Source organism: Streptomyces olivaceus, from assembly GCF_000721235.1.
Taxonomy (GTDB): domain Bacteria; phylum Actinomycetota; class Actinomycetes; order Streptomycetales; family Streptomycetaceae; genus Streptomyces; species Streptomyces olivaceus.
Genome location: NZ_JOFH01000015.1, coordinates 56,387 through 287,072 on the forward strand (window position 1 = coordinate 56,387; position 230,686 = coordinate 287,072).

Annotated in this window: 179 protein-coding genes, 1 tRNA gene and 2 pseudogenes; 79 read left to right on the top strand and 103 right to left on the bottom strand. The window is 72.4% G+C overall.

Translation table 11 applies throughout. The features are described 5' to 3' along the window. Positions 1–102: 102 nt before the first annotated feature. On the bottom strand, positions 103–1,182 hold the full coding sequence (locus IG94_RS0118000) for a DUF1996 domain-containing protein (protein ID WP_031037361.1): 1,080 nt from the start codon (positions 1,180–1,182) through the stop codon (positions 103–105). A 277-nt stretch (positions 1,183–1,459) separates the two neighbouring features. Here IG94_RS0118000 and IG94_RS0118005 point away from each other — a divergent pair, with 277 nt between their 5' ends. After that, on the top strand, positions 1,460–3,280 hold the full coding sequence (locus IG94_RS0118005) for a hypothetical protein (protein ID WP_031037364.1): 1,821 nt from the start codon (positions 1,460–1,462) through the stop codon (positions 3,278–3,280). 140 nt (positions 3,281–3,420) lie between these two features. Here the strand turns inward: IG94_RS0118005 and IG94_RS0118010 are convergent. The 4 genes from IG94_RS0118010 to sucC all read right to left on the bottom strand — a co-directional run bounded on the left by IG94_RS0118010 (position 3,421) and on the right by sucC (position 7,367). Next, a tRNA-Leu gene (locus IG94_RS0118010) sits at positions 3,421–3,505 on the bottom strand. A 191-nt stretch (positions 3,506–3,696) separates the two neighbouring features. Then, positions 3,697–5,247, bottom strand: coding sequence for an aldehyde dehydrogenase family protein (locus IG94_RS0118015; RefSeq protein WP_031037369.1), 1,551 nt, complete (start codon positions 5,245–5,247; stop codon positions 3,697–3,699). Continuing rightward, positions 5,244–6,146 (bottom strand): succinate--CoA ligase subunit alpha, encoded by a 903-nt coding sequence (sucD, locus tag IG94_RS0118020; RefSeq protein ID WP_031037372.1) that lies wholly within the window; start codon positions 6,144–6,146, stop codon positions 5,244–5,246. Before sucD ends, IG94_RS0118015 begins: the two co-directional genes overlap by 4 nt. A 78-nt stretch (positions 6,147–6,224) precedes the next feature. Beyond that, positions 6,225–7,367, bottom strand: coding sequence for an ADP-forming succinate--CoA ligase subunit beta (gene sucC / locus IG94_RS0118025; protein ID WP_031037374.1), 1,143 nt, complete (start codon positions 7,365–7,367; stop codon positions 6,225–6,227). A 143-nt stretch (positions 7,368–7,510) separates the two neighbouring features. Here sucC and IG94_RS0118030 point away from each other — a divergent pair, with 143 nt between their 5' ends. From IG94_RS0118030 to IG94_RS0118045, 4 genes are all read left to right on the top strand, one after another. Further along, on the top strand, positions 7,511–9,193 hold the full coding sequence (locus IG94_RS0118030) for a thiamine pyrophosphate-binding protein (RefSeq protein WP_031037378.1): 1,683 nt from the start codon (positions 7,511–7,513) through the stop codon (positions 9,191–9,193). Positions 9,194–9,204: 11 nt separating this feature from the next. Next, positions 9,205–10,437, top strand: a complete 1,233-nt coding sequence (gene frc, locus IG94_RS0118035) for a formyl-CoA transferase (RefSeq protein ID WP_031037380.1) — start codon at positions 9,205–9,207, stop codon at positions 10,435–10,437. A gap of 1 nt (position 10,438) precedes the next feature. After that, positions 10,439–12,586, top strand: coding sequence for an acetate--CoA ligase family protein (locus IG94_RS0118040; protein WP_031037383.1), 2,148 nt, complete (start codon positions 10,439–10,441; stop codon positions 12,584–12,586). 122 nt (positions 12,587–12,708) lie between these two features. Further along, positions 12,709–14,088: an OFA family MFS transporter gene (locus IG94_RS0118045; protein ID WP_031037385.1), complete on the top strand. Its 1,380-nt coding sequence runs from the start codon at positions 12,709–12,711 to the stop codon at positions 14,086–14,088. Positions 14,089–14,190: 102 nt separating this feature from the next. On the opposite strand, the gene IG94_RS0118050 is transcribed toward IG94_RS0118045, so the two are convergent. The 19 genes from IG94_RS0118050 to IG94_RS0118140 form a co-directional block, all read right to left on the bottom strand. Then, on the bottom strand, positions 14,191–15,417 hold the full coding sequence (locus IG94_RS0118050; protein WP_031037388.1) for a sugar phosphate isomerase/epimerase family protein: 1,227 nt from the start codon (positions 15,415–15,417) through the stop codon (positions 14,191–14,193). Between the two features lie 123 nt (positions 15,418–15,540). After that, on the bottom strand, positions 15,541–16,962 hold the full coding sequence (locus IG94_RS0118055; RefSeq protein WP_031037391.1) for an alkaline phosphatase family protein: 1,422 nt from the start codon (positions 16,960–16,962) through the stop codon (positions 15,541–15,543). Then, positions 16,959–18,134: a metabolite traffic protein EboE gene (eboE, locus tag IG94_RS0118060; RefSeq protein ID WP_031037393.1), complete on the bottom strand. Its 1,176-nt coding sequence runs from the start codon at positions 18,132–18,134 to the stop codon at positions 16,959–16,961. Before eboE ends, IG94_RS0118055 begins: the two co-directional genes overlap by 4 nt. Positions 18,135–18,137: 3 nt before the next feature. Continuing rightward, the gene (locus tag IG94_RS0118065; RefSeq protein WP_031037395.1) at positions 18,138–18,986 is read right to left on the bottom strand and encodes a TatD family hydrolase; all 849 of its coding nucleotides are present in this window, start codon (positions 18,984–18,986) and stop codon (positions 18,138–18,140) included. Further along, complete coding sequence (locus IG94_RS0118070) at positions 18,986–19,720, bottom strand: EboA domain-containing protein (RefSeq protein ID WP_031037397.1); 735 nt, start codon at positions 19,718–19,720, stop codon at positions 18,986–18,988. The genes IG94_RS0118065 and IG94_RS0118070 overlap by 1 nt, the downstream gene beginning before the upstream one ends. 12 nt (positions 19,721–19,732) lie before the next feature. Next, positions 19,733–20,647: a sugar phosphate isomerase/epimerase family protein gene (locus IG94_RS0118075; RefSeq protein WP_031037400.1), complete on the bottom strand. Its 915-nt coding sequence runs from the start codon at positions 20,645–20,647 to the stop codon at positions 19,733–19,735. Positions 20,648–20,955: 308 nt separating this feature from the next. Beyond that, entirely contained in the window at positions 20,956–22,002 is a 1,047-nt protein-coding gene (locus IG94_RS0118080) for an SCO3242 family prenyltransferase (RefSeq protein WP_031037402.1), read from the bottom strand. Beyond that, entirely contained in the window at positions 21,999–23,291 is a 1,293-nt protein-coding gene (locus IG94_RS0118085) for an inositol-3-phosphate synthase (protein WP_031037404.1), read from the bottom strand. Before IG94_RS0118085 ends, IG94_RS0118080 begins: the two co-directional genes overlap by 4 nt. Before the next feature lie 175 nt (positions 23,292–23,466). Further along, a complete protein-coding gene (locus IG94_RS0118090; RefSeq protein ID WP_031037407.1) occupies positions 23,467–27,201 on the bottom strand; it encodes a ThuA domain-containing protein in 3,735 nt (1,244 codons plus the stop codon). Positions 27,202–27,464: 263 nt separating this feature from the next. Next, entirely contained in the window at positions 27,465–28,463 is a 999-nt protein-coding gene (locus IG94_RS0118095; protein WP_031037409.1) for a sugar phosphate isomerase/epimerase family protein, read from the bottom strand. A 16-nt stretch (positions 28,464–28,479) separates the two neighbouring features. Then, positions 28,480–29,751: a Gfo/Idh/MocA family protein gene (locus IG94_RS0118100; protein WP_031037412.1), complete on the bottom strand. Its 1,272-nt coding sequence runs from the start codon at positions 29,749–29,751 to the stop codon at positions 28,480–28,482. Positions 29,752–29,837: 86 nt separating this feature from the next. Then, entirely contained in the window at positions 29,838–30,881 is a 1,044-nt protein-coding gene (locus tag IG94_RS0118105) for a substrate-binding domain-containing protein (RefSeq protein ID WP_031037416.1), read from the bottom strand. Between the two features lie 17 nt (positions 30,882–30,898). Beyond that, positions 30,899–31,921: an ABC transporter permease gene (locus tag IG94_RS0118110; protein ID WP_031037419.1), complete on the bottom strand. Its 1,023-nt coding sequence runs from the start codon at positions 31,919–31,921 to the stop codon at positions 30,899–30,901. Beyond that, the gene (locus tag IG94_RS0118115; protein WP_031037423.1) at positions 31,918–33,435 is read right to left on the bottom strand and encodes a sugar ABC transporter ATP-binding protein; all 1,518 of its coding nucleotides are present in this window, start codon (positions 33,433–33,435) and stop codon (positions 31,918–31,920) included. The genes IG94_RS0118110 and IG94_RS0118115 overlap by 4 nt, the downstream gene beginning before the upstream one ends. A gap of 216 nt (positions 33,436–33,651) precedes the next feature. Next, a complete protein-coding gene (locus IG94_RS0118120) occupies positions 33,652–34,833 on the bottom strand; it encodes an ROK family transcriptional regulator (protein ID WP_031037427.1) in 1,182 nt (393 codons plus the stop codon). A gap of 280 nt (positions 34,834–35,113) precedes the next feature. After that, complete coding sequence (locus tag IG94_RS0118125; protein WP_052410734.1) at positions 35,114–35,851, bottom strand: GntR family transcriptional regulator; 738 nt, start codon at positions 35,849–35,851, stop codon at positions 35,114–35,116. A gap of 140 nt (positions 35,852–35,991) precedes the next feature. Further along, entirely contained in the window at positions 35,992–36,942 is a 951-nt protein-coding gene (locus tag IG94_RS0118130; RefSeq protein ID WP_031037434.1) for a beta-ketoacyl-ACP synthase III, read from the bottom strand. Positions 36,943–37,190: 248 nt separating this feature from the next. Beyond that, positions 37,191–37,334 carry an MFS transporter small subunit gene (locus IG94_RS42900; protein ID WP_164711429.1) on the bottom strand — a complete coding sequence of 48 codons (144 nt, stop codon included), beginning with the start codon at positions 37,332–37,334 and terminating at the stop codon, positions 37,191–37,193. Beyond that, positions 37,303–38,643, bottom strand: a complete 1,341-nt coding sequence (locus IG94_RS0118140; RefSeq protein WP_031037435.1) for an OFA family MFS transporter — start codon at positions 38,641–38,643, stop codon at positions 37,303–37,305. Before IG94_RS0118140 ends, IG94_RS42900 begins: the two co-directional genes overlap by 32 nt. A 208-nt stretch (positions 38,644–38,851) precedes the next feature. On the opposite strand from IG94_RS0118140, the gene IG94_RS0118145 reads away from it, so the two are divergent. From IG94_RS0118145 to IG94_RS0118170, 6 genes are all read left to right on the top strand, one after another. Then, positions 38,852–39,823, top strand: coding sequence for a 2-dehydropantoate 2-reductase (locus IG94_RS0118145; protein ID WP_031037437.1), 972 nt, complete (start codon positions 38,852–38,854; stop codon positions 39,821–39,823). Beyond that, the gene (locus IG94_RS0118150; RefSeq protein ID WP_031037439.1) at positions 39,820–41,748 is read left to right on the top strand and encodes a molybdopterin oxidoreductase family protein; all 1,929 of its coding nucleotides are present in this window, start codon (positions 39,820–39,822) and stop codon (positions 41,746–41,748) included. The genes IG94_RS0118145 and IG94_RS0118150 overlap by 4 nt, the downstream gene beginning before the upstream one ends. Then, on the top strand, positions 41,729–43,759 hold the full coding sequence (locus tag IG94_RS0118155; protein WP_031037441.1) for an NAD(P)H-dependent oxidoreductase subunit E: 2,031 nt from the start codon (positions 41,729–41,731) through the stop codon (positions 43,757–43,759). Before IG94_RS0118150 ends, IG94_RS0118155 begins: the two co-directional genes overlap by 20 nt. After that, a complete protein-coding gene (locus IG94_RS0118160) occupies positions 43,756–44,616 on the top strand; it encodes a 2Fe-2S iron-sulfur cluster-binding protein (RefSeq protein ID WP_031037444.1) in 861 nt (286 codons plus the stop codon). The genes IG94_RS0118155 and IG94_RS0118160 overlap by 4 nt, the downstream gene beginning before the upstream one ends. Before the next feature lie 44 nt (positions 44,617–44,660). Beyond that, a complete protein-coding gene (fdhD, locus tag IG94_RS0118165) occupies positions 44,661–45,509 on the top strand; it encodes a formate dehydrogenase accessory sulfurtransferase FdhD (RefSeq protein WP_031037446.1) in 849 nt (282 codons plus the stop codon). 211 nt (positions 45,510–45,720) lie between these two features. Beyond that, the gene (locus IG94_RS0118170) at positions 45,721–47,592 is read left to right on the top strand and encodes an exo-alpha-sialidase (protein ID WP_031037451.1); all 1,872 of its coding nucleotides are present in this window, start codon (positions 45,721–45,723) and stop codon (positions 47,590–47,592) included. Positions 47,593–47,637: 45 nt separating this feature from the next. Here IG94_RS0118170 and IG94_RS0118175 read toward each other — a convergent pair whose 3' ends face one another. Then, positions 47,638–48,648: a bile acid:sodium symporter family protein gene (locus IG94_RS0118175; protein WP_248783074.1), complete on the bottom strand. Its 1,011-nt coding sequence runs from the start codon at positions 48,646–48,648 to the stop codon at positions 47,638–47,640. 131 nt (positions 48,649–48,779) lie between these two features. On the opposite strand from IG94_RS0118175, the gene IG94_RS0118180 reads away from it, so the two are divergent. The 3 genes from IG94_RS0118180 to IG94_RS0118190 all read left to right on the top strand — a co-directional run bounded on the left by IG94_RS0118180 (position 48,780) and on the right by IG94_RS0118190 (position 52,721). Further along, on the top strand, positions 48,780–49,661 hold the full coding sequence (locus tag IG94_RS0118180; RefSeq protein ID WP_031037456.1) for a LysR substrate-binding domain-containing protein: 882 nt from the start codon (positions 48,780–48,782) through the stop codon (positions 49,659–49,661). A gap of 316 nt (positions 49,662–49,977) precedes the next feature. Continuing rightward, positions 49,978–51,804, top strand: coding sequence for an AMP-dependent synthetase/ligase (locus tag IG94_RS0118185; protein ID WP_031037459.1), 1,827 nt, complete (start codon positions 49,978–49,980; stop codon positions 51,802–51,804). 83 nt (positions 51,805–51,887) lie between these two features. Beyond that, positions 51,888–52,721, top strand: coding sequence for an aldo/keto reductase (locus tag IG94_RS0118190; protein ID WP_031037461.1), 834 nt, complete (start codon positions 51,888–51,890; stop codon positions 52,719–52,721). Positions 52,722–52,803: 82 nt separating this feature from the next. Here the strand turns inward: IG94_RS0118190 and IG94_RS0118195 are convergent, their stop codons facing one another. From IG94_RS0118195 to IG94_RS0118210, 4 genes are all read right to left on the bottom strand, one after another. Continuing rightward, complete coding sequence (locus IG94_RS0118195) at positions 52,804–53,715, bottom strand: class I SAM-dependent methyltransferase (protein WP_031037464.1); 912 nt, start codon at positions 53,713–53,715, stop codon at positions 52,804–52,806. A gap of 139 nt (positions 53,716–53,854) precedes the next feature. Further along, positions 53,855–55,588, bottom strand: coding sequence for a glycoside hydrolase family 6 protein (locus IG94_RS0118200; RefSeq protein WP_031037467.1), 1,734 nt, complete (start codon positions 55,586–55,588; stop codon positions 53,855–53,857). Positions 55,589–56,194: 606 nt separating this feature from the next. Further along, complete coding sequence (locus IG94_RS0118205; protein ID WP_031037470.1) at positions 56,195–56,935, bottom strand: class I SAM-dependent methyltransferase; 741 nt, start codon at positions 56,933–56,935, stop codon at positions 56,195–56,197. Positions 56,936–56,939: 4 nt separating this feature from the next. Further along, on the bottom strand, positions 56,940–57,245 hold the full coding sequence (locus IG94_RS0118210) for a 4a-hydroxytetrahydrobiopterin dehydratase (RefSeq protein ID WP_031037473.1): 306 nt from the start codon (positions 57,243–57,245) through the stop codon (positions 56,940–56,942). Between the two features lie 356 nt (positions 57,246–57,601). Here IG94_RS0118210 and IG94_RS0118215 point away from each other — a divergent pair, with 356 nt between their 5' ends. From IG94_RS0118215 to narJ, 3 genes are all read left to right on the top strand, one after another. Next, positions 57,602–58,465, top strand: coding sequence for a helix-turn-helix domain-containing protein (locus IG94_RS0118215; protein ID WP_031037476.1), 864 nt, complete (start codon positions 57,602–57,604; stop codon positions 58,463–58,465). 126 nt (positions 58,466–58,591) lie between these two features. Continuing rightward, positions 58,592–58,738 (top strand): hypothetical protein, encoded by a 147-nt coding sequence (locus tag IG94_RS42590; protein ID WP_157852265.1) that lies wholly within the window; start codon positions 58,592–58,594, stop codon positions 58,736–58,738. A 4-nt stretch (positions 58,739–58,742) separates the two neighbouring features. Beyond that, positions 58,743–59,237 carry a nitrate reductase molybdenum cofactor assembly chaperone gene (gene narJ, locus IG94_RS0118225; RefSeq protein WP_031037478.1) on the top strand — a complete coding sequence of 165 codons (495 nt, stop codon included), beginning with the start codon at positions 58,743–58,745 and terminating at the stop codon, positions 59,235–59,237. A gap of 191 nt (positions 59,238–59,428) precedes the next feature. Here narJ and IG94_RS0118230 read toward each other — a convergent pair whose 3' ends face one another. The 3 genes from IG94_RS0118230 to IG94_RS0118240 form a co-directional block, all read right to left on the bottom strand. After that, positions 59,429–59,854, bottom strand: coding sequence for an OsmC family protein (locus IG94_RS0118230; protein WP_031037482.1), 426 nt, complete (start codon positions 59,852–59,854; stop codon positions 59,429–59,431). A gap of 110 nt (positions 59,855–59,964) precedes the next feature. Next, on the bottom strand, positions 59,965–62,136 hold the full coding sequence (locus IG94_RS0118235; RefSeq protein WP_052410735.1) for a phage holin family protein: 2,172 nt from the start codon (positions 62,134–62,136) through the stop codon (positions 59,965–59,967). A 271-nt stretch (positions 62,137–62,407) separates the two neighbouring features. Next, positions 62,408–62,809 carry a hypothetical protein gene (locus IG94_RS0118240; protein ID WP_031037488.1) on the bottom strand — a complete coding sequence of 134 codons (402 nt, stop codon included), beginning with the start codon at positions 62,807–62,809 and terminating at the stop codon, positions 62,408–62,410. Positions 62,810–62,901: 92 nt separating this feature from the next. Between IG94_RS0118240 and IG94_RS0118245 the strand changes: the two genes are divergently transcribed. Then, complete coding sequence (locus IG94_RS0118245; protein ID WP_031037491.1) at positions 62,902–63,675, top strand: MBL fold metallo-hydrolase; 774 nt, start codon at positions 62,902–62,904, stop codon at positions 63,673–63,675. Next, the gene (locus IG94_RS0118250; protein WP_031037493.1) at positions 63,672–64,298 is read left to right on the top strand and encodes a DedA family protein; all 627 of its coding nucleotides are present in this window, start codon (positions 63,672–63,674) and stop codon (positions 64,296–64,298) included. The genes IG94_RS0118245 and IG94_RS0118250 overlap by 4 nt, the downstream gene beginning before the upstream one ends. A 47-nt stretch (positions 64,299–64,345) precedes the next feature. Here the strand turns inward: IG94_RS0118250 and IG94_RS0118255 are convergent, their stop codons facing one another. From IG94_RS0118255 to IG94_RS0118290, 7 genes are all read right to left on the bottom strand, one after another. After that, the gene (locus tag IG94_RS0118255; RefSeq protein WP_031037496.1) at positions 64,346–65,410 is read right to left on the bottom strand and encodes an MBL fold metallo-hydrolase; all 1,065 of its coding nucleotides are present in this window, start codon (positions 65,408–65,410) and stop codon (positions 64,346–64,348) included. Beyond that, positions 65,407–66,654 (bottom strand): aminotransferase class I/II-fold pyridoxal phosphate-dependent enzyme, encoded by a 1,248-nt coding sequence (locus tag IG94_RS0118260; RefSeq protein WP_031037499.1) that lies wholly within the window; start codon positions 66,652–66,654, stop codon positions 65,407–65,409. The genes IG94_RS0118255 and IG94_RS0118260 overlap by 4 nt, the downstream gene beginning before the upstream one ends. 438 nt (positions 66,655–67,092) lie before the next feature. Further along, positions 67,093–68,253: a hypothetical protein gene (locus IG94_RS42595; protein WP_052410736.1), complete on the bottom strand. Its 1,161-nt coding sequence runs from the start codon at positions 68,251–68,253 to the stop codon at positions 67,093–67,095. Positions 68,254–68,464: 211 nt separating this feature from the next. Then, positions 68,465–69,259: an RNA polymerase sigma factor SigF gene (locus tag IG94_RS0118275; RefSeq protein ID WP_031037502.1), complete on the bottom strand. Its 795-nt coding sequence runs from the start codon at positions 69,257–69,259 to the stop codon at positions 68,465–68,467. Between the two features lie 343 nt (positions 69,260–69,602). Next, a complete protein-coding gene (locus tag IG94_RS0118280) occupies positions 69,603–70,019 on the bottom strand; it encodes a VOC family protein (RefSeq protein ID WP_031037504.1) in 417 nt (138 codons plus the stop codon). A gap of 147 nt (positions 70,020–70,166) precedes the next feature. Further along, the gene (locus IG94_RS0118285; RefSeq protein ID WP_031037509.1) at positions 70,167–70,565 is read right to left on the bottom strand and encodes a helix-turn-helix domain-containing protein; all 399 of its coding nucleotides are present in this window, start codon (positions 70,563–70,565) and stop codon (positions 70,167–70,169) included. Between the two features lie 60 nt (positions 70,566–70,625). Next, entirely contained in the window at positions 70,626–73,016 is a 2,391-nt protein-coding gene (locus IG94_RS0118290; protein ID WP_031037512.1) for an ATP-binding cassette domain-containing protein, read from the bottom strand. A gap of 262 nt (positions 73,017–73,278) precedes the next feature. Between IG94_RS0118290 and IG94_RS0118295 the strand changes: the two genes are divergently transcribed. Together IG94_RS0118295 and IG94_RS0118300 are read left to right on the top strand one after the other, a co-directional pair. Beyond that, positions 73,279–73,689: a DUF2795 domain-containing protein gene (locus IG94_RS0118295; protein WP_031037515.1), complete on the top strand. Its 411-nt coding sequence runs from the start codon at positions 73,279–73,281 to the stop codon at positions 73,687–73,689. Between the two features lie 103 nt (positions 73,690–73,792). Continuing rightward, complete coding sequence (locus tag IG94_RS0118300) at positions 73,793–74,335, top strand: type 1 glutamine amidotransferase domain-containing protein (RefSeq protein WP_031037519.1); 543 nt, start codon at positions 73,793–73,795, stop codon at positions 74,333–74,335. A gap of 119 nt (positions 74,336–74,454) precedes the next feature. On the opposite strand, the gene IG94_RS0118305 is transcribed toward IG94_RS0118300, so the two are convergent. Continuing rightward, positions 74,455–74,715: a DUF6158 family protein gene (locus IG94_RS0118305; protein ID WP_031037523.1), complete on the bottom strand. Its 261-nt coding sequence runs from the start codon at positions 74,713–74,715 to the stop codon at positions 74,455–74,457. A gap of 60 nt (positions 74,716–74,775) precedes the next feature. Between IG94_RS0118305 and IG94_RS0118310 the strand changes: the two genes are divergently transcribed. Next, the gene (locus IG94_RS0118310; RefSeq protein WP_031037526.1) at positions 74,776–75,897 is read left to right on the top strand and encodes a baeRF2 domain-containing protein; all 1,122 of its coding nucleotides are present in this window, start codon (positions 74,776–74,778) and stop codon (positions 75,895–75,897) included. Between the two features lie 25 nt (positions 75,898–75,922). Here the strand turns inward: IG94_RS0118310 and IG94_RS0118315 are convergent, their stop codons facing one another. After that, positions 75,923–77,542 carry an ATP-binding cassette domain-containing protein gene (locus IG94_RS0118315; RefSeq protein WP_031037529.1) on the bottom strand — a complete coding sequence of 540 codons (1,620 nt, stop codon included), beginning with the start codon at positions 77,540–77,542 and terminating at the stop codon, positions 75,923–75,925. 124 nt (positions 77,543–77,666) lie between these two features. On the opposite strand from IG94_RS0118315, the gene IG94_RS0118320 reads away from it, so the two are divergent. Together IG94_RS0118320 and IG94_RS0118325 are read left to right on the top strand one after the other, a co-directional pair. Continuing rightward, entirely contained in the window at positions 77,667–79,172 is a 1,506-nt protein-coding gene (locus IG94_RS0118320) for a bifunctional phosphatase PAP2/diacylglycerol kinase family protein (RefSeq protein ID WP_031037532.1), read from the top strand. A gap of 144 nt (positions 79,173–79,316) precedes the next feature. Beyond that, positions 79,317–80,135, top strand: coding sequence for a methyltransferase domain-containing protein (locus IG94_RS0118325; protein WP_031037533.1), 819 nt, complete (start codon positions 79,317–79,319; stop codon positions 80,133–80,135). Positions 80,136–80,169: 34 nt separating this feature from the next. Here IG94_RS0118325 and IG94_RS0118330 read toward each other — a convergent pair whose 3' ends face one another. The 13 genes from IG94_RS0118330 to IG94_RS0118390 form a co-directional block, all read right to left on the bottom strand. After that, entirely contained in the window at positions 80,170–80,463 is a 294-nt protein-coding gene (locus IG94_RS0118330; RefSeq protein ID WP_031037534.1) for a gas vesicle protein K, read from the bottom strand. 1 nt (position 80,464) lies between these two features. Beyond that, positions 80,465–80,647, bottom strand: a complete 183-nt coding sequence (locus IG94_RS0118335; protein WP_031037535.1) for a gas vesicle protein — start codon at positions 80,645–80,647, stop codon at positions 80,465–80,467. Further along, positions 80,644–81,456: a GvpL/GvpF family gas vesicle protein gene (locus IG94_RS0118340; RefSeq protein ID WP_031037536.1), complete on the bottom strand. Its 813-nt coding sequence runs from the start codon at positions 81,454–81,456 to the stop codon at positions 80,644–80,646. The genes IG94_RS0118335 and IG94_RS0118340 overlap by 4 nt, the downstream gene beginning before the upstream one ends. Beyond that, entirely contained in the window at positions 81,453–81,779 is a 327-nt protein-coding gene (locus IG94_RS0118345) for a gas vesicle protein (protein WP_031037538.1), read from the bottom strand. The genes IG94_RS0118340 and IG94_RS0118345 overlap by 4 nt, the downstream gene beginning before the upstream one ends. Continuing rightward, the gene (locus tag IG94_RS0118350; protein WP_031037540.1) at positions 81,776–82,915 is read right to left on the bottom strand and encodes an SRPBCC family protein; all 1,140 of its coding nucleotides are present in this window, start codon (positions 82,913–82,915) and stop codon (positions 81,776–81,778) included. Before IG94_RS0118350 ends, IG94_RS0118345 begins: the two co-directional genes overlap by 4 nt. Continuing rightward, a complete protein-coding gene (locus tag IG94_RS0118355) occupies positions 82,912–83,613 on the bottom strand; it encodes a hypothetical protein (RefSeq protein WP_031037541.1) in 702 nt (233 codons plus the stop codon). Before IG94_RS0118355 ends, IG94_RS0118350 begins: the two co-directional genes overlap by 4 nt. Beyond that, positions 83,610–83,873 (bottom strand): gas vesicle protein GvpG, encoded by a 264-nt coding sequence (locus IG94_RS0118360; protein ID WP_031037543.1) that lies wholly within the window; start codon positions 83,871–83,873, stop codon positions 83,610–83,612. The genes IG94_RS0118355 and IG94_RS0118360 overlap by 4 nt, the downstream gene beginning before the upstream one ends. Positions 83,874–83,877: 4 nt before the next feature. Then, a complete protein-coding gene (locus IG94_RS0118365) occupies positions 83,878–84,651 on the bottom strand; it encodes a GvpL/GvpF family gas vesicle protein (protein ID WP_031037545.1) in 774 nt (257 codons plus the stop codon). Continuing rightward, the gene (locus tag IG94_RS0118370; protein WP_031037547.1) at positions 84,648–85,091 is read right to left on the bottom strand and encodes a gas vesicle structural protein GvpA; all 444 of its coding nucleotides are present in this window, start codon (positions 85,089–85,091) and stop codon (positions 84,648–84,650) included. The genes IG94_RS0118365 and IG94_RS0118370 overlap by 4 nt, the downstream gene beginning before the upstream one ends. Positions 85,092–85,167: 76 nt before the next feature. Next, entirely contained in the window at positions 85,168–85,524 is a 357-nt protein-coding gene (locus IG94_RS0118375) for a gas vesicle protein GvpO (RefSeq protein WP_078892337.1), read from the bottom strand. 122 nt (positions 85,525–85,646) lie between these two features. Beyond that, on the bottom strand, positions 85,647–86,618 hold the full coding sequence (gene ligD / locus IG94_RS0118380) for a non-homologous end-joining DNA ligase (protein ID WP_052410737.1): 972 nt from the start codon (positions 86,616–86,618) through the stop codon (positions 85,647–85,649). Beyond that, on the bottom strand, positions 86,615–88,462 hold the full coding sequence (locus IG94_RS0118385; protein ID WP_031037553.1) for a transketolase: 1,848 nt from the start codon (positions 88,460–88,462) through the stop codon (positions 86,615–86,617). Before IG94_RS0118385 ends, ligD begins: the two co-directional genes overlap by 4 nt. Further along, positions 88,459–90,255 carry an NAD(P)/FAD-dependent oxidoreductase gene (locus IG94_RS0118390; protein ID WP_031037555.1) on the bottom strand — a complete coding sequence of 599 codons (1,797 nt, stop codon included), beginning with the start codon at positions 90,253–90,255 and terminating at the stop codon, positions 88,459–88,461. Before IG94_RS0118390 ends, IG94_RS0118385 begins: the two co-directional genes overlap by 4 nt. Before the next feature lie 203 nt (positions 90,256–90,458). On the opposite strand from IG94_RS0118390, the gene IG94_RS0118395 reads away from it, so the two are divergent. Continuing rightward, positions 90,459–91,412 (top strand): LLM class F420-dependent oxidoreductase, encoded by a 954-nt coding sequence (locus tag IG94_RS0118395; RefSeq protein WP_031037558.1) that lies wholly within the window; start codon positions 90,459–90,461, stop codon positions 91,410–91,412. Between the two features lie 35 nt (positions 91,413–91,447). Here the strand turns inward: IG94_RS0118395 and IG94_RS40535 are convergent, their stop codons facing one another. Then, positions 91,448–91,591: a hypothetical protein gene (locus IG94_RS40535; protein WP_224326119.1), complete on the bottom strand. Its 144-nt coding sequence runs from the start codon at positions 91,589–91,591 to the stop codon at positions 91,448–91,450. Between the two features lie 138 nt (positions 91,592–91,729). Between IG94_RS40535 and IG94_RS0118405 the strand changes: the two genes are divergently transcribed. Beyond that, positions 91,730–92,083, top strand: coding sequence for a VOC family protein (locus IG94_RS0118405; protein WP_031037561.1), 354 nt, complete (start codon positions 91,730–91,732; stop codon positions 92,081–92,083). On the opposite strand, the gene IG94_RS0118410 is transcribed toward IG94_RS0118405, so the two are convergent. From IG94_RS0118410 to IG94_RS0118435, 6 genes are all read right to left on the bottom strand, one after another. After that, positions 91,983–94,115 carry a DUF5107 domain-containing protein gene (locus IG94_RS0118410; RefSeq protein WP_078892338.1) on the bottom strand — a complete coding sequence of 711 codons (2,133 nt, stop codon included), beginning with the start codon at positions 94,113–94,115 and terminating at the stop codon, positions 91,983–91,985. The two genes, IG94_RS0118405 and IG94_RS0118410, sit on opposite strands and share 101 nt — an antisense overlap. Before the next feature lie 139 nt (positions 94,116–94,254). Next, positions 94,255–94,836 (bottom strand): GNAT family N-acetyltransferase, encoded by a 582-nt coding sequence (locus tag IG94_RS0118415; protein ID WP_031037566.1) that lies wholly within the window; start codon positions 94,834–94,836, stop codon positions 94,255–94,257. Between the two features lie 56 nt (positions 94,837–94,892). After that, the gene (locus IG94_RS0118420; RefSeq protein WP_031037569.1) at positions 94,893–95,825 is read right to left on the bottom strand and encodes a S66 peptidase family protein; all 933 of its coding nucleotides are present in this window, start codon (positions 95,823–95,825) and stop codon (positions 94,893–94,895) included. Next, the gene (locus IG94_RS0118425; RefSeq protein ID WP_031037572.1) at positions 95,822–97,789 is read right to left on the bottom strand and encodes a prolyl oligopeptidase family serine peptidase; all 1,968 of its coding nucleotides are present in this window, start codon (positions 97,787–97,789) and stop codon (positions 95,822–95,824) included. Before IG94_RS0118425 ends, IG94_RS0118420 begins: the two co-directional genes overlap by 4 nt. Positions 97,790–97,862: 73 nt before the next feature. Next, positions 97,863–99,194: a M20/M25/M40 family metallo-hydrolase gene (locus IG94_RS0118430; RefSeq protein WP_031037575.1), complete on the bottom strand. Its 1,332-nt coding sequence runs from the start codon at positions 99,192–99,194 to the stop codon at positions 97,863–97,865. Beyond that, positions 99,187–100,020 (bottom strand): M55 family metallopeptidase, encoded by an 834-nt coding sequence (locus IG94_RS0118435; RefSeq protein ID WP_031037577.1) that lies wholly within the window; start codon positions 100,018–100,020, stop codon positions 99,187–99,189. Before IG94_RS0118435 ends, IG94_RS0118430 begins: the two co-directional genes overlap by 8 nt. A gap of 200 nt (positions 100,021–100,220) precedes the next feature. On the opposite strand from IG94_RS0118435, the gene IG94_RS0118440 reads away from it, so the two are divergent. Continuing rightward, positions 100,221–101,054, top strand: a complete 834-nt coding sequence (locus tag IG94_RS0118440) for a PIG-L family deacetylase (RefSeq protein WP_031037580.1) — start codon at positions 100,221–100,223, stop codon at positions 101,052–101,054. 35 nt (positions 101,055–101,089) lie between these two features. On the opposite strand, the gene IG94_RS0118445 is transcribed toward IG94_RS0118440, so the two are convergent. The 4 genes from IG94_RS0118445 to IG94_RS0118460 all read right to left on the bottom strand — a co-directional run bounded on the left by IG94_RS0118445 (position 101,090) and on the right by IG94_RS0118460 (position 107,724). Then, positions 101,090–101,818 carry a class I SAM-dependent methyltransferase gene (locus IG94_RS0118445; RefSeq protein ID WP_031037582.1) on the bottom strand — a complete coding sequence of 243 codons (729 nt, stop codon included), beginning with the start codon at positions 101,816–101,818 and terminating at the stop codon, positions 101,090–101,092. A 170-nt stretch (positions 101,819–101,988) separates the two neighbouring features. Continuing rightward, positions 101,989–104,502, bottom strand: coding sequence for a SpoIIE family protein phosphatase (locus IG94_RS0118450; protein WP_031037585.1), 2,514 nt, complete (start codon positions 104,500–104,502; stop codon positions 101,989–101,991). Positions 104,503–104,649: 147 nt separating this feature from the next. Then, positions 104,650–107,121 carry an MFS transporter gene (locus tag IG94_RS0118455; protein WP_031037589.1) on the bottom strand — a complete coding sequence of 824 codons (2,472 nt, stop codon included), beginning with the start codon at positions 107,119–107,121 and terminating at the stop codon, positions 104,650–104,652. 159 nt (positions 107,122–107,280) lie between these two features. Then, positions 107,281–107,724 carry an SRPBCC family protein gene (locus tag IG94_RS0118460; RefSeq protein ID WP_031037594.1) on the bottom strand — a complete coding sequence of 148 codons (444 nt, stop codon included), beginning with the start codon at positions 107,722–107,724 and terminating at the stop codon, positions 107,281–107,283. Positions 107,725–107,883: 159 nt separating this feature from the next. Between IG94_RS0118460 and IG94_RS0118465 the strand changes: the two genes are divergently transcribed. The 4 genes from IG94_RS0118465 to IG94_RS0118480 all read left to right on the top strand — a co-directional run bounded on the left by IG94_RS0118465 (position 107,884) and on the right by IG94_RS0118480 (position 111,709). Continuing rightward, on the top strand, positions 107,884–108,930 hold the full coding sequence (locus tag IG94_RS0118465) for an Rv2578c family radical SAM protein (RefSeq protein WP_031037598.1): 1,047 nt from the start codon (positions 107,884–107,886) through the stop codon (positions 108,928–108,930). Between the two features lie 193 nt (positions 108,931–109,123). Beyond that, positions 109,124–110,704, top strand: coding sequence for an alpha/beta hydrolase (locus IG94_RS0118470; protein WP_031037601.1), 1,581 nt, complete (start codon positions 109,124–109,126; stop codon positions 110,702–110,704). Positions 110,705–110,762: 58 nt separating this feature from the next. After that, on the top strand, positions 110,763–111,161 hold the full coding sequence (locus tag IG94_RS0118475; RefSeq protein ID WP_031037603.1) for a RidA family protein: 399 nt from the start codon (positions 110,763–110,765) through the stop codon (positions 111,159–111,161). 44 nt (positions 111,162–111,205) lie between these two features. After that, a complete protein-coding gene (locus IG94_RS0118480; protein WP_031037606.1) occupies positions 111,206–111,709 on the top strand; it encodes a GNAT family N-acetyltransferase in 504 nt (167 codons plus the stop codon). An 86-nt stretch (positions 111,710–111,795) separates the two neighbouring features. On the opposite strand, the gene IG94_RS0118485 is transcribed toward IG94_RS0118480, so the two are convergent. Next, on the bottom strand, positions 111,796–112,389 hold the full coding sequence (locus IG94_RS0118485) for an adenylosuccinate lyase (protein WP_031037608.1): 594 nt from the start codon (positions 112,387–112,389) through the stop codon (positions 111,796–111,798). A gap of 374 nt (positions 112,390–112,763) precedes the next feature. On the opposite strand from IG94_RS0118485, the gene IG94_RS0118490 reads away from it, so the two are divergent. The 9 genes from IG94_RS0118490 to pssA all read left to right on the top strand — a co-directional run bounded on the left by IG94_RS0118490 (position 112,764) and on the right by pssA (position 123,739). Beyond that, positions 112,764–114,569 carry a 3-hydroxyacyl-CoA dehydrogenase family protein gene (locus IG94_RS0118490; RefSeq protein WP_031037611.1) on the top strand — a complete coding sequence of 602 codons (1,806 nt, stop codon included), beginning with the start codon at positions 112,764–112,766 and terminating at the stop codon, positions 114,567–114,569. Positions 114,570–114,825: 256 nt separating this feature from the next. Beyond that, positions 114,826–115,641 (top strand): TetR family transcriptional regulator, encoded by an 816-nt coding sequence (locus IG94_RS0118495; protein ID WP_078892344.1) that lies wholly within the window; start codon positions 114,826–114,828, stop codon positions 115,639–115,641. A gap of 342 nt (positions 115,642–115,983) precedes the next feature. Further along, a complete protein-coding gene (gene ccrA, locus IG94_RS0118500; protein WP_043483982.1) occupies positions 115,984–117,327 on the top strand; it encodes a crotonyl-CoA carboxylase/reductase in 1,344 nt (447 codons plus the stop codon). A 10-nt stretch (positions 117,328–117,337) separates the two neighbouring features. Then, a complete protein-coding gene (locus IG94_RS0118505; RefSeq protein ID WP_031037621.1) occupies positions 117,338–119,365 on the top strand; it encodes a protein meaA in 2,028 nt (675 codons plus the stop codon). Next, positions 119,362–120,336, top strand: a complete 975-nt coding sequence (locus IG94_RS0118510) for an HpcH/HpaI aldolase/citrate lyase family protein (RefSeq protein WP_031037624.1) — start codon at positions 119,362–119,364, stop codon at positions 120,334–120,336. Before IG94_RS0118505 ends, IG94_RS0118510 begins: the two co-directional genes overlap by 4 nt. Positions 120,337–120,341: 5 nt before the next feature. Beyond that, positions 120,342–120,854: a MaoC family dehydratase gene (locus IG94_RS0118515; protein ID WP_031037627.1), complete on the top strand. Its 513-nt coding sequence runs from the start codon at positions 120,342–120,344 to the stop codon at positions 120,852–120,854. Between the two features lie 2 nt (positions 120,855–120,856). After that, positions 120,857–122,071, top strand: a complete 1,215-nt coding sequence (locus tag IG94_RS0118520) for an acyl-CoA dehydrogenase family protein (RefSeq protein ID WP_031037630.1) — start codon at positions 120,857–120,859, stop codon at positions 122,069–122,071. 170 nt (positions 122,072–122,241) lie between these two features. Next, entirely contained in the window at positions 122,242–122,898 is a 657-nt protein-coding gene (locus IG94_RS0118525; protein ID WP_031037632.1) for a phosphatidylserine decarboxylase, read from the top strand. A 22-nt stretch (positions 122,899–122,920) separates the two neighbouring features. Then, a complete protein-coding gene (gene pssA, locus IG94_RS0118530; RefSeq protein WP_031037634.1) occupies positions 122,921–123,739 on the top strand; it encodes a CDP-diacylglycerol--serine O-phosphatidyltransferase in 819 nt (272 codons plus the stop codon). A 91-nt stretch (positions 123,740–123,830) separates the two neighbouring features. On the opposite strand, the gene IG94_RS0118535 is transcribed toward pssA, so the two are convergent. Further along, a complete protein-coding gene (locus IG94_RS0118535; protein WP_043483941.1) occupies positions 123,831–124,973 on the bottom strand; it encodes a glycerate kinase in 1,143 nt (380 codons plus the stop codon). Between the two features lie 190 nt (positions 124,974–125,163). Here IG94_RS0118535 and IG94_RS0118540 point away from each other — a divergent pair, with 190 nt between their 5' ends. After that, positions 125,164–125,658: an NUDIX domain-containing protein gene (locus IG94_RS0118540; RefSeq protein WP_031037639.1), complete on the top strand. Its 495-nt coding sequence runs from the start codon at positions 125,164–125,166 to the stop codon at positions 125,656–125,658. Between the two features lie 76 nt (positions 125,659–125,734). On the opposite strand, the gene IG94_RS0118545 is transcribed toward IG94_RS0118540, so the two are convergent. After that, positions 125,735–126,217, bottom strand: coding sequence for a methylated-DNA--[protein]-cysteine S-methyltransferase (locus tag IG94_RS0118545; RefSeq protein ID WP_031037642.1), 483 nt, complete (start codon positions 126,215–126,217; stop codon positions 125,735–125,737). 174 nt (positions 126,218–126,391) lie between these two features. Here IG94_RS0118545 and IG94_RS0118550 point away from each other — a divergent pair, with 174 nt between their 5' ends. Next, complete coding sequence (locus tag IG94_RS0118550; protein WP_031037645.1) at positions 126,392–127,588, top strand: RNA-guided endonuclease InsQ/TnpB family protein; 1,197 nt, start codon at positions 126,392–126,394, stop codon at positions 127,586–127,588. Positions 127,589–127,618: 30 nt separating this feature from the next. Here IG94_RS0118550 and IG94_RS0118555 read toward each other — a convergent pair whose 3' ends face one another. Beyond that, complete coding sequence (locus tag IG94_RS0118555) at positions 127,619–129,121, bottom strand: AlkA N-terminal domain-containing protein (RefSeq protein WP_275949141.1); 1,503 nt, start codon at positions 129,119–129,121, stop codon at positions 127,619–127,621. A gap of 79 nt (positions 129,122–129,200) precedes the next feature. Continuing rightward, positions 129,201–131,111, bottom strand: a complete 1,911-nt coding sequence (locus IG94_RS0118560; RefSeq protein ID WP_031037651.1) for a heavy metal translocating P-type ATPase — start codon at positions 131,109–131,111, stop codon at positions 129,201–129,203. Positions 131,112–131,229: 118 nt separating this feature from the next. Here IG94_RS0118560 and IG94_RS0118565 point away from each other — a divergent pair, with 118 nt between their 5' ends. After that, positions 131,230–131,592 carry an ArsR/SmtB family transcription factor gene (locus tag IG94_RS0118565; RefSeq protein WP_031037655.1) on the top strand — a complete coding sequence of 121 codons (363 nt, stop codon included), beginning with the start codon at positions 131,230–131,232 and terminating at the stop codon, positions 131,590–131,592. A 68-nt stretch (positions 131,593–131,660) separates the two neighbouring features. Here the strand turns inward: IG94_RS0118565 and IG94_RS0118570 are convergent, their stop codons facing one another. From IG94_RS0118570 to IG94_RS0118590, 5 genes are all read right to left on the bottom strand, one after another. After that, on the bottom strand, positions 131,661–135,575 hold the full coding sequence (locus IG94_RS0118570; RefSeq protein ID WP_031037657.1) for a glycoside hydrolase family 2 TIM barrel-domain containing protein: 3,915 nt from the start codon (positions 135,573–135,575) through the stop codon (positions 131,661–131,663). 255 nt (positions 135,576–135,830) lie between these two features. Continuing rightward, entirely contained in the window at positions 135,831–137,426 is a 1,596-nt protein-coding gene (locus tag IG94_RS0118575; protein WP_031037660.1) for an alkaline phosphatase D family protein, read from the bottom strand. Positions 137,427–137,741: 315 nt separating this feature from the next. Continuing rightward, on the bottom strand, positions 137,742–139,076 hold the full coding sequence (locus tag IG94_RS0118580) for an enolase C-terminal domain-like protein (protein WP_031037663.1): 1,335 nt from the start codon (positions 139,074–139,076) through the stop codon (positions 137,742–137,744). Positions 139,077–139,125: 49 nt separating this feature from the next. After that, entirely contained in the window at positions 139,126–140,463 is a 1,338-nt protein-coding gene (locus tag IG94_RS0118585; protein ID WP_031037667.1) for a gluconate:H+ symporter, read from the bottom strand. Positions 140,464–140,931: 468 nt separating this feature from the next. Continuing rightward, a complete protein-coding gene (locus tag IG94_RS0118590) occupies positions 140,932–141,807 on the bottom strand; it encodes a LysR substrate-binding domain-containing protein (protein ID WP_031037671.1) in 876 nt (291 codons plus the stop codon). A 123-nt stretch (positions 141,808–141,930) separates the two neighbouring features. Between IG94_RS0118590 and IG94_RS0118595 the strand changes: the two genes are divergently transcribed. Together IG94_RS0118595 and kdgD are read left to right on the top strand one after the other, a co-directional pair. Beyond that, on the top strand, positions 141,931–143,178 hold the full coding sequence (locus IG94_RS0118595; protein WP_372459439.1) for an L-talarate/galactarate dehydratase: 1,248 nt from the start codon (positions 141,931–141,933) through the stop codon (positions 143,176–143,178). Between the two features lie 117 nt (positions 143,179–143,295). Then, positions 143,296–144,222, top strand: coding sequence for a 5-dehydro-4-deoxyglucarate dehydratase (gene kdgD / locus IG94_RS0118600; protein WP_031037677.1), 927 nt, complete (start codon positions 143,296–143,298; stop codon positions 144,220–144,222). Between the two features lie 57 nt (positions 144,223–144,279). Here the strand turns inward: kdgD and IG94_RS0118605 are convergent, their stop codons facing one another. Together IG94_RS0118605 and IG94_RS0118610 are read right to left on the bottom strand one after the other, a co-directional pair. Beyond that, positions 144,280–145,926: an amidohydrolase gene (locus tag IG94_RS0118605; protein WP_031037680.1), complete on the bottom strand. Its 1,647-nt coding sequence runs from the start codon at positions 145,924–145,926 to the stop codon at positions 144,280–144,282. A 63-nt stretch (positions 145,927–145,989) separates the two neighbouring features. Then, on the bottom strand, positions 145,990–147,327 hold the full coding sequence (locus IG94_RS0118610) for an MFS transporter (RefSeq protein WP_031037681.1): 1,338 nt from the start codon (positions 147,325–147,327) through the stop codon (positions 145,990–145,992). 262 nt (positions 147,328–147,589) lie between these two features. Here IG94_RS0118610 and IG94_RS0118615 point away from each other — a divergent pair, with 262 nt between their 5' ends. Beyond that, positions 147,590–148,507 carry a LysR family transcriptional regulator gene (locus IG94_RS0118615; protein ID WP_052410738.1) on the top strand — a complete coding sequence of 306 codons (918 nt, stop codon included), beginning with the start codon at positions 147,590–147,592 and terminating at the stop codon, positions 148,505–148,507. 178 nt (positions 148,508–148,685) lie between these two features. Here the strand turns inward: IG94_RS0118615 and IG94_RS0118620 are convergent, their stop codons facing one another. The 3 genes from IG94_RS0118620 to IG94_RS0118630 all read right to left on the bottom strand — a co-directional run bounded on the left by IG94_RS0118620 (position 148,686) and on the right by IG94_RS0118630 (position 151,957). Beyond that, positions 148,686–149,615, bottom strand: coding sequence for a hydroxymethylglutaryl-CoA lyase (locus IG94_RS0118620; protein WP_031037687.1), 930 nt, complete (start codon positions 149,613–149,615; stop codon positions 148,686–148,688). Next, positions 149,612–150,547 carry an SMP-30/gluconolactonase/LRE family protein gene (locus IG94_RS0118625; protein WP_052410739.1) on the bottom strand — a complete coding sequence of 312 codons (936 nt, stop codon included), beginning with the start codon at positions 150,545–150,547 and terminating at the stop codon, positions 149,612–149,614. Before IG94_RS0118625 ends, IG94_RS0118620 begins: the two co-directional genes overlap by 4 nt. 135 nt (positions 150,548–150,682) lie before the next feature. After that, the gene (locus tag IG94_RS0118630) at positions 150,683–151,957 is read right to left on the bottom strand and encodes a hydroxymethylglutaryl-CoA reductase, degradative (RefSeq protein WP_031037692.1); all 1,275 of its coding nucleotides are present in this window, start codon (positions 151,955–151,957) and stop codon (positions 150,683–150,685) included. A gap of 185 nt (positions 151,958–152,142) precedes the next feature. On the opposite strand from IG94_RS0118630, the gene IG94_RS43160 reads away from it, so the two are divergent. From IG94_RS43160 to IG94_RS0118655, 5 genes are all read left to right on the top strand, one after another. Then, complete coding sequence (locus tag IG94_RS43160; protein ID WP_078892339.1) at positions 152,143–154,263, top strand: helix-turn-helix domain-containing protein; 2,121 nt, start codon at positions 152,143–152,145, stop codon at positions 154,261–154,263. 253 nt (positions 154,264–154,516) lie between these two features. Then, complete coding sequence (locus IG94_RS0118640) at positions 154,517–156,574, top strand: hydantoinase/oxoprolinase family protein (protein ID WP_031037697.1); 2,058 nt, start codon at positions 154,517–154,519, stop codon at positions 156,572–156,574. Positions 156,575–156,721: 147 nt separating this feature from the next. Next, positions 156,722–158,875: a hydantoinase B/oxoprolinase family protein gene (locus tag IG94_RS0118645; RefSeq protein ID WP_031037700.1), complete on the top strand. Its 2,154-nt coding sequence runs from the start codon at positions 156,722–156,724 to the stop codon at positions 158,873–158,875. Then, on the top strand, positions 158,872–160,152 hold the full coding sequence (locus IG94_RS0118650; protein ID WP_211269676.1) for a CaiB/BaiF CoA transferase family protein: 1,281 nt from the start codon (positions 158,872–158,874) through the stop codon (positions 160,150–160,152). The genes IG94_RS0118645 and IG94_RS0118650 overlap by 4 nt, the downstream gene beginning before the upstream one ends. Next, complete coding sequence (locus tag IG94_RS0118655; protein ID WP_043483943.1) at positions 160,152–160,937, top strand: enoyl-CoA hydratase/isomerase family protein; 786 nt, start codon at positions 160,152–160,154, stop codon at positions 160,935–160,937. Before IG94_RS0118650 ends, IG94_RS0118655 begins: the two co-directional genes overlap by 1 nt. A gap of 20 nt (positions 160,938–160,957) precedes the next feature. Here IG94_RS0118655 and IG94_RS0118660 read toward each other — a convergent pair whose 3' ends face one another. Beyond that, positions 160,958–161,398: a sugar-binding domain-containing protein gene (locus IG94_RS0118660; protein ID WP_052410740.1), complete on the bottom strand. Its 441-nt coding sequence runs from the start codon at positions 161,396–161,398 to the stop codon at positions 160,958–160,960. An 88-nt stretch (positions 161,399–161,486) separates the two neighbouring features. After that, a pseudogene (locus IG94_RS44355) lies at positions 161,487–161,981 on the bottom strand (FGGY family carbohydrate kinase); the annotation flags it as partial. Between IG94_RS44355 and IG94_RS0118670 the strand changes: the two are divergent. Beyond that, the gene (locus IG94_RS0118670; RefSeq protein ID WP_224326112.1) at positions 161,967–162,569 is read left to right on the top strand and encodes a hypothetical protein; all 603 of its coding nucleotides are present in this window, start codon (positions 161,967–161,969) and stop codon (positions 162,567–162,569) included. The pseudogene IG94_RS44355 and the gene IG94_RS0118670 overlap by 15 nt on opposite strands. A gap of 164 nt (positions 162,570–162,733) precedes the next feature. Here IG94_RS0118670 and IG94_RS0118675 read toward each other — a convergent pair whose 3' ends face one another. Further along, complete coding sequence (locus IG94_RS0118675; protein ID WP_224326110.1) at positions 162,734–163,318, bottom strand: glycosyltransferase family protein; 585 nt, start codon at positions 163,316–163,318, stop codon at positions 162,734–162,736. Positions 163,319–163,719: 401 nt separating this feature from the next. On the opposite strand from IG94_RS0118675, the gene IG94_RS0118680 reads away from it, so the two are divergent. The 3 genes from IG94_RS0118680 to IG94_RS0118690 all read left to right on the top strand — a co-directional run bounded on the left by IG94_RS0118680 (position 163,720) and on the right by IG94_RS0118690 (position 169,678). Further along, on the top strand, positions 163,720–164,925 hold the full coding sequence (locus IG94_RS0118680) for a glycosyltransferase (RefSeq protein WP_031037722.1): 1,206 nt from the start codon (positions 163,720–163,722) through the stop codon (positions 164,923–164,925). A 76-nt stretch (positions 164,926–165,001) separates the two neighbouring features. Next, a complete protein-coding gene (locus IG94_RS0118685) occupies positions 165,002–165,391 on the top strand; it encodes a cupin domain-containing protein (protein ID WP_031037725.1) in 390 nt (129 codons plus the stop codon). 291 nt (positions 165,392–165,682) lie between these two features. Next, positions 165,683–169,678, top strand: a complete 3,996-nt coding sequence (locus IG94_RS0118690) for a non-ribosomal peptide synthetase (RefSeq protein ID WP_063763392.1) — start codon at positions 165,683–165,685, stop codon at positions 169,676–169,678. 73 nt (positions 169,679–169,751) lie between these two features. Here IG94_RS0118690 and IG94_RS0118695 read toward each other — a convergent pair whose 3' ends face one another. The 8 genes and pseudogenes from IG94_RS0118695 to IG94_RS0118730 all read right to left on the bottom strand — a co-directional run bounded on the left by IG94_RS0118695 (position 169,752) and on the right by IG94_RS0118730 (position 179,219). Continuing rightward, on the bottom strand, positions 169,752–170,261 hold the full coding sequence (locus tag IG94_RS0118695) for an O-acetyl-ADP-ribose deacetylase (protein WP_031037731.1): 510 nt from the start codon (positions 170,259–170,261) through the stop codon (positions 169,752–169,754). Positions 170,262–170,293: 32 nt separating this feature from the next. After that, a complete protein-coding gene (locus tag IG94_RS0118700; protein ID WP_031037734.1) occupies positions 170,294–171,703 on the bottom strand; it encodes a phytoene desaturase family protein in 1,410 nt (469 codons plus the stop codon). A gap of 107 nt (positions 171,704–171,810) precedes the next feature. Beyond that, positions 171,811–172,665 (bottom strand): annotated as a pseudogene (locus tag IG94_RS38710) (inositol monophosphatase family protein). A gap of 116 nt (positions 172,666–172,781) precedes the next feature. After that, positions 172,782–174,617: a gamma-glutamyltransferase family protein gene (locus IG94_RS0118710; protein ID WP_031037736.1), complete on the bottom strand. Its 1,836-nt coding sequence runs from the start codon at positions 174,615–174,617 to the stop codon at positions 172,782–172,784. Between the two features lie 348 nt (positions 174,618–174,965). Continuing rightward, complete coding sequence (locus IG94_RS0118715) at positions 174,966–176,291, bottom strand: cation:dicarboxylate symporter family transporter (protein ID WP_031037740.1); 1,326 nt, start codon at positions 176,289–176,291, stop codon at positions 174,966–174,968. A gap of 41 nt (positions 176,292–176,332) precedes the next feature. Beyond that, a complete protein-coding gene (locus IG94_RS0118720) occupies positions 176,333–177,229 on the bottom strand; it encodes a substrate-binding domain-containing protein (protein WP_031037743.1) in 897 nt (298 codons plus the stop codon). Beyond that, a complete protein-coding gene (locus IG94_RS0118725; RefSeq protein ID WP_031037745.1) occupies positions 177,222–178,088 on the bottom strand; it encodes an amidohydrolase family protein in 867 nt (288 codons plus the stop codon). The genes IG94_RS0118720 and IG94_RS0118725 overlap by 8 nt, the downstream gene beginning before the upstream one ends. A 105-nt stretch (positions 178,089–178,193) precedes the next feature. After that, entirely contained in the window at positions 178,194–179,219 is a 1,026-nt protein-coding gene (locus tag IG94_RS0118730) for an amidohydrolase family protein (protein WP_031037746.1), read from the bottom strand. Between the two features lie 356 nt (positions 179,220–179,575). On the opposite strand from IG94_RS0118730, the gene IG94_RS0118735 reads away from it, so the two are divergent. Continuing rightward, positions 179,576–180,274 (top strand): GntR family transcriptional regulator, encoded by a 699-nt coding sequence (locus tag IG94_RS0118735; protein WP_052410742.1) that lies wholly within the window; start codon positions 179,576–179,578, stop codon positions 180,272–180,274. Between the two features lie 231 nt (positions 180,275–180,505). On the opposite strand, the gene IG94_RS0118740 is transcribed toward IG94_RS0118735, so the two are convergent. Then, the gene (locus tag IG94_RS0118740) at positions 180,506–181,447 is read right to left on the bottom strand and encodes an SDR family oxidoreductase (RefSeq protein ID WP_031037748.1); all 942 of its coding nucleotides are present in this window, start codon (positions 181,445–181,447) and stop codon (positions 180,506–180,508) included. 240 nt (positions 181,448–181,687) lie between these two features. Between IG94_RS0118740 and IG94_RS0118745 the strand changes: the two genes are divergently transcribed. Next, the gene (locus tag IG94_RS0118745) at positions 181,688–182,530 is read left to right on the top strand and encodes a helix-turn-helix transcriptional regulator (protein WP_031037750.1); all 843 of its coding nucleotides are present in this window, start codon (positions 181,688–181,690) and stop codon (positions 182,528–182,530) included. Positions 182,531–182,572: 42 nt separating this feature from the next. Here IG94_RS0118745 and IG94_RS0118750 read toward each other — a convergent pair whose 3' ends face one another. Beyond that, positions 182,573–183,604, bottom strand: coding sequence for a C40 family peptidase (locus IG94_RS0118750; protein WP_031037753.1), 1,032 nt, complete (start codon positions 183,602–183,604; stop codon positions 182,573–182,575). A gap of 295 nt (positions 183,605–183,899) precedes the next feature. Here IG94_RS0118750 and IG94_RS0118755 point away from each other — a divergent pair, with 295 nt between their 5' ends. The 11 genes from IG94_RS0118755 to IG94_RS0118805 all read left to right on the top strand — a co-directional run bounded on the left by IG94_RS0118755 (position 183,900) and on the right by IG94_RS0118805 (position 206,223). Continuing rightward, complete coding sequence (locus IG94_RS0118755; RefSeq protein ID WP_031037757.1) at positions 183,900–184,802, top strand: phosphotransferase; 903 nt, start codon at positions 183,900–183,902, stop codon at positions 184,800–184,802. Between the two features lie 210 nt (positions 184,803–185,012). Next, positions 185,013–191,975: a glycoside hydrolase domain-containing protein gene (locus IG94_RS0118760; protein ID WP_031037760.1), complete on the top strand. Its 6,963-nt coding sequence runs from the start codon at positions 185,013–185,015 to the stop codon at positions 191,973–191,975. A gap of 81 nt (positions 191,976–192,056) precedes the next feature. Further along, positions 192,057–193,121 carry a lipoate-protein ligase LplAB gene (gene lplAB, locus IG94_RS0118765; protein ID WP_031037764.1) on the top strand — a complete coding sequence of 355 codons (1,065 nt, stop codon included), beginning with the start codon at positions 192,057–192,059 and terminating at the stop codon, positions 193,119–193,121. Between the two features lie 374 nt (positions 193,122–193,495). Next, positions 193,496–195,454: an AfsR/SARP family transcriptional regulator gene (locus IG94_RS0118770; protein ID WP_052410743.1), complete on the top strand. Its 1,959-nt coding sequence runs from the start codon at positions 193,496–193,498 to the stop codon at positions 195,452–195,454. Positions 195,455–195,491: 37 nt separating this feature from the next. Next, positions 195,492–196,727, top strand: coding sequence for a kynureninase (gene kynU, locus IG94_RS0118775; RefSeq protein WP_031037773.1), 1,236 nt, complete (start codon positions 195,492–195,494; stop codon positions 196,725–196,727). A 173-nt stretch (positions 196,728–196,900) separates the two neighbouring features. Continuing rightward, a complete protein-coding gene (locus IG94_RS0118780; protein WP_031037777.1) occupies positions 196,901–198,493 on the top strand; it encodes a tryptophan halogenase family protein in 1,593 nt (530 codons plus the stop codon). 95 nt (positions 198,494–198,588) lie between these two features. Further along, a complete protein-coding gene (locus tag IG94_RS0118785) occupies positions 198,589–199,059 on the top strand; it encodes a flavin reductase family protein (RefSeq protein ID WP_043483945.1) in 471 nt (156 codons plus the stop codon). 53 nt (positions 199,060–199,112) lie between these two features. Further along, positions 199,113–200,507, top strand: coding sequence for a cation:proton antiporter (locus IG94_RS0118790; RefSeq protein ID WP_224219512.1), 1,395 nt, complete (start codon positions 199,113–199,115; stop codon positions 200,505–200,507). A 14-nt stretch (positions 200,508–200,521) separates the two neighbouring features. Further along, complete coding sequence (locus IG94_RS0118795; protein ID WP_031037787.1) at positions 200,522–202,057, top strand: tryptophan halogenase family protein; 1,536 nt, start codon at positions 200,522–200,524, stop codon at positions 202,055–202,057. 26 nt (positions 202,058–202,083) lie between these two features. Then, entirely contained in the window at positions 202,084–205,293 is a 3,210-nt protein-coding gene (locus IG94_RS39690; RefSeq protein WP_157852267.1) for an AfsR/SARP family transcriptional regulator, read from the top strand. A 45-nt stretch (positions 205,294–205,338) separates the two neighbouring features. Then, the gene (locus IG94_RS0118805) at positions 205,339–206,223 is read left to right on the top strand and encodes an alpha/beta hydrolase (protein ID WP_031037791.1); all 885 of its coding nucleotides are present in this window, start codon (positions 205,339–205,341) and stop codon (positions 206,221–206,223) included. 139 nt (positions 206,224–206,362) lie between these two features. On the opposite strand, the gene IG94_RS0118810 is transcribed toward IG94_RS0118805, so the two are convergent. Further along, on the bottom strand, positions 206,363–207,910 hold the full coding sequence (locus tag IG94_RS0118810) for an MFS transporter (protein ID WP_043483947.1): 1,548 nt from the start codon (positions 207,908–207,910) through the stop codon (positions 206,363–206,365). 115 nt (positions 207,911–208,025) lie between these two features. Beyond that, positions 208,026–209,039, bottom strand: a complete 1,014-nt coding sequence (locus IG94_RS0118815) for an Lrp/AsnC family transcriptional regulator (RefSeq protein WP_052410747.1) — start codon at positions 209,037–209,039, stop codon at positions 208,026–208,028. 158 nt (positions 209,040–209,197) lie between these two features. On the opposite strand from IG94_RS0118815, the gene IG94_RS0118820 reads away from it, so the two are divergent. The 9 genes from IG94_RS0118820 (at position 209,198) to IG94_RS0118860 (ending at position 218,491) form a co-directional block, all read left to right on the top strand. Beyond that, entirely contained in the window at positions 209,198–210,082 is an 885-nt protein-coding gene (locus tag IG94_RS0118820; protein WP_157852269.1) for an SAM-dependent methyltransferase, read from the top strand. Between the two features lie 126 nt (positions 210,083–210,208). Then, positions 210,209–211,267 carry a 3-deoxy-7-phosphoheptulonate synthase gene (gene aroF / locus IG94_RS0118825; RefSeq protein WP_052410756.1) on the top strand — a complete coding sequence of 353 codons (1,059 nt, stop codon included), beginning with the start codon at positions 210,209–210,211 and terminating at the stop codon, positions 211,265–211,267. A gap of 83 nt (positions 211,268–211,350) precedes the next feature. Next, positions 211,351–212,013, top strand: a complete 663-nt coding sequence (locus tag IG94_RS0118830) for a DUF6875 domain-containing protein (RefSeq protein WP_157852271.1) — start codon at positions 211,351–211,353, stop codon at positions 212,011–212,013. A gap of 52 nt (positions 212,014–212,065) precedes the next feature. Then, positions 212,066–213,091: a ketoacyl-ACP synthase III family protein gene (locus tag IG94_RS0118835; RefSeq protein WP_031037807.1), complete on the top strand. Its 1,026-nt coding sequence runs from the start codon at positions 212,066–212,068 to the stop codon at positions 213,089–213,091. Beyond that, complete coding sequence (locus IG94_RS0118840) at positions 213,088–214,755, top strand: (2,3-dihydroxybenzoyl)adenylate synthase (protein ID WP_224286329.1); 1,668 nt, start codon at positions 213,088–213,090, stop codon at positions 214,753–214,755. Before IG94_RS0118835 ends, IG94_RS0118840 begins: the two co-directional genes overlap by 4 nt. Beyond that, the gene (locus IG94_RS0118845) at positions 214,752–215,000 is read left to right on the top strand and encodes a phosphopantetheine-binding protein (RefSeq protein WP_031037813.1); all 249 of its coding nucleotides are present in this window, start codon (positions 214,752–214,754) and stop codon (positions 214,998–215,000) included. The genes IG94_RS0118840 and IG94_RS0118845 overlap by 4 nt, the downstream gene beginning before the upstream one ends. Beyond that, a complete protein-coding gene (locus IG94_RS0118850; protein ID WP_224326108.1) occupies positions 214,997–216,538 on the top strand; it encodes an amidohydrolase family protein in 1,542 nt (513 codons plus the stop codon). The genes IG94_RS0118845 and IG94_RS0118850 overlap by 4 nt, the downstream gene beginning before the upstream one ends. Further along, positions 216,535–217,383, top strand: a complete 849-nt coding sequence (locus IG94_RS0118855) for a tryptophan 2,3-dioxygenase (RefSeq protein WP_224219518.1) — start codon at positions 216,535–216,537, stop codon at positions 217,381–217,383. The genes IG94_RS0118850 and IG94_RS0118855 overlap by 4 nt, the downstream gene beginning before the upstream one ends. A 52-nt stretch (positions 217,384–217,435) precedes the next feature. Next, positions 217,436–218,491: a methyltransferase gene (locus IG94_RS0118860; RefSeq protein ID WP_043483952.1), complete on the top strand. Its 1,056-nt coding sequence runs from the start codon at positions 217,436–217,438 to the stop codon at positions 218,489–218,491. 90 nt (positions 218,492–218,581) lie between these two features. Here the strand turns inward: IG94_RS0118860 and IG94_RS0118865 are convergent, their stop codons facing one another. Next, positions 218,582–219,979 carry a salicylate synthase gene (locus tag IG94_RS0118865; protein ID WP_078892342.1) on the bottom strand — a complete coding sequence of 466 codons (1,398 nt, stop codon included), beginning with the start codon at positions 219,977–219,979 and terminating at the stop codon, positions 218,582–218,584. Between the two features lie 320 nt (positions 219,980–220,299). Here IG94_RS0118865 and IG94_RS0118870 point away from each other — a divergent pair, with 320 nt between their 5' ends. Continuing rightward, positions 220,300–220,956 carry a hypothetical protein gene (locus IG94_RS0118870; RefSeq protein ID WP_031037829.1) on the top strand — a complete coding sequence of 219 codons (657 nt, stop codon included), beginning with the start codon at positions 220,300–220,302 and terminating at the stop codon, positions 220,954–220,956. Here the strand turns inward: IG94_RS0118870 and IG94_RS0118875 are convergent. From IG94_RS0118875 to IG94_RS0118905, 7 genes are all read right to left on the bottom strand, one after another. Further along, positions 220,953–222,482, bottom strand: a complete 1,530-nt coding sequence (locus IG94_RS0118875) for an NCS1 family nucleobase:cation symporter-1 (RefSeq protein WP_031037832.1) — start codon at positions 222,480–222,482, stop codon at positions 220,953–220,955. The genes IG94_RS0118870 and IG94_RS0118875 overlap by 4 nt on opposite strands. A gap of 139 nt (positions 222,483–222,621) precedes the next feature. Next, on the bottom strand, positions 222,622–223,644 hold the full coding sequence (locus IG94_RS0118880) for a TIGR03842 family LLM class F420-dependent oxidoreductase (RefSeq protein WP_031037835.1): 1,023 nt from the start codon (positions 223,642–223,644) through the stop codon (positions 222,622–222,624). An 11-nt stretch (positions 223,645–223,655) separates the two neighbouring features. Next, on the bottom strand, positions 223,656–225,059 hold the full coding sequence (gene hydA, locus IG94_RS0118885) for a dihydropyrimidinase (protein WP_031037839.1): 1,404 nt from the start codon (positions 225,057–225,059) through the stop codon (positions 223,656–223,658). A 34-nt stretch (positions 225,060–225,093) separates the two neighbouring features. Next, a complete protein-coding gene (locus tag IG94_RS0118890; protein ID WP_031037840.1) occupies positions 225,094–225,936 on the bottom strand; it encodes a nitrilase-related carbon-nitrogen hydrolase in 843 nt (280 codons plus the stop codon). Between the two features lie 162 nt (positions 225,937–226,098). After that, positions 226,099–227,778: a PucR family transcriptional regulator gene (locus IG94_RS0118895; protein WP_031037842.1), complete on the bottom strand. Its 1,680-nt coding sequence runs from the start codon at positions 227,776–227,778 to the stop codon at positions 226,099–226,101. Positions 227,779–227,897: 119 nt separating this feature from the next. Then, positions 227,898–229,181, bottom strand: a complete 1,284-nt coding sequence (locus IG94_RS0118900; RefSeq protein WP_031037844.1) for an aspartate aminotransferase family protein — start codon at positions 229,179–229,181, stop codon at positions 227,898–227,900. 226 nt (positions 229,182–229,407) lie between these two features. Continuing rightward, on the bottom strand, positions 229,408–229,659 hold the full coding sequence (locus IG94_RS0118905) for a helix-turn-helix domain-containing protein (RefSeq protein ID WP_031037846.1): 252 nt from the start codon (positions 229,657–229,659) through the stop codon (positions 229,408–229,410). Between the two features lie 64 nt (positions 229,660–229,723). Between IG94_RS0118905 and map the strand changes: the two genes are divergently transcribed. After that, positions 229,724–230,500: a type I methionyl aminopeptidase gene (gene map, locus IG94_RS0118910; protein WP_031037851.1), complete on the top strand. Its 777-nt coding sequence runs from the start codon at positions 229,724–229,726 to the stop codon at positions 230,498–230,500. Positions 230,501–230,686: the final 186 nt, after the last annotated feature.

Sequence of the window (230,686 nt, forward strand, 5' to 3'; positions counted from 1 at the left end):
GGGGATTCGGGCCGGTTCGTGGTGTGACGGGGAGAGAACTCGGGGCGGTTCGTGGTGCCGGGAGGCTCAGGGCAGTGCCTGATGCGAGGAAGGGGGGAGGACTCAGGGCAGTTCGTAGTCCTCGTTCAGCGCCGCTCCCGCCTCCGGGTGGGTCTGGTCGTAGCCGCGTGCGTCGCACTGGAGTCCGCCGACGATGCAGTGGTCGACCAGGGCACCGAGGGTGGGTTCGTCCCAGGCGTTGAAGAAGTCGTAGTGGAACGAGTAGCTCGCGCCACTGGCCAGGCGTACCTGGGAGAGGTCGCCGTTGACCGGGAAGGCCATCTTGAACTCGATCATCGGCAGCGCGACCGGGTGGTCGGCCGGGCAGGCGTTGTCGTTGGTGCCGGGGCTGACCACGGGGTACGCCATGTGGCTCTGGTGGTCCGGCGTGTCCAGGTTTTTCCCGTCCCAGCAACTGGGCGCCTGGAAGCGGATGTTGACCTGGACGTCCTGGCGCTCGGGGCAGTCGGTCGGGAAGTCGACGTTGAAGAAGCTGTCGCCGCACTCCCAGCCCTCGACGAAGCCCGGGTGGTCGCGGAAGTCCTGGGCGCTCTGCATGGGACTGGCGACGACGTACCGCAGCCCCTTCGGGAAGGGCCGCACGCTGGTGTAGTCGGTGACGCCGGCCTTGTAGTAGATGGTCTGCGGGCCGACCGGGAGCACCGGGCGGTCGCCGTCGTACATGGTCGGCATCCAGTAGCCGGAGCGGTCTCCGGGTGCCAGACAGGTGGTGGACCCCGCCTCGAGCGAGGCCGTGGTGCTGTGGGCGTCGGTCGTCGTGTTGCCCATGAACGTGTGGTCGTGCGACTTGCCGGGCTGCTGCGGGTAGACGATCGGGTCGTCGGGAGCCGTGTGGCTGACCGCGCAGTTGGCCTGGAACTCGTGGAAGTAGCGGTGCGGCGGCGCCTCCGCAGAGGAGGAGACACCGGTGACCGGCGGGTCGGCGGGGATGTAGCCGTCGCCGTCCGGGTCCTGTGGCGAGGAGGCGGTGGAGACCGCCATGGTGTGCCCGGCGTACGCGGCCGGTGCGGAGGCGGTAGCCGGGGTGTGCGCGTTGGCGGCGACCGTGCCGATGCCGACCGAGGTCAGCAGTAACGCGCTCGCGACGAGGGTGCCGGACAGGACTTTCGATCTCCGTGGCATGGAGACCTCCTGAGAAGTCGGGGAAATTCTCGGAGAGCGCTCTCCCGACTCGGAGTGTTGGCGGCCCGGAGAGAGGTGTCAAGGGGTTGGACGGCACGGCCCGCAGAAGGGCAGGCGGGCGAGCCAACGCGCGTTATGTCCCCACTTGTTGAACACGGTTCATGAGAAACGGTCGTAACTCTTGACGTCTCGCGGCGGGCGGATGAAACATGCACATCCAGAGAGCGCTCCCCCACCCCCACATCGTTCACTTTCCGAACAAGGAGAGTCGCCCCCCATGCCCTCTTCCCCCACACACTCCCCCACGCCCGAACCCTCCGGTGTGCGGCGGCGCGCCGTCCTCGGCGTGGCCGCCGCGGTTCCCGTACTGGCCGGACTGGCCGGTGCCGGGGCCGCCGCCGCGGACTCCGGCGACAGCGCCGGCCGCAGCGCGGGCGACAGCCCCCGCGCGCTGCCCGGCGGTGGCGACCTCGGGCCGAACGTCATCGTCTTCGACCCGTCGACCGCCGACATCCAGGGCAAACTGGACGAGATCTTCAAGCAGCAGGAGTCGGCCCAGTTCGGCACCGGCCGCTACGCCTTGCTGTTCAAGCCGGGCAGCTACAGCGGCCTCAACGCCCAACTCGGCTTCTACACCTCGATCGCGGGCCTGGGCCTGTCCCCCGACGACACCACCATCAACGGCGACGTCACCGTCGACGCGGGCTGGTTCGACGGCAACGCCACGCAGAACTTCTGGCGTTCGGCGGAGAACCTGGCCCTCGTCCCGGTCAGCGGCACCAACCGCTGGGCGGTCTCGCAGGCGGCGCCCTTCCGGCGCATGCATGTGCGCGGCGGCCTCAACCTGGCCCCGGACGGCTACGGTTGGGCCAGCGGCGGCTACATCGCCGACAGCCGGATCGACGGCAACGTCGCCCCGTACTCGCAGCAGCAGTGGTACACGCGGGACAGTTCGGTGGGCGGCTGGGAGAACGCCGTCTGGAACATGGTGTTCTCCGGCGTGGAGGGTGCTCCCGCGCAGAGCTTCCCCGAGCCGCCGTACACCACCCTGCAGACCACACCGGTGTCGCGGGAGAAGCCGTTCCTGTACCTCGACGGCGACGAGTACCGCGTCTTCCTGCCGGAGAAGCGCACCGACGCGAGCGGCGTCTCCTGGGGCAACGGCACGCCGCGCGGCACCTCGCTCCCGCTGTCCCAGTTCTACGTGGCGAAGCCGGAGGACTCCGCGGCCACCCTCAACCAGGCGCTGGAGGAGGGGCTGCACCTGCTGCTGACGCCGGGTGTCTACCACGTCGACCAGACCGTCGACGTACAGCGCGAGGGCGCGGTCGTGCTGGGCCTCGGCTACGCCACGCTGATCCCCGACAACGGTGTCACCGCTCTGCGGGTCGCCGACGTGGACGGCGTACGGCTGGCGGGGTTCCTCATCGACGCCGGGCCGGTCAACTCGGAGACGCTGCTGGAGGTCGGGCCCGAGGGCGCGTCCGCGGACCACTCGGCCAACCCGACCACCGTGCAGGACGTGTTCATCCGGATCGGCGGTGCGGGTCCGGGCAAGGCGACCACCAGCCTGGTCGTCAACAGCCGGCACACCATCGTCGACCACACCTGGATCTGGCGCGCGGACCACGGTGACGGTGTCGGCTGGGAGACCAACCGCGCCGACTACGGCGTGGTCGTGAACGGCGACGACGTACTGATGACCGGCCTGTTCGTCGAGCACTTCAACAAGTACGACGTGCAGTGGAACGGCGAGCGCGGCCGCACGATCTTCTTCCAGAACGAGAAGGCGTACGACGCTCCCGACCAGGCCGCCATCCAGAACGGCTCGATGAAGGGGTACGCCGCCTACAAGGTCGGGGACGACGTCACCGAGCACGAGGGCTGGGGCATGGGCAGCTACTGCTACTACAACGTGAACCCGTCCATCGTGCAGCACCACGGCTTCGCCGCGCCGAACACGTCCGGGGTGCGCTTCCACGGGCTGCTCGTGGTGTCGCTGGGCGGCGAGGGGCAGTACGAGTGTGTCATCAACGACATCGGCTCGCCCACGTCGGGAACGGACACCGTGCCGTCGAAGGTCGTGGAGTACCCCTGAGACCCGGGGAGACGCCGTAGGGGCTGCCCCGCATGGACGGGGCGCCCCCGTGGGCGGCCGCACCGCGTCTTCCTGCGGGTGCGCGCAACGCGGAACGCCGGTCGGGATCTCTCCCGACCGGCGTTCCGTGACTGCTCTTGTGTCCGAGGGGGGACTTGAACCCCCACGCCCGTTAAAGGGCACTAGCACCTCAAGCTAGCGCGTCTGCCATTCCGCCACCCGGACCAGGTGCCTGTCGCGGTGCGGGGGTGTGCCCCGCGGCGACATGGACAACCATACCAAGGTTTCGCAGCACCTTTCACCTGCGTTTCCTTCCCCTGGGCGACGGTCCGGGACGGGCGGCCCGAGGGGGCCGGTCTCGCACCGTGAGTGATCGTACGATCACCTGTAGTCCGCTTCGGCGGTGCCGGCCGCCGTCACGGCATCAGGTGGTGGTCCGGGAAGTTCCCCGGCAGCCGCTCCCCCGCCGGGCCGCGCGTGACGGCGCGCACCAGCAGTTCGCCGCCCACGAAGGCACCGCGCCAGGAGGCGCCGTGTCCGCCGAACAGCTCGTCCCGGTCGCCGCGCGAGCGCGGTACGCCGTGGCCCACCTTGAAGGCCCGGATGTGCGGCGCGAGCCGCCCGAACGTCGCCGGGTCGTCCGTGGAGACCGTGGCGACCAGGGCGCCGTTGGAGGCGTTCATGGCGGCGAGCAGCTCCGCCTCGGTGTCGACCAGGACGACGGTGTCGACCGGGCCGAACGGCTCGGCGTGGTGCAGCGGCGAGGAGCGGGGCGGGTTCAGGAGGGTGACGGGCTGGACGTAGGCCGAGGTGTCCTGGCCCGGCAGGAACCGTGCGCCGGCCGCGCTGCCGCGGTGCAGGGGGACGGCGCCGCGGTCGACGGCCTCGGCGACCTGGTCGTGCAGCTCCTTGGCCTTGGCCGCGTTGATCACGGGCCCGAAGTCCAGCGCCGGGTACGGGGCGTCCGGCGCGTCGACGGCGAGCGGATGGCCCACGCGCAGGGTGCGGACCGCCGGGAGGTACGCCGTGAGGAACGCGTCGAACAGCCGCCGCTGGACGACGAAGCGCGGGTAGGCGGTGCAGCGCTGCTTGCCGTAGTCGAAGAGGCGCGGGATCACCGCGGTGAGGGCGTCCCAGTCGCTGAAGTCCCAGATGCCCCAGGTGTTCAGTCCCTCCTGTTCGAGGATGTGCCGTTTGCCGAGGTCGGTGACGGCGGTGGCGACGGCGGCGCCGGTGTCGCGGCCGCCGACGAAGGACACGCAGCCGATTTCCGGCGCCCGGACCAGGGCCGGGGACAGTTCGCCGCCGGTGCCGCTGACGAGGGTGAGGGGAAGCCCTTCGCGGGCGGCGAGCGCGCAGGCCAGGGTGAGGCAGGCGACGCCGCCGTCGGTGGGGGTCTTGGCGACGACCGCGTTGCCCGCCAGGGCCTGGACCAGCATCGCGTGCACGAGCACGCTCATCGGGTAGTTCCAGCTGGCGATGTTGGAGACGGGCCCGTCCAGCGGAGCGCGCTCTTCGAGCATGCCGTCGATGCCGTCGAGGTACCAGCGCACGCCGTCCACGGCCCGGTCGACGTCGGCCTGGGCGAGGCGCCAGGGTTTGCCGATCTCCCAGACCAGGAGCAGCGCGAGCAGTTCCCGGTGCCGGGCGAGGGCGTCGAGGGTGGCCGCGACGCGGGCGCGGCGTTCGGGCAGGGGGACGTGGCGCCAGGCACGGTGCTGGTCGAGCGAGGCGCGTACGGCACGGTGGGCGGTGGTTCCGTCCAGGCGGGGCGGGCCGGTGACCGGGGTGCCGTCGACCGGGCTGGTGGCGGGCAGGACCCGGCCGTCCGCCCGCCAGGCCGCGTCCCAGAGGTTGAGGACGCGGTCGTCGCGGAAGGCTTCGGGCGCGACGGTGCGGCAGCGCTGCCAGGCGTCGGCCCAGGAGCTGCCGGGCTTGAGGGCGAGGGCCGGGCCGGCGGGCGTCATCGCGCGGCCCCGTCCGGTGCGGTGCCGCCCAGTACGGCGACGACGTGCCGCGCGGTCTCGGTCGGCGTGTCCCCGACCCGTACTCCGGCGGCCTGGAGGGCTTCCTTCTTCGCCCGTGCGGTGCCGGAGGAGCCGGACACGATCGCGCCCGCGTGGCCCATGGTGCGGCCCTCGGGTGCCGTGAAGCCGGCGACGTAGCCGACGACCGGCTTGGTGACGTGGTCGCGGATGTACGCCGCCGCGCGTTCCTCCGCGTCGCCGCCGATCTCGCCGATGAGGACGATCAGTTCGGTGTCGGGGTCGTCCTGGAAGGCGGCGAGGCAGTCGATGTGACTGGTGCCGACGACGGGGTCGCCGCCGATGCCCACGCAGGTCGAGAAGCCGATGTCGCGGAGTTCGTGCATGAGTTGGTAGGTGAGCGTGCCCGACTTGGAGACCAGGCCGATGCGGCCGGGTCGGGTGATGTCGGGCGGGATGATGCCGGCGTTGCTCCGGCCGGGGCTGATGAGACCAGGACAGTTGGGACCGACGACGCGGGTGCCCCGGGCCGCGGCGTACGCGGTGAGGGCGACGGAGTCGTGGACGGGGATGCCCTCGGTGATGACGACGGCGAGGGCGGTTCCGGCGTCGACGGCCTCGACCACCGCGTCCTTGGCGTGGGCGGGCGGCACGAAGACGACGGTCGTGTCGGCGCCGGTGTGCTCGACGCCCTCGCGGACCGAGCCGAAGACCGGGACGGCGCGCTCGTCGAAGTCGACGGTGCGGCCGGCCTTGCGCGGGTTGACGCCGCCGACCACGCGGGTGCCGGCGGCCAGCATGCGCCGGGTGTGCTTCATGCCCTCGGCTCCGGTCATGCCCTGGACGAGGATCTTGCTCTCCTTGGTGAGGTAGATCGCCATGTCGTCCTGTCTCCTTGTCGTCCTGTCTTTCCGCCGTCCTGTCTTTCTGTGTGCCTGTGTGCCTGTGTTCCTGTCTTCCTAGGCGGCGGTGGACGCCGCGGTGGCGAGTCGGGCGGCACGGTGGGCGGCGCCGTCCATGGTGGTGGCCTGTTCGACCAGTGGATGTGCGCGGGCGTCGAGCAGGGCCCGGCCGCGGGCGGCGTTGTTGCCGTCGAGGCGGACGACGAGCGGCTTGGTGAGCCGGACCTCGTCCAGGGCCCTGACGATGCCGTCGGCGACCGCGTCGCAGGCGGTGATGCCGCCGAAGATGTTGACGAGGACGGACTTCACGCCGGGGTCGGAGAGGACGACGGCGAGTCCGTCGGCCATGACCCGGGCCGAGGCGCCGCCGCCGATGTCCAGGAAGTTCGCGGGCCGGGCGCCGCGGCCGGCGACGGCGTCGAGGGTCGACATGACGAGTCCGGCGCCGTTGCCGACGACGCCGACCTCGCCGTCGAGCCGGACGTAGTTGAGACCCTTGGCCGCGGCCCGCACCTCCAGCGGGTCGGACCCGGTGGCGTGCGCGTCGCCCCGACCGGGGTGGCGGAAGCGGGCGTTGCCGTCGAGGGTGACCTTGCCGTCGAGCGCCACGATCCTGCCGTCGGCCGTCCTGGCCAGCGGGTTGACCTCGACGAGCAGGGCGTCCTCGCGCACGAGCACCTGCCACAGCCGTACCAGCGTGTCGACGGTCTGCGGGGGCAGTCCCGCGGCGTCGGCGATGCGTACGGCCGTGGCGGTGTTCACGCCCGCGGCGGGGTCGACGGGGATGCGGGCCACGGCCTCGGGCCGCTCGGCGGCGACCTGTTCGATCTCCGTGCCGCCCTCCGCGGAGGCGACCGCGACGAAGCGGCCGGCCGCGCGGTCCAGGACGTAGGAGACGTAGAACTCCCGCTCGACGTCGCACGGTTCGGCGAGCATGACCGTGCCGACGGTGTGGCCCTTGATGTCCATGCCGAGGATGTGCCGGGCGGCCTCCTCGGCCGCGGGCGGGTCGGCGGCGACGCGCACGCCGCCCGCCCTGCCACGCCCTCCGGTCCTCACCTGCGCCTTGACGACGGCGCGTCCGCCGAGTGCGCGGGCGATCTCGCGGGCCCGTTCGGGCGAGTCGGTGATCCCGGCCCTCGGCACCACGATGCCGTGTGCCTCGAAGAGTTCCCTTGCCTGGTGTTCGTACAGGTCCATTCCGGCTCCTGACTGAAAGTGCCGCACGCCCCCTGGACACCACCCACCGGATGCGGGATAACAAGCTTCATACAGTATTCGTCGACTGTATGCAATGTACCGCGTGAGTGCCCCAACCCCTCGTGAAGGGACAGGACTTCGCCATGCCCGACGACACCCAGGACGTCATCTCCGGCGGTCATCTCGTTGCCAAGGCTCTCAGGGCCGAGGGCGTGGACCGCATCTACACCCTGTGCGGCGGCCACATCATCGACATCTACGACGGCTGCGTCGACGAGGGCATCGAGGTCGTCGACGTACGCCACGAGCAGGTCGCCGCACACGCCGCCGACGGCTACGCCCGTATCACCGGCAAGCCCGGCTGCGCGGTGGTCACCGCGGGGCCGGGCACCACCGACGCCGTCACCGGGGTCGCCAACGCCTTCCGCGCCGAGTCGCCCATGCTGCTGATCGGCGGCCAGGGCGCGCACACGCAGCACAAGATGGGGTCCCTGCAGGACCTGCCGCACGTCGACATGATGACGCCGATCACCAAGTTCGCGGCGACCGTGCCGGACACGGCCCGCGCCGCCGACATGGTGTCGATGGCGTACCGCGAGTGCTACCACGGCGCGCCGGGGCCGTCCTTCCTGGAGATCCCGCGCGACGTGCTGGACGCCAAGGTGCCGGTGGACAGGGCACGGGTGCCGAAAGCCGGGGCCTACCGCGCCTCCACCCGGTCGGCCGGGGACCCGGAGGCCGTCGAGGAACTCGCCGACCTGCTGGTGCACGCCGAGAAGCCGGCGATCCTGCTCGGCAGCCAGGTGTGGACGACCCGCGCGACCGGGGCGGCCGTCGAGCTGGTCCGCACGCTCAACGTCCCGGCGTACATGAACGGGGCCGGCCGCGGCACCCTGCCGCCGGGCGACCCGCACCACTTCCAGCTCTCCCGCCGGTACGCGTTCTCGAACGCCGATGTGATCGTGATCGTCGGCACGCCCTTCGACTTCCGCATGGGCTACGGCAAGCGGCTCTCCCCCGACGCGACCGTCGTCCAGATCGACCTCGACTACCGCACCGTCGGCAAGAACCGCGACGTCGACCTCGGGATCGTCGGTGACGCGGGGCTGGTGCTGAAGTCGGTGACCGAGGCGGCGTCCGGGCGGGTCGACGCGGGCGCGGCGAAACGCAAGGAGTGGCTGGAGGAGCTGCGCGCGGCCGAGCGGACCGCGCTGGACAAGCGGCTGCCCCAGCTGAGGTCGGACGCCTCCCCCATCCACCCGTACCGCCTGGTCAGCGAGATCAACGACTTCCTCACCGAGGACTCGATCTACATCGGCGACGGGGGCGACATCGTCACCTTCTCCGGGCAGGTGGTGCAGCCCAAGTCACCGGGCCACTGGATGGACCCGGGACCGCTGGGCACGCTCGGCGTCGGTGTCCCCTTCGTGCTGGCCGCCAAGCAGGCGCGGCCCGACAAGGAGGTCGTCGCCCTCTTCGGCGACGGCGCCTTCTCGCTCACCGGCTGGGACTTCGAGACCCTGGTCCGCTACGGCCTCCCCTTCGTCGGCGTCGTCGGCAACAACTCCTCGATGAACCAGATCCGCTACGGCCAGGCCGCCAAGTACGGCAAGGAGCGCGAGCGGGTCGGCAACACGCTCGGCGACGTCCCCTACGACCGGTTCGCCCGGATGCTGGGCGGACACGGCGAGGAGGTCCGCGACCCCGCCGAGATCGGCCCCGCGCTGCGCCGGGCCCGCGAGTCCGGCAAGCCCTCCCTGATCAACGTCTGGGTGGACCCGGACGCGTACGCCCCCGGAACGATGAACCAGACGATGTACAAGTGAGGTGAAGGCCCATGACAGCGAAGGCTCTTGAGGGCGTCCGCGTCCTGGACATGACGCACGTGCAGTCCGGGCCCTCGGCGACCCAGCTGCTCGCCTGGCTCGGCGCGGACGTCGTGAAACTGGAGGCGCCGAGCGGCGACATCACGCGGGGGCAGCTGCGCGACCTGCCGGACGTCGACTCCCTCTACTTCACGATGCTCAACTGCAACAAGCGGAGCATCACCCTCAACACCAAGACCGAGCGCGGCAAGGAGATCCTCACCGAGCTGATCCGGCGCTCGGACGTCATGGTGGAGAACTTCGGTCCTGGCGCGGTGGACCGGATGGGCTTCACCTGGGACCGCGTCAAGGAGATCAATCCACGGATCGTCTACGCCTCCGTCAAGGGGTTCGGCGAGGGCCCGTACACCGCCTTCAAGGCGTACGAGGTCGTCGCGCAGGCCATGGGCGGATCGATGTCCACCACCGGTTTCGAGGACGGGCCGCCGCTGGCCACGGGGGCCCAGATCGGGGACTCGGGCACGGGCGTCCACGTCGTGGCGGCGATCCTCGCCGCCCTGTACCAGCGGGAGCACACCGGACGCGGCCAGCGGGTGAACGTGGCCATGCAGCACGCGGTGCTCAACCTCTGCCGGGTGAAGCTGCGCGACCAGCAGCGCCTGGCCCGCGGCCCCCTCGCCGAATACCCCAACGAGGACTTCGGCGACGAGGTCCCCCGGTCGGGCAACGCGTCCGGCGGCGGGCAGCCCGGCTGGGCGGTCAAGTGCGCGCCGGGCGGCCCCAACGACTACGTGTACGTCATCGTCCAGCCGGTCGGCTGGCGGCCGCTGACCGAGCTGATCGGCCGGCCCGAGCTGGCCGACGACCCGGAGTGGGCGACACCGCGGGCACGGCTGCCGAAGCTGAACAAGATGTTCCAGCTGATCGAGGAGTGGTCGTCGACGCTGCCCAAGTGGGAGGTGCTGGAGCGGCTGAACGCGCACAACGTGCCGTGCGGGCCGATCCTGTCCACGAAGGAGATCATCGAGGACGACTCGCTGGTCGCCAACGAGATGGTGGTCACCGTCCCCCATCCCGAGCGGGGCGAGTTCGTGACCGTCGGCAGCCCGCTGAAACTCTCCGACTCCCCCGTCGAGGTGACCAGTTCGCCGCTGCTGGGTGAGCACAACGAAGAGGTGTACGTCGGTGAGCTGGGCCTCGGCGACGGGGAACTGCGGCTGCTCAAGTCGAACGGGGTGATCTGACGTGACGGCCGAGGACCGCCGGGCGCGGGTGCGCGGGCTGCTGGACGCCGTACGGGCCGCGGGGCGCACCGCGCTGACCGCGCCGGAGGGCAAGGTGCTCGCCGACGCCTACGGGATCGCCGTACCGGGCGAGGAACTGGCGCGGGACGTCGAGGCGGCGGTGGCGTGTGCGGCGCGGTTCGGCGGGCCCGTGGTGATGAAGATCGTGTCTCCGGACATCCTGCACAAGACCGACGCCGGCGGTGTGGTCGTCGGGGTGGCGGGCGCCGCGGACGTGCGGGCGGCGTTCCGCCGGATCGTCGACAACGCGCGCGCGTACGACGCCGCCGCGCGGATCGAGGGCGTACAGGTCCAGGAGCTGCTGCCCGAGGGGCAGGAGGTCATCGTCGGCGCGGTGACCGATCCGACGTTCGGGAAGGTGGTGGCGTTCGGGCTCGGCGGGGTGCTGGTCGAGGTGCTGAAGGACGTCACCTTCCGGCTCGCGCCCGTGGACGCCGGCGAGGCACTGTCGATGCTGGACTCGATCCGGGCGGCCGAGGTGCTGCGCGGGGTGCGCGGGCGCCCCGGGGTGGACCGGGGGGCGGTGGCCGAGCAGATCCGCCGGGTGTCCGAACTGGTCGCCGACTTCCCGGAGATCGCCGAGGTGGACCTGAACCCGGTGATCGCCACGCCCGAGGGCGCGGTAGCGGCCGACATCAGGGTGATCCTGGCGACCGGCACGCCCAAGGAGCGGCGCCGGTACACGCGCGCGGAGATCCTCACCTCCATGCGCCGGCTGATGCAGCCCTCGTCGGTCGCGGTGATCGGCGCGTCGGGCGAGCCGGGCAAGATCGGCAACTCGGTGATGCGCAACCTCGTCGACGGCGGCTTCGCGGGCGAGATACACCCGGTCAACCCCAGGGCCGACGACATCCTGGGCCGCAAGGCGTACAAGAGCGTCACCGACGTTCCCGGCGAGGTGGACGTGGCGGTCTTCGCGATCCCCGCGCGGTTCGTCGCGGCGGCCCTGGAGGAGGTGGGGCGCAAACGGATCCCCAACGCCGTCCTCATCCCCTCCGGTTTCGCCGAGACGGGGGAACAGGCGCTCCAGGACGAGGTCGTGGCGGTCGCCGAGCGGTACGGCGTCCGGCTGCTCGGCCCCAACATCTACGGCTACTACTCGACCTGGCAGGACCTGTGCGCGACGTTCTGCACGCCCTACGACGTCAAGGGGGGCGTCGCGCTGACCTCGCAGTCGGGCGGCATCGGCATGGCCGTGCTGGGCTTCGCGCGGACGACGAGGACCGGCGTGTCGGCGATCGTCGGCCTCGGCAACAAGTCCGACCTGGACGAGGACGACCTGCTCACCTGGTTCGGCGAGGACCCGCACACCGAGTGCGTCGCGATGCACCTGGAGGACCTCAAGGACGGCCGCGCCTTCGTCGAGGCCGCGCGGGCGACGGTGCCGAGGAAGCCCGTCGTGGTGCTCAAGGCGGGGCGTACGGCGGCGGGTGCGAGGGCCGCCGGATCGCACACCGGGGCGCTGGCCGGGGACGACGCCGTGTACGACGACGTCCTGCGGCAGGCCGGTGTCATCCGGGCGCCGGGGCTGAACGAGATGCTGGAGTACGCGCGCGCGTTGCCGGTGCTGCCGGCTCCCCGGGGCGACAACGTGGTCGTCATCACCGGCGCCGGCGGCAGCGGGGTGCTGCTGTCCGACGCGGTGACGGACAACGGGCTGTCGCTGATGGAGATACCGCCCGACCTGGACAGGGCGTTCCGCGCCTTCATCCCGCCGTTCGGGGCGGCGGGCAACCCGGTGGACATCACCGGGGGCGAGCCGCCGTCGACGTACGAGGCGACGATCCGGCTCGGCCTGGAGGACCCGGGCGTCCACGCGCTCGTCCTCGGCTACTGGCACACGATCGTCACGCCTCCCATGGTGTTCGCCGAACTCACCGCGCGCGTGGTGGCCGAGTTCCGTGCGCGCGGCGTCGAGAAGCCCGTGGTGGCCTCCCTCGCGGGCGACGTGGAGGTGGAGGAGGCGTGCCAGTACCTCTTCGAGCGCGGGGTCGCGGCGTACCCGTACACGACCGAGAAGCCGGTGGCCGTGCTGGGCGCCAAGTACCGGTGGGCGCGGGCCGCGGGGTTGCTGGGGGGCGGTTCATGAGCTGAGGGAGCGGGGGCCGGCGGACGGGTGCGCGTCGGCCGGCCCCGGGACCCGCGCGCGCACGAAAGGCATTGGACAGGGGGCGCTGGCCAGAACTTTCGAACGCTAGGGGTGCAATCGACATGACAACAACCGATGTCACACGGGTCGCCGGCCTCCGGGAGGTGACCGACAGGAACGGACGCGTCTACCGCGTGGGCGAGTCCGACATCGACATCATGGGGCGCAAGCGCAAGTGGATGGTGATCCTGCCGTGGGTCGGCATGATGGGCATCTCCTCCGCCGAGTACGCGTTCGCGTCCGCCGAGGACACGCTCCACGAGGCCCATCAGTGGTCGAGCGGCAGCATCTACTGGATGATGACCGCGTGGGTGTTCTGCCAGGCCGCGGTGGCGTTCCCGGCGGGTCGGCTGCGGGAACGGGGCAAACTGCCGGCGCGCTGGGCGATGATGCTGGGATCGGCCGGCACGCTGCTGGGCTATCTGTCGCTGGCGTTCGCGCCGCACGTCGTGTTCGCCTTCATCGGCTTCGGCGTGTTCAGCGGCATGGGCGCGGGCATGGTGTACGCGACCTGCGTCAACATGGTCGGCAAGTGGTACCCGGAGCGCAGGGGCGGGAAGACCGGCTTCGTCAACGGGGGCTTCGCCTACGGCTCGGTGCCGTTCGTGTTCATCTTCCACGGCTACATGGACGGTTCCAACTTCCGCTGGGTGCTGGTCTCGGCGGGTGTCCTCCTCGCCGCGATGGTGGCGGTCGCCGGCTTCTACTTCCGGGACCCGCCGAAGAACTGGTGGCCGGCCTCCGTCGACCCGCTGAACCCGCCGGACGACCCGCGGGCCCGCCGTTCGCTGGCGAAGAACCCGCCGGCGGTCAAGCAGTACTCCCCCATGGAGGCCTGGCGGACCGGCCGGGTGGCGCTGATGTGGTTCTGTCTCGCCTGCACCTCCGGCGTGAACATCTTCGGCATCGCCTTCCAGGTCGACATCGGCGAGGAGGCGGGTTTCGCGGCCGGAATCGTGGCCGCCGCGATGTCGTTGAAGGCGATCGTCAACGGCACCGGGCGCGGCGTCATCGGCTGGCTCTCCGACCTCTACGGCCGCAAGCAGTGCCTGCTCTACGTGTGCGCGATCCTGGGCCTCGCCCAGTTCGGCATCATCTGGTCGGCCGAGATCGGGAATCTGCCGCTGTTCCTGTTCTTCTCCGCCGTCTCCGGGTTCGGCGGCGGCGCCATCTTCCCGATGTTCGCGGCGCTGACGGCGGACTACTTCGGGGAGAACAACAACGCCACCAACTACGGGATGGTCTACAGCTCCAAGCTCGTCTCCGGTCTGGGCGCGGGCATGGGGTCCGTGGTCGTCGGCGTCTGGGGATACAACGGCGCCTTCAGCCTGGCCGGCAGCATCTCCATCTTCGCCGGGTTCGTGGCGCTGTTCCTGCACCCGCCGGGGCGCTCGAAGGACAAGCGCATCACCCCCAACCCCCGGCCGCTGGGCGAGGGGTGAATGGTGAGGGGTGAGGGGTGACCCTCCGGCACGGCTTCCTTCGCACGGACCGGGCGGCCCTCCCGCGGTACGCGGGGCGGGCCGCCCGGTCCGTGTCCGGGGTCAGCGGCAGCGCTTGCGCAGGGCCGCCAGGCCGTCGTAGCTGATCTTGGCCTCGCGCAGCGACTGCGCGGGGTCGGTGTCGCTCGGGGAGTTGTCGTCCTCGACCATCGGGTTGTGGTAGTTGCGCTGCCCGACCCTGGAGAAGAAGGTCGTGTAGTCGATGACGCCCGTGCCGAAGGGCACCATGTCGTAGCCCTGGCCGTTGGTGGTGTCGACGACGCCGTCCTTGGCGTGGAACAGCGGGTAGCGGCGGTTGTGACGGACCACCAGCCCGGCCGGGTCGAAGACGTTCTTCCTGGTGGAGCCGTCGTGGGCGGTGTACTCGTGGAACTTGTACTGGGCCACGTGCGCCCAGAAGATGTCCATCTCCAGCCAGACGACGCGCGGGTCGGTGACCTTGAGGAAGTACTCCAGCTTCCGGATGCCCGAGCTGGCGGTCGGCCGGCCCTGGTCGTCCAGCGGGCCGCCGTCGAGCAGGAACCCGTAGGCGCCGTCGTGGTTGTGGGTGTAGAGCTTGACGCCCTCGCGGTGGGCGATGGCGCCGAGGGCGTTCCACTTGTCGGCGGCCACGTCCCAGTCGGCGCGGTAGGAACTGTTGGTGGGGTCGCCGCCGGTGCCCATGTGGTCCATGCCGAGGATGTTGGCGATCTCCAGGTGCTTCTTGAAGGTCTCCTCGTCCTCCTTCGTCAGCGGCCAGGAGGACGGGATGAAGCCGTGGTTGCCCTGGGCGCGCAGGCCGTAGTCGTCGAGCCAGGAGCGCAGCAGCCTGGCACCCTTGACCGACTCCAGGCTCGCGCCGCCCGGGGCGTTCGCGTGCTGGTTGTACCCGGCGAACTCCACCTGGCGGTAGCCGTGGCGGGACAGCTGCTTGAACACCTCGCGGAAGCCGGAGGGCAGGTCGGAGGCGAGGGGGTCGCGGGCGGTGGCGTCACGGACGGTGTAGAGGATGATGCCGCGCTTGTCCGCGGGGACGAGGACCTGACCGCGCCCGTGACCGTGTCCGTGGTCGTGGTCGTGTCCGTGGTCGTGGTCTCTGTCCCGGTCGTGCGCGAGGGCCGGGGAGGCGCCGAAGACGGGGGCCGCCACGGCGCCGGCCGCCACGGCGGTGCAGGTGCTCAGGAAGCGGCGGCGGCCGACGCCGAGGGCGCGGCGCAGGCCCTCGCCCGGGCCGTCGGCGGACGCGGCCGGGGTGGTGTCGGTGCGCGAGGGGTCGGTGAACGGGGTCACGGGTGCCTGCCTTCTGGGTCGTGGCCTGCCCCGATGCGGCTCGGGCCGGCCGTTGTCAGTGCCGTGTGTTTCACTCTCGGTAGTCGGATTCGGCAATCGCCCCGATGGGTCGCACCGGGTGCGTCAGCCGAGTCCGGCGAGCCGGAGCAGGAGTTGTTTCACATCGGTGGCCGCGACGCGGTCGCCGACAGCGCGGGGGGTGGAGCAGATGAGGAGCGGACCGTCGTCGTCACTCGCGGGGAGGCGGCCGTGGCTGCCCCGAATAGGTGAGGCGTCGAGGGGCACGACCGCCATGCGGTAGCGCATGCCGAGCTTCTTGCGGGCCAGGGCGGTGGCCGCCTTGACCTTGACGTAGGGGTCGAGCGGATCCATGAACAGCTCGACCGGGTCGTAGCCGGGTTTGCGGTGGATCTCGACGAGCTGCGCGAAGTCGGGCGCGCGGTCGTCGTCGAGCCAGTAGTAGTACGTGAACCAGGCGTCCGGCTCGGCCACGGCGACGAGTTCGCCGGCCCGCGGGTGGTCGAGGTGCTGGGCCTTCTTGCCCTCGTCGTCGAGGAGTTCGGCGATGCCGGGCAGCCCCTCCAGGGCGGCTCGGGTCGCGTCGAGGTCCTCGGGGCGGCGGACGTACACGTGGGCGATCTGGTGATCGGCGACCGCGAAGGCGCGGGAGGCCATCGGGTCCAGGTACTCCATGCCGTCCTGGGTGTGCACCTCGAGCAGTCCGGCGCGGCGCAGGGCGCGGTTGATGTCCACGGGCCTGCTGACGGGCGTGATGCCGTACTCGGAGAGCGCGACGACGGTGCGGCCCTCGGCGCGGGCGTCGTCGAGCAGCGGGGCGAGGGCGGCGTCCAGGTCGGCGGCGGCCTTGAGGGAGCGCGGGTCGTCGGGGCCGAAGCGCTGCAGGTCGTAGTCGAGGTGAGGGAGGTAGCACAGGGTCAGGTCGGGGTGGCGGGTGGCCATGATGTGCCGGGTGGCGTCGATGATCCACTGGCTGGAGACCAGGTCGGCGCCGGGTCCCCAGAAGTGGAAGAGGGGGAAGGTGCCGAGTCTGTCGGTGAGTTCGTCGTGCAGGGCCGGGGGCCTGGTGTAGCAGTCGGGTTCCTTGCGGCCGTCGGCGTAGTAGACGGGACGGGGGGTGACGGTGATGTCGGTGTCGGCGCCCATGGCGTACCACCAGCAGATGTTGGCGACGGTGTAGCCGGGGTGGGCGCGGCGGGCGGCGTCCCAGAGCTTGTCGCCGGCGACGAGTCCGTTGTGCTGGCGCCACAGCAGGACGTCGCCGAGTTCGCGGAAGTACCAGCCGTTGCCGACGATGCCGTGTTCGGCGGGCATGGTGCCGGTCAGGAACGTGGACTGGGCGGCGCAGGTGACGGCGGGCAGCACGGTGCCGAGCGGCGCGCGGGAGCCGGACTGGCCTAGCTGCTTGAGGCTCGGCATGTGGTCGAGGAGACGGGGGGTGAGGCCGACGACGTCGAGGACGAGGAGGGGGGTGGGGGCCGGTCCGTCGGAAGGGGCGGGTCCGTCGGAGGGGACGGGGTGGGTCATGGCAGTTCCTTCAGTCCGAGGTCCGTCAACAGGTCGCGGGCGAGGGTGAGCTCGGCGGCGATGCCGTCGGTGAGCTGGCCGCGGGCGCGGGGCCGCAGCTCGGGCGGGAGGGCCTGCCAGGTGTAGGTCTCGACCTCGAGATGGCGGGTGAGGGGGTGCGGGCCACCGACCAGCCGGGTCAGCACGGTCTTGAGCACGGGGAGGGTGGAGGTGAGGGGCGCGGCGGGGGCCGCGTGCAGCGGGACGTGGAAGTGCGAGCGCCAGGGCGCGGTGTCCGGCAGCGGGCCGCCGTCCGCGAGGGCCTCGTCGAGGTCGTCGGTGCCCTGCCGGCCGCCGGACGGGGTGGTGGTGCGGGTCTGGTGCAGGAAGCGCGGTTCGGCGAAGGCGCCGAGTGCCTCGCGGACCGCCGGGTCGGCGGGCTGCTCGGCGTGCAGGGCGGCGGATAGCTGGGACTTGACGACGGGTACGCGGGCGGCCGTGAGGGCGTCCAGAGCGGTGTGCGGGTCTTCGAAGGAGGTGGCGAGGTGGCAGGTGTCGACGCAGATGCCGACGCGGTCGTGGCCGATCGCGGTCAGCGGGGCGATGGCGTCGTGGGTGGTCTCGACAACGCAGCCGGGTTCGGGTTCCAGGCCGATGCGGATGGAGCGGCCGGTCAGCTCGTGCAGGGCGTCGAGGCGTTCGGCGAGGGTGACCAGCGCGGCGCGGGCCTTGTCGGCGCGGGTCTCGTCGTAGGCGGTGCGCCAGGCGAGCGGCAGGGTGGAGATGGTGCCGTCCGTGACGTCGTCGGGCAGCAGGCCGGCCAGCAGCCGGGCCAGGGCGGTGGTGTGTTCGAGGCGCTCGGGGTCGGACCAGTCCGGCTTGTAGACGCGGTACTTGACCTCTTCGGCGCCGAACCCCTCGTAGGGGAAGCCGTTGAGGGTGACGACCTCCAGGCCGCGCCGGTCGAGTTCGGTGCGCAGGCCGCGCAGGGCCGCGGGGTCGGTGACCAGGGCGTGGGCGGCGTCGCGGGCCAGCCACAGCCCGATGCCGAGCCGGTCGCGGCCCAGGCGCCTGCGCACCGGCTCGCAGTGGTCGCGGAGCTGGGCGAGGACGCCGTCGAGGGTTTCGGCGGGGTGGACGTTGGTGCAGTAGGCGAGGTGGACGGTGGAGCCGTCGGGGTGCCGGAAGCGCATCGCTCACTCCCCGCCGCGCAGGATGGAGTTGCCCTCGTGGGTGGCGTCGCCCGAGGCCACGTCGAGTTCCAGGCGCCCGCTGAGCCCGTAGAAGTCGACGGGGTTGCGCCACAGCACCCGGTCCACGTCGTCCTCGGTGAAGCCCTCGGCGAGCATCAGGTCGCCGACCTTGCGCGTCTTGAGCGGGTCGCTTCTGCCCCAGTCGGCGGCGGAGTTCACCAGCACCCGCTCCGGGCCGTACTCGCGCAGCAGGGCGACCATCCGGACCTCGTCCATCTTGGTGTCCGGATAGACGGAGAAGCCGAGCCACGCCCCGCTGTCCTTCGCGTCCTTGACGGTGGTCTCGTTGAGGTGGTCGACCAGCACCCGGTCGGTGGGCAGCGCGGACTCCCGGACGACGTCGAGGGTGCGGCGCAGGCCGGCGAGCTTGTCGCGGTGCGGGGTGTGCACGAGGGCGGGCAGGCCGTGGTCGGCGGCGAGCTGGAGCTGGGTGGCCAGGGCGGTGTCCTCGGCGGGCGTCATCGAGTCGTAGCCGATCTCGCCGACCGCCACCACCCGGTCCTTGACGAGATAGCGGGGCAGTTCGTCGAGGACGGGCAGGCAGCGGGGGTCGTTCGCCTCCTTGGGGTTGAGGGCGATCGTGCAGTGGTGGGCGATGCCGTACTGGGCGGCGCGGAAGGGCTCCCAGCCGAGCAGGGCGTCGAAGTAGTCGCGGAAGGAGGCGGGCGAGGTGCGGGGCTGGCCCAGCCAGAAGGAGGGTTCGACGAGGGCGCGGACGCCGGCCGCGTACATGGCCTCGTAGTCGTCGGTGGTCCGGGAGGTCATGTGGATGTGGGGGTCGAAGATGCGCATCAGGACTCCTTGCCGTGGGGGCCGGCGGTGCCGGGCGCGGAGGGCGTCGGCTCGGTCAGGGCCAGGACGCGGTGCAGGTCCTCGGGGACGGTGCGGCCCGCGGCGGTGCGTTCGGCGGCGTAGTCGGCGAGCATGCGGGCGAGTTCGTCGTCCGCGTGGGCCCGGCGGGCGAGGTCCGCCACGCTGTCGACGGGGACACCGGTGAACAGGCACTTGAGGACGGCGTGCCGCCACTGGTGGGCGTCGAGGTGCCGGGCGGCGTACGGGCCGAGGGCGGCGGCGACGAGCCGGGTGTCGTTGGTGCGCAGCGCGTCCTCGACGAGCGGCAGGGCGTCCGGTCCCGGCACGAGGTGGGCCAGTGCGTGCAGGACGGCGCGGCGTTCGTCGGCGGTGCCCTGGGAGTAGACCCGGCTCAGGGCCTCCTCGTCGGCACGGGCGGCGTGCAGGACGAGGACGCGGGCGGCGTCGGCGTGGGCGGGCCCGCAGCGGCGGCCGGCCTCGGCGAGGCGCAGCTCCCACACGGAGATGGGGCCGTGGGTGCCGGGGTGGGCGGCGGCCTCGTCCAGGGCCCGGTCCAGCCAGGCGCGGGCGGCCGGGTCGAGCCGGGCGGCGAGGAGGGAACGCAGGTCGGCGGGCGGGACCCGGGCGGGGGTGGTGCCCTCGGGTTCCGGTCCGGCGGGGGTGCCGTCCGCGTCCTGGGTGGGGGTGGCGTGGGCGGCGGGTGGCTGCGTCATGGATGGCTCCCTTCAGTGGGTGGCGGAGGGCTCGCCCGGGCGGTCGGCGGGGAGGGCCGCCGCCGCGGCCCGGTGGAGGAACGGGAGGGAGTGCGCGGCGAACTGCGGCCCGGCGTGGGAGTGGCGGGGCAGTTCGACGACGGTCAGGCCCTGGTAGCCGGTGGCGGCGAGGGCCTCCAGTACGGGCGGGAAGTCGATCTCGCCGTCACCGAAGGGGAGGTGTTCGTGGACGCCGCGGCGCATGTCCTCGATCTGGACGTGCCGCAGCCAGGGCGCGGCGGCGCGTACGCACTCGGCGGGAGGGAGCGGTTCGAGGCACTGGCAGTGGCCGATGTCCAGGGTGAGGCCGAGGTGCTCGGGGTCGCCGAGGGCTCGGCGCAGGGTGTGGAAGTCGGCGAGGGTGGACAGGAGGTGGCCCGGTTCGGGCTCCACGGCGAGGGGGACGCCCTCGGTGGCGGCGGCGTCGAGCACGGGCGCCAGGGTCTCGGCCAGCCGCTTCCACGCCGTGTCCTCGTCCGTGCCCTGCGGGGTGATGCCGCTGAAGCAGTGCACGGCGTGCGCTCCGAGGTCGGCGGCGACGCGCACGGCGCGGACCAGGAGGTCGGCGCGGCGGTCGCGGTCGCCGGGGTCCGGGTCGAGCAGGGAGGGGCCGTGTTTGCGGCGCGGGTCGAGCACGTAGCGGGCGCCGGTCTCGACGGTGACGCCGAGTCCGAGGGTGTCCAGCCGCCGGGCGACGTGGCGGGTGCGGGCGGCCAGGTCGTCGGCGAGGGGGTCGAGGTGCATGTGGTCGAGGGTCAGGCCGACCCCGTCGTAGCCCAGGTCGGCGAGGAGACCGAGGGCGTCGTCGAGCCGGAGGTCGGCGAGACCGTTGGTGCCGTAGCCGAAGCGGATCGGGGCCGGGCCGGCGCCGCCGGGGCCCGGCGGCAGGCGCCGGGGGGCGGTGCCTCGGCCGGGGTGCGCGCGCGGGCTCCGGGGAGCGGTCCCGGGCGGGGTGCCGTCGCGGTGCGGCACCGGGCCCGGGGACGGAGCCCCCTGCGCCCCCGGGGCCGCGCTGGAGGGCGCGGTCCGGCTGCCGGAGAGCGGCGCCGGGTTCGCGCCGCTCGGCCGGGACGGCCTCTCGTCCGGGGGCCACGACGGGCCGGTGGCTGCGGGCCCGTACGCGTGGGGGTCGGAACTGGGTGGCGGGCCCGGGGTCGCGGAGGCGTGCTCGCCCGGCGTGCGGTCGGGGGTGCGGCTCATGTGATGCTCACCTTCCTCATCGCGGCCCGTCGTGCGAACAGGCGGCCCGCCGGGGCGAGGGCGGCGGTCAGGAGGGCCGTCGCACTCGCGCCGGAGCGGGCGGCGAGGGCGGCCTGGAGCGGGATCGTGGCCCGGATGCCGCCGCCCACGGCGCGCTGGGTGAGCGGGGGTGACGGGTTGAGCGCGGCGTGGAAGTAGGGGCGGGCCGCCGTGGCGGCGTACGCGGCACCCAGCGCCGCCGTGAGAACGCCGGTGGGACCCGGCAGGCCGGGGGCGGCTGCTGCCCGCCGGCCTGCCGGGAGTCGGGTCCGGCGGCGGGCGACGTAACCGGTCAGCGCCCCCGTCGTCGCGAGGGCCGCCAGCGGGGCCAGGACCGAACCGCCGGTGGTCTCCCGGCGGGAGACGGCCGTCACCGCGAGGGTGTGGCTGCCCAGCAGCGCCGCCGAGGGCAGCGCGGCCCGGGTGCCGCCGCCGGTGGCGGCCGCGCCCAGGAGGAGGTCGAGTCCGCGGGCGGCGGCCATGGCGGCGGGACCGGCGGGCGTGTGCTTCAGGGCGAGGTCGTAGGCCCAGACGGTGACCGCCAGCGGCGTGGCGACCGCGAGGGCGGGGCGCCCCGCGCCGGCGGCCAGTGCCAGGCCCGCGCCGGTGAGCACGCCGGCGGCGGTGAGGGCGGCGGCGGGGCGGATGCGGCCGGACGGCAGGGGGCGGTGCGGGCGTTCCACCGCGTCCTCGGCGCGGTCCGCCCAGTCGTTGAGGGCCATGCCGGCCTCGTACAGGCACAGGGAGGAGCCGATGGCGAGGAGGGCGCGGGGGCCGGGGCGCGCACCGGCCGCCGCCGCGCCGGCCAGGGCGTCGCCGGGGACGGTGAACAGGGCCGGCAGGCGCAGCAGTTCGGCCCAGGCGCCCGCGCGGGCGGTGCGGGGGCCGGGCGGGCGGGGCGCGGCGGGAGCGGAGGGAGGCGCCGACTGGGGGGCGGCGTCCTGCTCGCCGGTCGCGCCGGCCCGCGAGGAGGCGGCCCGTGCCGCGGCGGCGGTGCGGCTCATCGCCGGTCCCCGGGCTCGTGGGCGCGGTCACCCGGACGGTCGCCCGCACCGCCCCCGAGCCCGTTGACGCCCCCGCTCCCGCTCCCGTGCGCGCCGCCGCCGTCGGCGGCGGGGGCAGTGCCGTCCCCGTCGTCCCCCAGCCGGGCGGCGAAGCGTGTCAGCTCCGTGTACTGCTCGGCCAGGGACGAGGGCCCGGCGCCGACCGGGTCCTTGAAGTAGAAGCCCAGCTCGCCCAGCGGGCCGGAGATGCCCTTCTCCCGGGCGCGGGCGGTCAGGCGGGCCAGGTCGAGGACGAGCGGAGCGGCCAGCGCCGAGTCGCAGCCCTGCCAGGTGGTCTGGAGGACCATCCGGGCGCCGAGGAAGCCGTCGAAGGCGATGTGGTCCCAGGCCGTCTTCCAGTCGCCGAGGGCCGGTACGTCGTCGATGTGGGTCTCGCCCTCGACCGTGCCGCCGAGGGTGTCGGTGAGGACGCGTTCCTTGCCGGCGTTCTTCGCGGCGGCGGCGGCCGGGTCGGCGAGGGCGGCGCCGTCCCCGCCGCCCAGGAGGTTGGTGCCGGACCAGGCGCGTACGGCGAGCGCCCGCTGGAGGAACATCGGGCCGAGCACGGACCGCAGCAGGGTCTGCCCGGTCTTGCCGTCGCGGCCGGCGTACGGCAGGCCGGACGCCTCGGCGAGCGGGGCCAGCGCGGGGTGGTGCAGGCCCGTGGAGGGCGTGAAGTTGACGTAGGGGCAGCCGGCCCGCAGGGCGGCGGCGGCGTAGAGGGAGCTGGGCGGCAGCGCGTCGCCGGCGGGGGCCGGCTCGGTGGAGGCGACGTTGACCACGACGGCGCCCGCGAGTCCCCGGCGGGCGACGAAGTCGCGGATGTCGGCGGCGAACACGTCGATCAGGTCCGCCTCGCCCCGGCCCGGCTCGCCGTCGGGGCCCCGGCCCGTGTCCCCCGGCAGGGGGCCGCCCGGCCTGATCTCCTGGTCGGCGGCGACGAGTTCGGCGTGGACGGCGGACGGCAGACCGTGCGGCAGTACGCCGCCCGCGGCGAGGTGTTCGGCGCGTTTGGGCAGCGGGCAGTCGACGGTGTCGTGGCCGCCGAAGACGAGCGACGACAGCGAGGGCAGTCCGCTCGCGGCGAAGGGCTCGGTCTCGGTGACCATGCCGGTCGGCGGGTGGAGCCCGGCGGCGACGGCGGCGCAGCCGGCGACGGCCGTGGTGGCGACGGATCCGCGCGCCCCGATGAACCAGACGCCGAAGCGCGGGGCGGTGGAGGGGGTGGGCTGGGACGGTTCGGCGGACATGGGCAGCCTCCTTGTCGTACGCGAACCTGGTGCGAGCGCCGGAAGTGGTGTGCTGCCGGGCGCGCTGGGCCCGGCGGGACGGCGGGCGGAGGTCCGGCGTCCTCCGCCCGCCGCCGTTCGGTCGCCCCGGAGGGGGAGGTCCCGCGAGGGACGCCCGCCGGGGCAGGTGGTCGCCCTAGGAGGGCAGTTCCTTGAGCTGGATGTTGCGGAAGGAGACCTGGTCGTCGGCGCCGTGGTTCTGCAGGCCGATGTAGCCGTCGGTCAGGCTCCGCTCGGGGTCCTTGTTGGTGAAGTCGTTGATCTTGACTCCGTTGAGGAACACCTGGAGGCGTTCGCCGCGGACCTTGATCTCGTAGGAGTTCCACTGGCCGGGCGGCCGCAGAACCTGGTCACGGGCCTTGGTGTTCGCCGCCTTGAACGTGTAGATCGAACCCGTCGTGCGGTCCGGCTCGTCCGTGGCGTCGATCTGGATCTCGTAGCCCTTGTCCACGGCGGACCAGGGGTCCTCGGAGGCCGGGAAGCCCACGAAGACGCCGGAGTTGTCGTCGCCCTGCATCTTCCAGTCGAGCTTGAGGGAGTACGACTTCAGCTCCTTGGCCTGGTACCAGAGCAGGCCCATGCCGCCCTCGGTCTCCAGGGTGCCGTCCTTCACGTTGAACGTGCCGGGACCGGCCTGCTTCCAGCCCTCCAGGGTCTGGCCGTTGAAGATGTCCCGGTAGCCCTTGGCCGGCTTGCAGTCGGCCTTGACCTGGCCGGTGGCGTACTGCATGCCGCCGAGCAGGTGGCCCCGGAAGGACTCGTCCGCGTAGGACTCCTTGGTGTGGCCGAGGCCGGTGTAGAAGGAGCGGCCGCCGCCGTAGCTCTGGCACCAGGCGATCGGGTGGTCGCCCTTCATGGTGCCGCCCTCGTAGGTCGTCTCGTCGAGGGTGGCGAGGACCTTGGCCTGCTCGCGCGGGTTGGTGCGGTAGTTGTACAGCTCGTCGGTGCGCTCCCAGGCGTCGTCCAGGTGCGCGGTGGCCGGGTGGTCGTGGTCCTCGACGCGGACGGTGGCCTGCTGGATCGCCGGGTGCGAGTGGAAGTAGGCGCCGACGAGGCCGCCGTAGAACTCCCAGTCGTACTCGGTGTCGGCGGCGGCGTGGATGCCCATGTAGCCGCCGCCGTTCTTGATGTAGTTCTCGAACGCCGTCTGCTGGTCGGCGTTGAGCACGTCACCGGTGGTGGACAGGAAGGCGACCGCGTCGTACTTGGCGAGGTTGTTGGTGGTGAACTGCCCCGCCTCCTCGGTCGCGGTGACCTGGATGCCGGCCGGGGTGCCCAGCTCCTTCAGCGCGGCGATGCCCTCCGGGATGGAGTCGTGGCGGAAGCCGGCCGTCTTGGAGAAGACGAGGACCTTCTTGCCGGCCTTGAAGGGCTCCGTGGAGAACTCGAAGTCGTCCACGTCGTACAGCGCGCCCTCGCCGCCCTTGAAGACCAGGTACAGGTCGGTGGTCTTCTTGGGGAGCGCCCGCAGCGGCACGTCCACGTCCTGGAAGGTCTCCCAGCCGCCGGTGGGCGGGATGTACGCCGAGCCGTGCAGCGTGCCGTCGGGCGAGCCCGTGCGGACCTCGATGTAGCCGCCGGAGCCGCCGGAGGAGGCCCGGACGGTCAGCTTCTTCTGCCCGTCGAACTTGTAGGGGCTGAAGGAGATCCAGTCGCCGTCGTGGATGTCGCCGACGGTCTTGCCGCCGTTGGCACCGGTCTTGTCGACGGCCGACACGCCCTGCTGGGTGGTGAAGTGCTCGGCCTGGCGGTGCAGCGGCTGGAGCACGGTGCGCGCGGTGCCGGTCAGGGCCTCCTGGCCGTTCGCCCCGCCGTCGGTGTAGCTCGCGCCGACGACGCCGTAGATGTTGGCGTTGGGGTCGTGGCCGCCGTCGCCCGGCGGCGGGTTGAGGGTGCCCTCGCAGCCCGTCTCGCTGGTCAGCTCGTGGGCGTGGTTGTCGTGGCCGAGGCTGTAGGCGACCTTGACCTTGGAGCAGTCGATCGTCTCCTCGGGGTCGGTGACGGTCACCTTGAAGGGGACGGGTTCACCGAAGGCGGCCAGGGTGCCGTTGCCCGGGACGTCGATCTTCACGGTGGGCGCGGTGTTGCCGACCACGACGCGGACGCTGGCGTTGCCGGTGTTGCCCTCGGGGTCGGTGGCGGTGAAGGTCGCGGTGTAGGTGCCGACCTTCTTGTACTTGTGGGTCGGGGTGAGTCCCTCGCCCTTGGTGCCGTCGCCGAAGTCCCAGGCGTAGGTGAGGTCCGGGGAGTCGGCGTCCTCGGCGGTGGCGGTGAACTTGACCTTCAGACCGGCCGCGCCGGAGGTCTTGTCGGCGCTCGCCTCGACGATCGGCGTGAAGCCGTCCGCGGCGTTCTCGATCCGGTACAGGCCGGAGTTCTCGTCGCCCTGGAACCAGGAGAGGCCGTAGTCGAGAACGTAGAGCGCGCCGTCGGGGCCGAACTCCATGTCCATGATCTGGGTGCCGGTCCACGGGAAGTCGTTGATCGAGGCCACCGTGCCGTCGCCGTTCTGCTCGATCCGCTTGATCCACTGGCGGCCGAACTCGCCGGCGAAGAAGTCGCCGTCGTACTCCTCGGGGAACTTGACGCTGGAGTCGAGGTCGGGGTCGTAGCGGTAGACCGGGCCGCCCATCGGGGACTCGGAGCCGCTGCCGAACTCGGGCACGGAGTCGTCGTCGTACGGGATCCACGCGGCCTGCGCGGGCGGCAGGTCGGTGAGGCCGGTGTTGTGCGGCGAGGTGTTCTTCGGCGCGGCGCAGTCGAACGTGTCGCCGGAGGTGCCGGTGGCGAAGTCGTAGTCGACGTACGGGTCGTTGGCGCCGGTGCAGAACGGCCAGCCGAAGTTGGCGGCCTCCGTCACCTTGGCGAACTCGACCTGTCCGGCCGGGCCGCGGTTCGGATCGGCGGCGCCGGCGTCGGGGCCGTAGTCGCCGACGTAGACGGTACCGGTCTTCTGGTCGACGCTGATGCGGAACGGGTTGCGGAAGCCCATCGCGTAGATCTCGGGGCGGGTCTTCTCCGTGCCGGGCTCGAAGAGGTTGCCCTCGGGGACGGTGTACGAGCCGTCCTCGGCGACCTTGATCCGCAGGAGCTTGCCGCGCAGGTCGTTGGTGTTGCCGGCGCTGCGGCGCGCGTCGAAGGCCGGGTTGCGGTCCGGGCGCTCGTCGATGGGCGTGAAGCCGTCGGAGGAGAACGGGTTGGAGTCGTCGCCGGTCGACAGGTAGAGGTTGCCCTCGGCGTCGAAGGCGATGTCGCCGCCGACGTGGCAGCAGGTGCCGCGGGAGGCCGCGACGTCCAGGACCTTCTTCTCGCTGGCCGTGTCCAGCGAGCCGTCGTCCTTGAGGACGAAGCGGGAGAGTCGGTTGACGCCGTCGAAGGGCGCGAAGTCCTCGGCGGTGCCGTTCTCCGGGGCGTCGCCGGCGGGGGTGTCGAGCGGCGGGGCGTAGTAGAGGTAGATCGCCCGGTTGTTCTCGAAGTCCGGGTCGACGCCGACGCCCTGCAGGCCCTCCTCGTCGTGGCTGTAGACGGGGATCTGGCCGGCGACCTTGGTGACGCCGCCCTGGTCGGTGAGGCGCAGTGTGCCGTCGCGCGCGGTGTGCAGGACGCTGCGGTCCGGGAGTACGGCGAGCGACATCGGCTCGCCCGTCTCGGCCTCGCCCTTGGCGAGCGGTACCTGCTGGAACTGTCCCTCGGCGGCCACCGGGTCGTCGTGCTCCGGGTGCCCTGGGTGGGCGCCGGCGACGGTGGCCGGGGCGCCCACGGTCAGCATGAGGCCGGTGAACAGGGCGAGCGCGGTGCGCAGTCCGGGACGCCTCGTGGTCCTGGTGACTTTGAGCCTGGTCCTGGTGCCTTTGAGTCTGGTTCTGTGCACGAAGTCCCTCCGGGAACGGGGGTGGGCCGTACGGAACGGTGCGAAGACGTGCGGTGCGGGCGCCGGGGTGCGCCGTCACCCCGGAGAGGTGGATGTCCTGAACACTTCAGGGACGGTAACCGCGTTCTTCCTGGCCGAACACCCCTTGGGCCGGGACTCGTTCAACTTTTTCCCAACTCAGGACAAAGGGGGATTCGGGCAGGCCTGACCGGGGACCGGCGAGAACTCCGGTCCCCGTTCCCGGCCCGCGCCGGGCGCGCGGCTCAGCTGTTGAACGCGGCGTCGAAGGAGGCGGTGGGCGGCTCGAAGTCGAAGGCCTTGAGACGGGTGAGGGCCTCGGGGGCGCCCTGCAGCCGGTCCATGCCGGCGTCCTCCCACTCGACGGAGACGGGCCCCTGGTAGTCGATGGAGCGCAGCATCCGGAAGACGTCCTCCCAGGGGACGTCGCCGTGCCCGGCCGACACGAAGTCCCAGCCGCGCCGCGGGTCGCCCCAGGGCAGGTGGGAGCCGAGCCGCCCGTTGCGGCCGTCGAGCCGCTTGCGGGCCTCCTTGCAGTCGACGTGGTAGATCCGGTCGCGGAAGTCCCACAGGAAGCCGACCGGGTCGAGGTCCTGCCAGACGAAGTGCGAGGGGTCGAAGTTCAGCCCGAAGGCGGCCCGGTGGCCGACCGCCTCCAGGGCGCGGTGGGTGGTCCAGTAGTCGTAGGCGATCTCGCTCGGGTGGACCTCGTGGGCGAAGCGCACGCCCTCGGCGTCGAAGACGTCGAGGATCGGGTTCCAGCGCTCGGCGAAGTCCTCGTAGCCGCGCTCGATCATGGACTCGGGCGCGGGCGGGAACATCGCGACCAGGTGCCAGATCGCGGAGCCGGTGAAGCCGATGACGGTGTCGACGCCGAACTTGGCGGCGGCCCGTGCGGTGTCCTTGATCTCGGCCGCGGCCCGCTGCCGCACGCCTTCGGCCTCGCCGTCGCCCCAGATGCGGGCGGGCAGGATGGCCTCGTGGCGCTCGTCGATGATGGCGTCGCAGACCGCCTGGCCGACCAGGTGGTTGGAGATCGCCCAGCACTTGAGGCCGTACTTGTCGAGCAGCTGGTGGCGGGACTCGACGTAGGACGGGTCCGCGAGGGCCTTGTCGACCTCGAAGTGGTCGCCCCAGCAGGCGAGTTCCAGGCCGTCGTAGCCGAAGTCGCGGGCACGGCGGCAGACCTCCTCCAGGGGGAGGTCCGCCCACTGACCGGTGAAGAGCGTGAAGTTGCGCGGCATGTCGCTGCCAGCCTCCTCAGGGGGCGATCGGGGTGTAGACGGAGTTCTTCTCGGCGCTCTCCTCCACCGCCGCGAGCACGCGCTGCACCTGCAGCCCGTCGGCGAAGGAGGGTTCGGGCCCGCGGCCCTCGGCGACGGCGTGGACGAGGTCGCGCGCCTGGTGCACGAAGGTGTGCTCGTAGCCGAGCCCGTGGCCCGGCGGCCACCAGGCGTCCAGGTAGGGGTGCTCGGGTTCGGTGACGAGGATCCGGCGGAACCCGGCGTGCTCCCCGGGCCCGGTGCCGTCGTGGTACTCCAGCTCGTTGAGCCGCTCCAGGTCGAAGGCGAGGGAGCCGCGCTCGCCGTTGACCTCGATGCGCAGGGCGTTCTTGCGGCCGGTGGCGTAGCGGGTGGCCTCGAAGGAGACCAGGGCGCCGGAGGCGAGGCGGCCGGTGAACACGGCGGCGTCGTCGACGGTCACCTGGCCCGTCACCCCGTCCGCCGAGCCCGCGGACAGGCCCCGGGAGGCGCCGGCGGGCAGCGGGCGCTCCCGTACGAAGGTCTCGGTGAGGGCGGAGACGCCCGCGATCCGCTCCCCCGTGAGGTACTGGGCGAGGTCGACGATGTGGGCGCCGAGGTCGCCGAGCGCGCCCGAGCCGGCCAGTTCCTTGCGCAGCCGCCAGGTGAGCGGCGCCTCCGGGTCCACCAGCCAGTCCTGGAGGTACGTGACCCGCACGTGCCGCAGCCGCCCGATCCGGCCCTCGGCGACCATTCGCCGGGCCAGCGCGGTGGCCGGTACCCGGCGGTAGTTGAACCCGACCATCGCGATCCGGCCGCGCGCCGCCGCCTCCTCGGCGGCCCGGGTCATCGCCTCGGCCTCCTCGACGGTGTTGGCCAGTGGTTTCTCGCACAGGACGTGCTTTCCGGCGGCGAGTGCGGCCAGGGCGATCTCGGCGTGGCTGTCGCCGGGGGTGCAGACGTCGACGAGGTCGATGTCGTCCCGCTCGATCAGTGTCCGCCAGTCCGTCTCGGTGCTCTCCCAGCCGTGCCGGTCGGCCGCCAGGCGGACGGCGTCGGCGTCCCGCCCGCAGATCGCGGCCATGACCGGGTTCAGCGGCAGGTCGAAGACCCGGCCTGCGGTGCGCCAGCCCTGGGAGTGCGCGGCTCCCATGAAGGCGTAGCCGACCATGCCGACGCGCAGCGGCGGTCTGGTCGCGGACGCCCCCGTCGGCCCGGTACCGGTCCCGCTGTCGGTCCCCGTACCGGCGGCCGGTGCCCCGGCCTCCTGGGGCTGCTGCGGCTGTCCCATGCGGATGTCCTCCTCGTCGTGGTGGCGCGGTGGGGGTGGGCCCCGCCCCGGCCCGGCTGGTCAGGCCGGGGCCGGCGCGGTGCCCGTCACTTGAAGCCGGTGGACATGTACTGGTCGACGTTGTCCTTGTCGACGACGGCCGAGTAGCAGGTCACCGAGGACGGGATCTCGTACTCGGCGAGACCGCCGACGCCCTTGCCCTGGCCGAGGGCGCGGGCCAGGTCGATCGCGGAGGCGGCCATGGTCGGCGGGTAGAGGACCGTGGCCTTGAGGACGCCGCTGTCGGCCTTGATGGCCTGGAAGGCGGAGAGCGCGCCCGCGCCGCCGACCATCACGAAGTCGTCGCGTCCGGCCTGCTCGATGGCGCGCAGCGCGCCCACGCCCTGGTCGTCGTCGTGGTTCCACAGGGCGTCGAACTGCGACTGGGCCTGGAGCAGCTGGGCCATCTTGGACTGGCCCGACTCGACCGTGAAGTCGGCGGCCTGGCGGGCCACCTTCTTGATGTTCGAGTAGTTCTTCAGGGCGTCGTCGAAGCCCTTGGTGCGCTCCTGCGTCAGCTCCAGGTTGTCCGGTCCCGACAGCTCGATGACGCGGGCGCCGGACTTGTCCTTGAGCCGCTCGCCGATGTAGTGCCCGGCGTTGAGGCCCATCCGGTAGTTGTCACCGCCGACCCAGCAGCGGTATGCCTGCGGGGAGTTGAAGACCCGGTCGAGGTTGACCACCGGTATGCCGGCGTTCATCGCCTTCAGCCCGACCTGGGTGAGCGCCTTGCCGTCGGCCGGCAGGATCACCAGGACGTCGACCTTCTTGTTGATGAGGGTCTCGATCTGGCCGATCTGCTGCGCGGTGTCGTTGGAGCCCTCGGTGACCTCGAGGGTGACGTCCGAGTACTTCTCCGCGCGCTTCTTGGCGTTGTCGTTGATGGCGTTGAGCCAGCCGTGGTCGGCCTGGGGTCCGGCGTAGCCGATGGTGACCTGCTTGCCCGGCTTGTCGTCGGCCGCCGGCTGGGTGTCCGCGGCCTTGTCGTCGCCGCTGTCGGGGTCGTTGCTGGTGCACCCGGCGAGGACGGCACCGGCGGACACGGCGGCGGCCCCGAAGAGCATCCCTCTGCGACTCGTGAGCTTCGTCATGACGGTGAACCCTTTCCTCAATGCGTGCTTGCGGTACGGCGCTGGACCAGCACGGCGGCGACGATGATCGCGCCCTTGGCGATCTGCTGGACGTCGCTCTGCAGGTTGTTCAGGGCGAAGATGTTGGTGATCGTGGTGAAGATCAGGACGCCGAGCACGGAGCCGACGATGGTGCCGCGCCCGCCGCTCAGGAGCGTGCCGCCGATGATCGCGGCGGCGATGGCGTCGAGTTCGTAGAGGTTGCCGTTGGTGTTCTGGCCGGAGCCGGCCAGGACGATCAGGAGGAAGGCGGCGATGCCGCAGCACAGGCCGGACAGCAGGTAGAGGTAGAGGCGCTGGCGGCGGACGTCGATGCCGGCCAGCCGGGCGGCCTCGGGGTTGCCGCCGACGGCGACGGTGCGGCGGCCGAAGGTGGTGCGGTTGAGCACCAGCCAGCCGATGACGGTGACGGCCGCGAAGACCAGCACCAGCGGCGGGATGCCCAGCACGTAGGAGTCGCGCTCGCCGAGGTCCAGCACGCTGGAGACCGTGACGACCTGGGTCTGTCCGTCGGTGATCTGCAGCGCCAGGCCGCGGGCCGAGGCCAGCATGGCGAGGGTGGCGATGAACGGGACCATCGCGCCGTACGCGATGAGCACGCCGTTGACCAGGCCGCAGCCCACACCCACGACGACCGCGGTGAACAGGATGCCGAGGAACCCGTACTCCTGGGTGGCGACGGTGGTCGCCCAGACCGAGGACAGGGCCACGATGGCGCCCACCGACAGGTCGATGCCCCCGGACATGATCACGAAGGTCACGCCGACGGTGACGACGCCGATGACGGACGCCTGGGTGAGCACCAGCTGGAGGTTGCGGGTGTCGAGGAACGCGTCGGGCTGGGTGATGCCGCCGATGAGGACCAGTACGGCGAGCACGCCGAGCAGGGAGAGGGTGCGGACGTCGGCGCGGGCCGTCAGGGTCCGCCAGGCGGGCGGCGGCCCGTCCACCGGTGCCGCCTTGCCGGTGCCGTCCCGCGGCGGGGACACGTGCTGCGTCATGACGCCGGGCTTCCTTCCATCACGAGGTCGAGTACGCGGTGTTCGTCGAGTTCGCGGGCGGGGGCCTCGTGCACGACGCTCCCCTCCCGCAGCACCAGGACGCGGTCGGCGAGGCCCAGTACCTCGGGCACCTCGCTGGAGACCAGCAGGACGGCGAGGCCCTCGTCGGCGAGGCGCCGGATGACGGCGTACAGCTCGGCGCGGGCGCCCACGTCGACGCCGCGGGTGGGTTCGTCGAGCAGCAGCACCCGGCAGCCGCGCAGCAGCCAGCGGGCGAGGACCGCCTTCTGCTGGTTGCCGCCGGACAGGGTCCGCACCGGCACCGACGGGTTGTCGGGCCGCAGGGACAGCTCGCGGGTGGCCGCGCGGGCGGCGGAGAGTTCGGCGCCCTGGTCCATCCAGCCGCCGCGCGAGAAGCGGGACATGGCGGAGACGGACACGTTGCGGGTGACGGACTCCAGCATCAGCAGGGCCTGCGCCTTGCGTTCCTCGGGGGCGAGTCCGAGGCCGGCGCGCACCGCGGCGCGCACGCTGCCCGGCCTGAGCGGGCGTCCGTCGACGAGGACCTGTCCGGCGCTGGGCTTGCGGGCGCCGTAGACGGTCTCCAGGATCTCGGAGCGGCCGGAGCCGACGAGTCCGGCGAGACCGACGATCTCGCCGGGGCGGACCTCCAGGTCGAGCGGCTCGAACTCCCCCTGCCGGGCCAGCCCCTTGACGCTCAGGACGGGCTCGGCCGCCGGGGGACCGGCCGGCCGCTCCGGGAAGACGTACGCGACGTTGCGGCCCGTCATCAGCGCCACCACCTCGCTGGTCGGCGTCGACTCGGCGGGCAGTCCGCCGGCGACGGCCCGGCCGTCCTTGAGGACGGTGACCCGGTCGCCGATGCGGCGGATCTCCTCCAGGCGGTGCGAGATGTAGACGACGGCGACGCCCTCGGCGGTGAGGTCGGCGACGATGCGGAAGAGGTTGTCGACCTCGTCGGGGTCGAGCGCGGCGGACGGCTCGTCCATCACGATCAGCCGTACGTCGTGCGAGAGCGCCCGCGCCATGGAGACGATCTGCTGCTGCGCCGCCGACAGGTCGCCGACCAGCCGTCCGGGATCGACCTCCGGGTGGCCGAGCCGCTTGAGCAGCTGGGCCGTCGACGCCTTGGCCGCCCTTCCCCGTACGACGAAGCCGGCGGAGGTGGGTTCGTGGCCGAGGTGGACGTTCTCGGCGACCGACAGGTGTTCCACCAGGTCGAGTTCCTGATAGATCGTGGCGATGCCGAGGCGCATGGCGGCGATGGGCGAGCGCAGGGTGACGTCCTCGCCGCGCCAGCTGATGGTGCCGGTGTCGGGCTGGTGGGCGCCGGCCAGCACCTTGATGAGGGTGGACTTCCCGGCGCCGTTCTGGCCGAGCAGGCAGTGCACCTCGCCGGCCTGGACGTCGAGGTCGACGCCGTCCAGGGCCCGGACGCCGGGGAACGACTTGGTGATGCCGGACATGCTGAGCAGCGGTGGTTCTGGTGCCATGTGAGGTCCCCTCGGCGGGCGTGCGGGCCGGTGTCAGGGCAGAGCAGAGCAGGGCAGGGGTGAGCTGGGCAGGCAGAGTGGAGCAGGACAGGGCTGAGCGCTGTGCTGGTGGGACCCGGCGTCCGGGCCGTGGGGTCCGGGGCCGGTGGTGCCTACGCGGGGTGGTGCTTGCGCGGGGTGGTGCCTGCGCGTAGTGGTGCTTGCGCGGGGTGGTGCCTACGCGGGTGAGAACAGGTGGTCGCTGATGAGCCGGGCCGCGCCGATGACTCCGGCGGTGGGTCCCAGCTCCCCGAGGACGATGGGCAGGTTGCCGGTCGCCAGGGGCAGCGACTGGCGGTAGACCTGGGTGCGGATGGCGGCGAGCAGGTTGTGGCCGAGGCCGGTCACCCCGCCGCCGATCACCACCAGGCCCGGGTTGAAGAAGCTGACCAGGCCCGCGATGACCTGGCCGGTGCTGCGGCCGCCCTCGCGGATCAGGTCGAGCGCGGTGGCGTCGCCCGCGGCGGCCGCGGCGGCGACGTCGGCGGCGCTCAGGCCCCCGTTCGCCTCCAGCCGGTTGGCCAGCTCGGCCGATCGGCCGTCCTCGGCGGCCTCCGCGGCGTCGCGCGCCAGGGCCGCGCCGCTGAAGTGGGCTTCGAGGCAGCCCCGGTTGCCGCAGGCGCACTGGCGGCCCTCGGGCACGGCCTGGATGTGCCCGATGTCGCCCGCGCTGCCCGTGGTCCCCCGGTACACGTCACCGCCGACGACGATGCCGCAGCCGATGCCGGTACCGATCTTGACGACGAGGAAGTCGTGCACGGTGCGGGCGACGCCCGCGTGCTGCTCCCCCAGCGCCATCAGGTTCACGTCGTTGTCGACCATGACCGGGCACCCGAGTTCCTGGCTGAGCGCCTCCCGTACGGGGAAGCCGTCCCAGCCCGGCATGATCGGCGGAGCCACCGGCACACCCTCGGGGAAGCGGACGGGCCCCGGGACGCCGATGCCGGCGCCGTCGAAGCCTTCCGCGAGCCCCGAGGCACGCAGCTTGGCGGTCATGGACAGCACCTGCTCGAAGACCGCGACGGGCCCCTCGCGCACGTCCATGGGCTGATTGATGTGCCCGAGGATCTCCAGCTCGGCGTTGGTGACCGCGACGTCGACCGAGGTCGCGCCGATGTCGACGCCGAGGAAGCGCAGTTCCGGGTTGAGGCGCACGTTGTGGCTGCGGCGCCCGCCGCGCGAGGCGGCGAGTCCGTCGGCCACGACGAGCCCGGTCTCCAGGAGCCGGTCCACCTCGACGGCCAGCTTCGACCGCGAGAGGTCTACCTGGTCGCCCAGCTGGGCCCGGGAGTTGGGCCCACCGTCGCGCAACAGCTGGAGCAGTCGCGCCTGGTGGGCGTTCGCGGGTCGTGCGGTCATGCGTCTCACGAGCCCCTCCCCGCCTCGATCGGCCGTTGAAGTCCGCCGGTTTCCGGCCACGTGACCCGGTCACGTCCGTGACGTGCTCCCGTGACCTGATCCCGTGGCTTGCTTTCGGAGGGAACGTAGCAGTGGGCGCCGGGTGTGGGAAGAAGTTGCGCACGAATTACTGCCAACTTTCTCCACTCAGTGGACAAAGAGGGGTGCGGCGCCGCCCGTCCCCGGACGCGGCGAGGCCGCCAGGCGCGATCGCCCGACGGCCTCGGAACAGGCTCTGACCTTACGTTTCCTCTCGCGGCGCCGCTCCCCGCGGGCTCTCCTGGGGCGGCGTCCCGCGCTGCGACGCGTCTCCGCGCGCGTGATAGGAGCGCCTGGTGTGCTCCGTGTGCTCGCGCATCAGCCGGGTCGCGGTCTGCTCGTCGCGGTCGGAGACGGCGGCGATCAGTCCCCGGTGCTCGATCCAGGACTGCCGGCCGCGCTGCCGGGCGATCGGCGTGTAGTACCAGCGCACCCGGCGGTCGACCTGGGCGGCGAGTTCGGCCAGGACGGAGTTGCCGGCCAGCTCCATGATCTTCGCGTGGAAGCGGGCGTTGACGGCGACCGCGGCGTCCACGTCGTCGTCGGCGACCGCCCGCTCGCCCTCCTCGCAGAGCTTCTCCAGGTCGGCCACGCCCGCACTGGAGGCGTTGGCGGCGGCGAGCCGGGCCGCCTCGGCCTCCAGGAGCGTACGGACGGTCAGGAGCTGGTCGGCCTCGGCCTCCGTCGGCTCGTGCACGAACGCGCCCTGCGCGGGACGCAGGTCGACCCAGCCCTCGGTGTTGAGCCGCTGCAGGGCCTCGCGCACCGGCTGCCTCGACACCCCGAGGTGACCGGCGAGTTCGCTCTCGACCAAGTGCTGGCCGGGCTGCAGGGCCCGCGTCGTGATGAGTTCGAGCAGGGCCTCGTACACCCGGTCCCGCAGCGGTCCCGGGCGTTCGAGCCTGGGCACCGCGCCCTGCGGCAGTCCTGCGGACAACATCGGTCCCCCTCGAAAGCCGGCACAACCCGTACGCGCAGTATCGATTGTCTTTCGTCTACAGTCTACGGCGCGCAGGGTCCGGCGCCCCGGGTGTAGGCGACGTCACACCGCGGGCCGGGCGGGGTCGTTCGGGGCCGGGTTCAGGGGCAGCGGACGACCTGGCCGGCGTAGGAGAGGTTGCCGCCGAAGCCGAAGAGCAGGGCCGGGTCGCCGGTGGTGAGCTCGCCCCGCTCCACGAGCTTGGACAGGGCGAGCGGGATGCTGGCCGCCGAGGTGTTGCCGGACTCGACCACGTCGCGGGCGACGACGGCGTTCACGGCGCCGATCTTCGCGGCGAGGGGTTCGATGATGCGCAGGTTGGCCTGGTGCAGGACGACCGCCGCGAGGTCGGCCGGCTGCAGTCCGGCCCGCTCGCAGGCCTGCCGGGCGATGGCGGGCAGCCGGGTGGTGGCCCAGCGGTAGACGCTCTGGCCCTCCTGGGCGAACCTCGGGGGCGTGCCCTCGATGCGGACCGCGTTGCCCATCTCGGGCACCGACCCCCACAGCACGGGGCCGATCCCCGCCTCCTCCTCCGGTGCGCAGGCCTCCACCACGGCGGCCCCCGCCCCGTCGCCGACCAGGACGCAGGTGGTGCGGTCGGTCCAGTCGGTCACCTCGGACATCTTGTCCGCGCCGATGACCAGCGCGCGGGTGGCCGAGCCGGCCCGTACCGCGTGGTCGGCGGTGGCCAGGGCGTGGGTGAAGCCGGCGCAGACGACGTTGAGGTCCAGCGCGGCGGGGCCGGGGATGCCGAGGCGGGCCGCGACGCGGGCGGCGGTGTTCGGGGAGCGGTCGATCGCGGTGGAGGTGGCGACCACGACCATGTCCACGTCGGCGGGGGTGAGTCCGGCCGACGCGAGCGCCTTGGCGGCGGCGTGGCCGGCCAGCTCGTCGACCGGCTCGTCGGGGCCGGCGATCCGGCGCGACCGGATGCCCACCCGGCTCCTGATCCACTCGTCGCTGGTGTCGACCATGGCCGTCAGGTCCTCGTTGGTGAGGACGCGGGCGGGCTGGTAGTGGCCGACGGCGGTGATGCGGGAGCCGTGGTGCATGGTGGAGTCCTCGCTGCCTCGGGGTACGGGATCCACCAGTGTGTTCAGTGACCGACGGGTACGACGGCAGGTGATGTGACAGGAAACGGGCGTGCGGCTTGTCGGCTTCGGTCAGCATCCTTCGGCGCCACCGGCACACCCGTTCCCCTGCTCCCTCACGGGTGACCAGCCGGTCACCCGGTGAACGACCGATCACCCGACGGGCAACCGGTCACCGGAGCAACAGGGCTCACCCGGCGACCGGCCGGTCACCCCGTGAACAGCTGGGTCGCCTTCCGGACGAGTTCGTACAGCCCGTAGGCGAGCGGTGCGCCCACCCAGAGCCAGGTGAAGGCGATCAGCGGCCGCCGGTCGGGGGTGTCAGGCGGACTCTGGCTGCTGTCGGACGACATCGGTGCCCTCCTTCGGTGCCTGGACGGCGGGTTCGTGGTGGCGGGCGGCGACGGGCCGGACGAGTTCGTTGGCGACGAAGCCGACGACCAGCAGCCCGATCATGATGAGGAACGACGTGCCGTAGAGGTCCGCGCCGTGGTGTCCGGCCTCCTCCTGCCGGTCGGCGATCCAGTTCACGATCAGCGGTCCGAGGACGCCGGCCGTGGACCAGGCGGTGAGCAGCCGCCCGTGGATGGCGCCGACCTGGTAGGTGCCGAAGAGGTCCTTCAGATAGGCGGGAATGGTGGCGAAGCCGCCGCCGTAGAAGGAGAGGACGACCAGCGCGCACAGCACGAACAGCGGCTTGGACGCGTCCCCGAAGAGGGCGATCAGCGTGTACATCAGCGCGCCGACGCCGAGGTAGACGCGGTAGATGTTCTTGCGTCCGATCAGGTCGGAGGCCGAGGACCAGCCGAGCCGGCCGGCCATGTTGGCCGCCGACAGCAGGGCGACGAAGCCCGCGGCGGCGGTCACCGACACCGGCGTGGAGCTGTCCGCGAAGAAGTCCGTGATCATCGGCGCGGCCTTCTCCAGGATGCCGATGCCGGCCGTCACGTTCATGCAGAGCACGATCCACAGCAGCCAGAACTGCGGGGTGCGCAGGGCGCTGCGCGCCGAGACCTGCACGCCCTCCAGCGGGGCCGGCGCGCCGTCCGCCCCCTTCTTCGGCCGGGGCACCCGCACCAGCAGCACGCCCATCAGCATGAAGACGGCGTAGGTCAGGCCGTGGACGAGGAAGGCGAGGGCGATCCCGGAGCTGTCGGTGCCGAAGGAGTCCAGCATCTGCGCCGACCAGGGCGAGGCGATCAGGGCGCCGCCGCCGAAGCCCATGATGGCGATGCCGGTGGCCATGCCCGGCCGGTCCGGGAACCACTTCATCAGTGTCGACACCGGCGAGATGTAGCCGATGCCGAGCCCGATCCCGCCGACGAAGCCGTAGCCGAAGACAATCAGCCAGTACTGCTCCACGGCGGCGCCGAGCGCGGAGAGCAGGAAGCCGGACGAGAAGCAGATCAGGGCGACGGTCATCGCCCAGCGCGGCCCGTGCCGTTCGACGAGCGTGCCGCCGAAGGCGGCCGAGAGCCCGAGCATGACGATGCCGAGCTGGAAGGGCAGGGCGCTCTGCGTGCCGCTGAGGCCGAGCGCGGACTCCAGCGGCGGTTTGAACACGGACCAGGCGTAGGCCTGGCCGATGGAGAGGTGGACCGAGAGGGCTGCCGGGGGAACGAGCCAGCGGCTCCAGCCCGGAGGTGCGACGGGGGGGCTCATGGGTCCCCAACCGTATGGACTGGAAATGCTCTTGAAAAGACTGTTGAGCTCACAACCACTCGTGTCGCACAGAGGCTTGCTGTTAGTAACCTACATACTGTAGACAATATTTCGTCGACATCATCGGCTCACTCTCGGAAGCTCCCCGGACCGCCGGTCGGAGGCTTCCCGGTTCCTCGGTATCCCTCGACCGAACGGAGCTCCCGCCATGAAAGTCGCAGTTCTCGGCGCCGGGGCGATCGGCGCCTACGTCGGCGCCGCGCTCCACCGTGCGGGCGCCGACGTGCATCTCATCGCCCGCGGACCCCATCTGGCGGCCATGCGGCAGTTCGGCGTCCGGGTACGCAGCCCGCGCGGCGACTTCACCGCGCATCCGCGTACCACCGACGATCCGGCCGAAGTCGGCCCGTCCGACTACGTGTTCCTCGGCCTGAAGGCACACGCGTACGCGGCGTGCGGGCCGCTGATCGCGCCACTCCTGCACGGCTCCACGGCGGTCGTGGCCGCCCAGAACGGCATCCCCTGGTGGTACTTCCACCGGCACGGCGGACCCCACGACGGGCGCCGCCTCGACAGTGTGGACCCGGACGGCGCGGTCAGTGCGGTGCTCGCGCCCGAACGGGCCGTCGGCTGCGTGGTCTACGCGGCCACCGAACTCGAACAGCCCGGCGTCGTACGGCATGTGGAGGGCACCAGGTTCTCCGTCGGCGAGCCCGGCCGGGAGGTCTCGGCACGGTGCCTGGCGTTCAGCGAGGCGATGCGCGCGGGCGGCCTGAAGTGCCCGGTCGAGCCCGACCTGCGCGCCGACATCTGGCTGAAGCTGCTGGGCAACATCTCCTTCAACCCGATCAGCGCCCTGGCCCGCGCCACCATGCGCCAGATGTGCCTGCACGGCGGCACGCGGGAGGTCATCGCGATGATGATGACCGAGACGCTGTCCGTCGCCCGGGCCCTCGGCTGCGAGGTCGGCGTCTCCGTCGAACGCCGGCTCGCGGGCGCCGAGAAGGTCGGCGACCACCGCACCTCCACGCTGCAGGACCTGGAGCGCGGCAAGCCGCTCGAACTCGACGTGCTGCTCGCGGCGGTCGTCGAACTGGCCGGGATCACCGGGGTCCCGGTCCCCACCCTGCGCACCGTGCACGCCCTGTCGGACCTGCTCGCCCTGAGGAGCGCCGCATGAGGAAACGCGACCGGAGTCCCAAGACCTACACCCGCCTCACCCATCCCCTGGTGCGGGACGCGCGGGACGAACCCTTCCGCCGGGCCACCTGGGAGGAGGCCCTGGACCGCACCGCCCGGGGCCTGGCTGCGGCACGCGGCGCCTTCGGGATGTTCTCCTGCGCCCGCGCGACCAACGAGATGAACTACGTGGCGCAGAAGTTCGCCCGGGTGGTCATGGGCACCCACAACGTCGACTCCTGCAACCGCACCTGCCACGCGCCCAGCGTCGCGGGCCTGTCGGCCGCCTTCGGCTCGGGCGGCGGCACCTCCTCCTACGAGGAGATCGAGCACACCGACACCATCGTGATGTGGGGCTCCAACGCCCGCTTCGCCCACCCGATCTTCTTCCAGCACGTGCTGAAGGGCCTCCACAACGGCGCCCGCATGTACGTCGTCGACCCGCGCCGCACCTCCACCGCCGAGTGGGCGGAGAGCTGGCTCGGCCTGAACGTCGGCACCGACATCGCGCTGGCCCACGCGGTCGGCCGGGAGATCATCCACGCGGGCCTGGCCAACGAGGCGTTCATCGAGCGGGCCACCACCGGCTACGAGGAGTACCGGGCGCTCGTCGAGCCGTGGACCCTCTCCCTCGCCGAGAAGGTGACGGGCGTACCCGCCGCCGCCGTCCGCGAGTTGGCCCACGCCTACGCCCGGGCCGAGCGCGCCCAGCTGTGCTGGACCCTCGGCATCACCGAGCACCACAACGGCACCGACAACGTCCGCGCCCTGATCAACCTCTCCCTGCTCACCGGCCACGTCGGCCGCTACGGCTCCGGGCTGCAGCCCCTGCGCGGCCAGAACAACGTGCAGGGCGGCGGCGACATGGGCGCGATCCCCAACCGCCTCCCGGGTTTCCAGGACGTGCTCGACCCGGAGGTCCGCCGGAAGTTCGAGACGGTGTGGGACACGGTGGTCGAGCCGCGCCACGGCCTGACCCTGACGGAGATGTTCGAGGCAATGGACGAGGGCACACTTCGCGCCGTGTACTGCATCGGCGAGAACCCGGCCCAGTCGGAGGCGGACGCCGACCAGGCGGTACGCCGCCTGCGCGCCCTGGACTTCCTGGTGGTCCAGGACATCTTCCTCACCAGGACCGCCGAACTCGCCGACGTGGTCCTCCCGGCGACCGCCGGCTGGGCGGAGACGGAGGGCACCACCACCAACAGCGAACGCCGCGTGCAACGCGTCCGCAGGGCCGTGACCCCGCCCGGTGAGGCGCGGGAAGACATCGACATCCTCTGCGACCTCGCATCCCGCCTGGGCCACGACTGGAAGTACGCCGACGCGGAGGCCGTCTGGAACGAACTGCGCTCCGTCTCCCCGGACCACCACGGGATGACGTACGCCCGCCTGGAGGAGCACCAGGGCATCCAGTGGCCGTGCCCGAGCACGGCGGAGCTGGAACCGACGTACCTGCACGGCCGGTTGTGGGCGCCGGACCCGTCCCGCCGCGGCCGCCCGGCCCCCTTCGGCATCGTCCGGCACGACCCGCCCGTGGACCTCACCGACGAGGAGTACCCGCTCCGGCTGACCACGGGGCGCCGCCTCGACTCCTACAACACGGGTGTGCAGAGCGGCGGTTACGCGTCCCCGCTGCGCCGCGGCGAGTCGGTCGAACTCTGCCCGGAGGACGCCGAACGCTACGGGGTGGCCGTGGGCGAGGAGGTCCGGGTCACCTCGCGGCGCGGCTCGCTCCTCGCCCCCGTGTGGGTCGACACGGCCCTGCGCCCCGGACTGGCGTTCATGAGCTTCCACTTCCCCGACGAGGTGGACACCAACCAGCTGACCATCGAGGCCAACTGCCCCATCGCCGGCACGGCGGAGTTCAAGGCCTCGGCGATCCGGATCGAGAAGGTGGGCACCGGTGGACCTGCGCTTCGGTGACGGCAAGCCGACGGACGAGGAGCGCGCCGCCGTCGACGCCCTGCTCGGCCCGCCGGAGTCCTCCTGGGCGGGCGCCGACCGCGGCGGGACGGACACCGCCGACCTCAGGTGGGCCCGCGGCGGCCGCGAGGCCCGCGACCGCCGCGACCAGCTCCTGCCGGCCCTGCACGCGCTCAACGACCGCGTCGGCTGGATCAGCGAGGGCGCCCTGGACTACGTGTGCCGCCGCCTGACCGTGCCCCCGGCCGAGGCGTACGGGGTGGCCACCTTCTACGCGATGTTCTCCGTCCGCCCCCGCCCGGCCACGGTCCTGCACGTCTGCACCGACCTGGCGTGCACGGCGGCGGGGGCGGACGAGCTGTCCGCGGCGGTGGCGGCCCGCCTGGGCCCGGAGAACGGCGTCCGGATCGAACGCTCCCCGTGCCTGGGCCTGTGCGAACGCGCCCCGGCCGCCCTGGTGATCCGAGCGGGCGAGCCGTCCTGCCCGACGCCGGAAGGCTCCCCGACCCCTCCGGCGCCCGAGGGCGCCTCAGCCCGTCCGGCGTTTGAGGACGTGGCCGTCCAGGCCGAGAGCGGGGGTCCGGGGGCGGCAGCCCCGGGGGACGGGAACGGGAAGGGGCGGCTGGGGCGACCCACCCTCCACGCGACGGCCGTATGCGCCCCCGCAACCCCCGACACCGCCGTCCACGCCGCCACGACCCCCGAATCGGCCCCCACCGAACCCGCCGCCCGCACCGCGGCCCCCCAGACCGGCAACCCCGCCCTCACTCCCACCATCCCCACCACCCCCACCACTCCTCTCATCCTCCTCCGCCGCATCGGCACCACCGACCCCACCTCGCTGGACGACTACCGTGCCCACGGCGGCTACACCGCCCTCCGCCGCGCCTTCGCCCTCGGCCCCGCCGGCGTCATCCGCGAGGTCACCGACGCCGGCCTGGTCGGCCGCGGCGGAGCCGCCTTCCCCACCGGCCGCAAGTGGCAGGCGACGTCGGCCCAGCCCGACCACCCGCACTACCTCGTCTGCAACGCCGACGAATCCGAACCGGGCACCTTCAAGGACCGCGTCCTCATGGAGGGCGACCCGTACGCCCTGGTCGAGGCGATGACGATCGCGGCGTACGCGACCGGCGCCCACCAGGGCCACCTCTACCTCCGCGGCGAGTACCCCCGCGCCCTCGCCCGCCTCACCCACGCCGTACGGCAGGCCCGCACCCGCGGCCTGCTCGGCGACGACGTCCTCGGTCAGGGCTACGCCTTCGACATCGAGATCCGGCGCGGCGCCGGGGCGTACATCTGCGGCGAGGAGACAGCCCTGTTCAACTCCATCGAGGGCCACCGCGGCGAGCCCCGCTCCAAGCCGCCGTTCCCCGTGGAGAAGGGGCTGTTCGGCAAGCCCACGGTGGAGAACAACGTGGAGACCCTGGTCAACGTCCTCCCGATCCTCACCATGGGCGCCGAGGCCTACGCCGCGATCGGCACCCCGGACTCCACCGGCCCGAAGCTGTTCTGCGTCTCCGGCACCGTGGCCCGCCCCGGCGTCTACGAACTCCCCTTCGGCGCGACGCTCGGCGAGCTGCTCGCCCTCGCCGGTGTCCGCGGCAACCTCCGCGCGGTGCTGCTCGGCGGCGCCGCCGGCGGCTTCGTCCGCCCCGACGAACTGGACATCCCGCTCACCTTCGAAGGCACCCGCGAGGCCGGGACGACCCTCGGCTCCGGCGTCGTCATGGCCTTCGACGACACCGTCCCGCTCCCCCGCCTCCTCCTGCGCATCGCCGAGTTCTTCCGCGACGAGTCCTGCGGGCAGTGCGTGCCGTGCCGGGTCGGCACCGTACGCCAGGAGGAGGCACTCCACCGGATCGTCGACCGCACGGGCACCGACGCCGCCCCCGACATCGCCCTCCTGCGCGAGGTCGGCCGCGCGATGCGGGACGCCTCGATCTGCGGTCTGGGGCAGACCGCGTGGAACGCCGTGGAATCCGCCATCGACCGTCTGGGGGCCTACCGATGACCGCGATACCGCTCGGCGTGCCGCGCCGCCTGGTGGAGTTCACCCTCGACGGCCAGGAGGCCCGGGTCCCGGAGGGCTCCATGATCCTCGACGCCTGCCGGGCGGCCGGGAAGGACGTCCCGACCCTGTGCGAGGGCGACACGCTCGCGCCGAAGAACGCCTGCCGGGTCTGCGTGGTGGACGTCGAGGGCGCCAGGACCCTCGCGCCCGCCTGCTCACGGCGGGCGGAGCCGGGCATGGTGGTGCGCACGGACACCGAGCGCGCCCGGCACAGCCGCAAGGTCGTCCTCGAACTCCTCGCCTCCTCCGTCGACCTCTCCACGACTGAGCCGGCCGCGCGGTGGATCGAGGAGTACGGGGCGGAGCCGGACCGCTTCGGCCCGGACGCGGCCCGCGTCGACGAGGAGCCGCGCGTCGACAACGACCTGTACGTCCGGGACTACGGCAAATGCATCCTCTGCTACAAGTGCGTGGACGCGTGCGGCACCCAGTGGCAGAACACCTTCGCCATCTCGGTCGCCGGCCGCGGCTTCGACGCCCGGATCGCGGTCGAGCACGACGGCCCGCTGACCGACTCGGCGTGCGTCTACTGCGGCAACTGCGTCGAGGTGTGCCCCACGGGAGCCCTGTCCTTCAAGTCGGAGTACGACATGCGGGCCGCCGGCACCTGGGACGAGGAGCGGCAGACCGAGACGACGACGGTGTGCGCGTACTGCGGAGTGGGCTGCAACCTGACGCTCCACGTGCAGGACAATGAGATCGTGAAGGTCACCTCTCCGCACGACAACCCGGTGACCCACGGCAACCTGTGCATCAAGGGCCGCTTCGGCTACCAGCACGTACAGAACCGGGACTGACCGGCACACCGACCGGCAAGACGACCGGCACAAGGGGCACGAACATGGGACGAGTAACCGAACGACGCAAGGTGATCCGGGTACGGGACGGTGCCGTGTCCGCGCGGCCGGACACGCTCGTCGCCGAGGAACCGCTGGAGATCCGGCTGAACGGCAAGCCGCTCGCCATCACCATGCGCACGCCCGGCGACGACTTCGCGCTGGCGGCCGGCTTCCTGGTCAGCGAGGGCGTGCTCACCGAGCAGGCCGACCTGCAGAACATCGTGTACTGCGCGGGCGCCACGGTCGACGGCTCCAACACGTACAACGTGGTCGACGTGCGGACCACGCCCGGCGTGCGGATCCCGGACATCACCCTGGAACGGAACGTCTACACCACCTCGTCCTGCGGCCTGTGCGGCAAGGCGAGCCTGGACGCGGTGCGTACGACGGCCCGCTGGCCCATCGCCGACACTCCCCCGGTCCGCGTCACCCCGGAGCTGCTGGCGGACCTCCCCGACCGGCTGCGCGCCTCCCAGCGGGTCTTCGACCGCACCGGCGGACTGCACGCGGCGGCGCTGTTCACCGAGGACGGCGAGCTGGTGGACGTACGGGAGGACGTGGGCCGGCACAACGCGGTCGACAAACTGGTCGGCCGCGCCCTGCAGAACGGGGACCTGCCGCTGTCGCGCTCCGTGCTGCTGGTGTCGGGCCGGGCCTCCTTCGAGCTGGCGCAGAAGGCCGTGATGGCGGGCATCCCGGTGCTGGCGGCGGTGTCGGCGCCGTCCTCGCTCGCGGTGGACCTGGCCGCCGAGACGGGCCTGACGCTGGTGGGCTTCCTGCGCGGCAGTTCCATGAACGTGTACGCGGGTGAGGACCGCGTCGCCCTGCGGGCCGCGGCCGCCCAGGGCTGACCCGCCTCCTCGCGGCACGGCGGCGGGGCCCCGGCCGGCGGGGAGCGCCCCCTGCGCCGCCGGGGCCCCGCCTCGACCACGCGGCCTTCCTCAGCGTTCGACACGCGGGTGATCACGCGAGGGATCTCCCAAGGTGCGCCAAATGTCCTGTTGATACTGATGTCCGGACGACGACCGGTTCCGACCAGCCGCCTGAAGGGCAGACCGCGCCATGCCGTCACGACCTCTCCTCGCCCACTGGCCGGCCCTCGTCTCGGCGCTCGCCCTGACGGCGTCCCCGCTCCCGGCGTACGCCCTCCCCGCGGCCCTGGCCCCGGAGATCGAGCAGCAGGTGCTCTTCGAGGCGGCCCGGGACCCGGGCGGCTACGCGTGCTTCCGCATCCCGGCGGTCGTGCGGACGGCCGACGGCACCCTGCTCGCCTTCGCCGAGGGGCGGGTGCTCGACTGCGGGGACGCCGGCGACATCGACATCGTCCTCAAGCGCTCCACCGACGGCGGACGGACCTGGGGCCCGCTCCAGGTCGTCGACGACGGCGGCGGCGACACCCACGGCAACCCGGCTCCGGTCGTCGACCGCGCCACCGGCCGCGTCCTCCTGCTGGAGACGTACAACGCGGGCCGCACGGACGCCGCGAACTGCGCGGTGCCCTGCGCCCGCACGCCCCACCTGCAGTACAGCGACGACGACGGCCGCACCTGGTCCGCGCCCCGCGACCTGGGCCCCGAGATCCGGCCGCCCGACTGGAACTCCTGGTACGCCACCGGCCCCGTGCACGGCGTCCAGCTCACCGGCGGCGCCCACCCGGGGCGCCTGGTCGTCGGCGTGAACGCGGAGAGCTGGGACGGCGGGCGCCTCACCGCCAACCACGCGGCGCTGGTGGTGAGCGACGACGGCGGCGCGCACTGGAAGGTCGGGGCCACCGACACCTGGCCCGTCGCGGCCGACGGCACCTTCCGGCAGAAGCCGTCCGAACTGACCCTCGCCGAGCGCGCCGACGGTGCCCTCCTCGTCAGTGGCCGCGAGGAGCAGGGCACCGACCTGGGCCACCGCACCCAGGCCCTCAGCCGCGACGGCGGCGACAGCTTCACCGCCCCCTTCCGGGCCCTGCCCGACCTGTACGCCCCGCAGGTGCAGGGCGCGGTGCTGCGTCTCGGCGACCGCCTGCTCCTGTCCGCCCCGGCCGACCCCGACCGGCGGCGGACGATGACGGTCCGCTCGTCCTACGACGGCGGCGCGACCTGGGAGGGCGCGGACCGCGGCGCGGTCGTCACCCGGGACTGGTCGGGCTACTCGGACCTGGTGCCGGTGGACGACGGCGGGACCGTGGGCCTGCTGTACGAGGCCGGGACGGCCGACGCCCGGGACGAGATCCGCTTCGCCCGCTTCACCGGGGACTGGCTCGGTGCGCGCCGGGCCGCCGACCCCACCACACCCGACCTCGCCCCGGGTGCCGCGCCCGCGTCGGTGCTGGGCGGCGCGTCGGCGACGGCCGGTGCGGAGGGCGGCGCGCTGGCGCTCGACGGTGCCGACGACGCCGTACGGCTGCCGCACGACGCGCGGCTGCCGCTCGGGGACGGGGAGTTCACGGCGTCGCTGCGGTTCCGGTACACCGAGGACGGCGGGGAGCAGCCGCTGCTGTGGATGGGCGGCATCGGGACCTCGCAGCCCCAGGTGTGGCTGCGGGCCGAGCCGGACCACGGCAGGGTCCAGGGGCTGATCACGGCGCGCGACGGGGCGGCGGCGCCGCGCTCGGCGTGGGTGCGCACCGACGGGGCCCTCAACGACGGAGGGTGGCACGAGGTGGCGTTGCGCCGGGGCGGGGGCCGTCTGACGCTGTTCGTGGACGGCACGGCGGTCGCGGAGGCGGCGGACGTGCCCGGGTCGGTCAGCCGCGACTCGCCGTTCGGCGTGCACATCGGCGAACGGATGGACGGCCGGGCCCGTCTCACCGGTGCCGTCGACGAGGTGCACGTGTGGAACCGGGCCCTGACCGACGAGGAGATCGCCGTCGGCCCACCGCCCTCGGGCACCGCGGACACCGTCGTGCACCTGCCCCTGGACCGGGTGGACACCTCCGGCTGAGCACGGCCGCCGACCGGTACGACACTTCCGCCCCGACGACACCCCCTAGGGCCTGTCTGACAATTCCCGTCTGCCTCGCGACGCCATGCACGCACACTCGGCGCACCGGGCGCCGACCACGTACAACCAGTACGCCGGTCGACGCCCGGCACGCCGAGAGCACGCACCTGACGCCGCGAGGCCGCCCTTCGGGCGACGACTCGCCATGGGCAGTCCGGCGGCGAGCGACTTCTTCGACCCGGCGAACTGGATCGCGATCCGGTCGGCGCGGCCGAAGCCGAGCCCCTTCGCCCCGTACCAGGTCAGCACCAGCATGACCGCGAGCAGTACCGCCTCGACGGCCAGCAGCCCGGCCAGCCGGGCGGGACTCACCTGGTGCCAGACGCCCCGGACCATGCCCTCGCTGAACGCGGTGTAGACGACGAGGAGGATCGAGCCGCGGTCGACGAGCCCGAGGACCTTCTTGTGCCGGACCACGAAGCCGCCGATCCACCTGCGCAGCACCTGCCCGGCGACGAACGGCACCAGCAGCTGCAGCACGATCTCCACCACCGAGTCGGCGGAGAACCCTCCTCCGCTGCCGCCGAGGAGCGCGGCCGCGAGGAGCGGCGTCAGGACGATGCCCACCAGTGACGAGAAGGACCCGGCGCAGATGGCGGCGGGCACGTTGCCGCGGGCGATGGAGGTGAAGGCGATCGACGACTGGATGGTCGAGGGGACCAGGGTGAGGAAGAGCAGGCCCTGGAAGAGCGGGTCGGTCAGCAGGACCGGGACGAGTCCGCGCGAGGCGAGCCCCAGCAGCGGGAAGACGACGAACGTGCAGGCCAGCACGGTGACGTGCAGCCGCCAGTGCCGCAGACCGTCCATCGCCTCACGGGTGGAGAGCCGGGCGCCGTAGAGGAAGAACAGGAACGCGATCGCGCCCGTGGAGGCGCCGGAGGCCACGTCCGCGCCCGCGCCGCGGGCCGGCAGCAGCGCCGCGAGGGCCACCGTGCCGAGCAGCAGCAGGATGTACGGGTCGATCGGCAGCCGGCGCGGCCAACTCAGGCGTTTCACGGTGCTCCACTTTCCTTCGAACAGGGTCACGGGTCCCCGGCCCATCGTGCTCTCCCGCACGGCGATCGGGAATCCCGTACACCGCTCTGACTGTCATCACGATCTCCGATGGGAGCCGTTACGGTGGACGGATGTACGACCCTTCCCACCTGCGTACGTTCCTGTCGGTGGCCCAGACGCTGAGCTTCACGCAGGCCGCCCGGCGGCTGGGGCTGCGCCAGTCGACGGTGAGTCAGCACGTGCGGCGGCTGGAGGACGCCACCGGGCGGCAGTTGTTCACCCGCGACACCCACTCCGTGGAGCTGACGGAGGACGGGGAGGCGATGCTCGGGTTCGCCCGCCGGATCCTGGAGGTGCACGAGCAGGCGACGGCCTTCTTCACCGGCACCCGGCTGCGCGGCCGGCTGCGGTTCGGGGCGTCCGAGGACTTCGTGCTGACCCGGCTCCCGGAGATCCTGGAGGGTTTCCGGCACGACCACCCGGAGGTCGACCTGGAGCTGACGGTGGAGCTGTCGGGCACGCTGCACGAGCAGCTGGCGGCCGGGAAGCTGGACCTGGTCCTGGCCAAGCGGCGGCCGGAGGACCCGCGGGGCGAGCCGGTGTGGAGCGACCGGCTGGTGTGGATCGGCGCCGAGCGGCTGCGGGTCGACCCGGACCGCCCGGTGCCGCTCATCGTCTACCCGCCGCCGGGCATCAGCCGCGCTCTCGCCCTGGAGGCCCTGCAGCGGGAGGGCCGCGAGTGGCGGATCGCGTGCACCAGCGGCAGCCTCAACGGCCTGATCGCGGCGGCCCGCGCGGGCCTGGGCGTGATGGCGCACTCCCGGGCACTCGTCCCGCCCGGCCTGGTCCGGGTCTCGGACCGGGCCGGGCTGCCCGAGCTGGGCCGGGTCGACTTCGTGCTGGTGCACGGCCGCCGGCACACGGCCGCGCAGGGCGCGGCGGAGGCGCTGGCGGCGGCGGTCCTCGCGGGCGGCGACCGGCTGCACCGGCCCCGGCGGGCGGGCCTCGGATGAGCGGGAGTGACGGAATCGGCGGCGGACGCGCTGAAGGGAGGAGAGCGGGAAGAGGGCGCGGAGGCAGAGGCCCCGACGGACACGTACCGGCGGTAAGCGGGTCGTACAGATTCGGTGGAGATTAGGCCTCCGATGATTACCCAACCGTCGAGAAACTGTCCGACCCTTCCCCATGTGAGCGCATTTCCGCTGGCTGACCAGCGTGAACATGAGCCCTGTTCGAATTTCGCGTCCCTCCCGCCCCCGCCCGGGGTGGGGTAGCTTTCACCGCGCTGTGCGGGGGGAGTCATCCGGAACACGGAGCGGGGAGCGGGGTTTGCGAGAGTTCACCAGTCCTCCGTTGATGTCGGCACCACCGGTGGGTGGTCTGGCCGACGTCGTCTTCGAGCATGCCCAGGAGGATCCGCGGCACATCGCGCTGGGCCGCAAGGACGACTCCGGGCAGTGGCGGGACGTCACCGCCGGAGCCTTCCGCGACGAGGTGCTGGCCCTCGCCAAGGGGCTGCTCGCCCAGGGCATCCGCTTCGGCGACCGGGTAGCGATCATGTCCCGCACCCGCTACGAGTGGACCCTGTTCGACTTCGCCCTGTGGACGATCGGTGCCCAGGTGGTCCCCGTCTACCCCACCTCCTCGGCCGAGCAGTGCATGTGGATGCTGTACGACGCCGAGGTGACGGCCGCGGTGGTGGAGCACGAGGACCACGCGATGACCATCGCCACCGTCATCGACCGGCTGCCGCACCTGCGCGGTCTGTGGCAGCTGGACTCCGGCATCGTCCAGGACCTGTACGACGCGGGCGCACACCTCGACGACGAGATCGTGCACCGCCACCGCAAGGCGGTCACGCCCGACTCGGTCGCCACCATCATCTACACGTCCGGCACCACGGGCCGCCCCAAGGGCTGCGTCATCTCGCACGGCAACTTCATGTGGGAGGCGGACACCGTCATCGAGCGCTGGGAGCCGGTGTTCCACTCCAAGCGCGGCGACGAGGTGGCGACCCTGCTGTTCCTGCCGCTCGCCCACGTCTTCGGGCGGATGGTGGAGGTCGCGGCGATCCGCGGCCGGGTCCGCTTCGGCCACCAGCCGCAGCTCAACGCCTCGGCGCTGCTGCCGGACCTGGCCGCGTTCCGGCCGACCTTCATCCTGGCGGTGCCGTACATCTTCGAGAAGGTGTTCAACGCGGCCCGGCGCAAGGCGGAGAAGGACGGGAAGGCGGGCCCCTTCGAGAAGGCCGTCGACGTGGCCGTGAAGTACGCGGAGGCGGTCGAGGCCAAGGCCTGGGGCATCGGTCCCGGCCCGTCGGCGGGGCTGCGGATGCAGCACCAGCTCTTCGACAAGCTCGTCTACGCCAAGGTGCGGGCGGCGATGGGCGGACGCATCCGCAACGCCATGTCGGGCGGCTCGGCGATGGACCGGCGGCTCGGTCTGTTCTTCGCGGGCGCGGGCGTGCAGATCTACGAGGGATACGGCCTGACCGAGTCCACCGCGGCCGCCACCGCCAACCCGCCCGAGCGCACCCGCTACGGGACTGTCGGCCTGCCCGTCCCGGGCGTGACCGTGCACATAGCGGACGACGGCGAGATCTGGCTGCACGGCGACAACGTCTTCCAGGCGTACCTGAACAATCCGAAGGCCACCGACGAGACCCTGCACGACGGCTGGCTGGGCACCGGCGACCTGGGCTCCCTGGACGAGGACGGCTACCTCACCATCACCGGCCGCAAGAAGGAGATCCTCGTGACCTCCGGCGGCAAGAGCGTCTCCCCCGGTCTGCTGGAGGAGCGGGTGCGCGACCATCCGCTGATCAACCAGTGCATCGTCGTCGGCAACGACCGCCCCTACGTCGCCGCCCTCATCACGCTCGACCACGAGGCGGTCGAGCACTGGCTGGCGATGCGCAACAAGCCGCAGATGTCCCCGGCCGCCCTGGTGCACGACGCCGACCTGGAGACGGAGGTGCGGCGCGCGGTCGTCGCGGCCAACACGCTCGTGTCGCAGGCCGAGTCGATCCGCACCTTCCGCATCCTCGCCCAGCCGTTCACCGAGGAGCACGGGCTGCTGACGCCCTCGCTGAAACTGAAGCGCAAGGCCATCGAGAACGCCTACGGCACCGAGGTGGAAGCGCTGTACCGGGCATGAGTTCCACGGTCAGGAATGCGTCGCGGCTCGTGATCGTTGACGATGGGAGTACCACCTGACCACAACCGAAGGATCGAGAGCTCGTGAGCAGCAAGGTCCCCCCGATCACCCTGAACAACGGCGTCGAGATGCCCCAGCTGGGTTTCGGCGTCTGGCAGGTGCCGGACGACGAGGCGCAGACCGCCGTCGCCCAGGCCCTGGAGGCCGGGTACCGCAGCATCGACACAGCGGCGATCTACGGCAATGAAGAGGGCACCGGCAGGGCGATCGCCGCCTCCGGTCTGGCCCGCGAGGACCTCTTCGTCACCACCAAGCTCTGGAACAGCGACCAGGGGTACGACTCCACTCTCCAGGCCTTCGACACGTCGCTGGCGAAACTCGGCCTGGACTACCTCGACCTGTACCTGATCCACTGGCCCATGCCGGCCAGGGAGAAGTACGTCGACACCTACAAGGCGTTCGAGAAGCTGCTCGCCGACGGCCGGGTACGGGCCATCGGCGTCTCCAACTTCCTGCCGGACCACCTGGAGCGGCTGATCGGCGAGACGTCGGTGCTGCCCGCCGTCAACCAGATCGAGCTGCACCCGCACCTCCAGCAGCACGCCTCCCGCGAGCTCCACGCCGAGCAGGGCATCGCCACCGAGGCCTGGTCCCCGCTCGGGTCGGGCAAGGGCATCCTGGAGATCCCGGCCATCGTCGCGATCGCCCAGAAGCACGGGCGCACCCCGGCCCAGGTGGTGCTGCGCTGGCACCTCCAGCTGGGCAACGTGGTGATCCCGAAGTCCGTGACGCCGTCCCGGATCAAGGAGAACATCGACGTGTTCGGCTTCAGCCTGGACACCGAGGACCTCGCGGCCATCAGCGCGCTGAACGAGGACCGGCGGCTGGGGTCGGACCCGGCGGACGTCAACTCCTGAGCGGGCCCTCACCAGGGCACGCCGAAGGGCTCCGGTCGCGTGCGGCCGGGGCCCTTCGTGCGTCCCGGGCGTCCCGGCGTGATCACCCGGGCCGCACCGCCGTGTAGACGGTGTGCGCCACCAGCACGAACACGTCGCGGCGCCGGTGCGCGCTCGCCTCGTCGCCGGGGTCGAGCAGCCGGTCCAGGGTGGCGCGGTCCCCGGCGTCCAGGCCCTCGCCGATCTGCTCGCGCAGCCGGGACAGCGACGTGGTGACGTAGTCGCGGGCCGCGTCGGACAGGGGCGCGGGCAGGTCGAGGAGGAAGCTGCGCGTGCCGGTGTGGCGGAGCCCGGCGGCGGTCAGCATCGCGGGCCAGTCCTCGGTCTCGGCCACGGTGCCCGGCAGGTCTCCGCGCATCGTGGAGAACACGTCCGCCTCCACGGCACGGATCCTGTCCTGGAGGCCCGGACGCCCGATGCCGAGGTCGCGGGGCAGGAACCGGGCGGGCAGTCCGCCCTCCAGGATCGCCAGCGTGCCGCCGGGCGCGAGGTGGGAGCCGAAGGCGGCGAGGGCGGCGCGCTGGTCGGCCAGGTGGTGCAGGCTCTGGCTGGCCCACAGCAGGTCGGCCGGGTACTCCAGCTCCCCCAGCGCGTCGGGCAGGTCACCGGCGAGGGTGCCGAACCGGTCGGCGAGGCCCAGCCGGGCGGCACGGGCGGCGGCCCGCCCGAGCAGCGGTGCGGCGCCGTCGGCGGCGACGACCCGGGCGCCCGGGAAGGCGTCGGCGAACAGGCAGGAGACGACGCCGGGGCCGCTGCCGGCGTCGACGATCAGGCCGGGGTCGGTCACCTCCCGGGCCAGCCAGTCCATGGCCTGCCGGTACAGCGGCGTGTACAGCTCGGCCTGTGCCTCCAGCAGCGGGGCCATCGCGGCCCAGTCCACGTCGGCGTGGTCGTGCTGGGATGCGTGTCCGGGCCCGTGCCCGGGCCCGTGGTGGTGTCGGTGGTCGTGCGCCATGGTGGTCAGCCTCCCGTTCGCGGTCCGGCCAGCGTGCGACGGCGCACCGCGAGGGGGCAAACATTGTTGCCGTTGCCGCAAAAAAGCGCGGCGGCCGGGGCCCGGCCCGCAAGGGACCGGACCCCGGTGACTCACCCGCTCACGACAGGGGCGGGTAGGCGTTCTTCAACAGCTCCTGGAACTGCGCGGAGAACCACTTCCCGGAGATCGGCGCGTTCGGCAGTGCGTTCGACGGGTTGTTGCCGTTGCGCACGTTGCCCTCGTAGGTGGGGTCGCACATCCGGTCGAAGCCCTTGCCCTCGTCGTTGTCGATCAGCTCGCTCGCGCCGTCGGACTCGCCCGGGGGCTTCATCCAGACGTACGCGTCGATCCCCGCGGCGGGACTGGCCTGCGGGCGCTCGCCGAGGCCGGCCCCGGACTGGTTGCACCAGTTGCCGGGGTGGATGCGGAGGTCGTAGCGCCCGCCGTCCACGTAGGCGTCGACGCTGGTCTGCGGGCCGGGACCGGTGGGCCGGGCCGAGCCGCCCCAGCCGTTGCGGGAGGTGTCGATCAGCATGCCGATGCCGGATTCGAAGCCCTTGGAGACCAGCTCGTTGCGGAAGGCCTGGGCGAAGGACAGCTCGTCCACGTACCGGTTCCAGTCGACCCACTTCGACTGGCGCACGGAGGTGCCGTTGACGCTGTCGTCGATGCTGAAGTTCTCCTCCTCCAGGGCGCTGTAGTTGGCGGTGTTGGTGATGAAGCCGTGCACGTCGGCGACGGTGGCGCCCTCGGCGGACGCGGCCTCCCTGATGATGTCGGCGCTGGCGCCGAAGTTGTCGTCCCAGCCGATCCAGCCGTGGTGGCCGGCGTCGATGTAGTTGTAGACGTTGGGCACGTCGCCCAGCTGGGCGAGGGCGTACCCGACGCCCTTCACGTAGTTGCCGTTGGCCTTCATCGTGTCGCACTCGGGGACGGCCGTGGGGCGGCTGCCGGTGTTGGTCACGAGGTTGGGCAGCGAGTCGATCTCGACGGTGGTGACGATCCGCAGCGAGGCGTACTTCGAGTCGCCGAGGATCTCCTTGATCGGGTCGATGTACTCGGTCTTGTACCGGTCGATCTCGGTCGGGCCCAGCTCGCCGTTGGAGGCGAGGGCCGAGCAGTCCCGCCCGGGCAGGTTGTAGATCACCAGCTGGACGACCAGTTCGCCGGAGCCCTTCTGCTCCAGCGCGGCGTCCAGGTGGTCGCGCAGCCCCATGCCGCCGTTGGCTCCCTCGATGGCGGCGGTCCGGTCGAGCCACACGCCGGTCGGCTCGTCGGCGACGCGGTCGCCGCCGGACTCGGCGGCGGCGTTGGCGGACCACTCGGGGTTCACGTAGACCTGAGCGCCGTCGTAGGGGTTGTCCACCCGGGCGGACGGGCCGGTGGGGTCGGTCGGATCCGTCGGGTCGGTCGGATCCGTGGGGTCGGTCCCGCCGTCGGCGTTGCAGGTCACGCCGTTGAGGGTGAAGGTGGCGGGGATCGCGTTGCCGCCGCTGTAGGTGGCCTGGAAGCCGAAGCTCGCCGAACCGCCCGTGGACAGGGTGGCGTTGTGGGACTCGTTGGCCGCGGTGACGGCGGCACCGCTCTGGCTGACCTTCGCGTTCCAGCTGCTGGTGACCTTCTGGCTGCCGGCGTACGTCCATCCCAGGGACCAGCCGGACGTGGCGGCACCGTTGTTGGTGACGGTCACGGCGGCGGTGAAGCCGCTTCCCCAGTCGTTCTGCACCTCGTAGTCGACGGTGCAGGCGGCGGCCGCCGCCCCGGCGCTCGCGGTCTGGGCGGCCAGGGCCGTGCCGGACGCCCCGGCGACCAGTGTCAGGGCGGCGAGCATCGCGGTTCTGGTTCGGGTCATGAGTGCGGGTTCCTTCTCTCGTGGGGGTGCGGGTGCTGTCGTTCCGGGCAGCGCGTCTTTCGGCGCGGCCCGCTGCCGGTCGGCCTGGGGGTGCCGTGGTGACCGGCGGTCAGGAACGGCCCGCGGGCACGGTGGAATGGCCCGGGGGGTGTACGAACCGGCGCTCGGGCCGGTGACGCGTCGGACGGGCCTCGGCCTCGGCCTCGGCTAAAGGTCCTGAACGCGGAAGGTGGAACGGGGGGTGGCGCATGAGCGACTCCTTGCAGTTCGGGCGCGCCGTGACAGACGCGCCGACTGGTGGAACCGCTCCCACTGGTGCAGCGAAGGTAGCGCCAAGTGACGGTAAAGAACAGAGGAGTTACCGACTTTCTCCGGGCCGCCCCCGTCGAATCTTTTCGACTCTTCACACATCTTGACCGCCAGAGCGCCTCTCCTCACTATGGGAGCGCTCCCACTGGTTCAAGGCTTGTTGCTCCTCCCCCACTCCCCGAGCCGCAAGGAGGAACCAGCACCATGACCGGCACGCACTTCCACCGGTACGGAGGCGGCCCCTGACGTCTCTGGCAAGGGCACGGTGCCGGGCAGCACGCCGGCTCCGCCGTCGTGTCAGGGCTTCACGAACGCCCGCAGGGCGAACACCGGGTCGGGGCGCGGTCGGTCCTGGTCCGGGAGGGCCATGAGCCGGGCGGCGAAGTCCTCCGCCAGGGGTTCGCCCGGCGGCAGCGTGACGAACCAGCCGCGCCGCAGGTCGGCGACCGTGCGGCGGGGACTGCGGCCCTGGCCGTGCCCGGTGAAGCGGGCCCGCCCCGCCGGAAGCAGTCCGTGCGCGCGGGCGTGGGCCTCGACGCGGTCGGCGGCGTCGTGGGCGGTGCTGGGCGGGCGGGCCGCCAGTACGGCGTCGATGTCGCTGCCGACGTTGTGCGCGGCGCCCTTGTCGACCGTCGTCACGTACACCCCGCCGGGCCGCAGTACGCGGGCGCACTCGGCGACGATCGCCCGCACGTTCTCGCTGCCGCCGGCCAGGTGCAGGAGCCACACGCTGGTGACGGCGTCGAACTCGCCGTCCCGGAAGGGCAGTCGGCGGCTGTCGGCGCGTACGACGGCGCCGGGCAGCCGGGCCGCGGCGCGGCGGGTCATGGCGGGCGCGAGGTCGACGCCGGTCGCCCTCAGGCCGTCGCGTGCGGCCACGATCCGACGGGTGACGATGCCGGTGCCGCAGGCCACGTCGAGCAGGCTGCGGGCCCGCACCGGAACCAGGCTCAGCACGGCCTCCGCGGCGGCCGCGGCCCGGGGCTCGCCGCCGCGCAGGGCGTCGTAGCCTTCCGCTTCCTTGTCGTAGTCGAGCACACCGTCAGTGTGCCCCGTGGCCGGGGGCCAGGTCCTCCACCCTGCGGGCGAGCTCGACGTCCTTCTCGGTGACGGCGCCGCCGGCGCTGTGGGTCTGCACGGCCAGGGAGACGGTGTTGTACCCGAGGGTCAGGTCGGAGTGGTGGTCCAGTTCCTCCTGGACCTGCGCGACGTGGACGACCATCGCGGTCGCCGCGAAGTGCGAGGCGAGCCGGTAAGAACGAGTGAGGCGGCCGGCGTCGAGGGACCAGCCGGGCAGTCCGGCCAGCCGCTCCTCGATCTCCTGCGGGGACAGCGGTACGACGGGCATGTGCGGCGTTCCTCTCGGACGGCCCGCCCCGGTTCGGCGGGGTCTCTTCAGCCTGCCACAGCCCGGTCGCCGCGGCCCCGGGCAGGAGCGCCGACCGGTCCGGCGCGGCCCGGCGTGGGCTACCGTTCGCAACCATGATCGCAGCCACGTCCGCCGGCCGGAACCGACGCCCCGAGCCGACTCCCCCGCCCGGCACACCGGCTCCGTCGGGACGGGCCGCTCCCGGCCGGTCCGGCGGCGGTCCCGAACCCGCACCCGCTGCCACCGGAGCAGAAAGATCCACGAACACTCCTGGGAGAGCGGACGGGGCGCATGACAGACTGCGGTGAACCTTGGGCGCGTTGGGGAGGCGTGGCGTGAGTGAGCGGCGGGCCGCACCCACCGTGGGCCAGGTGGTCCTCGGCAGACGGCTGCAGGAACTGCGGGAGACGGCGGGCCTCAGGCGCGAGGAGGCCGCCAAGGTGCTCCGGGTCGCCCCGGCGACCGTGCGGCGCATGGAGATGGCCGAGGTCGCGCTCAAAATACCGTATGTCCAGATCCTGCTGACGACGTACGGGGTCGCCTCGGACGAGGTCTCGGCGTTCGTCACGCTCGCCGAGGAGGCGAATCAGCCGGGCTGGTGGCAGCGGTACCACGACGTACTGCCGGACTGGTTCAGCCTGTACGTCAGCCTGGAGGGCGCCGCACGGATCGTCCGCTCCTACGAGCCGCACTTCGTCCCGGGGCTGCTCCAGACCGAGGACTACGCGCGTTCGGTCATGGAGGCCGGGACGATCGGCAACGCGGGCGGCGACGCGGTGGAGCGGCACGTGTCCCTCCGCATGGAGCGGCAGCGGCTGCTCGACCGCCCGGACCCGCCCCACCTGTGGGTGGTGATGGACGAGACGGTGCTGCGGCGCCCGGTGAGCGTCCACGGCCGGGTGATGCGCGAACAGCTGGACAAGCTGCTGGAGTTCGCGGCGCGGGACCGGGTGACCCTGCAGGTCGCCGAGTTCGAGGACGGGCCGCACCCCGGGACGTACGCGCCGTTCACCCTGTTCCGGTTCGCGGAGCCGGAGCTGCCCGACATGGTGTTCACCGAGTATCTGACGGGCGCGCTGTACCTGGACTCCCGGACCGAGGTCTCCGCGCACCTGGAGGTCCTGGACCACATGACGGCACGCGCCGCCTCCACCCAGCGCACCGAGAAGATACTGCGCGAGTACCGCGAGACCTTCTGACCGGCGCCCCCGGGCCGGCCTCGGGGACCCGGGGGCGGCCCGCCCTGACCCGTACGGGCGCCGCGGACGGGTGCGCTTCCCTGCCCGCCCCTAGGTTCGGGAACCAGGGCGAGCAAGGGAGCGCACGTGAGCGACACGCGGACACCGCCCACCGAGCCGGGCGCGGCGCTGCCGTGCGCGGCTCGGTTCTTCCAGCCGGGCACCGCCGCACCCGAGGCCGCGGACCGCCCGTCGGCCGGGCGGCAGACCCCTGACGACGAGAGGGAGGTCTGAACCGATGCCCGGCTTCGAGGTGCTGTACCAGGCGGCGGCGCTCTGCCTGACGTATCCCGACGACGACTTCCGCGCCCGGCTGCCCCTGCTGCGCGAGGCGGCGCCGCAGCTGCGCGATTTCACCGACCACGCGGCGGCGACCGGGCAGGGCGAACTCCAGGCGCACTACGTGGAGGTCTTCGACCTAAGGGACCGGCACAGCCTCCACCTGAGCCGGTGGACCGACGGCGACGCCCGCGACCGCGGGATGTCCCTGGTCCGCTTCAAGGAGCTGTACCGCGCCCACGGCCTGGAGTTCACCGGGGAGGAGCTGCCGGACTTCCTGCCCGCGGTGCTGGAGTTCGCCTCCCGCACCGGGGACACGGCCATGCTCACCGAGCACCGTGACGCCCTGGAGCAGCTGCGTTCCCGGCTCACCGCGTTCGGCACGCCCTACGCGTGCGTCCTGGACGCGGTGTGCGCCACCCTGCCGCCCGCCCCCGCCGGAGCCCGCCGGTGAACGGCAGATGAGCGGCATTCTCTTCGTCCTGGCGGGTACCGCTTGTTCTCGCTCTGCGGCGGCACCTTCGCCGGGGTCCCCGCGGTCGCCGACGTCGCGATGCCGGTCCACCGGTCGCGCGACCCCAGGCAGCTGGGGCCGCGCCCGGACCGGCGGGGCCGGGAGCGCACGGGCTCCCAGCCGGTGCGGTGCTACGCCAGCTTGGCGGTGAGGGTGATGGTGGTGCCGGTCAGAGCCTGGCTGACCGGGCAGTTCTTCTTGGCGTCCTCGGCGGCGGCGACGAACGCGTCCTCGGTGAGACCGGGGACGGTGCCCTCCACGGTGAGGTGGATGCCGGTGATGCCCTCGCCGGGCTGGAAGGTGACGTCGGCGGAGGTGGTGAGCTTGGTGGGCGCGTTGCCGGCGCCGGTCAGGCCGTTCGACAGCGCCATGGAGAAGCAGCTGGAGTGGGCGGCGGCGATCAGCTCCTCCGGGCTGGTCTTGCCGTTCGCCTTCTCGGCGCGCGACGGCCACGACACCGGCTGCTCGCCGATGCCGGACGAGTCGAAGGTGACGACACCGTTGCCCTCGGTCAGGTTGCCTTCCCAGACGGTGTGTGCGGAGCGCGTGGTTGCCACGGCGGGTCCTCTCGAATTCGCTTGCTGTACTGGGGCGGTGGGAGCCCGTTCCCGGGTCCCCGCCCCCCATCCGATCACACTCCGGCTCAGCTCACCCGCAAAGAGGGGCGTCACGCGCTTTTGCCGGGCGCGAACTCGTCTCCGTCGGGCGCGAAGCCTTCCGCGACGGGGAACGGGGCGCCTTCGACGACGTTGGGGCGCGGGTCGGCCGCGTCCACCGGCACCTGCGGGCCGTTGGACTCGCGCAGCCAGTGGCGGAGCACCCGGTGGACCTGCTCGGCGCCGACGATCTCCTCGCCCTGGGCGGCCGGTGCGGACAGCACGGTCGGCGACAGCAGGAAGGCACGCGACTGGGCGCCGCCGAGTCCGCCGTGGGAGCCGATCTGCTCCTCGAAGGCGAGGACCTCGCCGTCGTCCGGGTCGTGGAAGGAGTTGACCATGATGTCGGCGGTGTGCGGGAAGGAGTGCGTGCGGCGTACGGCGTCGGCGGCGCCGGGGCCGAAGGGGGCGAGCGGCCCGGGGTCCTCGTCGAGCCGGTCCAGGGGCACCTCGGCGCCGCGCGCGCCGAGCACCACACCGCCGTGTTCCTCGCTGCGCACCAGCAGGAAGCCGATGCCCGGGTGGTTGGCGAGGGTCGGCAGCAGGGCGGGGTGGCGGGCGTCGATCTCCTCCCGGGTCATCCGGTGCGGCACGTCCGGGAAGGAGACCAGGCCGAGGTTGCCGGAGGCCAGCACGATGGGTTCGGAGCGGCGGCCGGTGGGGGTGTCGGCGGGCCGCTGCTGCTCGGCGCCCTCCTCGACGGGGCGGTGCAGGGCGGCCCGCGCCATGTTGCGTGCCTCGGCGCCGCTGCGGGTGCGCTGCGCCCGGCGCGGGACGGGCAGTCCGCACCCGGCCCGGACCAGGTCGCCGAGGGTCAGGCCGTAGCGGGTCCGGAAGGTTTCGCCGGGGCTCTGGCCGTGGTCGGAGAGGACGACGATCCGGTACGGGCGGGGGGCGTGCTCGGCGACCTTCTCGACCAGGGCGAGGGAGCGGTCGAGCCGGGCGAGGACCTTCGCGGCGTCCCGGCCGCCGGGGCCGGAGTGGTGCGCGACCTCGTCGTAGGCGACCAGGTCGGCGTAGACGGCGGTGCGGCCGGCCAGCATGTCGCCCATCACCGCGGCGACGACGACGTCGCGTTCGACGACGGTCGCGAAGGCGCGGACGAAGGGGTAGAGGCCGCCGCGGGAGACGCGCGGGCGGACCTTGTGCACGCGGGCGCGGGTGGACTGGCCGATCTCCCGGCAGACCTCGGCGGCGAAGGACATCGCGGTGCGCACGGCGTTGGCCGGGTCGGAGAAGTAGGCGAAGTAGCCGGATCTGGAGCGGGTCTCGCGGCTGCGGCGGCGCGTGGCTATGGACAGCACGAGCGCCTGTTCGTCGGCGCCGCCGCCGAACAGGTTGCCGCGGCTGGCGCCGTCGAGGCTGAGCAGCCCGCCGTCGCCGGTGCGCCGGACGGCGCGGTACTGGAGCTCGGCGGCGCTGGTCGGGCGGTTGCAGACCATGACCTCGCCGCTGTCCTTCTCGTACCAGCGGAAGGCGGGGACGTCGTGGTTGCTGCCGTGCAGGATGCCCAGCTGGCTGGCGCCGGTCTGGCTGGACCAGTCGGTGCGCCACAGGTCGAGCCGGTGGGTCGCGGAGGCGCCGTCGCGGCCGAGCCAGCGGGCGACGGTGGGCAGGGTGCCGGCGTCGACCGCGTCCCGCAGGACGTCGTGGCCGACGCCGTCCAGTTGCAGGAAGACGGTGCCGGGGCCGGACGGGCAGGGCGGTCTCGCGCCGCGGCGGCGGTCGGCGAGCCGGTAGAGGCGGCGCCGGTAGGCGTCGTCGTCGCGCACGGCCAGGGCACCGCCGGTGGCGGAGGCGACGGCGGACATGACGGCGGCCACCACGACCGCGGTCTCGGGGGCGACGCCGCCGCGGCCGGCCGGGTTGACGTCGATGGCGAGGAGCAGCAGCCCGCCGTTGAGGAAGAAGACCAGCAGCCCGAGGACGAGGGCCGGCACCAGGAGCAGCATGCGGACCAGGACCGGCCAGACCAGGGCGGACAGCAGGCCGAAGGCGCCGGCGCCGATCGCGGCGGTCATGGCGATGTCGGTCGCGCTGTCGCCGTCGGGCGACTGGAGGCGGAAGTCCGGCAGGATGCCGGCGAGCACGAGCATGGTGAGCGTCGACACGGCCCACACCGTGACACTCCGCCCGATCTGACTGGCGACCCGGCGCCAGCGGACTCCACCCACGCTCCGCACACCTCACGTCCCGGCCCGACGTCCGTGCGGGCCTTCCCCACCCTGCCACAACGCTCCGGAGTCCCCGTTTGTCCCCCCGGGTCCGGTTCACACCCGCGCCGGTCGCCGGTCGCCGTCGCGGGTGTGGACCGGATCCGGCATCCGGGGCGCGTACCGTCCGGCCTGTGACCGCCCGGTTCGGGGGTGTTCAGGGACGAGAGAGCGGAGGCCGGGCCCACGCTCGGCGGTCGGGTGCCGGCGGCCGGAAGGGGCCGGGCGACCGCCCTCGCGGTCAGCGGCCGTCGTACCCGGCGGTCGGCATCGACAGTCTGCGGTGCACGCAGGCCTTCATCCGGGCGTCGTACGACGGTTCCGCGTGGCCGACGGTCTCGACGCGGACCCCTCGGCGCCCGCACTCCGCGACGAAGTCGTCGACGGAGGACAGCGCGCTCTCCAGGACCCGGCGGCTGGGCGCGACGAACAGGTCGTGGCCGGGACGCACGCCGTCCCACAACGCGTCGTGGTCGGTCCGCAGACCGCGTACCAGCAGTTCCCTGGCGACCACGTAGCCGTGCTCCGCGGCCCAGCGGGCACACATCGCGTGCTGGCTGCGGGAGTCGACCAGGAAGGGATCGTCGTCCAGCTGCTCCAGCGGCGTCAGACTCGCGATCGCCGTCACCCGCACCAGCCCCATGGGGTCCCCTCACCTCCCGCCACCTCCCGTTTTCGCCGCCGACCCTACTCCTGGACGTAGGCTTCGGGGAGTCGCGCGAAGGAGGCAAAGGGGTGCCGGTGGAGCTCACGTGGTGGGGTCATGCCACCTGCACGGTCGAGGATTCGGACGTCCGCGTCCTCACCGACCCTCTGTTCGTCCGCAGGCTCGCCCACCTGCGCCGACGGCGGGGGGCGGTGCCGCCGCCGGAGGCGTGGCGCGCGGACGTGGCACTGGTCTCGCACCTGCACGCCGACCATCTGCATGTGCCCTCGCTTGCGCGGCTCGCGCCGGGCACGCGCCTGCTTGTGCCCCGGGGCGCACGCCGGGCGGTGCCGGGTCTGCGCCGGCTCGGGCACCTGGAGGTGCGCGAGGTCTCCGCGGGGGACGTGACGGACGTCGCCGACCTGCGGATACGGGCGGTGCCTGCCCGGCACGACGGGCGGCGACTGCCGGTCGGGCGGCACCGCGCCCCCGCGCTCGGCTACGTCGTCGAGGGCGAGGCGCGGACGTACTTCGCCGGGGACACCGGGCTGTTCGACGGCATGGCCGAGGAGGTCGGGCCGGTCGACGCGGCGCTGTTGCCGGTGGGCGGCTGGGGCCCCTACCTGGGGTCGGAGCACCTGGACGCGGGGCGGGCGGCCGAGGCGCTGGCCCGGCTGGCGCCGCGCACGGCGGTACCGGTGCACTACGGCACGTACTGGCCGATCGGGATGGACGCCGTGCGCCCCCACGAGTTCCACACGCCGGGCGACGAGTTCGTGCGCCTGTCGGCGCTGCGCGCGCCGGGGGTGGCGGTGCACCGGCTGGGGCACGGCGAGAGTGTGCGAGTGGAGGCCGCGCGGTGAGCTGGCTGGGGGACGCGGCCGTGACCCTTCCGACGGAGCCGACGCAGCAGGCGTTCGGCTATCCGTCGCTGTTTCTGCTGGTGCTGATCGGGGCGCTGGTGCCGGTGGTGCCGACGGGCGCGCTGGTGAGTTCGGCGGCCGTGGTGGCGATGCACCAGACGCTGCCGTTCGCCATGCTGATGGTGTTCGCGACGGCGTCGCTGGCAGCGTTCTGCGGGGACATGGCGCTGTACTGGCTGGGCCGGCGGGGGGTCGGCTCGAAGAACGGCTCGCGCTGGCTGGAGGCGATCCGGTCCCGGGCGCCGGAGGACCGCCTGGAGCAGGCGCAGGACAAGCTCGCCGAGCACGACGTCGCGGTGCTGGTGCTCTCCCGTCTGGTGCCGGCCGGGCGGATACCGGTGATGCTGGCCTGCCTGCTCGCCGAGTGGCCGCTGCGCCGCTTCGCCCGCGGCAACCTGCCGGCCTGCCTGGCCTGGGCGGTGACGTACCAGCTGATCGGCGTGCTCAGCGGCGCCCTGTTCGACAGGCCGTGGGAGGGTGTGGCCGCGGCGATCGCACTGACCGTGCTGGTAAGCGCGGCACCGGGGGTGTGGCGGCGGATCAGGGGGCCGGAGAAGGCGTAGGCGCCCGCCGGAGAAGGCGTGAGCCCCCCCCGGAGCGGGGCGGGCCGCTACTCCAGGACGCGGGAACCGCCGACCGGCAGGTCCCACAGCCGCTCGCGGGGCAGGCCCGCGGCCCGCCAGGCGGCGCGTACGCGCGTGAGGGGTTCCAGTACCGGTTCGGCGGACAGGACGAAGGTGCCCCAGTGCATCGGCGCCATGTGGCGGGCGCCGACGTCCTGGGCGGCGCGCACCGCCTCCTCCGGGTCGCAGTGCACGTCGCTGAGCCACCAGCGGGGGTCGTAGGCGCCGATGGGGAGCAGGGCGAGGTCGATGCCGGGGTAGCGGCGGCCGATCCGGCCGAACCAGTGGCCGTACCCGGTGTCGCCGGCGAAGTAGACGCGCTTGCCGTCCGGGCCGGTGAGCACCCAGCCGCCCCACAGGGTGCGGCAGGTGTCGGTGAGGGTGCGCTTGGACCAGTGGTGGGCCGGGACGAAGTCGAACCGGACGCCGTCCAGCTCGGTCGCCTCCCACCAGTCAAGCTCGGTGACGCGGGTGAAGCGGCGGCGGTGGAACCAGCGGCCGAGTCCGGCGGGCACCAGGACCGGCGTGTCGCGCGGGAGCCTGCGCAGCGTGGAGGCGTCGAGGTGGTCGTAGTGGTTGTGGCTGATGAGGACGGCGTCGACGCGCGGCACCTCGCTCCAGGGGACACCGACGGGGGTGATCCTGGCCGGGGTGCCGAGGATCCGGCGGGACCAGACGGGGTCGGTGAGCACCGTGAGGCCGCCGATCCGCACCACCCAGCTGGCGTGTCCGGCCCAGGTGACGGCGACGGTGCGGGCGTCCGCACGGGGCACCGGGCCGGGGGCGCAGGGCAGCCGGGAGACGTCGGCGAGACCGGCGGGCCCGGGTCTTGTCGCACCCTCGCGGGCGAACCGGGCGAACGCCTTCAGACCGGGCAGCGGTGCGGTCAGCCGGTCGTGGAAGGTCCGCGGCCACACCCGGAACTCGCCCGGCGGCCGGGGGGCGGCGAGTGGCGGGTACGCGGCGGCCCGGTCGGTGTCCTGGGCGGAGGCGGCGGCGGACGTGGAAGCGGACGCGGGCGGGCTCGTGGCCGGCCGGTGCTGCTGCGTCATCGCGGGGGCTCCCCTCGCTGAGCGTCGCGGAGACCGTCGAAGACCGACGTCAGACCGGTCAACGCGCGTTGCACGTGCGGCAGTTCCAACGGTTCGGGGGACGCGAGGCATTCCGCGCCCCGCGCCTCGGTGTCCGCGGCGACCAGCGGTCCGGTACCGAGCCGGACGCGCAGGGCGGGCAGGTCGTCGCCGAAGCGGTGGCCGCCGGGGGCGGGCATGCCGAGCCTGGCGGTGAGGAAGTCCTCCAGTTCCTGCGCGTCACCGACGCCCTCGGCACCGAGCGCGTCGCGCAGCGGACCGAGGTCGGCGTACAGGTGGCGGCCGGCCTGCGGGGGCCGTGCGGTGGCGCCGGCGGCGACGACGGCCGCGTGCACGGCGGCGGCCACGCGCGCGTGCAGGCGTACGGCGGCCGAGCGGCGGATGGTGACCGGCTCGGGCTCGCCGAGGGCGTACCCGGCAGCGGCGGCCACGGGGGCGGCGACGCGGGCGCCGAGCGCGGTGAGCACGTCGAGGACGCGCGCGTGCAGGCCGTCTCCGGCGGCGGAGGCGGGGAACCGTGCGACGGCGGCCGGCCAGCCGGGCGGCAGCAGGGCGCCGGCCAGGTCGGTGACGACGGTGACGTCCTCGGGCAGCATCTCGGCGGGACTGAGCAGCACGGTGGCGTGCGGGTCGTGCAGCGTGTCGCGCCAGGTCTCGTCGCTGACCAGGTGCAGCCCCTCGCCCACGGCGGCCTCGACGGTCTCGTGCAGCAGCTCGGGCGGGGCGACGGTGCCGGTCGGGTCGTCGGCGACGGAGAGCACGAGCAGCCGGGGCTCGCCGCCCTCGGCGCGGACCCGGCGGACGGTCTCCAGGAGGGCGTACGGGTCGGGCACTCCCCCGGACTCGGCCGGGGTCGGCACGTGGAAGACGGGCCTGCCCAGCAGCCGCGCGTACGGTGCCCACCAGGCGGCGCAGGGACGCGGCACCAGGACGTCGCCGCCGAGCGCGGCGGTGAGGGCGAGCAGCAGGGCGCCCGGACCGGGGGCGGCGGCGAGGTGGCCCGGCCCGGTGGGCAGGCCCCGCCGGTCCCAGTAGCCGCTCGCGGCGTCCAGGAGCGCGGTGGCGCCACCGGCCGGCTCCTCACGCACCCGGCCCGCGGCGGCGGCGAGCACGGCGGACAACTCGGGCAGCACCGGCAGCCCGTCCCCGGGCATCTGCGGGCCGTACCGCACGGGACCGTGGCCTACGGGGTCGTGGCCCCGCACGGGAACGTGGCCCACGGGGTCGTGCCCCCGCACGGGACCGTGGCCCTCGGGGTCGTGCCCCCGTCCGGACGCGCGGGGCGGGGACCCGGCGGTGTCGTGTACTGCGTCGGGGGGCTGCGGGGCCGGGTCGGGGACCACGGCACCCCGGCCGACGGGCCCTTCTTCCCCGGGTCGGCCGTGTCCCACAGGGCCCCCGTGTCCCCCAGGACCGTGCGCCGTACAGCCGTCGGCCGTGCCGGCAGGGTTCGGGGGCCGGGCGTCGCGGCCGGTGGCGGGATCGCTTGCGCGGTTCCTGTGCCCCATGCGTACCTCCCCGCGGTCCTGGGTGCCGTGTGCGTGGGCGTGCCCCGGCGTCGCCGCGCCGGGTGCTCGTCACCGGTCGTTGGTCCCAGTACCCATCGTGGCCCTCCGCCATGGCTCGCGCCGCGTTCGGACGGATCAGCGCTCCCCGTCCGCGCCACGCAGGCGCAGGCGCAGCCGGTGGGCCGCCGCGCCGCACGCACCCGCGATGAGGACGCCTCCGGCGACCAGCGCGGGCACCGAGCCGCTGAGGCTGCCGCCCGCCCCTGCGTGCACGCCGTGCTCGGCGGTGCCGCCCTGGCAGGGCTTGCCCGGCACGGAGGGTTCACCGCGCGGGGCGGCGGGTTCGGGGCACGGGGGCTTGGTGGTGGCACAGGGCGTGCCGTGCGAGGAGGCGCCCGAGCGCGGGGCGGTGGATTCGCGGCACCCCGGCTCGCCGGCACCGCCCTCCTCCGGCATGGTCATGGTCGCGCTCCACGGGTCGCCCTCGCCGCCGGAGGCGTCCGGGCAGGCTCCGTCGACGGTCCAGTCGTCCGCGCCGACCTCCCTGCCCGCGGCGCCCTCCGGGGTCACGGGGTCCGCGGTGCCCGCGGGGTCGTCAGTGACCGCAAGGTCCTCAGGGATCGCCGGGGCTTTACGGTCCGCCGGTCCGGCAGGGTCGTCAGCGACCGCAGAGGTCTTCGGGACCGCGAGGGCCCCCGGGGCCGCAGGGACCGCGGAAATCGCACGGTCCGCCGGGACCGCCGAGACCGCCAGGGCCACCGGAGCCGCACGGTCCGCCGGAGTCACGGGACCGTCGGGGCCCGCAGGGGCCACCGGGCCCGCGGCACCGGGCAGGCCCGCCGGATCTGCCGGGTTCGCCGGGTTTGCCGCCCCCTGTTCCGTGCCGAAGTCCTCGGCGGGCGCTATGCGCGCGGTGCCCCGGTAGGACGGTCCGGACGCCGTGGCCTCGTCGCCCGTGACCCTGCGCAGCGCGACGGTGCCGCCGTCGAAGGCCGCCGAGGAGGCGTCGAGCGTCGCGGGTGCCGTCTCTCCGGCGGGGCCGCACGAGACCGAGACGGTGACGGTCTCACCCGGCGCGACGTCCGCGGGGCTGACCCGGGCCGAGGCCTCTCCGGCCGCCGGGTCGACGGCGGACGGCGGAGCGACGGGCTCCCCCGGCTCGGCGGGAGGTGGCGGGACCCCGGGGTCGGCGGGCGGCGGGGGGACCCCCGGGTCGGCCGCGACCGGCCCCGCGCAGGCACCGAGAGCGGCACCGGCCAGGACGGCGGCGGACAGGGCACGGGCGGTGCGGCGCATGGGGCGGGCTCCTTCGAGCAACGGCTGCGGGGGCACGGCACTCGCGCCCCCTCGGCCATCACAGCCCGCCCGGCGCGGGCCCGCCCGTCACCGTGCGCCGTTCGCGCGAACGGGCCGTCCGAGTGAGTGAGCGAGGGTCACCGCCGTCGCGGGCAGGGCTCGCGGGACGGCCCGGGACCGCGCCCGCCCCTGCGCCCCGGTCACGCCCCGGTCAGGCCCCCGGCTCCCGCAGCACCTGCTCCCGCACCCGGTCGCAGCAGCGGCTGATCAGCCGGGAGACGTGCATCTGCGAGATGCCGAGCCGATCGGCGATGCGGCTCTGGGTCATGTCGTCGAAGAAGCGCATGTAGAGGATGGCGCGCTCGCGGTCGGGCAGCGCGGCGAGGCGGTCCCTGACGGCCTCGCGGTCGACGACGGTGTCGAGGGCCGGGTCGGGGCCGCCGAGGGCGTCGCTCAGCGAGTAGCCGTCCTCGCTGCCGGGGAGTTGCGCGTCCAGGGACAGCGCGGTGAAGCTCTCCAGTGCTTCGAGTCCGGCGCGGACCTCCGCCTCGCTCAGGTCGGCGTGCTCGGCGACCTCGGCGACGGTGGGCTCGCGGCCCGGGACGCTCTGGGACAGCTCCTGGCGGGCGAGGCGCACCCGGTTGCGCAGTTCCTGGACCCGGCGCGGCACGTGCAGGGTCCACATGTGGTCGCGGAAGTGCCGCTTGATCTCCCCCGTGATGGTGGGCACGGCGTAGCTCTCGAAGGCGTTGCCGAGCTCGGGGTCGTAGCGGTCGACGGCCTTGACCAGGCCGAGGGCCGCGACCTGGCGCAGGTCCTCGTAGCTCTCGCCGCGGCTGCGGAACCGTCCGGCGAGCCGTTCGGCCATGGGGAGCCAGGCCTCGACGATCCCGTCGCGGACCGCGTCGCGCTCGGGGCCGCCGGGCAGGGTGGCGAGCCGACGGAAGGCGTCGGCGGTGTCGGGGGCGTCGTCGTGCGGGTGCTTCACGCTGGCGTGGATCGGCATGGTGCGTCGCAACTCCTTCGGAGCGCGGGGCCCTGCCGTCGCCGCCGGGTGCGGCTGCTGCCCGCCGGGTGCGACCCGCGCCGCGGACGGCGCCGGAGGTCGGGAGACCTTCGGCGCACGGGCGGGGCGGCACCGGTACGACGACACGGCCCTTGGTTCGGGCGGTCACCGTGGGAGGGCGTGAGGGGCTGGACGGACTCATCCGTGCCGGCGTCGCGCCGCTCCCACGGACGTGCCTCCTGTCCGAAGCACTGTGTCTGCACCTGCCCCCTGCTCCCCACGGCAAACACCCGGATGTGCCGTGCGCGCCGCCGGCGCCGGTCGCGCCGCCCCGCGCCGCAGGTCAGCCCTTGCGCGGCTGGTTGAAGCGCAGCATGTTGCCGGCCGGGTCGCGGAAGGCGCAGTCGCGGACGCCGTAGGGCTGGTCCACGGGTTCCTGGAGGACCTCGGCTCCGGCGGCGCGGACGCGTTCGAAGGTGGCGTCGACGTCGTCGGTGGTGAAGATGACGCCGCGGAGCATGCCCTTGGCCAAGAGTTCGGCCATGGCCCGCCGGTCGGCGGCCGGTGCGTTGGGGTCGGCGAGCGGCGGTTCGAGCACGATGTCCACGTCGGGCTGCGCCGGGGATCCGACGGTCACCCAGCGCATCCCTTCGAAGCCGACGTCGTTGCGGACCTCCATGCCGAGTACGTCGCGGTAGAAGGCGAGCGCCTTGTCGGGGTCGTCGACGGCGATGAAGCACTGCGAGAGGTTGATGTCCATGCACGTCACGCTACGGGCGCAGCCCCGGGCCCGGCTTCTCCGTTCCTGACCGGATCACCGTCCCCGCCGGGACGACCCGTTCCTGCCGAGGCGACCCGTTCCTGACCGGATCACCGTCCTCGCCGGGACGACCCGTGCCGGACCGGATCACCCGTTCCTGCCCGGCCGGGTGTAGACCTTGGCGACGCAGGGCGGGACGGCGGCGCCGTCGGCGTGGTCGCGCTCGCGGTACGCGCTCGGGCTCTCGCCGACCAGTTCGGTGAAGCGCGAGCTGAACGACCCCAGCGACGTACAGCCGACCGCGAAGCAGACCTCGGTGACGCTCAGGTCGCCGCGCCGCAGCAGCGCCTTGGCCCGCTCGATGCGGCGTGTCATCAGGTAGCCGTACGGCGTCTCGCCGTAGGCGGCGCGGAAGCTGCGGGAGAAGTGGCCCGCGGACATGAGCGCGACCCGCGCCAGCGCGGGGACGTCGAGCGGCTCGGCGTACGCGCGGTCCATCAGGTCGCGGGCCCTGCGCAGCCGGGCGAGGTCCTCCAGTGTCGTCACCCGTCCACGGTCCCACGGCACCGCCCGCCGGGGGTACCGGCGCCGTGGGACCGTGCGTGCTCAGGCGCCGACGTACGCCGCGAGGTGCTGCCCGGTGAGGGTGGAGCGGCCGGCGACGAGGTCGGCGGGGGTGCCTTCGAAGACGACGCGGCCGCCGTCGTGCCCGGCGCCGGGACCGAGGTCGATGATCCAGTCGGCGTGCGCCATGACGGCCTGGTGGTGCTCGACGACGACGACCGACTTGCCGGCGTCGACCAGGCGGTCGAGGAGGCCGAGCAGCTGCTCGACGTCGGCGAGGTGCAGGCCGCTGGTGGGCTCGTCGAGGACGTACACACCGCCCTTGTCCCCCATGTGCGTGGCCAGCTTGAGGCGCTGGCGCTCGCCGCCGGAGAGCGTGGTCAGGGGCTGCCCGAGGGTGAGGTAGCCGAGGCCGACGTCGGCGAGCCGGCCGAGGATCCGGTGCGCGGCCGGGAGGCGGGCCTCGCCGGCGCCGAAGAACTCCTCCGCCCGGGCCACCGACATGGCGAGCACCTCGCTGATGTCCCGGCCGCCGAACCGGTACTCGAGGACTGCGGGCTGGAAGCGCTTCCCCTCGCAGTCCTCGCAGGGTGTGGCGACCCCGGCCATCATGGCGAGGTCGGTGTAGACGACACCGGCGCCGTTGCAGGTGGGGCAGGCGCCCTCGGAGTTGGCGCTGAACAGGGCGGGCTTGACGCCGTTGGCCTTGGCGAAGGCCTTGCGGATCGGTTCGAGCAGTCCGGTGTAGGTCGCCGGGTTGCTGCGGCGCGAGCCCTTGATGGGGCTCTGGTCGACCGATACGACGTCGGCGCCGGCCGGGAGCGAGCCGTGGACCAGGGAGCTCTTGCCGGAGCCCGCCACGCCGGTGACCACGCAGAGCACGCCGAGCGGGACGTCGACGTCGACGTCCTGGAGGTTGTGCGTGCGCGCACCGCGGATCTCCAGGGCGCCGGTGGCCTCCCGCACCGTCTCCTTGAGCACGGCCCGGTCGTCGAGGTGGCGGCCGGTGACGGTGTCGGCGGCCCGCAGCTCCTCGACGGTGCCCTCGAAGCAGACGGCGCCGCCCTCCGTGCCGGCGCCGGGGCCGAGGTCGACGACGTGGTCGGCGATCGCGATCGCCTCCGGCTTGTGCTCGACGACGAGGACGGTGTTGCCCTTGTCCCGCAGGCGCAGCAGCAGGTCGTTCATCCGCTGGATGTCGTGGGGATGGAGGCCGACGGTGGGTTCGTCGAAGACGTACGTGGTGTCGGTGAGCGAGGAGCCGAGGTGGCGGATCATCTTGACCCGCTGCGCCTCGCCGCCCGACAGGGTGCCGGCGGGCCGGTCGAGCGAGAGGTAGCCGAGCCCGATCTCCACGAAGGAGTCGAGGGTGTCCCGCAGCGCGGTGAGCAGCGGCGCCACCGACGGTTCGTCGAGCTCGCGGACCCACTGCGCCAGGTCCCGGATCTCCATCGCGCAGGCGTCGGCGATGCTGGTCTTGCGGATCCGGGAGGACCGGGCGCCCTCGCTGAGCCGGGTGCCGTCGCACTCGGGACAGGTGGTGAAGGTGACGGCGCGCTCCACGAAGGCCCTGATGTGCGGCTGCATCGCCTCCTTGTCCTTGGACAGGAACGACTTCTGGATCTTCGGGATCAGTCCCTCGTAGGTGAGGTTGACGCCGTTGACCTTGACTTTGACCGGGTCGCCGTACAGGAAGTCCCGCAGTTGCCTCTCGGTGTACTCGCGGATCGGCTTGTCCGGGTCGACGAAGCCGGACTGGGCGTACACCTGCACGGTCCACTGGCTGTCCGACTTCCAGCCGGGGATGGTGAACGCGCCCTCGGCGAGCGACTTGGTGTCGTCGTAGAGCTGAGTGAGGTCGATGTCGGAGACGGTGCCGCGGCCCTCGCAGTTCGTGCACATGCCGCCGGTGCGCTGGAAGGTCGCCTTCACCGCCTTCTTGTTGCCGCGCTCCACGGTGATCGCGCCGCTGGCCCGGACGGAGGCGGTGTTGAAGGAGTACGCGCTGGGCGGGCCGATGTGCGGGTCGCCGAGCCGGCTGAAGAGGATGCGCAGCATCGCGTTGACGTCGGTGGCGGTGCCGACGGTGGAGCGGGGGTCGGCGCCCATCCGCTGCTGGTCCACGATGATCGCGATCGTCAGGCCGTCGAGGACGTCGACCTCGGGCCGCGCCAGAGTGGGCATGAAGCCCTGGACGAAGGCGCTGTAGGTCTCGTTGATCAGCCGCTGCGACTCGGCGGCGATCGTGTTGAACACCAGCGAGCTCTTGCCGGAACCGGAGACTCCGGTGAAGACCGTCAGGCGTCGTTTGGGGATCTCGACACTGACGTCCTTGAGGTTGTTCTCGCGGGCGCCGTGCACGCGGATCAGGTCGTGGCCGTCGGCGGCGTGCGCCCCCGGCGCCCGGGTACCGGTCCTCTTGGCGCTGCTCATCGTCTCTCCGTCCGTCGTGGGCTCGCGTGAAGTGTGCTGAAGGGTGCTGCCCGCGGTCGTCACACGCTAGAGGGACGGTCGCGCCCCGCGCTTCTCGATTACTGACCGTCCGGCGGCGGGCGCCGCCCTCCGTCCGCGAGAAGGCGGCGAGAAGGCCGCGGGAAGGCCGGACGAAACCGGAGCGGAACCGTCCGGGTGAATCCGTGTCGGCCCCCGGTGTCCGGGTACGCGGTCGGCACCCCCTGAGGATGTGGAGGGAGACATGCAGCGAGGCAGCGACCGGATGAGCGTCCACCGCGACGACGAGATGAAGCACGAACTGCAGGGTCTGCTCAGGTCCGGGCACCCCACCCGCAGCGAGGAGTGGAACGACCCGGAGCCGGCCGCCGAGGACGACCCCGAAGTCACGTACGGGCCGGTGACACCGGGCCGCGGACCGACGTACCTGGAGGCGCTGCGGCTCGAACTGGCCCGGAACCTGACCCGGGGCAGCTTCCCCGCGTCGCCGCGGGAACTGGGCCGCACCCTGCGTCGCGGCAACGCGCCGGACGCCCTCGTCGAGGGCCTCGACCGGCTGCCGCACAAGGCCCGCTACGACAGCGTGCAGGAACTGGCGGTGGCCCTGACCGAGAGCGGCGGCCCGCCCGGTTCCCCCGGGCCGCAGAACACGTAGCGGACGGCTGTACGCCATACACGGCTGTACGACATACACACGCGCCATACACGCGCGCCGGGCGGCGACCCCGGCCGGCGCGCCGCGAAAGGAATCCAACCTCATGCGCATCGCATTTCTGAGCGCGCCCGAGGGCGTGGAACAGGTGGAGCTGACCGAGCCGTGGCAGGCGGCGAAGGACGCGGGGCACGAGCCCGTGCTGGTCTCCACACAGTTCGGCGAGATCCAGGGCTTCAACCACCTCGACAAGGCGGACACGTTTCCCGTGGACGAGGTGGTGGGTGAAGCGTCGGCCGACTCGTTCGGCGGGCTGGTGCTGCCCGGCGGCGTGGCCAACCCCGACTTCCTGCGGACCGACGAGAAGGCCGTGGCGTTCGTGAAGGCCTTCTTCGACCAGGGCCGGCCGGTGGCCGCCATCTGCCACGCGCCGTGGACGCTGATTGAAGCGGACGTCGTACGCGGCCGGGTCCTGACCTCGTGGCCCAGCCTGCAGACGGACCTGCGCAACGCCGGCGCCACCTGGGTCGACGAGCAGGTGAAGGTCTGCGACCACGGCAACAACGTCCTGGTCACCAGCCGCAAGCCGGACGACCTCAAGGCGTTCAGCGAGACCTATCTCGCGGAGTTCGCCAAGGCCGGCGGCTGACCGGCGGCGGCAGCGCGAAACCGCGGAGGGCCCGGAGCGGAACACGGCTCCGGGCCCGCTGTGCGACCTGTGCGGCCTGTCGTGCGGCCTGTGCTGCCCGGCACGGAGCCCCTCCGGGCTCAGCCGGCGCAGCCCCGTTCGCGGGCGCCCTCGCGGGTGCGGCCCGCGGCGACGGGGCGCCGCGGGTTGCGGCGCAGCCACTCGCCCTCCAGCCGGGCCATGCGGTCGTTGTGCGCCCGCAGCGCGTCGTTCGACCCGTACAGCAGGGTGTCGTGGCGCGTGCGGTGGATGGTCTCCAGCTCTTTCATCAGCTGCTGGTCGTCCAGGCGGCCGGGATCCACTCCGGTCGCGGCGCCGTCGCGCGAGTCGTGTTCGTTCATGCGGTCCGGGTACCCGCCCCGCAGCACTACCACCCCCGAGCGGCACCCCGGGAGGGAGCCATGGATCTCGCGTTTCTGCATCCCCTCTACGAACATCAGGGGCCCTGGGCCTCCGTCTACCTCGATCTCTCCCGGCACACGGAGGACACCCCCCACGAGCGTGAGCTGACGGCCGCCGCGGTGGCCCGGGAACTGGCGGGGCAGGGCGCGGACGACGCCACCTGCGAGGCGGTGCGGGAGGCTGTAGACGGGCTCCGGCACGCCAGTGACCCGCACGGCCGGGCCCTGTTCGCGCGGGCCGGCGAGGTGGTCCTCGACCCCCGGCTGGCCCGGCCCCCGTACGGCGGGACCACGGCCGACTGGGCGCCGCTGCCGCACGTCGCGCCGCTTCTCGACCTGGCCGGGGAGGACCCGGTCTGCGTGGTGGCGTACGTCGACCGCAAGGGCGCCGACTTCGAGCTGCGCAGCGCGCTGGGCAGCTCGGACGCGGGCGGGGTGACCGGCAGGCAGTGGCCGGTGCACCGCACGAGCAGCGCCGACTGGTCCGAGCGCCACTTCCAGCTGCGGGTCGAGAACACCTGGGAGCACAACGCGGCGGAGATCGCGGACGCGCTCGCCGTGTGCCAGGAGGAGACCGGCGCCGACCTGCTGATCCTCGTCGGCGACGACCGGGAGCGGCGTTCCGTGCACGAGCGGCTGCCCAAGCGGCTCCAGGGGCGGGTCGCCGAGGCCTCGCGCGGCGCGGGGAGCAGGCTGCTGGACGACGAGGTGGAGCGGCTGCGCGCCGACCACGTGCGCTCGCGCGCCCGGGAGGACCTCGACCGGTTCCTCGCCGCCCGGTCGCCGGACGACGAGGGCCGGGCCGGCGCGGCGGAGGGCGTGCCCGCGCTGGTCGAGGCCGCCCGGGAGCACCGCATCGACGAGCTGCTGGTCATCCCGGACGCTCCGGACACGCACCGTGAGGTGTGGATCGGTGAGGACGCCGACCAGCTGGCGGTGCGCCGTACGGAGCTGAAGACGCTCGGCGAGCAGAACTCCTGGTCGGCACGGGCCGACGACGCGCTGCTGCGCTCGGCGGTGATGACCGGGGCCCCGGCGATCTCGGTGACGCCGGTGCTGCCGCCGGAGACCGCGGGCAAGGCGCCGGTGGGCGGCCTGGGGGCGCTGCTGCGCTGGAAGTGACCCGTGGGCGGTCTCCGCCGGCGTGTCAGCGCGCCCGTTCGACCCGGCGTTCGTCCCAGACCGGCTCCGGCGTCTCGCGGACCCGTCCGTCGCCGCCGAAGACGAGGTACCGGTCGAAGGAGCGGGCGAACCAGCGGTCGTGGGTGACCGCGAGGACCGTGCCCTCGAAGCCCTCCAGGCCCTCCTGGAGGGCTTCGGCCGAGTCCAGGTCGAGGTTGTCGGTCGGCTCGTCCAGGAGCAGCGCGGTGACGCCCTGGAGTTCGAGGAGCAGGATCTGGAAGCGGGCCTGCTGGCCGCCGGAGAGCCGGTCGAAGGCCTGCTCGGCCTGCTGGGTCAGTTCGTAGCGGCGCAGCCGGGACATGGCGGCGCCGCGGTCCTGGGCGTGCTCGGTCCACAGGATGTCCAGGAGGGTGCGGCCGAGCAGTTCCGGGTGGGCGTGGGTCTGGGCGAAGTGGCCGGGCACCACGCGTGCCCCGAGCTTCCAGTTCCCGGTGTGCGCCACGCCGTCGCCGGCCAGCAGCCGCAGGAAGTGCGACTTGCCGGACCCGTTGGAGCCGAGGACGGCGACGCGTTCCCCGTAGAAGACCTCCAGGTCGAAGGGTTGCATCAGGCCGGTGAGTTCCAGCTGTTCGCAGGTGACGGCGCGGACGCCGGTGCGGCCGCCCTTCAGGCGCATCCTGATGTCCTGCTCGCGCGGCGGCTCGGGCGGCGGTCCGGCCTCCTCGAACTTCCGCAGCCGGGTCTGGGCGGCGGCGTAGCGCGAGGCCATCTCGTGGGAGACGGCGGCGGCCTGACGCAGTGTCAGTACCAGTTTCTTCAGCTGTGCGTGCTTCTCGTCCCAGCGGCGGCGCAACTCCTCGAAGCGGGCGAAGCGTTCGCGGCGGGCCTCGTGGAAGGTGGCGAAGCCGCCGCCGTGCACCCAGGCGTCGGCGCCCGCGGGGCCCGGCTCGACGGAGACGATCTTCTGGGCGGAGCGGGCGAGGAGTTCCCGGTCGTGGGAGACGAACAGCACGGTCTTGCGGGTCTCGGCGAGCCGCTCCTCCAGCCAGCGCTTGCCGGGCACGTCGAGGTAGTTGTCCGGCTCGTCGAGCAGCAGCACCTCGTCGGTGCCGCGCAGCAGGGCCTCCAGGACGAGGCGCTTCTGCTCGCCGCCGGAGAGCGTGCCGACCTGCCGGAACTGGGCCTTGTCGTACGGCACTCCCAGGGCGGCTGTGGTGCAGATGTCCCACAGGGTCTCGGACTCGTACCCGCGCGCCTCGGCCCAGTCGGCGAGTGCCTGCGCGTACGCCAGCTGGGCGGCCTCGTCGTCGACCGTCATGATCGCGTGCTCGGCGGCGTCGACGGCGCGCGCGGCCTCGCGGATCCTGGGCGGCGCGACGGACACCAGCAGGTCGCGCACGGTCGTCCCGTCGCGTACGGAACCCACGAACTGGCGCATCACGCCGAGGCCGCCGCCGACGGTGACGGTGCCGCCGTGCGGTCTCAGCTCCCCGGCCAGCAGGCGCAGCAGCGTGGTCTTGCCCGCGCCGTTGGGTCCGACGAGGGCCACGACGGCCCCCTCCCCCACCCGGAAGGAGACGTCGCCGAGGAGCGTCCTCCCGTCGGGAAGGTGGTACTCCAGGTGCGCGGCTTCGAGATGACCCATGGGAACGGATTCTGCGGGTCGGGCCGCGCCGCGGGCAAACCCGTTTCGCCCCCGGGGGGCGGGACGTCCGGCGCGTGACGCGGACCACCGGCAGGAAACGCCGTCCGCGGGGTAGGCGGGGGCCATGAGTCCCGACGTAGACCTCACCGCCCCGGCGCCCGGCCCGCATCCCCTCCGCAACGGATTCCTGCGGCTGGACCAGCGGGCGTTCGAGGCCGTCGCCGCGCGCACCTGGCCCGGTGCCGACCCGCTGCTGCCCCGGCTGAGCCGCGGCGCCAACCACGGGGTGCTCTGGTTCGCGGTGGGCGCCGCCCTGGCCGCCTCCCGTACGCCGCGGGCGCGGCGCGCCGCCGCCCGGGGCCTGGCCTCGCTGGGCCTGGCCTCCTTGACGATCAACACCCTCGGCAAGCGCTCGGTCCGCCGGCCGCGTCCGGTGCTCGACCCGGTGCCGCTGGTCCGGCAGCTGAAGCGGCAGCCGATCACGACGTCCTTCCCGTCGGGGCACGCCGCGTCGGCCGCCGCCTTCGCGACCGGCGTCGCGCTGGAGTCCCCGGCGTGGGGTGCGGCGGTGGCTCCGGTCGCCGCCGCGGTCGTCCTGTCCCGGGTGTACACCGGCGTCCACTTCCCGAGCGACGTGCTGGCCGGTGCGGCGCTCGGGGTGGGCGCCGCGTTCGCGGTGCGGGGCATGGTGCCGACGCGCGCCCAGCACGTCCCGCCGGCCCGGCCGCGCACCGAGGTGCCGGCGCTGCCCGGCGGCGAGGGCCTGGTCATGGTCGCCAACATCGGCTCGGGCACCTCGGACCGGGTGCGGGCGCTGTGCGACGCGCTGCCCGACGCGGAGGTGGTGGAGTGCGAACCGGCGGACGTCCGAGCCGAGTTGGAGAAGGCCGCGGGCCATGCCCGGGTGCTCGGTGTGTGCGGCGGCGACGGCACGGTCAACGCGGCGGCCGAGGTCGCGCTCCGGCACGGGCTGCCGCTCGCCGTGCTGCCCGGCGGCACCCTCAACCACTTCGCCTACGACCTGGGCGTGGAGGACGTGCGGGACCTGTGCGGGGCGCTGGAGCGGGGCGAGGGGGTGCGGGTGGACGTCGGCCGGTTCGCGTCCGGCGGTCAGCGCGGCATCTTCCTGAACACCTTCAGCCTCGGCGTGTATCCGGAGCTGGTCCACGAGCGCGAGCGCTTCTCGTCCCGGATCGGCGGCTGGCCGGCCGGGGTGGTGGCGGCCGTGCGGGTGCTGCGCGCCGACCGGCACCCGCTGGAGGCGGAGGTGCGCGGCCGCAGGCGCCCGCTGTGGATGCTGTTCGCGGGCAACGGCACGTACCACCGCCGGGGTATCGCCTCGGGCCGCCGACTGGACCTCGCGGACGGGCAGTTGGACGTACGGGTGGTGCACGGCGGGCGCCGGCCCGCGCTGCGGCTGCTCTCCGCCGCCCTCGCCGGGCCGCTGACCCGCTCGCCCGCCCACGCGGCGGTGCAGGTGCCGCGGCTGCGCCTGTCGGGCGTGGCTCCGGGGACGCTGATGGCCTTCGACGGCGAGCTGACCGAGACGGAGGGCGAGCTGGTCCTGGAGAAGCTGCCCGAGGCGCTCACGGTCTACCGGCCCCTGCCGGGCGAGGGCCTGCTCTCCTGAGCCCTGCGACTCTCCTGGGTCCCGCCACTCTCCTGGGCCCAGCCTGACACTACCGTCCACCATTCGAAACGCGCGTCTCACCATGCGTCGGGCGGCGTACGGTGGCCGGAGTGTCGGGAGAGCGACTGGGAGAAGTGATCCGCCATGCCGGAGAAGCCGCAGGAGACCGCCGTCTACACGCACGGGCACCACGAGTCCGTGCTCCGCTCGCACACCTGGCGCACCGCCGCCAACTCCGCCGCGTACCTGCTCGCCTCCCTGCGGCCGCACATGAGGATCCTGGACGTCGGCTGCGGGCCCGGCACCATCACCGCGGACCTGGCGGAGCTGGTGCCGGACGGCCGGGTCACCGGCGTGGACCGGGCGCCGGAGATCGTGGCGCGGGCCCGGGCGACGGCCGCCGAACGCGGCCTGGGCAACACCGACTTCGCGGTCGCCGACGTACACGCGCTGGACTACCCGGACGACACGTTCTGTGTGGTCCACGCCCACCAGCTGCTCCAGCACGTGGGCGACCCGGTCGGTGCGCTGCGCGAGATGCGGCGGGTCACGCGGCCGGGCGGGATCGTCGCCGTCCGCGACTCCGACTACGGGGCGATGACCTGGTACCCCGCCTCCGCGGGCATGGACGACTGGCTGGACCTCTACCACCGGGTGGCCCGCGCCAACGGCGGTGAGCCGGACGCCGGGCGGCGGCTGAAGGCGTGGGCGCTGGAAGCGGGCTTCACGGACGTCACCGCGACCTCCGCGACGTGGACCTTCGCCACCCCGGCGGAACGGGAGTGGTGGAGCGGCCTGTGGGCGGACCGCACGCTGGCCTCGGCGTACGCGGAGCGCGCCACCGGGGGCGGTCACGCCACCGCGGAAGAGCTGCGGGCGGTATCGGCCGCCTGGCGGGAGTGGGGACAGCAGCCGGAAGGCTGGTTCGGCGTCCTGCACGGAGAGATCCTGTGCCGGAAGTGAGCCGCTTCCGCCGGCTGCTGCCCCGGAAGTGATCTCACTCCCGGGGCAGCAGCGGTCCCAGCGGCCCGAGATCCAGGTTCAGGTCCTCGGGCCGCAGTCCGTAGCGGTCGCGCAGCTCGGTCATGCGGTCGTCCAGGAGCATCAGGGTGAGCCCGATGCGCTCCTCCTGCTCCTCGCTCAGGTCACCCTCGTCGACACGGCGCAGTGCCTGGCGCTCCATGAGCTGGCGCAGCAGCTCTACGACGGTCAGTACCAGCTTGATCAGGTCGCGCTCGACCGTGTCGGGTTCGAGGTCGAGGCGCTTGCGGGGCTCCTGCTGTTCACTCACGTCAGTCCTCGAACGGTGACGGTACGTTGCGGTTGACCGAGCTGATCATGGCGTTCAGGTCGATCCGGACGAGGTCGACGTCCGCGATGCGCAGCGTGAGATCGCCGGTGATGACGACACCGGTGGCCAACAGCCGGTCGAGGAGGTCGACGAGCGAGATCTCACGGCGTTCCACGACGGTCACGGCGCCTCCCCCGGGTTCTTGTCCTTTACATCCTCTTCTCCGGCGTCCTCTTCTCCGGCGAAGGAGTAGGCAGCCCAGGGACCGGTGAGTTCCACACGGATTCCCGGGGTGTCGTCCTTCGCACGACGGTCCACACTTTCGACGAACTCCTCGGAGACGTCGCGGTGCACCAGATAAGCGGCGTTGAGCACGTTCCGCCCGGCGGCCCCGGAGAGCCGGGGGTCCTGCGGGGCATGGAGCCGGGCGTCCTCGGCCGTGTCGGACAGCGACCGGTGCAGGCCCGTCGCGAACTCCTCGGCCCGGGTCCACAGGTCGTCCTTGGCGCGGGACTGCTGACGCCGCTGCCGCAGGTAGTCCCGGCCGGAGGCGGGCTTCGGCCCGGGCGCCGCCGGTGCCGCGGCCGGCTCGGGCTCCGCCTCTACGTGGACCTTCACTCCCCACTCCACGCACCCGTCCAGGCGGTCGAGGGTGCGCCCGAAGGCGGCTTCACGCTCCTCCAGCATGACGCGTACGCCGCTGTCGTCCCGGAAGACGGTGGCCAGCCGCAGCGGCAGCGGAGTGATGACGGCGGTGAGCGCGTCGACGACCTGCTGGTGGGCACGGGCGGTGCCGGTCAGCCAGTCCAGGTCCTCCAGGTGGCCGCGCAGCGCCTGCTCGCTGAAGTCCGCCTCGGGCACGTGGCTGACGACGGCGACCAGGTCGCCGTGGGGCAGCAGCCGGGGCGGGTCGCCCGACACCCCGGTCAGCTGGGCCTGGAGGGGTGCCTCGAAGGGGCGGCAGACGGCGTAGACGTAGCGCAGCGTGGTCACGGCGCCTCCCTCGGTACTCGGCCCGGATCCAGCTCACGCAAGCGTTCGCGCAACTCGGCGTTCTCCCGGGTCAGTTCGTCCTGCCGGGCGCGGGAGGACAGCGCGGGGTCGCTCTCCCACCAGTCGATGCCCATCTCCTTGGCCTTGTCGACGGAGGCGACCACGAGCCGCAGCTTGATGGTCAGCAACTCGATGTCGAGCAGGTTGATCCGGATGTCGCCGGCGATGACGACACCTTTGTCGAGCACCCGCTCCAGGATGTCGGCGAGATTGGCGCTCTGTCCCTGGCCGTAGGGATCGGGCAGCCGGCTGGGTGTGGTCATCGGCGACTCCCGCTGTCGGCGTCCTCGTACTCCTCACGGGACGCGTCCTCGTACTCGGCGGCCTCGCCCTCGTACTGGTCCTCCGGCTCCTCCTCGTACTCGGGCTCCTCTTCCTCCTCGTCGTACTCCCCCTCGGGTTCCTCCTCGTCGTACTCGCCCTCGGGCTCCTCGTCGTCGTACTCGGAGTCCGCCTCACCCTCGGGCGCCTGCTCCTGGTCCTGGTCCTCCTGGCCCTGGCCCTCCTGCTGCTCCTCCTCTTCCTCCGCGACGTCCTCGTGGCTGCGGACGACCTCGCCGTCGCGGATCTCGCCGCGCCAGCCGTCGTCGGCCTCGCCCTTGAAGGTGATGTGGCGGACGTAGTTCTTGAGGTCGAGGCGGGCCCGGCGGCCCTGGGCGCGCCAGATGTTGCCGGTCTTCTCGAACAGGCCCTTGGGGTAGTACTCGATGACCAGGACCACGCGGGTCAGGTTGTCGGCGAGCTCGTGGAAGCTGACGACACCCTTCGTCGTGCCCTTGGCGCCCTCCGACGTCCAGGAGATCCGGTCGTCCGGCACCTGCTCGGTGGTCTTCGCCTTCCAGCTGCGGTTGGACCAGAAGACCTTCAGCTGCCAGTCCGAGGACGTGTCGTCGCCGCGGTTCGCGCTCTTGACGCCCTTGGCGAAGGTGCTGAAGTCCTGGTACTGCGTCCACTGGTCGTAGGCGGTGCGCACCGGTACGCCGACGTCGACGTACTCGATGATGACCGTCGGCTTCTGACCGCCGCCGCCCTTCTTCCTGCCCCGGCCGCCGCCGGTGAGGTTCTTGAAAGCGCCGACCACGTTGTCCTTCACCTTGCCTGCGCCGACCTCGAAGGCGGCCCGCACCGGGCTCTTGCCCTCGGCGAGCTTGCGTCCGCCGTCGAGGGCGAGCTTGGCGAATCCGGGGCTGTTGCCCTCGGCGATGTCGTTGAGCTTGCCGGTGGTCTCACCGAGCTTCGTGCCGACGCCGGTCAGCAGCCGGGTGGCCTGGGCCGCGAGGTAGTCCTGCACCTCCGACTTGAGCCGGTCGGCCGCCTCGCTCTGCGCCACGTCGGCCAGCGGGTTCTTCTTGGCGGCCCTGCCTGCCGTGGAGGCCGCGGAACCGAGTGCGTCGCTCATCGCTCACCACCGCCCTTCGACTGCCGGGTGCCGGCCCCTCGGGCGGCACTCCTCGCCCCGGCCGTCTTCTTGCCGGTCGCCTTCTTGGCGGGCTGGGCCCGCTTCACCGCGGCCTTCTTGGCGGGGGCCTTGGCAGCGGTCTTCCTCGCCGGCGCCTTCTTCGCAGGGGCCTTCTTGGCCGCCTTGCGCGCGGCAGGCGCGGTCTTCCCCGCGGGCCGCCGTCCGTCCCGCTCCCGCCCGGCGCGCCCGTCCGGCTCGTCGTCCGCGTCCCGCCCGTCGCGTTCGTCCCGCTCATCCCGCTCGTCGTCCTGCTCCGCGTACTCCTCCGGGTCCTCCGAGTCCCCGGAGTCGCGGGAGCCGACGCCCGGTGCCTTCGGGACCGCGCCCGAGAGCTGGTCGCGCACCTCGGCGGTGCGGCCGTGCAGCCGGTCGGCGAGCGCGCCTATCTGCCGCTCGACCATGGCGCCCGAGGCGGCCTTGCCGACCCCCCTCAGGTCCGTCCGCAACTGGTCGCCGATCTCCTTGAACTGCGGGTTGTTCTGCAGCTGTCCGGAGACCAGCTCGGCGATGCCCTTCGGGGTCAGGTTCAGCTTCTTCCCGGCCACCATCGTGCCCACGGCAACGGCGAGTTTCAGCTTCCTCGTGCGCCCCAACAGGTATCCGGCCCCTACCGCGAGGCCCATTCCGACTCGGTTCATGGTGCCGTACCGTTGCCCAATCCCGCGCTCGTGCGCGAAGCGATCTCCAGCCGGTCCAGCAGCGCGTCCTCCTGCCGGTCGAACTCTTCCTCGGTGATCTCTCCGGCCTCCAACTGCTCTTCAAGCCGGGCCAGTTCGGCCCGTATCGTGGCCGGGTCGTAGTAGATCCGCTCGGCCTCCCGCAACACCTGTCTGACGGCCCAGCCGCTGCCGCGCACCGGTGCGAGCGGCAGCAGCAGGACTTCCGAGATCAGTCCCATGTCGTCACCCCGCTCCCGCGTCCACGCCGCCGGCCGCGGTGCCCGCGGGCTCGGCCGGGCCGGGCTCAACGAAGCTGTAGGGCGGCAGCGGCCCGTTCACCCGCACGTCCAGGTGGGCCAGCCGCCCGCGGGCCTGCTCCACGGCCGCCAGGAACCGTTCGGCCGACTCCCGCTTCACCAGGAACGACACGTTGGCCAGCCAGCCGGTGGACTCGGGGCCCACGCTCACGGCGTCGGCCTCCGCCTCCAGGGCGCGCTCCAGCTCGGTGGCGTCCTCGGCCTCCTTGCCCTTGACGGCGGCGGCGACCAGTTCGCCGAGCTGGATCTTGTTCTCGTAGCTTCCGCCCCCCGCCTGCCGATTGGACTCGGCGAGGGCCCGGATCTCGGGGTTCTCGGCCATCACGTGATGCAGTACCGCCTCTTCGACGTGGGTGGCCTTGATGTTGTACTCGACCCGGTCCTCCAGCGCCCCGAGGCGTTCCCGGTAGTGCTCGGCCCGCTCGGCCAGCACGCCGGTGACGGCCTTGTCGTCGGGGGCGACGCTGCCGAAGCGCATGGGCAGCACGCAGCCCTGCGCGCCGATCTCGTTCAGCACGTTCTGGTGGGCGAGCAGTTCCCTGCGCTTGGGACGCAGCCCCTCGGGCCCGTCGCTGACGACCGCCGTGAGGGCGCCCTCCGTGAGCACCCGCAGCTCGCGGGGCGGGTCGCCGACTCCGCCGGTGCCCTCGGGGAGCGAGGGGTGCGTGGCGGCGGTGATGCCGTAGACGTACGTACTCACTCCTGCTCCTCCTTCCGGCGCGAGGGCGCGGCCTTGCGGGCACGCGGACGCGACGACGTCTCGCGCTCGGGCTCGGAGCCGCCGTCGTCACGGGCCTGCTTGAACGCGTCGGAGATGGTCTCGGCGGCGCCTGACAGCGCCCCCTTGGACTTGCCCTTGGCGCCGGACTCGGTGATCGAACCGACCAGGTCGGGAAGGCCCGGGTCCTTGCGCGGCCCGGCCTCCAGGTCGAGCCGGTTGCACGCCTCGGCGAAGCGCAGATACGTGTCCACGCTGGCGACGACGACGCGTACGTCGATCTTCAGGATCTCGATGCCGACCAGGGAGACACGTACGAAGGCGTCGATGACGAGCCCCCTGTCCAGGACGAGCTCAAGCACGTCGTAGAGGCCGCTGCTGCCGCCTCCGCCGCCGGTCTGCTGTGCCGGTACGACAGTCATGCCTGTGGTTCCTCCATCTGGTGTGTGGGTGTGGGTGCGTCCGGTGCGTCCGGGGCCGTGGGGGGCCTTTGGGGGGCTAGCGGCCGCCGCGCGCGTCGGCCCGGCCGCGCTCGTAGCGGCGCACCCTCCGGTAGCCCGTGAGCTGCCCCTCGGCGTCCAGCTCCACCCGGTAGCTCGCCATCAGGCTCATGGTGTCGGGGACCCTCTCGAGTTCGAGGACCTCGACCTCCAGGGCCCAGCCGTCCTCCGTCTGCTCGAAGGACGACACGGACTCCGCGGTCATCCCGGTGAGCTCGGCGAGCTGGGCGCGGGCCTCGCGCAGCACCTCCATCGGCTTGGGACGGCGCGACTCCGGTGATCTGTGTGATTCCTGTGACTTTCGCGAACTCTGTTGCGAGCCTTGTGAATTGGACGTGTTCTTCGTGTTCGACATGGCCACCTCGTCCCCCGGGTGGCCGCATGCGTGTTCGCCAAACCTCGTCCGGCATGCGGGACCGCGCGGGATGGTGTAGGGCGGGTGCTCGACCGGGCGGCCCGCGCACGGCATCCCGCAGGTCAGGACGGCCGGCGGTCGGGACGGCCGACGACTCGGCGCGTTCGGTCGGTCAGCGCGTTCAGCCGCCGCCGGGCGGGGCCCAGTGCCCGGGGCCGGTCCATGATCCCGGCCCAGGGCCGGGTGCGGGCCTGCTCGACGGCGTCCGCGATCGTCCAGCGGCGGGCGTGCAGGCCGGGGTCGTCCAGCTGGTCCCAGGAGATCGGGGTGGCCACGGGGGCTCCGGGACGGGCGCGGACGGTGAACGGGGCCACGGCGGTCTGCGCGTACGCGTTGCGCTGGATGTCGAGGTAGAGCCGGTCGCCGCGGTCCTTCTTGCGGGCCGCGGTCGTCAGCCGGCCGGGGTGTGCCGCGGCCAGGACGTCGGCGGCGTCACGGGCGAACTCCCGTACGTGGTCGAAGTCGTGACGCCTCGTCAGCGGGACCACGACGTGCAGCCCCCGGGACCCGGTGGTCATCGGCGCCGAGGGCAGCCGCAACTCGTCGAGCAGCTCGCGCAGCGACCGGGCGGCCGACCGGACCGCCTCGAAGTCGTCGCCGGACGGGTCGAGGTCGAAGACCAGCCGGTCCGGCCGGTCGACGTCCCCGGCCCGGGACAGCCAACGGTGCAGGGTGAGGGCGGCCTGGTCGGCGAGGTACACCAGGGTGGCCGAGTCGTCGCAGACCGGGTGGCAGACGGTGCCGCCCTCCTTGGCGACCTCGACCCGCTCGATCCACTCCGGATAGTGCTCCGGGGTGTTCTTCTGCATGAACCGCGGCCCGTCGACCCCGTCCGGGTGCCGCTCCAGCATCAGCGGGCGGCCCCGCAGGTGCGGCAGCATGAACGGGGCGACGGTCCGGTGGTAGTCGACGAGGTCGCTCTTGGTGTACTCGGGCTCCCCGCCGGCACCCGCCGGGAACAGGACCTTGTCCGGCCGGTGGACCTCCACCGTGTGCCGGCCGGCCCGTACGGTCCGGGTGCCGTCACCGCTCACGGCACGATCGCCTGCTCCACCAGCAGCCGTCCGGCCGCCGCGACGGACGCGGCGTCGATCCCCGCGGCCTCCAGTTCCTCGGCGGGGGTCGCGGAGCCCGGCATGGTGCCGACCGCGAGCCGCACCAGCCGCGGCACGGGCGCTCCGTCGCCGAAGGCGTCCGCGACGGCGTCGCCGATGCCGCCCTCGCGGCGGTGGTCCTCGACGGTCAGCAGGCAGCCGGTGTCCTCGGCGGCCCGGCGCAGGGTCTCGCGGTCGACCGGCTTGACCGAGTACAGGTCGATCACCCGGACCGGGATGCCCTCCGCGGCCAGGGTGTCGGCCGCGGCCAGCGCCTCGTACAGGGTGACACCGGCCGCGACGACGGTCAGCCGGTCCCGGTCGGAGGAGCGCAGGACCTTGCTGCCGCCGACCGGGAACTCCTCCTCGGGGCCGTAGATCACCCTGCTCTCGCCGCGCGAGGTGCGCAGGTAGCGGATGCCCTCCAGGCCGGCCATCTCGGCGACCAGGTGCGCGGCCTGGTTGGCGTCGCACGGGTACAGCACGGTCGAGCCGTGGATGGCCCGCATCATCGCGAGGTCCTCCAGGCCCATCTGGCTGGGCCCGTCCTGGCCGATGGCGACACCCGCGTGGGAGCCGACGAGGTTGATGCCGGAGCCGCTGATCGAGGCCATGCGCACGAAATCGTATGCCCGGGTCAGGAACGCGGCGAACGTGGTGGCGAACGGCACCCGGCCGCGCGCCGCCAGCCCCACCGCGGCGGCCACCATCTGCTGCTCGGCGATGTAGCACTCGAAGTAGCGCTCGGGGTGCTCCTTGGCGAAGAACTCGGCCCGGGTGGAGTCGCCGACCTCGCCGTCCAGGGCCACGACGTCGCCGCGGGCGGTGCCGAGCGCGGTCAGCGCCTCGCCGAACGCGTTGCGCGTGGCCACCTCGTCGCCCACCTCGTAGCGGGGCAGCTCGACCCGGCCGGTGCCCGCCGGCTGCGGCGCCGGCGCGTCCTCGGGCTCGTGCACCCGCACCCGGACGTCGCGCCTGCCGCCGAGTTCCTCGATGGCGTCCTCCGCCTCGGGCAGCGGCTTGCCGTGCTGCCCCTCGCGGTTCTCGACGGCCTCGACGCCCTTGCCCTTGAGGGTGCGGGCGATGATCGCGGTGGGCTGGCCCCTGGTGGACAGGGCCTCGCCGTAGGCGCGGTCGACGGCGTCGACGTCGTGGCCGTCGACCTCGATGGTGTGCCAGTCGAAGGCGTGGAAGCGGCGCGCGTACGCCTCGATGTCGTGGCCGTGCCGGGTGGGGCCGCGCTGGCCGAGCCGGTTGACGTCGACGATCACGACGAGGTTGTCGAGGTGCTCGTACCCGGCGTGCTCCGCGGCCTCCCACACCGACCCCTCGGCCATCTCGCTGTCGCCGCACAGCACCCACACCCGGTAGTCGGTGTGGTCGAGCCGCTTACCGGCCAGGGCGATGCCGACGCCGACGGGCAGCCCCTGTCCCAGCGAACCGGTGGCCGTCTCGACCCACGGCAGCCGCTGGGGCGTGGGGTGCCCCTCCAGCCGGCTGCCCAGCTTGCGGAAGGTCAGCAGTTCCTCGTCGTCGATGGCGCCGGCCGCCTTGTAGGCGGAGTACAGCAGGGGCGAGGCGTGTCCCTTGGACAGCACGAAGCGGTCGTTGCCGGGGTGGGCGGGGCGCTCGAAGTCGTAGCGGAGGTGGTTGGCCAGCAGTACGGCCATCAGGTCCGCGGCGGACATCGAGGACGTGGGGTGCCCGGAGCCCGCGGCGGTGGACGCCCGTACGCTGTCGACGCGCAACTGCTGTCCGAGGTCGACGAGTTCACCGGTGTTCATGAGTCTCCTTCTGCTGCCCGGCCGTCGGTGCGCTTGACGGGGCCGGGGGCGATGTCGGGTCCGGGGGGCGGCTGGTCGGCCGGCGGTTCGGGGCCGGGGTCCGCGGGTCCGTCCGCCGACCGGGTAGGGCCGGAGGGCGCGGCGGGGTTGGCGGACCGGGTGGCCCCGGAGGTCCCGGACGTCTTGCGTGGCTTGCGGGTACCGCGGGCGGGCGGCCCGGCCGTCTCGGCGGCACGGCGGGGCGTGCCGGAGGCGCGGGTCGAGCCGGACCGGCTCCCGTGCGGCTGTTCCTCGCGCGGCTCCGCGTGAGGCTGGTTCTTGGCCGGTTCCCCACCGGGCTGGTTCTTGGCGGGCTCACCGGACGGGCGATCCCGCGAGTGGCCGCCGGGGGGCTGCTCCTCGGAGCGCTCCTCACCGGCCCGCTCCGCACCGGGGTCCACCGCGTCCCGCTCCCCCGTCCCCGTCCCGGCCCGCCGGGCCCGCTCCGGCCGCCCCGGCACCCGCGCCACCTCGGGCGACGCCGACTCCAGGGGTACGGACCAGGACCGTACGAGGCCCAGCTGGACGGCCTGCCGGGGCAGTACCGCGTCCAGCAGCCAGTCCGCGGCGACCCGGACGCGGTTGCCCGGCATCGCCGCGAGGTGGTAGCCGCGGGTGACCGCGCCCGCGGCCGGGCCGGACATCGGCAGACCCAGCGGGTTCGCGGCGGCCTTGGCGCCGCCGAGGTCCACGACGAACCCCATGTCGCGGTGGCGGTAGGCCCGCCGCCGCCCGACGCCGAGCGACGCGGCGACGTTCTGGGCGCAGACCTTGCCGTGCCGCCAGGCGTGCTGCGCGGTCATCGGCGTGTACTGGCCCGGCTGGTTCAGGTCGGGCACGGCGGCCACGTCTCCGCACGCGAACACCTCGGGACGGCCCGGCACCCTCAGATGGGAGTCGACGAGCAGCCGGCCGCGTTCCAGGGGCAGTCCCAGGGACTCCACCAGCGGGTCGGGCCGGACGCCCACGCACCACACCAGCGTGCGGGTGTCGACGGTGGATCCGTCGGTCAGCAGCACCCCGTCGTGCGTGGCCTCCTTCACGGAGGTGCCCATCCGCACGTCGACGCCGCGCTGCCGCAGTACCCGCCCGGCGGTGCGGGAGAGCCGCTCGTCCATCTCGGGCAGGACCCGGGGCGCCACGTCGAGCAGCATCCAGCGGGGCCGCATGCCGGTGCGCATCGGGTGCCTGCGGACCTGCGCGTCGGTGTACATCGCGCCGTGCGCGGCGACCTCGGTGCCGGTGTATCCGGCGCCGACCACGACGAACGTGCACCGCGCGGCGCACTCCGCCCGGTCCTTCGCCGCGGCGGCCAGCTCCACCTGCCGGGTCACGTGGTCGCGCAGGTAGAGCGCCTCGGGCAGCCCGCGAAAGCCGTGGGCGTGCTCGGCGACGCCGGGGACGGGCAGCAGTTTGTTGACGCTGCCCGCGGCGAGCACGAGCCGGTCGAAGGGCAGCGTGCCCTCCTCGCCCTCCGGGCCGCTGTAGTGCACGGTGTGCCCGTCGAGGTCGATGCCGTCGGCCTCGCCGAGCACCAGCCGGACGTGCGGCAGCGTGCCCGAGAGGGAGACGCTGACCCGGCGCGGTTCCAGGATCCCGGCGGCGACCTGGGGCAGCAGGGGCAGGTAGAGGAAGTAGTCGGTCGGGTTGAGCAAGGTGATGTCGGCCTGGTGCCGGGTCAGCCGGGACAGGGTGCGGGCCGTCCGGTACCCGGCGAAGCCGGCACCGACGATCACGATGCGGGGTCGGCTCACGGTTCGCCTCCGGGCTGTCGCGTACCTCGTGAGCCTTCCGCGTCCCCTGGGCCGGGGCACCCAAACGTCCGGGCCGGGGCACCCGAGCGTCCGCGGGGAGGCACGGCACGCCTGCGAGGAAGCCGCCGCGGCACCGGTTTCCGGCCCCGCGCCCGGGTACCCGGCACCGGACCCACCCGCTCCCTGTCCGGAGGCAACCCCTCATGCCCGAGTACGGCTATTTCCTCTCGTGCGAGCAGTACGGTCCCGCGGAGCTGATCGAACAGGCGCGGATGGCCGAGCAGGCCGGATTCCAGGCACTGTGGATCTCCGACCACTACCACCCCTGGAACGGCGAACAGGGCCAGAGCCCCTTCGTGTGGTCGGTCATCGGCGCCCTGTCCGACGCGGTGTCGCTGCCGATCGAGACGGCGGTGACCTGCCCGACGCTGCGCATCCACCCGGCGGTGGTGGCGCAGGCCGCGGCGACCAGCGCGGTGATGACGGACGGCCGGTTCCGGCTGGGCGTCGGCACCGGCGAGGCCCTGAACGAGCACATCTTCGGCGACGCCTGGCCCGCGGCGCACGTGCGCCTGGAGATGCTGGAGGAGGCCATCCTCGTCATGCGCCGGCTGCTCGCCGGCGAGGAGGTCAACCACCACGGCACGCACTACACGGTGGAGAACGCGCGCCTGTACACGGTGCCGGACGAGCCCGTCCCGATCGACATCTCCGGCTTCGGCCCGGCGGCGACGAAACTGGCGGCCCGGGTCGGCGACGGCTACATCACGATGATGCCGGACGCCTCGATGGTGGAGCAGTACCGCAAGGGCGGGGGCGGCGGGAAACTGGTCAGCGGAGGCACCAAGGTCTGCTACGACACCGACAAGGACGAGGCGGTGCGTACGGTGCACCGCCTGTGGGCCAACGAGCAGCTGCCCGGCGAACTGGGCCAGGTGCTGCCGTCGCCCAAGCACTTCGAGCAGGCGCAGACCCTGGTCACCGAGGACATGGTCCGCGACAGCCGGGTGTGCGGCGACGACGTGGACGAACACGTCGCGGAGCTGAAGCAGTTCGCCGACGCCGGCTTCGACCGCGTCTACGTCAACCAGATCGGCCCGGACCTGCGCGGCTTCTTCGACCTCTACCGCACGAAGGTGCTGCCGCAGCTCCCGTAAGGCGCCCGGCCCGACAGGGCGACAGGGGGGGCCGGCTACTTCTCGGGGTTGACGTCCTCCCGGCGCGGTGCCGCGGGCCCGGTGCCGCCCGGGGCGGGCGTGCCCGCACCGGGTGCGCCGGTCGCGCCGCCTCCGTGCACGTGCTCGCGCAGTTCGTCGCGCACGGTCTCGCGTGCCACCTGCGCCAGTTCGTCGACCAGTTGCGTCCAGGTGTTCCAAGTGATCCCTGCGGTCCATGCCGTGCGGGTACCCTCGGCCGCACCTTCCGTGGCCGGACCGGGAGTGCGCCGCGGCCCGACCCAACTAGGCTCGTCCGCATGGACATTCTGGGAGCCACACTGCGCATCTACGTCGACGACCTGGACAAGGCGATCCCCTTCTACGAGGGTCTGGTCGGCGGCGAGGCCCTCCGCTTCGAACGCGGCGGGGTCGAGGCCGCCGCCATCGGCTGCTTCCTGCTGATGAGCGGACCCGAGGCCCAGATCGAGGTGTTGCGCAAGGTGACCGCGACGATCGCGGTGTCGAACGTGGAGGAGACCGCCCGGGTCCTCGGCTCGCTGGGGGCGGACATCATCGCCGGCCCGGTGGGGACACCCGCGGGCCGCAACCTGATCGCCCGGCATCCGGACGGCGCGATCTACGAGTACGTGGACCGCGGGGTCGGGGCGTAGGGTCTGTCGTCACATTCCCGTCTGCCTGGCGACGCCATGCACGCTCCCCCACTGCCTTAAGGGCGTGGGAGGTGCCCCCACTCGCCGCACCGGGCGCCCACAGCAGGCCGATGCTCTCGTCGCCCTCCCTCAGGTCGGCGACCTCGAAGCCCTCGTCGTAGAGCGCCCGCGCCTCCTGGGTCCGGCCCTCGGCGGCCAGCAACTCCCCCTCGAGCAGCCGGAACCGGCCGCGGGCCCGGGTCGCGGGGTCCAGCCGCGCCCACACGGCACGAGCGTCCGCCGTACGCCCGACCGCGAGCAGCGCCCCGACCGCCTCCCGGCCGAGCGCGGCGGCGACGGCCGTCCAGCGCGCGTCCCCGCCCGTCTCCTCGCCCCCGTTCCCGCCGTGGGACCGGCGGGCGCACAGGTCGTCGAAGGCCTGCGTGTACTGGTCGGCGGCGCGCTCGTGGTGGCCGCCCTCCCGGTCGGCGACGGCGAGGCAGCGCAGCAGCGGCCAGCGGTCGGCGGCGGGGCCCTCGGCCCCCCTCAGGCCCATGAGTCCGCGCTCCCAGCTGCGCACGGCCTGGGCACGGTCGTCGCCGTGCCACTGGGCGACACCCAGGTGGTACTCGGCGAGGGGCGTGGCGGCCGTGGTCTCCAGCATGTCGCGCCAGGGCCGGGCGACCAGTGTCCCGCCGGGCGGCTCGTGGTGCTCCGGCTCGGGCAGCGAACCGGCGCGCAGCAGTTGCAGCCAGGGCCGCTGCTCCGCGCCGAGGGTGTCCTCGTCGAAGGGGGTGCCGGGCAGTTTCCAGCCGGTCCGCAGCACTTCGAGGGCGCCCCAGCCCGACCCGGTGGCCAGGCGTTCGCCGGGTTCGGCGTCGGCGTACGGCAGCCAGGCGCCGTAGGCGGCGTCGACGTCGGCCCGCGGCAGGGCGGCCTCCAGGCGGTCCTCGGCGCCGCGCAGCACGGTGTGCCAGTCGCCGTCGGGCGTGGCGTCGAGCGGCCCGTACGCCTCCAGCCAGGACACCTCGCTCTCCGCCTCCAGTTTGACGTGTTCGAGTTGGGTGCGGACGAGCCCGGCCTGTATCTCGCAGTAGCCGCCGGTGCCGGGCTCGGTGAGCCACTCCTGCCAGCGGCGTCCGCCGGGCCCGGTGCCCCACACGAACAGCTTGCGGCCGCGCAGCACGTCGGTGGAGGTCTGCACCAGTCCGTGGCCGTGCTCGTCGAGCGCGGCGATCCAGCGGCGCCGGTCGGCCGGCACCTCGTAGAAGTAGTCGGCGGCGTAGGTGCTGTTCGGCGGGTAGGTGCGGTCGACGCCGTCGTACTCCGGGACGGGGACGCTGCGCAGGCGCCGCTCGTAGCCGAAGTGCCAGGCCTCGTCGGCGGGGGCGAGGACGCGGCACTCCTCGGGGACGGCGATGTTGGACCACCAGTAGGTGGGTGCCGGGTGTTCGTGCGGGTTGCGGATGCGGGCGCCGACGTAGAGGAAGTCCGAGCCGTCCGGCAGCCACAGGTCGACCTGGAAGGGCAGGTCGCGCAGCCGCTCCCACTCCCACAGGCGCAGCATCTCCCCGCCGTCCGGAGCGGGGACCCGGGCGGCGTGCACGGGTGAGCAGGACAGGGTGGTGTGGCCGGTGGCGCCGATGTTCCATTCGATGCCGCCGGAGAACCAGGCGCCGTTCAGGGCGAAGTTGGCGGGCTGGAGCACCGGGTTGGCGTAGAGGAGTTCGCGGTCGGTCGGCTTGTGGTGCAGGGAGGCGATGCGGCCGCCGAGGGCCGGCAGGACGGTGGCCCGCAGCCGGTCGTTCTCGATGACCAGCGCGTCCAGTTCGCGGCCCCGGCGCTCGCGCCCGTAGCCGTCGCGGACCTGGGCGGGCAGCAGGCTGCGCAGGGGCGCGTAGTCGACCTGGCGGGCCATGTCGCGCGGCAGGCCCGCCCGGTCCCGGTCGTCGATGCGGTGGGCCTCGTCCAGGGGGCGCAGCGGCGGCAGCGGGTTGTCCGTCCCGAGCGGCGCGGCGGGCAGGGTCAGTACCTCACGTCGGATCGTCGTCACGGTTCCCCATGGAAGCCGCTCACCGGCCCGGTGAACAGGGGTTCCACGGGCCGGGGCGGCGCGACGTGACTCACGTTTGATCCGCCGGCGTGCGGTGCGCGCTTCTGCGGCCCGCTCGTCTGCGGTCCGCCGGTGGGGATCAGCCGGAAGCCGCGGTCTCGGCGGTGAGCGCCCAGCGCTGGTGGTCGCGCCAGGCGCCGTCGATGTGGAGCATCCGCGGGGAGAAGCCCTCCAGGTGGAAGCCGCAGGCGCGGGCCAGCGCGATGGAGGCGGCGTTGCCCGGCTGGACGTTGATCTCCAGCCGGTGCAGTCGCATCGGCCCGAACGCGTACCGCACCACGAGGTCGAGTCCTTCGCGCATCAGTCCCCGGCCGGCCGCGTGCGCGAAGGCGCCGTAACCGAGCGCGCCGCTGAGGAAGCCGCCCTCGACGATGTTGTTGATGTTGACGAACCCGGCGATGGGACCGCCGCCCCGAGTCCCCTCGGACGTCCCGGCCGTGTCCCGCTCGCACACCAGGAACCCGGCCTTGGTGCGGTCCTCGATGAGCCGGGCCGCGTAGGCCTCGTACGTCTGGGGGCTGTCCGGCGGGAAGAGCCAGGGGTGGTGCAGGTCCTTGCTCTGGCGGGCGCGGGCGGTGAACTCGGGACCGTCCGCGAGGGTGAAGTGCCGGATGCCCACGCGCGGGCCCTCGGCGAGCAGGCGGGACGGGGTGTGCGGCATGGGGCCAGCCTACGACGCGGGGGCGGCGCGTGCCCGGCACGGCCGCGCGCACCCGGTCAGCGCAGGGCGGGCCGCTCCAGCGTCAAGGTGCCCGCGTCGGCGTCGAGTTCCGCCCGCACGCCGAACGGCACGGTCAGCGCCCCCTCGCAGTGCCCGAACCCGAACTCCTCGGCGACCGGCACGCCGAGGCCGCCGAGCCGGTCGGCCAGCAGGGGCCGCAGCCGCTCGTAGGGCCCGCAGTCCTGCCAGGAGCCGAGCAGCACGCCGCCGGCCCCGTCGAGCAGGCCGGCCCGCAGCAGCTGGGTGAGGCAGCGGTCGACGCGGTACGGCTCCTCGCCGACGTCCTCCAGGCACAGCAGCCCGCCGCGCGCGGACGGCCGGGCGTGCGGGGTGCCCAGTTCGGCGGCGAGCAGGGAGAGGCAGCCGCCGAGGGTGACGCCCGTGGCACGGCCGGGTACCAGCGGGGTGCCGCCGGAGGCGATCACGCGGACCGTCTCCGGGGCGAACAGGGTGGCCCTCAGGTGGTCCCGCGCCCGCGCGTTCTTGACGAAGTCGAGCCCGGCCGCCATCGGCCCGTGCAGGGTGACCAGGCCGAGGCGGGTGGCGAACGCCTCGTGCAGCGCGGTGATGTCGCTGAAGCCGACGAACACCTTCGGTCCGGCCGCGCGCATCGCCTCCCAGTCGAGCAGGTCGGTGATGCGCTGGACGCCGTATCCGCCGCGGGCGCACAGCACCGCGTCCACGGCCGGGTCGCACCAGGCGGCCTGGAGGTCGGCGGCCCGGTCGGCGTCGGTGCCCGCCAGGTAGTCGAAGGTGCCGTGCCGGTCCAGGACGTGCGGCGCCACGACCGGGTCGAGGTCCCAGCCGCGCAGCACGTCGAGGCCCGCCCGGAGGCGCTCCTCGGGCACGGGTCCGCTGGGCGCGACGACGGCCACCCGGGCGCCGGGGGCGAGCCGGGCCGGCCGGACCAGCTCGGCCACCCGGCTCATCGGGGCAGTTCCAGGGCCGCCACGCCCGGCGGGGTGAATCCGAAGACCTGGGCGTAGAGGGAGAGTTCGGCCTCCAGGGCGCGCACCATGGTCTCCGCCCGGCGGAAACCGTGCCCCTCGCCCTCGAAGGTGAGGTAGGCGTGCGGCACTCCGCGGCCCGCCATGCGGGCGAGGAACCGCTCGCACTGCGCGGGCGGGCAGATCACGTCGTCCAGCCCCTGGAGCAGCAGGAAGGGGGCGGTGACGCTCTCGGCGTGCTCGGCGGGCGAGCGCTCGGTGTAGCGGTCCGGGACCTCGGCGCGGGGGCCGATCAGGCTCTCCAGGTACTGGGACTCGAAGTCGTGGGTCTCCCCCGCGCCCCAGCCGGCCAGGTCGAGGACCGGGTAGCTGATCGTGCCGCAGGCGTAGACGTCGGTGGTGGCCAGCGACGCCGCGGTCGTCCAGCCGCCCGCGCTGCCGCCGCGCACGGCGAGCCGCCGCGGGTCGGCAGTGCCCTCCTCGGCAAGGGCGAGGGCGACGGCCGCGCAGTCCTCGACGTCGACGACGCCCCACTGCCCGCGCAGCCGGTTGCGGTACTCCCGGCCGTACCCGCTGGAGCCGCCGTAGTTGACCTCCGCGACGCCGATGCCGCGGGAGGTGAAGTAGGCGATCTCCAGGTCGAGGACGAGCGGCGAGCGGCTGGTGGGGCCGCCGTGCGCCCAGACCACGTACGGGGGCAGCTCGCCGTCCGGAGCGCGGCAGCCGGGGTGGTGGGGCGGGTGGAGGTGGGCGTGGATGTCGCGTCCGCCCGGGCCGGTGAAAGTGCGGATCCGCGAGGGCGGGTAGTAGGCGGGGTCGGTGGCATCCCGGTGCGGGGCCCCGATCACGCGGGCGCGGCCGGTGCGGGCGTCCAGCTCGACGACCTCGAAGCCGCTGTGCGCCCCGGCGCCGACGCCGGCGATCCGCTCGCCGTGCGCGGCGAGGGTCGGCGCGAACTCGGTCCAGGGGCCCGCCGCGTCGACGACCTCGCCGGTCTCGGGGTCGAGCACACCGAGGACGGCGGCGCCCCGGCCGTGCAGGACCGCGATCAGGCCGCTGTCCAGGGGCGCGAACCAGCGCTGCCCGAGCTTCCACAGCGGCCCGCCGAACTCCTCCTCGCGGGCGTGGAGCGGGCGCCCGTCGCGGTAGAGGTTCCACCAGCCGGTGCGGTCGGAGGCGTACAGGAGGCTGCCGTCCGGCGCCCAGTCGGCCTGGGCGATCGACTCCTCGGGTCCGCCCGCGACGGCCCGGGCGTCGCGGAACGTGCCCTCGGGGCCGATGTCGGCGACGATCAGCTCGGTGCCGTCCCAGGGCATCCGGGGATGGTCCCAGGCGAGCCAGGCGGCGCGGCTCCCGTCGGGCGAGACGCGGGGGCCGGTGACGAAGCGGTGCCGCTCGGCGGTGAGTTCGCGGACCGCGTCCCGGTCGTCGGCCGCGGAGCCGTCCAGCGGCACCGCCGCGAGCACACGGCGCAGGTCGTTGGGTCCCTCGCCGGTGAACTCCTCCAGGACGCACCACACCTCGCCGTGCTCGGGCCGCGGGTCCGGCTCGATCCAGCGCAGGCCGCCGCCCACCGCGGACGGCGGCGTCAGGGGGCGCGGCGCGTCCCCACCGGGCGCGAAGGAGTAGAGCCGCTGGTCGGCGAAGTTCACGAAGACCACGAGCGGCCCGGCGTCGGTCGTGACGGCGGCCCACGACCGGCCGCCGTACTCGATGACGCGGCTGCGCACGTTCCACGGCGCGGGCAGCACGGCTTCCTCGGTGCCGTCGGCGTGGCGCCGCACGAGGGTGCGCCGCCCGCCCTCGGCGGGCCGGGGCGCGGTCCACCACACCTCGTCGCCGACGAAGCCGACCTCGTCGGGCCGTCCGTCGTGCGCGGCGGCCAGGGCCGCGTCGACGGGCGAGGGCCACGATCCGTACGACAGGGTCCGCACGGGCTCCCCCATACCTGACTCCCCCACTGCTCCTCCAGCTTCTGGTTCGGACGGGCCCCGGTTCCGTACCCGGGTTCCCGGATCGCTAGGCGCCGCGCAGGAAACGGTCCAGGACGCGGACGCCGAAGTGCAGCGCCTCGACGGGAACGCGCTCGTCCACGCCGTGGAAGAGGGCCTGGTAGTCGAATCCCTCGGGCAGCTTCAGCGGCGCGAAGCCGTAACCGGTGATGCCGAGCCGCGAGAACTGCTTGGCGTCCGTGCCGCCGGACATGCAGTACGGCACGACGTGCCCCTCGGGCGCGAACTCCTGGACCGCCGACCGCATCCGGGCGTACGTCGGCGAGTCCACCGGCGCCTCGAGCGCGACCTCGCGGTGGGCGAACTCCCAGTCCACGTCGGGCCCGGTGAGCCGGTCGAGGGTGGCGCGGAACTCGTCCTCGGCGCCGGCCAGGAACCGCCCGTCGACGTGGGCGACGGCCTCCCCGGGGATGACGTTGACCTTGTACCCGGCGTCCAGCATGGTCGGGTTGCTGCTGTTGCGGACGGTGGCCTCGACGAGCCCGGCGGCGGGGCCGAGCTTGTCGAGGAGCGTGTCGACGTCGTCCAGGTCGGCCTCGATGCCGTAGACGGCGGCGATCTCGGTCAGCGCGGCGCGCACCGTCGGCGTCAGGCGCAGCGGCCACGCATGCTCGCCGATGCGGGTGACCGCGGCGGCGAGGCGGGTGACCGCGTTGTCGCCGTTCACCTTCGAGCCGTGCCCGGCGCGCCCGCGCGCGGTGAGCTTCAGCCAGCCGGTACCGCGCTCACCCGCGGCGATGGGGTAGAACTGCCGCCCGGCCCCGTCGTGGAAGGTGAAGGCCCCGGACTCGCTGACGCCCTCGGTGCAACCCTCGAACAGCGCGGCGTGCCGGTCGGCGAGGAAGCCCGAGCCGTCCTCGGCGCTTGCCTCCTCGTCCGCGGTGAACGCGATCACCACGTCCCGCCGGGGCCGTACCCCCCGCCGGGCCCAGTCGCGGGCGACCGCGAGGATCATCGCGTCCATGTTCTTCATGTCGACCGCGCCGCGCCCCCAGACGACGCCGTCGCGGATCTCCCCGGAGAACGGGTGCACGCTCCAGTCGGCGGCCTCCGCGGGTACGACGTCCAGGTGGCCGTGGACGAGCAGCGCGTCGGCGGACGGGTCGGTGCCCTCGATGCGGGCCACGACGTTGGTGCGGCCCTCGGTCCGCTCCAGGAGCGTGGGCTCGATCCCGGCCTCGGCGAGCCGCGCGGCGGCGTACTCGGCGGCCGGGCGCTCCCGGCAGTCGCCGCCGCCCCGGTTGGTGGTGTCGATCCGGATCAGCTCGGAGGTGAAGCGGACGACCTCGTCCAGCGCCCGCGCGCCCGTCTCCGCGGCCGGGTCCGTGTGCTCAGCCATACTGCTCCTCCACCGCGGCCGAGGCGATCGTGGTGACCGCCTTGAAGGTCCGGATCGCCTCGAACATCGTGTCGTGGGTGTACGCCACCTTGCGCTCCCCGACCTGCGCCACGCCGGGCACCACGGTCGAGGCCGCCGCCAGGTGCTCGGCGTCGAACTCCATGGCGACGGTGAACGGCCCGCCGGTCACCGGCTCGTGCCGCACGGCGAGCGGCGTCGCCTCCTTCGCCGCGGCCCGGATGTCGGCGGCGGTCCTGGCCGGTGTGCGGCACACGGCCGCGTACCGCGACACATGGTCCTTGACCGCGACCTTCCGTGCCTCGGGCGCGTAGCCGAGCGCGTCCTCGCAGGCCACGTCGTCCCCGGTGACCAGGACCACCGGTACCCCGTACTCGGCGACCACGTGCGCGTTCAGCAGACCCTCGCTGGCCCGTACGTCGTTCAGCCAGACGCCGGTGAGCTGGTTGGCGAGGTAGGTGTGGGCGAGGACGCCCTCCATGCCGGCGCCCGCGTGGTAGCCGACGAACGCGATGCCGTCCACGTCCCCGTGCTGGACGCCCTCCACCATGGACAGCGCCTTGTGCCGTCCGGTCAGCATCTGCGTCCGCTCGTCGAGCCGCTCCAGGAGCAGGTTGCGCATGCTCCAGTGCGCCTCGTTGACGAGCACCTCGTCGGCGCCGCCGTCCAGGAAGCCCTGCACGGCCGCGTTCACGTCGGAGGTGAACATCGACCGGCACCGCTCCCACTGCGGCGTGCCGGGCAGCACGTCGGCCGGCCAGGTGACACCGGTGGCACCCTCCATGTCGGCACTGATGAGGATCTTCATGCGGATGACGCTACATGCCGCTGAATATGCTGGCCAGGGCCCACACGGCAGTCAGAGGTCCATACCACTGACGGGGTCTCGTGGCCGCCCGGCCCAGGTCGCCGGGCGGTCCGGGAACAGCCGGGCGGGCTCATGCCGTTGCACCGGCGTACACCCATCGCACGCTCGACCACGACGTGCTCCCGCAGGAGGACTGCCCCATGACCGACCGGCCCCTGACGCTCATGGCCGTACACGCCCACCCCGACGACGAGGCCACCAGCACGGGCGGCGTCCTCGCGCGGTACGCGGCCGAAGGAATCCGCACGGTCCTGGTGACCTGTACCGACGGCGGTTGCGGTGACGGGCCGGGGGGTGTCAAGCCGGGCGATCCCGGCCACGACCCGGCGGCCGTCACCGCGATGCGCCGGCAGGAGCTGGAGGCCAGCTGCGGCGCCCTGAAGATCAGTGACCTGGAGATGCTCGACTACGCCGACTCGGGGATGATGGGCTGGCCGAGCAACGAGGCACCCGGGGCCTTCTGGCAGACCCCCGTGGCGGACGCCGCCGCCCGGCTCGCCGAACTCATGCGCCACTACCGCCCCGACGTGGTCGTCACCTATGACGAGAACGGCTTCTACGGTCACCCCGACCACATCCAGGCGCACCGCGTCACGATGGCGGCGCTGGAGCTGACCGACCTGTCGCCCAAGGTGTACTGGACGACGATGCCCCACTCGGGGGTGCGGCGCTTCGGGGAGATCATGAGCGAGTTCCAGGAGGGCGCGCCGGAGCCGGACCCCGCCGAGGCCGCCGCGACGGCCGAGCTGGGTCTGCCGGACGACGAGGTCACCACCTGGGTGGACGCCACCGGGTTCAGCGGCCAGAAGTTCGACGCGCTGGCCGCGCACGCCAGCCAGGGCGAGAACATCTTCTTCCTCAAGATGGGCAGGGAGGCGTTCGGCGAGCTGATGGGCACGGAGACCTTCCTGCGGGTCCGCGACACCACCGGCGCGCCCCTCCCGGAGAACGACCTCTTCGCCGGCCTGCGCTGACCCGGTCGCCCTCGTACTGGACGTCTCGACCCGTCCTACTGAAGGTCCCGCCCCGCCACCACCCACGTCGAAGGCAGCTGGACGCGGGTGCCGTCGGGCGTGTACTCCGTGGTGACCAGCGGGAGTTCGCCGCTCGCCAGCACGGTGAGGCCGGCCGCGCGCAGGTGCTCGGGCACCGCCTCGTCCGGGACCGCGGCGGGCGTCAGGCCGTGGCGCAGGACGGGGGCGAGCTTGGCGGGCGGGCCGTCGGGGCGGTGGGCCAGGCCCGCGAGGACGGTGCCGGCGGACTGGGCGGGCTCCACCAGGAAGGCCCGGCCGCGGGCACCGAGGAGCGCGGCGAGGGCGTCGGCCAGCGGCTGCCGGTCGTCGGGCTCGCACTGGTGCAGCACGCCGCGGACATAGACGTTGGCGTCGCCCAGCTCCGCGTGCAGGGTCTCCGCCTCGGCCTTGTCGGCCGCGTCCAGCTGCCGGTAGGCGGCCTGTCCGGCGGGGTCCGCCCGGCGGGCGTGGTCGAGGGCGGCGGCGGCGAGGTCGGCGCCGACCACATGCGGGAAGCGCTCGGCGAAGTAGCGGGTCTGGGTGCCGTTCCCGCAGCCGAGGTCGATCAGCGGCAGGCCGGGGTCGGTCAGGTGCGGCTCGAAGTGGGCGAGGTGGCGGCCGGCGGTCAGCGTGGGCTCGGCATCCCAGAAGACCGCGCCCCGGTCCGCGGGGGCCTCGTTCCAGAAGCTCTCCCAGGCGTTCCGGTACCGACTCGTCACGCTCATGCCCGCTCCCCAGGGTGCGACGACGTACGAGCCCGCCGGAAGCGACGGACCCGTACGGTGTACCGCGCCCCGCGCACGGCCACAAGCGCCCGGCGCATTCCTTCACGGGACGTGCGAAGGTCGTGCGAAGAACGTGCGAAGCGTGCGCCCCCAGGGGTGAAGGGACGGATTCAGCGGCGGGGCAGGGTCAGTTCGAACCAGACGGTCTTGCCCGCCCTGGTGCGGCTCGCGCCCCACTCGCGGGCGAGGGTGCTGACGACGCGCAGTCCGCGCCCCGTCTCGTCCTCGGGGCCCGCGCTCCTGAGCGCGGGCAGTTCGTGGTCGTCGTCGTCCACCTCGCACAGCAGCGTGTCGGCGCGCACCAGGCGCAGTTCGACGGGGCGGGCGTGGGAGTGCCGTACGGCGTTGGTGACCAGTTCGCTGACCATCAGCTCAGCGGAAGCGGCCGGCCCCGGCAGTCCCCAGGTGTGGAGCTGCTCGCGGACCGCCGCGCGGGCCCGGCCGACCTCGGCGGGGTCGCGGGCCAGGCGCCACTCGGCGACGGCGTCGGGCTCGATGCCGTTCAGCCGTGCCATCAGCAGGGCGACGTCGTCCTTGCGGCCGCCGCGGGTGCCCAGCGCGCGGATGATGGTGTCGCAGGCGTCGTCCATGGAGGCGGCCGGGTGGGCGGCGGACTCGCAGAGCGTGGCGAGGCCGACACCGATGTCCTCGCCGCGCACCTCCACCAGGCCGTCGGTGCACATCACCAGCCGGTCGCCGGGCGCCACCGGCACCCGCACCGATTCGAAGGGCACCCCGCCGACGCCGATCGGCGCGCCCGTGGGCAGGTCGATCAGCTCGCTGGCGCCGTCCTCGGCCCGGACCAGGACCGGCGGGATGTGCCCGGCGTTGGCGAGGTGCAGTTCTCCGGCGATCGGGTCGTAGACGGCGTAGAGGCAGGTCGCGAGGTGGGTGTCGCCGAGCCGCTGGGCCAGGTCGTCGAGGTTGCGCAGGAGCTGGGCGGGCGGCAGGTCGAGCCCGGCCATGGTCTGCACGGCGGTGCGCAACTGGCCCATCATCGCGGCCGAGTTCAGGCCGTGGCCCATGACGTCGCCGACGACGAGGGCGGTGCGGGCGCCGGGCAGCTTGACCGAGTCGAACCAGTCGCCGCCGACCCGGCCGAGGAGGGTGCCGGGCAGGTAGCGGGTGGCGACGTCGCAGCCGGCCAGGTGCTCGGGGATGTGCGGCAGCATGCTGTCCTGGAGCGTCTCGGCGACGTTCTCCTGGTACGTGTACATGCGGGCGTTGTCGAGCACGAGCCCGGCGCGGGCGGCGAGTTCGGCGCCGGTGACCCGGTCCATGTCGTTGAAGACGGGCCGCTCCGGGTGGCGCAGCAGGACCATGAAGCCGAGGACGACGTGCCGGGCCTTCAGCGGCACGAGGAGCATCGAGCGGCCCGTGATGAGCGGCCGGATGTCCCGCTTCTCGAACTGGGAGGCGACGGCGTGGCCCATCTCCTCGGTGACGCGCGGCACCAGGACCGGCTCGCCGCTGGTCATGCACTGGAAGAACGGGGTGTGCGCGGGGAACGGCATGGCCTCGCCGACGGGGACGACGTCGTCCCAGCGGCCGGGTTCGTCGGTGTGCTCCAGGGCGACCCGGTGCCACATCGTGGTGGTGTCCGGCACGCCGTCGGGGAAGCCCTCGCCGGCGACGACCTGCTCGCGCAGATAGGTGCCGGCGACGTCGGTGAAGCGCGGGACGACGGCGCGGCTGACCTCGACGACGGTCCGGGAGAGGTCCAGCGAGGTACCGATGGCGCCGCTGACCTCGTTGAGGAACTCCAGGCGCTCCCGGACCGCCGCGTACTCCAGGTCCTCGGCGTCCGGGGCCACGTCCCGCAGGTCGTCCGGCACCGGCTCGCCGGCCGCCAGGGCCCGCGCGGCCCGCTCCCGGCGCGCCCGGCGGTCGGCCCGCCGGGGCACGCCCCAGTCGGGGGTCACCGGGACCCGGTCGTTCTGACTGAACTCCAGGACGGGGTAGCCCAGTTCGAGGACCTGGGCGACGATGCGGGCGCTTTCGCCGACGCTCGTGCTGGGCAGGATCTCGGGCAGGCGCCGGGCGAGTTCGTCGGCGCCGGGGAAGTCGGTGTGCAGGGCGAAGCCGGGGGCGATGCGCTCCACGGTCGCCGTCGCGGCGCCGCCGTCGGCGCGGTCCCGCCGCAGCCCGTCGGCGTCGGCTGCCAGCACGAGCAGCCGCTCGGGGCCGGGGCCCACCAGGGGGTAGGCCCACCAGAGCACGTCGACGCGGTGGCGGGTCGGCGCGGTCAGCCGGGCGCGGCCCGCCGCCGGGTAGGAGAGCCGCCCGTCGAGCGAGGACTCCAGGCCGGGTCCGAGGCCGTCGTCGGCGGCGTACGCGTCGTACGAGTGCAACGCGTCGGTGTCGTCGTCCTCGGCACCGGCGTCGGGGACGACTCCGGAGACGGGCAGCAGGTCGGACGCGGGCCGGCCGATCGCCTCCTCCCTGGGCAGCCCGAACAGCCGCCGTGCGCCACGGCTCCAGTGCGAGACCAGCCCGTCGCGGTCGACCACGACGACGGCGAGCGGAACGCGGCCGGCCAGGGGGTCCGCCACGGGGTCGTCCGGTAAGGCGCCGGGTCCGGCCGGACGGCCGGGAGGTGTGTCCCGCTCGTTGCCATGGTCCATGGCGTCAGGCCCTCTCTGCCCACGGCTCCGCAAGATCTGTGCCGCCGGGCACCACCGTACGGCGGTGCCCGGTGACCATGTGCGGCAACGGGGGAATTGGTGGCGCGCGAACGCACCGGCGCACGTTCGCGCGCCGGTGCCCGGGGCTCAGTCCTCGTGTCCGAGCTGGAGGTCGCGCTCCGTACGGCCGCCGCCGGCCACCTGGAGGACGGTGGCGACGGGCGGGTAGCCGGCCGCGATGACGGTGTACTCGCCGGACGAGAGGTCGACGAAGCGGAAGGTTCCGTCGGGGCCGGTGGTGAGGGTGTCCACGACGTTGCCCGCCGCGTCGAGCAGCGTCACGCGGGCGTCCTCCACGACCCGGCCGCCACCGGCCCGCACCGTGCCGCGCAGCACGGCGCCGCCGGCCAGCTCGACGTCCTGGCGGGTCTCCCGGGCGGCCTGGACGCTGACGGGCAGGGCGGCCGGTCGGAAGGCCGGGGCGCTGGCGGCGAGGGTGTACTCGCCGGCCACCAGCTCGGTGATGACGTAGCCGCCCTCGCGTCCGCTGCGGGTGGTGGAGACGACTTCGCCGTGGACGTTGGTGAGGGTGACGATGGCGTCGCGCACGGGGCTGCCGTCGGCGGTCAGCACGCTGCCCGCCAGGCGTCCGGCGCCGCCGAGGACGACGTCCAGTTCGACGGGGCGTTCGCCGACGGTCACGGAGACCGCCTGCGGCTGGTGGCCCCCGGCGGCGGCGATCAGCACGTACGCTCCGGCGCCGGGCGTGGCCAGGGCGTACCGTCCGTCGTCGCCGCTGGCGCCCCGGCCGATCTGCTGGCCGCCGACGTCGATGAGGGTGAGCGCCGCGCGGGGCACGACGGTGCCGTCGGGGTGCTGCACCGTGCCGCAGACGGGGACGCCCGCGGCGTAGGGCGAGCGGGCCGGAGGGACCTGGGCGGCCGGCTGGGCCGCGCCCTGGGCGGCCTGTGCGGCCTGTGCGGTCTCCGGCTCGGTGACGGGGGCGTGGTGGGACACCAGGGGTTTCTCCTTGAGGAAGAGGGCGATGACGAGCCCGAGGACGAGCACCGGCACCAGGTAGAGGAAGATCCTCGGCATGGCGTCGACGTAGGCGCCGATGTAGGCGTCGCGCAGCGCCGGGGGCAGGGAGTGGACGAGCTGGGGGGTGATGGCCTCGGCGTCGGGGAGCCCGGCTCCGGCCCCGGCGGGGACCCGGTCGGCCAGCGCGTCGGTGAGGCGGCCGGCGAAGAGGGTGCCGAAGACGGCGGCGCCGACGCTGCCGCCGATCTGCCGGAAGTAGTTGTTGGCGCTGGTGGCGGTGCCGAGGTCGGCCGGGCGCACGGAGTTCTGCACGGCGAGGATGAGGACCGGCATCACCATGCCGATGCCGGCGCCGAGGACGGCCATCCAGATGCTGTAGTGCAGCCGGGGCGTGTCGATGTCGAGCCGGGAGAGCAGCCACATGCCGACGACGGACAGGGCGCTGCCGAGGATCGGGTGGATCCGGTAGTGCCCGGTGCGGCTGATGAGCTGTCCGGAGATGATCGAGGCGCCGACGATGCCGCCCATCATCGGCAGCATCAGCAGGCCGGACTCGGTGGCGGTGGCGCCGTCGACCATCTGCAGGAAGGTCGGCAGGTAGCTGGCGGCGCCGAACAGGGCGACGCCGACGACGAGGCCGACCAGGGCGGTGACGTTGAAGACCGAGTCCCGGAACAGGCGCAGCGGGATCAGCGGTTCGGGCGCGAAGCGCTCGGCGACCAGGAAGAGGACCGCGGCCCCGGCCGCTCCTGCCCCGAGGCCGATGATCTCCTTCGAGCCCCACGCGTACTCGGTGCCGCCCCAGCTGGTGAGCAGCACCAGGCAGGTGGAGGCGGCGGCCAGCAGCAGCGCGCCGAGGATGTCGAGGCGCGGCTTCACCCGCGGCCTGGGCAGTTTCAGGACGACGGCGACGACGGCCATGGTCACCAGGCCGAAGGGGACGTTGATGTAGAAGCACCAGCGCCAGGAGAGGTGGTCGGTGAAGTAGCCGCCCAGCAGGGGGCCCGCGACGGAGGCGAGTCCGAAGGCGGCGCCGATCAGGCCCATGAAGCGGCCGCGCTCCCGGGGCGGCACGATGTCCGCGATGATCGCCTGTACGCCGATCATCAGGCCGCCCGCGCCGACGCCCTGCACCGCGCGGAAGGCGATCAGCTGGTCCATGGTCTGCGCGCGCCCGGCGAGCGCCGAGCCGACGACGAAGATCAGGATGGCGAACTGGAAGACGCCCTTGCGGCCGAAGAGGTCGCCGAGTTTGCCGTAGATCGGCAGGCCGACGGTGGAGGTGAGCAGGTAGGCGGTGATCGCCCAGGACATCTTGTCCAGGCCGTGCAGCTCGCCGACGATCTTGGGCAGCGCCGTGGCGACGATCATCTGCTCGAGCGCCGCGAGCAGCAGTGCCAGCATCAGCCCGATGAAGACCAGCCGCACCCGCCGCGGGCTCAGTCCGGCCGTCGGCTCCGGTTCGGGAGCGGGCGGTTCGGGGGGCGTCCGGGACGCCGCGGGCGCCCGGGCCGCGGCGACGGGTTCGTCCCGCACCGGGTCCCGCACCAGATCCTGCACCAGAGTGGTCCCGCCCACGTACCGCTCCCCTCATCGCACTTGCTCACATTTGCCGCCTGAGGCGACAACTGCGAACAAGTGCGATGAGTTACGGAAACGCGGCAGGTTCGCGCGGAGATCACTCGAACCGGTGAGGCGACCAACGGCCGCCCCGCGTCTGCCACTTGGCGGAAGCGGCTACTTCTCGACCTCGGCGGCGAGCTTGACGAGCATCGCGTCGTAGATCCGGGCCAGGCCCTTGGGCGCGAAGGTCTTCTCGAAGAAGCCGCCGACGCCGCCGGCCCCCTGCCAGGTGGTGTGGACGGAGACCCGGGACTTGCCCTCGCCCGCCGGCACGACCCGCCAGGTGGTGACCATGGAGGAGTTGCGGTCCTTCTCGACCAGCTCGCCGTCGGCCGGCTCGGTCACCTCCAGCAGGCAGTCGCGGACGCGCTTGCTGGTGGCCTGGAGCTTCCAGTGCACGAGGGTGCCCTCGCCGTCGCCGCCCTCGCGGACCTCGTACTCGCTGAAGTGCTCGGGCAGCAGCTTCTCGCGGGTGCCGCCGTAGTCGGCAAGGGTGTCGAACACCGTCTCCGCGTCCGCCGCGACGATCCGTTCCGTCTCCGCCTCGACCTGCGCCATCGGGTCCCTCCAGGGCCTGGTTCTCGGGTTCGGGGCAAGCCAACCACCCCGCCGCCACGCCACCAAATCCGGGGGCGTGAAGCGGCCCCGCACGACTGCCCCGCACGATCAAGGGAACAAGTGTTCTATTGTGTGGGCAGTGCTACCGAGGAGGCGTCAATGCGCTGGGAGAACCTCACGGACTCCGACCACGCCCGGGCGGCCGACCCCGCGCTGTTCGGCGCGGACGCGGTGACCACCCGTACCTTCGACACGCCCGAGTTCAGAGGCATCACCTTCCACGAGGTGCGGGCCCGCTCGATCCTCAACCGGGTGCCGGGGGCGTCCCGCATGCCGTTCGAGTGGACGGTGAACCCCTACCGGGGCTGCACGCACGCGTGCGTGTACTGCTTCGCGCGCAAGACGCACAGCTACCTGGACCTGGACACGGGGCTCGGCTTCGACTCCCAGATCGTCGTCAAGGTGAACGCGCCCGAACTGCTGCGCCGCCAGCTGGCCTCGCACCGCTGGCAGGGCGAACACGTGGCGATGGGCACCAACGTCGACTGCTACCAGCGCGCGGAGGGCCGCTACCGGCTGATGCCGGGCATCGTCGAGGCGCTCACCGAGCGCGCGAACCCGTTCTCGATCCTCACCAAGGGCACGCTGATCCTGCGCGACCTGGACCTGCTCACGCGGGCGGCACGGGTGACCGACGTGGGCATCTCGGTCTCGGTCGGCTTCACCGACACGGAGCTGTGGCGCACCGTGGAGCCGGGCACGCCCGCACCGGAACGCCGGCTGGAGGTCGTCCGCGTCCTCGGCGAGCACGGCATCGGCTGCGGTGTACTGATGGCGCCGGTCATCCCGTTCCTCAGCGACGAGCCGGACCGGCTCAGGGCCACGGTGCGCGCGATCGCCGCCGCGGGGGCCACCTCGGTGACACCGCTCGTGCTGCACCTGCGGCCGGGCGCACGGGAGTGGTTCATGGCCTGGCTCGGCCGGCACCACCCGCACCTGGTGCGCCGCTACGAGCGGCTCTACGCGGACGGCGCCTATGCCCCGAAGTGGTACCAGCGCCGGATCACGCGCCAGGTGCACGACCTGGCCCGCGAGTACGGCATCGGGCCCGCGCGCGCGGGGATGCCGCGGCGGATCGCGGAACCGGACTCCTCGCAGCCGCCCGGAGCCGCGCCCGCCGATCCGGTCCAGCTCTCGCTGCTGTGAGGGCGTGAGGACTACCGGGCAGCACAGGGCATTGGAGGGCATCTTCCGGCCCAATTGGGTCAAGTATCGACAGCTCGTGTTCTTCCGCCGGTGCTCCCCGGGACGATCCGGCGAGGACCGCGACCCGCGCGGACCGCAGCCCCGCCGTCCTGGGAATCCGTCCCGGGAGTTCCGGGAGTCCTGGGAGAACGCCATGAGACAACGCGCAGCCGTGCTGTGCGGCGCCGCCGTCATCGCCGCCGGGAGTGTCGCGGCCGTCCCCGCCGAAGCGAACGGACCGCGCCAGGCGTCCGCCGCGCCCACGGCGGACCTGCGCTGGAAGAAGTGCGCCACGGACGACTACCCCACCCTCCAGTGCGCGTCCCTCGAGGTGCCGCTCGACCACGCGCGTCCGCGCGGGAGGCAGATCACGCTGGCGCTGTCGCGCGTCCCGCACACCGCCGGGACGTACCAGGGCCCCCTGCTGGTCAACCCGGGAGGCCCCGGCGGCAGCGGACGGACGCTCGCCGGGTTCGTGGCGTCCTCGCTGCCCGCGAAGGTGGCCGCCCAGTACGACGTCATCGGCTTCGACCCGCGCGGCGTGGGGAAGAGCAGCCCGGCGCTGGACTGCGTGCCGGGCCACTTCGACCCGGTGCGCCCGGACTCGCTGCCGGACACGCCGGACGTCGAGCAGGCCAACCTCGCGCGCGCGAGGTCCTTCGCCGGCGCCTGCGGCGACAAGTACGCGGACGTACTTCCGTACATCGACACGGTCGGCGCCGCGCGGGACGTGGACGCGATCCGCGCGGCGCTCGGTGCGGAGAAGATCAATTACTTCGGCTACTCGTACGGCACGTACCTGGGCGCCGTCTACGCCAAGCTGCACCCGGACCGGGTGCGCCGGCTGGTCCTCGACTCCGTCGTCGGCCCGGACGACGTCTGGTACGACGCCAACCTCAACCAGGACCTCGCCTTCAACGACCGCCACCGGGCGTTCCTCGCATGGGTCGCCGAGCACGACGCGGCGTACGGCCTCGGCACCGACCCGGAGCGGGTCGAGGCCGCGTGGTACGCCATGCGGACGGCGCTGGCGAAGAAGCCCGCCGGAGGGAAGGTCGGCGCCTCCGAGCTGGAGGACACGTATCTGCCCGGCGGTTACTACAACGGCTACTGGCCCTACCTGGCCGAGGCGTTCGCGGCGTACGCCGTCGACGACGACGCCGGGCCGCTCGTCGAGGCGTACGAGGACTTCGGAGCCCTGGACGCCTCGGGGGACAACGGCTACAGCGTCTACACCGCGGTGCAGTGCCGCGACGCGAGCTGGCCGCGCGACTGGGACGAGTGGCGCGACGACAGCTGGGGCCTGTACGGGAAGGCGCCCTTCATGGTGTGGAACAACACCTGGTACAACGCGCCGTGCGCCTTCTGGCCCGCCCGTTCGCGGCAGCCGGTGGACGTCGCCAACCGCGAGCTGCCTCCGGCGTTGCTCTTCCAGGCGACCGGCGACGCGGCCACGCCGTACGAGGGCGGCGTCGCCGCGCACCAGCTGCTGCGCGGGTCCGGCCTCGTGGTGGAGGACGGCGGCGGGAACCACGGCATCACGCTGAGCGGGAACGCCTGCCTCGATGAGCACTTGGCCGCCTATCTGGCGGACGGCACGGTGCCGCGCGGCGACGGCGGCACGGCCGACGCCGTCTGCCCGGCACTGCCGGACCCCGAGCCGCTCCAGTCCAAGGCGGCCTCCACGTCCTCGCGCGGTTCGGCCCTGCACGGGCTGCTCGGCTTCCGCGGCTGACCTCCCCTGCGCCGGGCCCCTCGGGGGCGTTGTCAGTGCCGTGGTCCACGATGGACGCATGAGTGAGCTGACCAGGATCACCGCCCCCGAGGGCGTCGCGCCCGCCGCGCAGTACAGCCATGTCGTCCTCGGCACCGGGCGGTTCGTGGCCGTCTCGGGGCAGCTCGCGCTGGACGCGGACGGCAGGGTGGTCGGCGAGGGCGACGCCGCGGCCCAGGCCCGCCAGGTGTTCGAGAACCTGCGCCGGTGCCTGGCCTCGGCCGGAGCGACCTTCGACGACGTGGTGAAGCTGACCTACTTCGTCACCGACATGGCGCACATGGGCGCGATCCGCGCGGCCCGCGCCGCGCACCTGTCCGACGACCGGCTGCCGGCCGCCTCGGCGGTGCAGGTGGGCGCGCTGGTCCGGCCGGAGTTCCTGATGGAGACAGAGGCCTTCGCGGTCGTGGCCCCGTGAGCGGCGCGCGGGCGGGGGCGGGGGCCGGTCCGCGGGTGCGGGAGATGGCCCTCGCGGACTGCGAGCGGGTGTCCCGGATCCGCGTCCGGGGCCGGCAGTCGGCCTACGCGGGACTGGTGCCGCAGCCGTACCTCGACGCGATGGACACCGCCGAGGACGCCGAGCGGCGCCGCGCGACGTTCGCCCGCGCCGCGGAGGGCGTGGTGAACCTGGTCGCCGAGGACGACGACGGCCGGGTCGTGGGCTGGGCGGCCCACGGCCCCTACCGCGACGGAGAGCTGCGCACCGCGGACGCCGAGTTGTACGCGCTCTACGTCGACACCGGGCGGTTCGGCGCGGGCGTCGGGCGGGCCCTGCTCGGGGAGGCGGTAGGCCGCTGCGGGGCCGCCGGGCACCCCCGCATGCTCCTGTGGGTGCTCCGGGGCAACGCCCGCGCCCGGCGCTTCTACGAGCGGTCGGGCTTCCGCCCCGACGGCGCCGAGGAGTCCTTCGAGGTGCGGGGCGTGGCAGTGCCCGAGGTCCGGTACGCGCGACCACTGCCCGGCTGACGGCCCGTCACCGCCCCGACGGCGACCGGTCCGTCACCGCCAGCGCCGCCGCGCGAACCGCGATCGGCCCTTCACCGCTGCCCCGTTCACCGCTGCCCCGGGATGCGGTCCAGTGCCCTCACCGCCGCCTCGGCCAGCGCCGGGTGGGCCAGGGCGTCGTTCAGGACGGGCGCCGCGCGGTCGTCGGCGAGGGTGCCGAGGCCCTCGACGCAGGCCAGTGCCACGCGCCGGTAGGGATCACGCGGGCGCAGCCGCCGCTCCAGCGTGGTGATCAGCGCGGGCACCGCCTCCGGGGCCCGCAGTTCCACCAGCAGCCGCACCGGGTGCAGGGCGTAGGCGACCCGCAGTTCGTTGGTGGCGAGGGCGGCGGCGGCCCGGGCGGTGCGGGGGTCGCCGAGACGGGCGAGGGCGTACGCGGCCGAGGCGCAGCGCGGTGGGTCGCGGTGGTTGAGCAGCAGTACGAGCGACTCGAAGGCCCGCCGGTCCCCCGCGATCCCGAGCCGGAAGGCCGCCAGTTCCCGGGCCCAGAGCGGATGTCCGGGCTCGGTGAGCACTCCGGCCAGTTCGTCGTGGTCCCCACTCGCCACGAGACGGTCGCACGCCGCCGGGGCACCCGGAACGCCCGACGCCGCCGACTCGGCCCGTAAACGCTCCGTGAGCGATCGCAACTCTTCGTCCATGCCCCCGAGGTTAGAGGCGTCACACCGGGTCTGGGACCTACATCACGAACACCGGGGGCTGGCGCGCTCGTTACCCGCGAGTTAATCTCAGACGAGCGGGACATCCTCCCGCTGCACCCTCACGGTGGTCTGGTGACGCGGCCGCCGGGAGGGCAGTCGGTCCGGTACCTCGGGTACCGCACCGGGACCCGGCCTCGGGACAGGGCCGGTCACAGGCCGCCGGGCGGGCGTGTCGCACGCCCTCCGCGACGGCACCGGGCGTGTGCGCGATGCGGCCCGGCACCACCCGCATTCCCTCTTCTCCACGCACCCGGTGCGCCTCGCCGCGCACCCGGGCGTGTCCCGTCGTCACCCTCATTCTCTGGAGTCCCGCGATGGCCACTCCCCCGTCCGACATCTCCCCGTCCCCGCTGCGGACCGTTGCCGTGGTCGGCCTCGGCACCATGGGCACCGGCATCGCCGAGGTCCTGGCCAGGGCCGGGCGCGACGTCGTCGGCATCGACGTCGGCGAGGCGCAGACCGCGAAGGCGCTCGCCGTGCTGGAGTCCTCCACGGCCCGCGCCGTCGAGCGCGGCCGCCTCACCGCCGAGGAGCGCGCCGACGCCCTCGCCCGCGTCCGCACCTCCACCGACCTGCGCGCCGCGGCCGGCGCCGACCTGGTGATCGAGGTGGTTCCGGAGTCGTACGAGAGCAAGCAGCAGGTCTTCCGGGAGCTGGACGGGATCGTGCGCCCGGAGGCGATCCTGGCGACCGGCACCAACGCGCTGTCCGTCACGCGGCTCGCCGCGGACTCGGCCCGCCCGGAGCGGGTGCTCGGCCTGCACTTCTTCAACCCGGCCCCGGCGATGAGACTGGTCGAGGTCGTCTCCTCGGTGCTGACCGCGCCGGCCGCCGTCGCGGCGGTCACCGACCTGGCGCAGGACCTCGGCAAGGAGCCCGTCGCGGTCGGCGACCGGCCCGGGTTCGTCGCGGACGGCCTGCTGTTCGGCTACCTCAACCAGGCCGCCGCGATGTACGAGGCGAACTACGCCTCCCGCGAGGACATCGACGCGGCGATGCGGCTCGGCTGCGGCCTGCCGATGGGGCCGCTGGCCCTGCTCGACCTGGTCGGCGTGGACACCGCGCGCACGGTCCTGGAGGCGATGTACGCGGCCTCCCGCGACCGCCTGCACGCCCCCGCGCCGATCCTCAGGCAGCTCAGCGAGGCCGGTCTGACGGGGCGCAAGGCGGGCCGGGGCTTCTACACCTACGAGGCGCCCGGCAGCCCGGTCGTCGTGCCGGACGCCCGCACGCCGCGCGACGACGGCGCCCCGGTCGCCGGCCGTCCGGTCCGCAGGGTCGGCGTCGCGGGCTCCGGCACCATGGCGTCGGGCATCGCGGAGGTGTTCGCCAAGGCCGGGTACGAGGTGGTACTCGCCGCCCGCAGCGCGGAGAAGGCGCAGGCCGCCAGGGCCCGGATCGGCGCGTCCCTGTCCCGGTCGGTCGACAGGGGGCGGACGACCGCCGAGGCGGCCGCGCGGACGCTGGAGCTGATCACGCCGACCGGGTCCTACGACGACTTCGCCGACGTGGACCTGGCCGTGGAGGCCGTGGCCGAGGACCTGGCGGTCAAGCGGCAGTTGTTCGCCGTGCTGGACAAGGTCTGCAAGCCCGGCGCGGTGCTGGCCACCACCACCTCCTCGCTGCCGGTCGTCGCCTGCGCCCGCGCCACCTCGCGCCCGCAGGACGTGATCGGCATGCACTTCTTCAACCCGGCCCCGGCGATGAAGCTGGTGGAGGTGGTCCGCACGGTGCTGACCGCCGACGACGTGCACACCACCGTCCGCGAGGTCTGCGCGAAGGTGCGCAAGCACGCCGTGGACTGCGGCGACCGGGCCGGGTTCATCGTGAACGCGCTGCTGTTCCCGTACCTCAACAACGCGGTCAAGATGGTGCAGGAGCACTACGCGACGCTCGACGACATCGACGCCGCGATGAAGCTGGGCGGCGGCTATCCGATGGGCCCGTTCGAACTGCTCGACGTGGTCGGTCTCGACGTCTCGCTGGCGATCGAGAAGGTGCTGCACCGGGAGTTCCGCGATCCGGGACTGGCCCCGGCGCCGCTCCTGGAGCACCTGGTGGCCGCGGGCTGCCTCGGCCGGAAGACGGGCCGCGGCTTCCGAGAACATGCCCGCCGCTGAACGGCCGGGCGACCGGTTCGGGCCGGCGGAGGACTGGGGCGGGCTGCTGGACCCCTCCGGCCCTCCCCCGCCCCGCGCGGCCGGGTCTCCTCCGCCCCGCGCGGCAGAGTCTCCCTCACCCTGCCCACCCGGTTCCCCCGCGTCCCGCCCGTCCGGGTCTCCCCCGCCCCGGGCCGGCGGGTCCGGCCCGCCCCGTGCGGACGGGGGAATGCCCGGTCACGCGCACGACCTCGCACACATGCAGTACGTTCGGGTCATGCCCCAGCCCGCCAGGTCCTCACGTACACCAGCCACGTCCGACGCACCGGAGCGCGCGGCCGGCGGCCGAGCCGCCGCCCAACGGCTCAGAATGCGCCGGGAGCTGGCGGCGGCGGCCATGGAGCTGTTCGCGACCAAGGGGTACGAGGCGACGACCGTCGACGAGATCGCGGCCCGCGCGGGGGTGGCCCGGCGTACCTTCTTCCGCCACTTCCGCTCCAAGGAAGAGGCGATCTTCCCGGACCACGACGACACGCTGGTGCGCGCCGAGTCGGTGCTCAACGCGGCGCCCGCGCACGAGCATCCGCTCGACACGGTGTGCCGGGGCATCAAGGAGGTCATGAAGATGTACGCGGCCCGGCCGGAGATCTCGGTCGCCCGCTACAAGCTGACGCGCGAGGTACCCACCCTGCGCGAGGCGGAGATCGCGTCGGTGGCCCGCTACGAGCGCCTCTTCACCCGCTATCTGCTCGGCCACTTCGACGAGCACGCGCACGACGACGACGCCAACGACGACCCGCTGCTGGCGGAGGTGGCCGCGTCCGCCGTGGTCACCGCCCACAACCACGTGCTGCGGCGCTGGCTGCGGGCCGACGGGCAGGGCGACGTGGAGGCGCAGCTCGACCACGCCTTCGCCATCGTCCGCAGGACCTTCGGGACGGGCATCGGAGCGGGCCGCAGCACCGCGTCCCCGGGCCGGGCCGACATCCCCTCCGCCTCCGTGCAGGACGAGGTACTGGTGACGGTCGCGCGTACCGACGCACCGCTGCACGAGGTCATGCGGACCATCGAGCAGGCGCTCAGGCAACGCTGACCCGGACTTCCGCACTGCGACGGACTTCCGCACCGTGACGACGGCCACCCACCGGGTGGCCGTTTTTGCATGTCGATGCCCCTTTTCCACCCCTGGCGGGAGATGATTCGATCGATCATCGCTCATCTGTCGGGTAAAGAATTCATTTGAGATCAGTTTCTGGCACTCAGTGCCTTGCGAGGTGACACGCGGTGTCATACGTTGAAGGTGTCCGGGCTGTCCCCGCACCTCATCCCCTGCGCGCCCGAACGCCTGCGTCACAGGCATCCACCCTCACCTCAACAGCACCGACGCAATCCTCAGCGCTCCTTGCTCAGGGCGCTCACCGCCGGAGGCAACACCGTGACCGTGAAGGACATCCTGGACGCGATCCAGTCGCCCGACTCCACGCCGGCCGACATCGCCGCTCTGCCGCTCCCCGAGTCGTACCGCGCGATCACCGTGCACAAGGACGAGACGGAGATGTTCACGGGCCTCGAAACCCGTGACAAGGACCCCCGCAAGTCGATCCACCTGGACGAGGTGCCGCTGCCGGAGCTGGGCCCGGGCGAGGCCCTGGTGGCCGTCATGGCCTCCTCGGTCAACTACAACTCGGTGTGGACCTCGATCTTCGAGCCGATGTCCACCTTCGGGTTCCTCGAGCGCTACGGCCGGGTCAGCGATCTCGCCCGGCGCCACGACCTGCCGTACCACGTCATCGGCTCCGACCTCGCGGGCGTGGTCCTGCGCACCGGCCCGGGCGTCAACGCCTGGCGGACGGGCGACGAGGTCGTCGCGCACTGCCTCTCCGTCGAACTGGAGTCGTCCGACGGCCACAACGACACGATGCTCGACCCCGAGCAGCGCATCTGGGGCTTCGAGACCAACTTCGGGGGCCTCGCGGAGATCGCGCTGGTCAAGTCCAACCAGCTGATGCCCAAGCCCGGCCACCTCAGCTGGGAGGAGGCCGCCGCTCCCGGACTGGTCAACTCCACCGCGTACCGCCAGCTCGTCTCGCGCAACGGCGCCGGCATGAAGCAGGGCGACAACGTCCTGGTCTGGGGCGCGAGCGGCGGACTCGGCTCGTACGCCACGCAGTTCGCCCTCGCGGGCGGCGCCAACCCGATCTGTGTGGTCTCCTCGCCGCAGAAGGCGGACATCTGCCGGGCGATGGGCGCCGAGGCGATCATCGACCGCAGCGCCGAGGGCTACCGGTTCTGGAAGGACGAGCACGCCCAGGACCCCAAGGAGTGGAAGCGCTTCGGCAAGCGCATCCGCGAACTCACCGGCGGCGAGGACATCGACATCGTCTTCGAACACCCCGGCCGCGAGACCTTCGGCGCCTCCGTCTTCGTCACCCGCAAGGGCGGCACCATCACCACCTGCGCCTCGACCTCGGGCTACATGCACGAGTACGACAACCGCTACCTGTGGATGTCCCTGAAGCGCGTCATCGGCTCGCACTTCGCCAACTACCGCGAGGCCTGGGAGGCCAACCGCCTCATCGCCAAGGGGAAGATCCACCCGACGCTCTCCAAGGTGTACTCCCTGGCGGACACCGGGCAGGCCGCGTACGACGTCCACCGCAACCTCCACCAGGGCAAGGTCGGCGTGCTGTGCCTGGCGCCGGAGGAGGGCCTTGGCGTGCGGGACCCGGAGACCCGCGCGCGGCACGTCGATGCCATCAACCGCTTCCGGAACATCTGAGGAGCGCCGCGTGACCGATCGTCAGAAGGACCGGCCGTGGCTCATGCGCACCTACGCCGGTCACTCCACGGCCGAAGCCTCCAACGAGCTGTACCGCCGCAACCTCGCCAAGGGGCAGACGGGTCTGTCCGTCGCCTTCGACCTGCCGACCCAGACCGGCTACGACTCCGACCACGTCCTCGCCCGCGGCGAGGTCGGCCGGGTCGGCGTGCCGGTCGCGCACCTCGGCGACATGCGCCGGCTGCTCCAGGACATCCCCCTGGAGCAGATGAACACCTCGATGACCATCAACGCCACCGCCATGTGGCTGCTGGCCCTCTACCAGGTCGTCGCCGAGGAGCAGGGCGCGGACCTCACCAGGCTCCAGGGCACGACGCAGAACGACATCGTCAAGGAGTACCTGTCCCGGGGGACGCACGTCTTCCCGCCGGGCCCGTCGCTCCGCCTGACGACCGACATGATCGCGTACACGGTCTCCCACCTCCCCAAGTGGAACCCGATCAACATCTGCAGCTACCACCTGCAGGAGGCGGGCGCCACGCCGGTGCAGGAGATCGCGTACGCGATGTCCACCGCGATCGCCGTGCTCGACGCGGTGCGCGACGGCGGCCAGGTGCCCGAGGAGCGCATGGGCGACGTGGTCGGCCGGATGTCCTTCTTCGTGAACGCGGGCGTCCGGTTCGTCGAGGAGATGTGCAAGATGCGCGCCTTCGGCCGGATCTGGGACCGCGTCACCCGTGAGCGGTACGGCATCGAGAACCCCAGGCACCGCCGCTTCCGCTACGGCGTCCAGGTCAACTCCCTGGGCCTGACCGAGGCGCAGCCGGAGAACAACGTCCAGCGGATCGTCCTCGAGATGCTGGCCGTGACCCTCTCGAAGGACGCACGCGCCCGTGCCGTGCAGTTGCCGGCCTGGAACGAGGCCCTGGGGCTGCCCCGCCCGTGGGACCAGCAGTGGTCGCTGCGGATCCAGCAGGTGCTGGCGCACGAGAGCGACCTGCTGGAGTACGAGGACATCTTCGAGGGCTCGAAGGTGATCGGGGCGAAGGTCGACGAGCTGGTCGGGGCGGCGTCCGCGGAGATCGGGCGCATCGAGGAGATGGGCGGCGCGATGGCCGCCGTCGAGTCCGGCTACCTCAAGTCCCAGCTGGTCGCCTCGCACGCCGAACGCCGGGCCCGGATCGAGTCCGGCGAGGAGAGGATCATCGGGGTCAACGCCTTCGAGGGCACCGAGCCCAGCCCGCTGACCGCCGATCTGGACACCGCGATCGAGACGGTCGACCCGGCGGTGGAGGCCCGGGTCGTCGCCGCCCTGGAGAACTGGCGCGACACGCGGTACCAGCCGCCCTTCAACCACCCGCGGCCCTGCAAGGCCCTGGAGAAGCTGAAGGAGGCCGCGCGCGGCACCGACAACCTCATGGAGGCCACCCTGGAGTGCGCCCGGGCCGGCGCCACGACCGGCGAGTGGGCGGGGGCGCTGCGCGAGGTCTTCGGCGAGTTCCGGGCGCCGACCGGCGTGTCCGCGGCGCCGGTCGCGGTCACCGCCGAGGAGGGCTCGGCCCTGTCCGGAGTGCGCCGCCGGGTGGAGCTGACCGCCAAGGAGATGGGCGTCGGCAAGCTGCGCTTCCTGGTGGGCAAGCCCGGCCTGGACGGCCACTCCAACGGCGCCGAGCAGATCGCCGTGCGCGCCCGCGACGCCGGGTTCGAGGTGGTCTACCAGGGCATCCGGCTCACCCCGGAGCAGATCGTGGACGCCGCCCTCGCGGAGGACGTGCACGCGGTGGGCCTGTCCATCCTGTCCGGCTCGCACGCACAGCTCGTGCCGGACGTCCTGGAGCGGCTCCGTGTGGCCGGTGCCACAGACATCCCGGTGATCGCCGGTGGCATCATCCCGAACGGTGACGCGGAGGACCTGCGGGCCGCGGGAGTGGCCGCGGTCTTCACCCCGAAGGACTTCGACATCACCGGCATCATCGGCCGGATCGTCGACGAGATCCGGAACGCGAACAAGCTCGACCCCTTGGAGGTCTCCGCATGACCAGCCCCGCCCCACAGGTCGACCGGCTCCGCCCCCGGCGCTCCTGCCTGGCCGTACCGGGCTCCAACCCGCGCTTCCTGGAGAAGGCCCAGGGCCTCCCGGCGGACCAGGTCTTCCTCGACCTGGAGGACGCCTGCGCGCCGCTCGCCAAGCCGGAGGCGCGGCACACGATCGTCAAGTTCCTCAACGAGGGCGACTGGACCGGCAAGACCCGCGTCGTGCGCGTCAACGACTGGACGACCGAGTGGACGTACCGCGACGTGGTGACGGTGGTGGAGGGCGCGGGCCCGAACCTGGACTGCATCATGCTCCCGAAGGTCCAGGACGCCCGGCAGGTCGTCGCGCTCGACCTCCTCCTCACCCAGATCGAGAAGACGATGGGCTTCGAGGTCGGCCGGATCGGCATCGAGGCGCAGATCGAGAACGCGCGGGGCCTGAACAACGTCAACGAGATCGCCGAGGCCTCCCCGCGCGTGGAGACCATCATCTTCGGCCCGGCCGACTTCATGGCGTCCATCAACATGAAGTCCCTGGTCGTGGGCGAGCAGCCGCCCGGCTACCCCGCCGACGCCTACCACTTCATCCTGATGAAGATCCTGATGGCCGCCCGCGCCAACGACCTCCAAGCGATCGACGGCCCCTACCTGCAGATCCGCAACGTGGACGGCTACCGCGAGGTCGCCCGGCGCGCCGCCGCCCTCGGCTTCGACGGCAAGTGGGTCCTGCACCCGGGCCAGGTCGAGGCGTCCAACGAGATCTTCTCGCCGTCCCAGGAGGACTACGACCACGCCGAGCTGATCCTGGACGCGTACGACTACTACACGTCCGAGGCGGGCGGCAGGAAGGGCTCGGCGATGCTCGGCGACGAGATGATCGACGAGGCAAGCCGCAAGATGGCGCTGGTCGTCTCCGGCAAGGGGCGCGCGGCCGGTCTGCGGCGCACGTCGAAGTTCGAGATCCCGGAGGGCTGAGGGCCATGCAGTTCGGACGCACCTACGAGGAGTTCGAGGTCGGGGCGGTCTACAAGCACTGGCCGGGGAAGACGGTCACGGAGTACGACGACCACCTGTTCTGTCTGCTCACCATGAACCACCACCCCCTCCACATGGACGCCAACTACGCCGAGAAGACGACGGACTTCGGCAAGAACGTGGTGGTCGGCAACTACATCTACTCGCTGCTGCTCGGCATGTCCGTGCCGGACGTGTCCGGCAAGGCGATCGCCAACCTGGAGATCGAGTCGCTCAAGCACGTGGCGCCGACCTTCCACGGCGACACGCTCTACGGCCAGACGACCGTGCTCGACAAGTGGCGGTCGAAGTCCAAGGACGACCGCGGCATCGTCCACGTCGAGACCCAGGGGTACAAGCAGGACGGCACGCTCGTGTGCGTCTTCCGCCGCAAGGTGATGGTGCCGACCGCGACGTACACCGAGGAGCGCGGCGGCGAGCAGCCCGGCCGGCCCGAGCTGAAGGAACAGGGGAAGTAGAGATGAGCCGCCTCGCCCAGACCCACGGCCTCACGGACGTCCAGCGGGAGATCCTCTCCACCGTCCGGGACTTCGTGGACAAGGAGATCATCCCGGTCGCCACCGAGCTGGAGCACCGGGACGAGTACCCGCAGGACATCGTCGACGGACTGAGGGAACTCGGCCTGTTCGGCCTGATGATCCCGGAGGAGTACGGGGGCCTGGGCGAGTCGCTCCTGACCTACGCCCTGTGCGTGGAGGAGATCGCCCGCGGCTGGATGTCGGTGTCCGGCATCATCAACACCCACTTCATCGTGGCGTACATGCTCAAGCAGCACGGCACCGAGGAGCAGAAGGACCACTTCCTGCCCCGGATGGCCGCGGGCGACGTCCGGGGCGCGTTCTCGATGTCCGAGCCGGCGCTGGGCTCCGACGTCTCGGCGATCTCCTCGAAGGCGGTGCGGGACGGCGAGGAGTACGTCCTGAACGGCCAGAAGATGTGGCTGACGAACGGCGGTACGTCCTCGCTGGTCGCCGTACTGGTGAAAAGTGACGAGGGTCACTCCCCGGAAGAGGCGGCCGCCGCCCCCCACCGGTCGATGACGACCTTCCTGGTGGAGAAGGAGCCCGGGTTCGGCGAGGTCCGTCCGGGCCTGACCATCCCCGGCAAGATCGACAAGATGGGCTACAAGGGCGTCGACACCACCGAGCTCATCATGGACGGCCTGCGCATTCCGGCCAATCGGGTGCTCGGCGGCACCACCGGACGAGGTTTTTACCAAATGATGGACGGTGTCGAGGTCGGGCGCGTCAATGTGGCGGCCCGTGGCTGCGGCGTCGCTCAGCGTGCCTTCGAACTCGGCGTCCGGTACGCCCAGCAGCGTCACACTTTCGGCAAGCAGATCGCCCGGCACCAGGCCATCCAGTTCAAGCTGGCGGAGATGGCTACCAAGGTGGAGGCGGCGCATGCGATGATGGTGAACGCCGCACGCAAAAAGGACTCGGGCGAACGAAACGACCTGGAAGCGGGGATGGCCAAGTACCTCGCCTCCGAGTACTGCAAAGAGGTCGTGGAGGACGCCTTCCGGATCCACGGCGGGTACGGCTTCTCCAAGGAGTACGAGATCGAGCGCCTCTACCGCGAGGCACCGATGCTGCTCATCGGGGAAGGCACCGCCGAGATCCAGAAAATGATCATCGGCCGCCGGCTGCTCGAAGAGTATCGATTCCAGGGTTAGATGTCCGGATACGGGGTGTTTTCTTGGAGAAGAAGGTCACACCCCGTATGCAGTGTTCGGCCGCCGACTCGGCTTCCTGGCTTACCCAGTTGCGGCAGGAAGCCGCTACGATCGCCGGAAAGCCGCCGTCCCCCGTCAGAGCGCGGCATCATCCGCTACGAAGGTCATCCATGCCCCACAGCCAAACCTCTGCACCCCGCGACAGCCTCACCGGCGTACGCCTCGCGCGCGGAGCCTCGCCGTGGCTTCTGCCGACCGTCGCCACCGCAGCCGTCAGCCTTCTGCGCGCCCGCCGTTCCGGCGCCGCCAAGGCCGTCGCCGTCCCCGCCACCGCGCTCGCGGCGGGAATGCTGTGGTTCTTCCGCGACCCCGAGCGCGAGATCACCCGCGGCCGGGTCATCTCGCCCGCCGACGGAGTGGTGCAGAGCATCATGCCGTGGAAGGACGGCCGCACCCGCGTCGCGATCTTCATGAGCCCGCTCAACGTCCACGTGAACCGCGCCCCGCTGTCGGGCACGGTGACGTCGGTCGAGCACGTGCCGGGCGGCTTCGTTCCCGCTTTCAACAAGGAGAGCGAGAACAACGAGCGCGTCGTGTGGCACTTCGACACCGAGCTCGGCGACATCGAGATGATCCAGATCGCCGGCGCGGTCGCCCGCCGCATCGTCCCGTACGTGCCGCAGGGCACCAAGGTCGAGCAGGGCGACCGGGTCGGTCTGATCCGCTTCGGCTCCCGCGTCGACCTGTACCTGCCCGAGGGCGTGGAGGTCGATGTCGAGGTGGGTCAGAAGACGGTGGCTGGGGTGACTCGAATTGACCGTGATTGATCCACAGACACAGACCGGATGGGTGCCGGAGGCCGACGAGGTGGACGACGAGGAGGAGATGCCGCTCTCGCTCCGCCTTTCGATAGCGGACACGCTCACCCTGGGCAACGCCACGTGCGGCTTCATGGCGGTGTACTTCACCACCACCGGCATCCTCATCCCCCATCTCATGGGCAGCGACGAGTCGGGCATGGCCCGGCACAGCGCGGCCACCGCGGTCATCCTGATGCTGTGCGCGGCGATCTTCGACCTGTTCGACGGCCTGGTCGCCCGCAAGCTGCGCAGCTCGCCGATGGGCGCGGAGCTGGACAACCTCTCCGACCTGATCAGCTTCGGCCTCGCGCCGGCGTACTTCGTCCTCGTCTACGGCATGGTCGCGGACGACGCCTACCAGCGGGTGGCGGCGGTGGGGGCGATCGTGGTGCTCCTGGCGGTGGTGCTGCGGCTCGCGCGGTTCTCCTGCGTCACCGTCAAGGACGGCACCTTCCAGGGCATGCCGTCGCCGTTCGGCGCGCTGACGGTCGTGTCGATCGTCCTGCTCGAACTGCCCTTCGTGGCGACGCTGCTCGCCATCATCGGCACGGCCTGGCTGATGGTGAGCCGGGTCGAGTACCCGAAGCCCCGGGGGCGCCTCGCGGTGGCGATGCTGTCGTGGATCGTCCTGTCGATGGGGCTGCTGGCGGGCTGGGCCTTCGATGCCCCGAGCGGACAGCTGCTGCTGCAGACGGGGTGTGCGCTGCAGCTGGTGATGGGCGCGGTGATCCCGCTGTTCGCGACCGCTCGCAGGGTGAACAATTTCCGTGACAATCGGCGCGAGGCGCGGGCGGCGCAGTTGCCGTAGCGGTGTCTTGCAGGGCCCCGGACCCGGGTGGGTTCGGGGCCCTGTTGTTTTTCCGCGCCCGGCGCCGGTGCGGGCCTCTGCCGGGGGCTCCCTACGCGACGAAGTCCCGCGCGACGGCCTCCGCCACCCGCTCCAGGATCGGCCCCGCGTCCGCGATGCACTTCGCGACGTCCGGCTCCACGTCCGTCAGCGGGTACGCCCGCCGGATCCCGGCCCGCCCCAGCGCCGCCGCCGGCAGCGCGAGGCGCCCGCAGACCGCGACGACCTCCTTGCCCGCCGCCCGCGCCGCCGCCGCGACGCCCGCCGGGGCCTTGCCGTGCAGGGTCTGCTCGTCCAGCGAGCCCTCCCCCGTGATCACCAGGTCCGCCCGCTCCAGCGCCGGCGCGAAGCCCAGCACGTCCAGCATCACCTCGATGCCGGGCCGGAACCGGGCGCCCAGCAGCATCGCGCCGAACCCGATGCCGCCCGCCGCCCCCGCACCGGGGGACGCGGCGTACCCGGCGGCCCGCGCGCCCACGCCCTCCGTCCCCTCCAGCACCTTCGCGAAGTGCCCGAGCGCCGCGTCGAGGGCCGTCACGTCGTCCGGCGAGGCGCCCTTCTGCGGGCCGTAGACCGCCGGGGCGCCCTTCGGTCCCGTCAGGGGATTGTCCACGTCGCTCGCGAGCACCAGCTCGACGTCCGCCAGCCGCGGGTCGAGACCTGACAGGTCGGCCGAGGCGAGCCGGGCGAGGCCACCGCCGCCGGGCGCGACGGGCCGGCCGTCCGCGTCCAGGAACCGGGCGCCCAGCGCGGCCAGCATTCCGGCGCCCCCGTCCGTGGTGGCGCTGCCGCCGACCCCGAAGACGATGGTCCGCGCCCCGGCGTCCAGCGCGGCCCGCAGCAGTTCGCCCGAGCCGCGGGTGGACGCGGTGAGCGGTGCGAGGACCCCGCCCGGCAGCCGGTGCAGTCCGCTGGCCTCAGCCATCTCCACCACGGCGGTGCCCTCGCGCAGGGCGTACGCCGCCGTCACCTCGTCACCGAGCGGGCCGGCGACCCGCACCTCACGGCGTTCGAACCCGGCCGCGACCGCCGCGGCCACCGTGCCGTCACCGCCGTCGGCCACGGGCAGCGCCTCCACCCGGACGTCCGGCACGACGCGGCGCAGTCCGGCCGTGACCCGCTCGGCGACCTCGACGGCCGTCAGCGATCCCTTGAACTTGTCCGCGGCGACGAGCACCCGGCGGGTCCCGTCCACAGCAGCGTCAGCCACCTTGATCTCCCCTTGCTCTTCGGGCCTTGCGCACGTCAAGGCAGTCGCGCCGCTGCGACCCTAACCGCAGGACGCCCACGCCGTCATGCCCCCGCCCACACCGTGGAACCGGCCGTCCGCCCGCCCCGCCGGGTCGCGTGCCCGTCGCGGGCCGCCCGCTCGTTACGCTTCCGGGATGACCACTGCCGACTACGCCGCCTACATCGCCGGCCTCCCCCGCGTCCTCGCCGGAGCCGCCGCGGTCTTCCGGGACGCCCGGGGGCGCGTGCTGCTCGTCGAGCCCAACTACCGCAAGGGGTGGGCGCTGCCCGGCGGCACGATCGAGTCCGAGGACGGGGAGACCCCACGGCGGGGCGCGTGGCGGGAGACCGTCGAGGAGATCGGCCTCGACGTGCGGCTCGGGAGGCTGCTCGCGGTGGACTGGGTGCACGGTGTGGGCAGGCCGCCGCTCGTGGCGTACCTCTACGACGGCGGGGTCCTGTCCGAGGACGACCTCAGGGCGGTCCGGCTGCAGGAGGAGGAGTTGCTGTCCTGGAAGCTGGTGCCGCGTGAGGACCTGGGCGACCACCTGCTCGGCACGCTGCACGGCCGGGTGCTGGCCGCGCTGGACGTGCTGGCGGACGGATCGGGAACGGCCGAGCTGGAGAACGGCGTCCGCGTCGACCGGTGACCCGTCGCGCCACGCCCGGCAGCCCTGGACCACGCCCGACGGCCCCGGAACAGCGCCGGGCCCCGGCGTCGACCGTCTAGAACAGTGCCGAGCCCCGTTCGAAGTCCAGCAGGCGCTGCTTGCGTTCCAGGCCGCCGCCGTAGCCGGTGAGACCGCCGCTCGCGCCGATGACCCGGTGGCACGGGACGACGATGCCGATCGGGTTGCGTCCGTTGGCGAGGCCCACCGCGCGGGAGGCGGCCGGGTTGCCGAGGGCGTCGGCGAGTTGGCCGTAGGTGCGGGTCTCGCCGTACGGGATCTTCCGGAGCTGGTCCCAGACCGTGCGCTGGAAGGGCGTTCCGGTCAGGCGCAGGGGCAGGCCGAACTCCTTCAGTTCGCCTGCGAAGTAGGCCTCCAGTTGCTCCTCGGCCCCGGCGAAGGGGCGTTCGTCGCGGGCTCCGAAGGACTCCTCAGGCGGGCGGTGGCGCTGGTCGGTCATGTAGAGGCCGCACAGGACGCCGTCCTCGGCGACGAGGGTGAGGGCTCCGTAGGGACTGTCGATCACGGTGTGCTGCTTCACGGTGCACCCTCTGAGGGGGTTCTTCATCGGATACCTCCGTGGATAGTCCGCCCTTCAGGGCGGTGAGGAAACGGACTCCTGCAGAGCAGGGCAAGGAGCGGGGTTTCTCCCCCGGGGCGGGAGACCGTGCTCTGACCCAGCAGGTTTGATCTTCACACGCAGTCACGCTAGTTTGTGAGCGTGACCGCGAACCAGGTGAAGCGGGCGTTCAAGTACCGCTTCTACCCGACGGATGCGCAGGCGGCGGAGCTGTCGCGCACGTTCGGGTGCGTGCGGAAGGTCTACAACCTGGCGCTCGCCGCCCGCACCGAGGCGTGGACGCGGCAGGAGCGCGTGAACTACAACGCAACCTCGGCCATGCTGACGGCGTGGAAGAAGACCGACGAGCTGGCGTACCTCAACGACGTCTCCTCGGTACCGCTCCAGCAGTGCCTGCGGCACCTTCAGGCGGCGTTCGCCGGTTTCTACGGCAAGCGGGCCAGGTACCCGCGTTTCAAGTCGAAGAAGAGGTCCCGCAAGTCCGCCGAGTACACGACCTCCGGGTTCCGGTTCCGTGACGGCCGACTGACCCTCGCGAAGATGACCGACCCCCTCGACATCGTGTGGTCGCGGCCCCTCCCCGAGGGGGCGATCCCGTCCACGGTGACGGTGTCCCAGGACGCGGCGGGCCGCTGGTTCGCTTCGATGCTGTGCGACGACAAGCCGGCCATGCCTGCGCCGGCCAACGCGACGGTCGGCATCGACGCGGGGCTCACCACCCTGCTGACCCTGTCGACCGGAGAGAAGATCGCCAACTCCCGGCATGAACGCCGTGACCGGGTCCGGCTGGCTCGCGCCCAGCGGAACCTGGCGAAGAAGCAGAAGGGCTCCGCCAACCGGGCCAAGGCCCGGCGTCGCGCCGCCAAGGTGTACGCCCGCATCGCCGACCGCAGGCGTGACCACCTGCACAAGCTGACCACCCGACTCGTGCGTGAGAACCAAACGCTCGTGATCGAGGACCTGAGCGTCCGCAACATGGTCAAGAACCACAAGCTCGCCCGTGCGATCTCCGATGCCGCGTGGTCGGAGTTCCGGAGCATGCTGGAGTACAAGGCCCAGTGGTACGGCCGTGAGGTGATCGCCGTCGACCGCTTCTTCCCCTCCAGCAAGCTGTGCTCCGCCTGTGGCACCTTGCAGAGCAAAATGCCGCTGAACATCCGCACGTGGACGTGCGACTGCGGCACCGTCCATGACCGCGACGTGAACGCGGCGAAGAACATCCTGGCCGTCGGGCTGACGGCAACAGCCTGTGGAGACGGTGTAAGACCTCAACGGAGTACTCCGGGCGGGCAGTCGTCGGTGAAGCAGGAAACCCCACGGCGCAAGCCGTAGGAACCCCCCTCCTCCAGGAGGGGGAGGAAGTCAAACGGGCAGGAAGTTGATCGGGTGGCTGTCGGTCGCCCACAGGTACTGGACGGCGTACGCCCGCCAGGGCCGCCAGGCCGACGCGCGGGCCGTGAGCGCGGCCGGGGTGGAGGGCAGGCCCAGTTCGCCGGCGGCGCGGCGGATGCCGAGGTCGGTGGGGAGGAAGGCGTCGGGGTCGCCGAGGGCGCGCATGGCGATGACGTCGGCGGTCCAGGGGCCGAAGCCGGGGAGGGCGAGGAGCCGGGCGCGGGTCTCGGCCCAGTCGCACTCGACGCCCAGGTTGACCGAGCCGTCGGCCAGGTGGGCGACGAGGGTGGTGAAGGTGGTGCGGCGGGTGCGCGGCATCGCCAGGGTCTCCGGGTCCACCGCCGCCAGTGCCCCGGTGGACGGGAAGAGGTGGGTCAGGCCGCCCTCGGGGTCGTCCACCGGCTCGCCGTGCGCGGCGACCAGGCGGGCGGCGTGGGTGCGGGCGGCGGCGGTGGAGACCTGCTGGCCGAGTACGGCACGTACGGCGAACTCCGCCTCGTCCACCGTGCGCGGCACGCGCCGGCCGGGGGCCTTGTCGACGAGCGGCGCGAGCAGCGGGTCGGCGCGCAGCTGGTCGTCGACCGCCACCGGGTCGGCGTCCAGGTCGAGCAGCCGCCGGCAGCGGCTGATGGCGACGGTCAGGTCGCGCGGGTCGCCGAGGGTGAGGCGGCAGGCGATGTGGTCGGGGTTCGGGGTGAGGGCCACGATGCCGTGACCGTACGGGAGGCGCAGGGTGCGCCGGTACGCGCCCTCCCGCCACTCCTCCACGCCCGGGACGGCGGTGGCGGCGAGGTGGCCGAAGAGGTTGTCGGGGTTGAGCGGGGCGCGGAACGGGAGCCGGAGCAGGAGGGTGCCGGCGGCCGTGGTGCCGACGGCCGTGGTGCCGGCGGGTCGGGCCTTGGGGACGCGGGTGCGCAGCTCGCTCGGGGAGAGTGCGTAGACCTCGCGGACCGTGTCGTTGAAGGTGCGGATGGAGGCGAAACCGGCCGCGAAGGCGATGTCCGCCATCGGCAGCGGGGTGGTCTCGATCAGCAGCCGGGCGGTCTGGGCGCGCTGCGCGCGGGCGAGGGCGAGGGGCCCCGCGCCCAGTTCCGCGAGGAGCTGGCGTTCGACCTGCCGGGTGCTGTAGCCGAGGCGGGCGGCGAGGCCGGGGACGCCCTCGCGGTCCACGACGCCGTCGGCGATCAGGCGCATGGCGCGGGCGGTGAGGTCGGCGCGCACGTTCCACTCGGGCGAGCCGGGGCTGGTGTCCGGGCGGCAGCGTTTGCACGCCCGGAACCCGGCCTGCTGGCAGGCCGCCGCGCTCGGGTGGAAGGTCATGTTCCCGGGCTTGGGCGGTACCGCGGGGCAACTGGGGCGGCAGTAGATCCCGGTCGTCAGGACGGCCGTGAAGAACCAGCCGTCGAAGCGCGCGTCCTTCGACCGGACGGCGCGCACGCAGCGCTCGGTGTCGGTGTGCATTCCCGTCTGCATGTCTCCAGGATGGCGCGCGCGGCGGGCTCCGGCTGGCGGGAATGCGACGTGGATGTCGCGCTTGCTGGCCTCCTGCGGATCACTCCTGGCGCCAGGCCGACTCGCGCAGCAGCCGCAGACCGTTGAGGCCGACCAGTACGGTCGAGCCCTCGTGGCCCGCGACGCCGAGCGGCAGCGGCAGGTGGCCGATCAGGTCCCACAGGACGAGGACGGTGATGAAGGCACCGGCGACGACGAGGTTCTGCAGCACCAGCCGGCGTGCCCGCCGCGAGAGGCGTACGACGGCGGGCACGGCCGTCAGCTCGTCGCGCACGACGACCGCGTCGGCGGCCTCCAGGGCCAGGTCGGAACCGGCCCGGCCCATGGCGACACCGGCGTGCGCGGCGGCCAGCGCGGGGGCGTCGTTGACGCCGTCGCCGACGAAGAGCACCTTGCGGCCGGCCCGCTCGCCTTCCCGTACGGCCTCGACCTTGTCCTCGGGCAGCAGGTCGGCGCGGACGTCGGTGATGCCGGTCGCCTCGGCCACCCGGGCGGCGGCGGCCGGGTGGTCGCCGGTGAGGAGGGCGGGGGCGGTGCCGGTGAGGGCGGTGAGCGCGGCGGTGGCCGGGGCGGCGTCGGCACGGAGGCGGTCGGTGAGGGCGAGGGTGCCGAGGAGGACGCCGTCGCGGGTGACCCGGACGGTGGTCTCGGCGCCCTCGGGCGTGTCGGCCCGGCCGACGTGGACGCGGTGGCCGTCGACGAGCGCCGTGACTCCGCGGCCCGGGCTCGCGGTGAAGTCCCGGGCGGCGGCGATCGGCAGGTTCCGGCCGCGGGCGGCGCTCACGATCGCGCGGGCCAGCGGGTGCTCGCTGGGGTACTCGGCCGACGCGGCCAGGGCCAGGAGGCCGTCCGCGTCGAGGCGGGGCGCGGAGCCGGGAGCGGACACCGGGCGTACGGCGGTCACCTCGGGGGCGCCCTCGGTCAGGGTGCCGGTCTTGTCGAGGGCTGCGGTGTCGATCGCGCCGAGGCGCTCCATGGCGACCGCCGACTTCACCAGGACGCCGTGCCGGCCCGCGTTGGCGATGGCGGACAGCAGGGGCGGCATCGTCGCGAGGACGACCGCGCAGGGCGAGGCGACGATCATGAAGGTCATGGCGCGCAGCAGGGCGTCCGTGAGGTCGGCGCCGAGGGCGAGCGGGATGCCGAAGACCGCGAGGGTGGCGGCGACCACGCCGACCGCGTAGCGCTGCTCGATCTTCTCGATGAACAGCTGCGTCGGCGCCTTGGTGCGGGACGCCTCCTCGACGAGGGTGACGATGCGGGCGATGACCGAGTCGGCGGGGTCGCGGCCGACGCGGACGCGCAGGGCGCCGGTGCCGTTCACGGTCCCGGCGAAGACGTCGTCGCCGGGGCGCTTGAGGACGGGCACCGACTCGCCGGTGATGGTGGCCTGGTCGACCTCGCCGGTCCCGTCCAGGACCGTGCCGTCGGCGCCGATCCGCTCCCCCGGGCGGACCAGGACGGTGTCGCCGACGGCGAGTGCGGCGGTCGGGACGGTCTCCTCGCGGCCGTCGCGCACCCGGGTCGCGGTGGTGGGGGCGAGGTCGAGCAGGCCGCGTACGGAGTCGGCGGTGCGGGCGGTGGCCAGGGCCTCCAGGGCGCCGGAGGTGGCGAAGATGACGATCAGCAGGGCGCCGTCGAGGACCTGGCCGATGGAGGCGGCGCCGAGGGCGGCCACGATCATCAGCAGGTCGACGTCCAGGGTCTTCCCGCTCAGCGCCCGCAGCCCTTCGAGGGCGGGCTCCCAGCCGCCGGCGGCGTAGGCGAACGCGTACAGCGGGCCGTACGTCCAGGCGGGGGCGGAGCCGAGGTCGAGGGGCAGGGCCGCGAGGAAGGCCAGGAGGGACGCGAGCGCCCAGCGGGCCTCGGCCAGGGCGAGGACACGGGTGCGGCGCCCGGGCGCGGGGGCGGCGGGCACGGGCGCGGGCACGGTGGCGAGGGTCGTGGACACGCGCCGACCATACAGGAACACATGAAGACTCGTTCATTCGTTCATTCGGTTAGGGGTTCGGTTCGAGGGGTCGGACGTTCGTTCAGGAGCTGCTCGGGCCGGTGCGTAAGATGACCGCATGGGTCACGGAGCCGTCACCACCGCGCAGGACGCCGCCGAGCGGGTGCGACTGGACGCGGACAACGTCGCGAAGGTCGCCACGACCCTCCAGGCCCTGTCCACCCCGTCCAGGCTGCTGATCCTGGCCAGGCTGCGCGAAGGTCCGCTTCCCGCGACCGAGTTGGCGGCGGAGGTGGGCATGGAGCAGTCGGCCTGCTCGCACCAGCTGCGGCTGCTGCGCAACCTCGGCCTGGTGGTCGGCGAGCGCAAGGGGCGTTCGGTGGTCTACGCCCTGCACGACCACCACGTCGCCGAGCTGCTCGACCAGGCCGTGTTCCACGTCGAGCACCTGCGGCTGGGGATCAGCGACGCCGCCGGCTGACGGCGCCGCCCTTCCCCTCCTGTCCCCCGCTCGCTTCTTCTGCTCGCTGTCTTCTGTCTCCCGCCCGGTTACTCCGTGGCCGTCGGCCGCCGCGACGCGCGCGTCGCGTCGCGGACGTCGGTGATGGGGCGCAGCCGGTAGGTGTACGCGTAGTCCCGGTCGGCGAAGAGCTTGAACTCGTCGTGGGTGTGCGCGCCCCAGCTGTTGTCGCCGCCGACGCCCATCTGGCGGTGGTTCAGGCGCAGGACGACCTCGTCCCTCGGGGTGAGCTGGTAGTCGTGCCGCACACCGGCCGACAGGTCCTCCGGCGTGAAGAAGGAGGCATTGGCCTCGATCAGGGGTTCGCCGGAGGCGAGCAGGCCCGTGCCGTGGCGGTCGGTGAGGGCGATCCAGCGGACGTCCGTCTTGTTGCCGTTCTCCTGCGGGCGGATGTACGGGGTCCACTGCTCGGCGACGGTCCCGGAGTACAGGCCGACGTCCGTGCCGTCGTTGCGGTCCCAGTGGTTCTCCTCGGGGCCGCGGCCGTACCAGTGCACGCGGTCCAGGCCGCGCGGCAGGAACAGCATCGTGCCGACCTCGGGAAGGTACGGCAGGCTCGCGGCACCCGGGTGCAGGGTGTTGTCGACCTTGATCTCGCCGTTGCCGAACACCGTGTACGTGGTGGAGTACGCCGACTCGGCGGTGGTGGGCAGGGTGCCGGTGACCTTGATCTCGACGGCGCGGTCGCCGAGGGCGCGCACGGCGACGTCCGTGACCTCGCGGCGGGCTCCCGCGTCGCGCCAGGTCTGGTTGCGGGTGTGCTGGCCGTTGCCCTTGTCGTTGTCCGTGGGCGCCCGCCAGAAGTTGGGCACCGGCCCGGAGGTGAGCAGGCGGGTGCCCTTCGCCTCGTAGGAGGTGATGGTGCCGGTGCGCCGGTCGACGGTGACCGAGAATCCCTTGCCGGTGACCTTCACGTCCCCGTCGCGCTCCTCGTGACGCAGGGCGGGGACGCTGCGCAGGCGCGCGGGGGTCACGGCGGGGGCGGCGGACGCGACGGGCAGCTGGGCGCGGGCCACCTCGAAGCCCGCCTTCGCCCAGGGGGTGGACTCCCTGGTGGTGAAGGAGAGCTCCAGGAAGTACTCGGTGCCGGGGTCCGGGTCGTCGGGCAGCCGCACCGGGACGGTGATCGGCTTGCTGGAGCCCGGCGCGACGTCCAGTTGGTCCCGGGTGAGCTTCCCGCGCCGTACGGCCTTCCCGTCGGCGACGAGTTCCCAGTGGCCGTCGAACTCGCGGAGGTGGGTGAAGAGGTACTCGTTGACGAGGGTGACGTCGCCGGGGCCGCCGCCTGCGGCGCGGGTGGCGTTGACGGCCTGGTAGATGCGCTTGACCTGCGCGGCCTTGCCGGTGTGGCGGCGGTCGGCGGTGATGATGCCGTCCGCGACGAAGGCGCCGTCGTTGGGGTTGTCGCCCCAGTCGCCGCCGTAGGCGAGGAAGGTCTTGTCGTCCGGCCGCTTCTTCTCGCTCCGCACGCTCGCGGCGTCGAACCAGAACCGCACGCCGTCGTCGCCGGGGCCGCGGCCGTCCGAGGCCAGTTCGGCGGCGGTCAGGGCGCGGGCGTAGACGCGGGCGCGGCGGACGGTGCCGCTGAACTCGCGGACCTGGTTGTCGGCGTCGGTGGCGAGCGCGAGGGGCGCGGTGTTGCTGCTGGGGCGCCGGTCGGTGGTGCGGGTGGCGCGTTCCGTGCCGTCGACGTACAGGGTGAGGGTGCCGGCGTCCGCGTCGAAGACGCCCGCGAGATGGTGCTCGCGGCCGGTCCAGTCGTCCGGCACGCCCCAGGTCGCGGTGATCCACTGGCCCTCGGAGTGGATGAAGAACTCCAGCGTCCGGCCGTTCTGCTTGAGCGCGTACTGGGTGTCGCCCTTGGCGATGATCGGCTGGTGGTACCCCGTGACGTGCGGGGTGATCCAGGCCTCCAGGGTCAGGGAGCCGGTGAGGTCGAGGCTGTCGTCGCGCTCGAAGACCGTGATGCCGGACAGGCCCTTGTCCCGGTCGAGGGTGCCGCGGGTGGCGAGGATCTCGCCGCGCAGGCCGGCCGGTCCCTCCTCGGTGAGCAGGGTGCGGGCGGGCACGGGCGTGTGGAGGGACTGGTCGACGAAGTCCCAGATCCAGCCGCCCTGGAGCACGTCGTGGGCGCGCACGACGTCCCAGTACTTCTTGAGGTTGCCGGTCGAGTTCCCCATCGAGTGGGCGTACTCGATCATGACGTACGGCCGGGTGTCGGAGGTGTCCGCCGCCCGCTGCTCGACGCGCTGCGGGGTGTCGTACATGTTGGAGCGGATGTCGCTGATGCCGGGGCTGTCGTCGCCCTCGTACTGGATGACGCGGGTGGTGTCGTAGGAGCTGATCCAGTCGTGCATGGCGTTGAAGGTGCTGCCGCCGCCCGCCTCGTTGCCCAGCGACCAGATGACGACCGAGGCGTGGTTCTTGTCGCGGTGGACCATGTTCTGGGCGCGGGCCACGCAGGCGGTGGTCCAGTCGGGGTGGTCGCCGGGGTACTCGCCGTTGATGCCGTGGGTCTCCAGGTTGGTCTCGTCGACGAGGTAGAGGCCGTACTCGTCGGCCAGCTCCAGCCAGTACGGGTTGTTCGGGTAGTGCGAGGTGCGGACGCTGTTCATGTTCATCCGCTTGATGATCTTGATGTCGGCGACCATGTCCTCGCGGGTGAGGGCGGTGCCGCGGGCCGGGTGCATCTCGTGGCGGTTGGTGCCGCGCAGCGAGGCGGGCTCGCCGTTGATCCGCATCAGTCCGTCCTTGAGCGCGAACTCGCGGAAGCCGACCCGGTGGGAGAGGGTCTCCGTCACCTTCCCCGCGGGGTCCCGCAGGCGGAGCACGGCCGTGTAGAGGTTCGGGTGCTCGGCCGACCAGAGCCGGGGCTTCGGCACGGCCTTCGCGGCCCGTACGGTGACGTCCTCACCGGCGCCGGCCCCGCCGACGTCGACGGGCTGCTCCAGCGGCCGGGGCCAGACGGCGTGGCCGCGGGCGTCGTAGAGCTGGGTCTCGACGGTGTAGCGGCCGGTGCCGCCCTCGCCGTAGGCCCGCACGCTCGCGGTGACGGCCAGCTCCGCGTCGGTGTAGGTGTCGTCGAGCGGGGTGTCGAGGCGGAAGTCGCGCAGGTGCACGGCGGGGGTGGAGTAGAGGTGGACCGAGCGGAAGATGCCGCTCAGCCGGATCATGTCCTGGTCCTCCAGCCAGTCGCCGTCGGCGTAGCGGTAGACCTCGACGGCGATCTGGTTGGTGCCGGGCTTCAGGTGGTCGGTGATGTCGTACTCGGAGGGCGTGTAGGAGTCCTCGTCGTAGCCGGCCAGGGTGCCGTTGATCCACACGTAGTGGGCGGACTTGACGCCCTCGAAGTGCAGGAAGGTGCGGCGGCCGGTCCAGTCCCCGGGGACGGTGAACGTGCGCCGGTACTGGCCGACCGGGTTGTAGCGGGTCGGCGCGGCGGGCGGCTGCGGTTCCTCGCCGAGGCCGTTGGGGCCCCAGTAGGGGTAGGTGATGTTCAGGTAGATCGGGAAGTCGTGGCCGTGCAGCTGCCACACGGACGGGACGGGGATGGTGTCCCAGTCGCCGTCGTCGGTGTCGGTGCGGTGGAAGTCGGGGTCGCGGTCCTCGGGGCGGTCGGCGTAGGCGAACTTCCATTTGCCGTCGAGGCTGAGCCGGTACGGCGAGGCGGCGCGGTCGCCGGCGAGCGCCGCTCTCACGTCCGGGTACGGCGTGAGCGTGGTGTGCGGCGGCTCGGTGCCGACCCGGAAGACGTCGAAGTCGTTCCACTCGGGGGTCGCGGCCTCCGCCGCGGCCCGGCGTCCGGCCGCGGACGCCGGTACAGACGCGGACAGGGTGAGGGCGCCGAGGACGGCGGCACCGCCCTCCAGAAGACGGCGGCGGCTGACGACCGGGCGGGAGGGGAGAAGAGGGGATCCGGCGGGTGACACGGGCGAGTGCGGCATGACCGTGGCCTTCCGTGGGCTTCGGGGGCGGCTCAACGCACGGTGCTGGGACAGCAGTTGACGTTGGGGGAAATCACAACTGCCGGTGACGCGGCGACTACTGGGTCAGGGTCACCGTAGGACCCCAACACAACCGAATCAATTATCCCGTCGGGGTTTGTTCGTTCCTGGTGAACGGGTCCGCCCTGGCCGCACGTGCACCGGTCCGCCCCTGGTCGCGCGGCGGTCGCTCCCGAAGCCCGCGCCCGGCGGCGGTCAGGCGTCCTGCACGCCCGCCACCCCCGACTCGATCACGAACGACTTGTCGGTGCGCACCGGCGCGCCGGGCCGGGTGACGTAGTCGACCACCCGGTAGTCGGCGGTGTACCGGTCCCGGGAGACCGAGCAGCGCACGTAGCCGCGGCGCGCGTTGTAGTACTTGGTGTGCGGGTTCTCGTCCCAGTAGACCTGGCCGGGGTCGTTGGTGGCCGAGCCGTCGCCCCCGGAGGTGATCGAGGTGGTGACGAACTCGCTGCCCAGCACCCGGGTCTCCGGCCGCTCGAAGTCGCGGCGCAGGTCGTTGGTCCAGTTGTTGTGCACGTCGCCGGTGAGGACGACGAAGTTGTCGATGCGGCGCTCCTCGACGTAGCCGAGGACCCGGTCGCGGGAGGCGCGGTAGCCGTCCCAGCCGTCGTTGTAGCCGGCGTCGTCCGGGCCGGCGACGGCGTCCCAGTTGGCGAAGTAGATCTGCTGGGGGACCACGTTCCAGGCCGAGCGGGAGCGCGACAGGCTCCGCTCCAGCCAGGCGTGCTGCTCGGCGCCGAGGATGGTCGCCTTCGGGTCCCACTGGTCGGGACCGCCGACCTGCCACTGGTCGTCGTAGGGCTGGTCGGTGCGGTACTGGCGGCTGTCCAGCACGCTGAAGGTCGCGGTGGAGCCGTACTCCAGGCGCCGGTAGAGGGGCAGCGCGGTGTCGACCGGCTTGCGGAAGCGGCGCAGCGGCATGTGCTCCCAGTACGCCTGGTAGGCGGCGCGGCGGCGGGCGGCGAAGTGGGCGGTGGTGTCGTTGCCCTGGCCGGCGTCGCCGTTCTCCGGGGTGAGGCCGGCGTAGTTGTTGTCCGTCTCGTGGTCGTCCCAGGTGACGACGAAGGGCGCGGTGGCGTGCAGCAGCATGAGGTCGGGGTCGGTCTTGTACTGGGCGTGCCGCGCGCGGTACTCGGCGAGGGTGTTGATCTCGTCGCCGTGGTGGGTGCGCACCTTCCCGTTGACGCCGGCGGCGTACTCGTAGAGGTAGTCGCCGAGGTGGAAGACGACGTCGGGGCGCTCCTCGGCCATGTGCCGGTACGCCGTGAAGTGGCCCTGCTCCCAGTTGGCGCAGGAGGCGAAGGCGAAGTCGACGGTGGGCGAGGTGCCGGGGGCGGGGGCGGTGCGGGTGTGTCCGACCGGCGAGACCTCGTCGCCGGCCCGGAAGCGGTAGTAGTACTCGTGGTGGGGGCGCAGGCCGCGTACGTCGGCGTGGACGGTGTGCGCCTCGGCGGGCACGGCGTGCTCGACGCCGTGCCGGACGATCTTGCGGAAGCGCTCGTCGAGGGCGACCTCCCAGCGCACGGCGACGGAACGTTGCGGCATGCCGCCGTCGTCGTCCAGGGGCTTCGGTGCGAGGCGGGTCCACAGCACGACGCCGTCGGGAAGCGGGTCGCCGGAGGCGACTCCGAGCCGGAAGGGGTCGGCCGGGACGCGTGCCGGGGCGGCGGCCGCGAGAGGGGCGGCGCCCGGGGTGAGGAGCACGGCACCGGCGCCGGCGGCGCCCGCGATGCCGAGGAATCCCCTTCTCTTCAGGGTGTTCGGGGAGCTGATGCGCGGCGGGGTCATCGAACCTCCAGAGGACGGACGGCCGGACGACCACCAGGCAAACGCGGCGGGGTGAACCGCGGCTTCTGCCTTTGTGGCTCGCGCTTGACCGATACATGTCCTTACTGGGGTTTGACGGGGGCTGCGTTGAACGGGGCGGGGGGCGTCGGCCGGGTGGTGGCCGGCGTGGGTGCGGGGCGGGGGTGGGTCGCGCGGCCCGGCGCTTGCGGGGTGCCGCTGCGCCCACCCGTGCCGCCCCAGCGGCACGACTGCCCGCAGCTCGGGCGGCACGCCTGCCCGCAGCGGCGCGTCTCCGGACGGCTCTTCCGGTGTTGGTCAGCGGACCAGGGAGGGGCGTTTGGCGTCGAACTGCCAGTCGGGGATCAGGTAGCGCATGGCCGCGGCGTCGTCGCGGGCGCCCAGGGCCCTGGTCCGGTACAGCTCGTGGGCGGCGAGGAGGCGGTCCATGTCCAGCTGGACGCCGAGTCCGGGGGCGTCCGGCACGGCGATCTCGCCGTCGACGATGCGCGGCGGCGCGACGGTGAGCCGCTCAAGGCCTTCCTGCCAGATCCAGTGGGTGTCCAGGGCGTTGTAGACACCGGGCGCAGCCGCTCCGCAGTGCGTGACCATCGCCAGCGAGATGTCGAAGTGGTTGTTGGAGTGGCAGCCCCAGGTCAGGCCCATCGCGTTGCACAGCTGCGCCACGCGCACCGAGCCCTGCATGGTCCAGAAGTGCGGGTCGGCCAGCGGGATCGAGACCGACTGCAGGGCGAGCGCGTGGGTGAGCTGGCGCCAGTCGGTGGCGATCATGTTGGTGGCGGTGGGCAGGCCGGTGGCGCGGCGGAACTCGGCGAGCACCTCGCGTCCGGAGTATCCGCCCTCGGCGCCGCAGGGGTCCTCGGCGTAGGCGAGGGTGCCGACCAGGGGTCCGCACAGCTCGACGGCCTCGCGCAGCGACCAGGCACCGTTGGGGTCGAGGGTGACGCGGGCCTCGGGGAAGCGGTCCTTGAGCGCGCGGATCGCCCGGACCTCCTCGGCGCCGTCGAGGACACCGCCCTTCAGCTTGAAGTCGCGGAAGCCGTACAGGTCGTAGGTGGCCTCGGCCTGGCGGACGACGGCCTCGGGGGTCAGCGCCTCCTCGTGCCGGACGCGGTACCAGGCGGTGTCCGCGTCGGGTTCGCGGACGTACTCCAGGTCCGTGCGGCCGGGGTCGCCGACGTAGAAGAGGTAGCCGAGGACGCGCACCGAGTCGCGCTGCTGCCCGTCGCCGAGGAGGGCGGCGACCGGCACGTCCAGGTGCTGGCCGAGGAGGTCCAGGAGCGCCGACTCGACGGCGGTGACGGCGTGCACCGTGGTCCTGAGGTCGAAGGTCTGCGCGCCGCGACCGCCGGAGTCCCGGTCGGCGAAGCGGTCGCCGATCGCCCGCAGGACGCGCTTGTAGTCGCCGACCTTCGCGCCGACCACCAGGGACTCGGCGTCGCGCAGGGTCCGGGTGATCTTCTCGCCGCCCGGCACCTCGCCGAGACCGGTGCGTCCCTCCGAGTCCGTCAGGACGACGACGTTGCGGGTGAAGTAGGGGCCGTGGGCGCCGGAGAGGTTCAGTTCCATGCAGTCGCGGCCCGCGACGGGGTAGACGGCGAACCCGGTGACGGTCGGCTGGCTCGTGGTCATGTTCCTTCGGACTCCTTGTGTGCGGCGGGGTTCGGGGGTGCGGCGGGGGTCACAGGCCGATGCCGTCGACGATCTGCTCCATGATGAGGACACCGCCCAGGCCGAGGACCGAGAGCACCGTCGTGTAGCTCGTGCGCACCTTGATCGCCTGGGTGACCGAGAGGTTGAAGTACTCCTTGAAGAGCCAGAAGCCGGGGTCGTTGACGTGCGAGAAGGCGATGGACCCGCAGGAGACGGCGAGCACCATGATCTCGGGGCTGACCCCGCCGCCGGCGACCAGGGGCAGCACCACGCCGGAGGCCGTGACGACAGCGACCGTCGCCGAGCCGAGGGCGATGCGGAGGATGACCGCGATGAGCCAGGCGAGGATGATCGGCGAGACGGACCAGCCGCCGGTGACGTCCTTGATGTAGTCGGAGATGCCGCCCTCGACGAGGACGTTCTTGAAGGCACCGCCCGCGCCGATCACCAGGAGGATCATCGCCATCGCCTGGGCGGCCGAGGTGCAGGAGGCGCTGACGTCCGCGAGGCTCCGGCCGATCCGCGGCCCGAAGGCCCAGACCGCCAGGCAGAGGGTGAGCAGCAGGGCGACCGGCGCGGAGCCGAGGAACGCGATGGTGTGCAGCAGCGGGGTCTCGTCGGAGTCGGCCATGTCGACCACGGCGGCACCGGCGATCAGGACGACGGGGAAGAGCGCGACGAGCAGCGACCAGCCGAGGCCGGGCATCTCCTCGTCGGTGAACTCGCGCTCGCTGACCAGGCCCTTGGGTACGGAGGGCGACATGGCCCGGACGAACGGCAGCCGCGGCCAGAGCAGCGCGATGAACGCGCCGATCGGGACGGCGATGAACAGGCCGTAGAACAGGGTCAGTCCGACGGAGGCGTGGAAGGTCGCGGCGACGGCGGTGGGGCCGGGGTGCGGCGGCAGGAAGCTGTGCATCGTGGACAGGGCGATCGACATCGGCAGCCCGACCCAGAGCAGGTTCGCCCTGGTGACGCGGACCAGGGTGAAGGCGATGGGCACGATGATGATGAAGGCGACCTCGTAGAACATGGTCACGCCGATGAGCATCGAGGTGGCCACCATGGCGACCTGCACCCCGCGCTGCCCGAAGGCGTCGAGCATCTTGCCGGCGATGCGCTGGGCGGCACCGGAGTCCCCCATGATCCGGCCCACCATGGCGCCGAGCCCGATGACGAGCATGGTGTCGCCGATCTGGCCGCCGATGCCCTCCGAGAGGACGTCGGGTATCTCCGCGACGGGGATGCCCTGCACCACGGCGACGCCCACGGCCACGAGGAGCAGCGCCGCGAAGCCGTTGAGCTTCAGCCGGGTCATCAGCAACAGCAGGATCAGCACGCTGATTCCGACTACGACAAGTGGCATGTCAGCTCCCCTTTGAACTGTGGGACGGGCGGCCGGGCCTTCGGACGGGGCACGTGCCGGGCGGCTCGGGATCGGGCGGCTCGGGCGTGCGGAACGGCTGGAGGGCCCGGCGTGGAGACGGGGGGTGGCGGGAGTGTGGCGGGCGACGCCGTCAGCGTCTGTGCCGCGTCCCGGTGGCGGTCGTGGCCTGGGCTCGGCCGCCGTCGGTCGCGGCGGCGGCCGGCTCGTCCTGCCGGGCTGGAGCGGGCATGGTCGATCTCCTGGGCCTGGGGGAAGCGGCAGCGGCGCCGCGTGTGGGCCGAGCCACGGATGCGGTGGCTGAGATGACCGTAGGGACCGTTGCGATGCACGTCTATGTCGAATTTTGTTGCTTGCAATACCTTTCTTGAATGACCGTGGCGTGATCCCGCATGACGGCGGTGTGGCGGACGGGTGTCGGGCGGATGTCGACGGGTGTCGGGGCGGATGTCAGAGATGCCGCAGGAGCGCGTCCAGCGCGGGGTTGTCGTTGGCGCTTCGCCACACCAGGTTGAGTTCGACGGGCTTCGGGTCCGGCAGGACGACCTCGCGGAAGACGATGCCGCCGTAGCGCATCAGGGACGCGCTCTCGGGCACCAGGGCGATGCCCCAGCCGCCGCTGACCAGCGCCAGGATGCTGTGCACCTGCGCGAGGTACTGGGTGAACGTCGGGCGGACGTCGACGGCGCGGAAGATGCCGACCAGCAGCTCGTGGAAGTAGCGGGCCTCGATCGGCGAGTACATCAGGAAGTCCTCGCCCGCCAGCTCCCCCAGCGGCATTGGGCCCCGTCCCCCGGCCGCCCGGTGTCCGGCGGGCAGCGCGGCCAGCAGGCCCTCCCGCACCGCGGGGCGCGAGACCAGGTCGGCCCCGGTGCTCATGGGCCGTACCAGACCGAGGTCGAGGGAGCCCTCCCCGAGAGCCTTGAGCTGGTCCCGGGTGACGAGTTCCTGGAGCTGGATCTCCACGCCCGGCAGGGCCGCCTGCGCGGTGTGGAGGAGGTCGCCGAGGGCCGAGTAGGAACTGGCGGCCGTGAAGCCGACGGCGATCGCGCCGACCTCACCGGTGGAGACCCGGCGCACGGCGAGCGCGGCGTGCTCGGACTGGCGCAGGATGCGGCGCGCCTCCACCAGGAACGCCCGGCCCGCCGGGGTCAGCCGCACCGTGCGGTTGGTCCGGTCGAGCAGCTGCACGCGCAGCTCGTTCTCCAGCAGCTGGATCTGCCGGCTCAGCGGTGGCTGCGTCATGCTCAGCCGCTCCGCGGCACGGGTGAAGTGCAGCTCTTCCGCGACGGCCACGAAGCTCGTCAGCTGGGCCAGGGTGAACACTGATGCGCTCCAGGTATGAGTAGATCCAAAAACTATGTTGGACGTGAATCATTCGCGACCGTAGCGTCTTGCGGTGACCGCCTCCCCTCCAGGGGCACACGGCGTACGGACGCGACGCACGAAGTGGTGAGCACGACGAACACGACACCCCCCACCGCACCCTCTCCCGCATCCCCCACCGCACCCGCGACCGCGCAGGCCGCGGGCTCGCACACCGCGGGCTCGCAGACCGCGGGCGCGGCCACCCTCGACCGGATCTCCTGGCTCCGCCTCTCCTCGGTGACGCTGCCGCTGGCGACGCCGATCAGCGACGCGAAGGTCTTCACCGGCCGCCAGAAGCCGATGACCGAGGTCGCCTTCCTCTTCGTCGAGATCGCGACCGAGCAGGGACACGAGGGCATCGGCTTCGGCTACTCCAAGCGGGCCGGCGGGCCGGGCCAGTTCGCCCACGCCAGGGAGATCGCCGAGAACCTGCTGGGCGAGGACCCCAGCGACATCGGCAGGCTGTGGACCAAACTCGTATGGGCCGGTGCCTCGGTGGGCCGCAGCGGCCTCGCCACCCAGGCCGTCGCCGCCTTCGACGTCGCCCTGTGGGACCTGAAGGCCAAGCGGGCCGGCCTGCCCCTGGCCAAGCTCCTCGGCGCGCACCGCGACTCGGTGCGCTGCTACAACACCTCCGGCGGCTTCCTGCACACGCCCACCGAACAGGTCCTGGAGAACGCGACCGCCTCCCTCGAAAGCGGCATCGGCGGCATCAAGCTCAAGGTCGGCCACCCCGACGGGACGTACGACCTGGCCCGCCTGACCGCCGTGCGCGAGCACGTCGGCGACGGCGTACCGCTCATGGTCGACGCCAACCAGCAGTGGGACCGCCCCACCGCGCAGCGCATGGGCCGCGCCATGGAACCCTTCGGACTCACCTGGATCGAGGAACCCCTCGACGCCTACGACGCCCAGGGCCACGCCGCGCTCGCCGCCTCCCTGGACACCCCCGTCGCCACCGGCGAGATGCTCGCCAGCGTCGCCGAGCACATGGAGCTGATCCGCCACGGCGCCGCCGACGTCATCCAGCCCGACGCGCCCCGCATCGGCGGCATCACCCAGTTCCTCAAGCTCGCCGCCCTCGCCGAGCACCACCACCTCCAGCTCGCGCCGCACTTCGCCATGGAGATCCACCTGCACCTGGCCGCGGCCTACCCGATCGAGCCGTGGGTGGAGCACTTCGACTGGCTGGAACCCCTGTTCAACGAGCGCCTGGAGATCCGCGACGGACGCATGCACGTCTCCGACCGGCCCGGTCTCGGCTTCACCCTCAGCGACCAGGCCCGTGCCTGGACAGTCGCCACGCACGAGGCCGGCGCCCGTCCCTGACCCGGCCGGCCCCGCCGACCCCGCAGGAACCACTCACCCCGGAACCCGGCGCGGGCGGCGCCGACACGGACAGCCGCGCCGCCCGCGCCGCCCCTCCCCCGACTCAGGAGCAGTCCCATGACGTCCTTCTCCCCGGCAGAACTCGGCCGCCGCATCGGCTCCGGGCTGCTGTCCTTCCCCGTCACCCACTTCCGCGACGACCTCTCCTTCGACGAGGACGCCTACCGCGAGAACATCGTCCGCCTCGGCACGTACGACGTCGGCGGCCTCTTCGCGGCCGGCGGCACCGGCGAGTTCTTCTCCCTCACTCCGGCCGAGGTCGAGCGGGTCGTCACCGCGGCGGTCCGGAGCGCCCCCGAGGGCACCCCGATCCTCGCCCCGGCGGGCTACGGCACCGCCACCGCGGTCGAGTTCGCCGCCGCCGCCGAACGCGCGGGCGCCGACGGCATCCTGCTCTTCCCGCCGTACCTCACCGAAGCCTCGCCGGAGGGTCTCGCGCGGCACGTCGAGGCGGTGTGCCGGGCCACGTCCCTGGGCGTGGTCGTCTACAGCCGCGCCAACGCGGTCTACTCCGCCGACGTCGTCGCCCGCCTCGCGGACAGCTGCCCGAACCTGATCGGCTACAAGGACGGCGTCGGCGACATCGACACCATCACCCGCGTCCACGCCCGGCTCGGCGACCGCCTCGCCTACATCGGGGGCCTGCCCACCGCCGAGACCTACGCGCTGCCCTACCTCCAGCTGGGCGTGTCCACGTACTCCTCGGCCATCTTCAACTTCCTGCCGGAGTTCGCCCTGGACTTCTACGCCGCCGTACGCGAACTGCGCCAGAGCGACGTGACCAGGATGCTGTCGGACTTCGTGCTGCCGTATACGGAGATCCGCAACCGGCAGGCGGGCTACGCGGTGAGCATCGTCAAGGCCGGCATGACCGCCACCGGCCACCCGGCGGGCCCGGTCCGGCCGCCGCTGACGGACCTGACCCCGCAGGAGTACGAGGAGCTCTCGGCCCTGGTGGCCGGGGTGCACGCCGGCTCGCGGTGACGGGATGACGGGATGACACGGACCGGGTACCGTCCGCCGGTGCGGCGGCCGGTCCGGTCAGTCCAGGGCGCCGGCGTCGTGGACCACCCGGCCGCCGATCACCGTCGCCCCGACGGACAGTGCGCCGATCCGGCCCGGGTCGACGGCCAGCAGGTCGTCCGAGAGGACGGCGAAGTCGGCCAGCATGCCGCGGGCGAGCCGTCCCTTGCGGTCCTCGGCGTGCTCGGCGTAGGCGGAGCCCACCGTGTACGCGTACAGCGCCTGTTCGGCGGTGACCGCCTCGGCCGGCGCCAGGGGGGCACCGCCGGCGGTGCGGCGGTTGACCATGTCGTGGATGCCGAGCAGGGGGCTGCCGTGCGCGACCGGCGCGTCGCTGCTGCCGGGCAGGACGGCTCCCGCGTCCAGGAGGCTGCGCATGCGGTAGCAGCGGGTGGCGCGCTCGGGGCCCAGCGCGGTGATCATGCCGTCCCCGATCTCGGAGACGAAACGCCCCTGCGGTACCGGGACGACACCGCCGGCGACCAGGCGGCGGACCTGTTCGTCGGAGGCGACGGCGAAGTGCTCGATGCGGTGGCGCGCGTCCGGGCGCGGATGCGCGGCCTGGGCGGCCTCGAAGGCGTCCAGGACGACGTCGATGGCCGCGTCGCCGATCGCGTGGGCGGCGACCTGCCAGCCGCACCGGTGCGCCTCGTTGATCATGTGGTGCAGGCGGTCCTCGTCGAACAGCAGGAAGCCGGAGTTGTCGGGCTCGTCGTGGTAGCCGCAGCACATGTGCGCGGAGCGGCCGATCAGGGAGCCGTCCGTGGCGATCTTGGTGGCGCCGATCTTCAGGCGGTCGTCGCCGAACCCGCTCCGCAGCCCCGTGTCGAGTCCGAACCAGGTGTCGCCGCCGCCCGCGGGCCCCGCGTCGTGCAGGACGGTCATGTACGGCATGACCGTGGTCCGGATACTCAGCACGCCTTCCTCCACGGCGCGGTGGAAGGCGTGCAGGTCGGCCGGGCCGTGCCCGACGTGGTCGGCCGCGGCGATGCCCGGTTCGGTGACGCTGGTGATGCCCTCCGTCACCCCCTTGTCGTTGCCGGCCGCGATGGCGGCCACGATCGAGTCCACGGGAGTGGGGCGGAACGCCCGGGTGACCAGGTGCTGGGCCGTCTCCTGGAGCAGGCCGGCCGCCCGGCCGCCGGCGTCGCGCTCCACGTGCCCGCCGTCGACGTCGGGGACGCCGGTGCGGTCGGTGAAGCCCGCACGGGCGAAGGCCGCCGTGTTGGCCACGCCCATGTGGCAGGAGACGTGCTCCAGCCATACCGGGCGCCCCTGCGCCGCCTCGTCCAGGGCCGCGGCCGTCGGGTGGGCGCCGATCTTGTTCTGGTCGTAGCCCGCGCCGAAGAGCCATTCGTCGGGGCCCAGCCGGGCGGCCCGTTCGCGGACCGCCGCGTAGAGGGCGTCGAGAGTGGGGACCGTCCCGGTGTGCAGGTCGAGCTGGAGGAGCCGGCGGCCGCGCATGCTCAGGTGCTGGTGGGCGTCGTTGAAGCCGGGGACCGCAGGGGCGCCGCGCAGGTCGTGGACGCGGTCGGCGGTGCATCCGGCGACCTCGTCGTCGAGCCCGACGACGCGCCCCGCGAAGACTCCGACGGTGTGGGCGGTGGGGCGGCTCGCGTCGAGCGTGGTGAAGCGGCCGTTGGTGAACAGCGCGTCCAGGTGCATGAGGGTCCTAGGGAAGAGGGGGGTGGTACGACGACGGCGGGTCGCGGGGGCGCGGGGTCCCGGTCAGGCGACGGTGGGCAGGCCTTCGGCCTCCCGAGCACCGGTCCCCCGGTCGTCGCCGCGGGCGGCGCGGTAGCGGGCCAGGGCCAGCACGCAGACCGTGGTCAGCAGCAGGAGCGCGATGTAGTAGCCGACCACCGGCCAGTGGCTCCCGCCCCGAGTCAGCAGCCACTGGGCGACGAAGGGGGTGGAGCCGCCGATGAGGGTGCTGCACAGCTGGTAGGCCAGCGACACTCCCGTGTAGCGGACGCGGACGGGGAAGGCCTGGGACAGGAAGCCGGCGAGCAGCGCGTAGTAGCTGCACCCGGTCAGCACGCCCAGGGCGAGTCCCACCCCGATCAGGACGCTGTCGCGGGTGGCGATCAGCAGGAACATCGGCACCGCGACGAGAATGTTGGCGATCAGGGCGCCCGCCATCAGCCGGACGGCGCCCACGCGCTGGGCGAGCAGCGCCGCGAGGGGCTGCCACAGGAACTGCATGACGGCGAGGACGAGCAGGATGTCGAGCATGGTCTGCCGGTCCACGCCCAGGTCGCTGGTGGCCCAGGACAGGACGAAGGTGTTGGTGAAGTAGGCGGAGGAGATGCCCATGGCGCTGGCGCCGACACCGAGCAGGACCAGGGGCCACGAGGTGCGCAGCAGTTCGACCACGGGGATCTTCGGGGCGGCTTCCTCCTGCTGCTTCGCGGCCCGGAAGTCGGTGGACTCGGTCACCTTCAGCCGGATGACCAGGCCGATGACCACCAGGAGGGCGGAGAGCAGGAAGGGCACGCGCCAGCCCCACGACATGAAGGCGTCGTCGGGCAGGTGGCCCACCGCGATGAACACGAGGGTGGCCAGGATGGACCCGGCCGGTGACCCCTGCTGCACCCACATGCCCGCGACGCCGCGGCGCTTCTGCTCGGTGTTCTCGGTGGCCATCAGGACGGCGCCGCCCCATTCGCCGCCGACCGCGATGCCCTGGACGGCCCGCAGCAGCACCAGCAGGACCGGCGCGGCGACGCCGATGCTCGCGTGGGTGGGCAGCAGACCGATGAGGGTGGTGGCGGTGCCCATCAGCACCAGGGTGGTCACGAGTACGTTCTTGCGTCCGACCCGGTCACCTATGTGACCGAAGATGAGGCCGCCCAGGGGGCGGGCGAGGAAGCCGACCCAGAAGGTGGCGAAGGCCGCGAGGGTGCCGGCGGCGGCGTCGGCGCCCGGGAAGAAGAGCTTGCCGAAGACCAGGGCGGTGGCGGTGCCGTAGATGTAGAAGTCGTACCACTCGACGGCGGTGCCGATGAACGAGGCCGTGGTGGCGCGTCTGGCGTTGCGGCCGGCGGAGGTGGTGCTCTGGGGCATGGGAACTCCGGGGATGAGCGGCGGTACCGGTGGATTCGGCCTGTGTGCGCGGCGCGAGGAGGGGGCCTGGGTCCTGTCGCCCTGGAGGCCCTGCGCCGACCGCGGCACTGCGGGTGCCCGTTCGAACGGCGTTGTCCGGTCCGCCACAGTCTCGTGGCCGACCGGCCATACGGTCCAGTACCTTCTGAGCTGCACAGCCATACGTTCGAGGCATGGCGCGGGCGTGACGGAGGACCCGTGACGCGAGGCGTGAGGAGGAGCGATGGAACTACGGGTGCTGCGGTACTTCCTGGCCGTGGTCGACACCGGCTCGATGACGGCCGCCGCCGCGCGGGTGCACGTCGCCCAGCCCTCCGTCTCCCGCCAGTTGCGCTCCCTGGAGCGGGAACTGGGCGCGGAGCTGCTCAGGCGGACCCCGGCGGGGGTGGAACTCACGGCGGCCGGACGCCGTTTCGTGCCCGTCGCCCGCGACCTCACCCTGCGCGCGGCCCGTGGCACGGAACTGCTCCGGGCCGTCTCGGGGCAGAGCCCGCTGCGGTTGCGGGTGGCCTGCCCCGCCTCGACCATCACCCACGTCATGGCGCCGTTCGTCGCGGAACTCGGCGGCCCCTTCTCCGACGCCCGCGGGTGCGAGCCCGACCAGGTCTACGACCGGTTGACCGCGGGTGAGGTGGACATCGGCATCTCCACCGGTCCGCCGCCCGGCGGGATGGCCGCGCGGCGTCTGGGCGGCGGTCGCCGGATCAGCGTCCAGATGCCCGGCGGCCACGCCCTGGCCGAGGAGGGCGGCGACCTGGAGCTGGCGGGTCTGCTCGGCCACCCCGTCATCGTCAGCGGCCGGGCCAGTGCGGTGCGCCGGACCCTCGACACCGCCCTGTACGAGCAGGGCACCCCGCTGCGGCCCGCCTTCGAACCGCAGTCGGAGGCGATGGCGCAGGCTCTGGCGGCCGCGGGCCACGGCGTCTGTGTCGTCGTCGACCATCCGCAGTTCGACCTGTGCGCCCGCACGCTGGCCGTCCTGGGGCGTCCGCTGGCCATCTCCCTGTACGCGGGGTGGGACCCCGACCACTACGCGCACGCCGAGATCGAGGCCGCGCTGCGCGAACTGTCCCACTGGCTGACGGCCAACGACGGCGGCCGGAAGCCGGGGAGCCGGGCGGAGCCTCCGGACGCCGGGTGACCCACGCGGGGTGCGCGCGTTCGCCGCCGCGATGGGTGCGTGGCGCGCCGCGGTGGGCGTGTTCCGCGGCGCGGTGGGCGTACTGCGCGCCGCCGTGAGGGCGTCCCGCGCCGCGGTGAGTGGCCTCCGCCGGCACCGGCGCGCTCCTCGCGGGCCGTGGCCGGTCCGGGGCGGCGGCTCAGGTTCCGGTGAGGGCACGGACCGTGCGGGCGGGGCTGGGGCGGCCGAGGCGGGTGGCGAGCCACGCGCTGGTCTCGGCGAGCCTGCCGAGGTCCACGCCGGTGTGGATGCCGAGCCCCTCCAGCTGCCACAGCAGGTCCTCGGTGGCCAGGTTGCCGGTGGCGGACTTCGCGTAGGGGCAGCCGCCCAGGCCGCCGGCGGAGGCGTCGACGGTCGTGACACCGTGCCGCAGGGCGACGAGGGTGTTGGCGAGGGCCTGCCCGTAGGTGTCGTGGAAGTGCACGGCGATCCGGTCGGCGGTCACGCCGGCGGCGGTGAGCGCGTCGAGCAGGGCCGCGACGCGGCCGGGGGTGGCGACGCCGATGGTGTCCCCGAGGCTCAGCTCGGTGCAGCCCAGCCGGAGCATGCGGGTGGCCACCGAGACGACCTGGGCGAGGGGCACCGCGCCCTCCCAGGGGTCGCCCCAGCACATGGACAGGTAGCCCCGGACGCGCATCCCGGCACCGCGCGCACGGGCGACGACCGGGGCGAACATCTCCAGGGACTCGGCGACGGTGCGGTTGAGGTTGGCCTTGGCGAAGCTCTCCGTGGCCGAGCCGAAGACCGCGATGTCCTCCACTCCCAGGTCCAGGGCCCGGTCCAGACCGCGCCGGTTGGGGACCAGCACCGGATAGCGCACGCCCGGCCTGCGCTCGACGCGGCGCAACAGGTCCTCGGCGTCGGCGAGCTGGGGCACCCAGCGCGGGTGGACGAGGCCGGTGGTCTCGACGACGCGGTGGCCCGCGTCGACGAGGCGCTCCACGAACTCGGCCTTGATGTCGGTCGGTACGGGCTCCGACTCGTTCTGCAGCCCGTCGCGCGGGCCGACCTCGCAGACGGTGACGCGCGCGGGAAGCCCCGGCAGCGGGTCTATGCCGTAGCGGTTCATCCGGCGGCCTCCGGTACGTGGGCGGTCTCGATGCGGCCGGTGCGGTGCGCGGCGGCCGTGGTGGGGTTGGAGGTGGCGGCCGTGCAGCAGACGACGGTGGCGGGGCGGGTGGGCAGCACTCCGACGGCGAAGCACGGCTGCGAGGTGCGTACGCGCGCGTCGACTTCGCCGCCCCGGGCGACGCGCGACGCCCCGCCCGCCGTGGGGTCGGAGACCCAGACCCGCTCGTCGCCCGCGTACGCGATGCCGTCCGGGAGGATGCGGTCGCCCGAGGGGCCGGCCGACGACAGGTCCGCCCACATCCGCCGTCCGGTCAGTTCGCCGTCCTCCATGACCGTGAAGGCGGTGAGGCAGCCGCCGACCGTCTCCGCCACGACGAGCGTCCCGTCCGGCAGGAGGGTCGTGCCGTTGGGGAAGCGCAGGCCCCGGGCGACGGTGGTGACCGTGCCGTCCGGATCGACCCGGGTCAGCCGGGCGGTCGGCGGATCGGCGTCGGGTCCGAAGAGCGGGTCGGCCTCGGGGTCGCCGCGCAGCAGCCCGTAGAAGTCGAACCCGAAGTCCCCGACCCAGGCCCGCCCCTCGGCGTCGACGTACATGTCGTTGGCGGCGCCCGCGGTCGCGGCGGCGAGGTCGGCGTGGGTGACCAGGGTGCCGTCGGCCTCGCGGCGCAGCAGCCTGCGGTCCCGCATGGACACCACGAGCAGCCGTCCGTCGGGCAGCCAGCCGAGGCCGGAGGGCTGGCCCGGCACCTCGGCCCAGGGCTCGGCCCGCCAGGTCCGCGGGTCGATCCGCAGCACCGCGTGGTCGTAGAAGTCCGAGACGTAGAGCGCGCCGTCGGGTCCGACGCTCGGTGACTCGGCGAAGTGCAGTCCGTCGAGCACGGTGCGGGCGGTGGCCGTGGGGGCGGCCGCCCGGCCGGATGGGGTGGTCATGTGCGGCTCCGTGGGCGTTGTCGGGCTCGGGACGAGGGACGCGGCGGCTGCCGCCCGGCGCGGCTCGGCGCGGCTCGGCGCGGCTCGGCCGACGGCGCGGTGCAGCGGACGGCGCGGTGCAGCCGCCGGAGCGGTTCAGCCGCCGGAGCGCAGTTCGGCGAGGATTCGCTCGGCGTGGTCGGCGCGTACCTGCTTGTCGGCGACGAGCCGGGCGACGACGACGGGGGCCTCCTCGGCCGTCGCGCCCGCGGTGAGCGCCACGTTGCGCGCGTGCAGGGACATGTGCCCGCGCTGGATGCCCTCGGTGGCCAGGGCCCGCACCGCGCCGAAGTTCTGGGCCAGTCCGACGGCGACGACGGTCTCCGCGAGGTCGGCCGCGGTGGTGGTGCCGAGCAGGGCGATCGCGGCCTGCGCCACGGGGTGCAGCCGGGTCGCGCCGCCCACCAGGCCGACGGGCATGGGCAGTTCGAGCGTTCCGACGATGTTCCCGTCGGCGTCCTTCTCGAACCGGGAGAGCGAGGTGTAGCGCCCGTCCGGGGAGACGGCGTGGGAGTGCGCGCCGGACTCGACCGCGCGGGTGTCGTTGCCGGTGGCGAGCACGACGGCGGAAATGCCGTTCATGATCCCCTTGTTGTGGGTGGCCGCCCGGTACGGGTCGGCCTCGGCGAGCGCTGCGGCGTGCACGATGTCGTCGGCCACGGCCTGCCCGCCGAGCGCCTCGGCGTCGAAGACCGCCCGGGCCCGGGCGAGGCGGAGGTCGGCCTTGTTGGTCAGGATGCGCAGCAGCGTACGGCCGCCCGCGATCTCCCCGGCCCGGTCGGCGACCGCCTCGGCCATGGTGTTGACCGCGTTGGCCCCCATCGCGTCGCGGACGTCGACCCGCAGGTGGGCGACCACGTAGGTACCGGCGCGCGAGGGCACCACCCGGACCGAGAGGTCGCGGACCCCGCCGCCGAACTCGACCAGCTTGGGGTCCTGCGCGTCGGCCAGTCGCATCAGCTCCTCGCGGGCCTCCAGCAGCCTGACCCGGCCGGCCTCGGGGTCCCGGACCCCGACGATCTGCACCTGGGCCTGCATGACGGGGTCGGTGGAGGAGGTGAAGAATCCGCCGTGCCTACGTGCCACCTTCGCGGAGTTGGAGGCGGCGGCGACCACCGAGGCCTCCTCCGTGGCCATCGGCACGAGCACCTCCCGGCCGTTGACGACGAAGTTGGTCGCCACCCCGACGGGCAGCGCCATGACGCCGACCACGTTCTCGATCATGTGGTCGGCCAGGTCGAGACCGAGACCGTGCTGCGGTGCGAAGGCGGCGAGGCGCTCCGGGTCGACGGCGGCGGACTCCGCGACCGTCCTGCGGCGGTCTTCGACGGACAGGTCCCTCAGACCCTGGACACGGCTGGTGCGCGGCATACGGCCCTCCACTGCGTTGTGGCCACCGAAACCCTCGGTGCACTGGCCGACGCTAGTGCGGACTCCGGACGCGAGGTACGGACCGACGGCACACACAAGTGCGATACCCTCTGTACGATCGGCCCAGCGCCCCCCGGGTCGGGGCAGCGGTCCGACACCGCCGGAGACCGAAAGGCGGCGCCCGTATGAGTTCCTCGGCATCTTCTGCGTCCTCTGCACCTTCTGCGTCCCCTGCACCTTCTACTTCTCCCGCACCTTCTACTTCTCCTGCGTCCCCTGCGGACGGGCCGGGTGTCCCGGTCGGCACGGTCGTCGCCCTGCTGGAGGCGGCCGGTGCGGAGCGGGCGGTCGACGACGCCGAGATCAGGGACCTGCTCACGGGCTCGGGCCTGCCGCCGGACGCGGTGGCCCGCGTCGGTGACGGCGTACGGCACCTGCGGGCGGGCTCGGAGCGGTGGCGGCGGCGCGGGCGGGAGCTGTCCGCGCTCTCGTCGAGCGTCCGCGAGCTGGCGCAGCTCCGGGACGTCGACGTGCTCCTGGAGCGCCTGGTCGAACGCGCCCACGACCTCGTCGGGACGGACATCACGTACTTGTCCGAGTTCGACGTACGCACGCACGAGCTGCGGGTGCGCACGACCCTGGGGACGACGGCACCGACCTTTCCCGGGCTGCGCGTCCCGCCGGGCATGGGGCTGGCCGGGCGGGTGGCGGAGACCCGCCTCCCCTCCTGGACGTCGAGCTACTTCACCATGTCCCAGGCCCCACACGACCCGCAGATCGACGCCACGGTGGCGGCCGAGGGCATCTCCTCGCTGCTCGGCGTGCCGCTCCTGGCCGGCGACGAGGTCATCGGCGTCCTGTTCGCCGGGAACCGGATCGAGCACGCCTTCTCGCCGGAGGAGATCTCCCTCCTCTCGGCCTTCGCCGACCACGCCGCCGTCGTGCTGCAGACCGCCCGGCTGCTGGCCCGCGCGCAGGACGCCGCGGACGAGACCCGGCAGGCGTACGACCAGCTCGCCCGGCACGTCGAGGCGATGGAGCGGGCCAGCGGCGTCCACTCCGACCTGACCGCGCTGGTCCTGCGGGGCGGCGACGCCACCGCGGTGGCCGAGGCGCTGGGCAAGGCGCTGCGCTGCCGGGTGACCATCCTCGACGCCGGTCTCACCGTGTCCACGACGGCGTCGGGTCCCGGCGGCGCCGGCTCGCCCCCGGCCACCGGCACCGACCCGGCGGCCCGGGACCTCGGCAGCAACCCGGCCGCACGGGACCACGGCACCACACCGGCACGGGACCACGGCACCGCCGACCCCGGGCAGCGGGCGGACGCCGTCCGCCGTGCCGTGGACGAGAGCCGCCGCAGCGGGCGCTGCGTGCCGCTGGCCGAGGGCGGCCGGGAGGTCGTCGTGGCCGTGGTCGCCGGCCGGACGCTGCTCGGCGCGCTGGTACTGGAGCAGGGCGCCGTCGAATTCGGCCCGGTCGAGCACCGCACCGCCGAGCGCGCGGCGCAGATCACGGCGCTGCTCAGCCTGAAGCAGGACGCGCTGGCGGAGGCCGAGCAGACGGTGCGCCGGGACCTCCTCGCGGATCTGCTCGCCGACGACCCGCAGCGCCGGGCGGGGGTGGCCCAGCGGGCGCAGGCACGCGGCATCCGGACCGACCGACTCGCCTCCCTCGTCGTGGTCTCCCTGCCGGCCGAGCTGCGCCACTCCGCGGCCCGTGCGGCGGGGCGCGCGGCCGGCCCCTGCGGCCTCATCGGGGAGCACGCCGACTGGGTGGTCTCGCTGACCACCGAGACGGACCCGGCCGCGGCGGCCGGCCTCGTGCACACCGCGGTACGCCGGGCGCTCGGGCATCCGGTCCTCGCGGTGGGAGCGGAGCTGGGCGAGGTCCCGGACGGTGTGCGGGGGCAGGTCGAGGCGGCCGGCGCGTGCGCGCGCGTCCTGCCGGCGCTCGGTGTCACCGACACCGCGGCGACCACCGACGAGTACCTGCCGTACACCGCGCTCTTCGGCCCCGGTGAGGCGCGGGTCGACGCCTTCGTGCGGCGGGTGCTGGGCCCCGTCCTGGACTGGGACGCCGAGCGCGGCGGGCACCTCCTCGCGACCCTCGCCGCCTACCTCGACAACCGGCTCAGCCCGGTGGCCACGGGCCGGGCGCTGCACCTGCACAAGAACACCGTGCTCCAGCGGCTCGACCGGATCGGCGAGCTGCTCGGCGAGCAGTGGCAGGCACCGGAGCGGCTCTTCCGCATCACCGTGGCGGTCCGCATCGCACACCTGACGGCCGCCCGGCCCGGCCCCGCGTAGCCGGTCCGGACCGGCACGTTCCCCTCCCCCGGGCCGGATGGCCGACATGCGCGCCTGTTCGATGTGCCGTCCGCCCATGTGCGACCGCCAAATATGGACCGGTCGCCCATGGTCCGGGGTGATCCGGCCCACGTAGCGTCCAGGCACGGCGCTGAGACCGAGAGGTGCACCGGAGGGAGGCCGCGCCTCGTGGGCGACTTCTCGCCACCTCGGCCCGGACGAGCAGCCCCGACGCAGTCAAAGGAGACAGCGCATGACGCTTCACGTGGGCATCGACGTCGGTGGCACGTTCACCGACGCCGTGGCGGTCGTCGACGGCCGGGCGGTGCGCGGCAAGGCCTTCTCGACCAAGGACGTGACCACCGGCATCCTGGACGCGCTGGCCGTGCTCCAGGAGCGGGCCGGCCTGGCGGAGGCCGCGTTCTTCGCCGCCGTGGACCGCTTCGTGCTCGGCAACACCATCGTCACCAACGCGGTGGACGAGCAGAAGTACGCCCCCGTGGGGCTGCTGACCACGCAGGGCTTCCGCGACACCCTCCGGATCGCGCGTTCCGCCCGGACCGACGAGCGCGACCCGCACCGGATGGCGGCGCCTCCGGACATCGTCGAGCGGCGCCGCATCGTCGAGGTCGCCGAACGGATCGACGCGCGCGGCGAGGTGCTGGTGCCGATCACGGACGCCGGCATCGCCGCCGCCGTCGACGCGGCGCTTGCGGAGGGCGCCGAGAGCCTGGCCGTCTGCCTGCTGTGGTCGTTCCGCAACCCGGCGCACGAGAAGGCGGTCGGGCAGTACCTGGACAAGCACCGTCCCGACGTGCCGTACACGCTCTCCAGCACGCTCACCCCCGTCTACCGCGAGTACGAGCGGATGGTGACCACCGCCCTGGACGCCGCGGTGAAGCCGCTCGTGGCGTCGCACTTCGACCACCTCGCCCGGGAGCTGCGCCGCCGCGGGCTGCGGACCCGGGTGCAGATCATGCAGGTCCACGGCGGCTTCCTGTCCGTGGAGGAGACCGGCAAGGCACCGATCTCGATGTTCAACTCCGGTCCGGTCGGCGGTGTCACCGGTGCGCGGCTGCTGGGCAAACAGCTCGGTCGGCGGCGCGTGCTGACCGCGGACATGGGCGGCACCAGCCTGGACGCGGCGGCGATCCTGGACGACGAGTTCCGGCTGCTGCCCCGGGCGGAGATCGGTGGTCTGCCGACCAGTCTGACGGCGGTGGACATCGAGACGATCGGCGCGGGCGGCGGCAGCCTGGCCTGGGTCGACGGGCGCAACCTGCTGCGGGTCGGCCCGCACAGCGCCGGCTCCACGCCCGGTCCGGCGTGCTACGGCAAGGGCGGCGCCCGGCCCGCGGTCACCGACGCCGCGCTGGTGCTCGGGCTGATCAACCCGGAGTACTACCTCGGCGGGACCGTCCCCCTCTACCCCGATCTGGCCCGGCAGGCGCTGCGCACCCACGTCGCCGAGCCGCTCGGCCTCACCGGGGACGAGGCCGCCCAGGGCGTGTACCGGCTGGCGGCCTCGCAGATGTCCAACGCCCTGCGCAAGATCACCGTGAACCGGGGGCACGATCCCCGTGAGTTCACCCTGGTCGGCTTCGGCGGCGCCTGCGGACTGTTCGCCGCGGCCATCGCCGCCGAGGCGGGGGTCCGGGAGGTCGTCGTACCCCGCAACGCGGCCGTGTTCTCCGCCTACGGCCTCATGCACGCCGACTCGGTGTTCTCCGCCGTGCGGACCAGCCCCTGGACCATGGACCAGCCGGCCGCCGCGCTGGACCGGGAGTTCACCGCGCTGGAGGAGCGCGCCGAGGCGTGGTTCGAGGCGGAGGGCATCGAGGAGGACCGGCGCGAGCTGTACCGCGAGGCGGACATGAAGTTCGTCGGGCAGATCTTCGAGGTCACCACCAGACTGCCCGCCGGAACGTTCGGCGAGGCGGACAAGGAGGCGCTGCGCGCGCGGTTCGTCGCGGACTACGAGGAGGAGTTCGGCGACGGCACCGCATGGAGCGAAGCGGAGATCCTCCTGGTCAACACGCGGGTGCGGGCGGTCGGGCGCAGCGAGGTGCAGACCACGGCCGGCGACGCGGCGGCCGGGGAGGAACGGCACGTGCCCGGCCGGCGCGAGGTGCTCGATCCGCTCACCGGGGAGCGGCTGGAGGTCGACGTGCACCGGGGCTTCGGTGCCCTGGGCCGGGCTTCGGGTCCCTGCCTCCTGGAGGAGCCCGACACCACGGTGTACGTGCCCGGCGGCGCGAGCGTCGAACTCACCGACGGCGGCGACTTCCTGCTGCGGCTCGCCGATTGCTGACCACCGTCCGGCCGATTGCTGACCGCCGACCGGCCGACCACTGACCGCCGACCGGCCAACCGCTGACCACCGTCCGGCAGACCGCTGTTCGCCGTCCGGCCGCCCTCGCCGCCCCTCCCCTCGTCCGCCCTCGTCGAAGGAGACGACATGACCCGTGCCGCCCGCGCCCTGCCCGAGGGTTTCGACCCCGTCACCCTCGAAGTCATCCGTATGCGCCTGGACTCCATCGTGGAGGAGATGGGCATCGCGATGATCCGCTCCTCGGGGTCCCCGGTGATCACCGAGGCGGGTGACTTCAACACCGCCCTGTTCGACCCCACCGGGCGCATCTACGCCTACTCCGACTACGTGCAGTTCCACATCGGCTCCGGCAGCGTCGCCGTACAGAACCTCGTGAAGGCGATCGAGGGCGAACATCTCTCCCCCGGTGACGCCTTCATCTGCAACGACCCGCACACCGCGGGCGCCAGCCACCCGCCCGACACCAACGTGATCTCACCGATCTTCCACGACGGGGAACTGATCGGCTGGGCTCAGTCGCAGGCGCACCTCGTCGACGTCGGCGGGATGACCCCGGGCGGCTTCGCCCCCGGTGCCCACGACTGCTACAGCGAGGCGCTGCGGCTGCCGCCCGGCGTCAAGATCTTCGAGCGGGGCGAGCCGGTGGAGTGGGTGCGCCGCATCCTGCTCAACAACGTCCGCATGCCCGCGCTGTTCTGGAACGACGTGCGCTCCCTGGTCGCCAGCAACAACACGGGCATCCGCAGGCTCCTGGCCACCGTGGAGGAGTTCGGCGCCGAGCGGTTCCGCGAGTACACCAGGCACTCCTTCGAGTTGGCCGAGCAGGTCGTACGCGACCGCGTCGCCCTGATCCCCGACGGCACGTACACCGCGGAGGAGTGGACCGAGCACAACGGGCACGTGGACGAGCTGTACCGGGTCGCGTGCACGATGACGAAGCGGGGCACCCAGGTCACCTTCGACTTCACCGGCTCCAGCGAGCAGACGGACGGCTTCGTCAACTGCAGCTACGGCGCGCTGGTCGGCAGCGTGGCCTCGGCCGTCGTACCGATCCTCGCCTGGGACGTCCCGTTCAACGAAGGGGTGATGACCGCGTTCGACATCGTCGCCGAGCCCGGTTCGCTGGTGAATCCGCGCCCGCCGGCGCCGATCAGCAACGGGCACCTCACCACCGGTGCCCGGGTCAGCCGCGTCGTCACCAAGCTGATGAACGAGGCGTGCCGCGGCAGCGACGCGCCGGCCGTCCGGGACCGCACACAGGGCTCGTGGGCCGACTCGTGGACCGGCGGCATCTCGGCCGGCACGACCGACGGCGGCGAGTACTTCGTGCTGTTCAACATGGACGGCGGCGGCACGGGCGCCGGCGCCCAGCCGGAGGCCGACGGGCTGGACTGCGCCGGGATGATGACGCAGGTCAACAACATGCTGCCCGACGTCGAGATGAACGAGATGCTCTACCCGGTGCTCTACCTGTGGAAGCAGCTCAGCACCGAGAGCGCGGGGCACGGAGCGCACCGCGGCGGCCTCGGTCTGCGCTTCGCCTGGACCCTGCACGGTGCGCGGGAGGTCACGCAGACCGTGTTCGCCCCGAGCGCCCAGGTGACCGCGGAGGGCTTCGGCGGCGGTCTGCCCGGTGGCGGCAGCGGTCACGAGATCTGGCGCGGGACCGACGTCCGCGACGCGTTCGCCGAGGGCCGGGTGCCCACCCGTGACTCGCTCGGGGCGGACCACCGCGAGCTGCTGGCGGTCAACCAGCAGTCGGTGACGGTCCGCTCCGGGGACGTGCTGGTGCAGTGGATCGCGGGCGGCGGCGGTTACGGCGACCCGTTGCTGCGTGACCCGCGGCGCGTGGCCGACGACGTCCGCGACGGGTACGTGACCGCCGGGACGGCACGGTCCGCGTACGGCGTCGTCGTCACCGACGGGGCTCTCGACGGGTCCGCCACCGAGCGCGCCCGGGCCGGGATCCGCCGCGAACGCCTGGGCACCGCACCGTCCCTGGACGTCACCGCCGCGGACGCCGGTGCCTCGGCGCCCCGCCGGGACGCCGACGGCTGGTACGTGCCCGCCAGCGGAGCCCGCCTGGGCAGCGGCGAGGACTGGCACGACCTGGCCCACCGGCACACCTGGACCGCGGCCGACCGGCTGGCCGGACACGGTGTCCGCGTCCGGCCCCGCACCGGCGGCCGCCGCGTACTGATCGACGAGTTCTACAGCCCCGCCTGCGGCACGCTCCTGGAGGCACGCCTGCGGGTGAGCACCGAAGGAGCCGACGCGTGAGTGAACGACCGGAGACGAACATGACCACCGACCTGGGCGCGATCACGGGCATGCTGCCCGCCGGACTGTCGAAGGGTGCGCTGCGCGGCATCGTCGTCCTGGACATCACCCGGGTCGTGGCCGGCCCCTTCTGCTCGATGCTCCTCGCCGACCTGGGGGCCACCGTCATCAAGATCGAGAACCCCAAGGACCCCGACTACGCCCGGGACTTCCCACCGAAGCTCACGTCCGGCTCCGGCGAGGAGTTCAGCGGGTTCTTCGCCCAGTTCAACCGCAACAAGTTCGGCCTGACCCTCGACCTGTCCGCCCCCGAGGGCAAGGACGTGCTGCGGCGGCTGGCCCGCCGCGCCGACGTCCTGGTGGAGAACTTCCGCCCCGGCACCATGGACAAGCTCGGCGTCGGCCACGAGGTGCTGCGCCGGGAGAACCCCCGCCTGGTGTACACGGCGATCTCCGGATACGGCCAGACCGGCCCCTACCGGCGGCGCCCCGCCTACGACAACAGCGCCCAGGCGACCGGCGGTCTGTGGTCGATGAACGGCTTCGCCGACCGGCCGCCCGTACGGGTCGGGACCATCATCGGCGACCTGTCGGCGACGCTGTACTCCGTCATCGGCACCCTGGCCGCGCTGCGGCACGCCGAGCAGACGGGCGAGGGCCAGCTGGTCGACGTCTCGCAGCAGGACTCGGTGCTCAGTCTGACCGAGAACGCCGTGGTGTCGTACACCGCCGACGGCACCGTGCCGGGCCCGCTCGGCAACGAGCACCCCTTCGTCAAGCCGTACGAGCTGTACCCGTGCAAGGACGGGTACGTGTTCTTCGGCGGCTACACCGACAAGTTCTGGCGGCTGTCCTGCGAGCTCTTCGGGCAGCCTGAGCTGGCCGGGGACCCCGCGATCGACACCATGGCGAAACGGTTCACGCCGGAGGTGTACGAGGAGCGCGTACGGCCGCTGCTGCACGGGTGGTTCGCGGAGCGGACCAAGACGGAGCTGGAGGAGATCGCGGGCGACGCGGTGCCGCTGTGCGCCGTCAAGGACATCGGCGAGGTGGTCGAGGACCCGCAGATTGCGGCCCGCGACATGGTGGTCGACGTGACGTATCCGGACTTCGGCGAGGTGCGCATGTTCGGTACGCCGATCAAGCTCGGCGGCACCCCGGCGCAGCCGCGCGGGCTCGCCCCCAAGGTCGGGGAGCACGCCGGTCCCGTCCTGCGGGCCCTCGCCGACCTGGACGACGAGCACATCGCCGGACTGCGGGAGAAGGGCGTCATCTGATGGGCGGCATCACCCTCGACCGGGACGGCGCGGTGGCCGTCGTCCGGTTCGACCGGCCGGACAAGCTCAACGCGCTCACCCTGGCGATGTACGACGAACTGGGCGCCGCCTTCGCGGAGGTGCGGGACGACGACTCGCTGGCCGTCGCTGTCCTCACCGGCGCCGGCCCCCGCGCCTTCTGCGTGGGTGCCGACCTCACCGAGTCGATCCCGGCGCTGGCGGAGGGCCGTTTCGACATCTCCCACTGGGACGCCGCGCACCAGAAACACACCCGGCTCTTCAAACCGGTGATCGCCGCCGTCAACGGCCTCTGTCTCGGCGGCGGTTTCGAGATCATGCTGTCGACCGACATCAGGATCGCCGCCGACACCGCGGAGTTCGGCCTCCCCGAGACCGGCGTCGGCGTGGTGCCCGCCGGCGGCACCCTCAGCCGGCTGACGCGGCAGATCCCGTACGTCTGGGCGATGGAGCTGATGCTCCAGGGCGACCGGATCCCCGCCGCGCAGGCGCTGCGGTACGGCCTGCTCAACGACGTGGTGCCGGCCGCCGACGTGCTGGACGCGGCGCTGGAGCGCGCCCACCGGCTCGCCGCCCGCAGCGGCAGTGCCCTGGGGGTCGTGAAGGAGGCGGTGCTCCGGCTCGGCGACCTCCCACAGGACCAGGCCTTCCACAGCGAGGCGCTCTACGGGCAGAAGGCCTTCACCTCGCCGGACGCCCGCGAGGGCCTGGCCGCGTTCGCGGAGCGCCGTGCGCCGCGCTTCCCGTCCCGCGGCGCCGGTGGCTGACGGGGACCGGCGGACGGCGCTCAGTCGTCCAGCAGGTCCCGGGCCACCTCGACGTCGGTGATCAGGATGACGATCCACCGGCCGCGTGCCGCGCCGCGGATCGCCGCCGACTTGTCGGTGCCGCCCGCCACTCCGATCCGGCGTTCCACCGCGCGCAGTCGGTCGGGGTCGATGCCGATGAGACGGTCGTTGAAGGGTGCGTCGACCGGGTCGCCGTCGGCGTCGAAGTACCGGGCGCACACGTCGCCGACCGCGCCGAGTTCCTTCAGCTGCCGCTGGTCCCGGGCGGTGATGGCGTTGCCGGAGCGGCGCAGCAGCGGCGAGGGGGCGAGGCTGCCGATTCCCACGAAGGCCAGGGTGAGCCGGAACCAGGCCCGCACGACGTCCGCCATCGCGGGTTCCCGCGCGAGCAGGTCGCGCAGTTCGGTGCTGCCGACCAGCGCGGCGGACGGCGCGAACACCGGTGCCCGTCCGCCAGTCGGCGTGGGCGAACAGCGCGGCGTGCGAGTCGCCGAGGACGGCGAGCAGTGGCGTGCCGTCGCTCAGCGGGGGCAGGCCGCGCAGGGCCGGGAAGGGGCCGGTGGAGGGCACGATCCGGCTCAGTGCGGCCCGGGGGACGTCGAAGAGGGCGAGGAGTTCGTCGTCCAAGTCGCCCGTGGCGAGGTCGAGCAGCTGGGTCCGCGAGGTGTTGCCTGTCTCGGTGAGGGGGCTGCCGGTCAGCGTGTGCAGGAGGTAGGCGTCCACGGTGCCCAGGCGCAGGGCGCCGGTGCGGCTGCGGGTCCGGGCGGGGTCGTGGGCGTCGAGGAGGGCCGCCATCTTCAGGGCGGAGAACATCGGGTCGAGCGGGAGGCCCGTGCGGCGGCGGATCTCCTCGTCGGCGCCGGCGCGCACGAGCCGGTCCGCGCGGTCCGTCCCGCGCTGGTCCTGCCGGCCGACCAGGGGTGCGACGGGCCGTCCGGTCGCCGCCTCCCACGGACGACGGACTCGCGCTGAGTGCTCAGGGCCACCCCGGCCACCGCACGCGGGTCCGTGTCCCGCAGGCAGCCGGCGACGGCGCTGGACGGCTGGAGCGGGGCCATGCCGTGCGCACGGGCATTGATGGGCCGCGTCAGGGAAGGTGACGGGCGCCGGGCCGTACCGGCCGCGATCCACCGGACCTTGGAGTACGTCATGCTGGAGTTCAAACGAGAGCGCGCCTTCGGCCGCAGCTACCAGGTCCTGTCGGACGGCGTGCCCGTCGCACGGTGGTCCGCCCGCGCATGGAAGTCGGGCGGAGAGGTGGAACTGGCGGACGAGGTCTTCGAGTTCCGTTCCGCGAACTGGGGGCGGACCTTCGAGATGGGGGCGAAAGGCGCGGTCCGTGCGGAGGCGCACCGGTCCGGCCGGCGGTGGTCCGTCACGGGCTATGACGGCGAGTACGAGCTTGCCCGGCCCTCCGGCCTGCGCGGCAACCGGCAGCTCGTGCAGGGCACACGCGTGCTGGGCGAGTTCCGGCGCGGCGGATGGGGCGGCGGGCTGACCGCCGAGCTCACCGACGTACCCCTTCCCCTGCAGGTCTTCGTGGGCCTGGTGGTTCTCTCGCTGCAGCACCGCCAGCGGGCGGGCGCGGCCGCGGCGTCCTCCGGCGGCTGATCAGGAGCGGGACGGCGGCCGAGCACCGGTGAGCCGTGCGACCTCACCCACCTGTTCTCCCGGTCGCCGTCAAGGGCGAACCCGGCCGCGGGGCCCGGCCGGTCGCCCGCGCGGGACGGGGGGCAGCAACCGGGGGGCAACGCCGCAGGGCACAGCAGGGCACATCACCCGGCGGGAGTGTTGTAGTTGACGATCCCCTCCGCCATGAGGACGGCCGCACCGGCCAACGGGCTCGCCGTTCCCGCACTCACGACGTCGGGCAGCCGGTGCGCCTCGCTCTCGGCGACCGCCACCATGCCCCAGAACGCGTTGTAGCCCGAGGGGTCGGCCGGCTTGTCGGTGGCCGCGCCCACGGTCAGGACGCCTCCCTCTTCGTCCACTGCCAACGCACCCATGTGCCGCAGCGTGTCGCGATCTCCCTCCTCGGCGGCCACCACGCTCCAGCCCGCCACTTCCACCTGCCGCAACGCGTCGAGGAGTTTGCCCGGAGCGTCCGCCCCGTCGACAACGATGTCGGGCAGCACGAGGGCCACCGGCCCCTGCGTCATCGGCAGGGCGGACCGGATCGCACCGTCGAGACCGCCCCCGAGCGACTCGTCCTGGTAGACGAAAACCATCTGGAAGGTGTCGGAATAACGAGCGAGATAATCCACCGTTTCCAGCTTGTGCCTGCCGAACACGACGATCAGACGCACGCCGAGCCCGCTCTTGGCCAGTTCGACGACGCCTTCGAGACTGCGGTCCAGCACGGTGACCCCAGGAGCGAGGCAGTGCAGCTCCTTCGGATAGGGCGACCCGAAACGGGTTCCATGTCCGGCACAGGGAAGAATGACCGAGACATCGGGTACGGGTCTGGACGAACTCTGCATCGCGTGGCACTCCGATTGTGTGGACGATGGGGGATTTCGCACTCCTCGCCGAGCACAGACTGCCCAGGGCCGGCCGAAGCCGAACCTCCGGCCCCGCACCCGCCGGCATGCGCTCCGGTCACCGACGCGGCGCTCTTGCCAGTCACTTCCGAAGGCACAAGTCTTAACCGTCACCGCCCAGTTCAGCCACACCGTCGAACGACGGCACGAGAGACCCCTGGGCGGAAAAAACGGAAACGTAGGGAATACCCATGGAAATAGAACATGAAAGAGGACACTGAATGCGGGTGCTTTTGTCTACATACGGGACGCGTGGCGACGTCGAACCACTGGTGGCACTCGCAGTGCGGCTGCGGGCCCTCGGCGCCGAGGTGAGGATGTGCACCCCGCCGGACGAGGAGTTCACCGGGCGCCTTGTGGGTATCGGGGTGCAACCGGTGCCGGTCGGACTACCGGTCAGGGAGATGATGCGCGGAAGGACGCTGCCCTCGGCGACGGACCTGGACCGCTACAGGAACGAGTTGGTCGAGACACAGTTCGACACCTTCCCCGCGGCCTTCGACGGATGCGACGTGGTGGTGGCGGCAGGCCTGGGGCAGGTCGCCGCCCGCTCCGCGGCAGAGGCCGCAGGCATTCCCTACGTATATGTCAGCTACGCGGCGGTCCACCTGCCGTCGCCGCACCACGCACCGCCGCCGCGGCCGGGCTGGCCGGACCCCGGGGCCGCCGACAACCGGACGCTGTGGGAGCGGGACGCCCGGAACGTCGACGCGCAGTTCGGTGAGGCACTCAACCGCCACCGGGCGGCACTCGGCCTTCCACTCGTGCACAACGTGCGCGACCACATCCTCACCGACCGCCCCTGGCTGGCGGCGGACACGGTGCTCGGACCGTGGCCGGAGACCCCCGGGACGGACGTGGTGCAGACAGGCGCGTGGACCCTCGCGGACGACCGCCCCCTTCCGGCGGACCTGACTGCGTTCCTGGACGCCGGCAGCCCGCCGGTCTACGTGGGTTTCGGCAGTATGCCCCCGCGCGAAGGCATCGGCGGCATGGTGGTCGAGGCAGTCCGCGCGCGGGGGTGTCGCGTGCTCGTGTCCCGCGGCTGGGCGGATCTGGATCTCGTCGAGGACGGGGCCGACTGCCTCGCCATCGGCGAGGTCAACCATCAGCGCCTGTTCGGCAGGGTGGCCGCAGTGGTTCATCACGGTGGCGCGGGTACCACGCTGGCCGCGGCCCGGGCCGGCACGCCGCAGGTGGTGGCCCCCCTCCAACTGTCCGACAACCCGTACTGGGCCGGCCAAGTGGCGGCCTTGCAGCTCGGCGCGGCCCTCGACGCCCGGACCACGACGGCCGAATCCCTGGGCCGCGCGCTCGGGACCGCCCTGTCGCCCGAGACCCGGGCCCGTACGCGCGCCCTGGCAGGCCGGCTCCGCACCGACGGAGCCGAGGTGGCCGCGCGCCGGCTGGTCGGCGCAGGCAGGTGACGGACACCGACCGGCAGTGGCCGGGCACGTTCGATCCCGCGGCGGCACCCGACCAAGTTCAGTAGCGTCCAGGTCCATGGATGACGGCGTGTACGCAGGCAACGCGGGCGAGGACTCGGCAACGGACCGGGGGTGGCTGCTCGGGCACTTCAGGGAGGAGGGCGATCCCCGTCACAGCGACGCCGTCGAGGTGAAGTGGGGCGTGCACCCGCGTGGCGAACGACGGGCGCAGTGGGTCGAGGGCGAGGTGCGCACGGCTCTGCTCGTTCTCGTTTCGGGACGCTTCCGCATGGAGTTCCCCCGCCGCAGCATACTGCTGGAGCGGCAGGGCGACTACGTCGTCTGGGGCCGCGGAGTGGACCACTCCTGGTTCGCCGAGGACGACTCCGTGGTCATGACCGTGCGATGGCCCTCCGTCACCGGATACGCCCTCACCGACGGGGAGAGCGCGGCACGGCCCAGGTGAACCGTTGTCCTCACGCGGGCCACTGCCATCGCGAAAGAGCGTGTCCGAGGCCGATGTCGCATACCGAAAACAAACAAACAGAATTCCATCACTGAATTGATGTGGCATTGGTCACAGTTGACCACTCAATCGAGGCCCATTTAGCATCGACGCAAATGAGCCACTGCTCAGATCGGCCCAGCATTTTCGGACGACACCCCGATTGCACCACACGCATTCCGGACGTCGGTCCGACATTCCGGGAGCACTGGGATTCGTGTCTGCCACGTCTCTCCTCGTGAAGGGTAATCCGTGTCCGTAGCCCGAAGCGCAGGCAGTTGCCATTCCGACGAAGAGTCACGGTCGGCTCCTCTGTCACTGGCCCAGGAGCGCCTGTGGGTCACGGCGCGCATGGACGGAGACGCCAGGGCCGCCTACAACGAACCGATGCCCTTCGACATCCGGGGGCCGCTGGACCGGAACGCGCTCGTCGACGCGCTGCACCTGCTCTCGGCACGGCACGAGGCCCTGCGCACCCGGCTGGTCCCCTTCGGGGGTTCGGCCCTTCAGGTCGTCGATCCGCCGGACACGGGGTTCCCGCTCACCTTCACGGACCTGACGGGGCTGCCGGACCCCGGCGAACGCTTCGCGCAGATACGGGCGGAGGCCGAAGGCACCCCGTTCCGCCTTGGCGAGGAGCCCATGGCGCGGGGCTGCCTGGTCACGCTCGGACCGCTGCACCACGTGTTGATCCTGACGGTGCATCACATCGTGTTCGACGGTTGGTCCCGCTCTCTGCTGCTGAGGGAGTTGGGACTGGTCTATTCCGCCCTGCACCGGGGGCAGGATGTTCCACTGCCGGAACTGACATGGCAGTACAGCGATTACACGCGCTGGCAGTGGACATGGATGTCGGGAGAGGAACCCGTACCGCACGCCGAGTACTGGAGAACGGCACTGGCCGGCGTCCCGGCCGTGATCTCCCTGCCCACCGATCGCCCGCGTCCGCCCGAACAGGACTTCCGCGGCGACCGGTCCCCCGTGACCGTCGGCGAGGAACTGACCCGCGCCCTGCGCGCGTTGGCCTCCGACAACGATGTCTCCCTCTACGCGACCCTCCTCGCCGGCTGGTCCGTGCTGCTGCATCTGCTCTCCGGGCAGGACGACGTCGTGGTCGGCGCTCCCACGTCGAACCGTCGACGCGGGGACGTCGAGGGTCTCGTCGGCCTTTTCGTCAACACCCTCGCTCTGCGTGCGGACTTCTCCGGCTCGCCCAGCGTCGGGGACGTCCTGCGGCGGGTGAACCGGCGGGTTCGTGACGCCCTCAAGCACGTCGACCTCCCCTTCGAGCGGGTCGTCGAGCTGGTCAATCCGCCGCGGAGCCCCGCCTACACAGCCTTGTTCCAGACCATGTTCGCGTGGGTTCCGTCGATGCGCGGGGAACTCGACCTCCCCGGCCTGGACGTCGAGTTGCGTGCGGACGCCGCTCACGTGCCCGCGAAGTTCGACATGGTCCTGGCACTGGCCGACGAGGGTCAGCAGCTCACCGGCGAGATCGACTACGCGGTGGCGCTCTTCGACCGGTCGACGATCGAACGGTACACACGCCAGTTCCTTCGCGTGCTCCGGCTCATGACCGAGCGTCCGGACGCCGGGATCGGCGACCTGACGCTGCTCGACGAGGACGAACGGCGGACGCTCCTCGACACCTTCAGCACGGGGCCCACGGTGACCGGACCGGCGTCGGCGGGCATACTGGAACGCTTCGCCGCGCAGGTCCGCGAACACCCCGGACAGAGTGCGGTGGTGGCCGGCGACGCGGAACTGGACTACGCCGCGCTCGATCACCGGGCCACCCGTCTCGCCCACGCGCTGACCGCCCGGGGCGCCGGTCCCGATCGAGTGGTGGGGCTGCACGCCGGACGGACGGCCGACCTCGTCGTCGGTGTGCTCGGCATCCTCAAGTCCGGGGCGGCTTATCTGCCCCTCGACCCCGACCAGCCCCCGGAACGGCTCGCCGCCATGGTGGACGACGCCGCACCGGTCCTCGTGCTCACCGACCGCCCGGAGACCGCGGCCGGCGGGCAGCTGTGGGAGCCCCTGTCGAAGGTGGAGGAAGAGGGAGCGGGTGACGAGGCACCACCCGCCGGAACGGCCCCGGACCGGCTCGCCTACGTCATCTACACCTCGGGGTCGACCGGCCGTCCCAAAGGCGTGGCGGTGACGCACGGGAGCGTCGTCAACCTCCTCGACCACTGGCGCGAACTCATGGGGGACGCTCCCGGTGAGGCGTCTTCGGCCTGGTCGAGCATCGGCTTCGACGCCTCGGTGCACGAACTCCTGATGCCGTTGACCACCGGGGCCGTACTCCACCTGGTTCCCGACGAACTCCGCGGCGACCCCGGCGCCCTGCTGCACTGGATGCGCGATCACAAGGTCACCCAGGCGTTTCTGCCTCCGCCCTACATCCAGTGGATCGGCGAGGACCCGGCCGCACGCCTGGCCGGTTCGAACCTGCGTCAGCTCCTCACCGGAGTGGAGTCCCTGCCGGAGCGCACCCTGTATCGCATGCGTGAGGTGCTGCCCGGCCTGCGCATCTGCTTCGGCTACGGCCCGACCGAGGCCACGCTGTACGCCACGGCCTACACCGACCCGCAGCCGTACGACCGATCGTGTCCCATCGGACGGCCGCTGCGCGGCACCCGCCTGTACCTGCTCGACGACCGTATGCGCCCGGTACCCGTGGGCGTCCCGGGAGAGGTCTACCTCGGCGGAGCGAGTCTGGCCCGCGGCTACCTGAACCGTCCCGACCTCACCGACGAGCTGTTCGTGCCCGACCCGTTCGTCCCGGGTGAACGCCTCTACCGCACCGGTGACTTGGCGCGCTGGCTGCCGGACGGCAACGCCGAGTACGCCGGCCGCCGTGACGACCAGCTCAAGCTGCGCGGCTTCCGCATCGAGCCCGGGGAGGTCGAGGCGGCCCTGCTGGCGGTACCGGGGGTGCGGGAGGCCGTCGTCCTGGCCGATCGCTCCATGCCCGGCAGCCCCCGCCTGGTCGCCGGTGTGGGATGTCGCGACGGGGCCACGCGGACGCCGCACGAATGGCGTGCGGCCCTCGGGGACCGGCTGCCGGACTACATGATCCCCGCCGCGGTGGCCGAGTTCCCACGGCTTCCGATGAACCGCAGCGGCAAGGTGGACCGTTCTGAGGTACTGCGTGCCGCGACGGAAGCCCGCCCGGCACGGGTCAACACGGCCGCACCTCGCGACCACGTGGAGATGGCCCTGTACCGGGTCTGGCGCAGGGTGCTGCTCCACCCGGACATCGGGATCGACGACAACTTCTTCGAGCTGGGCGGCACTTCGATATCGGCGATCAAGATGGCGTCCGCCGTCCAGGAGGAACTCGGCGTCGCCGTGCCCGTCCGGGACGTCATGCTGCACCCCACCGTCGAGGCGCTCGCCGCGAGGGTGCGCGGCAGCAGGGGCGGCGCGACGCCGTCGGCGGAACCGAGTGGCCTGGTCGAATTCCGTGCGGGCGACGGCCGGCAGCGCGTGGTGTGTGTGCACCCCGCCGGTGGCACCGCGTTCTGCTACCTTCCGCTCTCCGCCGAGTTGGCCGACGACATCGGTGTGGTGGGTCTTCAGGCACCCGGCATCAATCCCGGTGAGTCCACCCTGCCCAGTGTGGAGGCGATGGCCGAGGAGTACCTGCGACTCCTCGCCCCCCGGGCCGACGAGGCGCTGGTGCTGTGCGGGCTCTCCTACGGCGGTCTCGTCGCGTACGAGATGGGCCGCATCCTGACGGCCGCCGGACACGGGAAGGTGAGTGTGGTCCTCCTCGACACCCACGGTGCCCGGGACGACGAGCGGCGCGCCGAGGTCACGCCGGTCGGCATGGAGGAGTTCCGGGAGAAACTGGTGCGCTTCAACGGCATGTACCCGGGTATCGACGACCACCAGGTGGCCCGCTATCTGAACGTCTACAACCACCACCGGGAGACGGCCCGCGACTACGCCGTGCCCGGATCGTCGGCCCGTGTCGTGCTGATGCAGGCGACGGCCGTGGAGGACGGGGACACGGACGTCGAGGACGCCGCAGCCCGGCTGCGGGCGTTCTGGCGGGATCGCGCCGGCGGTGGGTTCGTGGTCGAGCCGGTCGCCTGCGGGCACTGGGACATGCTGGAGAGCGACGAACTGCCCCGGGTCGCCGCCGTCCTCACCGCCGAAGTGCACCGGCTGGCATCCGGCCCCGGCCGGGACGGCGCGGAGCGGACAACGCCTTCGGGTACGTCCGGGACACCGTGAAACCGCATGCCGGCACGTCCCCCGCCGACCCGGCCGAGGGTCCCGGCGTGACGGCCCGGCCGCTCCTCGGCGGTCAGCCGGCGCACCTCGCGAACGCCCCGTACGCCCGGTCGTCGAAGAGCACGAAGCGGGCCTCCGTCACCAGGGTCCCGGTGGCCCGTACCGTCTCGACGGCGATGCGGGCGGCGTCGTCCAGGGGCCACCGGTAGACGCCGGTCGAGACGGCCGGGAACGCGACGGTGCGGGCGCCCAGTTCGTCGGCGACGCGCAGGGACTCGCGGTAGCAGGAGGCGAGGAGGCCGGAGCGGTCCTCGGTGGTGCTGTGGACCGGGCCGACCGTGTGGATCACCCACCGTGCGTCCAGGTCGCCCGCGGTGGTGGCGACCGCCCGGCCGGTGGGCAGGCCCTTGCCGAGGTGCCCGGCGCGCAGCCGTCGGCACTCGGCGAGGATCGCGGGACCGCCGCGCCGGTGGATGGCGCCGTCGACACCGCCTCCGCCGAGGAGTGAGGAGTTCGCGGCGTTGACGATCGCGTCGGCGCTCTCGCGGGTGATGTCGCCCTGGACGAGGGTGATGGTGGGCATGGGGGCGTCCGTCCTCGGTGGTGTGGTCCGGGTCAGGTCTGCCTCAGCCGCCGCCAGACGGCCTTCGCCGCGTTGTGGCCCGACATGCCGTGGACACCGGGGCCGGGCGGGGTGGCCGACGAGCAGATGAACACGGCTGGATGCGGGGTCGAGTACGGGAACAGGGAGAGCTTGGGGCGCAGCAGGAGCTGGAGGCCGGAGACCGCGCCGGAGGCGATGTCGCCGCCCACGTAGTTGGCGTTGCGGACGGCCAGTTCGGGCGGGCCGGCGGTGGCGCGGGCCAGGACACGGTCGCGGAAGCCGGGGGCGAAGCGCTCCAGTTGGCGTTCGACGGCGTCGGTGAGGTCGCCGCTCCAGCCGTTGGGCACGTGGCCGTAGGCCCAGAAGACGTGCTTGCCGGCCGGTGCCCGGGTGGGGTCGGCGACGCCGGGCTGCACGGTGATGAGGAACGGCCGCTCGGGCGCGCGGTCGGTGCCGTAGGCCGCGTCCAGGGCGGCGCCGATCTCCGCGCTGTCGGCGCCGATCTGCACGGTGCCCGCCCTGCGAGGCTCCTCCGCGGTCCACGGGACGGGGCCGTCGAGGGCGTAGTCGATCTTGAAGACGCCGGGTCCGTACCGGTACCCCGCGTAGTGGTTGCCGAGACCGGCGATGCGGGCCAGGGCCGTCGGCGAGGTGTCGAAGACGTACGCCCGTGCGGGCGGCAGGTCGTCGAGGCGCTTGACCTCGTAGTCGGTGTGGACCGTGCCGCCGAGGTCCTTCAGGTACGCCGTGAGGGCGTCGGAGATGGACTGGGAGCCGCCGCGGGCCACGGGCCAGCCCCGGGCGTGCGCGGCGAGCGCGAAGACCAGGCCTATGGCGCCGGTGGCGAAGCCGCCGAGCGGGGCCATGACGTGCGCGACTAGCCCGGCGAAGAGGGTCTTGGCCTTCTCGTCGCGGAAGCGGCGCATCAGCCACGTCGACGGCGGCAGGCCGACCAGGCCGAAGCGGGCGAGGGTGACCGGGTCGCGGGGCAGCGCGGTCAGCGGCAGGGACATGAAGTCGCGGGCCAGGGTGTCCCACCGGGGCAGGAACCGCTCGACCAGCCGCCGGTACGCCCCCGCGTCGCGCGCCCCGAAGGAGGCGGCCGTCTCGCCGACCGACCGGGACAGCACGGCGGCCGAGCCGTCGGGGAAGGGGTGCGCCATGGGCAGCCCCGCGTGCAGCCACTCCAGGCCGTACCGCTCCAGGGGGAGGGCACGGAAGGCCGGGGAGTTGATGCCGAGCGGGTGCGCGGCGGAGCACGGGTCGTGCCGGAAGCCCGGCAGGGTCAGCTCCTCCGTGCGAGCGCCGCCGCCCACGGTGTCCCGGGCCTCGAACACGGCGACCGAGAAGCCGCGGCGGGCCAGCTCCACGGCAGCGGTCAGTCCGTTCGGTCCCGCTCCCACTACGACCGCATCGAGCATCGACGGCACCTCGGACCCCTTCGTCAGCCGATGGCCACTCCGGGTCAGGATATGCCCGGGGTCCGACAGCCCGCGGTCGCGGGGCCCCGCCGCACCGGCCCGGCGGATCAGATCCCGCCCGCCTCGCCCGCCAGCAGCGCCGCCACCCGGCGGGCGGTGGCCGCGTCACGGGCCGCGGTGAACGGCAGGTCGTTGCCCCCGGTGATGCGGAAGGGCTCGCCCGAGCGGGTCAGGTGGGTGCCGCCGGCCTCCTCGACCAGGAGGATGCCCGCCGCGTGGTCCCAGGCCGCCTCCCACGAGAACGCGGTGGCGTCGCACTCGCCGAGGGCCACCGCCAGGTACTCCAGACCGGCCGAGCCGCACGGGCGGGGCGCCACGCCGGGGGTGCGCAGGGCCAGCAGGTCGCGCTTCTGCTCGTCCGTCGTGTAGTCCGGGTGGGAGGTGGCGACCCGCAGGTCCCGGCCGGGCTCGGGCGGTCCGGCGTACAGCCGCTCGCCGTCCAGGTGGGCGCCCCGGCCGCGGATCGCCGTGGCGAACCGGTCGTCGACGGGGGCGTAGGTCCAGGAGGCGAGCACCACGCCGTGCTAGGCGAGCGCCACCAGGGTGCAGAAGCCCGGGTCGCCGTGGACGAACTGGCGGGTGCCGTCGACCGGGTCGACGATCCACACCGGGGCGTCGCCGCGTATCGCCTCGTAGGAGGCGGGATTGGCGTGCACCGCCTCCTCGCCGACCACGACCGAGCCGGGCAGCAGCCGGGCCAGGACCTCGGTGAGGTACAGCTCGGCCTTGCGGTCGGCGTCCGTGACCAGGTCGTGCGGGGCGGTCTTCTGGTCGATCTCGTGTGCCGCGAGCCTGCTGCGGCGCGGCATGATCTCCTGCGCGGCCGCCTTGCGGACGGCCTCCTCCACGTCGCCGGCGTGGCGGGCGAGAAACTCGTCGATGGTTTCGTTGGTCTCGATCATGGCTCCATGAGAGCACGCGCCACTGACAATCCCCACCCGGCCGGTGTACTCCGGGTGGAATCGGTACGAACAACCGGTGCGGGGCCCGGCGGGGCCGCGGGGGCGGGCCACGGGGTTCAGCGGCCGACGGCGTACCCCTGCATGCCGCGCGGGTTCGCCGCCGCCGACAGGACGCCCGTCTCCGGGTCCCGCGCGACGGCGCACAGCCGGCCCTCGGACCAGGCGTCGCCCACCGTGACGTCGTGCCCGCGGCGGCGCAGCTCCTCGACGACCCCTTCCGGCACACGGGACTCCACGGTGACGCTGCCCGCCCGCATGCCGCGCGGGAAGAAGGAGCCGGGGAAGCTGTCGTTGTGCCAGTTCGGCGCGTCGATCGCGCCCTGCAGGTCGAGGCCGCCCCGGACCCGTGCGCGCAGGGCGACCGCCAGGAAGAAGTGCAGCTGCCACTGGTCCTGCTGGTCGCCGCCGGGCGTGCCGAACGCCATGACGGGCACCCCGTCCCGCAGCGCGAGCGACGGCGTGAGCGTGGTGCGGGGGCGGCGGCCGGGCGTGAGCGAGTTCGGCAGGCCCTCCTCCAGCCAGGTCATCTGCAGGCGGGTGCCGAGCGGAAAACCCAGCTCGGGCACGACCGGGTTGGACTGCAGCCAGCCGCCGCTGGGCGTGGCGGAGAGCATGTTGCCCCAGCGGTCCACGATGTCGAGGTGGCAGGTGTCGCCGCGGGTGCCGCCGTCGGCCGAGACGTCCGGCTCGCCGGGCACCGGGGAGGTGGGGCTCTTGGCGACGGTCGGCTCCCCGACCCCCAGCGCGTCGAAGCCCTCGGCCTCCACGGCCGCCACGCGCGCGCGGGCACTGATGCGCGGGGCCCGCCCGCCCGGCGCGCCGGGCCGCAACTCGAAGGAGGCCCGGTCGCCGACGAGCGCCCGCCGCTGCGCGTTGTACTCGGGCGACAGCAGGTCGTCGAGCGGCACCTCGTCCGCGCCGTGCGCGTCGCCGTACCAGGCCTCGCGGTCGGCCATGGCGAGCTTGCAGCCCTCGACGAGCAGGTGGACGTAGTCGGCGGAGCCGTGGGCGGGCAGTTCGGGCGGGAGCAGCGCCAACTGCTGGAGCAGCGCCGGGCCCTGGCTCCAGGGCCCGGCCTTGCACAGGGTCCAGCCGTTCCAGTCGTACGTCGCCGGCGCCTCGTAGTGCGCGGACCAGCCGGCGAGGTCGTCGGCGGTCAGGGTGCCGGTACGGCGTTCTCCGCTGGTGTCCAGGGTGGGCCGCCCGGCCTGCCGGACGAGGGCCTCGGCGACGAACCCGGAGCGCCAGATCTCCCGCGCCGCGTCGATCTCCGCCTCCCGGTCCCCCGCGCCGGCGGCCTCGGCGAGCAGCCGCCGCCAGGTCGCGGCGAGGGCGGGGTTGCGGAACAGCGCGCCGGGGCGGGGCGGGCGGCCGTCCGGCAAATAGACCTCGGCGGAGGACGTCCACTCGGTCTCGAACAGCTCCCGGACGGTCGCGACGGTCTCCGCGAAGCGCTCCACGGGCGGGTGCCCGTCCTCGGCGTAGCCGACGGCGTACTTCAGCACGTCGGCCAGCGGCTTCGTGCCGTGGTCGCGCAGCAGGAGCAGCCAGGCGTCGAAGGCACCGGGCACGGCGGCGGCGAGCGGGCCGGTGCCGGGGACGAGGTCGAGACCGAGCCCCCGGTAGTGCGCCACCGTCGCCCCGGCCGGCGCCACGCCCTGCCCGCACAGCACCCGCACCTCGCCGCCGGCCGGCGCGAGCAGGATCGGCGCCTCCCCGGCGGGGCCGTTGAGGTGCGGCTCGACGACGTGCAGCACGAAGGCACCGGCCACGGCGGCGTCGTAGGCGTTGCCCCCGTCCTCCAGTACGGCCATGGCCGACTGCGAGGCCAGCCAGTGGGTGGAGGACACCATCCCGAAGGTGCCCTGGAGGGTGGGACGGGTGGTGAACACGGGGACTCTCACCTCACTGTTCGGGTGTACCGGCCTGCACCATAGGCGCTCAGGACGGCGGCTGGGGAGGGTCTGACGAGTGGCCACCAGGAAACCCCTTCGGCGAGGGTCGGGCGAGCCCCCCGGTGCCGGACACGGTCCGTGCTGCCTGAGCCGGTGTGGTCGAGGTGCGGCGCGGGGCACTCTCGCACGCGATCGGTGATCGTAGGCCGCCGAGGGAGAGGCAGCGGCGGGTATTGAGCAGTGCACCCGGGAACTGCCGTGATCAGGCTTTGCGCTGACTGCTCGCGGAGGATCACCCAGGTGGGGACGAGCGCCACGGCAGGTCCGGCTCAGGCCTCTCCGGCCTTATGCGGCGGTCCGGTATCCGGTGTCGAGTTCAGTACGGAGTCGTTCTCGGTCGATCGCCTTCTCCCATCTGGCGACGACGAGGGTGGCCACGCAGTTGCCGGCGATGTTGGTGAAGACGAAGGCCGCCGAGAGGATGCTGTGTACCCCGAGGACCAGTGCGATGCTGCTGACAGGGATCGTATCGGTCGCGCTGAGCGTCAGTGCCAGTACGGCGATGGCGGAGCCGGAGACCCCGGCACCGCCCTTGGACGTGAGGAGCAGTACCAGCAGGAGCCCGAGTTGGGCGGTCCAGCTCAGGTCTGCTCCGGTGGCCTGGCCGAGGAAGACGCTGACTGCGGCGAAGTAGAGGCACGTTCCGTCGTGGTTGAAGCTGTAGGCGGTGGGCAGCACGAGGCCCACGACGGGTTCGTCCACGCCGAGCTTCTTGAGCTTGGCGGTCAGCTGGGGAAACACGCTCTCCGAGGAACTGGTACCGAGCACCAGCACCAGTTCCGCACGGAAGTAGCGCAGCAGCTTCAGCAGGCTCACCCCTGCGTACCGCGACACCGGCCACAGCACCAGCCCGAAGAACAGCACCACGATGAGATAGAACACCGCCACCAGTCGACCGAGTGACAGCAGCGTCCCCAGACCGTACTCGGACACGGTGTAGCCGATCGCGCCGAAGGCCGCCGCCGGGGCGATGCGCATCACCTTGCGGATGATCCAGAACAGGGCCTGCTGCACCGTGTGGACCAAGTCGAGCACCGGCTGCGCCTTCTCGCCCACGGAAGCCAGTCCACAAGCGAACAGCACGGAGAAGACCAGGATCTGGAGGATGCTGCTCTCAGCGAAAGCCTGTACCGCGGAGGTCGGCACCAAGTTCACGAGGAAGTCGTCGAAGCCCTCCGACTTCGCCGGCTCGGTGGCGGAGGAGGGGGCGTGCAGGGAGGACGGATCGATGTGCATGCCCGAGCCGGGCTTGAGCACGTTGACCACGACGAGGGCTATCACGAGCGCGATCGTGGTGACCACCTCGAAGTAGACCAGGGACCGGATCGCTATACGGCCGACCTTGCCCAGGTCGCGCACGCTGGCGATACCGTGCGTCACCGTGCAGAAGATGATGAGGCCGACGACCATCTGGATCAGATGGATGAAGATGTCACCGAGGAACTGCACATGCTGTCCGACCGAGGGGGCCAACGCGCCCACGAGCACGCCGAGCGCGACTCCGGCGAGGACCTGGAACGCCAGGTCGCGGTAGAACGGGGGGCGTTTTCTTGCGCCCGGTGCCGACGCGCCCGCCTCGGCGGGGGCGTCGGTGGGAGTGGTTTCGCTCATGGTCCGGTTTCTCCGTTGAATGTCCGGTGGCGACAGGCGAGTCAGGCGGCGTCTTTGCCGAGCACCTCCCGGGCTGGTCCGAAGACCTCTTCGAAGCTGAGCCGCCGCGGCAGCAGCTGCTGCGCGAGGCAGGCGTCGATCACTGTTTCCAACGGCTTCCGCAGTCGTTCGAAGCCGAACATCGTGGGACGGGGCGCGCCGTCGAGGTGCTGGACGCTGTCGCGCGCGCGGCGCAGCAGTGCATAGCTCTCGCGTACGGCGGAGGGAACGTCGCGGCACGTGGAGGCGGCCACCGCCACCATGTGGTTGATCGGCATGTAGCCGTGCCACCGCCACCACAGTTCGTCACGGGCGGCGGCGTCGGGGAAGACGGACACGAACTCGTCGCCCTGCGGCAAGTCGTTGCCGAGGACGGCGGCGTCGACGTGCCCCTCGCGCAACATGTCGAGGAGCCCCGTGGTGTGCGGATGGCGGGTGACGAACGCCGGGTCGGTGTACTCGGCCACGTGCGCGCCCTCACGAGTGCACCATCGAACGTCTCGCGCCGCCAGACCGTAGTCCTCCGCGAGATGGGCACGCACCCACATGCCCGTGGTCTGCGTGTAGGACCGCACCCCGATGCGGCTGCCCGCGAGGTCCTTCGGCCGGATCGGGCGTGAGGCGTGAGATATGAGACAGCCTCGCTGGAACCGGGCGGCCACGACTGCCGGCAGCAGCACCACGGGACGGCGATGGGCGACGGCCTGCAGAGCGGTCACGACAGCCAGCTCGCAGAGGTCGTACGCCTCGGCGCGCACCATCGGCGCGAAGGCCCGGTGGATGGGCGAGACGGGAAGGAAGTCCAGACGTACGCGTGCGCTGTGGACATCCCCGTTCTTGAGCGGAGCCGTGTGCGGGTGGTCGCCCAAGACGGTACGGAGCACGGCCGGTTCAGGCACGGGGCCCTCCCACGGTCGTGACGGGGGTGTAGAACGCGGCCGTCGATCCGCCGAAGATCATCTCCTGGTCGGCCGCCGACAGGTCCGACGCCGCCTCACGGGCCTGTGCCAGGAGGTCGGCGGGTGTGCCCTCTGCCGCGGGGAAGTTGGAGCCCCACGCGATACGGTTCGCCCCGTAGGCCGCCACCAGATCCGCCAGGAAATCGGCGGCGGTGGAAGCTCCGCGCTGCGCCGCGCCCAGCGCCCGGTGGGTGAGCTTGAGGTGAACGCCCGGGTGGCCCGCCATGTCGAACAGGTCCTTGGCATGCCGATAGGGCCGGCCGTCGGACAGGTCGGGGCGGGCGCAGTGGTCCAACAGCACCCGCACACCGGGGAACCGTTCCAGCAGACCTCGCAGTACGGGCAACCCCTGGATCGTCATCTGCAGGCAGACCGGGATGCCCTGCTCCTCGGCATAGGCCCAGGCGGGATAGGAGTCCCGGTGGCCCAGCCAGTCCGCCTGACCGGGCATCGTGGTACCGGTGGTGAACAGCCGGAAGCCGGTGAGGCCCTGGCCCTGCCAGTACTTGATGCGCTCGACGGCGTCCGGGGCCGGGGCGTCGATCGAGTACACGCCGATGAACCGGTCGGGGTGGGTTCGGACCGCCTCGACGACGTAGCGGTTGTCGTGGCCGTACACCGTCGAGGCCTGTACCACCACTGCCTTGTCGATCTCGGCGTCGTCCAGTGCACGGACGAGCCCGTCGATGTTCACCGGGCGGGTCTGCGACCACTGCGACTGACGCCCACCGATCGGGGAGGTCGGATAGCGCACGGTGTCCGTCGAGATGACGTGGGTGTGGTTGTCGATCAGCACCATGAAATTGCCATGTCCTTTCGGTCGATACAGGGCGGGCCCGGGTACTGCGGACCGTCATATGTGTTCGGGTGGGCCTCGGACCCGCTACGAGGCCGACGCCGGCGCTCAGCGGCCGGCCCGGCGCAGCCGCGAGTCGAGCCGGGGATACACGGTGCGGGCGTTGCCCTCCTCGATGGCCGTGAGACCGGCCGGGGAGAGGCCCGCCGCCTCGAGATAGCGGTGGGTGTCGTCGAAGTGCCGACCGGTGTCCGGGTCGACGCCTCGTACCGCGCCGATCATCTCCGAGGCGAAGAGCACGTTGGCGTGGGGCATCACCTTGAGCAGCAGGTCGATACCGGGTTGGTGGTAGACGCAGGTGTCGAAGAAGACGTTGTTCAGCAGATGCTCGGTGAGCTCCGGCTTGCCCAGCGCCTGCGCCAGCCCGCGAAAGCGTCCCCAGTGGTAGGGCACCGCGCCGCCACCGTGCGGGATGACCAGCCGCAGGGTGGGGAAGTCGGCGAACAGATCACCCTGGATCAGCTGCATGACAGCGGTGGTGTCGGCGTTCAGGTAGTGGGCGCCGGTGGTGTGGAACGCAGGGTTCTCACTGGTGCTCACGTGCACCATCACGGGGACGTCGAGCTCGACGATCTTCTCGTAGAGCGGATACCAGGAGCGGTCGGTCAGCGGTGGCGCGGTCCAGCGGCCACCGGAGGGGTCGGGATTGAGGTTGACCGCGACGGCGCCGAGTTCCTCGACCGCGCGGATCAGTTCGGGGACGCAGGCCGCCGGACCCGCGCCGGGCGACTGCGGCAGCATCGCGGCGGGCGCGAACCGCTCGGGGAACAACGCGCCGACACGGGCGCACAGGTCGTTGCAGACTCGGGCCCAGGCCTCCGAGACCGCGGAGTCGCCGATGTGGTGCGCCATGAACGAGGCGCGCGGGGAGAAGACCGTCAGGTCGATTCCGCGCTCGTCCATCAGACGTAGTTGGTTGGCCTCGATCGTCTCCCGAATCTCGTCGTCGCCTATCCGCAGATCCGCGTTGCTCGGAGCCTCGCCCTCGGTGGTCAGAGCCCGTATCTGGCGCTCGCGCCACTCGCCCAGTGCTGCGGGCGCGGTCGTGTAGTGGCCGTGGCAATCGATGATCAACGCACGTCTCCTTAGCTCGTCCGGCGCGGCCAGGGGCCCCGGGGGGGTGCGCACAGTCGGACGCTAATCGCGGCCTGGAGTCAGCGTCAACAATTTTTGTGACAATATTTTCAGTGATCCTGTCGCAAGTGGAGCCACACGTCAGGGTCACAGCGTCAGCACGGAGCGAGTGGACGAGCGAGCGACGAGGAGAAGACATGTCTGATCCGCACACCGGGCGGCATCCACCGGCAACCACCCCCGGCTCGCGACAGGGTCGGGGACCGCCACGGGCACCAAGCACGACTACGGCGCAATAATCACTGAAAATTTTGTCGGTGATAGGGTCGCTGCCGCGTTGTCACAGGCACGTGGCGATGGCCCGTTCGGGAGCGAGGGAGCAGCAGCACGTGACCAGCGCACAGTTGAAGGGGGCGGCCGCGCGGCTTCACGTCAGCACGCACATCCGGCAGTCCCTGTGGGCCGGCGACCTGCTGCCGGGACAGCGGCTCGTGGTGCAGGACCTCGCCGACCAGCTCGGCGTGACCCGCAGCTCCGTGCGCGAGGCCCTCTTCGACCTGGCCTCCGACGACCTGGTGGAGCTGGTGCCCAACCGCGGTGCCAGCATCAGGGTCATCTCGGTCGACGAGGCCATTCAGATCACCGAATGCCGCTCCGCGCTGGAACGCCTGTGCGCACGCAAAGCAGCCGAGCGGGCGACCGAGGAGCAGCGTGCCGAGCTGGTCGAGGTCGGCGTGCAACTTCGTGCCGCGGTGGCCGAGGAGGAGTTCCACACCTACTCCGCCCTCAACCGCAGGCTGCACGACCTCGTCATCGAATTCAGTGGCCAGACCATCGCCGCACGCCAACTCGAGCGGCTCAACGTACAGATGGTCCGTTTCCAGTTCCGTCTCGCACTGAGGACGGGACGCCCGCAGGAAGCACTCCCCCAGCTCCTGGCCATCATCGACGCCGTCACCGCGGGTGATCCCACCGCCGCCGACACGGCAGCCGAGGCTCAGCTGGCGAGCGTGATCGACCAGCTCCGCAAGACCGAAACGCTGCCACTGGCCTGAGCGCGATGCGGCCGGGAGCCTTGTGGGCCTTCGAGGCGCAGGCCCGGGCAACGGGCGGAACGGCTGCCTACCGGCCCTTACCCAAAGGACCCGGCCCGTTGGTCGTCTGCACGCGCCGGACGGTTCGTCCGGCTTCGGTGAGCGGCGCGGCGGTTCTCCCCCTCCTCCCCCGAGCGTCCGGGACGTCGGAAGCTTCGGAGTCCCGGGCCTGCCCCTTGGTGCCGGCGCCCGTCAGACGGCGACGCGCGCCCCCGTCAGCTCCTCCGAGCGCTCCCACACCCTGCGGGCCTCGTCCGTGCCGTGCAGGCGGGTGTAGAGCTTCTGGTGCGCGGGCGGGCCGCCCAGGTGGCCCGGGCCGCCCGGGCCGTACAGCGCCCCGCCCTCCGCCTCGGGCGACGTGGCGGCGTACAGGGCGGGGAGCTGTGCGGTGCGGACCGTGCCGAGGAGGATGCCGCGGGCGGACAGGGCGCGGATGAGGCGTACGCCCATGGTGTCCTTGTCGCGGCCCAGCTCCGGGCGGGCGGCGAGCAGGCTGGTCGGGGCGACGCCCGGGTGGGACAGGTTGCTGGTGATGCCCCAGCCGGCGGCCGCGCTGCGGCGGTCGAGTTCCAGGCCGAAGAGCCCGAACGCGATCTTCGACTGGCTGTAGGCGCGCCTGCCGTCGTAGAAGCGTTCCCAGTTCAGGTCGTCCCAGTTGATGGCGCCCTGGTTCGCCGCGACGCTGATCTGCGACGTCACGCGCGCCCGGCCGGCCCGCAGCAGCGGCAGCAGGTGGGCGACGAGGGCGAAGTGGCCGAGGTGGTTGGTGCCGAGCTGCAGCTCGAACCCGTCGGCGGTCGTCTGGCGCTCGGGCGGCGTCATGACTCCGGCGTTGTTGACGAGCAGGTGGACGGGGCGGTCCTCGGCCAGCAGGGTCCTGCCCAGCGCCGCCACCGAGTCGAGCGAGGACAGGTCCAGCGTGCGCAAGGAGACGTCCGCGTCGGGGACCTGCCCGCGGATCGCTTCGAGCGCCGCCTCGCCCTTGCGCGGGTTGCGGACCGGCAGGACCACCTCGGCCCCCGCGGCGGCGAGCCGGGTGGCGATGCCGAGTCCGATGCCGTCGCTCGCTCCGGTGACGACCGCGCGCTTGCCGGACTGGTCGGGGACGGTGATGTCGAAGTCGGTGCGTGGCATGGTGTCGCTCCCTCGTGGCGTCGTTGCCTCCACCGTGACGGAGTCCACCGGGGCTGTGCAGGGCCTGCCGATCCCCTGATAGCGGGGCCGGGGCTCGGCGTCGTTTCGTCGTTTGCACAGGTCAATGGCCTTTTGCGCGGAGCGCCGCAGCACCTCGGGGGCGCCAGAGGGGGATCGGCCGTCCGTGGCTGCGCGGCCGCCGCGGCGGTAGAAAGGGGGACGGCACGAGGAGAGGACCCCATGGAGATCGACCGGAGCGGACTGGCCGCGTTCCTGCGGCGCCGGCGGGAGCTGCTGCAGCCCGAGGACGTCGGGCTGCCACGGGGGCAGCGCCGCAGGACAAGGGGGCTGCGGCGGGAGGAGGTCGCGGCGCTGTGCCACATGTCGACCGACTACTACGCGCGGCTGGAGCGGGAGCGCGGCCCGCAGCCCTCCGAGCAGATGATCGCCTCGATCGCACAGGGCCTGCACCTGTCCCTGGACGAGCGCGACCACCTCTTCCGGCTGGCCGGGCACAGCCCGCCCGTCCGCGGCACGGTCGGCGAACACGTCGGCCCCGGCCTGCTGCGCATCCTGGACCGCCTGGCCGACACCCCCGCCGAGATCGTCACCGAACTCGGGGAGACCCTGCGCCAGACACCGCTCGGCGTCGCGCTGACCGGCGACACCACGCGGTTCACCGGGCCCGAACGCAGCATCGGCTACCGCTGGTTCACCCTCCCGGCCACCCGCGCGCTGTACGCGCCCGAGGACCACGACCTGATGTCCCGCATGTTCACGTCCGGGCTGCGCCAGGTCGCCACGCTGCGGGGCCCGGACTCCAGGGCGGCCCACTACGCCGAGCTGCTCCTGGAGCGCAGCGAGGAGTTCGGCCGCCTGTGGGACGCGCACGAGGTGGGCGTCCGCCCGGGCAGGGTCAAGCACTTCGTGCACCCCGAGGTCGGGCACCTGGAACTGAACTGCCAGTCGCTGCTCGACCCCGACCAGTCGCACCATCTGCTCGTCTACACCGCGGACCCCGGCTCCGAGAGCCACGACAGGCTGCGCCTGCTCTCGGTCATCGGCACCCAGTCGGTGGGCTGACGGCCGGGTCGCCGCCCCGGTGGCCGGGGCGGCGGGCGGTCGTCAGACGCGCACCCCGAACTGGAAGGAGCCGATGGTGCTCATGGATTCGTAGCGCACCGAGGTGCCCGGGTAGGGGGCGTGGAGCACCTGGCCGTTGCCCGCGTACAGGCCCACGTGACCGAGGCTGTTGAAGAAGACCAGGTCGCCGGGGGCCAGCTGGCTCTGGCCGATCTTGGTGCCGTCGTTCTGCTGGGTGTAGGTCGTCCGGGTGAGCTGGACGCCGGCCTGGGCGTAGGCCCACTGGGTCAGGCCCGAGCAGTCGTAGGAGCTGGGGCCGGTGCCGCCGGAGACGTAGGGCTTGCCGATCTGGGTGGCCGCGGCGGCCAGGGCGGCGGCGCCGCGTCCGGAGGCGGGGGCCTCGTTGCCGAGGTCGACGCGGTCGCTGGCCGAGCGGCTGGCGCGCTGCTCCTTGTCGGCGATCTCCTGGCGTTCCTGTGCCGTCAGCGTGTTGAGCAGCTTCTGCGCCTCGGCGAGCTTGCCCTGGACCTTTTCCTTCTTCTTCTTGAGCTCGGTGCGGGTGTCCGCGAGGTCGCTCAGCTTCTCCGAGGCCTCCTTGCGCTGCTGCGCGAGGGTGCGCTGCTTCCCCTGGATCTTCTCCAGCGCCGCGACCTGCTGCACGCTGAGCTGGTCCAGGGTGGAGGCCTTGTCCAGGTAGTTGTCCGGGTCGGCGGACAGGAAGAGCTGGAGGGAGGGGTCGATGCCGCCGGAGCGGTACTGGGCGCTGGCCATCGAACCGAGGCCGTCGCGCAGCTCGTTGAGTTCGGCCTGCCCGCGGGCGACCTCGTCCTGGAGGTCCTCGACCTCGCCCTCGAGCTTGTCCTGCTTCTCCTTGGCCCCGTTGTACTTGTCGGTGGCCCGCTCGGCCTCCTCGTAGAGCTTGTCGACCTTGGACTTGACCTCGTCCTTGCTCGGCTTCTCGCTCGGGGCGGCGTTGGCCGCCTGGGAGGTGAGTGCCACGGCTGCGGCGGCGGTTGCGGTGATCACGGTCACCCGGGCACGGCTCGGCTGCTTGGGCCGACGGTGGGAGGCCACGCGGGCGGTCTCCTTCTCCTCCAGCCGCCTGTCGCTCAGGACCGACGGGTGCCCCTCCACCGATCACCCCTTGTGGGTGATCCCCGAGTGGGGTGCCAGCCCAGACCATAGTGACCTTCTTGTGATCAGTTCAAATCTTGATCAGACAAAAACTGCACAGGGTGCGCGCATTTCGGGACTCAACACAGAAGACGGTCACTCCCGCGCCCCATGAAGACGGTCACTCCCACGCCCCATGAAGACAGTCGCTCCCGCGCACCGTGAACACGGTCGCTCCCGCGTACTGTGACGTCGCATGGCCGACTGCGAGTTCGAGATCACCGCGGACCTGGTCCGCGAGCTGCTGCGGGAGCAGCATCCCGACCTCGCCGGGCTCGCCGTACGCGAGGTGGCGGGCGGCTGGGGCAATCAGATGTGGCGCCTCGGGGACGACTTGGCCGTGCGCATGCAGCGCATGGACCCCACTCCGGAGCTCCTGCTCAAGGAGCGGCGGTGGCTGCCCGTACTGGCCCCGGGCCTGCCGCTCCCGGTACCGGTCCCGGTACGGTCCGGCGAACCGTCGGCGCGCTTCCCCAAGCACTGGACCGTCATGACGTGGGTTCCCGGCACGCCGCTGGACCTCTCCCCCGTCACCCGCGGCGCCCACGCGGCCGACGTGCTGGCGGACTTCCTCAGGGCCCTCCACGTACCGGCGCCCGCCGGCGCACCGGCCTCCTCGGACCGCGGCGGCCACCCCAAGGAGTGCGGGGACGGCTTCGCGCGCTTCTTCGACGCCGTCGCCCCCGAGGGCGACATGGACGCCGTACGGGCCGTCTGGGACGACGCCGTCGCGGCTCCGGGGTGGGAGGGTCCGCCCCTGTGGGTGCACGGCGACCTCCATCCGGCGAACGCCGTCGGCGCGGGCGGAACGCTCACGGGCGTGATCGACTTCGACACCCTGTTCGCGGGCGATCCCGCCTGGGACCTCACGGCCGCGTGGGTGCTTCTGCCCGCGGGCGGCGCCGGCCGGTTCTTCGACGCGTACGCGCGCGCGGACCGGGCGACCGTCCGGCGCGCCCGCGGACTGGCCGTGCTGCAGAGCCTGTTCCTCATGCTGATGGGCCTGAACGGCGACCGGGGCCTGCCCGGAGGCAAGCCGGCGTGGGGCCCAGCGGGCCGGGCAGCGCTCGAACGGGTCCTCAAGGACGCCGCGCCGTAACCCCGTTGGCCGCTGCCCGCGGCCTCCACGGCCGGCCGGGTCCGCACGCACCGCCGTCCGCCGCACCCTCTGTACGAACCCTGTTTCCCCGTTGTATGACTTCTCCCTGTGTGATGGCGGAGGCGTTCATCCGGTGCGTCCGCCCCGGATGGAGACTGACAACGTTGTCCACAGGTCCACTGCTCTCACACGGAGAGGGTCGTACTCGTCATGCCTGACAGATCCAAGAGACCGCCGGCACGGGCGGCGGCCGGGACCCGCGCCCTGCGTGCCGCGGTCGCCGCCGTGCTCGCCGGAGCCCTCGGCCTCGGCGCGCTGACGACCGGCGGCACCGCCGCGGCCGCCCCCTCGGCACCGGCCTCCGCGTCCGGTGAGGCGTCCGGCGGGACGGACTACACGAAGCTCGTCGACCCCTTCGTGTCCACCGCCGGTGACGACGGCAACGACCTCCCCGGCGCCCAGGCACCGCACAGCCTCGCCAAGGTCAACCCGATGACCGTGCCGGACCGCAACCACTCGGGCTACGACTACAACGAGGACCACATAGCCGGGTTCACCGCCACGAACCTGGACGGCGTGGGCGGTTCGGGCGGCGGCGGCGACCTGCTGGTCGTCCCGACCTCGGAGCAGTACGACAAGCGCCCGGCGACGAGCACCTACGCGCACCCCTACAGCCACGACGACGAGAGCGCGTCGCCCGGCTCCTACCGGGTGGGCCTCGGGTCGGACGCCGGCACCATCGACGCCGAGATGACCGCGACGACCCGCACGGCGCTCGAACGGTACGCCTTCCCCGACGGAGCCCGGCCCCAGCTGGTCCTGGACCTCGCCAACAACTTCACCAGCCGTACCCGCTCGACCCTGGACGCGACGAGGCTGAAGGACGGGACGACCGCGATCAGCGGGCTCGTCGCCGGGTCGTTCAACGGCGCCTCGTACCGGCTGTACTACTACGCCACCACGAACGTCCCCGTGACCTCGCTGCGCAGTTGGGGCGACGACGGCGCGCTCGGCGGCGCGACGGCGCGGGACGGCACGGACACCGGCGCCGTCCTCGGCTTCGACCCGGCCGACGGCGGCGACGTCGAACTGCGCATCACGCTGTCGCCGATCAGCGCCGAGCAGGCCGCGACCGACCAGCACAACGAGGTGGCGGGCCGCGGCTTCGAGGAGGTGCGCGCGCAGACGGAGGCGGAGTGGAACAGCACGCTCGGCACCGTCGCGGTCGAGGCCTCCCGGAAGGCCGACCCGGACTCGACGCTCACCAAGCAGTTCTACACGCACCTCTACCGCATGTACGCGCTGCCGGTGAACGCCACCAGCACCAGCGGCACCTACCGCGGCGTCGACGGCGCGGTGCACAAGGCGAACGGCTTCACGTACTACGACGGCTGGTCCACCTGGGACGACTTCCGCAAGTACTCCGTCACCGCCTACATCGACCCGGCCGGCTACCGGGACATGGTGCAGTCCGCCGTCATCCTCTTCGCCGACGCGCGGTCCACCGGCAAGAGCCTCGGCAGCCTCACCCACTCGGTGCCGACCGTGCGCTGGGAACGCCTGCCCGTGGTGATCGCCGACGCGCTGTCGAAGGGGTACAAGGACTTCGACCGGCTCGACGAGGCGTACCCGGCGATGAAGTCGTACGCCGGCTACTACACGGGCACGGAGCTGCGGCAGGGGTACGTCGCCGGTGACCCCGGTACGACGGTCCAGCGGGGCTACGACCAGTGGGCGCTGTCCCTCGTCGCCGACGCGCTCGGTGAGGACGCGGACGCGAAGAAGCTGCGCGAGCAGGCGACGATGGCGACCGACAACCTCGTCAAGCCCGGCGCCTGGACCGCGGACGACGGCACCGAGGTCGGCCTGCTCACCCCGCGCGACGGCGAGGGCGCCTGGCAGGGCGTCGACTACGAGAAGTTCGAGGAGGCCAAGCTCTACCAGGGCACCCTCTGGCAGTACCACTGGTACGACGCGTACGACATGGGCGGCCTCATCGAGGCCATGGGCGGCGAGAAGGCGGGCCGGGCCGCGATCCGGCACATGTTCGGCGAGGACTCGGACGCCGACGACGGCTCGACCATGCTGCACTCCAACGCCAACGAGATCGACCTCCAGGCGCCGTACCTCTTCAACTACGTCGGCGAGCCGAGCCTGACGCAGAAGTGGGTCCGCGCCATCTACACCGGTGAGACCTGGAACCGGTACATCGCGACCGGCTCCACGGGCGAAGCCCCCAGCTCCGGCGGCGAGTTCAGGCCTCCGGTCAAGACCAAGGCGTACGAACTCGCCCCGGACGGCTTCCTGCCGACCATGGACAACGACGCCGGCACCATGTCGACGATGTTCGTCGCCGCCGCCCTCGGGCTGTTCCCGGTGACGGCGGGCTCCAGCCAGTTCCAGATCGGCAGCCCGTTCTTCGACTCGACGACGGTCCACTACGCGAGCGGCGCCGAGTTCACCGTCGAGGCCGACGGGGTCTCCCCGGACAACTACTACGTGCAGGGCGCCCGCCTGAACGGCAAGCGGTTCTCGAACACGTGGCTGGACTACTCGCAGATCGTCGCCGGCGGCACCCTGAAGTTCGACATGGGCTCAGCGCCGTCGTCCTGGGGCGCCCGCACCGAACCCGCGTACTCGCTGAACACCGACACCGGCGACGGTGACGACGGCTCCGCGCCGGGCAGGGGCACGACCGTGGTGTCCGCCCGCCCCGACAGCGTCGACACCGCCGCGGACGGCACCGTCAAGGGGAACATCGAGCTGCGGCTGTCCGGGAAGGCGTCGTTCGCCGCACACGAGGGGACCAGCCTCACCCGGAGCGGCGCAGCGGGCGTCACCGGTCTCCCGGACGGCGTCGAGGCCGACCTGCGGGTCACCGGCAGACGCACGGCGTCGCTGCGGCTCACCGGAACGACGCAGACCGACGCCCGTCTCGGACTCACCTTCCGCGACCGGGCCTTCGCCCACGGCGTACCGGCCTCGACGGTGACCGGCGCCGGGGTGTCCGTGACCGACCCGCTGGTCGTCTCGGCCGCCGCGGTGCACCGCGGGAGCCTGGGCGCCCTCGTGGAGGAGGCCTCGCTGGTGCGCGAGGGCAACTACTCCGACGGCTCCTACGGTGTCTTCCGGACGGCGCTGGAACGCGCGCGGACCGCCCTCGCGGACGCCGACGCCGCCACGGGCACCCTCATGGCCGCGCACGACGCGCTGAAGTCCGCCATCGAGGCGCTCACCCTGGACGAGGGCGGTTACGCCGTCCTGCAGGCCGAGGACCCCGACAGCATGGAGGGCCCCAGCCTCGTGAAGGAGGCGTACCACTCGGACGGCGACCTCGGCGGCGTCACCGAGGGGGCCTGGGAGCAGTACACGAACCTCGACTTCGGCGGAGTCGCCCCGCGCGGCGTCTCCGTGCGCTACGCCAACGCACAGGCGCCGGAGGCGGAACCGAGCAGCGTCGACATCCACGCCGGGGACGCCGAAGGACCCGTCGTCGCCACCGTCTCCCTGCCCGGGACCGGCGGCTGGCAGTACTACACCACGGTGCAGGCGGCCGTCACCGACCCGCAGGCCCTGCTGGAGGCGCCGACCGCGACGTTCGTCTTCCACGCGCCGTCGGGACAGCAGTGGGTGTCGAACTTCGACTGGTACCAGTTCTCGCCCGCCGAGCCCGCCTCGTCCTCCCCGGTCACGACCCTCGCCACCCTCACCACGGCCAACACCACGGCGACCGGCGACGGTTCGCTCCCGCTCAAGCTCAGCAACGGCGTCTTCGAGAACGTGACGAACGGCGCCTGGGCCGAGTGGCGGGGCACCGGCCTCGGGGACGGCGCCGACACCGTCACCGTCAGCTACGACAAGCCCCGCTCCCGCGCGGCCTCGGACTCGCACATCGAGCTGCGCCTGGGCGGCAGGGACGGCCCGGCCGCCGTGGACGTCCCCCTGGAGTACACCGGCTCGGGCTGGGGCACCGTCGCCACCACGAGCGTGCGGCTCGACCCGGAGACCTTCGGCGGCGCCCAGGACGTGTACGCCGCCTTCGTCTCCGGCACCCAGACCGACGCCCAGCCCTACGTGGCCAACGTCTACTCGCTCACCCTGACGCGGGAGACGGACGCCCCGGTGGTGTTCGACGCCACGGCGTTCGGGGCGAGCAGCGGCGGCGGGCTCAAGAGCGAGCCGGCCACCTGGGACGGGGCGGGCTCCGCCACCAGCCTCGGCGGCACCTACGACGGCGCCTGGCTCGACTACGGAGACATCGACTTCGGCACCGAGCCGAAGAACACCGTCACGTTCACCTACGTCAACAACTCCGCCCGCTGCGGCACCGGTTCCGCCGTCCAGGTCCACCTGGACTCCTTCGACGCGGACGCCCCTGGCACCCCGGACGCGACCGTCCCGCTGCCCGTCACCGGAAGCTCCTGGTCGTCGGGCGGGACCACCAGTCTGACGCTGCCGGAGGCGATCACCGGGACGCACTCCGTGCACCTGCGGCTGACGACGAACGCGGACTCCTCGCACCCCTACGTCGCCAACCTCGGCCGGGTCGCCTTCGACCACGTCGAGGCACCCGCAGAGACGGACCTGTCGGCCCTGCGCAAGGCGGTGGAGCAGTACGGGGGCCTGGCCGAGCACAAGGACCGGTACGGCACGATCGACTTCGGGGTGTTCGCGCGCGAACTCGCCGCCGCCCGCGCCCTGCTAAACGCCGGCGACGCCACCCAGCTGGAGGCGGACCTGCAGACGCGCGGCCTCACCCTCGCCGCCAACCAGCTGGTCCCCCTCCCCCGGCTGAAACTGGAGAACCTGGTCGCCACCGCCTCCGCCCGCGCCGACGAGCGCTACACGGACGCCTCCTGGAAGGCGTTCACCACCGCGCTCACCGCCGCGAAGGAGACCGTCGCGGACGACGCCGCGTCGGACGCCACCCTCACGGCGCGGTACACGTCCCTCGACAGGGCCATGTCGGCGCTCAGGACGAAGCACAGGACGGTGCCGGCCGCGCCCGGCGCCGTGTCGGCGACCGCGTCCGGCACGAGCGTGCAGGTCACCTGGTCCGCGCCCGAGGACGACGGCGGTTCGCCGGTCACCGGCTACGAGGTCACCCTCGGCGGCGGCCGCCAGGTCGAGATCGCCGACCCGGCGAGCCGCAGCACGGTGTTCACCCTGCTGGCGGACGGCACGTCGCACACGGCGCGCGTCCGCGCGGTGAACGCGCTCGGCGACTCGGCCCCCAGCGCCCCGACCCGGCCGGTCGTCACCGGCGACAACCGGCCCCAGCCCCCGACCGTCACCGGCGTGGTCACCGACGGCAAGCGGGTCCGGGTGACCTGGCGGCCGGCGGGCGACGGCGGATTCCCCGTCCTCGGCTACACCGTGGCCCTCGACGACGGAACCACCGCGCACGTGTCGGGCACCACGGACTCGGCGCTGCTCACCACCGCGGGCGGGGCGAAGGCGCACACCGCCACCGTCACCGCCCGCACCCTCGCCGGTACCTCGGCCGACCCCGCGCCGAAGGCCGCGGCCACGGCGGACACCGGGACCGCGACGGGCACCGGGACGGGCACCGGGACCGCGGCAGCCTCCGATCCGGCGGACTACGAGCCGGCCCCGTTCCCGGACGACGTGCTGGACGCCGCCTACCCGTCGGACGAGTGGCCGCGGACCGGCGACGGCGGCGACTACTTCACCAACCTGCTCAGCGGTTTCGACGACCTCGGCCCCGGCACCCTCGGCGCCAACGGCGAACTGCCCGAGGGCAGTGAACTCGGCGCCGAGAACGACGAGATCACCGTCGCCGTCAACAACGCGGCCACGCAGAAGCAGGTCGACCGCGCCGAGGTGGACGCCTCGAACAGCGCCACCGTCACCATGGCCGACGGCCTGGGCTCCCGCCTGGGCCCGATCTACGGCGAAGCCCTGAAGGAAGGGCAACTGCCCAAGACGAGCGCGCTGTTCTCCCGTGTCGCCGAGAACCTCGACACCCATGACGCGGCGAAGAACCGCTGGAACTACCTGCGCCCCTACGTCCGGCTCGGCTTCGCCGGCGACGGCGGCCGCATCTACGAGTCCGAGGACAGCTCGTACGACGGCCTCGCGAAGCAGGGTTCGTATCCGAGCGGCCACACCTACGGCGGCTACGAGGCCGGGACGATCCTCGCCACGCTGCTGCCCGACCTGGCGCCGTCCATCCTCGCCCGCACCTCCGAGTACGGGGACAACCGCCTCGTCCTCGGCTTCCACTACCCGCTCGACGTCATGGGCGGCCGCATCACCGCCCAGGCCACCGTGGCGCACCGCTGGGCGGACCCCGCGTTCGGCAAGCTGCTGCAACAGGCCCACACGGAGATCGAGAACGTGCTGCTGGCGCGGTGCGAGGAGGAGGGCTACGGCGACACGCTCACGGCCTGCGCGGGCGCTCCCTACGCCGGTCTGGGCACGGCGGAGACCGTCGACCTCTACACGCGGCGGCTGTCCTACGGGTTCTCGCAGGTCGGCGAGGCCGGCCAGGCCCTCCAGGCACCGTCCGACGCGGCGGCGCTGCTGATCACGGCCTTCCCCGACCTCACCGAGGAGCAGCGGACCCAGGTCGTCGAGCAGACCGCGACGGACTCCGGCCTGCCCCTCGACCTCACCGGTACCGGCGGGCCGAGCTGGCAGCGGATCAACCTGGCGGCGGCGATGGCGGCGGACGTCACCGTCGGCGCCGACGGGTCGGTCACGGTGACCAACTTCCCGGACGCCACGCGGGCCGCTGTCGCCGACGCCTCGGCGCTCACCGTGGGAGGCGTTCCCCTCGACGGGTTCGATCCCGGGGTGGGCACGTACGTCATGGACTGGCCGAAGCACGGGAGGATCCCGGCCGTGGGCGCGGTGGCGGCCGAGTCCGGTGCCCGGGTGAAGGTCACCGACGGCAGCCGGACCGTGTCGTCCTCGCGTCCCGGCTTCACCGCCCGGACCGTCACGGTGACCTCCGCCGACGGCGAGCACAGCCGGACGTACACGGTCGGGTTCCAGCGGACGGACCACGACCACCGGCCGCCCTGGTCCGGCGGACCGGGCGGCCCCGGCGAACACGGCGATCCCTGGAGCCGGGGCGGCCGCGGCGGTCCCGACGGCACCGGGCTCTGGTCCCCGGCCCGGGAGTGGGAGGACGCCCGGGGCCGGTGACCACCGCAGGGGCCCGTCCGGGCCGGGAACACGCCGGACGGGCCCGCTGTTGTCTCCGGGTGCGGAACGGAGGCGCAAACGGTGCACGGTGAATACAAGATCCCCGGCGGCAAGCTGGTCGTGGTGGACGTCGAGGCCGAGGGCGGCGTACTGCGGCAGGTGCGCGTGGCCGGCGACTTCTTCCTGGAGCCGGACGAGGCCCTGGAGGCCGTGAACCGCGCCCTCGAAGGCGCCCCGGCGGACACCGGCGCGGCGGGACTGGCCGCGCGGATCGACGCGGCGCTGCCCGAGGGCACCGTGATGTACGGGCTGACCTCGGAAGGCGTCGGCGTCGCCGTGCGCCGCGCCCTCGCGCACGCCACCGACTGGACGGACTACGACTGGCAGCTGATCCACGAGGGGCCCCAGTCCCCCGCGCTGCACATGGCACTGGACGAGGTGCTGACCGCCGAGGTCGCGGCGGGCCGGCGCCCGCCGACGCTGCGGGTGTGGGAGTGGGGCTCACCGGCGGTCATCATCGGCAGCTTCCAGTCCCTGCGCAACGAGGTGGACGCCGAGGCCGCCGCCCGCCACGGCATCGAGGTGGTGCGCCGGATCTCCGGCGGCGGCGCGATGTTCGTGGAGCCCGGCAACACCATCACCTACTCCCTGTCGGTGCCGGAGGCACTGGTGCAGGGCCTCTCCTTCCAGGACAGCTACGCCTACCTCGACGACTGGGTGCTGGGCGCCCTCGGCGAGATGGGCATCCGCGCCTGGTACCAGCCGCTGAACGACATCGCCACCGACCAGGGCAAGATCGCGGGCGCCGCCCAGAAGCGCGTCGTGGGCCCCGGCGGCGGCCCCGGCGCCGTGCTGCACCACGTGACCATGTCGTACGACATCGACGCGGACAAGATGCTGGAGGTGCTGCGCATCGGCCGGGAGAAGATGTCCGACAAGGGCACGAGGAGCGCCAAGAAGCGGGTCGATCCGCTCCGCCGCCAGACCGGCCTCCGCCGCGAGACCGTCATCGACCGCATGCTCGACTCCTTCCGAGCCCGCTACGGCCTCACCACCGGCCACGTCACCCCCGGGGAAATGGCGCGCGCCGAAGAGCTGGCCGGGGCCAAGTTCACCGACCCGCGCTGGACGGCCCGCATCCCCTGACGCGAGGTGCCGCCGAACGGGGAACGGCCATGTCGAAATCCACCAATTTCTCGGCTTCCAATGGTGTGCCGCTCCAGCTTCCTGCATGATGCCGGAGGCGGCGGAAGAACATGATCGAGGACGCCCCGGAGTGCTGCTTGACACTCCGTTCCGGAATCCACGATTCAAAGGAAGTCGAACTTCCTGTTCCGCATTGAAGTAACGCAGTCTTCACGCCCGCACAAACGGGGGCTCACTTCACTGAAGGTGGGAATCGGGTGGAATTTCGCGTTCTCGGTCCGATCGAAATAAGAACAGAAGAACAAACGGTTCTCCTGGACGGGAAAAAGCCGAAGACGATACTGGCCGCTCTCTTACTGGAAAATGGCCGCGTCGTGTCCGACTCACGTCTGCGCGACATGACATGGGGCCCCAGACAGCCGGCCACGGTCGACCAGCAGCTGTACGGCTACGTGTCCCGGCTGCGCAAACTCGTCGGCCCGGGCGCCTCGATCACCCGCCGCAAGCCCGGGTACAGCCTCAGCCTCCACGACTCGCTTCTCGACTCCACGGAGTTCGGCCGTCTCGCCGGCCTCGGGTACCGCGAGTTGCGAGCGAACCGTCATGAATCCGCGACCAGGCACCTTTCCGCGGCACTGGCCCTCTGGCGGGGTCCCGCGCTGGAGGATGTGACCGACTTCCTCAGCCAGAACGAGTTGCCACATCTCGAAGAAGCCCGTATGGCCGCGGTGGAAGGCCGTATAGAGGCGGATCTCGCCCTGGGACGGCACCAGGAACTCATCGGCGAGCTGACCAACCTGGTCGAAGCACACCCGGGGCGCGAGCGGCTCCGCGCCCAACTGATGACGGCACTTTTCAGGTCGGACCGGCAGGCCGACGCACTGACCGAGTACCATCGCGGCCGCGCTTTTCTCTCCGAGGAACTCGGAGTGGATCCGAGTTCCGCACTCAACAGCGTTTTCCAGGCCATCCTCGCCGGAGATCCGAAGATTTCGGCTCCCTCCGCGCCCGCCCGTCGCATCCAGGTACGGAGCCACGCCGATTTCGTGCCGCGAATGCTGCCTCCGGATATACCTGATTTCGTCGGCAGGGAAGAACAGAGGAGCGAGCTGAAGGCGTATCTGGGAGCGCACACCGGAAAAGTCGCGCCGATCGTGGTGACCGGTATGGGCGGCATCGGAAAGAGCACGCTCGCCGTTTCGGCAGCCTGGTCGAGCCACGACAGGTTCCCCGACGGCCAGTTGTACATGGACCTCGGTGGCACGGAGGCGCCCAAGGACCCCTACCACGTCATGGGACTCTTTCTTCAGGCCCTGGGCGAGCCCGGGCACCTCGCGTTCTCCTCCATGGACGAACGCGTCCAGCTGTACCGCAGCCTCCTGGCGGGCCACAGGACCCTGGTGCTCCTCGACAACGCCTCCGACGAGCGGCAGGTGCGGCCGCTGCTGCCGTCCGCGTCCGGCAGCAGCGTGGTCATCACCGGCCGTTCGGGCTTCAACACGCTGGAGGGCGCCCATGTCGTGCACGCGGCTCCCCTGCGACTGGACACCAGTCTCAGCCTCCTGGCCGGGGTGGCCGGAGCAGGCAGGGTCACGGCGGAACCGAACGCGGCCTGCGGCCTCGCCGCCATGAGCGGCGGACTGCCCCTGGCCCTGCGGGCGATCGCGGGACGTCTGACGGCGAAGCCGCACTGGTCGCTGGCCAAACTCGAAGGCCGCCTGCTCCACGGCCCGCATCCACCGCTGGACGAGTTGTGCATCGCGAACATCGATCTACGGGCCAGCGTCCGGGCGAGTTACTCGCCCCTGTCGCCACAGGCCAAGACCGCTCTTCGCATGCTGTCGCTGCTTCCCGTTCCCGACATACCGGTGAGTCTGGCCGCTCGTGCCCTGGAGATCAGCAGACCGGAGGCGGAGGACGCCTTGGAGGAACTGGTCGACGCCAGGCTGCTCCAGGCACGGAAGCCGACGGCCGAGGTGTGGCTGCGCTATCGCATGCACCCGGTGGTGCGGATGTTCGCCGTTGAGCAGGCGGAGGCTCAGGACAGCGCCGACGCATGGCGGGACGTCGTCGGTCGCACGGCGGGGAGCTGGCACCGCTACACACAGAAGTCCGGTGCCGAGGCCCTGCGCGGCGTTCCCGGTCCGGACCCCGTCCGGGACCACCGCCTCCGTCGGCCCGTTCGGGACGTCCCGGACCTCGCCCGTCCCCTGCGCGAGGCCCGTTCCTCGGGCTGGGACCTCGCCGCCTCGGCGTTCGCCCGCATGGTGGCCGTGCACCCCTGCCTCAGTGAGGCGTACGAAGCCGTACTGACGCTCTCGCCCTTCTCTTGAGCCCGCGTCACCATCACGGATCACGGAGGACCGAACCATGTCGACGCTGTTGTCACGGGCTGAAGAACTCGACGCCGAGGACCCCCTGGCACACACCCGCAAACGCTTCCTGCTTCCCGACGGGGTCACCTATCTCGACGGCAACTCGCTGGGCCCGGTGCCCGTCGGAGTGCCGGGGGCCATGGACGACGCCGTCCGCGGGCAGTGGGGCGAGGGACTGGTGCGCTCGTGGCCGGACTGGATGCGCCTGCCACTCGAACTCGGTGACCGGATCGGCCGTCTCCTCGGGGCCGGAACCGGAAACACGGTCGTCGGAGACTCCACCTCCGTGCAGATATTCAACGCCCTCGCATCGGCTGCCCGGTTGCGCCCGGGGCGGGGCGTTCTGCTCACCGACGTCGATCACTTTCCCACCGACCAGTACCTCGCCGACTCCGTCGGCCGGCTCCTCGGCCTGACGGTCCGGCGGGTACCGGCGGCCGAGTTCGGCGATCACCTGCGTGTCTCGGGCGGCGAAGTCGCCGTGGTCGCCTGTCCAGCGGTGGACTACCGGACCGGACAGCTGTGGGACATCGCCGAAGTGACCGCCGCCGCACACCGGGCCGGGGCGGTCGTGGTCTGGGACCTCTGCCACGCGGTGGGAGCCCTGCCGCTCGAACTCGACGCTGCCGACGTCGACCTGGCCGTGGGCTGCACCTACAAGTACCTGAACGGCGGCCCCGGGGCACCCGCGTTCATCTACGTCAACCCCCGTCACCAGGACAGGCTGGATCAGCCGCTGACCGGCTGGTTGGGCCACGCCGAGCCCTTCTCCACCACGGGAACCTACCGGCCCGCGCCCGGCGTCGCCCGAGCAGTGATCGGTACCCCGCCCGTCCTGTCGACCGTGGCCCTCCAGGCCGCCCTCGACGTCTACGAGGGCGTCTCGATGGACGCGGTCCGCACGAAGAGCCTGTCACTCACCGGATTCTTCATGGGCTGCGTGGACGAACTGCTCGCGGAGTGGGGGTTCGCAGTGGTGACACCGCGCCGGGGAGCCCGTCGCGGCAGCCAGGTGGCACTGCGCCACCCGGATGCCTACGGGCTGGTCCAGGCGCTGCTGCGGCGCCGCGTCATCGGCGACATGCGTCCCCCCGACCTCCTGCGCTTCGGATTCAACGCGCTGTACTTGACGCACCAGGATGTGTACGCCGCCGTGCGGGAACTGCGCGCCGCCGTCACGGCGGGCGAACAGCACGATCCGGGACTCGCCCGGCGGAGCCCCTTCGGCTGATCACGGGGAACCCGGTGGGTTGCCCGATACTTCCGGAGGATTTCCTTCAGGGCCAGACCCTCACTCCGACATGAGGGGGTGTAGAAAAAATATAGGCCACCGAGGCACGGTGTTCCCTGTCGTGGACCGAAAACCCGGATCATTCCGTCCGAGGTTTCAACGAAGGGAGCACCGTGAACGATATCCGCATCAAGGACGTGGTCATCCTCGGGGGCGGAACGGCCGGCTGGATGACCGCTTCGTATCTGGGAAAAGCGCTCCAGGGAACAGTGAACATCACTCTTCTCGAAGCTCCTACCATTCCCAGAATAGGTGTCGGCGAAGCGACCGTCCCCAATCTGCAGAGCGCATTCTTCGACTATCTCGGGATACCCGAGCAGGAGTGGATGCGTGAATGCAACGCGAGCTTCAAGACCGGCATCAGGTTCGTGAACTGGCGCACTCCCGGAAACGGATCCCCCGAGCCCCGGGATCTCGACGGGGGCACCGACTACTTCTACCACCACTTCGCCAACCTGCCGGAACACGACCACGTTCCCCTGTCCCACTACTGGGACTTCAGGCGCCGGCAGGGCGAACAGATCGCCGACTTCGACCGGGAGTGCTTCGGGGAGGCGGCCGCCCTCGACGCCAAGCGCGGCCCCTGGTACGCCGACGGCACGCCGGCCACCGGCTACGCGTGGCACTTCGACGCCCAGCTCGTCGCCGACTACCTGCGCCGCTTCGCGACCCGGAAGCAGGGCACCCGGCACGTCCAGGACGAACTCGTCGACGTGGTCCTCGACGAGCGGGGCCATATCGAGTCGCTGCTGACCAAGGACGGACTGGAGCTGCGGGGCGACTTGTTCGTCGACTGCTCCGGATTCCGCGGGCTGTTGATCAACAAGGCGCTGGGCGAGCCCTTCCTCGACATGAGCGACCACCTGCTGTGCGACAGCGCCGTGGCCACGGCCGTGCCCCACGACGACGAGAAGAACGGCATCGAGCCGTTCACCTCTGCGATCGCCATGTCCTCGGGCTGGACCTGGAAGATCCCCATGCTGACCCGCTTCGGATCGGGCTACGTCTATTCGAGCAAGTTCATCGAGAAGGACACGGCGACCAAGGAATTCTGTGACCTCTGGGGGCTCGACCCGACCAGGACGGAGTTCAACCATGTGAAGTTCCGGGTGGGCCGCAACCGTCGCGCCTGGGTGAAGAACTGTGTGAGCATCGGACTCTCCTCGTGCTTCGTCGAGCCCTTGGAATCCACCGGCATCTACTTTATCTATTCCGCCGTCTACCAGCTCGCCAAGCATTTTCCCGACAAGCGGTTCGATCCGGTTCTCGTCAACCACTTCAATCGCGAGATCGAGAGTATGTTCGACTTCACGCGGGACTTCATCCAGACGCACTTCTACTTCTCCCCACGGAACGACACAGAATTCTGGCGGGCGAACAAGGAACTGCCCCTCGGAGATGACATCCGGGAGAAGATAGAGCTGTACAGGGCGGGACTCCCGGTGAATTCGTCGGTCACCGGCGAACGTGTCTACTACGGCAACTCCGAAGTCGAGAACAAGAACTTCTGGAACAACACCAACTACTGGTGCATCTTCGCCGGGCTGGGATTCCTGCCGGATCGTGTCATGCCTTCACTCACCTACAAGTCCGCGTCCCTGGACAGTGTGGAGACAGTCTTCGGCGACGTTCGCCGGCGTGAGCAGCACCTGCTCGACAAGCTGCCGGCGACGCGCGACATCCTGCGCTCCCTGCACCACAGGTGAATGCCATACCTCCGCCGCCGACGATTCGGGGGAATCCCATGGCCCGGTCCGTGCAAACCGCCCACGACACGACATCACTTGATCTACGCGCGTTCATGGCCGGCTTCCCCACCGGAGTCGCCGTCCTCACCACGCTCGACGCCGACGGCCACCCGCGGGGCATGACGTGCACGTCCATCGCCAGTGTCGCCCTGGCACCCCCCACCCTGCTGGTGTGCCTGCGGCTCGGCAGCCCGACCCTTCAGGCCCTGCGCACGGCCGGAGCGTTCGCCCTCAATCTGCTCCAGCACGCCTCCCAGGCCACCGCGGAGCTCTTCGCGTCCGGGGCGGAGGACCGGTTCACCCGGACCGAGTGGCAGCTTCCGGCCGAGGCGGGCGGTCCGCACTTGTGCGCGGCGGCCCACACCATCGCCGACTGCTCGGTGGCCGGCATCCAGCCGGTCGGCGACCACGCGGTGGTGTTCGGCGACGTCCGCCGCGTCGCGCGCGTGGACGACCCCGACCCGCTGCTCTACGGGCTCCGCCGTTACGCCCCCTGGCCGGGGGGCGAGCGATGGCAACCGTGAGGACCCGGGACGCCCGAGACACTTCGCCGGAGACCGGCTCCCGAGGCAGGGCCGTGTTCCTGTACGGCGCCCTCGTGATCCTCCCGGCGGTGGCCGTCGTCCTGCTCCTGGCCGTACGGGGCCACGCCGCCGGCGGGGACCGGACGTCCTCCGCGGCCGCCCCGGGACCGGATGTCTACGGAAGGCTCCTCCTGGCGCTCCCGGTGATCCTGCTCGTCGGCCAGGGCTGCGCAGCCCTGTGCCGGCGGATGTCCCAGCCCGGGGTCGTCGGAGAGATCCTTGCGGGCCTCGTGCTGGGTCCCTCGGTCCTCGGTCTCCTGTGGCCCTTCGCCCGTCACTGGCTGCTGCCCGACGAGCTCATGCCACCGATCAACGTGCTCGCCCAACTGGGGCTGGTCCTCTTCATGTTCCTGGTCGGCCACGAACTCGACCTCCGCCGGGTACGCGGCCGGGGGCACGCGCTGCTGGTCGTCAGCCATGTCGGAGTCGCCGTGCCGATGCTGACGGGAGTCGTCCTGGCCCTCGGGCTGTACGGTCCCTTCGCGCCCGCGCACACGGACTTCACCCCCTTCGCCCTGTTCGTGGCCGTCTCCCTGAGCATCACGGCGTTTCCCGTACTGGCACGGATCGTCGCGGAGCGGCGGCTGGGCTCCTCGACCGCCGGGTCCATGGCTCTGGTCAGCGCCGCGATCGGGGATGTGACGGCCTGGTGCCTGCTGGCGGTCGTGGTGACGACCGCACGGCATTCCTCACTGCTGGGCGTCGGGCGGGTCCTGCTGCTCACCATCGGCTTCTGTGCCCTGCTGTGGCTGGTGGTGCGTCCTGCCGCGACCCGGCTGCTGAGTGGCGGGGAACGGGACGGACGCACCGCCCGCCTGCCGGAGGCGGCGGTGCTGCCCGTCCTGCTCGTCGGGATCCTGCTGAGTGCGCTGGCCACCGACCGTATCGGCGTCCACGCGATCTTCGGCGCCTTCCTTCTCGGCGTCATCACCCCACGCCGGCCCGCGGTCGAGCGGGCGGCAGCCGGCGTGCGCTCGGTCACCGAGACGCTGCTGCTTCCCCTCTTCTTCGTCTACTCGGGGCTCCGGACCGAGATCGGCCTGCTGTCCGGCGGCTGGCGGACGTGGCTGTGGTGTCTGCTCGTGCTGGTGGCCGCCGTGGTCGCGAAGTGGGGCAGCACCACAGCGGCGGCTCGCTCCGTCGGTCTGCCCTGGGAGGACTCGATGCTGCTCGGAGCCCTCATGAACTGCCGCGGACTCACCGAACTGATCGTGCTCAACGTCGGCCTGGACCTCGGCGTCATCTCTCCCACGCTGTTCACCGTGTTCGTCGTGATGGCGGTGGTCTCGACGGTGATGACCTCCCCGGCCGTCTCGGCCGTCCAGCGGTTCGTCCGCTCGCGTGCGACCGGGGACACCTCGTCGCCGAACCTCTCCATGACCCATTGACAGGAAGGAACCTCATGATCCGCAACATCGTCGTCGTCGGTGGCGGCACCGCGGGATGGATGACCGCCACCTACCTGAAAAGGACCTTCGGCGACCGACTGGACATCACCTTGGTCGAGTCGGCACGGGTCGGCACCGTGGGCGTGGGCGAAGCGACCTTCAGTACCATCCGCCACTTCTTCGCCCATCTGGGCCTCCAGGAGCGGGACTGGATGCCGCACTGCGCGGCCTCCTACAAGTCGGCGATCCGCTACGCGGACTGGCGCAAGCCGGGCACCCACTTCTACCACCCGTTCGAGCGGCTGCGTTCGGTGGACGACTTCAGTCTCGACGAGTGGTGGCTGCGCCTGGACGGCGACGTGGAGTCCTTCGACACCGCCACCATGCTGATCCCGGCCCTCTGTGAGAACAACCGCTCACCGCGTTTCATGGACGGATCGCTGTTCGCGAGCCGGCTCACGCACGCCGTCGCCGACATCGGCGAGCAGCGGGCCCAGTTCCCGTACGCCTACCACTTCGACGCCGGCCTGCTCGCGGACTTCCTGCGGGACTACGGCACCGCGCGCGGGGTGCGCCACATCCTCGACGACGTGGTCGAGGTGCGCCAGGACGAGCGGGGCTGGATCTCCGCCGTCACCACTCGCGAACACGGGGACATCGCGGGCCAACTCTTCGTGGACTGCTCCGGCTTCCGCGGAATGCTGGTCAACCAGGTGCTGAACGAGCCGTTCCTCTCCTACGAGGACGTACTGCCGAACAACCGGGCGGTGGCACTGCGGGTCCCGGTCGACGTCGAGGAACAGGACCTGGCGCCGTACACCACGGCCACCGCCGTGGATGCCGGGTGGATCTGGACCATCCCGCTGTACGGCCGGATCGGCACCGGATATGTCTACTCGGACGAGTTCTGCGACCCCGAGGGGGCCGAGCGGACCCTCCGGGCGTTCGCCGCCCCGGACCAGCCCGAGCTGGAGGCGAACCACATCCGGATGCGGGTCGGCCGCAATCGGAACTCCTGGGTCAAGAACTGCGTCGCCGTCGGCCTGTCCAGCGGCTTCGTGGAACCGCTCGAGTCCACGGGCATCTTCTTCATCCAGCAGGCCGTCGAGCAGTTGGTGCGGCACTTCCCGGACGACCGGTGGGATCCCGGACTGGCCAAGGCCTTCAACGCCCGCATGGCCGAAGTACTCGACGGCGTCAAGGAGTTCCTGGTGCTGCACTACAGGTGCGCCGCACGCGACGACACCCCGTACTGGAAGGCGGCCAAGTCACGGCCGCTCCCCGACGGCATGGCCGAACGAATCGAGGCCTGGCGGACCCTGATGCCGGAGGACACCAGCATCTACCAGCCCTTCCACGGATTCGAGGGCTACAACTGGAAGATCATGCTCATCGGCCTGGGCGCCCAGCCTCCCGCCGCGCGTCCCGCCCTCGCCGGTCTCGATCCCGCCCCGGCCCGGGCGGAACTCGCCCATGTGCGGGCGGAGGCCGCCCGCCTGGTCGACGAACTGCCCAGCGTCCACGAGTACCTCCGGCACCTGCACTCCTGACGGTCGGCGGACGGGGGGTGAACAGCATGCGTGCCGCGGAACGCGAGACGACGCTCTGCCGATTCGGTCTGCTGGGTCCACTGGAGATCCGGATCGGTGACCGCCAGGTCCATCTCCGGGCGCCGAAGCAGCGCACCCTGCTTGCCGCCCTGCTCGTGTCCGCCGGTCGCACGGTCACGACCGGGGAACTGGTGGACCACCTGTGGGACGGGGAGCTCCCCTCGAACGGCCGCGGTGCGCTCCACGTTCACATGACCCGGCTGCGCAAGTCGCTGGGGGCGCCGGAAGCGGACGAACTGATCCGGACGGTGCCGGAGGGATACCGCGCGGTCCTCCCCCCGGGCTCGTCGGACCTGCAGCGATTCGATCAGGCTCTCCAGGAGGCCGTGCTCGCCCGCAGACGGGCCGACCTGCCGGCCGAGGCGGAGCTCCTGGCGGCCGCCCGGTCGCTGTGGCGCGGTCCCGCTCTGGTGGACGTGCCCTCCGAGGTCCTGTGCCGGGACGCCGTACCGGCGCTGAGGGAACGCTTCCTGCAGGCGTCGGAACGGTATTTCGAGGTGTCGCTGCTGCTCGGACGGCACGCACGTATCCTGCCGGAGCTTCGGGAAACGGCTCTGAGGAACACCTACCGTGAGCGGTTCTGGTGTCAGTTGATGCTGGCCCTCTACCGCTGCGACCGCCAGGCGGAGGCCCTGGCCGCCTACCGGGAGGCGCAGGGAAGGCTCAACGACGAGTTGGGCATCGGTCCCGGGGACAGCCTGGTTCGTACGCACCAGGCTGTGCTGACGGGTTCGGCCGCCCTGTTCGACGTGGCGGCCGGGGCCCCGGCCGCCGCACCGGGATCTCACGAGAGCGGGGGCGGCGCCTGGCACGTCCTCTGCCAGTTGCCGCCCGACCAGGCCCTCGTCGGACGCGACCGGTTGTGCGATCAGGTGGCTGCCGCGGCGGCGCCCGCCGGGACCCTCCCGGCGCCGCCCGTGGTGGTGCTCTGCGGTGGACCGGGTACCGGGAAGACCGCACTCGCGGTGCGGACCGGCCACCGGCTCCGGCACCTGTTCCCCGAGGGCCAGTGGTACGTGCGGCTGCGCGAGGCGGACGGCCGGGCCCGTGAACCCGGCGCCGTCCTCGCGCAGTTGCTCACCGCGAGCGGCGCCGACGCGGTTCCCGGGACACTGGAGGAGAAAGCGTCCGCGCTGCGGACACGGCTCGCGGACCGCAGGGTCCTGATGATCCTGGACGACGCCGCCGACGCCGAGCAGGTGACGCCGTTGCTGCCCGGAACGTCCGGGTGCTCCGTCCTGATCACGTCCTACGCCAGTCTTCCGGCGCTCGGGACCGAGTGCGGCACACGGTCCTTCGCCCTGGACGCCCTGTCGCCCGCGGCTGCCCTGACGATGCTCGAAACGGTGCTGGGCGGGGCCCGGGTGGCCGCCGAACCCGAGGCGGCGCGTCAGCTCGCCGCGCTGTGCGGAAGGCGGCCACTGGCGCTGCGGATCGCGGCGACCCGGCTGGCCGACCGGCCCGACCGCCCGCTGAGCGCGTCGGTGGCCGACCTCACCGGCCCCGACCGGCTGTCCCGGCTTGCCGTGGGCGCCGGGCGCCGGACCGCGGTCCGTGCCGCGTTCGAGGTTCCGTACCAGGAACTGGGGCCCGCAGCCGCGGCGCTGTTCCGCCTGCTTCCGCTGATCCCGGGCCCGGACTTCAGCCCCTCGACGGCGCGGGCCCTGGCCGGCCTCGCCCCGGAGGACTCCGACCGCCATCTGGACCGACTGACCGCGTTGCACCTGCTGAGCCGTTCTCGCCGCGGGCGTCTGTCCCTGCCGGTCCTGCTGCGGCTCTACGCGGCGGAGCGCTCCCGTATCGAGGACAGCGCCCAGGAGCGCGCGGCGGCGTACGAGCGGCTGCGCGGCTGGTGCTGGGCCACGGCCACCAGCGCGGCCGCCGCCCGCTGCCCCGATCCGGTCCGCCTGGGCCAGGAACCCGACGAGCGAGGAGAGGTGTCGCCCGCGGTCTTCGAGAACGCGGCGGCGGCCACCGACTGGCTGGATGCGGAACGCCCGACCCTGCTGGCGATGGCCGAGGCGGCGGCGGTGCGAGGGCCGCACGCGGCGGCGTGGCAACTGGCGGACGTGCTGCGCGACTACCTGTGGTACCGGCGGCACCACGAGGATGCCCTGCGCTTCGCCCTGGCCGGACACGCGGCCGCGCTGCGTGCGGGCGACCGGCGCGCCGTCGCGGTGATGCGAACCGGACTCGGCCTCGCCGAGGTGGGACGCGGCCGGGCGGGCCGGGGGCGGCTGCAGCTCCAACGCGCGCTGACCGGGCTGCGGGAGGCGAGGGACACGCGTTACCGCATCATGGGCCTGCACGGCCTCGGCCTCGCCGCGCGCCTGGAGAACCGGACGACCGAGTCCGTGCACTTCTTCCACCGGGCACTGCACCTGGCCGTCGACACGGAGGCGCAGTACGTCGTCGGCCCGGTGCGGCGCAGCCTCGCGTCGGCGCTGCACGACCTCGGCTCATTCGACGCGGCCAAGACGCAGCTGTGCCTTGCGCTGCGGGACGACCAGAGGCTGGGGATCACGCACACCCGGGCCGAGATCCTCGGGCAACAGGGGCTGATAGCCGCCGACCTGGGGAACCGCGCTGCCGCCCGCACGCTCTTCACCAGGGCCGTGGTCGCGGCGGAGGAGGAGCCGAGCGGTCTGCGGGACCGATTGACGGCGCTGGTCGGCCTGGCACGGCTGGACGTCGCCCTCGCGAATCCCGCGCGCGCCGTCTCCCGTCTTGAGCAGCCCCTGGCGGCCGCGGACGCGACGTTGCGTATGCACGCGCTGAACGCCCTGGGCGAGGCGAGGCTCAGCGAGGGCGAGCCGGTGGCTGCGGTCGGGCACCACACCCGGGCCCTGCGCATGGCTCATGCCCTGGGCCAGGCGCGGGGCGCGTGTGAGGCCCGCACGGGGCTTGCCCTGGCCCATGCGGCGGTCGGTGACGGACGGCAAGCGGTCCGTCAGGCACTGGCCGCGGTGCGCGCCTGCGAGCAGGCGGGCCTGGCGGTGGCTCGGGCGCGTGCGCTGCACGCCGCCGCGGTGGCGACGCGCGCCGACGGCCGTCACCACGACGCCTCGGACTACGCGCGCTCCGCGCTCGAACTGAGCCGCGCTCTGGGGCTCGGTCCGCTGGAGACCGCCCCCACTCCGGGCAGCGGCGCCGGCCCGGGAAACCGCGCCGCGTGAACCGCTGCGGTTCCCTTTGGCCGGAGAGAGAAGGAGCAAGGACGCATGCCGGTACCTGTGTACGGAACCTTCAGCCAGGAGGCGTTGGACCGCGAGTACTCACCGAGTTCGCTCTCCCCCGGTTTCCGCGACGTGCTGCGCCGGCAGGCGCGGTACAGCGCGCGGATCCGGTCGGTCCTCCCCTGCGAGACCGATGTCGCCTACGGGCCGGACCCCTGCGAGCAGCTGGACTTCTTTCCCGCACCGGGCGCCGCGGGCGGCTCCCGGGGACGGGTGCCGGTGCACGTCTTCGTGCACGGCGGCCACTGGCAGGAGTCGAGCAAGGAGGAGTCCGCCTACGCCGCGCTCGCCGTCACCCGAGCCGGTGCGTCGTTCATCGCGGTGGGTTACGGGCTGGCACCCGTCTTCTCCATGGAGCAGATGGTGGCGCAGGTCGCCCGGGCGCTGTGCTGGGTCCGCGAGCACGCCCGGGAACTGGGATCCCGGCCGGACGCCGTGTACGCCAGCGGCAGTTCGGCGGGCGCGCACCTGATCGCGGCGGCCCTCTCGTCGGCCCCCGCGGTCTCCGGGGTGCAGCGGCCGGAGGTGGCCGGGGTCTGCCTGATGAGCGGCGTGTACGACTTGCGGCCGGTACGGCTGAGTTACGTCAACCGGGCGGTCGGCCTCGACGACGCCGCCGTCCTGGCCCACAGCCCGGTGGAGCACCTCCCCCTGCGCACCCCCCTGGTGATCCTGGCCCGCGGTGACCGGGAGACCGGCGAGTACGCCCGTCAGCACCAGGAGTTCGCCGATGCGCTGAACCGGTGCGGGCGGGGCCGGGTGCGGGACCTGGTGGTGGCCGGCCGGGACCACTTCGCGCTGCCGGGCGACCTGTGCGTTCCCGGTACCGCGCTGGGAGCGGCGGTGCTCGGTCAGATGGGTCTGGGCTGAGCGCCCGGCGTGCTGTCGCGGAAGCGGTGCGGCGGGCCCGGACGGGCCCGCCGCACCTTTCGCACACGCTCCGGTCACCGGTGGGTACGGGGGTTGACCCTCCCGGTGCCCGGACCGTGCGCCGTGTCCCGGCCTCGGGTCAGGGCGACGCCTGGGCCGGGAGTCCGTGCTCCGGGGCGCCCTCCCCGGTCGGGTCCGCCTCGGCCCCGGTGTCGCGGGCACCGCCCCGGACTGTCACGAAGACCAGCAGGGCTGCGAACGCGGCGACCGCCGCGGCCACCACGAGGGTGGTGTTCAGCGCCGAGGCGAAAGCGCTGCGGACCAGATGGCCGACGGCGTCGCGCTCGCCGGGCGGCGAGGAGGAGATGACCGCCTGGGCCTGGCCGCCGCTCAGGGCGGCGGCTCCCTGTTCGGGGTCCGGCACACGGCCGTCGCCCCGCAGTACGTGCTCGACGCGTGCCTGGAAGATGGCGCCGAACACGGCGATCCCGAGGGCGAAGCCGAGTTGCCGGAAGGTGTTGACCGCGCCGCCCGCCATGCCGCCGCGTTCCGCGGGCACCGAGGCCAGCGCGGCCTCCGACAGACTGGGGGTGGCGGCGCCGACGCCCAGTCCGGACACGACGAGTCCCACCATGACCGTGTTGCCCGTGGAGTCCGCGTCGAGTACGGCCTGCAACGCGGCGCCCGCCGCGATGAGCAGCAGCCCGATACCGACAGCGAGCCGGGGCGGCCACGGACCCAGGCGTCCGGCGAGCGCGGACGCCACGAACGCCGCACCGCACATGGGAAGAATGTAGAGCCCCGCCTTCACCGGCCCGTAGCCGAGCACCGACTGCAGCCACAGCGAGGTGAACAGCAGATACGCGAACGCCGCCGCCTGGAGGAAGAGCGCGGCGGTCATGATGCCGGTGAACGACGCCCTGCGGAAGAGGGACAGGTCGAGGATGGGGTGGTCGTGACGCGATTCGGCAACGAGGAAGACGATCAGTGCGAGCGCGGCGAAGCCGAACAGGGCCAGGGTGAACGGAGCCGTCCACCTGTCGGTGTGGGCACGGATCAGCCCATAGGTCAGCGCTCCGGCGGCCACCGTGAACGAGACGCTGCCCATCCAGTCGACCCGCTCTCGCGCCGGGAGCCGGACCTCGTGCAGCACGCGCACGCTCATCACCACGGCGAGCACGCTGAGCGGAAGGTTGACGAAGAAGATCCACCGCCAGTCGAGATACTCGGTGAGTACCCCGCCGACCACCGGACCGGCCGCCGCGGCCACGGCGTTGGTGGCTCCCCAGACCGCGAACGCGATGTTGCGGTCCTTGCGCTCGTAGTGCATGCCGAGGAGCGCGATCGTCGTGCCGAACATGCCGGCCGCGCCGATTCCCTGCACCGCCCTGGCCGCGATCAGTACACCGGCGTCGGGGGCGACGGCGCAGACCAGCGAGGCCAGCGCGAAGATCACCAGCCCGACGACGTACACCGCCTTGCGTCCGGTCCGGTCGGCGGACGAGCCGACGCCGAGCAGCAACGCCGCCAGTGCCAGGGCGTAGATGTCCACCACCCACTCCAGGTCGGAGAGCGTGGTGCCGAGGTCTGTTGCCATGTCGGGCAACGCGACCGTCACGATCGTGACGTCGACCAGGAGCATGAAGGTGCCCAGGCAGATCGCCACCAGTGGCCACCACTTGCGCATACGGGATCTTCCTTTCCCCGCTGGTGGGGCCACCATGAGCCCCCTGACTCCCTCCACCTTGGCGAGCGGGCCGACGATGACGTACACACGGACTCCGAAGTGAGCGGAATCGACATCAGCGGCCCGTGAGAGACGGATTCCCATGTCTGGTGCTCGGCAGGAGGCGTCCCGCCCGCTTGACGGCGCTGATCACGGGCGCCGTCTCCACCCGGCTCACCGCCTCCAGCGCGCCGATACGCGTGGTCAGGTAGTCGTAGAAGGAGTCGATGTCCCGACACACCACGATGGCGACCAGGTTCGTGGGGCCGGTCGTGGCCGCCGCGAAGACCACCTCCGGATGGCCGGCGAGCCCCGCGGCGACGTTCACCAGCTCCGTGGGCGGGACCGCGAGCCAGAGCATGACCTGCGCCTCGTACCCGAGGAGCACCGAGTCGATCTCCACGTCGAAGAAGAGCGCCCTGGTGTCCCTCAGGTACTCCAGACGGCGTTTGACCGTGGACTCCGACCAGCCGGTGAACGCCGCCAACTCCGGGTACCCGGCCCGGCCGTCGGCGGCCAGGGCGGCGAACAGGCCGGCGTCGCCGTCCCGCATCTCCACGTGCTCCCGCCTCGGTGGCGGGGGCGGAAGGCGGGGGCTCAGCAGCTTCGCCTGCCGCGCGGTCAGCGCCTGGGCCTTGCCGTGCCAGCCCGTGGGTCCGCCGGAATAGGTGTGCAGGATGTAGTGGGCGGTCACCGCCACCACTCGGGGTGTCCGGGGCAGTTTCTGCAGCAGCAGGGATTCGCCGTCGGCACGGTGCGGGGCGCGCGTCACGCAGACGATCTCGGTGCCCCCCGCGGTGAGACTCACCCACGAGGTGTCGTCGCGCTTGGCCAGGGCGGTGGCCACACTGCTCGACGCGTCCGGGGTGCACTGCACCCGTACGAGCCACTCGATGTGCCCGAAGCGGCCCGCGTCGGGCAGTCCCAGGACCCGCATCGCACCCGAGTCGCGCAGCTTGCGGTAGCGCCGCGCCACGGTCTGGTCGGAGACGTCGAGCACCTCGGCGACATGACTGAACGGAGCCCGTCCGTCGATCTGCAGAGCGTGCACCAGCTGCCGGTCCAAGGGATCCAGCGTGTGGGAATTCATCTTCCACAAGCTAGTTGGTGTCGCTATCCGGCGATAGTGGCCACTCAACTGGCGTCACTCGACACCCGCACCACATATTACGCAGAGTGCCCACACAGTGCACCGAAAGCGACGGGCGGGGCGGTGGCCGCCCGAGAGCACCGGAGGAAGGAGCTTGCGTGAGCCAGGATCCGAGTGGGAACGACCGGAGGGCGGACGTGCCCGGCCTGCCTGCCGGCGTCGGCCTGACGGCACTGAGCATGGCGTTCGAGCGTTGCGCCGAGAGCCGTCGTCCCGACCGCCTCTTCGAGGACCGGTTCGCGGTGGTCCTCACCGAGCACGTGAAAGGAACACTGCGCATGATGGGCACGCCGGGGGGCGGGGTCGCGGGTGACACCTGGGCCTTCCTGCGCGAGTTCGTCGCCCTGCGCACGCGCTTCTTCGACGACACCATGCTGACAGCCTCCTTGGACTGTCCCCAGGTGGTGCTGCTCGGCGCGGGCATGGACTCCCGGGCCTACCGTCTGGCATGGCCCGCGGGCCGCGAGGTGTACGAGGTGGACCGTGGGGACGTCCTGCGGTTCAAGGACGGGATCGCCGCACGGATGGGCGACGAACCCCGGTGCGGGCACACCCAGGTCGAGGCCGACATCCGGGGCGACTGGCCGGGGGCGCTGCGTGCCGCCGGTTTCGACCCGTGGCGGCCGACCGTCTGGAGTGCCGAGGGGCTGCTCCCCTACCTCAGCGCCGCCGAGAACAATCATCTGCTGAGCCGGATCACCGCCATGTCGGCCAACGGGAGCCGGCTGGTCGCGGACCACTTCGACAGGGCGCTGGAACTCTCGGCCGAATTCACGGAGATGGCCGAGGTGCTGTGCGCCGCCGGCGCCTCGTGGCGGTCCACGCTGGACGATCCCGAGAGCTGGCTCGGCCGGCACGGCTGGACCTGCCGGACCACCGACCCCGCCGCTCTGGGCCGCCTCGCCGGCCGGGAACTGTCGCCGCTGTTCCATCCCGACAGCACCGGCGGTGGCCACATGTGGCTCGTCAGCGCCGGCCGCTGAGGCGCACCGGAAGCCGAAATCACGGCGAAAGGGGTTTGTAAGGCGTCGCTGCCAGCGTGCACGGCGGCTAGGCCCGAGGGGCCGCCACCGTCTGCTCACCACGATGCCCGGTAAGGACGAATGCGCATGATCGTGGCAATGGACCGGTTCTGTGGACCGGATGAGATCGAGCACGTCGAGCAGGTCATGGCAGGGACGGACGTCCAGGCCGTGCGCACCGTCCTGGAAGGGCGGACCCATCTGATCACCGCGGAGAGGGACCGGCGGGCGCTGGCCTCACGCCTGCGTCTGCTGCCCGGTGTCACCTCCGTCGTCGAGCCGCCCGGTAACCTGCGGCTCAGCAGCCGCGCCCACCGCGCTCAGGACACCGTGGTCAAGGTGTCCGACGTGTCCTTCGGTGGCGACCCGTTCGTCGTTGTCGCCGGGCCGTGCGCGGTGGAGAGCCGCGATCAACTGGCCGCCACGGCCCGGTCCGTGGCACTGGGCGGGGCGGCGGTGCTGCGGGGCGGCTCCTACAAGCCCCGTACCTCGCCGTACAGCTTCCAGGGGCTCGGCAGCGAGGGGCTGGGCCTGCTGGCCGAACAGCGGGCCGCGACCGGGCTGCCCGTGGTGACCGAAGTCGTCGACCCCGCCGACCTCACGCACGTGGCCGAGGTCGCGGACATGGTGCAGATCGGCACACGGAACGCCCAGAACTACACACTGCTGCGGGAGGCGGGCCGAGCGGGGAAACCGGTGCTGCTCAAGCGGGGCATGGCCTCCACTGTCGAGGAGTGGCTGCTGGCCGCCGAGTACGTGCTCGCGGAGGGCAACCCGGACGTCGTGCTGTGCGAACGCGGCATCCGCTCCTTCGAGCCCTCGACCCGCTTCACCCTGGACCTCAGCGCCGTGGTGGTGGCCAAGCGGCTGAGCCACCTGCCGGTTCTCGTCGACCCGAGTCACGCGGCCGGGCAGGCCGAGCTGGTGCGCCCGCTGGCCCTCGCGGCGGCCGCGGTCGGGGCCGACGGGGTCATGGTCGATGTCCATCCGGAGCCCTCCACCGCACTGTGCGACGCCGGCCAGGCACTCACACCGGCCGGTTTCGACGAGCTGGTCACCGCACTCGACTCGCTGCTGGCGGGCATGCGGCGCCCGCTCGCCGGCTCCCTCCGGCCGAGGGGCGCCCTGGTGGCCGATCGGCTGTGAGCGGCGGCGATTCGCGGTTCCTGTCTCAACGACGAATTACGCAATCGGGCCGTGCGTCGATTGCCGTGAACCCTGGGGATGCAGTGAGTAAAAGCAAATTTTCTCCGCTGGACGCCGACCTGGAAAAGCTTGTCTCGGACTGGCTGGACAACTACGTCAACGCCCCTCACCCCGATCTGGGCCGGGACGGTCCGATCTGCCCGTTCATCGAACCGGCGTTGCGCGCCGATTCACTCTTCACCGTCTCCCGTGACTGGGAAGGCGCGTACACGCTGGAAGCGATGGTCACGGCCATCGAGGAGGCGCAGGACCACTTCCGGTCGATCGACTGGCCGTCCCGGAACACCACGCTGCACGGACTCGTCGTGGTCTTCCGCAACCTACCCCGGGCCGGGTGGTGGCTGATCGACGAGGGACACCGGGCGGCCAAGGACGCCGCCGTGGCCCGCGGTCTCATGCTCGGGCAGTTCCATCCGGAATGCGAGGCGCCGGCCGCCCGCAATCCCCTGTTCCCGGTGAACCGCAGTCCGTATCCGATGATCGCCATACGCAATATGGCTTTCCACGACATCCTCTTCCTGCACGACAATCCCGATTGGTTCGAGCAGTACCGGAAACGCTACGACCGCTATTACTCCGCCACCGCCAGAATCGACCCCCGGTTCACGGCTCTCTTCGAAGAAGCCGTCGCGGCGAGCCGGGCCGGGCAAGCGGCTCACCAGGAAACGGCCGAGCACCACGGCTGACACCGCAAGTCCCCCCCGGCACCAAGCCCGGAGAACGAGGAGAGGAAACGGTATGCGAGTGGAGAACATCTTCCTGGCGGGCATCGGCACCCATGTGCCGGACCGCGTCACCGCCGAGGAGGCCGTGCGCCGCGGCTGGTACGACGCCGCCGACCGGGACGAAGCACGCCTGATATCGGTGGCCGTGGCCGACGACACCCCCGCTCCGGACATGGCCGTGTACGCGGCGCGGGAAGCGTTGAAGCGGTCGGAGCACGACGCCGAGGACATCGACGCCCTGTATCACAGCGCCGTCCACTATCAGGGACCGGACGTCTGGTCCGCACCCCACTACGTGTTGCGCAACACCGTCGACCGCCCGGTCTCCGCGATCGAGGTCCGGCACGGCTGCCTCGGCATGGTGGCGTCGATGGAGCTCGGGGCCGCCGCACTGACCGCGGTTCCGGAACGCACCGCGGTGCTGCTGACCACGGGGGACAACTTCAACACCCCGGTGGTCGACCGCTGGAGAGCGTCCAAGCTGTTCGTCCTCGCCGACGGGGGCGCCGCCGCCGTCCTCTCCACACGCGGAGGCTTCGCCAGGCTCCTCGCCGTGGGCGGCATGTCCAACCCCGGGATGGAGGAACTGCACCGCGGCGGAGAGGCCTTGTTCCCCCCGGGCATCACGGTCGGCCGGCCACTCGACCTGGAGGCCCGTCGCGAGTTCTGGCGGCAGCAGTGGGCCAAGGGCATCGTCCCGCCCATGGGCGACCTCGGCGAGCTGGTCGCCTCGGCCGTGGACAAGACCCTGCGCGAGGCCGGTCTGACGATGGCGGACATCACCAAGGTGGCGAACGTCGGCCTCAACTGGGAGGTGTTCAGGGACGCCTTCCTCGATCCGCTGGGTATCGACGAGACCCGCGGCACCTGGGAGTTCAACCGCAGGATGGGCCATGCCGGCCCCGTCGACCACATCGCCGGGCTGGAACACCTGTGGACCACCGGCCAGGTGGGCCCCGGAGACCACGTGCTGATGCTCGGCGCCACCCCCGGCTTCGAGGCCGCGTGCGCCGTGCTGGAGATTGTGGCAGCCCCGTGAGCGGCCACTCCAGCGGGACGGTGCTCGCCGGCTGCACCGGCTGGCCGGACGAGACGGCGGAGACGTACCGGGCGTCGGGATACTGGCGGGGAGAAAGCCTCACCTCCCTGCTGCGGAGCTGGGCGCGGGCGTACGGGGAGCGGACCTCGCTGGTGCACGGCGAACGGCGCATCTCGTACGCGGAATTGGACGCTCTCGTCGACCGCAGCGCGGCGGGCTTCCGCGCCCACGGCATCACCCCGGGCGACCGCGTGGTACTCCAACTCCCCAACGTTCCCGAGTTCGTGGTCGTGTACTTCGCCCTGCTGCGTGCCGGGGCCCACCCCGTCTTCGCCCTGGCTGCGCACCGCGCCAACGAGATCCGGCACCTGTGCCAGGTCTCCGGTGCCGTCGGCCACGTGATACCGAAGAGGCATCTGGGCTTCGACTTCGAGGCGATGGCCGAACAGGTGCAGACCGACACCCCGGGGCTGCGCAGCGTCTTCGTCCTCACCTCGGACGAGGAGGTGGCCGACGGCTTCGTACCGCTGTCCGAGGTGGACGCCGACCCCGTCGACCTGCCGGAACCGGACGCCTCGGACGTGGCCTTCTTCCTGCTCAGCGGGGGTACGACGGCGATGCCCAAGCTGATACCGCGCACCCACGACGACTACGCGTACCAGATCCGTGCCTCGGCGCGGGTGTGCCGGCTGAGCGCCGAGGACGTGTACCTCGCGGTGCTGCCGATCGAGTTCAACTTCCCCTGGGGCTGCCCCGGTGTGCTGGGCACACTCGACGTCGGCGGCACCGTGGTCCTCGCCGGGGAGGCGGTGGCCGAGGACTGCTTCGCCCTCGTCGAACGAGAGGGGGTGACCTTCACGTCCCTCGTCCCGACCCTCGCCCGGCTGTGGGTCGACGAGGCGCGGTGGACTCGGCGCGACCTGTCCAGCCTGCGCCTGGTCCAGGTCGGAGGAGCCCGGCTGACGCCTCAACTGGCCGCCCGTGTCCAACCCGCCCTCGGATGTCGGCTGCAGCAGGTCTTCGGCATGGCCGAGGGGCTGCTCTGCTTCACCCGGGACACGGACGACGACGACACCGTCGTCACCACACAGGGCAGTCCGATGTCCCCCGGGGACGAGATACGGGTGGTGGACGACGCGGACCAGGAGGTGCCGGCCGGCCGGCCGGGACACCTGCTGGTGCGGGGTCCGTACACCTTGCGGGGCTACTTCCGCGCTCCGGAGCACAACGCCCACGCCTTCACCGACGACGGTTACTACCGCACCGGAGACATCGTCCGGCACACGGCGGAGGGCAATCTCGTCGTGGAGGGCCGTGCCAAGGACGTGATCATCCGGGGCGGCGACAAGATCTCGGCCGCGGAGATCGAGGAGTTGCTGCTCGACCACCTCGACGTGGTCCAGGCCGCGGTCGTCGGACTGCCCGACGAGCTTCTGGGCGAACGCACCTGTGCCGTGCTGGTGGCGGCGGCGGCCGGCAACCGGCCGGATCTGCCGCAGGTCAAACGGGCCCTGCACGCCCGGGGCGTGGCCGAGTACAAGCTGCCCGACCGCGTGGCGTACGTCGACGCGCTGCCTCTCACTCCGCTCGGCAAGGTCGACAAGAAGGCACTGGCGGCCCGGGTGGCCGTCACGGCGAGCTCTGGGAAGGGGCTTTGCACATGAGTACTCCGACGCTCACCCGGCAGGACGTGGCCGAGGAGGTGGCGCGGCTTCTGGGCCGCGTTCCCGAGGATCTGCCGGAGGACGAGAACCTCGTCCTGATGGGTCTGGGCTCCCTGGAGGTGATGCAACTCGTCAACCAGTGGCGCCGGCGCGGCATCGAGGTGGACTTCGGCGCGCTGGTCGCCAGCCCCACGCTCGGCGGCTGGTGGGCCCAGCTCGTGCCCGAGAGCGAGGGGCCGAGGTGATCGACGCAGAAGCCGTACACCTGCCCGCGCGTCCGGCCGCGCTGCTCGTCCGCGGCGGCACCGTCTGCACCGCCGATCCGGTGGCGCCGGTCCACTCGCCCGGTTCGGTTCTGGTCGTCGGTGACCGCGTCCGGCAGGTCGGAGGCGTCGAGGAGGTCGACCGTGCCGTCGCGGCTCTTCCGCCGGAGGTCCGCGAGGGCACGCGCACGGTCGACGCACGGTCGATGATGGTCCTGCCAGGGTTCGTCAACGCGCACTGGCACGAGATGTTCGCCATGCGGCTGCCGTTCAAAGGAGCCCTGCGCGACCCCGACGACCGGGGTGACGAGGCGGGTTTCATGGCCTGCGGCGGCGACATACCGCGCATCTCGACGACCTTCGACTCCTTTCACGGGCTGATGCGTGCCCTGACCCCGGGCGAGGCCCGGGCCATCGCCCGGTACTCGCTGTGGACGCAGCTGCGGTGCGGCACGACCACGATCGGCGATGTCGGGTCCTTCAACCTCCCGGAGGCTCTCGCCGATGCCGTCCGCGGGCTGGGAATGCGCGGGATGCTCAGCACCTGGGCGAGTGACGCCGTGTGCGCGCCCGGCGAGAGCGGCCGGCGCCGCACCCGGAACGCCGCCGGTCTGCTGGCCGACATCGAGGACCTGCTGACGAGGTACTCCGGCGACTCCGGCGGACGGCTGCGCGCCTGGCCGACGGCCGTGTACCCGAGCAACATGACCGACTCGCTCGGCGCGGGACTCGCGGAGCTGGCGGTCCGCCACGACACGGCCTTCGCCACCCACGTTGGCTCCCTGCGCAACGAGGCCGAGTCCACGCGTGCCTACTACGGGACCTCGCCGCTGCGCCGGCTCGGCGACCTCGGGCTGCTCTCCGACCGGCTCGTGGCCGTGCACTGCGGTTACGCGGACGACGAGGAACGCAAGCTGCTGCTGGAGAACCGGGTCCACGTCAGCCACTCACCCGCCAAGTACGGCAGCACCGGCGAGTCGACGCTGACCGGGACAGGGCTCATCACCGGGCTGATCCGGGAGGGGCTGGACGTGTCCGTCTCCACGGACGGCTCGGTCTACCCCGTGGGCGGCATGGCGGAGTCCATGCGGGCGGCATGGCAGACGCACAACGAGATGGCCGGGGACAACACGCTGGTCCTGCCCAGTGACGCGCTCGCCATGGCCACCCTGGTCCCGGCGCGCGGCCTGCGCTGGGACTCACAGATCGGCAGCCTGCGCGAGGGCAAGCAGGCCGACCTGCTGCTGATCCCGGCGGACGACTGGCGGTACCTGCTCAATCCGCGGCCGCTGGAGGCCTTCCTGCACCTGGGCGGGTCCTGCGACATCGACACGGTGGTGGTGGCCGGTCGGACTCTGGTGGAGCACGGCCGTCCCACCTTCTTCGACGAGACGGAACTGCGCGACGACTATCTCCGCGCCCTGCGCTCCTTCTCAGGTCGTGCGCTGGGCGTCGGGGACGCCGTACTGGACGGCGTACTCGGCCCTCACGCCGCATCCCCCGCCGGAGGCGCCTCGTGACCGCATCCCCTGCCGACGGCGCGGGCGGCTGCCCGGTGGCACGGCCGGACCGGGACGGCGCCGCTCCCGCCTACGTCTCCTACGCCCGGATGGACGCCCTGCACGAACTGGCGGCGCCCAGGACCGAGTCGCCCCGCGAGCTGACCTTCATCCTCATCAGCCATGTCAAAGAGCTGCTCTTCCGCGTGGTCCACACGGAGATCGACCAGGCGCGCGAGCAACTGCGGTCGCAGCGTCTGCAGGACGCGTGCGCGAGCATGGACCGTGCGGTGCGCGCACAGCGCGTGCTGCTCGCGTCCTGGGACGTGATGACCGCGATGACGCCGGACGAGTTCCTCACCTTCCGGGACGTCCTCGGCACCGCTTCGGGCACCCAGTCGTTCATGTACCGCGCTCTGGAGTTCTCGCTCGGGAACAAGGACCCGCGCTCGGTCCGCGACTGCCTCTCCCACCTGGACCGGTATCCGGTCCTGCGCGCGGAGCTCGACGCACCGAGCCTCTACGACGAGGCGCTGCGGTACCTGGGCGGCAACGGGCTCCCCGTGCCGGCCCACGTCCTGGAGCGGGACGTCACCCGGCAGTACGAGGCCGATTCGGGGGTCGAGGAGGTCTGGCTGTCCGTCTACCGGGCCCCCGGCCGCCACCCGCGGGAACACCGCCTGGCCGAGGCGCTGACCGAGCTGTCCTACCAGTTCTCCCTGTGGCGGGCCAATCACCTCCTGGTGGTGGAACGCATGCTCGGCAGCAAGCCGGGAACGGGCGGCACCTCCGGGCTCGGCTGGCTGCGGAGCATCAACGAGCACCGGTTCTTCCCGGAGCTGTGGGCCGCCCGCACCCGCCTGTAGAGCGCTGACGTCCATCGCCCGACGCACGTGTGACACACGACAGGAGACCCAAGTGACCGACCCGACGCCCCTCGCCCAGCGCGATCTCGTGCCGCTGCTCTTCGGCCACGCGGCTTTCCAGCAGCTCAACGCGTTCTGCGAGCTGGGCCTGGCGGAACTGCTGTCCGAACGTCCCGGACTCACCGGAGCACAGGTCGCCGAGGCGCTCCGCCTTCCGCCGCGCTCCGCGGACGTCCTGCTGCTCGGCGCGACGGCCCTCCGGCTCACGGTGAAGGACGGTGACCGCTACCGCAACGCCCGGCTCGTGACGGAGTGGATCGACGACGGCCTCTGGTCGAACCTGCGCGACATCGTCGAGTTCCAGGCGCGCATCGCCTACGCACCGGCCGCGGAGTACGTGGATTCCCTGCGCAACGGGGAGAACCTCGGACTGCGGCACTTCGCCGGTGACACCCGGGACCTGTACAGCAGGCTGGCCGGCACTCCGGGGCTCGAAGAGCTCTTCTACCGGGGCATGAACTCCTGGTCGCGCGTGTCCAATCCGGTGCTGGTACGGGGCGTCGACTACTCGGGCGTCCGGCGGATCCTCGACGTCGGGGGCGGGGGCGCCCTGAACGCCATCGAGCTGGCACGCACTCACCCGCATCTGCGCGTCACCGTACTGGACCGGCCGAGCGCTCTGGACGTGGCTGCCGAGAACATCGGGCACGCCGGGCTCTCCGACCGCATTGACACCTACGCGGCCGACATCTTCGAGGACGACTATCCGGCGGGCTACGACTGCCATCTCTTCGCCCACCAACTCGTCATCTGGTCACCGGAGCAGAACAAGCGGCTCCTGGGCAAGTCCCTCCGCGCACTGGACCCCGGCGGTCGGACCCTCGTCTTCAACGCCTTCACCGACGACGACGGAGGCGGCCCGCTCTACACGGCTCTGGACGGCGTGTACTTCACCACGCTGCCCTTCGAGAGCAGCACGATCTATCCGTGGAGCGCCTACGAGGGATGGCTCCGCGAACTCGGGTACGCCTCCCAGCGCAGGGTCACCCTTGAGACGTGGACTCCGCACGGTGTGGTGGAGGGCCACAAGTCGGCCTCGGCCGGCTGACCCGCTCGTGTCGGGTCGCGTCCCGGCAGGCCCGCGGCCCCGGTGCGACTGCGCACCCGGGACCGCGGGCCGACCGACGAGCGGGGAGGGTCAGCTCGTCACGGTGTGCCGGGTGGCTGCGGAAGCCGCTGCCGCGTCGGCATCGGCGTCGGGAGGTGTACCGGGGGCGGCGGGAACCAGGTAGCGGGCCACACTGCGCATCTTCTCGCAGGTCTCCTCGAACTCCCGGTCCGGCGTCGAGTCGGCGACGATCCCGGCTCCGGCCTGCAGCCACGTGCGGCCATGCTGCTGGAAGACGGTTCGCAGCACCAACGCCGAGTCCAGGGCCCCCTGCGCGTCGGCGGTGAAGACGGCGCCGCCGTACAGGCCCCGCGGGCCTGTCTCGTGTGCGCGGATCGCGCGGTAGGCCGCGGCCTTCGGTATGCCGGACGCCGTCACGGCCGGGAACAGAGCCGCGAAGACGTCCCACGGGCCGCGGTCGTCCGCCAGCCGTCCGACGGCCGCCGAGGCCAGGTGCTGCACGGAGCCCCGCTCCTGCACCCGCATGAACTCCTCGACCCCGACGGTCCCCGCACGGCAGACGCTCTCCATTTCCTCGCAGGCGAGTCGGACCGAGACGGCGTGCTCGAAGACCTCCTTGGGATCGGACACCAGGTCGGCCCGCAGTCGCTCGCTGCGGACACGGTCCTGGGCATGAAGAGCGCGGGTGCCCGCCAGCGGACGGCTCACGACCCTCCCGCCGGCAGAGACCTCGGCCACGGTCTCGGGGCTGAAGCCGGCGGCACGCAGGCCGTCCAGGTTCAGCAGGAAGGAGCGGGCCGGGGTGTTCCCCCGGCGCCCCGCGAGATACGTGGCCACCAGGTCGATGTCGAACGCGACCGGGACGACGCGCGAGACGATGGCCTTGGTGAGCCGCTTGGCCCGGATGTCCGCGACCACCGAGGCGACGGCCGTGCGGTACTCCTCACCGCCGGACTCCTCCACCGCCAGTGACACCGGTGACGCGGACACGTCCTCGGACGCCTCGGCCACGGTGTCGGCCAGGACCTGGAGCAACCGGCGGTCGTCGCCGCGCAGCACCGCGCCGTCCGCCCGGACGCCGATCTCCACCTGGGGCACGATCGCATGCAACAGCACTCCGGGGGCGAGGAGTTCGGGCAGGCCTGCCTGTGCGTAGGCGAACTCGAACGCCGTCCAGCCGTAGAGACTCCAGTCGTCGACGGGTGCCTCGGAGAGGATCTCGGCGAAGGCGCGGGCCGGATCCTCGGGGAACGGGCGCAAGGACTCGCGGTCGTGCCAGCGGGTCCGGAATCCGTTGTGGTCCAGGACGATCTCTGCGGCGGCCCCGCCGGCGAAGGTCCAGGTCCCGTCGCGCTCGTAGACGACGAACTTTCCGAACGTGGTGGAGCGGGCAAGACGGCCCACGGCCACGAGCGGATCGATGTGCGCGCGCATCCTCAGCTCATACGGGTACTGACGGCGTGCCATGGTTCCCCTTTCCGCCACGGGGGCGGTGCGCGGGTACGGATACCGGCGCAACGCTGGCAGCGGTCACTTTCGCGGCACTTTCGTTCCGGTTGCGGCTCCGCATGCGGCTGTCGCGGCAGAACAGGGCGCCGAGAGTGCCGGGGACGGCCGGGAGGCCGTGCGGCAGCGGGGTGCCCCGATCCGGCCACCGGACCGGTACATCTGCGTCACCGCGCGGCCACGCACCGAGTTCGCCCCTTCCGCCCTGCGGGGACTCGTGTGACACTGACGTCCCGTCCGCAGTGCGGGCCCTCCGCACCGTCCCCCACGAGAAGTGCGCCGTGCGTTCTCTTCCTCTGCCGCTCGCCCTGACCGCGCGCCTGGCGCCGGTCGCCGTGCTCGCCACGGCGGGCTGGGCGCTGTCGTCCGGGCCGGACACCTCACCGGCCGCGAAGGACAAGACGCCGCCCGACACCACCAACAGATCCGCCTCCGCCCCGGCGACGCAGGCGGCGACCAAGACGTACGCCGCCGCGCCGGCGCCGTGCGAGAGCCTGGCCGGCAAGACGGTGACCTCGCTGGTGCCGGATGCCAAGGCGGACGGCAAGGAGATTCCGTCCACGGACACCGACGTGCGCCGCACCTGCTCCTGGAACGCGCTCAAGGGCTACGACTACCGCTGGCTCGACGTCTCCTACGAGGTGATGGAGTCGGACGAGGCGGCGCGGAAGTCGTTCGAGGGACGGGTCGCCGACCGCGGCGGCGGCGGTGAGGTCGCCGGCCTCGGTGACGAGGCGTACTCCGTCGTCAACCTCACCACCGAGGACAAGCAGCAGACCCGCGAGGGCACCGTGCTGGTGCGCGCCGCCAACGCCGTGGTGATGATCACCTACAACGGCAGCGACTTCGAGTCGAAGAAGGCTCCCGGCACGACCGAGATCAACAAGGGCGCCATCAAGGCGGCCAAGGAGGCGGTGGCCGCCCTCCAGGACGGCTAGCGATCGCCCGTCGGCCGGGTGGCGGGCAGCGTCATCAGGGCGAGGTGGACCACGAGGGACGTCGCCAGGCCCACCGCCCAGCCGTAGTCGGCCAGCGGTTCGAGGAAGGGCAGCGGACGACCGTCGACCAGGGGGTGGAAGTCCGCCCCGCCGACGGCGAGGACACCGCCGGCGGCGAAGGCCAGCACCGCCCGCCAGTTCCAGCCGCCCGCGTACCAGTAGCGTCCGCCGGGGAGGTACAGGTCGACGAGGTCGAGCCGGGCACGGCGCAGGATCCAGTAGTCGGCGATCAGGATGCCGGCGACCGTGCCGAGCAGTCCGCCGACCAGGCCGAGCCAGGTGAAGATGTAGCCCTGCGGGTCGGAGTAGAGCTTCCACGGGCAGATCAGCACGGCGAGCACGCAGGTGATGAGCGCACCGGCCCGGAAACTCACCCTGCGCGGCGCGATGTTGGAGAAGTCGAAGGCCGGTGAGACCAGGTTGGCGGCGATGTTCACGGACAGGGTCGCCACCAGGACGGTCACCAGGGCGAAGAGCAGGCCGACGACGTTGTCCGTCTTCGCGGCGAGCTGCACCGGGTCCCACACCGGCTCGCCGTACACGGCCTGCGAACCGGAGGTGACCATCACGGAGAGGAACGCGAAGAGGGTCATGGTCGTGGGGAGTCCCAGGGCCTGCCCGCGGGTCTGGGCCCGCTGGCTCTTCCCGTACCGGGTGAAGTCCGGGATGTTGAGGGACAGGGTGGACCAGAAGCCGATCATGCCCATGAGCGAGGGCCAGAACAGCTTCCAGAAGTCGCCGCCCCAGCCGAGCCGGGACTCCTGCGCGAAGAGCGGGCCGAAGCCGCCCGCCTTGTCCGTCATCCACCACAGCATCACGAAGGCGCCGACCAGGACGAAGGGCGCCGCCCAGTTCTCGAAGCGGCGGATCGTCTCCATGCCGCGGTAGATGATCACGACCTGGATCGCCCAGAAGATCGCGAACGACAGCCACATCGTCCAGGCGTGCCCGCCGAACGCGGCGGCGTTCGTCCAGCCGTCGCCGATCAGCTTGCCGGCCAGGAAGTAGATGGCCTCGCCGCCGATCCAGGTCTGGATGCCGAACCAGCCGCAGGCCACCAACGCCCGTACGACAGCGGGCATGTTGGCGCCGCGGACGCCGAAGGAGGCGCGGGCGAAGACCGGGAAGGGAATGCCGTACCGGGGGCCGGCGTGCCCGGTGAGCAGCATCGGCACGAGCACGATCAGGTTGGCCAGGGCGATGGTGAGCACCGCCTGCTTCCAGTCCATGCCGACGGCGATCAGACCGGAGGCGAGGGTCCAGGAGGCGGTGTTGTGGGCCATGCCGACCCACAGGGCGGAGAAGTTGTACGTGGTCCAGGTGCGCTTGCCGACGGGTACCGGCAGCAGGTCCTCGTTCGCGTAGCGCCCACTGGGCGGCGGGGAGCCCGGGGCGAGCTCCACGCGTCCGTCGGGAAGGGTGACTTGGGCGGACGGCGGTATGGCCGTGGGCGCGGTGTCGGTCATGGGCAGGCCAATCGTGGGGTGGGACGGGAGAGGCCGTGCGGGGGTGCCGAGGGGGGTGCGCGGGTGCGCCCTTGGCCCCCTCCCCCGGGGAGGCGGGAGGGGGAGTCGGTGCCGGGAGGGACGTCGGTGGGCCGCCGGGTCAGGCGTTGACGGCCGGGATGATCTTCGTGCCGTAGAGGTCGATCACGGCTTCCTGGGCGTCGTGCATGTCGTAGAGCGCGAACTGGTCGACGCCGAGGGCGCGCAGGGCGTTGAGCTTCTCGATGTGCTGCTCGGCCGTTCCGATCAGGCAGAACCGGTCGACGATCTCGTCCGGCACGAACTGCGTGTCCGGATTGCCGCTGCGTCCGTGGTGGGCGTAGTCGTAGCCCTGGCGGGCCTTGATGTAGTCGGTGAGTTCGCCGGGTACGGCGCCGGTGCGGGCGCCGTACTTGGCGACCAGGTCGGCCACGTGGTTGCCGACCATGCCGCCGAACCAGCGGCACTGCTCGCGGGCGTGGGCGAGGGCGGCGGGCGAGTCGTCGTCGGTGACGTAGGCGGGGGCGGCGACGCAGACCGTCACCTCGGACGGGTCGCGTCCGGCGGCCTCGGCGGCGTCCCGGACGGCCTTGACCATGTACTCGGTCAGGTAGGGGTCGGCGAGCTGGAGGATGAAGCCGTCGGCCTCCTCGCCGGTCATCTTCAGGGCCCTGGGACCGTACGCGGCCATCCACACCGGCACTTCGGCGCCGGGTTTGACCCAGGGGAACCTGACGGCGGTGCCGCCGCCGGGGTCGGCCTCCTCTCCCCTGCCCAGTGCGCGGATGACCTTCATGGCCCCGCTGATCCGGGCGAGCGTGTTGGGTCTGCGGCCGGCCACCCGCATCGCCGAGTCGCCGCGGCCGATGCCGCAGACGGTGCGGTTGCCGAACATGTCGTTGAGGGTGGCGAAGGTGGAGGCGGTCACCTCCCAGGTGCGGGTGCCCGGGTTGGTGACCATCGGGCCGATCTTGAGGGTGCTGGTGCGGGCCAGGATCTGGCTGTAGATCACGAACGGTTCCTGCCAGAGCACGGCGGAGTCGAAGGTCCAGCCGTGGCTGAAGCCGTTGCGCTCGGCCCGCTGCATCAGCTCCACGACGCGGGAGGCCGGCGGGTCGGTCTGCAGGACGAGTCCGAAGTCCATGGGCGGCGCTCCTAGTTCAGGTACTGACAGGTGGCGCGCGGGGTGTACACGCCGTGGCCCTTGCGCCCGGTGTACTCCCGCTCGGTCACGACCGGTTCGCCGCGCGAGAGCACGGTCTCGACGCGTCCGGTGATCCGCCTGCCCTCGTACGCCGAGTAGTCGACGTTCATGTGGTGGGTCTCGGCGGAGACGACCTGCTCGGCGTGCGGGTCGTAGACGACGATGTCGGCGTCGGCGCCGGGCGCGATGGTGCCCTTCTTCGGGTAGAGGCCGAACATGCGGGCCGGGGTGGCGCAGGCGATCTCGATCCAGCGGCGGCGGCCGATGTGCCCGTCGACGACGGCCTGGTGGAGCAGGTCCATGCGGTTCTCGACGCCCGGCATGCCGTTGGGGATCTTGGAGAAGTCGCCGCGGCCCAGTTCCTTCTGGCCGGTGAAGCAGAAGGGGCAGTGGTCGGTCGAGACCACCTGGAGGTCGTTGGTCCGCAGCCCCCGCCACAGCGCCGCCTGGTGCTCCTCGGGCCGCAGGGGCGTGCTGCACACGTACTTGGCGCCCTCGAAGCCGGGCTCGGCGAGGTTGTCGGTGGACAGGAACAGGTACTGCGGGCAGGTCTCGCCGAAGACCGGCAGGCCCTCGTCGCGGGCCCGGGTCAGTTCGGCGACCGCCTCCGTCGCCGAGACGTGCACGACGTACAGCGGCGCGCCGGCGACCTGGGCGAGCCGGATGGCGCGGTGGGTGGCCTCGGCCTCCAACAGGGCCTTGCGGACCTCGCCGTGGAAGCGGGGATCGGTCTCGCCCCGGGCGAGCGCCTGTTCGACCAGGACGTCGATGGCGATGCCGTTCTCGGCGTGCATCATGATCAGTCCGCCGTTGCCGGCGGCGCGCTGCATGGCGCGCAGGATCTGCCCGTCGTCGGAGTAGAAGACGCCGGGATACGCCATGAACTGCTTGAAGGAGGTCACCCCTTCCTCCACCAGGAGGTCCATCTCCTTGAGCGTCTCCCCGGTCACGTCGGAGACGATCATGTGGAAGCCGTAGTCGATCGCGCAGTTGCCCTCGGCCTTGGCGTGCCAGGCGTCCAGGCCCTCGCGCAGGGAGCGTCCGACGCCCTGGATGGCGAAGTCGACGATGGTGGTGGTGCCGCCCCAGGCGGCGGCCCGGGTGCCGGTCTCGAAGGTGTCGGCGGCGTAGGTGCCGCCGAACGGCATCTCCATGTGGGTGTGCCCGTCGACGCCGCCCGGGATCACGTACTTGCCGGTGGCGTCGATGACGCGCTCGGCGGCGAACGCACCGGCGGCCGGGGTGCCGCTGGCGGCGAGCGCGGCGACGCGGCCGTCCTCGATCAGGACGTCGGCGTGGAGTTCGTCGGAGGCGGTGACGACGAGGCCGCCGCGGATGACGGTACGGCTGCTCATGCTGCTGTTCCCTCCTGTCGGTGGCACCGGCGGTTCAGGGCGCGGTCAGCGGGGAGTACGCGCCCGGCGCGCGGTCGCGGTAGAACTGCCAGCGGTCGCGGACCTCGCGCAGCTTGCCCATGTCGAGGTCGCGGACGACGAGTTCGCTCTCCTTGTCGCTCGCGACCTCGCCGACGAACCGCGCCTCGGGGTCGACGAAGTAGGAGGTGCCGTAGAAGTCGTTGTCCCCGTACTCCTCGACGCCGACGCGGTTGATGGCGCCGACGAAGTACTCGTTGGCGACGGCTGCGGCCGGCTGCTCCAGCTGCCACAGGTAGCCGGAGAGGCCGCGCGAGGTGGCCGAGGGGTTGAACACGATCTCGGCGCCTTCGAGGCCCAGCGCCCGCCAGCCCTCCGGGAAGTGCCGGTCGTAGCAGATGTAGACGCCGACCTTGCCGACGGCGGTGTCGAAGACCGGCCAGCCGCTGTTGCCGGGGCGGAAGTAGAACTTCTCCCAGAAGCCGCGCACCTGCGGGATGTGCGTCTTGCGGTACTTGCCGAGGTAGGAGCCGTCGGCGTCGATGACGGCCGCGGTGTTGTAGAGGACTCCGGGCTGCTCCTCCTCGTACACGGGGAGCACCAGGACGATGCCGTGCTCGCGGGCGAGCCGCTGGAAGCGCTCCACGACCGGCCCGTCGGGGACGCGTTCGGCGTAGGCGTAGAACTGGGGGTCCTGGACCTGGCAGAAGTACGGTCCGTAGAACAGCTCCTGGAAGCACATGACCTGTGCGCCCTGGGCGGCGGCGTCGCGCACCGCCTGCTCGTGGACCTGGATCATCGATTCCTTGTCGCCCGTCCAGGCGGTCTGGAAGAGCGCGGCACGGATCACTCGGCTCATCTTCGGCCTCCACTCGTTCGAACAGCTCGGTCTGACGTCGTCGGGTGTGACGTCGGGTCTGACGTTCGGTCTGGCGATCGGTGTACGGCGAGACTAGGGACGGCGGGTGGCCGGATTGAGTGGCACGGTGTCACGTCTGCGGGGGTCGGGCATTGCACGGTGTCACCCCTGTTGTGCGTCGTGGGCGAGGAGCGCGATGTGGACGGAGGCGGCCTGCTCGAAGTCGTCGAGGTCGACGCCGAGCCGGTCCTGTATGGCCTCGATACGGCGGTAGAGGGCGGGCCGGGAGACGTGGTGGAGCCGGGCGGTGCGGGACTTGTTGCGTCCGGTGGCGAGGTAGGTGCGCAGGACGGGCAACAGGTCCCGGTCGGGGCCGCGCAGCAGTCCGTCCAGCTCGCGCTCGGCGAAGGACTGGACGTGCGGGTCGTCGCGCAGCAGCCGGACCAGGCCGCGCAGATGGACGTCGCGCAGGCGCACGACGGGCGGCAGGCCGAGGGCGGCGGCCGAGCCTGCGACGGCGTCGGCGACCTGCTGTGCCTCGCGCAGTCCGGCGGGCACGTCGGACCAGTCGGTGCGGGCGTCGGCGGCGGCGACCACGGTGTGGGCCGCGTCGGGCTCCGCCCGCAGCCGGGCGGCGAAGTGGGCGGTGAGGGATCTGGCGTCCTGGTCGGGGGCGAGGCTGAGCAGGACGGCGACCCGGCCGTCGGCGAGGCCCGCGGCGATCGCGGGCAGCCCGAGGAGCCGCAGGACCCGGGCCGGCCGGGCGGTGTCCCGGGCGCCGACGACCAGCGGGACGAAGACCCGCCGGTTGACCGGCAGTCCGGCGGCGCGGGCCCGGGGCAGCAGTTGGCGGGCCGGTACCGCCCCGCTGACCAGGTCGGTGAGCAGGCTCCGCGCGGACTGCTCCTCCCAGGAGTCCCAGGTGTCCCAGGAGTCCGAGGTGTCCCAGGATTTCCATGAGCCCCGGGAACCCGCGGCACCCGCGGCGCCCGGTGCGGTGCCGCCGTGGGTTCCGTCGCCGGCGAGCATGCGGTGCAGGACGAGGGCCTCGGCGGCGCGGTCGGCGAGCAGCCGCCCGGTGGCCCGCTCGCCCCGGTCGCCGCAGAGCACCAGCCGGCCCCAGCGCTCTCCCCGGCAGCTCAGCTCCGCCCGGATCCAGCCGTCCGCCGGCCCGGCACCTGTCTGCCCCGCCTGGCGGGCGATGCGCTCCCAGTCCCGCAGCACGTCGTCGACCGCCGCCCGCTCCCCCGCCGTGGCGAGGACGCGGTGGGCGAGGTTGGTGACGACGACCGGGCAGCCGGCGTGCCGGGCCACCTCGTCGAGCAGGCGCTGCACCGGCGCCCCGGCGGTGATCAGGCCGGTCAGTTCGGTGCGTACGGCCTCGGAGAGGCTGACGGCGGCGAACTTGCGCCGCAGCAGCCGGGACTGCACCTCCTCGGTCAGCTCGGCGAACGGGAAGGGCCGGTGCAGGACGACCAGGGGCAGCCCGCAGCGCTCGGCCGCCCTGCGCATCACGTCGGGCGGAGCGGGGAAGGCCCGCCCCAGGCCGAGCACGACGGCCGAGGCCTCGGCGCGGTCCAGGGACCGGATGTACTCGCCCTGCTTGTCCTCGTCCCCGGCGAGCAGCACGCCGGTGGTGAGCACCATCTCGCCGCCGCTGAGCATCACGCCGACGTCGGCGGCCTCGGCCACGTGCACCCAGCGCACGGGCCGGTCGAGCCGGTGGGCGCCGGCCACCACCTCGGGCTGCCCGGCCAGGACCCGTTCGAGGCCGAGGACCTGGCGGACCGACAGGGCGGGTTCCCAGGGGTGCTGGGCCGGGGTTCCAGCGGTGGTGGTCATGTCGGCCGCCTCCTGGGCTCGGGCGTGTCGTGCGGACCGGGGCGGCTCGGAGGCGGCGGTGCCTCGTAGCCGGCCCGCGCCCCGGCAGGATCCGGCGGGGCGCCCCGGGGACGCGCCGGTCAGACGCTCCGCAGGGCGCGTTCGAGGATCGCGGCGCCTTCCTCGGCCTCCGCGACGGTGAGGGACATCGGCGGGGCGATGCGCAGGGCGCTGGTGTCGTGCCCGCCGCCCTTGCCGATGAGCAGCCCGCCCGCGCGGGCCTCCTCCAGGACGGCGGACGCGGCCTCGGGGGCGGCCTCGTCGGTGCCGGGCCGGGTCAGTTCGACGCCGATCATCAGTCCGCGTCCGCGCACCTCCCGTACGTGCGGCACCCGGGCGGCGACGGACCGCAGGCGTTCCAGGAGCAGTCCGCCGACGCGCCGGGCGTTGCCCTGGAGGTCGTGCTCCAGGAGGTACGCGAGGTTGGCGAGCCCCGCGGCCATGGTGACCTGGGTGCCGCCGAAGGTGGAGATGCTGTTGGCGTCCAGGCAGTTCATGATCTCCGCGCGGGCGACGACGCCGCCGACGGACATGCCGTTGCCGATTCCCTTGGCGAAGGTCACGATGTCCGGCGGCCCGTTCTGCCCGTGCGCCTGCCAGCCCCAGAAGTGCTCGCCGGTGCGGCCCCACCCGGTCTGGACCTCGTCGGCGATCCAGAGGATGCCCCGTTCGTGCAGCACCTCGCGGAAGGCGGCGTAGAGGCCGTCGGGCGGGGAGGTGAAGCCGCCGACGCCCTGCACGGGCTCGGCGATCAGCGCGGCGGGGGCGCGGGTGTGGCCGAGCAGGTCCTTCAGGTCGTCGACGCAGGCGTCGGTGAACTCCCGGTCGTCCAGGTGGGCGTAGGGGCCGCGGGTGCGCACGCCGCCGTGGACGTAGAGCGTCTGGAGCGGGGAGAGCGAGGTCGGGGACCAGCCCCGGTTGCCGGTGACGCCGACGGCGCTGAAGGAGCGGCCGTGGTAGCTGTTGCGCATCGCCAGGATCGTGTTGCTGCGCCGGTACGCCGTGGCGAGCAGGAGGGCGGTGTCGTTGGCCTCGGTGCCGGAGGTGGTGAAGAAGACCCGGGCGTCCGGGATGCCGGAGAGGCAGGCGACGCGTTCGGCGAGTTCGACCATGGGCCGGTTGAGGTAGAGCGTCGAGGAGTGGAGGATCCGCCCGGCCTGTTCGCCCACCGCCTTGGCCACCTCGGGCAGGGCGTGCGCGGTCATCGTGGTGAGGATGCCGCCGAAGAAGTCGAGGTACTTGTTGCCGGCGGCGTCCCAGACGTGCCGGCCCTCACCGTGGGTGATCTCCAGGGGGTCCTCGTAGTACAGGGCGAGCCAGTCGGGCAGGACGGCGCGGTGGCGGCCGAAGAGGTCGGGGGTCACGGCCGCACCGTCCCCTCGTGGGCGCCGGCCCGGGCGTCCCGGGCGCGAGCGGCACGTACGCCGTTGGCCATGAGGTGCTCCTTCGACACGACGTCAGAGCCTCTACGCCCGTAGAGAGGCCGTAGAGGGACGAACGTAAGCCTGGCCGGAGGGGCTTGCCAAGACCATCGTCGTCAAGCCGTGGTGTCGATCGCGTTTCGCACTCCTGTGGGTGAGCGCCGGCCACTCAGGCCATCACGAGCGCGCACCTGCCCACCAGGTCGTCCATGGACAGCCCGAGCGTGCCGGCCAGCGCCGCCACCGTGAAGAACGCCGGGGTGGGCGCCCGGCCGGTCTCGATCTTGCGCAGGGTCTCGGCGGAGATGCCGGCCTCGGCGGCGATCTCCGTCATGCTCCGTTCACCGCGGGCGGCGCGGAGCAGGCGCCCGAGCCGTTCGCCGCGCTCGCGCTCTTCGGGGGTCAGGGGGGTGCGCACCATGGCGTCATTCTAATACCGCACCCCGTATACGGCACCCAATTCAAATACCGGTATAGTAATTGGCATGGTGGAACTGAAGACGGACACATCGATCGACGCCATGCACGCGGCCGGGCAGGTCGTCGCGCGCGCCCTGACCGCCGTACGGCAGGCCGCGGACGTGGGCGTGTCCCTGCTGGAGCTGGACGCGGTGGCACACGAGGTGCTGCGGGAGGCGGGCGCGGGCTCGCCGTTCCTCGGGTACCGGCCCTCCTTCGCGCCGACGCCCTTCCCGGGCGTCATCTGCGCGTCGGTGAACGACGCGATCGTGCACGGCATCCCGGACGGCTACCGGCTGCGCGACGGGGACCTCGTCTCCATCGACTGCGGCGCCCTCCTGGACGGCTGGGCCGGCGACTCGGCGCTCAGCTTCGTCGTGGGCACGCCCCGCGCGGCCGACGTGACGCTGATCGAGACCGCCGAGCGGGCCCTGGAGGCGGGCATCGGGGCGGCCGTCGTCGGCAACCGCATCGGCGACATCGCGCACGCCATCGGCACGGTGTGCCGGGCGGGCGGGTACGGGATCATGGAGGACTTCGGCGGCCACGGCATCGGCCGGCACATGCACGAGGACCCGGGCGTGCCCAACGAGGGCCGGCCGGGACGCGGCCTCCCGCTGCGGCACGGCATGGTCATCGCCATCGAGCCCATGCTGATCTCCGGCGGCCGGGACGACTACCACGCGGCCGCGGACGGCTGGACCCTGCGCTCGAACGACGGAACCCGGGCGGCGCACGTCGAGCACACGGTGGCGATCACGAAGGACGGCCCGCGCGTGCTGACGTCCCGCGACGGCCTCTGACCCGCCGGCCACCCTGCGGGCACGGCGGACCATTCTGCGGGCGCGGTCGACCACTCTGCGGGCGCGACGGCCGCCGGACCCCGGGAGCACACCGGACCGGCCCGCCCCCGGGCGGCGCGGCAGCACCGGGCACCGCCGCGCCGCCCGCCGGACCACCCGTGGTCCCCGGCCGCCACGGCCTCCGCC

Coding starts and splice junctions, on each gene's coding strand:
- IG94_RS0118785 (WP_043483945.1), top strand. CDS start 198,589: ATGGCCGGCTTCCCCACCGGAGTCGCCGTCCTCACCACGCTCGACGCC.
- IG94_RS0118310 (WP_031037526.1), top strand. CDS start 74,776: ATGGATCTCGCGTTTCTGCATCCCCTCTACGAACATCAGGGGCCCTGG.
- IG94_RS0118495 (WP_078892344.1), top strand. CDS start 114,826: ATGCCCCAGCCCGCCAGGTCCTCACGTACACCAGCCACGTCCGACGCA.
- IG94_RS0118620 (WP_031037687.1), bottom strand. CDS start 149,615: ATGAACCGCTACGGCATAGACCCGCTGCCGGGGCTTCCCGCGCGCGTC.
- IG94_RS0118070 (WP_031037397.1), bottom strand. CDS start 19,720: ATGACGCAGCCACCCGCCGCCCACGCCACCCCCACCCAGGACGCGGAC.
- IG94_RS0118565 (WP_031037655.1), top strand. CDS start 131,230: ATGGGTCACGGAGCCGTCACCACCGCGCAGGACGCCGCCGAGCGGGTG.
- IG94_RS0118605 (WP_031037680.1), bottom strand. CDS start 145,926: ATGCACCTGGACGCGCTGTTCACCAACGGCCGCTTCACCACGCTCGAC.
- IG94_RS0118580 (WP_031037663.1), bottom strand. CDS start 139,076: ATGACCACGAGCCAGCCGACCGTCACCGGGTTCGCCGTCTACCCCGTC.
- IG94_RS0118645 (WP_031037700.1), top strand. CDS start 156,722: ATGACCCGTGCCGCCCGCGCCCTGCCCGAGGGTTTCGACCCCGTCACC.
- aroF (WP_052410756.1), top strand. CDS start 210,209: ATGATCGTGGCAATGGACCGGTTCTGTGGACCGGATGAGATCGAGCAC.
- IG94_RS0118700 (WP_031037734.1), bottom strand. CDS start 171,703: ATGCTCGATGCGGTCGTAGTGGGAGCGGGACCGAACGGACTGACCGCT.
- IG94_RS39690 (WP_157852267.1), top strand. CDS start 202,084: ATGCGTGCCGCGGAACGCGAGACGACGCTCTGCCGATTCGGTCTGCTG.
- sucD (WP_031037372.1), bottom strand. CDS start 6,146: ATGGCGATCTACCTCACCAAGGAGAGCAAGATCCTCGTCCAGGGCATG.
- IG94_RS42595 (WP_052410736.1), bottom strand. CDS start 68,253: ATGCGCCGCACCGCCCGTGCCCTGTCCGCCGCCGTCCTGGCCGGTGCC.
- IG94_RS0118180 (WP_031037456.1), top strand. CDS start 48,780: ATGTACGACCCTTCCCACCTGCGTACGTTCCTGTCGGTGGCCCAGACG.
- IG94_RS0118280 (WP_031037504.1), bottom strand. CDS start 70,019: ATGGACATCAACCTCTCGCAGTGCTTCATCGCCGTCGACGACCCCGAC.
- IG94_RS0118440 (WP_031037580.1), top strand. CDS start 100,221: ATGACCGACCGGCCCCTGACGCTCATGGCCGTACACGCCCACCCCGAC.
- IG94_RS0118795 (WP_031037787.1), top strand. CDS start 200,522: ATGATCCGCAACATCGTCGTCGTCGGTGGCGGCACCGCGGGATGGATG.
- eboE (WP_031037393.1), bottom strand. CDS start 18,134: ATGCGCTTCCGGCACCCCGACGGCTCCACCGTCCACCTCGCCTACTGC.
- IG94_RS0118630 (WP_031037692.1), bottom strand. CDS start 151,957: ATGCCGCGCACCAGCCGTGTCCAGGGTCTGAGGGACCTGTCCGTCGAA.
- IG94_RS0118385 (WP_031037553.1), bottom strand. CDS start 88,462: ATGAACACCGGTGAACTCGTCGACCTCGGACAGCAGTTGCGCGTCGAC.
- IG94_RS0118140 (WP_031037435.1), bottom strand. CDS start 38,643: ATGAGCCCCCCCGTCGCACCTCCGGGCTGGAGCCGCTGGCTCGTTCCC.
- IG94_RS0118100 (WP_031037412.1), bottom strand. CDS start 29,751: ATGGGACAGCCGCAGCAGCCCCAGGAGGCCGGGGCACCGGCCGCCGGT.
- IG94_RS0118520 (WP_031037630.1), top strand. CDS start 120,857: ATGAGCCGCCTCGCCCAGACCCACGGCCTCACGGACGTCCAGCGGGAG.
- IG94_RS0118625 (WP_052410739.1), bottom strand. CDS start 150,547: ATGACCACCCCATCCGGCCGGGCGGCCGCCCCCACGGCCACCGCCCGC.
- IG94_RS0118460 (WP_031037594.1), bottom strand. CDS start 107,724: ATGGCGCAGGTCGAGGCGGAGACGGAACGGATCGTCGCGGCGGACGCG.
- IG94_RS0118895 (WP_031037842.1), bottom strand. CDS start 227,778: ATGACCACCACCGCTGGAACCCCGGCCCAGCACCCCTGGGAACCCGCC.
- IG94_RS0118445 (WP_031037582.1), bottom strand. CDS start 101,818: ATGAGCGTGACGAGTCGGTACCGGAACGCCTGGGAGAGCTTCTGGAAC.
- IG94_RS0118370 (WP_031037547.1), bottom strand. CDS start 85,091: ATGACTGTCGTACCGGCACAGCAGACCGGCGGCGGAGGCGGCAGCAGC.
- IG94_RS0118810 (WP_043483947.1), bottom strand. CDS start 207,910: ATGCGCAAGTGGTGGCCACTGGTGGCGATCTGCCTGGGCACCTTCATG.
- IG94_RS0118200 (WP_031037467.1), bottom strand. CDS start 55,588: ATGACCCGAACCAGAACCGCGATGCTCGCCGCCCTGACACTGGTCGCC.
- IG94_RS0118845 (WP_031037813.1), top strand. CDS start 214,752: ATGAGTACTCCGACGCTCACCCGGCAGGACGTGGCCGAGGAGGTGGCG.
- IG94_RS0118610 (WP_031037681.1), bottom strand. CDS start 147,327: ATGCCCCAGAGCACCACCTCCGCCGGCCGCAACGCCAGACGCGCCACC.
- IG94_RS0118735 (WP_052410742.1), top strand. CDS start 179,576: ATGGCCCGTTCGGGAGCGAGGGAGCAGCAGCACGTGACCAGCGCACAG.
- IG94_RS0118510 (WP_031037624.1), top strand. CDS start 119,362: ATGACCAGCCCCGCCCCACAGGTCGACCGGCTCCGCCCCCGGCGCTCC.
- IG94_RS0118355 (WP_031037541.1), bottom strand. CDS start 83,613: ATGAACCGAGTCGGAATGGGCCTCGCGGTAGGGGCCGGATACCTGTTG.
- IG94_RS0118120 (WP_031037427.1), bottom strand. CDS start 34,833: ATGACCGCACGACCCGCGAACGCCCACCAGGCGCGACTGCTCCAGCTG.
- kynU (WP_031037773.1), top strand. CDS start 195,492: ATGTCGACGCTGTTGTCACGGGCTGAAGAACTCGACGCCGAGGACCCC.
- IG94_RS0118450 (WP_031037585.1), bottom strand. CDS start 104,502: ATGGACCATGGCAACGAGCGGGACACACCTCCCGGCCGTCCGGCCGGA.
- IG94_RS0118835 (WP_031037807.1), top strand. CDS start 212,066: ATGCGAGTGGAGAACATCTTCCTGGCGGGCATCGGCACCCATGTGCCG.
- IG94_RS0118420 (WP_031037569.1), bottom strand. CDS start 95,825: ATGAGCCGGGTGGCCGAGCTGGTCCGGCCGGCCCGGCTCGCCCCCGGC.
- IG94_RS43160 (WP_078892339.1), top strand. CDS start 152,143: ATGAGTTCCTCGGCATCTTCTGCGTCCTCTGCACCTTCTGCGTCCCCT.
- IG94_RS0118085 (WP_031037404.1), bottom strand. CDS start 23,291: ATGTCCGCCGAACCGTCCCAGCCCACCCCCTCCACCGCCCCGCGCTTC.
- IG94_RS0118430 (WP_031037575.1), bottom strand. CDS start 99,194: ATGGCTGAGCACACGGACCCGGCCGCGGAGACGGGCGCGCGGGCGCTG.
- IG94_RS0118555 (WP_275949141.1), bottom strand. CDS start 129,121: ATGCAGACGGGAATGCACACCGACACCGAGCGCTGCGTGCGCGCCGTC.
- IG94_RS0118425 (WP_031037572.1), bottom strand. CDS start 97,789: ATGGGGGAGCCCGTGCGGACCCTGTCGTACGGATCGTGGCCCTCGCCC.
- IG94_RS0118345 (WP_031037538.1), bottom strand. CDS start 81,779: ATGACCACACCCAGCCGGCTGCCCGATCCCTACGGCCAGGGACAGAGC.
- IG94_RS0118015 (WP_031037369.1), bottom strand. CDS start 5,247: ATGACGCCCGCCGGCCCGGCCCTCGCCCTCAAGCCCGGCAGCTCCTGG.
- map (WP_031037851.1), top strand. CDS start 229,724: ATGGTGGAACTGAAGACGGACACATCGATCGACGCCATGCACGCGGCC.
- IG94_RS0118570 (WP_031037657.1), bottom strand. CDS start 135,575: ATGCCGCACTCGCCCGTGTCACCCGCCGGATCCCCTCTTCTCCCCTCC.
- IG94_RS0118005 (WP_031037364.1), top strand. CDS start 1,460: ATGCCCTCTTCCCCCACACACTCCCCCACGCCCGAACCCTCCGGTGTG.
- IG94_RS0118305 (WP_031037523.1), bottom strand. CDS start 74,715: ATGAACGAACACGACTCGCGCGACGGCGCCGCGACCGGAGTGGATCCC.
- IG94_RS0118130 (WP_031037434.1), bottom strand. CDS start 36,942: ATGCACCACGGCTCCCGCATCACCGCCGTCGGCCACTACCAGCCCGCC.
- IG94_RS0118395 (WP_031037558.1), top strand. CDS start 90,459: ATGCCCGAGTACGGCTATTTCCTCTCGTGCGAGCAGTACGGTCCCGCG.
- IG94_RS0118045 (WP_031037385.1), top strand. CDS start 12,709: ATGACAACAACCGATGTCACACGGGTCGCCGGCCTCCGGGAGGTGACC.
- IG94_RS0118480 (WP_031037606.1), top strand. CDS start 111,206: ATGGCCCTCGCGGACTGCGAGCGGGTGTCCCGGATCCGCGTCCGGGGC.
- IG94_RS0118275 (WP_031037502.1), bottom strand. CDS start 69,259: ATGCCGATCCACGCCAGCGTGAAGCACCCGCACGACGACGCCCCCGAC.
- IG94_RS0118490 (WP_031037611.1), top strand. CDS start 112,764: ATGGCCACTCCCCCGTCCGACATCTCCCCGTCCCCGCTGCGGACCGTT.
- IG94_RS0118080 (WP_031037402.1), bottom strand. CDS start 22,002: ATGAGCCGCACCGCCGCCGCGGCACGGGCCGCCTCCTCGCGGGCCGGC.
- IG94_RS0118375 (WP_078892337.1), bottom strand. CDS start 85,524: ATGTCGAACACGAAGAACACGTCCAATTCACAAGGCTCGCAACAGAGT.
- IG94_RS0118755 (WP_031037757.1), top strand. CDS start 183,900: ATGGCCGACTGCGAGTTCGAGATCACCGCGGACCTGGTCCGCGAGCTG.
- IG94_RS0118685 (WP_031037725.1), top strand. CDS start 165,002: ATGGATGACGGCGTGTACGCAGGCAACGCGGGCGAGGACTCGGCAACG.
- IG94_RS0118435 (WP_031037577.1), bottom strand. CDS start 100,020: ATGAAGATCCTCATCAGTGCCGACATGGAGGGTGCCACCGGTGTCACC.
- IG94_RS0118160 (WP_031037444.1), top strand. CDS start 43,756: ATGACCGCGATACCGCTCGGCGTGCCGCGCCGCCTGGTGGAGTTCACC.
- IG94_RS0118725 (WP_031037745.1), bottom strand. CDS start 178,088: ATGGTGCTGATCGACAACCACACCCACGTCATCTCGACGGACACCGTG.
- IG94_RS0118905 (WP_031037846.1), bottom strand. CDS start 229,659: ATGGTGCGCACCCCCCTGACCCCCGAAGAGCGCGAGCGCGGCGAACGG.
- IG94_RS0118095 (WP_031037409.1), bottom strand. CDS start 28,463: ATGCCGCGCAACTTCACGCTCTTCACCGGTCAGTGGGCGGACCTCCCC.
- frc (WP_031037380.1), top strand. CDS start 9,205: ATGACAGCGAAGGCTCTTGAGGGCGTCCGCGTCCTGGACATGACGCAC.
- IG94_RS0118640 (WP_031037697.1), top strand. CDS start 154,517: ATGACGCTTCACGTGGGCATCGACGTCGGTGGCACGTTCACCGACGCC.
- IG94_RS0118315 (WP_031037529.1), bottom strand. CDS start 77,542: ATGGGTCATCTCGAAGCCGCGCACCTGGAGTACCACCTTCCCGACGGG.
- IG94_RS0118325 (WP_031037533.1), top strand. CDS start 79,317: ATGCCGGAGAAGCCGCAGGAGACCGCCGTCTACACGCACGGGCACCAC.
- IG94_RS0118170 (WP_031037451.1), top strand. CDS start 45,721: ATGCCGTCACGACCTCTCCTCGCCCACTGGCCGGCCCTCGTCTCGGCG.
- IG94_RS0118745 (WP_031037750.1), top strand. CDS start 181,688: ATGGAGATCGACCGGAGCGGACTGGCCGCGTTCCTGCGGCGCCGGCGG.
- IG94_RS0118540 (WP_031037639.1), top strand. CDS start 125,164: ATGACCACTGCCGACTACGCCGCCTACATCGCCGGCCTCCCCCGCGTC.
- sucC (WP_031037374.1), bottom strand. CDS start 7,367: ATGGACCTGTACGAACACCAGGCAAGGGAACTCTTCGAGGCACACGGC.
- IG94_RS0118875 (WP_031037832.1), bottom strand. CDS start 222,482: ATGACCGACACCGCGCCCACGGCCATACCGCCGTCCGCCCAAGTCACC.
- IG94_RS0118415 (WP_031037566.1), bottom strand. CDS start 94,836: ATGCCGCACACCCCGTCCCGCCTGCTCGCCGAGGGCCCGCGCGTGGGC.
- IG94_RS0118125 (WP_052410734.1), bottom strand. CDS start 35,851: ATGTTGTCCGCAGGACTGCCGCAGGGCGCGGTGCCCAGGCTCGAACGC.
- IG94_RS0118145 (WP_031037437.1), top strand. CDS start 38,852: ATGAAAGTCGCAGTTCTCGGCGCCGGGGCGATCGGCGCCTACGTCGGC.
- IG94_RS0118815 (WP_052410747.1), bottom strand. CDS start 209,039: ATGAATTCCCACACGCTGGATCCCTTGGACCGGCAGCTGGTGCACGCT.
- IG94_RS0118000 (WP_031037361.1), bottom strand. CDS start 1,182: ATGCCACGGAGATCGAAAGTCCTGTCCGGCACCCTCGTCGCGAGCGCG.
- IG94_RS0118585 (WP_031037667.1), bottom strand. CDS start 140,463: ATGCCACTTGTCGTAGTCGGAATCAGCGTGCTGATCCTGCTGTTGCTG.
- IG94_RS0118405 (WP_031037561.1), top strand. CDS start 91,730: ATGGACATTCTGGGAGCCACACTGCGCATCTACGTCGACGACCTGGAC.
- IG94_RS0118360 (WP_031037543.1), bottom strand. CDS start 83,873: ATGGGACTGATCTCGGAAGTCCTGCTGCTGCCGCTCGCACCGGTGCGC.
- IG94_RS0118115 (WP_031037423.1), bottom strand. CDS start 33,435: ATGGCACCAGAACCACCGCTGCTCAGCATGTCCGGCATCACCAAGTCG.
- narJ (WP_031037478.1), top strand. CDS start 58,743: ATGCCCGGCTTCGAGGTGCTGTACCAGGCGGCGGCGCTCTGCCTGACG.
- IG94_RS0118295 (WP_031037515.1), top strand. CDS start 73,279: ATGCAGCGAGGCAGCGACCGGATGAGCGTCCACCGCGACGACGAGATG.
- IG94_RS0118760 (WP_031037760.1), top strand. CDS start 185,013: ATGCCTGACAGATCCAAGAGACCGCCGGCACGGGCGGCGGCCGGGACC.
- IG94_RS0118475 (WP_031037603.1), top strand. CDS start 110,763: ATGAGTGAGCTGACCAGGATCACCGCCCCCGAGGGCGTCGCGCCCGCC.
- IG94_RS0118030 (WP_031037378.1), top strand. CDS start 7,511: ATGCCCGACGACACCCAGGACGTCATCTCCGGCGGTCATCTCGTTGCC.
- IG94_RS0118055 (WP_031037391.1), bottom strand. CDS start 16,962: ATGACCCACCCCGTCCCCTCCGACGGACCCGCCCCTTCCGACGGACCG.
- IG94_RS0118150 (WP_031037439.1), top strand. CDS start 39,820: ATGAGGAAACGCGACCGGAGTCCCAAGACCTACACCCGCCTCACCCAT.
- IG94_RS0118805 (WP_031037791.1), top strand. CDS start 205,339: ATGCCGGTACCTGTGTACGGAACCTTCAGCCAGGAGGCGTTGGACCGC.
- IG94_RS0118065 (WP_031037395.1), bottom strand. CDS start 18,986: ATGCGCATCTTCGACCCCCACATCCACATGACCTCCCGGACCACCGAC.
- IG94_RS0118615 (WP_052410738.1), top strand. CDS start 147,590: ATGGAACTACGGGTGCTGCGGTACTTCCTGGCCGTGGTCGACACCGGC.
- IG94_RS0118320 (WP_031037532.1), top strand. CDS start 77,667: ATGAGTCCCGACGTAGACCTCACCGCCCCGGCGCCCGGCCCGCATCCC.
- IG94_RS0118695 (WP_031037731.1), bottom strand. CDS start 170,261: ATGCCCACCATCACCCTCGTCCAGGGCGACATCACCCGCGAGAGCGCC.
- IG94_RS0118865 (WP_078892342.1), bottom strand. CDS start 219,979: ATGGCACGCCGTCAGTACCCGTATGAGCTGAGGATGCGCGCGCACATC.
- IG94_RS0118470 (WP_031037601.1), top strand. CDS start 109,124: ATGAGACAACGCGCAGCCGTGCTGTGCGGCGCCGCCGTCATCGCCGCC.
- IG94_RS0118515 (WP_031037627.1), top strand. CDS start 120,342: ATGCAGTTCGGACGCACCTACGAGGAGTTCGAGGTCGGGGCGGTCTAC.
- IG94_RS0118240 (WP_031037488.1), bottom strand. CDS start 62,809: ATGGGGCTGGTGCGGGTGACGGCGATCGCGAGTCTGACGCCGCTGGAG.
- IG94_RS0118255 (WP_031037496.1), bottom strand. CDS start 65,410: ATGACGCAGCAGCACCGGCCGGCCACGAGCCCGCCCGCGTCCGCTTCC.
- IG94_RS0118290 (WP_031037512.1), bottom strand. CDS start 73,016: ATGAGCAGCGCCAAGAGGACCGGTACCCGGGCGCCGGGGGCGCACGCC.
- IG94_RS0118655 (WP_043483943.1), top strand. CDS start 160,152: ATGGGCGGCATCACCCTCGACCGGGACGGCGCGGTGGCCGTCGTCCGG.
- IG94_RS0118525 (WP_031037632.1), top strand. CDS start 122,242: ATGCCCCACAGCCAAACCTCTGCACCCCGCGACAGCCTCACCGGCGTA.
- IG94_RS0118465 (WP_031037598.1), top strand. CDS start 107,884: ATGCGCTGGGAGAACCTCACGGACTCCGACCACGCCCGGGCGGCCGAC.
- IG94_RS0118300 (WP_031037519.1), top strand. CDS start 73,793: ATGCGCATCGCATTTCTGAGCGCGCCCGAGGGCGTGGAACAGGTGGAG.
- IG94_RS0118350 (WP_031037540.1), bottom strand. CDS start 82,915: ATGAGCGACGCACTCGGTTCCGCGGCCTCCACGGCAGGCAGGGCCGCC.
- IG94_RS0118105 (WP_031037416.1), bottom strand. CDS start 30,881: ATGACGAAGCTCACGAGTCGCAGAGGGATGCTCTTCGGGGCCGCCGCC.
- kdgD (WP_031037677.1), top strand. CDS start 143,296: ATGACGTCCTTCTCCCCGGCAGAACTCGGCCGCCGCATCGGCTCCGGG.
- hydA (WP_031037839.1), bottom strand. CDS start 225,059: ATGAGCAGCCGTACCGTCATCCGCGGCGGCCTCGTCGTCACCGCCTCC.
- IG94_RS0118680 (WP_031037722.1), top strand. CDS start 163,720: ATGCGGGTGCTTTTGTCTACATACGGGACGCGTGGCGACGTCGAACCA.
- IG94_RS0118890 (WP_031037840.1), bottom strand. CDS start 225,936: ATGAGCCGAGTGATCCGTGCCGCGCTCTTCCAGACCGCCTGGACGGGC.
- IG94_RS0118195 (WP_031037464.1), bottom strand. CDS start 53,715: ATGGCGCACGACCACCGACACCACCACGGGCCCGGGCACGGGCCCGGA.
- fdhD (WP_031037446.1), top strand. CDS start 44,661: ATGGGACGAGTAACCGAACGACGCAAGGTGATCCGGGTACGGGACGGT.
- IG94_RS0118210 (WP_031037473.1), bottom strand. CDS start 57,245: ATGCCCGTCGTACCGCTGTCCCCGCAGGAGATCGAGGAGCGGCTGGCC.
- IG94_RS0118880 (WP_031037835.1), bottom strand. CDS start 223,644: ATGGACTTCGGACTCGTCCTGCAGACCGACCCGCCGGCCTCCCGCGTC.
- IG94_RS0118715 (WP_031037740.1), bottom strand. CDS start 176,291: ATGAGCGAAACCACTCCCACCGACGCCCCCGCCGAGGCGGGCGCGTCG.
- IG94_RS0118740 (WP_031037748.1), bottom strand. CDS start 181,447: ATGCCACGCACCGACTTCGACATCACCGTCCCCGACCAGTCCGGCAAG.
- IG94_RS0118110 (WP_031037419.1), bottom strand. CDS start 31,921: ATGACGCAGCACGTGTCCCCGCCGCGGGACGGCACCGGCAAGGCGGCA.
- IG94_RS0118485 (WP_031037608.1), bottom strand. CDS start 112,389: ATGGACGAAGAGTTGCGATCGCTCACGGAGCGTTTACGGGCCGAGTCG.
- IG94_RS0118575 (WP_031037660.1), bottom strand. CDS start 137,426: ATGACCCCGCCGCGCATCAGCTCCCCGAACACCCTGAAGAGAAGGGGA.
- IG94_RS42900 (WP_164711429.1), bottom strand. CDS start 37,334: ATGTCGTCCGACAGCAGCCAGAGTCCGCCTGACACCCCCGACCGGCGG.